A 226,231-nucleotide genomic window follows, 5' to 3' on the forward strand; every position below is an offset into this window, starting at 1 on the left:
ATTAAATCCGCGGCAAGAGATTGCGTGTAATGATCAGGGCCTCCGCAATATCCGGACCGATCGGAGCGGTCTTCTTACATCGGGTCAGACAGGTCATGGACGTTATCCTTCACATTGGTGCGCATCGCACGGGAACAACGACATTTCAGGACTACATGCGCCGCCACTCCGAACCTTTGGCGGAGGCGGGTATTGGCTATTGGGGCCCGGGCCGGACGCGGCGGGGCCTGTTCTCTGGTCTGGTGCCGAAGCCCGAGGTGGCCAAGGGCCGTGACCTGCGCCGCCGGGCCGAGGGCCGCATTCAGTTGCAACTGACCGCAGCGCGGGCGCGAGGCCTCAAGACCCTGTTGATCAGCGATGAAAACATGATCGGCACGGTGCGCGACAACATCCGCACCGGCAGTCTCTACCCTGCCATTGGCGAGCGCATGTCACGGTTTGCCCGCGCGTTTGAGGGGCAGTTGAGCACGGTGATTTTCAGCCCGCGCAGTCTTGAACTCTACTGGAGTTCGGCCTTGTCTTATGGGATTGCCCGCGGACATGCCGTGCCGGAACGGGACAAGCTGCGCGGCATCGCGCAATCACGCCGCGGCTGGCGGGACGTGATTACCGATTTGGCCTGCGCGCTGCCCGAGGCCGACATCCGGGTGATGCCGTTCGAAACCTACGCCGGGCGACCAGAAGTGCTGCTTGAGCAAGGGGCTGGTCTGGAGGCGCCCCGGAATTCGGAACGCATGTGGTTGAACCGCGCGCCGACCCTGGCGGACCTGCGCCGCGTGCTGGCCGACCGAGGGTCGGAGGGCAGTGTGCTGCCCTTTGGCATGGGGCGCTGGAACCCCTTTACCCCGGAAGAAAATGCAGCTCTGCGAGAGACTTACGCGGATGACATGATGTGGCTTCATGCCGGTGCAGACGGCATGGCCACCCTGACAGAGGATCAAACCCGGACAAGAGCAGGAAAAATTCTGCCGGCCGGGCCACAGACAGAAGGACAAGGGAATGAGCTCGACGAAAGACAAGTGGCGCGACCTGGCTGAGGCGGAACTGCGCGGCAGGCCGCTCGACGATCTGACGTGGCAGACCCTCGAAGGCATTGAGGTTCAGCCGCTCTATACGGCGGATGATGTCGCGGACCTTGCGCATCTGGGCACCATCCCGGGGGAGGCGCCCTATACCCGTGGCGTGAAGGCGACGATGTACGCAGGGCGCCCCTGGACTATCCGTCAATACGCGGGCTTCTCGACAGCAGAGGAAAGCAACGCCTTTTACCGCCGCGCGCTGGCCGCCGGGCAACAGGGGGTATCGGTTGCCTTCGATCTCGCCACCCACCGGGGCTATGACAGCGATCACCCCCGCGTCGAGGGGGATGTTGGCAAGGCGGGCGTGGCCATCGACAGCGTTGAGGACATGAAAATCCTCTTTGACGGCATCCCTCTGGACAAGGTCTCCGTCTCGATGACGATGAATGGCGCGGTGATCCCGATCCTTGCGAATTTCATCGTGGCGGGGGAGGAGCAGGGGCATGACAAGTCCCTGTTGTCGGGTACGATCCAGAACGACATCCTCAAGGAATTCATGGTGCGCAACACCTATGTCTACCCGCCGGAACCGTCGATGCGGATCATCGCGGATATCATCGAATACACCTCCGACCATATGCCGAAGTTCAACTCGATCTCGATCTCCGGCTACCACATGCAGGAAGCGGGGGCGAACCTCGTGCAGGAATTGGCCTTCACACTGGCGGACGGGCGCGAATATGTGCGTACCGCCATCGCGCGCGGCATGGATGTGGACAAATTCGCCGGGCGGTTGTCGTTCTTCTTTGCCATTGGCATGAATTTCTTCATGGAGGCCGCGAAACTGCGAGCGGCGCGGTTGCTCTGGTCGCGGATCATGGCGGAGTTCGAGCCGAAGAACCCCAAATCCTCGATGCTGCGCACCCATTGCCAGACCTCTGGTGTGAGCCTGCAGGAGCAAGACCCCTATAACAATGTCATCCGCACCGCCTATGAGGCGATGAGCGCGGTTCTGGGCGGCACCCAGTCGCTGCACACCAACGCGTTGGATGAGGCCATTGCCCTGCCCACGGAAAACTCCAGCCGGATCGCGCGGAATACTCAATTGATTTTGCAGGAAGAAACCGGTGTGACCAATGTGGTCGATCCCCTTGCCGGGTCTTACTATGTGGAAAAACTGACCTCCGATCTTGCGGATGCCGCCTGGAAGCTGATCGAAGAGGTCGAGGAGATGGGCGGCATGACCAAGGCGGTGGCCAGCGGCATGCCGAAACTGCGCATCGAAGAGGCCGCGGCCACCCGGCAGGCCGGAATCGACCGGGGGACGGAAGTGATTGTCGGGGTCAACAAGTACCGCCGCGACAAGGAAGATCCCATTGATATCCTCGACATCGATAACGCTGCCGTGCGGGACAGCCAGATCGCGCGGCTCGACAAGATCCGCGCGGCGCGGGATGAGGAAGCCTGCACGCAGGCGCTTGATGCCCTGAGCACCTGTGCAGCAGAGGGCGGCAACCTGTTGGCCGCCGCAGTAGAGGCCGCGCGCGCGCGGGCAACCGTGGGAGAAATCAGCATGGCAATGGAAAAAACATTTGGTCGCCATCGCGCCGAAGTCAAAACGCTGGCCGGTGTCTATGGGGCAGCCTATGAAGGGGATGAGGGCTTTGCCGCCATTCAGAAATCGGTGGAGGAATTTGCCGAGGCTGAAGGGCGCCGCCCGCGTATGTTGGTGGTCAAGATGGGGCAGGACGGGCACGACCGCGGGGCCAAGGTAATTGCCACCGCCTTTGCCGACATCGGGTTCGACGTGGATGTGGGGCCATTGTTCCAGACCCCGGCAGAGGCGGCGCAGGATGCAGTCGACAATGACGTGCATGTCATCGGCATCAGCAGTCAGGCGGCGGGGCACAAGACGCTCGCGCCGCAACTGGTCAAGGCGTTGAACGAGGCCGGTGCCGAGGATATTCTGGTGATCTGTGGCGGGGTGATCCCGCAGCAGGACTATCAATTCCTCTATGATGCCGGCGTCAAGGCGATCTTTGGACCCGGGACCAATATTCCCAAGGCGGCACAGGACATCCTGTCGCTCATTCGCGCCGCGCGACAATAGAGGTTGTGGACGCTCGACACCCTGCGGAGTCGGAAATCTACGAAAAAACAAGGGCTTGAAGGAGCGCACGGATGCTATTGGACCATGTGGCCATTGCCGGTGAATCGCTGCAGGAAGCGCGGGATTTCGTCGAGAACGCGCTTGGTGTGCATCTGCAGCCCGGTGGGGAACATGCCGTTTTTGGCACGCACAACGCCCTGCTGGGATTGGAAGAGGGCCTCTATCTGGAAGCCATTGCGGTTAACCCGGCAGCGCCGAAACCCGCGCACGCCCGATGGTTCGACCTTGATCGGTTTGCAGGAACGGCTCGTCTGACCAACTGGATTTGCCGGACGGAGGACATCACCGGAACCCTGGCCGCTCTGCCCGGCGACATGGGCCGCCCCGTCGCGCTGGAGCGGGGGGATTTGCGGTGGCGGATGGCGGTGCCAGAGGACGGTATTCTGCCATTCGACAATTGTGCGCCTGCGCTGATCCGATGGGATACCCCTTTGCACCCGGCGCTGATGCTGGCCCCTTCCGGGGTCCGTCTCAGGAGGCTGACCATTCAGCACCCCGAAAGTGCGGATTTACAGGCGCGTCTGGCACCGCATATGGCAGATGACCGGGTCCAGTACGCGCAGGGGCCTGCGGGATTGCATGCGGCATTCGACACGCCCCATGGTCCCCGCGACATCGCGTGAGGCTCCGCCCGGCGATAGCGGCGGACGCGGGCGCAATCGCGGCGCTCTGGAACCCGATGATCCGGGATACGCTCTCCACCTTCACGACGGTTGAAAAAACGCCTGAAGATATCCAGGCGATGATCGCCGCACGAAAAGACGCCTTTCTTGTGGTACGAGAACGGGATTCCTGTGCGGGCTTCGTTACTTTCGGTCCGTTTCGGGCGGGGCCGGGGTATGCGGCGACGGTCGAACACACTGTGATCGTTGCGGATAGTGCACAGGCGCGCGGGGCGGGGCGCGCGTTGCTGAGCGCTGCCGAAGATGCCGCCCGCCGGCAGGGCCACCACGTAATGGTCGCGGGGATCAGCCACACCAACAAAGGTGCCCAGATGTTTCACCGGCGGTTGGGCTACACGGAGGTTGCCCGCATGCCGCAGGTCGGGCGTAAGGCTGGCCAATGGCTGGACCTTGTGCTGATGCAGAAAATCCTCTGACGCGACGCTTCGCCCCCTGACACGCCCGGGGGGAGCAGGTACAGTGATGGTCATGTCGATCTGGTTCCGCATTTCCGAGGCGCTGTCGGCCCTTACCGCGGGTGAGGGCCTGTCTGCGGTATTTGACCGGTTGCGCAGCCCGCCCGAGCGATCCGTGGCCTTTACCATTGCCGTGATTGCCCTGGGTGCGAAGATGGCCAAGGCCGATGGGCAGGTGACGCGGGACGAGGTGACGGCCTTTCGCGAAGTGTTTCACATCGCGTCGCAGGATGAGCAGGGCGCGGCGAAAGTCTTTAACCTCGCCCGGCAGGATGTGGCCGGTTTCGAGGATTATGCATCCCGAATCCGGGAGATGTTTGCCAGCCAGCCAGAGACGTTGCGTGACCTGCTGGAAGGTCTTTTTCATATCGCCATGGCGGATGGGTTTTATCACCCGAATGAAGATGCGTTTCTAGAACGGGTGACCGAGATTTTCGGGCTGCCACAGGCGGAGTTCAATCGCCTGCGCATGCGATTTGCGCCAGAGGCGCGGCAGGACCCTTACGCGGTTCTGGGCGTCACCCCCGACACGCCACCCCAAGACGTACGGCGCGCGTGGCGGAGGCTGGTGCGGGAAAACCACCCCGACGCAATGATCGCCCGCGGGGTCCCCGAAGAGGCCATGCAACTGGCCCAGAAACGCATGGCGGACATCAATCGCGCCTGGGATGAGATTGCGGGTGCCGACGTCTGATGCGTCTGGCGACCTACAACATCGAATGGTTCACCAATCTCTTTGACGACAACAACCGGCTGCTGCGCGATGGCGAGTGGTCCGCGCGCCACAACGTGACGCGGGCAGAGCAGGCGGACGCTCTGGGCGTCGTGTTTCACGCGCTGGATGCGGATGCGGTCTTGATCATCGAGGCGCCGGATTCAAATGGCAAACGCCAGACCGTGCCTGCCTTGGAGGATTTCGCCGAGGTCTTCGGCCTGCGTGCGCGCCGGGCCGTGATGGGGTTCATGAATGAGACCCAGCAGGAAATCGCGCTGCTTTATGACCCCGATCACCTGCAAGCACGGCATGCGCCGATGGCGGGGACGGGCACGGTGCCGCGGTTCGACGGCACCTTCGAGATCGATCTGGATATCGATGCGACCCGGGATCAGGTCCGCTTTTCCAAACCCCCCCTGGAACTGGACATTGAAACGGCAGCGGGTGTGTCGTTCAGCCTGATCGGAGCCCATCTCAAGTCCAAGGCGCCGCATGGCGCGCGCAACAAGGCGCATGCGATGAAACTGGCCATCGCCAACCGCCGTAAACAGCTGGCGCAGGCGATCTGGCTGCGTGCGCGCGTGGACCAGCATCTTGCGCAGGCGCGTCCGCTGATGCTGATGGGGGATCTCAACGACGGGCCGGGGCTCGATGAATTCGAAGGTCTTTTTGGCCGGTCCTCGGTTGAGATCATACTGGACGGGGAGGCCGGTGCGCTCTTTGATCCGCACGCGCGCCGGGCGCTTACGTCTCGGCTGGGCGCGGCGCCCACCTCCGCCCGTTTCTGGATCAAGCCGGAAAAGCGCTATCTGCAGGCGTTGCTCGACTACATTATGGTAACGCCGGATTTGCAGCAGAGAGGGGCCAGTTGGCGCATCTGGCATCCGCTGGATGATCCGGCGTGCTGGGCGAATACCACCTTGCGCGATGCGCTGGTGACCGCATCGGATCATTTCCCGGTCAGTATCGATCTGGACATCTGACCTCGAAGAATCGCGCCGAAACGCCTATATTGCTGTCATGACACGCATTCTGACCGTTCTGGCCTTCTGCCATCTCTGTGCGGCACCCGTTACCGCGCAAGAGGAAGACGCGCCCTCGATGATGGAGCGCGGCGCGCAACAATTCCTCGAAGGCCTGCTGCTGGAGATGGAGCCTGCATTCGACAGCATGCGTGGTTTCATGGCGCAGATGGGGCCCGCCCTGACGGACCTGATGGGGCAGATCGAAGACTGGTCCGTCTATGAGGCACCTGAAATCCTGCCCAACGGTGACATCATCATCCGTCGCAAGCCCGAAGGGGCAGAGCCATCCGAAGAGACGCCGCCTCAGATCGATCTTTGAGCCTTTCCACGGATTTTTTTGATCTCCACTTCGGCTCCCAGTGACGAGGCCAGTGACATCAACCGGGCTTCCGCGACTTCGCCAAAAAGCGGGACCATGTCGGGTGTCAGGCGCAGGTGCAGAACCTTTTTCTTGGGGAACCACCGCAGCGTCCCGCGTTCCGCGTCTTGCGTCATCCAGAGCATGGAGCCAAAACGCATGGCCTTGCCAAGGATTTCGGCATCAAGCTGCGTTTTCTCATCAATGAGATCGTAGAGTTCCTCGAACCGGGTGCCCTGGCGCTTGTTGGAATAGCGGTGCAGCAGCGCAAGACCCAGAAATACGCGTTCCGAATGCTTCAGACCGCCGAGGTTGGCGCGCGTGGCATTGTCGAAACAGGTTTCCGCTCGATAGTCCGGGTGGGCGCGCCAACTGACGTCATGCAACAGGCAGGCGGCTTTGATCAGCCGTCGCCGCGCATCGGGCACCGAGCGGAAAATAGGGTGGATGAAAGCATAGAGCAGCTTGCCGAACCCGGGCATACGCGCGTCCTTGGCTTCGGCAAAACGGCAAGATTCGATCAGCGGGTCGCGATCGCGCAACCGTTGCGGCATCTGCTCATAAAGCATGCCCTCGCGGATGCCGTAGCTGGAAATCGCAATGTCCTTGGGGCCGAAGGTCTTGACCAACCGGCTCAGCACTTCGGTTGCGAGAGGCACAAGGCTCATACGGGCCGAAGAAATGCCACAGGCGGCGCGCAGCTCCTCCAGATCGGCCTTTTGGATGAATTTAACCGTGGCGCTGACGCTGCGCGCCGTCATCCGGTATTCGTGCAGCACATGCAGCGGGTAGTTGCGCCGGTGCATGTCGATCCGGGCAATCGCGCGCCACGATCCCCCCACGAGAAACAGGCGGTCGCGTTGCGGTCCCATCGTCTCCTGCAACTGCTGCATCGTTTCCTTGATATGCACGCGGCGCGCAGCCTTGCCGCCCTTGATCTCCTGCAGCTTCAGGGGTCCGAGGGACGAGGAGACGCGGCGGCCCACACGACCGCCTGAAATCTCCGCCAACTCCATCGACGACCCGCCGATATCGCAGACCAGCCCGTAAGAGCCCGGCCAGCCGAGCAGAACACCCTGCGCGGAGAGGCGTGCCTCTTCCTCTCCGTCGATGACCCAAATGCGCAAGCCGGTTTCCCGCAGGACCTCCTCGCGAAATTCAGGGCCATCACTGGCATCGCGAACGGCGGCGGTTGCGACGACCGTCAGTTCGGGCAGCCCCATGCCCTGCGCGAGGTGCTGGAACCGGCGCAGTGCGCTGAGCGCACGCACCCGGCCTTGGGGGTTCAGTTTTCCGCTTTCCGACAGGCCTGCGCCAAGCGCGCACATGATTTTTTCATTGTAGAAGTAGGCGGGTGAGCGGGCTGCCCCGTCAAAGACCACAAGCCGCACCGAGTTTGATCCGACATCGACCACCCCCACACGCGACAGCGCCCGCGCGCTTGGGTCCTGAAACAAAGGTCGCCCAAAAAGCCCCATGTCTGGGTGGTCGAGCTGCGCCACAGCGGCATCGGGCACTTCGGTTGCTTCGTTCATGCAGACATCCGGCTTTTGCTGACACCACCCTGTTCAATAACCAGCTATGGGTCAACAGGGGCGTTGTGACAAGCTTTCCTGGTCAAGAGCACGCGTGCGGGTGCTATTTCAGTCTTCGGTATGGGTCAGTTTCGGCACATCCGAGGCCCCGGCGGAGCCACGTCCGGAGAGAGATGGGTTTTCCATGAAGAAGCGGTGGCAGTTAAAGGCAAATGCTCCTTCGGGCAGCGGTGGACGCTCAAACGACCCATCCGGCCCCATGACCCAGCTTTGTGCGACGTCCGCAAGGTTGGCGGCCATGATCTGGCTGACGATCTGTGCTTTTACGGTGGCGTTTTCGATCTCGACCAGCGTTTCCACACGGCGGTTGAGGTTGCGCCCCATCCAGTCGGCGGAGGAAATGAACACCCGTGATTTCTTGTGCGGCAGGCCGGCGCCATTGCCGAAGCAGACGATGCGCGAATGCTCAAGGAATCGCCCGACGATGGATTTCACCCGGATATTGTCGCTGAGGCCCTTGATGCCGGGCCGCAAGCCGCAGATTCCGCGGATCACGAGGCTGATCTTCACGCCTGCCTGCGAGGCGGCATAGAGGGCGTCGATCACCTCGCTGTCGATCAGCGAGTTCATTTTGGCCCAGATCACCGCTGGTTTTCCGGCGCCCGCGTGCTCGGCTTCTGCGGCAATCAGCTCCAGCAGGCGCGGCTTGAGCGTTGTGGGCGAAATCGCCAGATTGTCGAGGCTTTCGGGCAGCGCATAACCTGACAGGTAATTGAAGACCTTCGTGGCATCGCGTCCGAGCCGCTGATCGCAGGTAAAGAGCGACAGGTCGGTGTAAATCCGGGCGGTGATCGGGTGATAGTTACCGGTGCCATAATGCGTATAGGTCACCAGCTGATTGCCCTCGCGGCGCACAACGGTTGAGATCTTTGCATGCGTCTTGAGGTCCAGAAACCCATAGACCACATGGGCGCCCGCCCGTTCCAGCCGTCGGGACTGCCGGATGTTGGCGGCCTCGTCAAAGCGCGCTTTGAGCTCCACCAGTGCGGTGACCGATTTGCCGTCTTCGGCGGCTTCACAGAGCGCCTCGACAATCGGACTGTCGCGCGAGGTGCGGTAGAGCGTCTGTTTGATTGCAACGACTTTCGGGTCCCGCGCTGCCTGCTGCAGGAAGCGCACCACCATATCGAAGGTCTCGTAAGGGTGGTGCAGCAGCATGTCCTTGGAGCGGATTGCGGCGAGCATGTCGCCATCGTGGTCGGTGACCCGTTCGGGCACGCGCGGCGTGAACATCGGCCAGAGGAGATCGGGACGCGCGTCCAGCACCAGTTCCTTCAGGTCAGCAGATCCGATCATCCCGTTGATTTCGATGACCTCTTCCTGATCGACCCCTAATTCCTCCATGATCACGGATTTCAATTGTTCCGGCGCGCCGGAGGAGTGGGTCAGGCGCACGACCTCGCCACGTCGACGGCGTTTCAGCGCTACCTCGAATTCGCGCACGAGGTCTTCGGCCTCCTCCTCAACCTCCAGATCGCTGTCGCGCAGCACGCGGAACTCGAAATGGGCCTTGAGCTTGTAGCCGGGGAAAAGCCCGGACACGTTCAGCACCAGCAGCTCTTCCAGCGGCAGGAAGCGGTGGTGCCCATCCTCCGCGGGCAGGGCCACAAAGCGGTCAATCTGACCGGGGATCGGGAGCAGGGCCTGAAGCGGCCTCTTGTCCGAGACGCGTTCCAACTGCAGCGCCAGCGCGTAGCCGGTGTTGGGGATAAAGGGGAACGGATGCGCCGGATCAATGGCCAGCGGGGACAGAACGGCAAAGACCTGCGTCAGGAAGACATCCTCGAGATATTTGAGATCCGCTTTGGTCAACTCGGCATTGCGCAGGACGGAGATGTTCTCTTTCTCCATCTCACTCAGCAGGTCGACCAGCACATGTTGCTGGGTTTCCATCAACCGCCGGGCGTTCTCGTCGATCAGGGCCAGTTGTTCGCTGGGGCTGAGTCCGTCTGCCGCCGGGGTCGTATTGCCCGCATGCGCCAGTTCCCGCAGACCGGCCACGCGCACGGTATAGAATTCATCGAGGTTTGCGGCCGAGATCGACAGGAATCGCAGGCGTTCCAGCAGGGGCACACGCGGGTTTTCGGCCTCCTGCACGACACGCCAGTTGAAGCCGAGCCAGCTCAGTTCGCGGTTGAAAAACCTGGCCGGTCCGCTGGCATCGAGATCGGGCATCTCGGTGGCCGCAGGGAAGTCGGCGGAGAGGAAATCGGCTTGGGTCATGGAGGCCTTGTGCGCGAGCTGTGTAAACTATCTATGACAGTTATCGCGCAGGGCCCTGATCATTGTCCAGCAACGTTGCCGCAAGTGCCCGTGATATCGGGCGTTTTTGTGCCAATGAGGCGGTGTCGAGGCGTTCGACCAGTGCACGGGCTGCGGCAAAGGACCGATCCATGCGGCGGATCAGATAGGGGATCAGGTCTGCCTTCGGGGTCACCTGACGATCCGAGAAGAGTTTGGCGAGAACGGCGCTCAGCAGCGTATCATCGGGCGCGTTCAGGGCAGCAGACTGCGCGGCGGCGACGCGGCTGGCCAGATCGGGCAGGGTAAGGCCCCAGTCCCGCACAACTCCGCGGCCCGTCAGCAACAGCGCATGGCCCTCGGCCAGCACAAGGTTGTGCAGGTGAAAAAGCGCGGTTTGTGCATCGGCATCCGTTGCAATGTCAGGAACGTCCTCTACGGCGGCGGCACCTTGCGCAAGCTCTGGAATGTCGTGCTGCGCCAAATCCTTGGCGGAGAGAATGCGCGCGCCGGTCTGGGCGGCCCAGACATGGGCGAGATGGGTTTTGCCCGCCCCTGCAGGACCGGTCAGTACCAGCTTGTCGGCCTGCGCGCTTTCGATCATCGCCACGGCCACGGCGTTAGAAGGGGCGACGAGAAAGTCCGCTCTCCCCAGCGCCGGAACGCTTGGAAGATTAAATCCCAGTTGCTCCGGCATGTCAGTCCTTTTTGCGCTCCGAAAGGCCACGGTAGAGGAGCGAGTCCTTGTATTGCGCGACGCCAAACCGTGTGATGACCCCAATGGCGGCTGCAACCGGCACGGCCACCAACATGCCGACAAAACCGAAAGCCGCGCCAAAGACCGAGAGCGCGAGGATCAGCCAGACCGGGTGCAGGCCGACGGAACTGCCCACCAGTTTCGGGGTGAGAATATTGCCCTCAACCACCTGGCCTACCACGAAAATACCGGCGACCAGCCCGATGGAAATCCAATCCCCCCAGAATTGAAACAGCGCCAGACCAATGGCCAGGGCACCGCCGATCAGGGCGCCCAGATAGGGGATGAAGGTGACCAGCCCGGCGACGAACCCGACGACAAGCCCGAATTGCAGCCCGACAATCATCAGGGCGATGGCATAATAGGTGCCGAGGATCAGGCAGACCGTGCCCATGCCGCGAATAAAGGAGGCCAGTGTCGCATCGATTTCGCGCGCGAGGTTGCGTATGGTGTCGGCGTGATCGCGGGGCAGCAGATCGTCGATGCGCGCCACCATCCTGTCCCAGTCCAGCAGCAGGTAGACCGAGACCACCGGCACGATGACCAGCAGGACAACCACGTTCAGCAGGGAGGCGACAGAGCTCAGCGCGGTTTCGAGCAATTGCGCGCCACGGCTCTGGATCGTTTCCCCCAGAGAGCTGATCGATTGTCGCAGGGTCGAGCTGTCATCGAGCAGCGAGGGGAATTTCTCGGTCAGAAAGGCGGTGATGCTCTTGGCGTAGTCCGGGGCGACGTTAACGAGTTGCAGTGCCTGGCTGACAAGGGTCGGGATCACCAGCAGGGCCATCAGCACGAAAATCAGAATGCCGACAATCGTGATCAGCCCCGTGGCCGCAATACGGCTCAGTCCCATCCGTTCCAGCCGGTCCGCAACCGGATCGAGGAAATAGGCAATCGCCCCGCCGAGCACGAAAGGCAGCAGCACATGGCCGAGCGACCACAGGATCATCAGGAAAACCGCCGCCGCGATTCCCCAATAGAGCAGTTGTTTTTGTACAGGCAGGGCCATTACATGCTCCGATGCATCTCTCTTGCGGTGACATCGCCCATGCGGGCCGGTCATTCAAGGCACTATCCGTCAATTGGCGGGGGAAGTGCAACGGGGTGGAACGCGCGCGCCGGAAAGTGGCCGTGACCCTCTGACGAAAAAGGCCCCGCAGATCGCGAGGCCTTTTGAGAAGTGCCGCCTGAAATCAGTGGCAGGCGGGGCGCGTGCCGGGCAGCAGGACCTTGTCAACCACGTGGATGACGCCGTTGTCAGCTTCGATATTGGCAATGATCACATTGGCGGTCTCGCCCGTGCCATCCGCAATCGAGACACCATCCGCGCCTTTGCTGATGCACAGACGCTCCGATGCGAGGACCGGTTTGAAATAGTTGGAGCCGTTGGGGATCATCTCGGCAGTCAGTTTGCGGTCATCCACATGGTAGAGCAGCACATCCGTCAACTGGCCCTTGTTTTCGGGCTCGAGCAGCGTCTCTACGGTACCTTCCGGCAGCGCGGCAAAGGCGTCATTGACCGGCGCGTAAACGGTGAAAGGGCCGGGGCCCTGCAGTGTTTCGACCAGACCGGCAGCGGAAACGGCAGCCACAAGCGTGGAGAAGCGGTCATCGCTGGAGGCGATTTCAACGATATCGGCGGCCTGGGTCGCGGTGCCGAGCGAGAGTGCTGTGACAGCAGCAGCGGCGATTTTGTGGATGGGTGTCATGGGTCGTACCTCCTTGAAGTGCATTGATGTCTGAATGACATGCAAAGCTTACGGGGGGGTGGCCTGTGCAGATCAGCCTCCTCGCGGTCTTGTGAGAAACGTGTAACATTTGCACACGCACGATGATCGTTGCGCGCACCATACGGATTTCCCGCTCTCATAGCGGCAACCGGACATTCCGGTTTCACGATTGCGGGTCCCTGGTCTTTGGCCTAATCAGGGCTGACCCAAGACCTGAAAGGACGTGCGATGCGCCTGACCCGATATTTCCTGCCTGTTCTGCGCGAAAACCCAGCAGAGGCGCAGATCGTGAGCCACCGCTTGATGCTGCGCGCGGGCATGATCAAGCAGCAGGCTGCAGGGATCTATTCGTGGCTGCCGCTGGGCTTCAAGGTGCTGCGCAAGATCGAGAACATCGTGCACGAGGAACAGCAGCGCGCAGGTCATATGCCGGTGCTGATGCCGACGGTTCAGCCCGCTGATCTGTGGCAAGAGTCGGGCCGCTACAACGCTTATGGTCCCGAGATGCTGCGTATTCGCGACCGGCATGATCGCGACATGCTCTATGGTCCGACCAATGAAGAGATGATCACCGATATCTTCCGGTCGCACATCAGCAGCTACAAAGATCTGCCGATGACGCTCTATCACATCCAGTGGAAATTCCGCGACGAGATGCGCCCCAGGTTCGGGGTGATGCGCGGCCGCGAATTCCTGATGAAGGACGGGTACAACTTTGATCTGACCAAGGAAGACGCGCTGCACGCCTACAACCGCCATCTCGTCACCTATCTGCGGACTTATGAGCGGATGGGCCTGCAGGCGATCCCGATGCGTGCCGACAGCGGACCTATCGGGGGCGACAACACGCATGAATTCCTCGTGCTGGCGGAAACCGGTGAGTCGGAGGTTTTCTACGACAGCGCCGTGACCGATCTGACGTTCGGAGACCGCGAGATTGACTACGACAGTGTCGAGCAATGCGCAGGCGTTCTGGAGGAATTCACCTCCAGATACGCCCGCACGGATGAGACCCATGACGCGGCGCTGTTCGATCAGGTGCCCGAAGAACGCCGCCGCACTGCGCGCGGCATTGAGGTGGGGCAGATTTTCTATTTCGGCACCAAGTACTCCGATGCCATGGGGGCCACGGTGCAAGGGCCCGACGGCAAGCCGACCCCCGTGCATATGGGCAGCCACGGTATCGGTGTCAGTCGTCTGGTGGGCGCGATCATCGAGGCCAGCCACGACGACAAGGGCATCATCTGGCCCGAAGGCGTGACGCCCTATCACTGCGGTATTGTCAATCTCAAGCAGGGGGATGCGGAAGCCGATGCCGCCTGCGAGAACCTCTACGCCAGCCTGACAGCGCTCGGGCTGGAACCGCTCTATGATGATCGAGATGAACGTGCAGGCGGCAAATTCGCCACGATGGACCTGATCGGTCTGCCCTGGCGGATCACCGTCGGGCCGCGTGGCTTGAAAAACGGGGTGGTGGAGCTGACCAGCCGCCGGACCGGGGAGAGCGAAGAATTGCCACAGGAACAGGCCGTCAAGAAGATTGCCGAGATTTACAGCGGGCATCGGTCGAGCGAGCACGTGCAGATGATGGGCAAACGGTCATTCCACACCTACATCTGAGGCTTTGCGGCAGGTCGCGCTTCTGTTAAACTGACACCCGTGCCGCCGGGGGGCGAGCAGGAGCGCAGACATGATCCTTCGCGCAGTGACCTTGGCCGTCGGGCTGACCGGTGCCTTTGGGGCCGCACAATTCCCCGCCTATTCACAGCAATACATGCAACGCCTTGGCGGAGCAGTGGATGCGCTGGCGCAGGTCGTGGCCGATTTCGATGCCTCGGCCGCCAAGGAAGGTCTCAGCCGTGCCGAAGCCCTCGCGCAGATGCGCGGCACCGCCTTTGTCGAACGCCGCCGGGCCGACATGATCCGCACCTTTGACCGTCATGCGCGCCTGCGCGGCGATCTCGTGGTGCTGCAGGGACAGGGGCCGTTCATGCGGGCCTATCATGCCACGCATCTGACGGACGCGGAAATTGCAAAGCGCGCCTGGCAGGCATTTCAGCCGGCCTTTCCCTTGACGCTGGCCACTGGGCTTTTTGCCTTTGCGGGATTTGTTACGTCGACTTTCCTGCTTGGTTTGATGCTTGCCTTGCTCCGCTGGCCGCTGCGTCGCAGGTCATTGCCTGCTTGACCCTCTGCCGCCAAAGCATCAGGTTGCGCGCAACCACGGATCAAGGAAAAGCATGGCTTCTTCAACCGCGCCTTTTGCGCCTTTCGAATGGATGATCGCCTGGCGCTACCTGCGGGCGCGTCGCGCCGAGGGCGGGGTCAGCGTGATGACCTGGATCAGCCTGATCGGCATCACCCTCGCCGTCTTCGCCCTGATTGCCACATTGGCCGTCCGCTCCGGCTTTCGGGCGGAGTTCGTCGATACGATCCTCGGCGCCAATGCCCATGTCACGATCTATTCGCTGGGACAGGTAACCGAGAACGGGCAGATCGACCGCTCCATTTCCGAGTACAACGCTCTTGCCGACCGTCTGGCCGCCGTGCCCGGTGTCACGCGCGCAGCACCGCTGATCAAGGGGCAGGTCATGGCGGCCAATCAGGGCCGCAATGCTGGCGTCGAGATCTTCGGGATCGACGCTGCCGATCTACAAACCCTGCCGCGCATTGCCAATCCCGACACCGCGCGGGGTGACATCGCCGATTTTGACGAAGGGATTGCGCTTGGGTCCGGCGTGGCGCGGGAACTCGGTGTGGGTATCGGAGACAAGGTGCGGTTGATCTCTCCGAATGGGGTCAAAACCGCCTTTGGCACATCCCCACGCGTGAACGCCTATGACGTCACCTATATCTTCAGCGCGGGGCGCTATGACATCGACCGCACCCGAGCTTATCTGCCATTCTCTGAGGCGCAATTATTTTTTAATAGAGAGGGTTTGGCAGATGAAATTGAAGTGATGGTTGAGGTGCCGGAGCAAGTGGATGCACTCTCTCCGACCCTGCTGGCGGCTGCGGGAGAACGGGCACAGGTCTGGACCTGGCGCGATGCCTCCGGCGGGTTTCTCCGCGCGCTGGAAGTGGAGGACAATGTGATGTTCGTCATCCTGTCCATTCTGGTTTTGATCGCCGCGATGAACATCGTCTCCGGGCTGATCATGCTGGTCAAGAACAAGGGGCGGGACATCGGTATCCTGCGGACCATGGGGCTCAGCCAGGCATCGGTCATGCGTGTGTTTTTCATCTGCGGGGCCTTTACCGGGCTTTTGGGTACGCTCTTCGGTGTGATCCTCGGCTCTCTTTTTGCGCTCTACATTGACCCGATTTTCTCATTCGTGAACGTTATGATGGGCGGCGGTGTCTGGGATCCGTCCATTCGCGGCATCTACGCGCTACCTGCGGAGCTGCACTTGACCGATGTGCTGTCTGCGGTTGCCCTGTCGCTGGGGCTCTCCTTTGTGGTCACAATCTTCCCGGCCCGCCGTGCCGCCCGGATGAACCCTGTCGAGGCTCTGCGGTATGAGTGACGCCGTCCTGACGCTGAGCGGGATCGAGAAATCCTACAACCGGGGTCTGCCCGGCGAGGTCACGGTGTTGCGCGGTATCGATCTGACGGTTGCCAAGGGGGAGGTTGTGGCCCTTGTGGCACCTTCCGGTGCGGGCAAGTCAACCCTTCTGCATATCGCGGGGCTGCTCGACACCGCGGATCAGGGCCGCGTGGAAATTGACGGGCAGGATATGACGCGCCTGTCCGACAACCGGCGAACTGCGGTGCGGCGTGCCGATGTCGGTTTTGTCTACCAGTTCCATCACCTGCTCCCGGAATTCTCCGCAGCTGAAAACATTCTCTTGCCGCAACTGGCCAATGGCACGCCGCGTAGCAAGGCCGAAACCCGGGCGCGCGAGCTGTTGGACCGCGTGGGTATCGCGCCGCGTGCCTCCCACCGGCCAGCGGCCTTGTCCGGGGGCGAACAACAGCGCGTGGCCTTTTGCCGTGCGCTGGCGAACCAGCCAAAGCTGCTTTTGGCGGATGAACCAACCGGGAACCTTGACCCTGAAACCTCTGATCAGGTCTTTGACGCCCTGATGGAGCTTGTGCGCGGCACCGGGCTTTCAGCTGTGATTGCGACCCACAACATGGAGCTGGCCGCGCGGATGGATCGCCAGATCCGACTTGACGCTGGCCGGTTGACGCCAGCCTAGCCATATCAAGCAACGCTTGACGGCCCGTTCCTCTTTCGACCAACCTGCATTCGGACAGGGTCAAGGAAAGAATACATGGGTCACCACACGCTGGATGAGATTGAAAGCCTTACAAAAAAGGCGTTGCTGGCCCATGGGGCAACGCCCTTCGCGGCAACCGAAGTTGCACGGGCCGTGCGGGCAGCGGAAGGTCACGGTAATAAGATTTGCGGCCTTTACTACGTCGAAAGCTATTGCCTTCAGCTTGAAAGCGGACGGGTCATCGGGGACGCGGCCCCTGTGGTCAGCACGCCGCGACCGGCGGCCTTGCATGTAGACGCGCAGTTCGGTTTTGCGCAACCCGCCTTTGCGTTGGGATTGATCCCCGGGTTGGACGCAGCCCGACAGTTCGGGACCGCCACGCTCGCCATTGGGCACGCACATACCTGTACGTCGCTGGGGTACTTTACCGAACAGATTGCCCGCGCCGGGTTCATTGGTATCGGCTTTACAAATGCCTCTCCCATTGTCGCGGCGCCGGATGGCAAAACCCGGGTGATCGGAACCAATCCGATCGCGTTTTCGGTGCCGGACGGGGCCGGCGGCCTGGCCATGCAGTTCGATCAATCGACGACAACCGTTGCTCTGGGCAAGATCACCATGGCCAAGGCGCTGGGGCAGCAGATCCCCCTGGGGTGGGCGCTGGACAAGGATGGTGCGCCGACCACGGACCCGGAGGCGGCCCTGCAGGGATCGCTTGTCTCCATGGGGGGATACAAGGGATGGGGCTTTGGCCTGATGGCAGAGATACTCGCTGCGGGGATGACGGGCTCTGTCCTGTCCGCCAGTGTCAAACCGCTCAAGGCGCCGGTCGGGCCGCCACATGATCTGGGACAGTTCTACATCCTGATCGATCCGGGTACATCAGCGGAGTTCGAAGCGCGCCTCGCAGCGCTGGGGCAATTGGTGTCGCAGGACGACGGCGCGCGGATGCCGGGGCAAAACAGACGGATGGCGGATGAGGTCGCAGTTGACGCGAGCACATGGTCCCGCCTGAAGGAACTGACCGAGGGCCCTACACCTTCTGCGTAACGAAAACCCCTGCTGCCATGAGCGCGATGCCCAGGGCGCGGCTGGCATCCATCGGGGTCACGCGCGCGCCGAAAAGCCCGAAGTGATCGATCATCGCGGTGCTGATCAACTGCCCGAGCAGCACGAAGAACACCGCATTTCCGACCCCGAAATTCGGCGCAACAAAGGTGATGGACAGCACGTAGAAAGCGATCAACACCCCGGCCAGCAACAGATGCCGAGGGGCCGATGCGACCTTGGCCAAAGCCTGCGGCCCGGTCACGACCATCACCACCGCACAGGTCAAAAAGGCGATGGTGAATAGCACGGTGGCCGCCGCCGCTGGCGATCCGATGCGCACGCCAAGGGCCGCGTTCAACGCCGCAAGCACGGGGATGCCGATCCCGGCCAGCAACATGATTACAGCGTAATGAGCCATTCATTCTTCTCCTATAGGCTGACGCGGAACAATTGCGACCATGGCGGCGCGGCATCGGATCGGCAAGACCGATTGCACGGCGCTGCGTCAGGATGATCAAGCGTGAGGGTCACATGTCGATACGCATATGGTGGATAGGGTTGCTGGCGAGCGTCGCAGTGACAGGCTGCGGCGAGGGGCGGGACCGGACGGCATCCGGTGCCGCGCTCTTTGCGCAGAATTGTGCGGTCTGTCACGGTCAGGACGCGCGCGGCGGCGGCGGTGGCGGTGTCGAAGGATTGAGCAAGACGCCGCCGGACCTCACCGGCCTCTCTGCGCGTAATGGGGGAAGTTTCCCGGCGAAGGACGTGCTCGCCGTGCTCCAAGGCTATGCGGCCGATGGCCAGCGCGGGCGCCACATGGCCGGGTTCGCCGCCCTGCAAAGCGAGGACCGCAAGCGCGCCCGCCTTGACGGCGCACGTATCCGCACCACGCCGCCGCTGGCGGATCTGCTGGTCTATCTGGAGGCTGTGCAGCGTCCCTGATCAGTGGCAAATGCCACCAATCTCCACACCATCCCAAGGCAGCAGCACGTCATGCGGGCGCGCCTTCGGCAGGGGGGCGACGGGCATCGCCCCTGAGATCAGCCGGTGCAGGCGTTCGGTGCGCGGCGCCGTGGGATCAAGCGCGCGGCAGCAGACGAACTCCTCCATGATCGCGCCCTGCTGCTCAAAGCCGAAGTCGCTGAATTTCGGGTTGGTATCGAGATCGAAGAGATACGGGTCCCGCGCACCGTCATGCTCAAACGCCGCGCGCAGGGGGGTATAGCCGGTCTCGCGACGGTTCTGCCATTGCCAGACATGCACCATCTCATGGGCAAAAAGCATGGTGGCGACGAGGCCGATCCGATCCGGATAGTCAGGCAGGTAGTCGTCGAGATACCAGTCCTTGTCAAAAAGGATGCGGTTCCAGAGCGCGACGGCCGCGGGCTTGGAGGTCACGATCTCATCGGTGCGCGGCGGCAGGATGCGCTCGCGACAGGTGGTACGCGGGCGCGGCTCACGGCGGAAGGTGACGGCGCGGGTGGGCGCACCATCGACCAGCCGGACCTTGGCCGTGTCGAGCGTATCGCCATGGATCGTGCGGGCAAAAGCCTCTTCTGTGGGCGTCAACGGTCGCCCGCAGGCCGTGAGGATCATCAGGAAAAGGAGAGCAAATCGCATGTTCTATGAGGGCCTGAAAAGCGCTGTCGGATCAAGCCCCCGCGGGCGCAGAACAAGCAAAAATGAACATCGGTGGAGTGGGCGAGTTTTGTGCAGGCAACGCATGACCTTCCGGCTGTGTGGCTATCATGCGAAACGGGTGAGCGAGGCTGTGCCCGACCTCGGGCCGGAGGGCGTCTTGTAGACGCTCCGGTGGAGCGTTTGAGCCCGGAGGGGGCGTGAGCCCCGGGGGGGCACGTATGTGCGCTCTCCCGTTGGGGGGTCGGGCGCGGCCCTAGGTGAGGTCTCGGGCACACATTTTACTTTAGTTCGTTTTCATGTCATCGCGTGGTTTTGGAAGCTTCTTTGGCTCTGCTTCTTCTTCAATTTGTTGTTGTCCTTCAACTTTTCGATAGGTTATCGTTAAGGCTTTCTGAATAGCACTAGCGATTGGTTGTGCGTCTTCGCCAATTCTCTTGACCAATTCACCTGCTTCGTATCCGGCAGCCAAGAAGGCTTCGAACCTAGATTTAGTCTTGAGTAGTTCATTCTCAATTTTCGAAATGTGGTGAAGAATATTTCTCTTTTGCCATTCTAGTAGGCTCTTGGCTCCATTCACACAGAATCGCGCGCTACTCATTAAGGTTCTTATTTCGTCTTTCTCATCGTCATTCAGTTCAGCGTAGTCGAAAGCATCAACGTCTGCTTCATCTAGAAAGTGATCATCCAAGTTGTAAGCGACCAATGCATTGACAGCTGTCTCCAACGAAAGACGAATTGAACTAAGATCGGAGTTCTCATCAGTTGTCGCGCTTTGTAGAACTATTCCTTTTAGATCTTCATCGCTTATCCTAGAGGCACAGCTATTGATTACCGCGAATGTGATCATCAGATCATTAGCGATGGAATGATTCTTCTTCTTTAATGCGAGAAAATTCGCGTTTCCCCCTTTTGTTGCACTTATGCCATGAAGCAAAGCAACTCTGAGTGCTTCCATGGGAGTCTTTGGAAGTGTTTTTAGGTTGAGCATCTATGAAACCCTTAGTCGGCTTAAAACAATGCTTCGTGATCTAGAACAGTTCAAACATCCAACTCCTCCACGAACTTCGCGTTCTCCTGAATATACTGGAACCGCAGTTCGGGCTTTTTCCCCATTAACCGCTCGACCAGATCGCCCGTCTCGCCGGGCATGTCTTCGTCAATCGAAACCCGGATGAGCTTGCGGGTCGCCGGGTCCATGGTGGTTTCCTTGAGGTCCTTGGCGTCCATCTCGCCGAGGCCCTTGAAGCGGCTGACGTCGATTTTGCCTTTGCCGCCCAGACCTTTTTCGAGCCACATGTCCTTTTCACCCTCGTCGAGGCAGTAGACGCGCCTCGCACCCTGGGTCAGGCGGAAGAGAGGCGGGCAGGCGAGGTACAAATGCCCAGCGTCAATGAGCGGGCGCATCTGGGTGAAGAAAAAGGTCATCAGCAGGGCGGCGATATGGGCGCCGTCCACATCGGCGTCGGTCATGATGATGATCTTGTCATAGCGCAGATCGTCGAGGTTGAACTTGGTGCCCATGCCGCAGCCCAACGCCTCGCAGAGGTCGTTGATCTCGGCGTTTGAGCCTAGTTTGCTGGACGCCGCGCCCAGCACATTCAGGATCTTGCCCTTCAGCGGCAGCAGCGCCTGCGTGTTGCGGTTACGCGCACCCTTGCCGGAGCCGCCCGCCGAGTCGCCCTCGACGATGAAGAGTTCTGTACCCGCGCGGTCTTTCGACGTGCAATCGGTCAGCTTGCCGGGCAGGCGGAGTTTTTTCGTGGCGGATTTGCGCGCCGTTTCCTTTTCCTGCCGGCGGCGCAGGCGTTCTTCGGCGCGCAGCACCAGGAAGTCGAGGATGGCGCCGGCGGATTTCGTGTCGGCGGCGAGCCAGTTGTCGAAGTGGTCGCGCACGGCGCCTTCGGTCATTTTCTGCGCGGCCTCGGTGGAGAGGCGGTCTTTGGTCTGGCCGACGAAGGCGGGGTCCGCGATGAAGCAGGACACCAGCGCGCAGCCGCCGGAGATCAGGTCCTCGCGGGTGATCTGGGCAGCCTTGCGGTTGTTCGACAGCTCGCCGTAGGCCTTGATGCCCTTGAGGATCGCGGCCCAGAAGCCGGCCACATGGGTGCCGCCTTCGGGGGTGGGCACGGTGTTGCAGTAGGACTGGATGAAGCCGTCGCGCGAGGGGGTCCAATTGATCGCCCATTCGACCTTGCCCGCCTGCCCGAATTTTTCCTTGAAGTCGACTGTGCCTGCAAAGGGTTTGTCGGCATAGGTGGTGGAAGCGCCCAGGGTTTCGCCAAGATAGTCGGAAAGGCCGCCGGGGAAGTGGAAGGTGGCTTCGGTGGGGGTCTCATTGTCGTCTATGGCGGATTTCCAGCGGATTTCGACGCCGGAGAAGAGGTAGGCCTTGGAGCGGATCGACTTGAAGAGCCGCGCGGGCTTGAAGCGGTGGGAGCCGAAGATCTCGGCATCCGCGTGGAAGGTGACGGTGGTGCCGCGGCGGTTGGGGGCGCTGCCCACTTTCTCGACTGGGCCAAGGGGCAGGCCGCGGGAGAAGCGTTGCTCGTAAAGCTCCTTGTTGCGAGCGACCTGCACAACCATCGAATCCGACAGCGCGTTGACCACCGAGGCACCGACGCCGTGCAGCCCGCCGGAGGTTTCATAGGCCTTGCCGGAGAATTTGCCGCCCGCGTGCAGGGTGCAGAGGATCACTTCGAGGGCGGATTTGTCGGGGAATTTCGGGTGCGGATCAATCGGGATGCCGCGCCCGTTGTCGCGGATGGTCACGGCGTAGTCGTCATGCAGCTCGACCTCGATCCGGTTGGCATGCCCTGCCACGGCCTCGTCCATGGAGTTGTCGAGCACTTCGGCCACCAGATGGTGCAACGCACGCTCATCGGTGCCGCCGATATACATGCCGGGGCGCTTGCGCACGGGCTCCAGCCCCTCCAGCACCTCGATCGAGGAGGCGTCATAATCAGGCGCCGCGGTATTGGACAGCAGATCGTTGGGCATCGGGCTCGAACCTCGTTCTTATGTTTGCCGTGATTATGGCAGAGCGGCGGGCAGGGGGGAAGGATTCGCCGACGCTTTGAGATGTGCGAATCAGCGTCACACCCTCCCTTGTGCAATCGGCGCCATCTCTCCCGTTTCGCGCGAGCTTTGCCGGGATGCGGTGCCATAAGTCGTGCTGATGTTCTGTAAATGGCTCTTAGTTCCCGTGCTGCGGGAATTAAGATGTGTTTTCAAAAGTTTATGTTGGGCGACGGCAATGTGTGTGGCATTAAATATTCACTAAAAATTCGACAACAATACCCAGGGAAGGGTGAAGCGCGTGCATGCTGATCCATCATTCAGATCATGGCGCGCTCGTTTAGGGAACGAGGAAACGTATGATGAGTTTTAGTTTGATAAAAAGTGGTGTGACTGCTGTGGCTATTTCCGCAGCGGTACTGGTCAGCGGAGAAGCTGACGCGGCAACGATGTACGAGGGTACATACGAAGCGACCAGCGTAACAACAAACGGGAATGACCATACCGTTTGGCTGCCGGGCCTTTTCGACGGCATCAATGCCTATTGGCAATTCAAGCCAAATGCAGGGAAGTTCGTTGTTGGTGAGGACAACGGAACGGCCAAGCTGACTGGCCAGATCCGCAACAATGTAACCACAGATTATGAGATGCTGGTTGATGTAAGCTACGTGCTGCGCAATCCGAATGTACCAGGTACGGAAGTCAAGACTGGTGGTGGCAGCTACGATGGGACTTGGTCCTTCTTCGACATCACGTCGGCGACTCTGACCGGTATCGGCGACCTCGCCGGTTTGGTTCTGAGCCTGACCGCCTACCCAAATACGGACACAAAGGATATTCCCTTCCAATTGGGTGAAGGTGCCAATGACAAAAACAGTGGTCTGGGCGGCGCCGGATGGTTCAGCTGGGTTGCCGAAATCGACGATACCTACTCCGGGCCTGATCCGATCAACTCCGCACGTACTGCTGCCGGTCATGGCGATATCAACATCAATTTGGCACCTGTGCCTTTGCCTGCGGCAGGTATGATGCTGCTGGCTGGCCTTGGTGGGTTCGGCGCGCTGCGGATGCGCAAGCGGAACGCCTGATCCGGTTTCAACTGGACGCAATTTCTTACGGAGGAAAGCCCCGCCATTCTGGTGGGGCTTTTTTTATGCGCTTGGCATTTCCAATGATATCGGGCTTGTTCTGCCGAAACCCACCTTGCAGACACGGATGAGCAATGACCTGGATCACTACTGTTCCTTTTGAAAAAGCCACCGGCAAACTGCGCATGCTTTATGAGCGCATTGCCGGCCCCGGTAACAATGTCGACAACATCATGATGGCGCACTCCCTTCGTCCGCACACGATGGAAGGTCATATGGCGATCTACAAGCATGTGCTGCATCATTCCGGGAACACGCTGCCAAAGTGGTTTCTGGAGGTTTTAGGCGTGTGGGTCTCTCACTTGAACAGCTGTGCGTACTGCGAGAACCACCACTTTGCCGGTATGAAGCGATTATTGGGAGATGATGACAGAGCCGACGCTATCCGTGAGTGTATTGCAACGGATGACATGCGGACGATACCGCTCGACCCCGCGCAACAGGTGGCGATGCATTATGCCCGAAAGCTGACCCGGACACCGGCGATGCTGATCGAAGCGGATGTGCAAGAGCTGCGTGCGGCCGGGTTCGATGATGGCCAGATCCTCGAAATCAATCAGGTGGTCAGCTATTTTTCCTATGCCAACCGTACGGTGCTTGGATTGGGGTGTTCAACGAAAGGCGACATCATCGGTTTGTCGCCCGGAAACGCGGATGATCCGGACGATTGGGGGCACCGATAAGCTGTTGCTGTGCGGGCAAGATGGCTTGTGGTCGAGATCGGATTGTTCAAACGTGCAAATCAATCTCTTCAGGGGATAACCTGTCCTGACACGATTGCCGTAATGCCTCTGCATGACCAGATGCGGAGCTATTCGCCCTTTTTCAGGGTTTCGAAGCGTAACCCCTTCGCCGTACGGGCGAGAAATCCAGCCCAATAGCTATGATCTTCAGTCGGTCGGGCCTCTTCGTCCAATGCTTGAATGCCGTCATCAGAGTTGGGGATCAGGTCCAGATAGGGGCGTTTGCTGACATCGCCCTTGAGGTGCAGATCAAAGAAGGCGGTCGCAAAATGCTGGGCAATGTTATTCATGCGCGTCGTATCCCACACCGGGTCGGAATAGTGCTCGAAGGGCACAAAATCGAGGCCCTCGACTGGTTTCCAGGCTTCCTTTGGCGCGGGGATCGGCGCGGCAGCGTTGTGATTGGCATGAATGAATGTCAGGAGGTGACGATCAGTGCCGCTGGTCTCGGCAAAAATGGTGCGGATCGCGTCATAGACCGAAACATCATCGGACCCGCCTGCCATGAGCAGCGTTGGTACGCGCAGACCGGCCAGGCCGTTGGTGTCCCAGAAGCCGGCGTTACGTCCCCACGGCCCGATGGCGATGATCGCACGCACGCGCGGATCGACCAGGGCCTCGTGGCTCTCGGATCCGGCCTGGTGGCTTGCCAGCAGCCCATTCGGTGTCCCCCAGCTATACTCGGTGGAGGCCTGGGTTACACCGGCACCCCCAAAGATCAATGCACCGTACCCTCCCATGGAATAGCCGATTACGCCCACCGCGCTGGCGTCGATGATCGCGCCGAGGTCACCATCAAGCGCCGCCATCTGATCAAGCACAAAACGCTGGTCCAGGGGGCGGTGATAAAGGGTGGCCCCGAAGGCCGCCTGGTCCGAATAAGTGCTGTCGGTGTGATCGATGGAAACGGTCACGAATCCCTTGGAGGCCAGGTTTTCGCCCAGATGAGCCATCAGAAACCGATTGCCCGGATAGCCGTGGCTGATCAGGATCAGCGGGTAACGTTCGCCGGTAGCAGGCGCTGCATCGCGCGCCGCCCGCCCTGTGAGGGTTACTTCGGTTTTGCCATCGCGCAGCATGGCACGGTAGGTGCCACCAGGCTGCGTGCCCTCCGCTGCCGGATACCAGATTTCCGCTCTCAGGGGGCGGTCATAGAGCGGTTGCTTCTGGCCGTCGATATTGACGATATCGATCTGCTCGGCGTTCACCAGTTCCAACGTCTGGACCCCAATCGGCAGCAGGCCATACGGCGCCAACTCTGGCGCATCGGGACGCACCATATCCACCGGGTTTGCCAGTGCGGGAGCCGCAATCAGGGCTGCCACGGCGGCGAGAGGGCGTGTTGCGGTCATCGTATGCTCCAAGCGGGTATCGTCCTACCTGCACGCATAGATTGACAGGTTTTCCCCGTCATTCAAGCACTTATGCGGTGTTTTTTGTGTCCAGATCACGGTTTTTCTGATGCCAAGCCCGAACGAGATGTGACCGGATTTGTACTCACGGCCCTGTTGTCGCCTTTCAGAGCATCACAGTTTTTTCAAAGCTGATGGCAAACGCCCTCTTCCACCGGGCATTTTCGCGGCGTAAGGCATGGGTATGGCAAAAGTGATGACATATCCTGAGCACGGGCGCGCGATCCTGGTCCTGGGCTTGCCACTGATTGGCGGTCACCTGGCGCAGATGGCAATCGGCGTGACGGATACTGTCATGCTGGGCTGGTATGGGGTGGACGCGCTGGCGGCGGTTACTCTGGGATCGACCTTTTTCTTTGTGCTCTTTATTTTCGGGTCCGGATTTGCCTGGGCGGTTATGCCGATGGTCGCGTCCTTTGCTGCCGAAGGCGATGAAATCGGGCTTCGCCGTGCCACGCGTATGGGGCTTTGGTTGAGCCTCGCTTTCGGCCTTCTCGCACTGCCCTTCATGGTCTGGTCGGAGCCATTGTTGCGTCTGCTTGGACAGGGAGAGATGCTGGCTGCTGATGCCAGCGCGTATCTCTCCGTCGCCGGTTTCGGAATTATACCGGCTCTCCTGGTGATGGTGCTCAAATCCTATCTCGCGGCTTTGGAGCGCACGCAGGTCGTGCTGTGGATCACCGTAATCAGTGCGGTGATCAACGGTTTGGTCAACTACGCGCTGATCTTTGGCAATTGGGGTGCGCCGGAACTTGGCATCACCGGGGCGGCCATCGCCTCCGTTGCAACGCAACTTGTGGGGCTCGTCGGGGTCACCGCCTACGCCGCCCTATCTTTACCGGAGCACGCGCTGTTTCAGCGGTTGTGGCGTCCGGACTGGCAGATGCTGGCGCAGGTATTCCGGCTGGGCTGGCCAATCGGGTTGACCAGCCTCAGCGAAGTGGGGTTGTTCGCGGCCTCCGCCATGATGATGGGTTGGCTTGGCACGGTGCCATTGGCGGCGCATGGAATCGCGGTGCAACTCGCGTCGATCACATTCATGGTCCACATGGGGCTAAGCAACGTGGCGACGATCCGTGCAGGCAACGCGTACGGAAGGCACGACCCGGCCCATATGGAAAAGGGCGCCTTGATGGTCACGGTGATGTCACTGGGCGCGGCTGCTTTGACCATCGTGTTGTTCCTGGTGCTGCCGGAGCCGTTGATTTCGCTTTTCATGCAGGAAGACGAGCCGCAGCGCCTGCAGATCCTGGCCATCGGAACCGGGCTTCTGGCCATGGCAGCGTTGTTCCAACTGGTCGATGGGGCGCAGGTCATTGCGCTGGGATTGCTGCGTGGCATACAGGACACGCGTGTGCCGATGATCTGTGCGGCACTGAGCTACTGGGTGGTGGGCGTTCCCTGTTCGTATCTCTTTGGCTTTGTTTGGGACCTTGAGGGGATCGGTGTCTGGCTCGGTCTGGTCGTGGGGCTCGGGCTGGCCAGTGTGCTGCTGTCAACGCGCTTCTGGGCAGTTGCCTTGCGTAAACTCAAAGGCGCAGAAAGCCAGCCTGCCTGATCGATTATTGCGTCATCTCGATTGCCTTGGATTTGAGACTTGAGCGCCGCGCCACCAGGCTGCGACATCCTAAAAATATCTCATGTATTGAGTTAAGTATGACTCATAGTGACATGTTTTCATGACTTAATACCGGATCAGTCAGGTATCCAGGATTTCAAGTGGTTCAGGATTTTTGCCAACACGATGCGTGCTGCCTGTGCCTTCACGGGATCGTAAAGCCACGGATCCCGTTCGGCTTGAAGGTAGGTCGACAATGATAGCTCCATCTGCAGCGCGTGCACCCCGCGTTTTGGACACCCGTAGCGGCGCACGATCCATCCACCCTTTAAATGCTTGTTGATATCACTGGTGTAATTTTTCTCGTTTAGGCAAATCCCTGCGATACAGGCTGCAAGCTTGTGATCGCATGTGGCACCCATGTACGTGCCGATGCTGAAGTTCGGCGCAACACCATCAAACAGATTTGGAATTTCCGACCGCGTCGCCCGGCAATCATACAAGACCGCAAAACCATGCTTGGATCTTACTCGGGCAATCTGTGTCGCAAGCGCCGCGTGATATGGTGCGTAAAAGGCAGAGCGCCAGCTGGCCATTTCGAGTTTGTCGGGAGCACACCTCCATATCGCCTGTCCATCCTGATTGAGAATGGGTGCCGAGGGTGTCAGGCTTGGACCTCTGCCTTTGTCATCCCACGCGGACGGATTGCAATCCAGGTCGCAGAGGTACCGATGGAAATTCGGTTTTACGACCGTCACGTCCTCCACCAAATCGTGGTGAAGCCGGTCGATATGCCAGTGCGTGTCGGTCAGTGCCCGCCCGATGTCATTCAGTCGCTGCATGATGCTGTGCGCAATCTGCGTGCTTGCATGCGGGATGGTGATGATCAGAGGGCTGGACCCCATCGTGACGTCGACTGGCATGGTGCGTGATCCTCGAATTGCCGCCTGACGGGAAGTGTTCCGACGCCGAGCGGCAATTCGATAGCACAAAAGAAGTTGCTACCAGTATTGACCTGCGTGCGGTCAGTTCACCCTGGTTAAGAGCGCGCCAAATCTGGGTGCGTCCGACCGGTGACATGTACGTGAGCAGCTGGAGGCCAACTCCACTCACACATGGGAGCAAACGTTAGCTTGGACGTATGTCAATGCAGCAGGATCATGTTTCCTTTTTGTCGTTCACAATGTTCATTTGCGCCAACCCGCTTTGCCCAAGATCGACCGAAGAGAAGGGACCACCGTGGCACATCTGACCAGGATCATTCAGATCGACAGGGGGGGCTTCGGCCAGTATCTCCGCTGCGAACTGCTCTGCATTGTCTTTCGGGCGGTACCCCAGAAAGGATGCCTTGGCGTTGTCCACCGGTGCGCGGTCGTTGTTCGACACGCCGTAGACGATCCCAAAGCCGACGGAGGGCGTATCAATCGCGCGGGTCACCAATTGGATGAGGTCATCATAGCTGAGCCAGGAGCCCAGAGCGCGCGTGTTGGTGACCTGCGCGCAGGACAGGATGCGCAGGTGCACCGATTCCAGCCCGCGTTTGTCCCAATACATACGGCCCAGATCTTCGGTGAAGCATTTGGCCAGCCCATAGAAGGTGTCCGGGCGGTGCTCCGCATCGATGCCGATGAAATCCGATTTCAGGTGCATGCCGACGGCGTGAATGGACGAGGCGTAGACGATGCGTTTCACGCCTGCCTTATAGCCTGCTTCCCAGATGTTGTAGGAGCCGACGAAATTGGGCCCGAGCAGTTCCTCGAAGGGTTTTTCATCCACGATGGCCCCGAAGTGGATGACCATATCCGCGCCCTCAAGCACGGGCGCGATCTGGTCCATCTGTGCCAGGTCGGCCTGGACATAGCTCTCGCCGTCATAGAGCTTGCCGATGTCCTCGGCGATGTCGGTGCTGATCAGCGTGTCGCACATCGCCGCCAGCGGTTCGCGCAGATAAGAGCCCAAGCGGCCTGCGGCCCCTGTCAAAACCAGTTTCATCTTTGTCCTTCCTGACCGTCAGATCACGGCCTTTTCCAAGAATTTCTCGCCGCGCAAGACCCGGTCCACGTAGAAGGGCCTGAGATCAAGACTACGGTATTCCCCATAGGCAATATGCTCGGCCAATCCGCGTCCGAGAGCAGGTGACTGTTGCAACCCATGCCCCGAAAACCCGTTGCAGAACAGGAAGTTCGGCACCTCAGGATGCGGTCCGACAATCGCATTCTGGTCGAGCGTGTTGTAGTCGTAATGCCCGACCCACATGTTGATCAGCTTGATTTCTTCAAACTGCGGGATGCGGGTGGCGATGATCGGCCAGAATTTGTCTTCCCAGAGCCCGTGATCGGCGTTGAAATCGTCAAAATCCACCGCCGGATCGTCGTCGGGCGGCCCGCCTGCGAGGTAGTAGCGCCCGTCGGTACGCATGTGCACGCCTGTCGGGTCGATGGTCAGCGGCAGGTCGCGGTCCAGCGGGTGGGCCGCATCGAAGATATAGGTGTAGCGGCGGCGCGGCTCGATGGGGATGTCGAGGCCCGCCATCCGCGCCACCAGCGCGCCCCGGGTTCCGGCGGCATTCACCAGCGTCCCGCAGGCAACCGTTCCGCCGGATTTCAGGGTCACGCCGATGACACGGGCGCCATCGCGCGCGATCGCCATGACCTCGTCATGGGCATATTCAACGCCGTTCTTGCGCGCCATGCGCTTGAACCAGTCGAACATAGTGCCGCCGTCGAAATAGCCCTCATCCACCAGATTGTGATTGGCCCCAAGGATGTCGTCGAGCCTGTAAAAGGGATATTCGGCGGCGATCTCATCCCGCGTCATGAATTTGGTGCCTGCACCGAGGCTGGCCTGCACTTTCTGGCTTTCGCGCAGGGTCTCGGCAAATTCGGGCGTGTCGGCGAGGTACATGTAGCCGTAACTTTGCAGCACCAGATCAGGCACCTCGGGGTCATCCCCCATGAAGCGGCGGAAATTCTTGATGAATTCTGCGCCGAACTGCGACACACCAATGTTCACCCGATTGGAAAACTGCTGTCGGATGCAGCTGTTGGTGTGGCTGGTCGCGGCATTCTCATAGGTGGGGTCTTTCTCCACCACCAGAACGCGCCCCTGAAATCCGGGCATCTGGGTCAGCCACCATGCCACGCTCGAGCCGTAGATCGCGCCGCCGACAATGATCACGTCATAGTTCTGGTGCTGAGTCGTCATCCCGTCCCCCTCTTGTCTTTTCGGAACACGGGCACGCGGGGTCGTCAAGCTTTGTGATCCCTAAAGTGGGCAAAAGGCTTGACCAGTGCACGTGCAACCATCTCCAGCCGGTCCTGCCCGTAGAACATATCACCCTCGACGAAATAGGTTGGTGATCCAATGACATGGCGGGCGATGGCCTCTTTGGTATTGGCGGCATGCTGCTCTCGTGTCGCGTCGCTCATGGCTTCTGTCACAAGGGTCTCTGCATCCATGCCGAGGCCCTCCACGATGTGGGCAACGGTACCGCTGTCCGCCGGGTCCGCGTCATCACGCCAATGGGCCTGCAGCAGCGCGCGGCTCAGGGCGTGCACGTCCCATCCCATCTCTTGCGCCGCGATGATCGCGCCATTGCCGAGGGCCAGTGGATTGTCGTGATGGGTCGGCCGCCGCATGATCCAGGGCAGGTTCCGAAATTCCGCCCACCGCATCAACTCGCGCCCGAAGAAGTAATCCATGTGCGGCTTGGGGCGCGCGTTGAACGGGGCACCCCCTGCGGCGGCCATGACCGGATTAAAGTCAAACGGGCGATGGATGACCTGCGCGCCATGTTCATCGGCAATCTCTGCCAGACGCCAGGCGCCGAAATAGGCATAGACCGAATGGCAGGCGTAGAAGTATTCAATGGTTTTCATGACCTTATCCTTCTTCGGCCAGAGCGCGTGCGTCCTGTGCCATCAAGGCGATGATCTCTCGCAGGCGTCCTGTGTCCTTGGGGTTCGATGCATTGCCGTCCAACCCGCGTTTCAACACACCCTGCAGGATCGCAAGCAGGCGGAAATACGAAAACACCACGTAAAACACCCAGTGATCTGGCCGGGCAATCCCGCGCCGCGCGCAATAGTCCGTGACATAGGCGTCTTCATCCGGCAGGCCGGTAGCAGCACGATCCACGCCGCCAAGGCCACGGAAGTGACCCGCGTGCGGCAACCGCCAATGCATGCATTGATAGGCCAGATCGGCGAGTGGGTGGCCCAATGTGCTCAACTCCCAATCGAGAAGTGCGACCACCTCTTCGCGGTCGGGGGCGAAGATCATGTTGTCGATGCGGAAATCACCATGCACGATGCTGTTGGCACCGTCATCTGTCACCATATGCTCGTCGAGCCAGCGCATCAGCCAGTCCACATCCGGCAGCGGGGCGGTGGCGGTCTGTTGATACTGGCCCGACCATCGCGTGAGTTGCCGCGCAAAATAACTCCCGGGCTTGCCATAATCCGCCAGACCGACCGCGTCAGGCCCCACGTTATGCAACGCGGCCAGCGCGCCGTTCATTGCATCGTAAACCCGCCCCCGCGCCTCCTGGTCGATCTCGCGCAGGGCCGGGTCCCAGAAAATGCGACCCTCGACCATTTCCATGACCATGAACTGGGTGCCCAGCGGGGTGTCGTCTCCGGACAGGTGATAGACCTGCGGCACCGGCACATCACTGGCCGCCAGCGCCTCCATCACGCGGAACTCGCGGTCCACAGCATGCGCGGATTTCAGCAGTTTTCCGGGTGGCTTGGCCCGCAGCACATAGTCGGTGCCGCCGCTGGTCACGCGGTAGGTCGGGTTCGACTGTCCGTCCGAGAATTTCTCGAAACCGTCCAGTGTGCCGAAACCGTCGACATGCGCGGCCAGATAGCGTTCCAGCTCTTTCGGGTCGTAGCGGTGCATCGGCAAATCTCCCTCGTGACCCATGGACAAGTCCCGGTGATCTAAGCAACTCTGCGGGCGCGGGGAAAGCCCCGATTACCGGTCAGGGAGGCGCGGGCGATGGATATGAATTTTGGCATGGCGGAGGAAAATCGGGCCCTTCTGGACCGGGTGGCGGCGATGATCCGTGACGAGGTGGTACCGATGGAGGCGGAATACCACGCGGAGATCGGCAAGGAGGACCGCTGGACCTACACGGATCGTCAGGCCGAGATCCTCGAAGGGCTCAAGGCCAAGGCCAAGGCGGCGGGCCTGTGGAATTTCTGGCTGACGGATAGTGAAAAGGGTTTTGGTCTCAGCACGGTGGAATACGCTTATTTTGCGGAGGAAATGGGGAAAACGCCGCTTGGCGCGGAAGTTTTCAACTGCTCCGCACCGGACACCGGCAATATGGAGGTGTTCGAGCGCTACGGCACACCGGCCATGAAGGAACTTTGGCTCGCGCGGCTGCTCGAAGGCGAAATTCGGTCGGCCTATCTGATGACGGAACCCGATGTCGCCTCTTCGGATGCCACCAACATCGCCATGTCCTGTGTGCGGGAGGGCGACGACTATGTCCTGAACGGGGAGAAATACTGGGCGTCGGGGGCGGGGGATCCGCGCTGCAAGGTCTATATCGTCATGGTCCGGACCGGGGATGAGGCGACACCCAGACATCAGCAGCATTCTATGATCGTTGTCGATGCCGCCACGCCCGGCATCGAGATTTTGCGGCCCATGCATGTCTTTGGCCACGACGACGCGCCCCACGGGCATATGCACATCCGATTCACAGAGGTCCGGGTGCCTGCCGAGAACATGTTGCTGGGCGAAGGACGCGGGTTTGAAATCGCGCAAGGTCGGCTGGGCCCCGGGCGCATTCATCACTGCATGCGGTCTGTCGGGCAGGCGGAAGCGGCGCTGGAGCTGATGTGTCGCCGATCATTGCAAAAAGAGGCATTCGGCAAACCGCTGGCGAATCTCGGCGCGAATTTCGACATTATTGCGGAATGTCGGATGGAGATCGAACAGGCGCGGCTCTTGTGCCTTAAGGCGGCCTGGATGATGGATCAGGGGGACGCGCGTGCTGCAGCCCCGTGGATTTCGCAAATCAAGGTTGTCGCCCCGCGCATGGCATTGAAGGTGATCGACGAGGCTATGCAGATGCACGGCGGGCAGGGAATCAGTCAGGACACGCCCCTTGCCATGGCCTGGACCTGGCAGCGCGCCTTGCGGTTTGCGGATGGACCGGACGCAGTGCACCGTCGTCAGGTCGCACGCACAGAACTGCGCAAACACACGCAGGAAAAAATCTGACGGCTCTCCATGAAATCGTTGGGTGAATTGCAGGCTGCCGCGTTTCGCTCAGGGTGAACCTGATGCACTGAGCCGCAGCGGTAACAGCAGAATTTTGCTTACATTTCTTGCCAACTAATGGAACCCACCAGCTACTTCCCGAGTTCTCCGACCGTTAACAAAGGCATTCTGGCGCAGTCCGGAGCCGGTTTAACGAGTACCTGGGGAGTTTGGGTAACGAGTGCCCGGTGGGTTGGGCCCTTGGCCTGACCCACCACAGCACGCGTGTGATGAAATCACGGTTCTGGCGCGGAACCGAAAGACAGCGGACTCGTGTAAACGAAAGCGAACAAAAATCCGCGAAGAGATGATTTTGTAAAGCAATGGTGCAAATTTGGGGACAACTAACCAGATTTGAATTGGAAAACTCAAGTAGCGCGATTTTGACCAACCTTGGTTAGGCGCTTGATGTCATCTGCGCCAGCGGCGCCTCACCAGGCATAGGAGTGGCCGTTGGGGAAGCGACAATAATTGAAGGCAGGTAAGGTGGGCTTTCAGGCCACCGTTAGCTACGCAAACGGATTCTCTTCATAACACACATGTGCAAGGTAGAGTCCCCGTGGCGGGCAGACCGGTCCACAGGCGGCGCGATCCAGCGCGGCCAATGCGCTGGCAACCTGATCCGGAGGCCAGGAGCCAGCGCCGACACGTTCCAGCGTGCCGACGAAACTGCGCACCTGATTGTGCAGAAAGGACCGGGCGCGCACATCGAAATGCACTTCCGGTCCGTGGGACGTCTCCACCCGTACCACATCCAGGCGGTCCAGGGTTTTCACCGGGCTGTCCGCCTGACAGATGGTGGACCGAAAGGTCGTGAAATCATGCCGCCCGATCAGATGCGCGGCGGCCCTCGCCATGGCAGGGACGTCCAGCTCGTGTTTGACCTGCCAGACCAGCCCGTCCTGATGGGTGGCCGGTGCCCGGCGCATCAGGATGCGAAAGAGGTATTGCCTTTGCAGCGCGGAGAACCGGGCGTGCCAGTCATCGGAAACCTCGGCACAGGCGACAATTGCCACCGGATCGGGCTTCAGGTGATAGTTCAACGCTTCCGACAGGCGAAAGGGATCCCAAGTTTCCATCATGTCGCAATGGGCAACCTGCCCCAGCGCATGCACCCCGGCATCCGTCCGTCCTGCCGCGGCAATCGTATGCGCGCGCGGCTCCAAGCGGGCCAGGGCGGCCTCGATTTTACCCTGGACCGTGGCCTGCGCCTTCTGGCGCTGCCACCCGGCAAATGGCTTCCCGTGGTACTCGACTTTTAATGCATAGCGCGGCATGGCGCAGGCCCTAGCGCGCGGCGCGTGTCGCGTCAAATGGCTTTGAAGCCTCTGGTACCCCCGCGCGCCAGCGCTTATGTGTTGCGAAACGAAAACTGCAGGGACAGGCAGGCTTTGGTCATCACTTCAATCGCCGACACGGTGCTGCGCCAGATCGAAAACGTGCAGGATACCGTAAACGAGACCCTGTTCGAGCCGGTGGTGCGTGTCGGTGTGACCGGGCTTGCACGGTCCGGAAAGACCGTCTTCATCACCTCGCTGATTGCCAACCTGCTGGATCGGGGCCGCATGCCGCATCTGGTGGCGGCGGCCGAGGGCCGGATCGAGGCGGCTTTCCTGCAACCGCAGCCGGATGACACCGTGCCGCGCTTCGATTTCGAGACCCATCTGGCGCAGTTGACGGCGCGCGAACCCGCCTGGCCGGACAGCACGCGGGCCATCTCGGAGCTGCGGCTCTCCCTGCGGGTGCAGCGTGCAGGGTTGCTGGCCGGGCTGCAGGGGCCGCGCACGATCCACGTGGATATCGTGGACTATCCCGGTGAATGGCTGCTCGACCTCGCCCTGCTCGACAAGGATTACGCAACCTGGTCCGCAGAGGTGCTGGCCCGGATCGACGACCGCGCGGAGGCATCGGATTTCAAGGCGCTTGTGGCGTCAACGGACCCGGCTGCGGCGCTTGAAGAACCCGCAGCAAAGGCCCTCGCCGCGGCCTTCACCGATTATCTGAATGCGGCACGACAGGCGGGATACTATGATTGCACGCCGGGGCGGTTCCTGCTGCCGGGGGATCTGGCGGGGTCGCCGGTGCTCACCTTTGCGCCTTTGCCCACCGACGGGACGGCCCCGCGCAAATCCCTCCTGCGCGAAATGACCCGGCGCTATGAAGCCTATAAACACCAGGTCGTGCGTCCGTTTTTCCGCGATCATTTCGCCCGGATCGACCGGCAGGTGGTGCTGGTCGATGCTTTGGGCGCAATCCACAAGGGGCCGCGTGCCGTGGAGGACATGCGCGGGGCCATGGCTGACATCCTCGGGGCCTTCCGCCCGGGCCAGAATGCGTTTCTGACCCAGCTTTTCCAGGGCAAGCGGGTGGAGAAAATCCTCTTTGCGGCCACCAAGGCGGATCACCTGCATCACCGGCAACACGGAAGATTGACCGCCATCATGGAGGCCTTGGTGCGGGGCGCCGTCGACCGGGCCCGGTTTGCCGGAGCAGAGACATCAGCTATGGCCATTGCCTCCCTGCGCGCCACGATCGAGGATACGGTGCCCCACGACGGACAAACGCTGGATGTGGTGCGTGGTACCCTGCTCGACAGCGGAAAACAGGCAGCATTCTACCCCGGGGAGCTGCCCGAGGATCCCAGCCACCTGCTGACGCCTGCGCGCAACGGTGCGCGAAACTGGCTGGAAGACGACTACCGTGTGATGAATTTCGCACCTTCCCCGCTAACTTTGCGCCCCGGCGATGGTCCGCCGCATATCCGGCTTGATAAGGCAGCCCAATTCCTTTTAGGGGATAGGCTATGAGCACGATCACCATTTCACCGGCGCGCACGCTTGATGCAGGTGCGGTAGGTCACATCCTGTCGGCCTCCAACGATATGATGCCTTGGTTGCCGCGGCTCCACTCGGCAGCTGAAGAGATCATGTACGCAGGTGACATGATCGAGGCAGGCTGGGTCCGCGTAGCCAAGAAAAATGGCAAGGTCGTTGGGTTCATTGCGCGTTGGGAAGAGGAAATCCACGCACTTTATGTCTTGCCGGACGCGCAGGATAGCGGCGTGGGCACGTCGCTGCTGGAAGATGCCAAGGCTGAGACGGACAAACTGGCGCTGTGGAGCTACCAGGCGAATTCATCGGCGACGAGGTTTTACGGGTTGCGCGGCTTCGTCGAGACCGCGCGGACCGACGGCAGCGAAAACGATGCAGGCCTGCCGGATATCCGGTTCGAGTGGGTCAAAGGGGCTTTCTGATGGCCCGGGGCCCAGTCCTGATCGAGCTGGAAGATGAAAAAGCCGACACGCTGACCGTCGCGGACGCGCCGCCAGTGCCGGACGACACACCGGGAATGCCAAGCGGTCAGGCGATGCAGGTCGCTGCGGGGATTGCCGCGCGGAAACCTTCGCGACTGGTGCGCTGGTTCTGGTCACTGGGGTTGGCGCTTGTCGGCGCGATTGTCTCGATCAAGGCGTGGGGGTTTCTGACCGATCTGGTCGCGCGCAACGCGATCCTGGGCTGGGGTGTCACCGGCCTGCTGGGCGCGTTCCTTTTTGTTTTGGCTGTGCTGGCCCTGCGCGAGATTGCTGCTCTGGGTCGGCTCGGGCGGTTGGACGGTCTGCGCCGCGCCGCCGATACAGCACTTGTGGATGAAGACCTTGAAGCGGCTCGGGCGGTCACGGATCGACTGGTGGCGCTCTACAAGGGGCGTGAGGATACCCGCTGGGGCCGGGACCGGCTGGCCGAATTGCGCCGCGATCAGATGGATGCGTCGAGCGTACTAGCGCTGGCGGACCGTGAGTTGCTGGGGCCGCTGGATCAGGCCGCGCAGCGTGAGGTCGAAGCCGCCGCACGGCAGGTGGCGACGGTAACGGCGCTGGTGCCGCTGGCGCTGGCGGATGTGGCTGCGGCGCTGACGGCCAATCTGCGCATGATCCGCCGAGTTGCCGAGGTCTATGGCGGGCGGTCCGGGTTTTTGGGCGGCTGGCGCTTGACCCGTGCGGTCATGGCGCATCTGGTGGCAACAGGGGCTGTTGCCGTGGGGGATGATCTGCTGGAGCCGGTGCTGGGCGGATCCATCATTGGCAAGCTCTCGCGCCGCTTCGGCGAGGGGCTGGTCAATGGCGCGCTGACGGCACGTGTCGGGGTTGCGGCGATGGAAGTCTGTCGCCCTTTGCCCTTTGCGGCTGGAAAAAAGCCGAAAGTACCCAATATCATTAAGAGCAGCCTCAGCGGATTATTCGGATCGTCTAAATCCTGAACCGTGACGGCGATAACGGGCTTCATGGGAGACGATTGAATGGAAAGCTTTGCCGCTGATCTGGCCACGATGGTGCGCAGACCGCTGGAGCCCGAACATGTCGCAGCGATGCGCAAGAAGGGCATCATCAGCGACAAGAAAGCCGGAGAGATGGTGCAGGAGCCGGGGGCGGAGTCGGCGGAGTTTCACTATGTCATCGACGGTGAAGTCGAAGCCGTTGACCCGATGACCATGCAACGCATGGGCAATGCCACGCTGGGGCCGGGCCAGTTCTTTGGCGATCTGCAATTCCTGTCGGGTGGCGTGTCTTTGGCGGGTGCCCGCGCGGTGGTGGACAGCACGTTGCTCTGCGTGCCGCGTGACGAGATGCTGCAGCTGATGTCGGACATGCCGGAGATGAGCGACATTGTCGTGACGGTATTGGCGGCGCGGCGGCGCCGGGCGGTGGAGCAATCGGATTCGGCGCTCACGCTGATCGGATCGGAGATCAGCCGTGACATCCGTCACGTGGCGAGTTTTGCCGCGCGCAATCGTATTCCCTTTCGGGAAATCGAAGTGACCTCGGACGAAGCAGTCGATCTGGCCGCCCAATGCGGGATCGGCGAAGCGCAGCCGGGTGTGATTTTCGGGCGCGAGCGGAAGATCGATCCGCCGACCCCGCGTGGCGTGGCGCAGATGCTCGGGCTGCATCTGGAAACGCAGGAAGATGCCAGTTTCGATGTGCTGATTGTTGGCGGTGGCCCGGCGGGGGTGGCTGCCGGTGTCTATGCTGGGGCCGAGGGGCTCAGCGCGCTGGTGCTGGAGGATATGGCCGTGGGCGGGCAGGCGGGCACGTCGAGCCGGATCGAGAATTACATGGGGTTTCCGACGGGCATTTCGGGCGGTGATCTGGTAGGACGCGGCGAGGTGCAGGCGATGAAGTTCGGCACCAAGTTTTCCGTGCCCCGGCGCGCGTCCGCCTTGCGTCAATGTGATGAGAAATGGTTTCACGCAACGCTGGACGACGGGCAGGAGGTAAGCGCCAAGGCTCTCATTGTGGCGACCGGTGTTCAGTACCGGCGCATGCCGCTGGACGGTTTGGAGGGGTTCGAGGGCGCGGGTGTCTACTACGCGGCCACGGAAGTGGAATCGCGCTATTGCAGGGACACGGAGGTGGCCGTGATTGGGGGCGGCAACTCGGCAGGGCAGGCCGCGATGTTCCTGGCGCGCACCACGCGCCATGTGCATCTGCTCGTACGCGGGCCGTCGCTTGCATCCTCGATGTCCGATTATCTGGTGCAACGTCTCACCACGCATCCGCGCATCACCATCCACACCCGCACCGAGGTAACCGCGCTGCACGGGGAAGAGACGCTGGACAAGATCACCATCTGCGACAATGCCTCCGGTCAGGACTGGGACCTGCGGACAGGGGCGCTTTTTGTCATGGTCGGGGCGGCGCCCAATACCGAATGGCTTTCCGGGTTGATCAAGCTGGACGACAAGGGGTTTGTGCTGACCGGAACGGATGCGGGCGGGCGGACGCAATATGAAACCTCCTGTCCCGGTGTTTTTGCCGTGGGGGATGTGCGCGCAGGCTCTGTCAAACGCGTGGCCTCGGCGGTGGGCGAAGGATCGGTGGTGATGTCTGCGGCCTGGGCGCATGTGAACGACTGAGGGGCAAGGTGGCCTGAAGCCCACCCTACCTGCCTGTTGAGAGCCAGCGCGGCTTGGGACTTGTCGCGCCGTGCCGGTCTGCTTATAAGGCGCGCATGGATGACCTCCGCGTGATTATCATTCGAATTATATCCCCGGCGCTCTGAGACCATGAGACGCCGGGCCAAGGTGTTTGAGCCGCTCGCACCGACCGCTTTTACCATTCCGCCAAGATATCTGAAGGACGTCCGCAATGTGCGCCGACACCACCGACACAGCTGAAAAACCTGACTATAAGTCAACGCTGAACCTGCCGAAAACCGACTTTCCGATGCGGGCGGGTCTTCCCAAACGCGAGCCGGAATGGCTGGCGCGCTGGGAAGAGATCGGCATCTACGACCGGCTGCGGGAAAAGCCGGGGCGCACCTCCTTTACGCTGCACGATGGCCCCCCCTATGCCAACGGGCATCTGCACATCGGGCATGCGCTGAACAAGACGCTCAAGGATATGGTCGTGCGCAGCCAGCAGATGATGGGCTTTGACGCGCGCTACATCCCCGGGTGGGATTGTCACGGGCTGCCCATCGAGTGGAAGATCGAGGAGCAATATCGCGCCAAGGGCAAGGACAAGGACGATGTGGACGTCGTCGATTTCCGTCAGGAGTGCCGCAAATTTGCCGAGGGCTGGGTGGACGTGCAGCGCGATGAATTCAAGCGTTTGGGGATCACCGGCAAATGGGAAAAGCCCTATCTGACGATGGATTTTCATGCCGAACGGGTGATCGCCGAGGAGTTCATGAAATTCCTGATGAACGGCACGCTTTACCAGGGGTCCAAGCCGGTGATGTGGTCGCCGGTCGAGAAGACCGCGCTGGCCGAGGCGGAGGTGGAGTATCACGACAAGGACAGCTTCACCATCTGGGTGAAGTTCAAGGCCTTGATCAATGAGACGACGTCGCCGGTGTCGGGTGAGGCTGGCCAGGTGCAGGCGATGTCTGATCTGGACGGGGCCTATGTGGTGATCTGGACCACCACGCCGTGGACCATGCCCTCCAACAAGGCGGTGGTGTATGGCGCGGATATCTCTTACGGGCTGTACGAAATCATCGGGCGGCCGGACGAATGCTGGGCAAACATCGGGGAGCGGTATCTGCTGGCGGACAAGCTGGCGGTGGATGTGCTGGGCCGGGCGCGGTTGGATGACACCATGTACCGCCGTGTGCGGGACGTCACGGCGCAGGAATTGAGCCAGCTGCGCGTGGCGCATCCGTTGAAAGATGCCGAGGGCAGTGGTGGCGAGTGGGATGACATCCGCGACTTCCGTGCGGCGGATTTCGTGACCGACGAAGAGGGCACGGGGTTTGTGCATTGCGCGCCCTCTCACGGGATGGAGGAATATGAGCTCTACCGTGATTTGGGCATGCTGCAGGATGTCATCACCTACAACGTCACGGACGAGGGGCATTTCCGCGACGGACTGCCGTTTTTTGGCGGCAAGGCGATCCTGAAGCCGAACGGCAAGGAAGGCGACGCCAACAGCGCCGTGATCAGCAAGCTGGCCGAGGTCGGCGGGCTGCTCGCGCGGGGCAAGATCAGGCACAGCTACCCGCATTCCTGGCGCTCCAAGGCACCGGTGATCTATCGCAACACACCGCAGTGGTTTGCCGCGATCGACAAGACGGTGGGCGACGGGCAGGACGACCATGGCACCACAATCCGTGAACGGGCACTGACCGAAATCGACAACGTGCAATGGACGCCGAAATCCGGGCGCAACCGCCTGCATTCGATGATGGAGGCGCGGCCCGACTGGGTGCTGTCGCGCCAGCGGGCCTGGGGCGTGCCGTTGACCTGTTTCACCAAGAAGGGCGCGCTGCCGACGGATGCGGATTTCCTGCTGCGCAACGCCGAGGTGAACGCGCGCATCGTCGAGGCGTTTGAGACCGAAGGTGCGGATGCGTGGTACATGGAAGGCGCCAAAGAGCGTTTTCTGGGCAATGTCGTGAACCCTAACGACTATGACCAGGTGACCGACATCCTTGATGTGTGGTTCGATAGTGGCTCCACCCACGCCTTTACCCTGCGTGACCGTGAAGACGGGTCCGACGACGGGATCGCCGATCTCTATCTCGAAGGCACCGATCAGCACCGCGGCTGGTTCCATTCCTCGCTGCTGCAGTCGGTGGGCACGCAAGGCCATGCGCCCTACCGGGCCGTGCTGACCCACGGGTTCACGCTGGATGAGAAGGGCATGAAGATGTCCAAATCCCTCGGCAATACCATCGTGCCGGAAAAGGTCGTGCAACAATATGGCGCGGATATTCTGCGGCTCTGGGTGGCGCAGACGGATTACACGCTGGATCAGCGGATCGGGCCTGAAATCCTCAAGGGCGTGGCTGACGGCTATCGCCGCTTGCGCAACACCATGCGCTACATGCTGGGGTCGCTGACTGATTTCAGCGCGGCGGACCGAATGGATGTATCGGACATGCCAGAGCTGGAGCGTTGGGTGCTGCACCGTCTGGCGGAACTGGATCAGACGGTGCGTGATGGCTATGCGAAATACGACTTTCAGCGCGTGTTTCAGGCGGTCTTCACCTTTGCAACGGTGGATCTGTCGGCCTTCTACTTCGATATCCGCAAGGACGCGCTCTATTGTGATGGCGACACGGTGGCGCGCCGGTCGGCACGCACCGTGCTGGACCTGCTCTTCCACCGCCTGACCACATGGCTGGCGCCGGTGTTGGTCTTCACGATGGAAGAAGTGTGGCTGGAACGGTTCCCGGAGGCGGGCAGTTCGGTTCATCTGCAGGACTTCCCGGAGACGCCCAAGGACTGGATCGGGCCGGATCTTGCGGCGAAGTGGTCCGGGGTACGTGCCGCGCGCCGGGTCGTCACCGCAGCACTGGAAGTAGAACGGACCAACAAGGTCATCGGCGCATCGCTCGAGGCGGCCCCGGTCGTGCATGTTGTGGATGACGCCCTTCGCGCGGTGCTCGAGGCGTTGCCGTTTGAGGACATCTGCATCACCTCACAGGTAAACGTCACGGGCACAGCAGCACCGGAGGGTGCATTTACCTTGCCGGAAGTGCCGGGCGTTGCGGTTGTATTTGCGAAGGCTGAGGGCGACAAATGCGCCCGCTGCTGGAAAGTGCTGCCGGACGTGGGCACCCATGGCCATACGGGGGTCTGTGGACGCTGCGACGCGGCAATGACCTGACAGTGGGTCGTAGCGGTGGCCTTCGGGTCGCCGCTGTTCCTTCGGAAGCGCAGAAATCGGGTTGCCGTGGTGCGGGTCTCGCGCCACGATGACGTCTATGTTGGAAAAGACTGTCTCAACCCAATTTGGTGATCTGGTGCTCGTGGAAGACGCAGGGGCCATCACAGCCGTGCGCTGGGGCAAGGCGCGTCGTGAGGATACATCTCCAGTACTGGAGAGGGCGGCAAGTCAATTGCGAGAATATGATGCAGGAGAACGTGAGGTCTTTGATCTCCCCCTGCAAGTGCAGGGCAGTGAATTTCAGCGTGCCGTGTGCGATGCGATCTATGCGATCCCCTTCGGCGATACCTGCACTTACGGCGATATCGCCAAGGCTCTGGGGGCGCCGGCGCAGGCCGTGGGTCAGGCCTGTGGTGGCAACCCGATTCCGATCATCATTCCCTGCCACCGGGTCATGGGTGCCAAAGGCCTGACGGGTTTTTCCGGGGCAGGCGGCGTTGAGACAAAGGTTGCGCTGCTGCGCCATGAAAAAGCTGCCGGTCTACTGATCTGAGCCGACTAACGGTGGCCTGAAAGCCCACCTTACCTGCTGGATGAGACCGATGTGGCAGACAGGTAGGGTGGGCTTTCAGGCCACCCTTTCGAGATCAAGTCGCATCCCGCTGGGGGAACAACTGCTGCGCGATACCGGCAAAGACCAGATAGACCGACGTCGCGACCAGGCCCCAATGCGCCCAGCTTTGGGGATGGAAATCCACCCAGGCCGCCCAGCCCGCAAAGAATGTCCAGGCCAGCGCCGTAGGCAGGGTGATAAAGCGCCAGCGTTCTGTGCGCACAGGGTGTACGAACTTCAGCGGCAGGAACATGGCGATGGCGAGCGCTGTTACCAGCGCGAGCGAGACCCAGAAATTCGGCTGCAAGGCAAAGATCACCAGGACCAGCATATTCCAGCACCCCGGAAAGCCTGAGAAGGAGTTATCTTTCGTTTTCATGCGTGTATCGGCAAAATATAGGGCTGAGGCGAAGGTGATCACGATGATCGCGAACCACCCCGTCCAGCCATCCATAAGGCCGGACTTGAAGAGCGCGAAGGCCGGAATGAAAACATAGGTGAGGTAGTCGATGATCAGGTCGAGCAGAACGCCATCGAACTCCGGCGCGTTGACTTTCACATGGTAGTGCCGTGCGAGCGGGCCATCAATGCCATCAACAAAAAAGGCCACGACAAGCCAGAGGAACATCAGGTCCCACTTCTCATCGACCGCTGCCAGCATGGACAGCATGGCGAAAACCGCGCCCGTGGCTGTAAACAAATGCACGCCAAGCGCGCGTAACCTCAAAGTCATGCTGCGTTCATGCCGCAAGGGGCTGCGGGATGCAAAAGGAAAAGGCCCGCCGGGCGACCGAACGGGCCTGAATGAACCAGTTTTGCAGTGGTCTAGTTGCCGACGCGCACCTCTTCGACCGGATAGGCGAGGAAATCCTGATCTTCCCAGGCGGCATGGCAGTCATGGCAGAAAGCCTGCTTGAACTTCATTGGCTTGCCGTTGGGTTGCAAACCTCCATAGACCCAGTCATCGGTTTCAGGCGCTTCGCCCGCCGCCACCTTGGTCATGATGAAGAGCGGACCGGGTCGGGCCTGTTTCTTCTTCTTGCTGAACGACACACTTTCCTTGGCCAGAACTGAGCCCACAGGCATGACAACACCTTCTTCTTCGAACTTCAGATATTGTTCGGCTGCGATGTCATTGGCAAAGGTTAGAAGCGCGCGTTTACTGTGCGCGCCTTGCACGGCGGCGGATGTCGCCGTCACGGTCCAGCTACGGTATTCGGAGCCGGTTGCGTCCCCCTGCTTGGCGTAACCTTCTGCCATCGCATCCTTCACGCAATCATAGAGCACGTCGATCTCGGACTGTTCGAGATCGAACGGGCTTTCTGCGTTATACGCGCAGTCCGCAGCATGGGAAGCGGTCGCGGTCAGTGAAAAGGCCATGGCAGACAGGGCTAGGCTGAAACGTGTCATTGAGGTCCCTCAGGTTATTGTATGCGGCGGTATGCCGCAGATCGACACTGCCACAGGTGCCGCACACGGACGGGTAAACTCGCCGCACAAAGCCGTGAGCGGTCTCAGGCCTTGGGGTGTGCGCGGTCGTAGACTTCCATCAGGCGGGCGGTATCCACGGCCGTATAGGCCTGGGTTGTGGAGAGGGAGGCGTGGCCCAAAAGCTCCTGAATGGCGCGCAGATCACCGCCTGCGTCCAGCAGATGCGTCGCAAAGCTGTGGCGCATGGCATGGGGCGTGGCGCTTGCTGGCAAGCCAAGCTGCATGCGGGCCCGCGCCATGACTTTCTGGATCGCCCCCGCGCCCAATGGCCCGCCACGGATCGCCCGAAAGAGCGGCTGATCAGGCTCCAAGGGATAGGGACAAAGCTTTAGATATGCATCAAGTGCAGTGCGTGCTGCGGGTACGACAGGCACGACGCGCTCCTTGCCGCCCTTGCCCAGAATACGCAACACGTCTGGCAGGGGTGCCTCTGCTCCGGTTAATCCCAGCGCCTCGGATATGCGCAGCCCACAACCCCAGAGCAATGTCACAACCGCGACATCCCGTGCGGCCACCCACGGCTTCTCGGACTGCAACTCTATGGCATCTATCAGGTTCCGCGCAGCGTCTTCGGCCAGCGGGCGCGGCAACTTCTTTTGAAACTTGGGTGCGCGCACTGACAAAACGGCGGTTGGCTCAAAACCCTCTCGCTCGGCCAGCCACCGGTAAAATGCCTTCACCGCGGAGAGCTTGCGCGCAAGCGACCGGGCCGCGATCCCGTTGCCGCGGGCCTGCGCCATCCATGCGCGCATATCGGTGACCGTAATGCGCGCAAGGGCCGCCAGACCCTGCCGCTCGCCCTTGTGCTCGGTGATAAAGGCGAGGAATTCAACCACATCCCCTTGATAGGCAGTGACGGTGTTTGGCGCTGCGCCCTTCAAGGCCCGCTGATGGCTCAGCCAGGTCTCCAGCGCATCCCGCGCGGCTGGACTGATCAGGCTCACGACAACCAGCGGCGCATTGCCCGTTCGAACACGCCAGTGAAAAAGACCAAAAGATCGGCGCCCTGTTGTGGGCCGAACATATGTGGATCTTCCGCGCCAAGCACCAGAAGGCCGGGCAGACGACCAGGGCCGAAATCCAGCTTGAGACATGCTTCCGATTTGATCCAGGCCGCCTTGTCACCATAGAGGCGTTCGGACCCGCCTTGCACTTGCCGCAATGTCACCTGTCGCGCAGCACCGCCGCGCGCTTGCGTCAGGTAGTCCTCTACATAACCGGGATCCGCGATCGTCAGTACATCGCTAAGGCTGCTCAGCACCAGGTCCATGTCACCTTGCGCCGTCTCAAGCACAAGCCTGACCGCATCGACACGCAGGATTTCCGCAACATCGCCGCCGAGATCTTTCAGAAATGGTTCAAAGTCCACAGGGTCCAGCATGCGCAGGATGGCGCGGTGGATCTGGTTGGTGCCCGCGAGGTTTTCATAAGCCGCCGCAATCACCGAACGATGTGTGTCTTCGAGCCGGTCCAGCCGGGTCTCCATCCGGTCCATCGCGATGCCGCGCAGATCGACGATATTTGCACCCATCGCGCGTTCATTCGCGGCAATCAATGCATTCATGACATCCTTGTCGTCCAGAATGACATCGGGTTGAGAGATGATCGCCTCTCTCAGGGCGTCTTCAATCTTGGGACTGCTGCTCATTTTCTTACTCATTATTTTTTCACAACCCTAGCACGACATTCCCATAAAATCTGCCCTGAACTTCGCGTCTTGAGGTCAAGGTGAGCAAGGTGTTGCCAATGGGTGCCAGCGCCCTGAGCCGAGGCGCTGGTGGCATGCGTAGTCTCGACAGCGTGCCGGTCAGAGGATGTTCTGACCGGTCTTGGCCCAGTCGGCCATGAATTGCTCCAACCCCTTATCGGTCAGCGGGTGGGTCGCCAGCTTCTTGATCACTTCCGGCGGCGCGGTCATGACGTCGGCCCCGATCAGTGCGGCCTCCTGCACGTGATTGACCGAGCGGATGGAGGCGGCGAGGATTTCCGTTTCAAACCCGTAGTTGTCATAGACGGTGCGGATGTCCTGAATGAGGTCCATGCCGTCGAGGTTGATGTCATCAAGACGTCCGATGAACGGGCTGATGAAGGTCGCACCGGCCTTGGCGGCCAGCAGCGCCTGATTGGCCGAGAAGCAGAGCGTCACGTTGATCATCTTGCCTTCGCTTGACAGCACCTTGCAGGCCTTCAGCCCGTCCCAGGTGAGCGGCAGTTTGACGGTGATGTTCGGCGCGATCTCGGCCAGCTTGCGCCCCTCGGCGATCATCGCTTCGGCCTCAAGTGCTACGACTTCGGCGCTGACCGGGCCGTCCACGATGCCACAGATTTCCTTGGTCACCTCGAGAATGTCGCGGCCGGATTTCAGGATCAGGGACGGGTTGGTTGTCACGCCGTCGACCATGCCAAGATCATTGAGTTCGGAGATCGCCTGTGTGTCGGCGGTGTCGACAAAGAATTTCATGGGTCGGGTCCTTTCGGAGGTGGATGTGAACGCTAACAGTTTTCCGTCTTGCGCTTGGCTTTACCGCATGATCTGCGATGCTTAAACCCTCAAATGCCTATTCCCGCCGGAGCCTGCCCCGTTGAGCATGCCACAATTCTACGACCAGGGTGACCTGATCGGTGTTCTGACGACGCAGCCTTTGGGCCGTGCGCTGGATTACCGTGCGCCGGAGGGCGGGTGCCATCTGGGCGCCTTTGTCGAGGTGCCGCTGGGACCGCGCAAGGTGTTGGGCGTGGTCTGGGGGCCGGGCAGGGGTGACTATGATCTGGCTAAAATTCGCGCTGTTCTGCGTGTGCTTGACGTGGCGCCGATGCGCGAGGAGATGCGCAGCTTTCTGGAGCGCGCTGCCGATTATACGCTGACACCGCTGCCCGCGATGCTGCGGCTGGCCACGCGCGCGCCGGGATTGGGTGATCCGCCCTCGATGCGCAAAATCTACCGGCGCGGGGCGTCGGAGCCCGACAAGATGACGGCGGCGCGGCGCAAGGTCCTCGATGTTCTGGCCGACTATGGCGATCTGGCTTTCACGCTGAAGGAACTGGCCGAGATGGCGGGGGTGGGCCCGTCTGTGGTTAAAGGGCTCGTGGCACAGGGCGCCGTCGCCGAAGAGGAAAGCCCACGGGATCTGCCCTTTCCACGGCTCGATCCAGCGCTGCCGGGTAAAGAGCTGACCGAGGATCAGGCAGCAGGCGCGGCGCAATTGGCCGAGGCGGTGCGGTTGGAACGCTATGGCACCACGCTTTTGCGCGGGGTGACCGGGTCCGGCAAGACGGAAGTGTATCTGGAGGCGGTGGCGGCAGCGCTGAGTGCCGGGCGGCAGGCTTTGGTATTGTTGCCGGAGATCGCGCTGACGGCGGAGTTCCTCACCCGTGTCCAAGAGCGCTTCGGTGCCAAACCGGCCGAGTGGCATTCGGGGGCGACGATGACCGAACGGCGGCGCATCTGGCGCATGGTTGGGCAAGGCGATGCGCAACTGGTGATCGGCGCGCGGTCGGCGCTGTTCCTGCCGTTTCAGAATCTGGGTCTGATCGTGGTCGATGAGGAACATGACACCTCCTACAAGCAGGAGGAAGGGGTGCTCTACAACGCGCGCGATATGGCTGTGCTGCGCGCGTCGATCTGCGGCGCCCAGGTGGTGCTGGCCTCGGCCACGCCGTCATTGGAGAGCTGGGCGAATGCGGAGGCCGGTAAATACAAACGGTTGGAGCTGACCTCGCGCTTTGGTCTGGCAGTCATGCCCGAGATGCGCGCGATTGACATGCGGGTGGAGCAGCTGCCGTCCAACCGCTGGATTTCTGCGGTCTTGCAGCGCGAGGTCGAAGCGCGGTTGGAAGCCGATGAGCAATCGCTGCTCTTTATCAACCGGCGCGGCTATGCGCCGATCACGCTCTGCCGGGCCTGCGGGCATCAGATCGGCTGTGATCACTGTGATGCGCGCATGGTCGAGCACCGGTTCCTCAAGCGGTTGGTTTGTCACCAATGCGGCGAGACCAAGCCGATGCCGCAGGTCTGTCCTTCCTGCGATGTCGAGGGGAAGCTGGCCGCTGTCGGGCCCGGTGTCGAGCGGTTGGGCGAAGAGGCGGCGGCGCTGTTTCCCGAGGCGCGCATCGCGACCCTGAGTTCGGACATGTATGGGTCCGCGCGGGCATTGAAGGCTGAGATCGAGGGCATTGCCGAGGGGGCCGCGGATGTGATCATCGGCACACAACTGGTGGCAAAGGGGCACAACTTTCCCAAACTTACGCTGGTGGGGGTGATCGATGCCGATCTGGGGCTGCAGGGCTCGGATCTGCGCGCGGCGGAGCGGACCTTTCAGCTGATGCGGCAGGTGGCCGGGCGCGCAGGGCGGGCTGAGAAACCGGGCGCAGCCCTGATGCAGACCTATCAACCGGAGCATCCGGTGATCCGCGCTATTCTGGCAGGGGACGAAGAGAGGTTCTGGGCGGCGGAGGCGCGTGAGCGGGAGGCGGCAGGCGTGCCGCCCTACGGGCGTATGGCCGGGATCATTCTGAGCGCACCGGATGTGGCGATGGTGTTTGATGCGGGCAATTTCCTGGCCCGTCAGGATGCCCCGCTGCGGGCCATCGGCGCACAGGTTTTTGGCCCGGCTCCGGCACCCATTGCGCGAGTGCGGGGGCGGCACCGAGTGAGGCTGCTGGTCAAGGCGGAGAAATCGGCACCGCTGCAGGAGGCCCTGGCCAAATGGGTCGGGCAATTGCGCATCAAGGGTGATCTGCGGCTGGCGGTGGATATCGATCCGCAGAGTTTTTATTGAGCAGTCTGCCTCTCGCGCTGGCGCCGCGAGAAGGGCCTCCGGCGGGCATATTTGATGAACAATGAAAGGGCGGGTGCACCTGCGGACAGGTTTTGTGCGTTTTTGCGCCTCGCCAATGGCAGGCAAAACGCCTATGGCTCGGGCATGGCCCAGTTTGTGAACCTTGCAGATGCAAAGCGGTTGCCGTTTTGGCGGCGACCGATTGCGTTGTTGTTCCTGATGGCGCTGGCGATGCCCATTGCCTTCAACACCTGGTCTGCCCTGCTGAACAACTTCGTGATCGAGGCGGCCAGCTTTGACGGGGGCGACATCGGTTTGCTGCATACGGTGCGGGAGATCCCCGGTTTCCTCGCCGTGGGGGTGATTGCGATCATCATCTTTGTGCGGGAACAGGTGCTCGGGCTGGTGTCCCTGATCCTGCTGGGGGCGGCCACGGCGGTCACCGCCTGGTTCCCGTCGATGGGCGGCATTTTGACCATCACCATGCTCAGTTCGATTGGCTTTCACTATTACGAGACGGTCAACCAGTCGCTGCAGTTGCAGTGGCTGAGCAAGAAAGAAGCGCCGCAGATGCTTGGGTGGCTGCTGGCGGCCGGGTCAGCCGCGACGCTGGTGGCCTATCTGGCGATCATGGCGCTCTGGGACACGCTGCAGCTCAGCTATAACATCGTCTACCTGATCGGGGGCGGCATCACCGTTGCCATCGCAGTTTTCGCGATGATCGCTTATCCGCAGTTCGAAGCGCCCAATCCGCAGATCAAGAAGATGATCCTGCGCAGGCGGTATTGGCTCTACTACGCATTGCAGTTCATGTCCGGCGCGCGGCGACAGATTTTCGTGGTCTTTGCGGGCTTCATGATGGTCGAGAAGTTTGGCTATGACGTGCATGAGATCACGCTGCTTTATCTTATCAATCTGGTGATCAACATGCTGGTGGCGCCCCTGCTGGGGCGCGCGGTGAGCTATTTTGGGGAACGCCGCACGCTGGGTTTTGAATACATCGGGCTGATCATCGTGTTTCTGTCCTACGGTGGGGTCTATTATCTTGGCTGGGGCGTGGCGGTGGCGGCAACGCTTTACGTGATTGACCATATCTTCTTTGGTCTCGCGCTGGCGCTGAAGACCTATTTCCAGAAGATCGCGGACCCGGGCGACATTGCCCCCACGGCTGCCGTCGCATTCACGATCAATCACATCGCGGCGGTCTTTTTGCCGGTTCTTTTGGGACTGTTGTGGCTGGCGTCACCCGCTGCGGTGTTTTTCCTGGCCGCAGGGATGGCGGGGGTCTCATTGATCCTCGCGATGATGATCCCGCGCCACCCTGAGAAGGGCAATGAAACCATCTTTTCCCACCCGGTGACGGCAGCGGCGGAATGAGCGACGCCCGGTTCCTGACCGGCTCGACCATGGGGCATGTGGTGCGCATGACGGCTACGGGGGCCATGGGCATCACCTTCGTGTTTCTGGTGGATGCGGCCAATCTTCTCTGGGTGTCGCAGCTGGGCGATCCGTCGCTGGTGGCGGCCATCGGTTTTGCTTATGCAATTCAGTTCTTTTCGGTCTCCTCCGGGGTGGGGTTGATGATCGCGGCGACGGCGTTGATCTCACGCAGCATCGGCGCGGGTAACCGGGAGGCGGCCCGGCGGCAGGCCGGCGGTGCCATTGCCATTGCTGCGATCATCCAAACGGTCGTCGCTATTCTGATCGTCCTGTTCCGGCATGATCTTGTGGCCTTGGCGGGGGCCAGCGGTGACACGGCTGCTTTGGCGGCCCGCTATCTGGGGTTCACGATCCCGTCTCTGCCCTTCATGGCCGTGGGCATGGTCGCTTCGGGTGCCTTGCGCGCGGAGGGTCTGGGGGCGAAAGCGATGTATGTGACCCTGCTGTCCGGGTCGCTCCTGATGCTGGTGGACCCGATCCTTATCTTCTGGCTGGGTCTTGGGCTGGATGGCGCGGCCATTGGCCTGTTCGCATTCCGGCTGGCCTTGATGGGGCTGGGGCTGTTCTATGCGGCTTACCAACACCGGTTGATCGCCATGCCCAACCTGTCCCTGACCGGCGAGGTTTTGCGGCCCTTTATGATCGTCGCAGTGCCCGCCATTGCAACGCAGATGGCGACACCCGCGGGCAACTACTTCCTGACGATCGTGATGGCACCTTTTGGCGATGATGCCGTTGCGGCCTGGGCCGTGGTCGGGCGGCTGACGGTGGTGGCCTTCGGTGGGATCTTTGCCCTTTCGGGTGCCATTGGCGGGATTTTTGGTCAGAACTATGGGGCGGGGCAGTGTGATCGTTTGCGCACGACCTACCGTGATGCGTTGATTTTCTGTCTGATCTACACCGGCGTGACCTGGGCGCTTCTGCTTGTGGCAACGCCGCATGTGATCGCGGTCTTCGGGTTGAGCGGGCAGGGCGCGGAAGTGATTTGGGCCTTTACCACCATTGGCGTGGGCGGGTTCATCTTTGTCGGTGCGCTCTTTGTCTCCAACGCGGCCTTCAACAATCTCGGCAAACCCGGGCGTTCGACGGTGGTCAACTGGCTGAAGGACGGGGCGATGAGCTGGCCTGCCGCAGCCCTGCTGGCCACATATTACGGCGCGCCGGGGGTAATTTACGGCCAGGCAGCGGCCGGGGCCGTTGCTGGTGCCTTTTCCGCCCTCTGGGGGTGGCGCTTTGTGCAAAGTCTCCGACCTGTCCCGCCGGAGACGCTTGACCTTCCGCCCGCCCGGCCCTACCCGAACCCGGACCGATACCGGAGACGTTGATGCCCACTTTCACCGCCCTGACCACATTGCCCGGCAAAGCCGCTGCCGAAAAACTCGGGGCTGCCATGGAAGCGCTCGATCCGGAGCCAACGGGTGTTGGTGTCTTTGAAGTCGAAGACGACTCCGGCCTGTGGGAAGTGGGTGGGTACTTCACCGACCCGCCGGATGACACCGCGCTGACACTTCTGGCTCTTGCCATGGGCGCCAAACCCTTTGTCGTCTCCGAAGTGCCGGAAACCGATTGGGTGGCCCATGTGCGACGCGAATTGGCCCCCGTGGCCGCCGGGCGTTTCTTTGTCTACGGCAGTCATGATGCGGATCAGGTGCCGGCGGGGGCGGAGCCCTTGTTGATCGAGGCAGCAATGGCCTTTGGGACCGGGCATCACGGCACCACCCTGGGATGTCTGCGCGCCCTTGACAGATTGGCGAATGCGGGTGTGGTGGGCCAGAAAGTGGTAGATATCGGCTGCGGCACGGCGGTTCTGGCCATGGCCGCCGCCCGGATCTGGCCAAACCCGGTACTGGCAAGCGATATCGACGCGGTGGCTGTCGACGTGGCGCGCAGTAATGCGGCGGCAAACGGACTTGAGGGGCGGGTTTTGTGCCTTGAAGCGGCGGGTTTTGATCATCCAGATTTGCTTGCCACAAGCCCGTTCGATTTGGTTTTTGCCAATATTTTGAAGGGGCCGCTGATCGCTTTGGCCCCGGATATGGCACGGCATCTGGCCCCCGGCGGACACGCGATTCTGTCTGGTATTCTGAATGAGCAGGCCGATGATGTGATCGAGGTTTATGCCGATGCCGGCATCAATCTAATTCACCGCGAGCAGATTGTTGACTGGACCACGCTTACTCTGGGTAGAGAACTGCCTTAATTGCCCCATTTCCGCCGCATTTTGGTGGTTTGTCTTGAATTTGAGACGTTTTAGCGGCAATTTTGAATAGATCCGGTGGGGGCCTGATCTTCAGGAGAGTGTGGTGACAGATTACGCTCAATTCGAAAAACGCCTTGCCGTGCTCAGCACGAAACACAAGAAAATGGCGCGCGGCTACACTGCAAAGATCGGCCCCGATGGCCTGATCACGGTCGAGCCCAAGCGTGCGCGGTTCCCGATCAGACCCCGCACGATTGTCTTCACCGTTGTCGGCATTTTGCTCTTTAAGTCTTTGATGATCGTATCGACCGGGCTTGCCACGTATGAAGGGCGCATTGAGCGCTTGGAGGCTGGCACGATGTTTGAACAGGTTGTGGCGTGGGTGATGCAACCAGACGTCGTGTCGTCTTATATGGCCGAGACGATTGTCACGAAACTACCCTGATGTGTGCGAACGGAACCAGGTTCTGTTCGGGTGTGTGAATGAACGTCCCTCCAAAGGTGTTCACTGTTAAAAAAGCCGCCTCTCCCGTTTCGGAAGAGGCGGCTTTTTCGTATCTGCGCCAACATGGCACGACAGCAGCGCTTAGCGGATGATGTTGCTTTCAGCGACTGCGTCGATGTCCGAACGGCTCAGGCCGATGTCTTCGAGTTCACGATCAGTCAGGCCTGCCAGGGCATTGCGCGTCACGCGCGCGTCGTTCCATGCGATCATGGAGGCAATTGCTGCGCTGATGGTGCTGAAGAAACGGCTTGCAACAGTTGCGGAGCCATAGGTGGTGCGGGAAGTATCAAAAGTAGCCATTGTAGCCGTCCTTTATCTGAAGGTGAACCGGTCATGCCGGTGTGTGATGAGCTGCAGATAGGGATTGCCTGAATTTTGAGCAAGATGTGAAAATGCATGTTTGATATGCATTCCGTGCATGGGTTCACGTTGTGGTTAACAGTATGTAAATAAACAGAAAATAAAATCTACTGCGTGTCGAAAACAGACCGGAATCTGACGTATTTGACCTTCGATCGGGTCAGTGTTTGCCATTTGATTGAATTGCCGTCTGGAAAATGAAGCACTTTGCGGATGTTCGCCTTTCGTGCTAATGCATAAAAAACGACTTAAATCGTCAGGGCAGGGCTTATGATAAGGATAATTGGCATTGATCCGGGGTTGCGGAACCTCGGATGGGGCGTTATTGACGTGTCGGGCAGTCGGATCAGCCATGTTGCCAATGGAATCTGTCATTCAAGTGGTGCGGATCTGGCGCAGCGTCTGTTGTCCCTGCATAGCCAGTTGAGTGCCGTGGTCGCGGAACATGCCCCGCAGCAGGCAGCCATCGAACAGACTTTCGTGAACAAGGATGGCGCGGGCACGCTCAAACTGGGTCAGGCCCGCGGGATCGCGATGTTGGTACCGGCACAGGCGGGGCTGAGCATTGGCGAATATGCCCCGAATTCGGTCAAGAAGGCGGTTGTTGGTGTGGGCCATGCGGATAAGCGGCAGGTGCTGCATATGGTGAAGTTGCAACTGCCCGGTGCAGAGATTGCCGGGCCCGACGCGGCGGATGCACTGGCGATTGCCATTTGTCATGTGCATCATAGCGGCGCGGGTGGCCTTAGTGCTGCCATTGAGAGGGCGCGGGCATGATCGGCAAGATCACCGGCCGGATCGAGTATCGCGCCCCGGATCACGTGTTGATCGATGTGCGCGGCGTCGGCTATCTGGTCTATTGTTCTGAGCGGACCCTGGCCGCATTGCCTGGCGTGGGCGAGGCTGTGGCGCTTTTTACCGATCTTGTGGTGCGCGAAGACCTGATGCAACTCTTTGGGTTCATGACATTGGCGGAGAAGGAATGGCACCGGCTGCTGACCTCGGTACAGGGGGTGGGGGCCAAAGCCTCGCTGGCCATCTTGGGCACTTTGGGGCCCGACGGTGTGAGCTGCGCCATTGCCCTGGGGGATTGGAACGCGGTCAAGGCGGCCAAGGGGGTTGGCCCCAAAATCGCGCAGCGCGTGGTGCTGGACCTCAAGGATAAGGCGCCCGGTGTGATGGCCATGGGGGGCACCCTTGCCGCCGCGACCGGCGATGCCGTGGCGGCGGTCATCGAGACCCCCGCCACGGCGGCCCCCGCGCCACAGACGTCGCCCTCGGCTCAGGCGGATGCGCTGTCGGCTCTGGGCAATCTGGGATACGGTCCCGGGGACGCTGCGGGGGCTGTGGCGCAAGCGGCGGGTGAGGCACCTGAGGCGGATACCCCAGCGCTTATTCGTGCGGCGTTGAAACTTCTTGCGCCGAAGGGCTAAGATGCCCGGGACCCTGCAGGACACCCCATGAGCGATATTGACCCCACCGTGCGGCCGGAGCCGCTGCCCGAGGATCACGACCGGGCGCTGCGCCCGCAGATGCTCGATGAATTCGTGGGGCAGGCCGAGGCGCGGGCCAATCTGCGTGTCTTCATCCAATCCGCACGCCAGCGCGGCGAGGCGATGGATCACACGTTGTTTCACGGCCCACCCGGTCTGGGCAAAACCACGCTGGCGCAGATCATGGCGCGGGAGTTGGGCGTGGGGTTTCGCATGACGTCCGGCCCGGTGCTGGCCAAGGCGGGCGATCTGGCGGCGATCCTGACCAATCTGGAACCGCGCGATGTGCTCTTCATAGATGAAATCCACCGGCTAAACCCGGCAGTGGAGGAGGTGCTCTACCCCGCGTTGGAGGATTTTGAACTTGATCTGGTGATCGGTGAGGGACCGGCGGCGCGCACGGTACGGATCGAGCTGCAGCCCTTTACGCTGGTGGGGGCCACCACACGCATGGGGCTGCTGACCACGCCGCTGCGCGACCGCTTCGGCATTCCCACGCGGCTGCAGTTCTATACAGAGGACGAGTTGTTCATCATCGTGGACCGGAATGCGCGCAAGCTTGGGGCACCGGCGGATGAAGGCGGGGCGCGCGAGATTGCGCGGCGCGCGCGTGGCACACCGCGGATTGCCGGGCGGCTTTTGCGACGGGTCGTGGATTTCGCCGTGGTCGAGGGCGATGGCAAGGTGACGCGCGATCTGGCCGACATGGCGCTGACACGCCTGGGTGTCGATCATCTGGGGCTGGATGGGGCGGACCGGCGCTATCTGAGCTTGATCGCCGAAAACTATGCCGGGGGGCCTGTCGGGATCGAAACGCTGAGCGCGGCGCTGTCCGAGAGCCGCGATGCCCTGGAAGAGGTGATCGAACCTTTTCTGCTGCAGCAGGGTCTTATTCAGCGCACGCCACGGGGCCGCATGCTGGCACAGAAAGGGTGGACGCACCTGGGGCTACAGGCGCCGAAACCGCAATCTGATCTCTTTGGAGGCTGATCCGGTGCGCCACCGTTCCCCCCTGATCCGAGCAACGAAAGCAAGAAGACCCACATGATCGACGCCACCAAGATCGAGGCCCTATTCACACGTGAGAGTGGAGACTATGTCTTTGCCCGTTGGGGCCGCCCGATTGCGCCTGTGGTCTTCGGCGTGACCGACGAGACGCTGGCCGTCATCAAAGGTGCGCTGGAGGCGGTGATGACCTTATCCGGCCATCAGATGGCCGAGACGGACCCGGAATTGGGCAGCAACCTCATGGTGTTCTTCTTTCAGGACTGGGACGAATTGCCCGAGGTGCCGGGGCTGGACCGCCTGATCCTTGAGTTGGGACCGCTGGTGGAAAAGCTGAAAGCGGCGGGTGCCAATCAGTACCGTGTCTTTCATTTCGATCCGGAGGGGGCGATCAAGGCCTGTTTCGTCTTCCTGCGCATGGACGAGGCCTTGAGTGATGTGCCCGCACAGACCCTGGCGCTGAGCCAGATCGTGCAGTCGGTGTTGTTGTGGTCGGACGCTGCATTCCGGCAGCAGTCACCGCTGGCCGTGGCCGGGGACAAGACCATCCTGCGGCCGGAGATCTCCGCGCTGATCCGCGCGGCCTATGATCCGGTCATGCCGCCGGCGGCACAGGACAGCAGCCATGCACTGCGTCTTGCGGCCCGCATTGGACAGGTGCAATGAGCGCGATTGACTATCAGGCCTTTGCCAGGGCGTGGCAGGCAGGCTGGAACAGCCACGATCTCGACCGTATCCTGGCGCACTACAGCGACGACATCGTCTTTCACTCGCGCAAGGCGCAAACCCTGATGGGCGACGGTATGATCCGCGGCAAGGAGGCACTGCGGGCCTATTGGGCGAAGGCGCTGGAGGGGCAGCCCGACCTGATCTTTACCGTGGAAGATGTGTTCGAGGGCCACGAGATGATGGTGATCACCTACAAGAACCATCGCGGCGTACTGGCGGCAGAGACGCTCTACTTCGGGGCCGACGGCTTGGTGACGCAGGCCGCCGCGTGTCACCGGGAGGGCTAGGCCGATGCACCGTTTCAGGGTCCGCGTCTACTACGAAGACACCGACATGGCGGGCATTGTCTACCACGCGAACTATCTGCGCTATATCGAACGCGCCCGCAGCGACTGGGTGCGCGATATGGGCATCGACCAACTGGCGATGAAGACCAAGGGCGTGGTCTTTGCGGTGCGCCGGATTGAGGCGGACTACCTCCAGTCAGCGCGATTTGACGACACACTGGAGGTCGAAACCACGCTTATCCACCTGACGCCCGCGCGCATGGTCATGCGCCAGAAGGTGCGGCGCGATGACGATCTGCTCTTTGCCGCCGACGTCACGATTGCCTGTATCGGTGCGGGCGGAAAGCCCACCAGATTGCCAGCAGAACTCCGCTCAATGCCAATAACCCCGGCGTCATGACAGCATAGTGATAGCAATCCGCATTGTTCTTCGATAGAATCGCGTGAAATTGAGGTCGGCAAAACGACCCAAGAGCGGTGAACAGTAAAGAGCAGGCATCATGGAAGCAGAAACGCTGGCATTGGCGCATGAGATTGATTTCTCATTCTGGGGGCTTTTTGCCCGCGCGACCTTAATCGTAAAAATCGTGATGATCATGCTGATCGTGGCCTCCTTCTGGTCGTGGTCGATCATCGTGATGAAGCTGCTTGTCTACCGGCGCGCCCGTGCCGAGGCAGCAGAGTTTGATCAGGCGTTCTGGTCCGGCGAGCCGCTGGACGGGCTCTTTGAGACGGTCGGCCCCGCGCCGTCGGGCAGTTCGGAGAAGATATTCGCTTCTGGCATGACAGAATGGCGCCGCTCGCACCGCGATGACGGTGGGCTGATCGCCGGGGCCACCTCGCGGATTGATCGGTCAATGGACGTGGCGATCAATAAGGAAGCCGATTACCTGCGCGGCGGACTGACAGTGTTGGCGACTGTGGGGTCGTCGACCCCCTTTATCGGGCTTTTCGGGACGGTGATCGGGATCATGAACGCCTTCATCGAGATTGCAGAACAGCAGAACACCAACCTCGCCGTGGTTGCCCCCGGTATCGCGGAGGCTTTGCTGGCCACGGGTCTGGGGCTTCTCGCAGCGATCCCGGCGGTGATCTTCTACAACAAGCTCAGCGCCGATTGTGACAAGATCCTGTCGGGCTACGAGGCTTTCGCGGATGAGTTTGCCACCATCCTCAGCCGCCAGCTGGACGGATAGGTCATGGGCGCAGGCGTCATTCAGAACCAGGGCGAAGGCACGCGGCGCAGACGGCGCGGGCGCGGCAAGGCGCAGCCCATGTCCGAGATTAACGTCACACCCTTTGTGGATGTGATGCTGGTGCTGCTGATCATCTTCATGGTGGCGGCCCCCTTGCTGACCGTCGGTGTGCCGGTGGAACTGCCGAAAACCGCTGCCGGTGCGCTGCCGACGGAACAGGAAGAGCCGCTGACCATCACCATCACCGCGACGGGTGACCTGCAGATCCAGACCACCGAGACGGCGCGGGGGGAGTTGATCCCCAAGTTGCGCGCAATTGCTGCGGAGCGCTCCAGTGACCAGGTTTTCCTGCGCGCGGATGGGGCGGTACCCTATGCGCAGGTCATGGAGGTCATGGGCGCGCTGAACGCGGGCGGTTTTGCCAATATCGGGCTGGTCACGGACATCGGCGGGCCGACGCTGGACGGACAGGACCGGTAGGGCGCGGTGCACACCGGGCATTATATCTCAGGGGCGGGGCATCTGGCATTGATCGGCTGGCTGGTCTTTGGCGATGTCTTCGCCGCCGAACCCTTGCCCTTTGAGGCCCGCGCCGTGTCGGTGATTTCGGGTGAGGAATACGCGGCCATGGTGGCCGCCGGGCAGGCGCCGCAATCGACGACGGAGGTGGCGCAACCTTCCAGCCCTGAGGTGACACCGGACGCCCCGGAGATCGCGGCGACCGAAGATACGGTGAGCGATCAATCAACGCCCGCGCCCGCGGAGACGCCGAGCGTTGAAGAGGCCCCGGACGTGTCGCAGATCGAACCGCTGCCGCAGGCGGAGGTCAGTGACGAGGCACCGATCCTGCCAGAGCCGCCCGCAGATGTGGCCGTTCTGGTGCCGGAGGTCAGCGACACGCCGGTGCCTGAAGCTGCCGAGCGCGTGGCCCCGGAGGCCGTTGCCCAACCCGATCCCGAAGCGACCCCGGACCCGGTGGAGCAGGAGGCCGTGGCACCGGATGAAGCGGGCGAGACCCCTCAGGAGCCTGCCGAGGCAACCGCACCCGAGGCCGCGGCGACGGAGATTGTCACCGAGGCGGAGCGTCCGAGCGCTGTGCCGAACACATCGGCGCGCCCCCCTGCGCGCCGCCCCGACGCCCCGGTGCAGACCGCGCAACCGGCTGAGACCGAGGAATCCGACCCACCCGCAAGTGAGGCGCCGGAGCCAGAGGCGGAAGACCCGGTCGCCGCCGCGCTGGCCGAGGCGCTGAGTGGTGAGAACACGCCCTCAAGCGCGCCAAGCGCGCCGCAAGGGCCGCCCCTGACCGCCGGGGAGAAGGACACACTGCGGGTCGCGGTGCAGGCCTGCTGGAACGTCGGCTCTCTCTCTACGGATGCGCTGAACGTCACGGTGGTGGTCAGCGTGGCGATGAGCCAGGACGGCAAACCGGTCACCTCGTCGATCCGCATGACCTCCAGTTCCGGCGGCTCTGAGCAGGCCGCCCGGCAGGCATTTGAGGCGGCGCGCCGCGCAATTATCAGATGTGGCGCAAAAGGCTTCGAATTACCCGTGGAAAAATATAGCCAGTGGCAGGATATTGAGATGACGTTCAATCCCGAAAGGATGCGTATCAAATGAGATTTCTGGGAATGGTACTGAGTGCGGCCTTGGCGCTTGGCGGGTTCTGGTCAGGCACAGCGCTGGCGCAAAGCGACGGACCCTTGCGGATCGAGATCACCGAAGGCGTCATTGAACCCCTGCCGTTTGCCCTGCCTGTCTTTGAGGCAGAGACCGGGGATGCGGGCGGATTGGCGGCACAGATCAGCCAGGTTGTCTCTGCTGATCTGTCGGGCACGGGGCTTTTCCGGGAAATCCCGGCAAACGCCTTCATCAGCCAGGTCAGCAGCTTTGCTGCACCCGTGCAATACGCCGACTGGAAAGCCATCAACGCGCAGGCCCTGATCACCGGCGCGGTGTCGGTGCAGGGCAACCAGCTGGCGGTGAAGTTCCGGCTCTACGATGTGTTTTCGGGTGCAGAGATGGGATCGGGCTTGCAATTCACCGGCACAACGGATGGCTGGCGGCGCATGGCGCACAAAGTGGCCGATGCAGTCTATAGCCGGATCACGGGCGAGGGCGGCTATTTCGACAGCCGCGTCGTTTTTGTGTCCGAGACCGGCAGCAAGGACGCGCGGCAAAAGCGGCTGGCGATCATGGACTACGATGGTGCAGGTGTGCAGTACCTGACCGACAGCAGCGCCATCGTGCTGGCACCGCGGTTTTCGCCGAACGGGGACCGGGTGCTTTATACCAGTTACGAGACCGGTTTTCCGCGCATCTATGTGCTGGATGTAGGCTCGGTGCAGCAGCGGGTGCTGGAAAGCCAGGATGGCACCATGAGTTTTGCGCCACGCTTTGCGCCGGACGGGCAGAACATCGTCTTTTCGCTCAGCCAGGGTGGCAACACCGATATCTGGGCCATGAATGTCGGCGGAGGCGGCGCCACGCGGCTGACCTCCGCCCCGTCGATTGAAACCGCGCCAAGCTTCTCACCTGACGGTAGCCAGATCGTCTTTGAAAGCGACCGCTCGGGGTCGCAGCAGCTCTATATTATGCCTGCTGGCGGTGGTGAAGCGCAGCGCATTTCCTTTGGGCCGGGGCGCTATGGCACGCCGGTCTGGTCGCCGCGCGGTGATCTGATCGCCTTTACCAAGCAGAACAGCGGGCGCTTCCACATCGGCGTCATGCGCACAGATGGATCGGAAGAGCGACTGTTGACCGCCTCCTTCCTCGATGAGGGGCCGACATGGGCGCCCAATGGCCGCGTCATCATGTTTACCCGTGAAACTCAAGGCGAAGGCGGGCGCTCATCGCTCTATTCGGTCGACATCTCGGGCCGCAATCTGCGCCCCGTGCGCACACCTGAGGGTGGCTCGGACCCCTCGTGGTCGCCGCTTTTGCAGTGAGGACCCTGAAATCGTTCCCATGGGCCGCCGCCTGTGGTAAAACCCCGACAAAATAATAAACGGCTTATCCATATGAGGCAGAGAGCATGACACTTACGGCAAAAATCCTACTACTCGTTGCAGGGCTGGCCCTGGCCGCCTGTACGAACCCTGGACGTTTCGGTGCCGATGGCACGGCGGGCGGCGCAGGCGGTGTGGGCGGCGGCGCAATCGTGCCGGGCAGCGCAAATGACCCGACATCCCCCGCGTATTTCAACCAGGCGATTGGCGACCGGGTACTTTTCGCCGTTGACCAATCTGCCGTGACGGACGAGGGACGGGTCATTCTGGACGGTCAGGCCACATGGCTTCTGACAAACACCGATTTCACCGCGATCATCGAAGGCCACGCTGACGAGCAGGGCACCCGCGAATACAACGTGGCGCTTGGCGCGCGCCGGGCCAATGCGGTGCGGGAATACCTGGTCTCCAAAGGTGTGGCGGGCAACCGGTTGCGCACTGTGAGCTATGGCAAGGAACGCCCCATCGAGATTTGCTCCAACGAGGCCTGCTATGCCAAGAACCGCCGCGCGGTGACCGTGCTGGCCGGTGGTCTGACAGGATAACCCATGCGCAATCTGGTCGCTATCGTCACCGCCCTTGCGCTGCTGCCGCTCAGTGTCGCCGCGCAGGACGATCAAACCCTGGCCGATATCCGGCAAGAGATGACCGTGCTCTACGTGGAGATCCAGAAGCTGCGGCGCGAGCTTTCCACAACGGGCGGTGCCTCGGTCAATACGGGCGGCGCGTCGGTTTTGGACCGGATGACCGCAATCGAAGCAGAGATGCAGCGGCTGACCTCCAAGACCGAGGAGTTGGAATTCCGTATCAACCGCATCGTCGAGGATGGCACCAACCGTCTTGGAGATCTGGAATTCCGCCTGGTCGAGCTTGAAGGCGGCGATATCGCGGCGCTTGGAGAGACCAGCACGCTTGGCGGGGATATCCCGGCCACCGTTGCCCCCGCGGCCCCGACCCCGGGCACCGGTACGGCAACCGCTTTACCGGAAGGTGGCACACAACTGGCCGTGGGCGAAGAAGAAGACTTCAAGAAGGCACAAGCGGCGCTGGCGGCGGGTGATTTCCAACAGGCGGTCGCGCTGTTTGAGAGTTTTTCACAGACTTACCCGGGTGGCCCATTGGCGTCAGGGGCAGACCTTGGGCGCGGTGAGGCCCTCGAAGGGCTGGGAGACACGCGTGAAGCCGCGCGTGCCTATCTGAACAGCTTCAGCGTGGCACCGACCGGCCCTCTCGCGCCGCAATCCCTGTTCCGCCTCGGGCGGTCGCTGGGTGGGCTTGGTCAAACGCAGGAAGCCTGCGTGACATTGGGTGAGGTCGGATTGCGCTTTCCCACAGATCCCGCGGCCGAGCAGGCCCGCGCAGAGATGCAACGCCTGGGCTGTGCGTGATGTAATGCCGCAGGATCTGGGCAGTGAGGTTGCGAAACATCTGCTGCCCAATCCCCCACCGGCGCTTGGCATTGCCGTGTCCGGCGGCGGCGATTCTGTCGCGTTGGTGCATCTTTTGCACGCGTTCGCAGAGAGCCATCCGCTGCAACTTTATGCGGTCACCGTGGATCACGGGCTGCGCGCAGAGGCTGCCGAAGAGGCGAAGACAGTAGGACAGTTGTGCCAGTCGCTCGATATCCCCCACACTGTGCTGCCGTGGACCGGATGGGACGGGCAAGGCAATCTGCAAAAAGAGGCTCGGGACGCGCGCTATCAACTGATTGCGGACTGGGCGCGGGAAAACCGGCTGCAGACCGTCGCCCTTGGTCACACGCTCGACGATCAGGCCGAGACCGTGCTGATGCGCTTGGCACGTGGGGCAGGGGTGGATGGTCTGTCGGCCATGACGCCGCGACGTCTGGCTTGGGGCATCACCTGGATCCGCCCGCTTCTAGGCATCACCCGCGCTGATCTGCGCCATGATCTGCAGTCGCGGGGGGCAACCTGGCTGGAAGACCCCAGCAACGACGACCGGCGGTTCAACCGGGTTAGGATGCGCGAGGCGCTCAAGTTACTTGCCCCTCTGGGCATCGATGCGCAGGCGCTGGGTCAGGTTGCTTTCAACATGGCGCGGGCGCGCGACGCGCTGAGCTGGCAGGCCTTTCTGGAAGCGCGTCGCATTACCCGTATCGAGGCGGGTGCCGTGCGCATTGACTGGCGCGCGTACCGGACGCTGCCGGATGAAATTGCCCGCCGTATCCTGCTTAGCGCGCTGGGGTGGATCAGCGGCTCCGACTACGCCCCGCGCCGTCGCCCGGTTCTGGCCCTGATCGAGTCGTTGAAACGCGGGACCGGGGGCACTGTAGACGGCTGTCAGGCGTGGCGGGACCGTGACGCCTTGTGGGTTTTCCGTGAATATCAGCCGGTGCGTGAGGTGACCTGCCCAATGGGGGTGATCTGGGACGGGCGCTGGCATGTTCAGGGCGGGTTACCGGATGACCAGCTGCATATCGCGGCTCTGGGGGCTGACGGTTTGGATCAGCTGCCGGATTGGCGCGCGACAGAGCGCCCCCGCGATGTCTTGCGCGTCACACCCGCGGTCTGGCGCGGCACGGAACTGGTAGCTGCTCCCATGGCGGGCTACAGAAACGGCTGGCACGCGCGGATCGAGGGCGGCGAAGAAGCATTCTTTGCCGCACTTTTATCGCATTGAACATGGCAGCACAGTGTCTATCTTAAGCGGGTGGTGGTATCATGCCGATCCGCACCACGCGCATATTTGGGAGAATTTCGTTGGGTAACGCACGCAACATCGCCTTTTGGGTCGTTTTGTTCCTTCTGATCCTGGCACTGTTCAATCTGTTCAGCGGCCCCGGCAGCACGCTTCAGAGCCGTGAAATCAGCTATTCGGAATTCGTCAATGCGGTCGAATCCGGCAACGTCAGCAACGTCACCCTGGATGGGGAACAGGTCCGTTTCCGTCAGGAAGATGGTGCGGATTATGTTGCAATTAAACCTGAAGATGCTGAAATCACACAGCTTTTGATCGAGAACGACATCGCCGTGCGGGCCGAGCAACAGCAGCAGTCGGGTTTCCAGACCTTCCTGATGTCGCTCCTGCCCTTCCTTTTGCTGATCGGCGTCTGGGTCTATTTCATGAACCGGATGCAGGGCGGCGGCAAAGGCGGCGCGATGGGCTTTGGCAAATCCAAGGCCAAGATGCTCACTGAAAAGCATGGCCGCGTGACCTTTGACGACGTGGCGGGAATCGATGAGGCCAAGGAAGAGCTCGAAGAGATCGTCGAGTTCCTGCGTAATCCGCAAAAGTTTAGTCGTTTGGGCGGTAAAATTCCGAAAGGTGCCCTGCTTGAGGGCCCTCCCGGGACCGGTAAAACACTGCTGGCGCGCGCGATTGCGGGCGAAGCGGGCGTGCCCTTCTTCACAATCTCGGGGTCGGACTTTGTGGAAATGTTTGTCGGCGTCGGCGCGAGCCGTGTGCGCGACATGTTCGAACAGGCCAAGAAAAACGCGCCTTGCATCGTCTTCATTGACGAGATCGACGCGGTGGGTCGGCACCGGGGCGCGGGCTATGGCGGCGGCAATGACGAGCGCGAACAGACCCTCAACCAACTGCTGGTCGAGATGGACGGCTTCGAGGCCAATGAAGGCGTAATCATCATCGCGGCCACCAACCGCAAGGATGTGCTGGACCCTGCGCTGCTGCGTCCGGGCCGGTTCGACCGTCAGGTGACCGTGGGCAACCCGGACATCAAGGGCCGCGAGAAAATCCTCGGCGTGCATGCGCGCAAGACCCCGCTGGGTCCAGACGTCGACCTGCGCATCATCGCGCGCGGTACGCCCGGGTTTTCAGGTGCCGATCTGGCGAACCTGGTGAACGAGGCAGCTCTCGGGGCGGCGCGCGTTGGGCGTCGTTTCGTGACGATGATCGATTTCGAACAGGCCAAGGACAAGATCATGATGGGGGCGGAGCGCCGCTCCATGGTCATGACGCAGGAACAGAAAGAGATGACGGCCTACCACGAGAGCGGGCATGCGCTGGTCGGTATGATGCTGCCCAAGTGCGATCCGGTCTACAAGGCGACGATTATTCCGCGGGGCGGCGCCTTGGGCATGGTGATGAGCCTGCCGGAAATGGACCGTCTGAACATGTTCAAGGACGAATGCCACCAGCGTCTGGCCATGACGATGGCGGGCAAGGCGGCTGAAATACACAAGTACGGACCGGAGGCGGTCTCCAACGGACCGGCGGGCGATATCATGCAGGCCTCGGGCCTCGCGCGTGCCATGGTCCTGCGTTGGGGCATGTCGGATAAGGTCGGCAACATCGATTATTCCGAGGCCGCCGAAGGCTACCAGGGCAACACAGCTGGCTTCTCGGTCTCCGCCAATACCAAGGAGCTGATCGAGGAAGAGGTCCAGAAATTCATCCAGGACGGCTACGACTGGGCGCTCAAGATCATCAAGGAGAATGAGACGGAATTCGAACGTCTGGCTCAGGGCCTGCTGGAATATGAAACGCTGACCGGCGATGAGATCAAGCGCGTGATGAACGGCGAGCCGCCGGTGCCGCCTGCGGATGAGGAAGATAAGCCGGATGGCGGTTCCGCACCCAGCGTCACGGCCATTCCGAAAGCCAAGGCCAAGGCGAAGAAAACACCGCCCTCCGATGGCGGGATGGAACCGGAGCCTTCGACCTGATCACGGGTCGCAATGATCCGATCACAAAGTTTCATGGGCTCCGCTGCGGCGGGGCCTTTTCTTTTGCCCGAGGCTCTGATCCCTTGGCCGCATCACTTGTCGGAAGGACATCGAATGCCCGCACTTTTGCCCACCGGGTTCACGGGAAAGATCACTTGGCTTGGCCGGGTCATCGACAGCGAGACGCTGCTGCAGGCGGAGCCGTTGAACAGCGCTGAATTGACGTTTCACGGCATCGAGGGGGAGTGTCACGGCGGGCTGACCCGCCCCTCCTGCGTCCGCACCAAGGCGCAGTATCCCAAGGGCACCGAAATCCGCAATGTGCGCCAGCTCTCCGTGCTCTCCGCCGAAGAACTGGCCGCAACCGCGCAGGCGATGGGGCTGGACGGGATCGATCCCGCCTGGGTCGGCGCCTCCATGGTGATCGAAGGCATCCCCGATTTCACCCATGTGCCGCCGTCCTCGCGGCTGCAAATGCCCAGCGGTGCGAGCATCACCGTTGACATGGAAAACCGGCCTTGCGTGCTGCCCGGACGGGAGATCGAAAAAGAACACGCAGGGTTTGGTGCGGCGTTCAAACCGGCGGCGAAAAACCGGCGCGGCGTAACCGCCTGGGTCGAACGCGAGGGGGCCGTTGCTGTTGGCGACACGGTCACCCTGCATATTCCGGACCAGCCGGTCTGGGCCCATCTCGCGGACGCCCGAACGTAACATTCGTTTCCGAAAAGAAACGATTGGCGCGCTTGCCGCCGCGGATAGCGGCGGAAATGTCGGAATTGCCCTTCTTCCAGCTTCGGCGCGCTCGTAAGCATGACGCAGCAACACTGCCGTGCGCGGCGCATTCAGGGGGATTCTTCCATGGCCTATAAATCCGACATCGAAATCGCACGCGCCGCGTCGAAAAAACCAATTCAGGAGATCGGGGCGAAGCTGGGGATCTCCAGCGACGATCTGCTGCCCTACGGCCACGACAAGGCGAAAGTCTCACAGTCTTTCATCAACTCTGTACAGGGCAATGAAAACGGCAAGCTGATCCTGGTGACTGCGATCAACCCGACGCCTGCGGGCGAGGGCAAGACTACGACAACCGTGGGACTGGGTGACGGTCTGAATCACATTGGCAAGAAGGCGGCCGTCTGCATCCGCGAAGCTTCGCTTGGGCCGAACTTCGGCATGAAGGGCGGGGCCGCTGGCGGTGGTTACGCGCAGGTTGTGCCGATGGAAGAGATGAACCTGCACTTCACGGGGGACTTTCACGCGATCACCTCGGCGCACTCGCTGCTCTCGGCGATGATCGACAACCACATCTACTGGGGCAATGAACTGGAGATCGACACCCGCCGCGTTGTCTGGCGCCGCGTTGTCGACATGAATGACCGCGCGCTGCGGCAGATCACGACGTCCTTGGGCGGTGTGGCAAATGGTTTCCCGCGCGAGGCGGGCTTTGACATCACCGTGGCCTCCGAGGTTATGGCGATCCTCTGCCTGTCGAAAGACCTGAGCGATCTGCAGAAACGTCTGGGTGACATGATCGTCGCCTATCGCCGCGACCGCTCGCCGGTTTACGCACGTGACATCAAAGCCGATGGCGCGATGACCGTGCTTCTGAAAGACGCGATGCAGCCGAACCTCGTGCAGACGCTGGAGAACAACCCGGCTTTCGTGCACGGTGGACCCTTCGCCAACATCGCACATGGCTGTAACTCCGTGATCGCCACAACAACCGCGCTGAAACTGGCGGACTACGTGGTAACCGAAGCGGGTTTTGGTGCCGACCTCGGCGCTGAGAAATTCCTCAACATCAAATGCCGCAAGGCGGGGCTCGCACCCTCCTGTGTGGTTGTCGTGGCCACCGTGCGCGCGATGAAGATGAACGGCGGCGTGGCCAAGGCAGACCTGGGCGCGGAGAATGTGGACGCGGTGAAAAACGGCTGTGCGAACCTCGGCCGTCACATCGAGAACGTCAAATCCTTTGGCGTGCCGGTAGTCGTGGCGATCAATCACTTCGTGACCGATACCGATGCCGAGGTTCAGGCAGTCAAGGATTACGTGGCCGGTCAGGGCGCCGAAGCGGTGCTGTCGCGCCACTGGGAGCTGGGCTCCGAAGGCTCCGCCGATCTGGCCACCAAGGTTGTGGAAACCATCGAGAAGGGCGAGGCGGATTTCGCGCCGATCTACCCGGACGAGATGCCTCTGGCCGACAAGATCAACACCATCGCCACCAAGATCTACCGGGCCGATGCCGCGGTGATGGATCAGAAAATCCTCAACCAGCTCAAGGATTGGGAAGATCAGGGCTATGGCAACCTGCCGGTCTGTATGGCGAAAACGCAGTACAGCTTCACCACTGACCCCAATGAGCGTGGCGCGCCCACCGGCTTTAACATCCCTGTGCGGGAAGTTCGCCTGAGCGCGGGGGCCGGATTCGTCGTGGCGATCTGCGGTGAGATCATGACCATGCCCGGCCTGCCACGCGTGCCCTCGGCCGAGAACATCAAGCTCAATGCCGACGGCGATGTCGAAGGTCTGTTCTGATCACGACCGGCTGATGAATGACGCGGGGGCGGCGAAATCTGTTGCCCCCGGCACATGATGCCCGCAAGCTCTGTGTCATGACATTCAGGGAGATGATGATGACCAGATGGATTGCCTTGCTATGTGCGGTGTTCGTTGCCGGAGCCGTGGCCGCACAGGACCGCTATGTCGGGTACTACTACCCCGATGTAACCTCCGAAGAAACGTTTGACCGCGTGGTCCGGGACGGGGGCGGTGCGGGCAAGGCCGTGCGCATCGATTTCGTGAACGTACTGACCTCGGCGCAGTTGGAGGCGCCCGAAAGCCCGCGGTTTGTCTTTTTCGCCAAGGGGGAAGACGCCGACACGCTCATCCTGATCGCACTGGATGACGACGTGTTCTCCACGCTCTACCGGGCGCGTGCAATCATGGCGCAGCTCACGGTTGCCGTTCGGCAAGGCGGCTTCTTCCAGCAGGAAGAATTGCAATATGTGGCGACTTTTTACGATTTGCTGCAGCTGATGCACTTTGAGGAACTGGTGATCAGCGACGGCGAGGACTGGACCCACAAGGTCACTTTTGAAAGATAACAGGAAGATAGAAATGCCAGCCAAGATCATCGACGGAAAAGCATTCGCCGCCACAGTACGCGGCCAGGTCGCGGACCATGTGAGCAGGCTCAAGGACGATCACGGGATCACGCCCGGGCTGGCGGTTGTCCTGGTGGGTGAGGACCCGGCGAGCCAGGTCTACGTGCGCTCCAAGGGCAAGCAGACTGTCGAAGTGGGGATGAAGTCGGTCGAGCACAAGCTTGATGCCTCGACATCCGAAGCGGACCTGCTGAAGGTGATCGACGATCTGAACAACGATCCCGAAATCCATGGCATTCTGGTGCAACTGCCACTGCCCAAACATCTGGACGAAGATCTGGTGATCAATTCCATTGCGCCTGAAAAGGATGTGGACGGGTTCCATATCTCCAACGTCGGGCTGCTGGGCACTGGTCAGAAGTCCATGGTGCCCTGCACGCCGCTGGGCTGCCTGATGATGCTGCGGGATCACCATGGGTCCCTGTCCGGCATGGATGCTGTGGTCATTGGCCGCTCGAACATTGTGGGCAAACCCATGGCGCAACTGCTGCTGGGCGACAGCTGCACGGTGACCATTGCGCACAGCCGTACCAAGGATTTGCCCGATGTGGTGCGCCGCGCCGATATCGTCGTGGCAGCCGTTGGCCGCCCCGAAATGGTGCCGGGCGACTGGATCAAGCCCGGAGCCACCGTGATCGACGTAGGCATCAACCGTCTGGACGCGCCGGAGAAGGGCGAGGGCAAGACCCGTCTTGTCGGTGATGTGGACTATGACAGCTGTGCCGCGGTGGCCGGGGCGATCACGCCGGTGCCCGGCGGTGTGGGGCCGATGACCATCGCCTGCCTGCTGGCCAACACGGTGACGGCCTGCTGCCGCGCCAATGGTCTGCCGGAGCCCGACGGCCTGACCGCCTGACGGTCAGAGCGGCACCGGCACCATGGTGCCTTGCAGGATCGCAACCAGTGTTTCCTGACCGTCCTGCAGGGCATGCACCTTGCTGCTGACAACGACCAGCCGCCGGCCCGGCTTGATCACCGTGCCGGTGGCGCGCAGGTGGTCTCCAATGGCGGGGGCCAGCAGGTTGATCTTGATCTCCGCCGTCACCACTTCGCTGTCCAGGGGCATCATGCTGAGCGCCGCGTAACCTGCCGCGCTGTCGCCAATGGCAAAGGTCAGCCCGGCGTGGCCAAACCCCTGTTGCTGCCGCGCGCCGGGCAGGATCGGCGCGGTGATGTCGACCTCGCCTGCGGCGATCCGCGTGATCTTTGCCCCCAGCGTCGCCATCATCGACTGGGCGTCAAAACTCCGCTGAATGCGGTCTTTGTTGGCAGGGTCCATCTGCACCTCTCAGCGTGGCATCGGGATGCAGGTGGGCACAGGTCCGGTCAGAATGGCAAGCGCTTTTGGCTGCATCAACCGGCCCAGAACGTCACTGTGACTGCGGAGCCCCCCGGTATAGGTGCCATAGGCTGGCAAGATCAACCGGTTGGAATCACACAGGAATGCGGGGCGGGAGATACGTCTTCCCCGCGCCTGCAGGTCGGCCTTGGGGTGATAATGGCCGGAAACCTCTCCCCGGGCGTCGGGTGCTGCGATATGGCGGAAGGTCAGGGGACCGACGGTCAGCTCCTGCAGGTGTTCGCCGCCAAATTCGAGAGGGCCCGGATCGTGATTGCCCTCAATCCAGATCCAGCGGCGGCCCGCCTGCAACCGTGTGATCCACAGCCGGATGTCTTCGGGCAGGGCCGCGGCGGCGGCCAGATCATCGAAGCTGTCACCGAGACAAACCACGATGCGCGCATTGGTGTGTGCCAGATCAGCAGCCAGCCGGGTCAGCGTATCATGGGTCTCATAGGGGGGCAGGGATTGCCCGCTGCGACGCGCCACCCGCTCAGACTTGCCAAGATGCAGATCCGAGACGCACAAAAGCGCTTCGTCCGGCCACCAAAGGGCGCCCGACCCAAGGGCCTTGAGCGACGCGGAGGCAAAACTGAAATCATGGCAGTTCATGATTTGTTCATTGCGCAATCCCACGAAGGTTGCAAGGGGTTCAATATCCCACACGCCAACGCGGCCTGTTTGACGGTTGCGGCGTGATATCCGCAATCCCGGCAGTGTCCATCAGGCGCGCGGCCTCTTCGGCCAACAGCTTTTCTTCGGCGGCACCCTTCACCGGCACCCGCCCCATCTCGAGGAACATCGGGGCCGCCAGCGGGGTCACCCGCGTCAGTTTCAAGTGATCAATCCGGCCTGCGACACGGCGCGACATCTCTTCGATCCGCCCGAAATCCACGAGACCGCGCAGCGCCTCTTCGCGCGTGATGTCCAGCAGCAGATGTCCGGGGTCATATTTCTGCAGGGTGTCATAAAGGATGTCGGAACTGAATGTCGCCTGTCGTCCGGATTTACGCGCCGACGGCGTATTGCGCTGGATCAGCCCTGCAATGGTCGCGCTGGCCCGAAAGGTGCGTTTCATCACCGCGTTGCCTGCGAGCCAAGTCTCCAACCCGTCCTGCAGGGCATCGAGATCGAAAAGCGGGGCCGGGGTGTCGATCGCGTTCAGCCCCCAGATCAAAGTAGCATAGTCGGTGGCCACGAAACCCATTGGGTTCAGCCCCATCTCCTCCATCCGCTTGGTGAGCAACAGGCCCAGCGTCTGCTGCCCGTTGCGCCCGGCAAAACCATAGATCACTGTCTGTTCCCGCCCGTCATGGGGGAAGCTTTCGATCAGCAGCCGCCCAGGTCTGGGCAACTGGCTGACCTCGCGTTGAAGCGCCAGCCAGTCGGCGGTATGGGCGGGTAGTTCCGGCCAACTCTCCTGCTGGAACATGTCGATGACACGGGCGCTGAGCTGGGTCGAGGTGGCGAATTTGGTGCCCATGAAGGTGGCAACCTTGGGCTTTTTGGCGGCGTTCCGGCTCACCTCCACGGTCATCTCGCGCAGACCTTCATAGCGCACGATCTGGCCTCCGATCAGGAAGGTATCGCCGGGGGTCAGAGAGGCGGCAAACCCCTCTTCGATCTCGCCCAGAGGCTTGCCGCCGCGACTGCGTTTCAGCCTGACTTTCAGAGTATCCGTATCCTGAATGGTGCCGATGTTCATGCGGATTTTCTGGGTTGCACGGGGGTCGCGCAGCTGCCACTGACCGTCCGGACGCTGCAGCAATCTCTGCCATTGGTCATAGGCACGCAGCGCGTAGCCGCCGGTGGCACAGAAATCCAGACAGGCGTCGAAGGCGGCCCGCGTGAGCGCCGCATAGGCCCCGACCGTGATGACCTCTTCATAGAGATCGGTAGCGTCAAAGGGTCCGGCCGAAGCGGTGATCAGGATGTGCTGGCAAAGAACATCGCGGGGGCCGGGACCGCGCGGGTCGCCGTCGAGCGCACCTTCGCGCACGGCCTCCAGTGCGGCCACACATTCCACCACTTCGAAGCGATTTGCAGGCACCAGAAGCGCCTTGGAGGGCGCGTTGTAGCGGTGGTTTGCGCGTCCGATCCGCTGCACCAGACGTTTGACGTTCTTGGGCGCACCGATCTGGATCACAAGGTCCACATCGCCCCAGTCAATGCCAAGGTCGAGACTGCCGGTGCAGACAATCGCGCGCAGCTCACCGCGCACCATGGCACCCTCGACGCGCTCGCGTTGCTGTCGGTCGAGGGATCCGTGGTGGATGCCGACGGCCAAGCTGTCTTCATTGGCAAGCCACAGATTATGAAAGAAAATCTCTGCCTGCGCGCGGGTGTTGTGAAAGATCAGCGTGGTCTTGTGCTGGCGGATCTGGTCGAGCACGGCGGGGATGGCATAGGCGGCCCCGCCCCCTGACCACGGAGGGGCCTCGTCTGTGGTCAGCATGGAGATATCGGGGGCTGGCCCGGGGTCCGCCAGCAGGATGTCGCAGGGGTCTGGATGGCGGGCCAGTTGGTGCGCGATAGCCGCAGGATCCTCTATGGTTGCCGACAGACCGACACGGCGCAGGTCCGGGCAAAGCCGTTGCAGACGTCCCAGCGCCAGCATCAGTTGGTCGCCGCGTTTGCTTTCCGCCAGCGCATGGATTTCATCGACCACCACGCGTTTGAGGCCTTTGAACATGCGCGGGGCGTCTTCGTAAGAGGTCAGCAGGGCCAGGCTTTCGGGTGTGGTCAGCAGAATGTGCGGCGGGTCGGCGCGCTGTCTTTTCTTGCGGCTGGCAGGGGTGTCGCCGGTGCGGTCTTCGATACGGATGGGCAGGTCCATTTCTGTAACCGGCGTCGTCAGATTGCGTTTGATGTCAGCGGCCAAGGCCTTGAGCGGCGAGATGTAGAGGGTGTGCAACCCGTCGTGCGGTGCCGCGGCCAGATCGACCAGCGTGGGCAGGAACCCGGCCAGTGTCTTGCCGCCGCCGGTGGGTGCGATGAGCAGCAGCGCGGGTGCGTCGGCGCGGTCGAGCATCTGTTGCTGGTGCGGGTGGATGGACCAGCCTTTGGCGGAGAACCAGTCGTTGAATATCCGGGGGAGGGCGGTCATGCGGGGCAAGATAGCGGATCGCGTGTCGGGGACCAGCCCCGTCGTACAGCGGATAAAACTCCTAAGCACCTTTGAAATGGCAGAAAGTCTTGAACGCAATGTGCGTTGGGCAGGTCAAAACGCGCGTTCGCGAACCGGAAGCAATGTTTGTTTTCCTCGAAATCAAGTGCGAAAATTGTGTCGGGATCGTCTTGAGAGTTTGGGCAAGCAGCCGCACATTGAGCACTAAAAACAGAAGGCAACGGCTGCTCGCTGGCTAAAACGGGCATTCAAGCATGATGAATGGCGGCGCCGTCGCATTGCCTTGGAAGCTGAGAGCAATCGACACCTAGTCAGGATTGTTCAGGAGATGCTGCCCTGCCTCGGCGGAGGCCTGCAAACCTTTCATATGCTTCGGCAAAGCATCTTGTACTTCGACCCATGGCAACCGTTCGGACCAGAAGATATGGGCCGTCGGTCGGTACAAGGTCGGATCAATCAAAGTCGCAGCGTATAGATGGGTTTCGTCCGGAAAAACGTCCGTTTCGAAAGATAGGGGTGAACCACAGTCGCCGCAGAAACTCCGCGCCACCTTTGGCGACGAATGGTAGATTTTGCGAGGCCCCGACCACGCCACAGTCTGCCGCTGGACGCCGAACCAACTGACATAATCGGAAGATGATGCTCTGCGGCAGTCTTCACAATGGCAGAGCGCTGCCCAGAGAATTGGATCAGCGGCAACCCAAGAGACTGAACCGCATAGACAGTGCCCCGACAGATTTTTCACGGTTTCGATTTCCCACGCCTGCAAAGAAGTCTTCTTCGTTTTCAGTATATCTTTCTCAACTGCACGTCGTTTGCTACATGCGACGCGAACAGGCGCTGCCCCGACCTGATTTCATTGCTTGCTGTTTCCCGTTGCCTTCCGCAGCATCCGTCAAAATGAGCTTAATGCAGATATTTTCTTTGCACAGGCAGTGTCGGATTATTTCACGATATGCTCGTCTTTGACAAACATGTTCGCCCACGCGCGGTCGATGAGATCCGGGGACATCTGATACGGGATGCCTTCGAAATCGCAGATCGAAATCATCTGGTCGATCAGGAAAATCGGCTGGTAGTTGGCGTAGATGTTGTCGATCTCGGGATATTTGACCTTCAGCAGGTGCACAAGCGTGGCCTCGTCGAGCGGCATCTTGCGCTTTTTCGCGACCATGGCGAAGATTTTCAGGAAGTTTTCCTGGTTTGGGCCATCAATCTTGATCTTGAAGAAAATCCGGCGCAGGGCGGCCTGATCGAAGATCTCATTCGGGTGGAAGTTGGTGGAGAAGATCACCAGGGTGTCGAAGGGCACCTCGAACTTTTCGCCCGATTGCAGGGCGAGGATGTCCTTGCTTTCTTCCAGGGGAACGATCCAGCGGTTCACAAGGCTCTGCGGTGGCTCAGCCTGGCGGCCAAGGTCGTCGACGATGAAGATGCCGCCGGTGGATTTCAGCTGTAAGGGCGCCTGATAGGTGCGTGCGGTGGGGTTGTAGACCAGATCGAGCATGTCGAGGCTGAGCTCACCGCCGGTGATCACTGTGGGGCGCTCGCATTTCACATAGCGCATGTCGAACTTGGTCGCGCGGCGCAAAGAGGTTGGATCGTCTTCCTCCATCGGCACGGCGGCGTGCACGATGGGGTCATAGACGGTGATCACCTGGCCCGCGTATTCGATGGCGCGCGGGACAAAGACGTTGTCGCCAAGCGCGTCGCGGATGCCGTTGGAGATGGAGGATTTACCGTTGCCGGGCGGGCCGTACATTAGGATCGAACGCCCGGCGGAGACTGCCGGGCCCAACTGGTCGAGCAGCATGTCAGGCAGCACGAGGTGGCCCATCGCGCCGGTCAGCTGATCGCGGGTGATCTGCATGTTGCGCACGGACTGGCGCTTGACCTGTTCGCGGTAGACATCAAGCGGCACTGGCATGGCGCCGAAGTATTCCGATTGCGACAGGGCGTCGAGCGCGCGGGCCTTGCCCTGTTCGGTCAACTGGTAGCCCATTTCATTGCCGTTGTTGGCATTGAGCGTGCCTGTCGCCTCCAGCAAACGTTGCTCGCGGGCCATATCCACGAGTTCCTGTGTCACCGGGATCGGCAGGCAAATCGCCTTGGAAAGATCGCTGACCATATCCACGTTCTTGCGGAACATTGTCTTCAAAACGATGTCGCGCATCATCACGGTGGAAAGCTTCATGTCTTCCAGCGTGCGGGGCGGTGGTGGCGCCATGACGTTGGCGGTTTGCATATTCATGGGTCGGTCCTCAATGACAGCAGTTTTATCGCGGTGACGTGCACCCCGTTTGCCGGAACCGTAACGAGAAAAAATGGCGTAATTCAGGCGCCTTTAAGAGCACCGAGGATCAAGTAGAGGGCAAGAGCCATGCCAAGTGCGAGCCCCATGGGGAATTTCTTGCCCTGATCCCAGCTGGCCCAATGGGGCGCCAGGTTGCGCAGGCCGGTGGCGCGCGCAATGCGGTGGGTGACGAAGGCGGCAAGCAGTGATGCTGCGAGCAGCGCCATGATCAGCCGCAGGTCAGGCAATGCCACGTAAGGTGCTGCGGCTGCTATGAATTTCGCATCGCCAGCCCCCATGGCCCCGATCCCGTTGAGCAGGATGCCAAGGATCAGCATGATTGCCAGTTGCGCCAATCGCCACAGGTACACATCAAGGCTGGGCATTGCAAAAGGCCCAATCACCACGAAAACCAATGCCAGTACGATCACTGTCTGGTTGGTGATCTTCATCCGCGACAGGTCGGTGAAGGCCACGTAAAAGCACAAGGGCAGCACGAATGGCAAAAACCACCAAGCGGAAGAGGCCGTGATTGCCATGGGGCGCCTGCCGTCAGGTATCGAGTGCGTTTAACGCGCGCACGGCTGGCTCAAAGTGCTGCGGATGCGTTTCGATGGCATCCCGCAACAGTGATTTGCCGACGCTCACATCACCTTGCTTGATCGCCGACAGAGCCATGGTGTGCAGCAGTTGCGCCCGTTCTGTTTGATCCATCGGGATCACCGGCAGGGTATAATCCCGCCGCGCGCCACGGGCCAGAACGAGGTTGTTCTTCGCGGTAAAGAGTGTGGGATCCTGACGAATGGCTTCGCCAAAGAGGCGTTCAGCTTCCTTGTAGTCACCGCGGGTCAGCTTGGAATACCCCCAGTTGTTCAGCACGCCTGATGGTTTTGTCGTCAGCCCGGTCGCGATCTCGTAGAAACTATCGGACTTGGTCCATTCTTCGTTGCTGTCCGCCAGCATCGCCTCCAGCCGGTAGCGGTTGAAGGTTTCATGCGTTGGCGGCAGCGCGTCCAACGTGGCTTCGGCCTTGGCCCAGTCACCTGTGCGGATGAGGGTGTCGGCAAAGGCCACGCTGTCTTCGGCCGTGGTACCCTCCATCGTGGTCACTTTTTCCCAGGCGGTTGCCGCTTCGGTAAAGCGTTTCGCGCGCACCAGCGAATAGGCAAGCCCACGCTGCACATCGATGCGGTCCGGCTTTTCCTTGGCGGTTCGGGTGAAGTAATTTACCGCCTCGTTGGGATCCGCTACGGTGAGCATCACATCATTCAAATTGGATTCATCGACAACGTTGACGTCCTGAAAAGCGCGTTCAACGGTTTCGTCTTCATTCTCGGCGCAGCCTGCAACGAGTACTGCACCCGCCAGACAGGCGGACAGAAGGATAGGATGGCGCATGTTGTGCGTCCTTTTACTGCTCTTACCTCAATTACGGCGTTGGACGGATCAGGAAATCACTGCTGCCACGCCGGACCAACTTATAGTCGTCGGTTTGTAAGGCCGTTGTAGCAGAATTTTCGGATTTTGCGAGTGCTAAGCGCAAGTTGTCGCGAATTGCGACACTTTCGCCATTGTCGAGGGCAAAGGCACGTTTGAAAATCTGCTCTGCCTCGACCGTTTTGCCCGCTTCCATGAGCACAACGCCGAGATTGTTCCAGTCTTCCGGCTGCGCGCCCTCGGAGGCAATGGCACGGCGCAGAAGGGTTTCAGCCTGACCCAAGCGGCCCAGCCCAAGGTTGGCACTGCCCAAGCCCGCAAGGATTTCAGCGTCAATCTTGCCTCGATCAAGAGCGGCACGGTTGAAGGATCTAATCGCCAGTTCGTATTCCCCGGCTGCAATCAGGCGATGACCGACTTCGACCCCATCCACCGCATCAGCGTTCAGGTCAACGCCGGGGGCATCAATCTGACCCTCGGGAAGGGAACTGCCGCCCGTGTTGCAGGCGGCAAGTCCGAGACCGGCGATTAGTAAGGCAGCGGGCCAAGACGCCCGCGTCAGCCTTGATGTCATCAGTTAGCGCCCATGTTTCCCAGTTGCGTGATGCCGTGTACCGAAGGGCCGACCAGGATGATCAGCAGTGGCGGCACGGTCAACATCATAGTGGCAAGGGTCATCTTGGTTGGCAACTTGTTTGCGGCCTCTTCCGCGCGCATCACGCGCTTGTCCCGCATTTCGCCAGCGTAAACTCGAAGGGCTTCGGCGATGGATGTCCCGAAGGTTGCGGACTGGATCAGAACGGTCACGAACGAGGATACGTCCTGTACGCCACAGCGTTCACCCATATCGTTGAGCACCGTAACCTTGTCTTTACCAGCCTTCATCTCATAGGCAACCATGTCGAACTCCTGCGCGAGCGCGGGGTAGGAGGCGTGCAGCTCGCGCGCCACGCGGACGATGGATTGATCGAGCGATTGGCCCGCCTCGACGCAGACCAGCATCATGTCCAGACTGTCAGGGAAACCGCGGGTGATTTCCTCCTTACGCATCTCGACCCGGCGGGTCACCCAGTAGCTGGGCAGATAATATCCGACACCGCCGGGCACGATGAAGTAGATCATCATCTTGTTGCTGCTGAACCCTTCGCCACCGCCCAGAATGATCAGGTAGACAAAGGCGCCGAGCAGCCCCAGGATTCCCAAGGCAAACTGCGCGAAATGGAAGATGCGCACCGCATCCTTGCTCTGATAACCCGCCTGCGTCAGCTGCAGTTGCTTCTTGCTGAGCGTGGCCACGTCCTTGGGCTCCAGGAAGCTGGCGAACTTTTGCAGCTGCTCGTTGCGTTCGCCCTGGCGCAGGCGCTGCTGCGGTTCCTTCGCCGCATTGGGCGATTGAACCGATTTCTTCAGCTTTGCCATTGGGTCTTCGGGCTGTTGCAGGATCAAGGTGACCGTCACCGCAACCATGATCAAACCGATGGTGCCAAGTATAATGATCGGGCCAAGGGGGCCAAGAAGTTCGATGATCATGGTGTTGAAAGAGCTTAAAAATTCCATTGGATCAGTTCCCTACACCTTGATGTCGGTCAGAATGCGCATCACCAGAAGGTTCAGTGCGAGTAGAATGCCCACGGTGAAACACGCAGGAATGAACAGCGCGTGGTCGCGCACCTCATCGTAGTAATTGGGGTCAGAGACGTTGATGACGATCAATGCCACGATGGGGAAGGCGGACAGGAACTTGCCGGACCATTTCGCCTCTGCGGTGATCGCTTTGACGCGGCGGAAGAGACGGAAGCGCGCGCGGATCACCTTGGCCAAACCGGCCAGAATTTCGGCGAGGTTACCGCCCGAAGTCTGCTGGATTGTCACGGCCACGGCAAGGAAGCGCAGATCCTGCATGTCCAGGCGTTCCGCCATTTCCTTGAGGGCATCACCCACATCGCGACCATAGGCGGATTCATCTGCAATCATGCCGAATTCCGAGGCCAACGGATCCTGAACTTCCTTGGCCACGATCTGGATGGCCGAGGAAAACGGGTGACCGACGCGCAAGCTCCGCACCATCAGTTCCACTGCATCGGGCAGTTGTTCTTCGATCATCGACAGACGTTTGTTCGCCTTGGAGGACACCCAGAAGTAGACTGCCCCGACACCAATACCGACGGAGAGCAGGGCGCGTACGCCAACCTCCGTCGCGGTACCCACGGTCAATCCCATGAAGGCGACGCCACCCAGCAGCGCCATAACCATGATCAACTGGCGAGGCGTAAAGGCAATTGCGGCCTTTTGTGCTTTTTCACCGAGCAGGGAATAGAGCGGGATGCTCCGGCTTTTCATGTGCTGCTGCATTTCCTTGCGCAGCTTTTCCAGCACCTCTTCGCGACCATTGCCTTTGTCGAGCATTTCCAGCCGGCGATTCACGCGGCTGTTGAGGCTGATAGATTTGCCGAAGGTGACCAGATACAGGCCTTCGACCAGCACCAGTACGCCGATGAAAATCAAGCCGTAGATGATTGGTTCTGCACTCATTGTCCTGATCCTTATTCGGCCGCGATGGGCTCGTAGATGGAAGGTGGCAAGTCGTAACCCCACATGCGGAACCGTTCAGCATAGGCCGAGCGGACGCCAGTGGCGGTAAAGTGACCGATGATCTTGTTCTCGGGTGTCAGACCAACGCGCTGGTAACGGAAAATCTCCTGCATCGAGATGACCTCACCTTCCATGCCGGTGATCTCTGTGATCGATGTCATGCGGCGCGAGCCATCCTGAAGGCGCGAGGCCTGCACGATGAGGTTCACGGCCGAAGAGATTTGCGAGCGCACGGCCTTCAAAGGCATTTCGATCCCGGCCATGGCGATCATGTTCTCCAGACGGCTCACCCCATCTCGGGCAGAGTTGGCGTGGATCGTGGTCATGGAGCCGTCGTGGCCAGTGTTCATGGCCTGCAGCATGTCGATGACTTCCTCGCCGCGTGTCTCGCCGACGATGATCCGGTCGGGGCGCATCCGCAGGGCGTTCTTCAGACAGTCGCGGGGGGAGACCTCGCCCTTGCCTTCGACGTTCGGCGGGCGGCTTTCCATCCGGCCCACATGGGTCTGTTGCAGTTGCAGTTCCGCCGTATCCTCGATGGTCAGGATGCGTTCAGCATTGTCGATGAAGGAACTCAGTGCGTTGAGGGTTGTCGTTTTACCCGAACCTGTACCTCCAGAGACGATCACATTGAGGCGCGTGGCGACGGCTGCTTGCAGATATGCAGCCATTTCTTCGGTGAAAGCGCCGAATTCTACCAGATCATCGATACCCAACTTGTCTTTTTTGAACTTCCGGATGGAAACGAGGCTGCCGTCCACGGCCACCGGCGGTACCATCGCGTTGAAGCGCGAACCGTCCTTGAGACGGGCGTCCACGTAAGGATTGCTTTCGTCGACACGGCGGCCCACGGCGGAGACGATCTTGTCGATGATCCTAAGAAGGTGGCGTTCGTCCTTGAAGGTGACATCGGTCAGTTCCAGCTTGCCGGAGCGTTCCACGAAAATCTGTTGTGGCCCGTTCACGAGGATATCGTTCACGGTTTCATCTTTCAGAAGGGTTTCGAGTGGCCCAAGGCCTGTCACTTCGTCATAGAGCTCGGACGTCAGGTTCTGGCGATCTTCACGGTTCAGAACGATGCTGCGTTCTTCCAGAAACTCGCTCGAAATCGCACTGATCTCCTGGCGCAAATCCTGTTCGGTCGCATGCTCCAGGGCTGAAAGGTTCAGGTTATCGAGCAGCACACGGTGGAGATCGAGCTTGATCTCGCCCATGCGTTCTTTGCGCTTTCGTTCCTTGTCCATCGGCGTGACCTGTGCCGACGCCGCCGGTGCCGCTTTGCGGGTTACCGCTGCCGCGGCTGCTGGCTTGGCCGACGCGATATCGGCGACGGGTGCTGCTTCCTTGCTCGCGGCAGGCGGGGTCGCCGATGGCTTTTTGTACTTCGAGAACATGCGCTATTCCTTTGGCGGATCAGGCCGCTTTTACGTCATTGGTGTTCAACTCGTGGATCGATGCCGCCAGTTTCGCGATCTCGCGCCGCAGTGGGTTCTTGGGAGCGGATTGTGCAAGCGGCAGACCGTGATCGGCGCCCTGCGTGATGGGCTTGCCACCGTCGGGCATGTGCACATCAATCGAGATGCCGAGGCTTTCCGCCATCCGTTTCACACGAGCCTTGCCGCTGAGGTCGGTAAATTTTGGTGCACGGTTCATGACGTAGCGCAGTTTCTCGACCGGGAGTTCTTCGGCCTGCAACGCCCGCTTGAAACGCAGGGTGTTTTGAGCACAGCGCATGTCGAGCTCAACGGTTGCAAAGTAAACGTGGGCGGCGCTCAGGACCGCTTCGGACCAGCTGACCAGCGTTGAGGGCATATCGATCACCACGTAGTCAAAGTGCCGACGTGCCATATCGAGCACACGGTTCACGTCTTCGGCTGTGATGATGTCCAGTGGCAGCATTTCCATCGGCGCGGTCAGCACCTGCATCTTGTCCTGAAAGGTCAGCAGTGACTGGCCAAAAATCTCGTCGTCCATGCCTTCGGTGTCAGACAGCATATCGTAGACAACTTCGCGACGCGGCAGGTCGAGGAAGGTTGCGACAGCACCGTATTGAAGATCGAGATCCAGTACGCAAACACTTGGGCCGTTTTCCTTCTCGGCTGTCGCCAGTTCCCAAGCCAGGTTGACGCCGAGGGTGGTAGCACCAGTGCCGCCAGCCAATCCGTGCACAACGATCACCGCACCCTCTTTTTGGTTTGAGGATTGCAGGGTGGGGGCGGCGGCGGAGGCGGGCAACGCCTCTTCCTGCATGCGTACCCGTTCGATGGCTTCGCCCAATTCGTTTTCAGGAAGCGGGTAGGGGACAAACTCATCCGCACCCTGACGCAGCAAGGAATGCAGGGATGCGGGCGTCACGTCTTCAGCGATCAGAATGACCTTGATGCCACGCGCCTTGGCCTGCGTGATAATCTCACCCATGAGCGGCAGGTTGTCCTCGTCGGTTTCATCAATGGCGAGGGCAATGAATTCAAGCGCTTGCGCTTCCGGCTGTCCAAAAAATGCGAGCGCTTCAGCAAAACCGAGATCGCCCCAACTTTCGCCGAGGGCCAACTCCATATCTTCAATCAGCAAATCGAAGTTTTGCACATCGCGACTGACCGTGCAGGCGACGATAAGTGATGTATCCGGTTGCGGCATTGTGCTCATTGCCTCGTCTTCCTTTGTGTTCAAGGGCGAGGCAGAAAGCCGATGGAGGATTGTTTTTTATGTCACCCCAACGTCCCCTGCGACCGCCCATGCCCAGCTCTGTGGCCGGACATAAGTGTCCCATTGGAGGGAAAGTCGCAGTGAACTTGGGCGAGATTAGGGCTTAATCCGCCCAATTGTTGGGTATCTCGACACAATAACCGTGTTTGAGGGCGGATTTGTTGGAGTAGAGCCGGGGGCTCTACTCGCCTGTCGCTGTCGATACAGTGATGGCCTGGCCAGCGCTGCCAACATAGTCGCGATAAATCACGCGAGCATATTTTCCGTCCAGCCGACCCGTGCAATGTACGCGGTACACTGGATTTGCCGGAGAGCTCACAGGATCAAGGACAACCACCGGATCTTTTGGCGATGTGCCGATCTTGCCGGTCTTGTACGTGCTGCCGTTCGGGTTGCAGACATGGGCAACCATGTTTTGCATCGTTGCGTTGCCGAATTCGCCGCTGTCAAGCTGTGCTCCGGCTTCGCGGAACCATTTCCCGCCGCTTCCCTGTTCGCCGCACGCCGCGAGGGTCGCAAGACCGACAAGCAGGACAACTGCGTGTGTTTTCCGATATGTCAGGCGTTCCATCCTATCACTCCATCACGTAGCCGTAGGACCCGCTGAAGTCTTGCTTGGCGACTTCGCCGGCGGCACCCCGGCGGGGTGCATTGGCGTTTCTGGTGGTCCGACCAAAGAGAAACAGATCCTGTTCGGTCGGCGGCTTGATCCGGTCAGTTGGCAAGGACAGGGCCTCGCCACGGGTAGGGGAAACCAGGTGGGCGGTGATGATGATCACCAGTTCCGTCTGGCTGCGTTGATAGTCCGCACTCCGGAACAGGGCACCCAGAATGGGCACATCACCGATCCAGGGCAGTTGCGAAGACTGATCGGTGAAGTCATCTTGCAAAAGGCCTGCAATCGCAAAGCTTTCACCGTCGCGCATCTCGACCGTCGTGGAGGTCTCGCGGCGCGAGAAGGCGTCAAGTTCAAACCCACCGCCCAGCGAAATACCATTGGAGGGATCAATTGCCGAGACCGCTGCGGAAAGCTGCAGATTGATGATGTCTTCGTCTACCACGCGGGGGACGAAGTTCAGCTCGACACCAAAGGGTTTGAATTCCACGCTGATCGTGTCGCTGTCTTGCGCGACTGGAACGGGATATTCGCCGCCCGCAAGGAAATTCGCCTCCTGCCCGGACAGCGCAACCAGATTTGGTTCAGCCAATGTGCGCACGGCCCCTTTACGTTCAAGAGCTTCGAGCAAAATACCGACCTGTGTCGATCCGACGTTGAAGCCGAAGAGGACAGCACCAAAGTTGTCATTGCTAGACGGGATCAGGCCGTTGAGAGAGTTGGCAACGCCACCTGATGTGTTGGAAGTGCCGGTCCCGATCTGCCCGGTATCCCCGCCTGACAGCGGGTTATCCAGCGCCAGCGACGTGCTGAATGCCTTGGATACTGTGCGGTTCATCTCGGCAAAGCGTACTTTCAGCATCACCTGCTGAATGCCACCAACGCTCATCAGGTTGGACACTCTGTCCGGCGCGTAGCGCTGCGCCAGATCAAGTGCTTTTTGCAGTTTTTGAGAGCTGGATACCGTGCCGGACAAAACGATGCCATCATTCGCGGTGCGCACTTCAATGCGCTCGCCGGGAAGGATTTGGCCCAAACGCTCCTTGAATTCTGTTACATCAGGTGCAACACGCACCTCGACATTGGTGATCAGCTGACCGGTTGCATCCAGCAGCGTCAATGTCGTCATGCCCGGTGTTTTGCCAAGCACGTAGATGCTACGGTCCGACAGGGACGAGATATCCGCGATGCCGGGATTGGCGATGCTGAGTTCGGCGAAAGGAATTTCGCTTTCAACGACAACCGCGCGGTTCATGGGAACCGCAAGTGTCTTGTTGGTTCCCTTGGTGACCACACGCAATGTGTCTGCTTGTGCCGTGACTGGTGCGGTAAGCGCCAGCGGTGACACGCTTAGTGTCAGCCCCAAAAGGGCCGCTTTAAACATTCCATCAATTTTCATGTGACCTGCCCTTTTTGATCACGCCTCGGTTTCGGGTCTTGGTGCCCGCATAGGCTGTACTCTGCGTCGGTTTTGTTTTTTTTGCAAGAATCAACGGGTTCTGCACCTGCCTTTATGTGGATAAATGGCAACAGACAAAAAAATGAAAGGCGCCGCAGGGACGTGCGGCGCCTTCGTAATGTGTTGGTTTTGCTCTAGTTTGTGCAGGGGATCGGGATCGAGACAACTTCCGCCCCACGGCGGGTTCTGATGCTGCATTCCCGCTTTTGCTCTACCTTGGGTGCAGGTGCTGCCTCCTTCAGACCGAGCAGAGAAACCTGATCGACCTCGATTTCGGAAAGCTCTGTGTCGTCGCCAACGCCCACAAGCGACAGCGACAGGCTGCCAGTAGACTGCGCCTGTGCAAGGGCAGCCACCTGTTCCGGGCGGACAGCGACCGTTACCGTCCGGGCAATCCGTGTGCCGTTGGTGGTCTTGTCGTCCTGGTCCACAGCGATTAGGCGGATGGAGGTATCAATCAGCTTGGTTACATCTTCACTGCCGCCGCCGAATTCCACGCGGCCAGTCCAGTATACGTCAACCCGGTCCCCCGGACGCAGGAAACCCGAAACGCCGCTGGCCACGTCTACCCGGATGGCAAAAGCACGCATGCCCTTTTCCAGTCGGGTGGTCAGACCGATATCCTCACCGGGCTCGGTGACTTTTACCGCCAGCACGGCTTCGTCTTTCTCCATTGCCCGAACGATCAGGCGAGGTTCTTCTTCGTTTGCTGGGAACAGCACTTCGATATCACCAAAAGTACCTTCGGGGATCGCGGTCTGCGGCCAGGCAACGGGGCGCACATCTTCTTTTGTCAACCGTTCGCCATATCCCAATTCGCGTGTTGCGACGTAGACGATCTGGGTCGGTACAAGCTGCGCTTCATTCTGCTTGGCGCGCGCCAGTTCGGCCTGGTAAGTGCCGATGAAATTTTTTGCCATGTATACCGCGCCGCCAGCCAGCGCGAGCCCGGCCAGAAGCACCAATCCGAATATCATTCGCATAATCTTACCTCGTGTTTCACATGGCCCGTAAACAAACAGGTCATTTTGCCAAGGTTATCCCAAGGGATTGTGGCAATTTCGGGATTAACGCGTGTCAGACGCAGGGCTTTCTGTCGGATATCGCAACAATCATATCTAAAGGGGGCATTTGCGCAGTGCGTGAATCACGACAACATCAGGCCTGTCGTCACGCATCATTGGATCCGTCTGAGGTCTTCGCTTCACAAAAAAAGAACCGCCCTGTACGAGGACAGGGAGGTTCAATTGAGTCTGTCTGGCGCAATGTAACTTTATTCGCCAATCTCGCCGACAACCTGGGTGCCGAGAAAACTCTCGGTACTTTCGGTCAAACCGGCGGAACCGGCCTTGAGCTCAACAACGAGCCCAACTGCAAGTCCAACCACTGCGGCAGTCAAGACCACCCAGTCTACAGTAACAGCCCCGGCCTCATCGTCTTTGAAATTTTTAAAAGCGTGCAACATGTGTGATGCTTTCAATTGAGGAACCTTGTGTGGGTCCGGGTAAAAACAGGGCCGCGTTCACGCGAATGAAGGCGGCCCCATCAAATAAAGTCAGGCGGTAAGGGCGCCTGTATTAGCTGCTGCCGCTGGACGAAGATTCGCCGATGCTGCCAACTGTCTGGGTGCCCAGGAACGAAGATGTGGAGTCGGTCAGAGCTGTCGCGCCATCTTCGATGGACTGGTAAGCTGCGATCGCCAGGCCAACAACAGCGGCTGTCAGCACAACCCAGTCAACTGTCACGGCACCGTCTTCGTCTTTACGGAAGTTCTTGATAAATTTCATCATGGTATGTCCCTCCAAAGGATCATTTAGATTTCACTTGCTAACCTTGCCGTCCTCAGTGACCGTTTCTCTCGTTTGGCCCGTCCGACTTGGTATGCAGCAATATAGCCAAGGGATTGGGGCATGATTTTGGCGGCAAATGTGACTTTTGAGGATTCGCCGTCGAAAATCGCCAGAAAAATCGTAACGCGATGAATCAGAAAGAAAAAAAAACTCTCCGATGTTTACATTTCATTAAAGTGACGCCCGAATGTGGCAAAATCGCCGCGTTCAAGGCCCGGATTTACTGGTGTGATGTGGGATTCTCTGCGATGTTGGCTGCAAAACAACGCAGAAAACAGATCGCGAGCAGTCGATATGCGTATCCTACCATGTATCGCGGCCTTTGCCGTGGCGTTTTCAGGCGATTCCATAGAGGCCGAAACACCCAAACCCTTTCCTGTCTTCGAAGCGAAGCGGGTCGGGGTGCCAAAAACCGGGCAAAAACGGATTAAGGTGCAGATTGACCCCGAGGCGCAGAAGGCAGCACTTGCGGTGCCGAAACCTGAACCGGAGCTGCCTGAAGCGGACGCACCGCCACCTGCCACGCAGCCTCTTGGCCAATACAGCTGGTTCTGGGACAGGGTGTCGCCCTCCATTTTCGACGTTCAGCCGGGACGACTCGAGGCCATCATGGATGTCATCACCGGGTCAGGGAAAATTGCAGCCCCAAGATTGCAGCATATGCAGAGCATCGCGCAGGCCAATGGTGTCGAGATACTAAAGTCCACCATTGGAACGAAGGTATCACCCGCTTTGGTGCTCGCCGTGATCTCCGTTGAGTCATCTGGCAGGCCGGATGCCATCAGCAAGGCGGGGGCGCAGGGCCTGATGCAATTAATGCCCGATACGGCAGCACGCTTTGGAGTTCAGGACAGCCTGATTGCCGCCGAGAATATCGCAGGCGGTGTCAAATACCTTGATTGGTTGATGGGGGAGTTCGCAGGCGACCCGGTTCTGGTGCTGGCCGGGTACAACGCGGGCGAAGGATCCGTACGCAGCCACGAGGGCGTGCCACCCTTTGCCGAGACCCGGGACTATGTGCCCAAGGTTCTGGCCGCGTTTCAGGTTGCGCGCGGATTGTGCAAAACACCACCTGAATTGATTACGGATGGCTGCGTCTTTGCCGCCATGAACTAAACGCTGAAGACGTCGGCCCATTCAGGATGGCGCCGGCGTTGCGCGTTCACAAATGGGCAGAGCGGTACGATCTTGAAGCCTTGCTGGCGTGCATCTGCAATCAATCGGGCCACGAGAGCCTGTCCGGCACCCGACCCCCTAAGCGCATCCGGAACCGCCGTGTGATCGGCAATGACCGTTTGCGGTGAGAGAATGGAATATGTCAGGTCGGCTTCGTGCCCGTCCTGGACCAGCACATAGCGTCCCTTGGTACCATCAACACTGCGGGTGATGTCAAACTCGGACACTGAGTGTTCCCGTCGCACCGCACAATTTCAATGTTGTAGGCTTGCCTGCACTTGTCATAGGTTTCCTTGCCGTCGCGTGGGAGGGCCATTATGCGGAGCACTGTCCTCCGCCCGAGCACGCGATCTATCGTGTCAGAGTGGCGCCCGCCGGGACATCTATTGTGACAAAACTTCCCGCGGCCCCGCGTCCGAGCTGCAAAGTTCCCTCAAGACCTTCGATCAGGCCGTTGACCATGCGCCCGCCGACAGTGGTGGTGTCCGGCCAGGTCATGTAGTTCGGAATGCCCACGCCGTCGTCGGAAACGGTCACGCGCAGACCGCCAGCGCTGAGCTGCGTCATCCGCACCTCCACGAGCCCGGTATCAATGCGATCGAAAGCGTGCTGGAAGGCGTTTGTCAGTAGCTCCGCCACCACAAGCCCGACGCGGGAGGCGGTCTCGATTGGGATGTCGAGCGGGTCGATCTGCAGGTTAAGCCGAATACCGGAACGTCCATAGACATGTCCAATCGCGCAGCAGAGGCGCGACAGATAGCTACCCATGTGGATACTGTCGCGGTTTGACTGCATATCAGACAGCTTCATTTCTTCGTAAAGCAGCTGCAGCGTTTCGATGCGCCGGGTCAGGGCAGCGTATTCAGCCGGTACAGAGGTCGAATTCGACTGTTGCCGGATCATGCTGATGATCATCGACATATCCGCCTCGACCCGGTCCTGTACTTCTATCAACTGAGCGTTGATCTGTTCGGCCGTGTCGCTGCGCTCGCCGTGGCGTAACTCTTGCTGGACACCCATGAAGTACTGAACCTGCTCATTTTCATCAAAGATCGGCGCAATCACCAACCTGTTCATGAAAGGCTCGCCGTTCGCACGGTAGTTCAGGAGGTCCACCGTTGCAGATTCTTTGGCCTCAATCGAGGTTCGGAGCAGGTCTACAGCCGCTTTTTCGGTGTTTTCGCCCTGCAGAAAACGGCAGTTACGACCAATAACCGCACTGCGCGCATACCCCGTTTGTCGTGTGAAAGCCTGATTGACATAGACAATAGGGTTATCTTCGAGATGCGGGTTGGTCATGATCAACGGCAGCTGCGTGCGGCTGAACCCGTCGAAAGAGGTGTCTTCAATGAGCAAAGAATTTAGAGAATCTGCCATATCCGGCGCGCCTCACGCTGCTCGAGTTACGCGCCACGCGGCGCGCTGTTCATATGTGCCGCGTGCGACGTATCGCCCACACGTGCTCCGCAGGCTGTTCACATCACCTTGACGCAAGTGCTGCGGCGCATCCGTTTTGCCGCTGGTATGTGCAGTCCCTGTGCCAGCCTTCCTACGAGAATAGAGGATGCCACGCCCTTCGGAGATGCAGGCAACCAGTGCCTGGCGATCTCGCAATACTCCATAGAGCGTCAGCGACGCTGTATTCTGCCGATTGTTCATCTCGCTCCCTGAGCCCGACCGAAAGACCGGACGTCTTCTGATGTACGATAACCGCTCGTTGATTGGCGATCATGTCATTCAACTGGGATTATAGAACGGCTTTGGCCTTGGTCAAACCACTTTGGCCACTTTCAGATGGAAGCTGCACTATCCTGCAGAAGTCCGGAGCTCATGCTTTTTTAGCGACTGTTTTCTTCTTGGCTGGCGCCTTCTTTTTTGCAGCCGTCTTGCGGCGGCCCGTACCCTTTTTGGCAGCCTTTTCATCGATCAGCAGGATAGCTGCTTCAATGGTCAAATCGTCCGGTTCGGTGCCCTTGGGCAGCGTTGCATTGATCTTTTCCCACTTCACGTAAGGCCCGTATTTGCCTTCCATGATGCTGATCTGGCCGCCCTGATCCGGATGCTCGCCCAACTCCCGCAGCGTTTTGGCCGCGGCACCACGCCCGCCACGGCTGGCGACCTTTTCGGCGAGCAACTGCACCGCGCGGTTCATGCCGACGGTAAACACCTCATCAATGCTCTCGAGATTGGCGTTTGTGCCGCCGCGCTCCGAGGTTGAGGCCGCATGTTTCAAGTAAGGCCCATACCGCCCGATGTTTGACCAGACCGTCACGCCATCTTCGGGATGCGGGCCGATTTCGCGGGGCAGGGACAGCAGTTTGAGTGCCTGCGGCAGGTCCACATCCTCGGGCGGCCAATCCTTGGGGATCGACTGGCGCGGTGGCTTCTTGTTGTCCTCGGTGACCTCGCCACGTTGCACGTAAGGGCCGAAGCGACCCTTGAAGGCGTAGATCTTGTCGCCTGCGTCCTCGCCCAGCAGCTTGCCTTCGGGCGGGATGCCGCTGTCGTCTTCTTCACCGGGCGGACCGAAGGCGCGGGTGTAGCGGCATTCGGGGTAGTTCGAGCAACCGATGAACGCGCCGCCCGAGCGCGCGGTGCGCATGCTGAGCCGCCCGGCGCCGCAGTTGGGGCAGAGGCGCGGGTCGGTCCCATCCTCGTTGGGGGGAAACAGATGCGGCTCCAGCACCTCGTTGATCTTCTCCAGCACCTCGGTGATGCGCAGATCGGCGGTCTCAGAAATGGCGGCGGAGAAATCGCGCCAGAAGCGCCGCAGCACTTCCTTCCACTCAGCATCGCCGGCGCTTACGTCATCGAGCTCGTTTTCCAGATCGGCGGTGAAGCCATAGCCGACGTATTTACGAAAGTAATTCTCCAGAAACGCCGTGACGAGCCTGCCCTTGTCCTCCGGGATCAGGCGGTTCTTGTCCTTACGAACGTACTCACGGTCCTGAATTGTGGTGACAATCGACGCGTAAGTCGAGGGGCGCCCGATGCCCAGCTCTTCCATCTTCTTGACCAGCGTGGCCTCGGTATAGCGCGGGGGGGGCTGGGTGAAGTGCTGCTCCGGCGTGACGGCGCGCTTGTCTATCTTGTCGCCCTGGTCGATCTGGGGCAGGCGCTTGTCGTCCTCATCCACCACATCGTCGCGGCCTTCCTCGTAGACCCGCAGGAAGCCGTCAAAGAGCACCACCTGACCGGTGGCGCGCAGCATGATCTGGCCATCGGCGCTGCCCACATCGACCGTCGTCCGTTCCATCCGGGCGGCTTCCATCTGGCAGGCCAGCGTGCGTTTCCAGATCAGATCGTAGAGCTTGCGCTGATCCGCGTCAGAGGTCTTCAGGTCCTCCGCCTTGGTCATCATATCGGTCGGGCGCACGCATTCGTGCGCCTCTTGCGCGTTCTTGGCCTTGTTCTTGTACATGCGCGGGCTGCCGGGCACGTAGTCTTTGCCATAAAGCGTCTCGATCGCGGCGCGCGCGGCCTGCACGGCCTCGGGCGCCATGTCGATGCCGTCGGTCCGCATATAGGTAATGTAGCCTGCCTCGTAGAGCCGCTGTGCTGTAGACATGGTCTGGCGCGCGCCCATGCCGAACTTGCGGCTGGCCTCCTGCTGCAGGGTTGAGGTCATGAAGGGGGCGGCGGGGTTGCGGTTGGCGGGCTTGGCCTCGACCGACTGTACCGTCAGATCGCGGGAGCTGATCGCCTGCACCGCCATTTCGGCCTGGGTCTGGTTCTCGATGTCAAACTTGCCGAGCTTCTTGCCCGCCAGCACCGTCAGCCGTGCCTCGAACTCCTGCCCGCGCGGGGTGGCGAGTTGGGCCTTGACCGACCAGTATTCGCGGTTGCGGAAGGCCTCGATCTCCATCTCGCGCTCGACGATGAGGCGCAGGGTGACCGATTGCACGCGGCCTGCTGATTTTGCGCCCGGCAGTTTGCGCCATAGTACCGGCGAGAGATTGAAGCCCACCAGATAGTCGAGCGCGCGGCGGGCCAGGTAGGCCTCGACCAGCGGCATGTCGACCTGGCGCGGGTTCTGCATCGCCTCGGTCACGGCCTTTTTCGTGATCTGGTTGAACACGACCCGGGAGACGGGGGTATCCTTCTTGATCGACTTGCGCTTGGTCAGCGCCTCCTGCAGGTGCCAGCTGATCGCCTCGCCCTCGCGATCAGGGTCGGTTGCGAGGATCAGCGCGTTGTCATCTTTCAGCGCATCCGCGATGGCCTTGACATGCTTCTTGCTGTCGGAGGCCACCTCCCAGAGCATGTCGAATTCGTTCTCAGGGTCGACAGAACCATCTTTCGGGGGTAAGTCGCGGACATGCCCGTAAGAGGCCAGGACGGTGTAGTCACTCCCCAAATATGCGTTGATTGTCTTGGCTTTAGCCGGGGATTCAACAACTACAACTGGCATGTACTGGGGCACCTCTGGGTGAAATTTTCTGCGTCTATGCTCAAGCCAGATGTGCTGTGCAAGCGGATTTTGTCAATCTGCTCATTCTTGTCGCACGCAGTTTTCCGCGTGGATAGCAGCGGCGCATCGGGTCAAATTCAATGGAAAATCTGGCTCCATCCCGGACGGAATCGGCTCTGGCATGGCGTGGCAAGATAACGTGCAGATAACACTCAGGCGCGAGACAGCAGGCCGCCGGCGCGGCGTGTGATTTTACCATCCATTTCGAGATCGAGCAGAACCGGTGCCGCATCCGCCGGTGCAACGGCCAGATCGCGGATCAACTGGTCCTCGGCCACGGGGGCGGGGCTCAGGCGCGACAGGATCTTGTTGTGCAACGCGGCCACTTCTCTCAACGCGGGGCGCTTTTTCTCTACGGTCTTGACCGGCGGCTGCAACGGCAGTTCCGGCGCGTTGCCATGCAAGGGGGTGAGCGCTTCCAACACGTCATCTGCACCGCGCACCAGTGTAGATCCCTCCCGGATCAGCTGATTACACCCGGCGGCGCGGGCGTCGAAGGGGCTGCCCGGGACGGCCAGAACCTCGCGTCCTTGGTCCAGCGCGTCCCGCGCCGTGATCAGGCTACCTGATTTTGCTGCAGCTTCGACGACAACCGTCGCGCGGCTGAGCCCGGAGATGATGCGGTTTCGGCTCGGGAAGTGCCGCGCAATCGGCTGGAGCCCCATAGGCTGTTCCGACACCCGCACCCCGGCTGCCATTATGTCTTGCGCCAGCTTCATGTTTTCGGTGGGATAAATCACATCGACCCCACCTGCCTGCACCGCAACCGTGCCGGTGGCCAGGGCGGCAAGATGCGCCGCCGCATCGACACCGCGCGCAAGGCCGGAGACGATCACGTAACCGGCGGCACCGAGATCGCGGGCGAGCGCCTTGGCCATGCGTGTGCCAAGGGAGGAGGCGTTGCGCGCACCCACAAGTGAAATCATCGGGCGTTTGAGAAGGCTTGGATCCCCCATAATCCATAGAAACGGAGGGGCGTCGTCCAGATCTTCGAGCAATTCGGGGTAGGCCGGGGTGCCCTGCATGATCAGGCGCGCGCCGACTTTGCGGGCGGCATTCAATTCGGCCTGCACCACGGCTTCGGGACAAATCTGGTATTTTTCAACGCCGGCGGCACGCGCTACCTCAGGTAGCGCGGCCAGCGCGTTCTGCGCAGTGCCGTGTTCAGTCAGCAGTCGTTTATACGTCGTTACGCCAACCCGGCGGGATCGCAACAGACGGAGACGGGAGAACTGTTCGTCTTCCGAGGTGGGTGGGAGTGGGGGGTGAGTGGAAGAAGGATTGTGGTCCTTGTCATCAGTCATCCGCGTCTCCGTCCGTTGCAGAATCAGGTTTAAGGCGAGTTGGTTAACAACGCATGAATCAATGTACCGGGCTGGCCTCGCTATTTTTGGGGAGAGCGGCCCGGATCAGGAGGCCGACCCCCCCACCGTCAGCCCCCCGATCATCAACGTGGGTTGGCCTACACCCACCGGCACCCATTGTCCTGCCTTGCCGCAATTGCCCATGCCGGGATCAAGCGCCATGTCATTCCCGATGCCGCGAATCTGCTTGAGCGCGGTGGCCCCATCCCCGATCAGCGTTGCCCCTTTGACCGGCGCACCGACCTTGCCATTTTCCACCCGGTAGGCCTCGGTGCAGCTGAAGACGAACTTGCCGTTGGTGATGTCCACCTGACCGCCGCCAAACCCCACAGCGTAGATGCCATCCTTGAGATCGGCGAGAATGTCGCCCGGGTCGCTGTCGCCGCCCAGCATATAGGTGTTGGTCATGCGCGGCATCGGCGCATGGGCATAGCTTTCACGGCGCCCGTTGCCGGTGGGGGCCACGCCCATCAGCCGGGCGTTTTGCCGGTCCTGCATGAAGCCCACCAGAATGCCGTCGTCGATCAGAGTGTTCTTGCCCGAGGGCGTGCCTTCATCGTCGATGCTGATGGAGCCGCGCCGATCCGGGATTGTGCCATCGTCGAGCACGGTCACGCCCTTGCTGGCGATGCGTTGACCCATGAGACCGGCAAAGGCGGAGGAGCCCTTGCGGTTGAAATCCCCCTCCAGCCCATGGCCGATGGCCTCGTGCAGCAGGATACCGGGCCAGCCCGGGCCCAGCACGACATCCATGACACCAGCGGGGGCAGGCACCGCGCCAAGGTTCACGACAGCCACCCGCAGCGCCTCGCGCGTCTTGGCCTGCCAGTCCGCCGGATCGATCAGGCCATCCAAGTCCACACGGCCACCGCCCCCGGCGGAGCCGCTTTCCCGGCGTCCGTTTTCTTCCACGATCACTGAAACATTCACCCGCGTCATAGGGCGCACATCCCGCAACGACTGCCCGTCGGGGCGCAGAATTTCGACTTCCTGCAGGCTGGCTGCAATGGTGGCGGAGACCTGCACGACCCGCGCGTCGAGGTCCCGGGCAAAAGCATCGATCTGGCGCAATGTATCGATCTTGACGGGAAAGGCGGCCCCGGCAATGGGGTCTTCATCGGTATAAAGCTTGATATTGGTCGGGTTTGGCGCGTCCGCCATTGTGCCGCCGCCGTCGCCCACTGCCAGACGCGCGGTCTCGGAGGCGCGTTTCAGAGCGGTTTCCGAAATTTCGGTGGAATGGGCGTAGCCAGCCACTTCGCCGCACACGGCGCGCAGGCCAAACCCCTCCGAGGCATCGTAGCTGGCCGTCTTCAGGCGCCCGTCGTCGAAGACGAGCGCCTCGGAGCGGCGCCGTTCCAGAAACAGCTCCCCATCATCCGCGCCCTGGGTCGCCGCGCGCAGCACATCAAGGGCCGCATCCCGGTCGAGCGTATTCTGAAAGGGCATGAAAGGGGTGTCTGTCACAGGTGATTTCCTCCAAAGGTGGGTAAATCTGCATTCAGCGTCTCTATGACGCAAGCTGAACTCTTTATCTCGCGATCAGAATATGATTGTAAGAGCACAGATTACAACGGACGGGATGGTGCGCAGTCCTTTCCCCGCCCGCCAACCAAAGATGATCCCAAGATCAGGACGACACATGAAACGTTTTTTCACATTCTCAGGCCTGATGGCTGGTTTTGCAGCAACAGCGGCCCAGGCACAGGACAATCTCGAAATCATTGGGCGTCCCGTGGATGGCAAAATGGGCTTTCAACCTGCCGTGACCGAGCTGGCGGAAGACCTGCAGTGGCTGGACGGCATGATTCTGGTGATCATCACCGCGATCACGCTGTTCGTGACGGCGCTGATCCTCTGGGTAGCCATCCGTTACAATGCCAAGCGCAATGCGGAGCCTGCGTCCTTCACTCATAATACGCCGGTCGAGATCGCCTGGACCGTGATTCCGATCGTGATCCTGGTGTTCATCGGCGCGTTCTCTTTGCCGATCCTGTTTAAGCAGCAGGAGATTCCCGAAGCGGATATCACGATCAAGGTGACCGGATATCAGTGGTATTGGGACTATGAGTATGTGGATGAGGGGTTCGAATTCTCCAGCTACATGATTGGTGCGCCTGCAACGGGGGGTACAAATCAGAAGTCACCCGAGGTGATTGCGCAACTGGAAGCGGCTGGTTTCTCCGAAGAGGAGTTCCTGCTGGCCACCGATACCTCCGTCGTGGTGCCGGTCAACAAGACCATCGTGATGCAGGTCACAGGCGGCGACGTGATCCATGCCTGGACCATTCCCGCCTTTGGCGTGAAGCAGGATGCGGTGCCCGGACGTCTGGCGGAGCTGTGGTTCAAGGCGGAGCAGGAAGGTATCTACTTTGGTCAGTGTTCAGAGCTGTGCGGTCTGAACCACGCCTATATGCCGATCACCGTGAAAGTCGTCTCGGAAGAGGCCTATGCCGAGTGGCTGGCCGGAGCGAGAGAGGAATACGCAGGCATTCCGCAAACCCGCGTGATCGCGTCGAACTGATCTGGCACAGGTGGCCTGAAAGCCCACCCTACCTGCTGATGGCATAGAAGGCACATGAATGGCTGATGCGAGCTACACAACTCCAGCCGAGGAGTATGACACGCAACTGGGCGATTATTTTGCCCTGTTGAAGCCGCGTGTCATGTCGCTGGTGGTGTTCACGGCCCTTGTGGGGCTGCTGGCGGCGCCAGTTCCCGTGCATCCGGTAATTGCCTTTTCCTCCATCCTGTTCGTGGCGATCGGGGCAGGGGCCTCTGGTGCGCTGAACATGTGGTGGGACGCGGATATCGATGCCGTCATGCGCCGCACCGCCAAGCGCCCGATCCCTTCGGGTCGGGTGCCAGCGGGTGAGGCTCTGTCGCTAGGGCTGGCGTTGTCGGGCCTGTCGGTGATGATGCTGGGGCTCTCGGCGAACCTGCTGGCTGCCGGGCTGCTGGCCTTCACCATTTTCTTCTACGCCGTCATCTATTCCATGTGGCTGAAACGCTCCACGCCGCAGAACATCGTGATTGGTGGCGCCGCCGGGGCCTTCCCGCCGGTGATCGGCTGGGTGGTTGCCACGGGCAGTTTCTCGGTCGAGGCCTGGTTGATGTTTGCGCTGATCTTCATGTGGACGCCGCCGCATTTCTGGGCGCTCGCGCTGTTCATGAAATCAGACTACGACGACGCGGATGTGCCGATGCTGACGGTCACCCACGGGCGTCGTGCCACAAGGGCGCATGTGCTGGGGTATACGCTGCCGTTGGTGCTGCTGGCGGTTGGCACAGGGTTCACAGCCATTGGCGGGCCGCTCTATCTGGCGGCCGCGGTTATCCTGAACGCGATGTTCCTGAAGGGGGCATTTGACATCTGGCGCCGGGATGAAACGCAGGCCGAGGCCGACGCATACCGGGTGGAAAAGAAGTTCTTCCGCCTGTCGCTGTGGTATCTTTTTGCGCATTTCGGCATGATCCTGATCGAAGCGATGCTGCGCCCCTTCGGCATGGGAGGCTGGTGATCCATGACTTTCAAGCCTGAACATGAACTGCACACGCGGCGCAAGGGCCGGAACATCGGTGTTGGCTTGATGCTGGCCGGCTTCGTCGTGCTGGTGCTGGCTCTGACCTTCACCAAGGTCACCAATGGCGATTTTGAGCTGCCCAAGGCAGAGGAGCTGACCCAGTAATGGCGCTTTCCGGACCCGCGAAAACCGTTGCCCAGACTGTCAGCGTTGTGCTTGTCATGGGCGGGCTCGCCTGGGCCTCCGTGCCGTTCTACGACTGGTTCTGCCGGGTGACCGGATTTGGCGGTGTGACCGGCGTGTCCGATGTGGCACCAGACGACGTGTTGGACCAGACGATCAAGGTGCGCTTTGACGGATCGCTGCACAGCGAAATGGCGTGGACCTTCAAACCGGTCGAGCGCGAGATGGAAGTGCGCATCGGCGAGACCGGCCTGGCCTTTTACGAGGCCTACAACCCGACCAACCGTCCGATTGCCGGATCTGCCAGCTACAATGTCACCCCCTACCAGGCGGGCGGCTTTTTCAACAAGATCCAGTGTTTCTGTTTCGAAGAACAGATCCTGCAGCCCGGCGAACGGGTGCAGATGCCGGTGACCTTCTACGTGGACCCGGAAATCGTCGATGATCGTGACGGAAAATATGTACATACCATCACACTCTCCTATACATTCTACGAAATTGACCTGCCCGAAGGCTACGCCGCCGTGCAGGACATGGAACCAACCTCAGACACAAGTCTGAACTGACCAAGATAAGGCAAGCGACGTCATGGCCCATGAAAAGAACCACGATTACCATATTCTGAACCCCTCGATCTGGCCGCTGTTGGGTGCGCTCGCCGGGTTCTTCATGCTCTTTGGCGCCGTTTTGTGGATGCAGGGCATCACGCCGTTCATGTTCTGGGGCGGTTTCGTCGCCGTGCTCTATGTGATGTTCGGCTGGTGGTCCGAGGTCGTGGCTGAAAGCAAGATCGGCGATCATACCCCGGTGGTGCGGATCGGTCTGCGCTACGGCTTCATCCTCTTCATCATGTCGGAGGTGATGTTCTTTGCCGCCTGGTTCTGGAGCTTCTTCAAACACGCCATCTACCCGATGAGTGGATACGCGGGCACGGAATACGTGCAGCCGGAAATCTACCACGTGGACGCGTTCCACCTGCCGCTGATCAACACGCTGATCCTGCTATTGTCGGGCTGCGCGGTCACATGGGCGCACCACGCGCTGGTGCATGAAAACAACCGCAAGGATCTGATCTGGGGTCTGGCGATCTCGATCATCCTCGGTGTGCTCTTCACTGCGCTGCAGGCCTACGAATACTCCTACCTGCTCTACAAGGGCTGGGAGTTCGGCGGGGACAAGTTCTACTCCAACTTCTTCATGGCTACCGGCTTTCACGGGGCGCATGTGATCATCGGGACGATCTTCCTGACGGTCTGCCTGGTGCGGGCGATGAAGGGGCATTTCACGCCAGAGAAACACGTGGGCTTCGAGGCCGCCGCCTGGTACTGGCACTTTGTGGACGTGGTCTGGCTGTTTCTCTTCTTTGCCGTTTACATCTGGGGTGTCGGGCAGATGCCCGGAGCGCATTAAACGGCCTTACATGTCTTGAGAAAAAAGCGCGCGGCTCTCGCGCGCTTTTCCTTTTAGGTCCGGAACACTCATGCGGCGACTGGCATTCTTTCTGATCTTCGGGCTGGGAGGGGCGGCGATCCTGATCAGCCTCGGCATCTGGCAGGTGCAGCGGCTGGCCTGGAAAGAAGGTCTGCTGACCCGTATCGAGACCGAGATAGCCGCCGACCCGGTGGCGTTGCGCGACGCGCTGGAGCCTGAACCGCGCCGTTATGCGCCGGTGCGGCTTACAGGCGCATTCGATCCCGAAGGGGGCCATGTCCGGGTTTTGGCGTCACGGAAGTCCATTGGTGCTGTCTACCGCATCATCCGCCCGTTTCAGTCAGAGGGGTATGGTCGGGTGCTGGTTGATACCGGCTGGGTGGCAGATGGCATTACCGCTCTGCCGCCGGTACCGGAGGGACCGGTGACGCTGGTTGGCAATCTCGATGATCCCATTGAGGCGGATGGATTCACGCCCGCACCTGACCTTGACACCAACATCTGGTTTGCCCGCGACGTGCCCGCCATGGCCCGCACGCTGAGCACCGAGCCGGTGCTGGTCGTGTTGCGCGAGGTGCCGGATTCGGACCTTGGCGTGACGCCCTGGCCGGTAGACACCGCTGGTATTCCGAACGATCACTTGCAATATGCGATCACATGGTTCTCGCTGTCCGCCATCTGGCTGGCGATGACCGCCATTTTCCTGCGTCGCCCAAAGGCGGCCAACAAAAGCTGAGACCATGCGTTACATTTCGACCCGCGGCACCGCACCCATCCTGAATTTCGAGGAGGCGATGTTGACCGGCTTGGCCCGCGACGGCGGTCTCTACGTGCCCGAAACGATCCCGCAGATGACCGGGGCCGAGATCGCGCGACTGGAGGGTCTGAGCTATGAGGCGATTGCCTACCGCGTGATGCGGCCGTTTGTCGGCGATGTTTTCACGGATGACGAGTTCGAGGGGATAATCGACCGGGCCTATGCCGGGTTCGGCCATGCGGCGCGCGCGCCTCTGGTGCAGCTCGATCAGGGGCATTTCCTGCTGGAACTGTTTCACGGGCCAACGCTGGCCTTCAAGGACTTTGCCATGCAGCTCATCGGGCAGATGTTCCAGACTGCACTGGGCCGCAAGGGTGAGCGGGTGACCATCGTGGGCGCCACCTCCGGCGATACCGGCTCGGCCGCGATTGAGGCGTTCCGGGGTCTCGACAACGTGGATGTCTTCATCCTCTACCCGCATGGGCGCATCTCCGAGGTGCAGCGGCGGCAGATGACGACGCCAACGGAGAGCAACGTGCATGCGCTGGCGATGGACGGAGATTTCGACGACTGCCAGGCGCGGCTGAAGGATATGTTCAACGACTTCGCCTTCCGCGATGAGGTGAAGCTGGCGGGTGTGAACTCGATCAACTGGGGCCGGGTGCTGGCGCAGGTTGTGTACTATTTCTCTGCCGCCGTGTCGGTGGGCGCGCCACATCGCCCCGTCAGCTTCACCGTGCCCACAGGCAATTTCGGCGATATCTTCGCAGGCTACATCGCCAAACGCATGGGTCTGCCCATCGACAAGCTTGTGGTCGCGACCAACCAGAACGACATTCTCGACCGCTGCCTCAAGGGGCAGGGCTATCACAAGGGCGAGACCGTGCCTTCGATCAGCCCCTCGATGGACATTCAGGTCTCCTCCAACTTCGAGCGCGCGCTGTTCGATGCCTATGACCGTGAGGGGCCAGCCATTGTCCAGCTTATGGAAGAGTTGAAAGCGGGCGGTTTCGAGGTCAGCCAGGGCGCCATGCAGGTGCTGCAATCGCATTACCTGTCTGGTCGCGCCTCCGAGGAGGAAACCTCGGCCACAATTGCCTCCGCGCTGCAGGCAACCGGCGAGCTGCTCTGTCCGCATTCTGCCGTGGGCGTGAAGGTGGCGGAGGAGCAGCGCGTCACCGGCACGCCGATGATCACGCTGGCCACGGCGCATCCGGCGAAGTTTCCCGATGCGGTGGAAGAGGCGTCGACGCAACGGCCCCCCTTGCCCCCGCGTATGGCAGACCTGTATGAACGCGCGGAACGGGTGAGCCGGGTGCCGAACGATCTGGCCGCGCTCACCGCGCACATCAAAGGGCACAGAGCTGCGTGACACTGAACCAACACCGCCTGCCAAACGGCTTCCGCATCGTAACCGAAGAAATGCCCGGCCTCGCCTCGGCTTCCATTGGCGTCTGGGTGACCGCAGGCGCGCGGCATGAAACGCCCGCCCAGAACGGCATTGCGCATTTTCTGGAGCATATGGCCTTCAAAGGCACCAAGCGGCGCACGGCGCTGCAGATCGCCGAGAGCATCGAAGACGTGGGCGGGTATATCAACGCCTACACCAGCCGCGAGGTCACGGCTTATTATGCGCGGGTGCTGCAGAATGACGTGCCGCTGGCGCTCGACGTGATCGCCGATATCCTGCTGAACCCGACGCTGGAAGAGGCGGAGATCGAGGTGGAGCGCGGCGTGATCCTGCAGGAGATCGGGCAGGCGCTGGATACGCCCGACGATGTGATTTTTGACTGGCTGCAAGAGCAGGCCTATCCGGATCATCCGATGGGCCGCACCATTCTGGGCCCGGCTGAGCGGGTGGCCAATTTCGCCCGCGCGGACCTTCAGGGGTTCATCAAGCAGCACTATGGGCCTGAGCAGATGATCCTCTCCGCGGCGGGTGCGGTGGATCATGAAGCCATTGTGAAGCTGGCCGAAGAGCTTTTTGGCGACATGGAAGCACGGCCGGTCTTTAACGCGGACGCAGCACGGTTTCTGGGCGGTGAGCGGCGCCAGCCCAAGGCGCTGGAGCAGGCGCATTTTGCGCTGGCCTTCGAGAGCCCCGGCTACCGGGATGACAGCATCTATACGGCGCAGATTTACGCCTCAGCCCTGGGTGGCGGCATGTCGAGCCGCCTGTTTCAGGAAATCCGCGAAAATCGCGGGCTATGTTATTCGATCTTTGCGCAGGCGGGGGCCTATGCCGATACCGGCATGACCACGATTTATGCGGGTACCAGCGCGGCGCAACTGCCACAGCTGGCCGAGATCACCATTGACGAGATGAAACGCGCGGCCTCTGACATGTCTCCGGCAGAGGTGGCGCGGGCACGGGCGCAGATGAAAGCCGGGCTGTTGATGGGGCTGGAGAGCCCGTCGAACCGGGCGGAGCGGCTGGCGCGGCTGGTGCAGATCTGGGACCGGGTGCCGCCGCTGGAAGAGACCGTGGCGATGATCGACGCGGTGACCACGGGAGACGTGCGCGAGTTTGCGCAAGACATGGCTTCGGCTGCCCCGGCGGCGCTGGCCCTCTACGGGCCGATTGACGATGCCCCAAGCCTTGCGGCGTTGCAGGAGCGTCGGGCGGCGTGATGCTGCGCGGGTTTCGGAAACTCCGCATTGAAACGGAACGGATGACCCTGCGCCCGCCGATCCATTCGGATTTCCGGGCCTGGACCGCGCTGCGGGCGCACAGCAAGGATTACCTGACCTCCTGGGAGCCCAGCTGGGCCAAGGATCATCTGACGCGCAAGGCCTTTACCAACCGGGTCTATTGGGCGCAGCGGTCGGTGTCGGGAGGCACAGCGCTACCGCTTTTCCTGATCCGGCGGCAGGATGATGCGCTGCTGGGGGCGATCACGCTCGATAATATTCGGCGCGGTCCCGCGCAGGCGGGTACCTTGGGCTATTGGACAGGCGAGCCCTTTGCGCGGCAGGGGTATATGCGCGAGGCGATAACAGCATTGGTACATCACGCCTTCACGCAACTGGACCTCAGCCGGATCGAGGCGGCCTGCCTGCCGGAGAACGCCGCCTCGCGCGGATTGTTGGAGACCTCGGGGTTCAAATACGAAGGTGTGGCGCAGAGCTATCTGCAGATCGACGGGCGCTGGCGCACCCATGTGCTTTATGCCGCCCTGCGCAGCGACCGGCGCGGCAAGACGCAGGCGGGGTAGGATTCCCTTTTGCGGCTTTTTGCAAAAGCCGCGTGCCTCCGGCGGGGATATTTTTGACCAGAAGAAAGTGTTGGGGCGCATTTTTGGGCGAACGGCCTGTCGTATCGGCGGCGCGCCTGAAAACCCTTCGGTGAATCGGGAGATCGCGATAGGCTATCTGTGTGGGAGGTGGTCATGCTCATTCGGCTTTTTGCAGTTTTTGTTTTTATGGCGCAGATGGCGGTGGCGCAGGAACGTACGCCGAGCCATTGCGTCGCGTTGGCCGAGGCGCCGGGTCTGGAGTATGTGGTGCCTGCCAGCCTGGGTGCGGTGGCCGAAGAGACGGTGCGCATTCACTATATTGCCCACGCAAGTTTTCTGATCCGCAGCCATGGGGGCCTGAACATGGTGACGGATTTCACCGGGTTTACCGGATCGGCCCCGATGATCCCGGATGTGGTGACCATGAACCATGCCCATGACACCCATTGGACGGCGCACCCGGATCCGGCGATCCCGCATGTGTTGCCGGGGTGGGGGCCGTTCGGAGAGGGGATCGAGCATCATCTTGATCTGGGTGAGGTGTTGATCCGCAATGTCTCCACCGATATCCGGTCGCAATTTTCCGGGGTCGAGGAGAAGGGTAATTCGATCTTCGTCTTTGAACTGGCGGGCCTATGTGTCGGGCATCTGGGGCATCTGCATCACGAACCGGATGCGTCGCAATATGCGGCCCTCGGGCGGCTGGATGTGGTGATGGCGCCGGTGGACGGTGGGTATACGCTGGATTTGCCCACGATGATCCGGGTGCTGAAGCGGCTGAAGTCCTCTGTCGTGATCCCGATGCACTGGTTTTCGCTGTATGCGCTGGACGAGTTCCTGACCGGCATGTCGGATGAATTTGCGGTGGTGGAGGTCGGTGGTCCGGCGCTGGACATCTCGCTGGACCGGTTGCCGGGGCGGCCCACGGTGATGGTTTTGCGTCCGGCCCTTCTCAGCACGCCCTGAGCCCCCTTGCATCGCGTTCTTGCGCGGGGGATCAAGGGGCATGGATTTGAACTCTGCCGATTCCGCCTTTGAGACACGCCTGCGCCAGCAGTTGCCGGAGGGGGTGATCAAAACAACCGAACCGCGCCATCTGGAAGAGCCAAGGGGGCGCTACCATGGGCGCGAAACGCTTGTTGCCCTGCCGCGTACAACCCAAGAGGTGGCGGCGATTGTGCGGTTGGCCGCCGATGCGCGCGTGGGCATTGTGGCCTATGCGGGGGGCACTGGGCTTGTCGGCGGGCAGATATCGCCGGAGGGGGTCTTGCCGCTTATTCTGTCCTTGGAGCGGATGACCGAAATTCGAGCGGTTTATCCGGAGGAAAACGTGCTGATCTGCGATGCCGGTGCGGTGCTGGCCGATGTGCAGGCTGCGGCGGAAGAGGCGGGTCGGCTGTTTCCGCTGTCGCTTGCCTCTGAAGGATCGGCGCGGATCGGCGGAAATCTTGCGACCAACGCCGGTGGCACGGCCGTGCTGCGCTATGGGAATGCCCGCGATCTCTGCCTTGGGTTGGAAGCGGTGCTGCCCGACGGGCAAATCTGGCACGGGTTGAAGCGGTTGCGCAAGGACAACACCGGCTATGATCTGCGCAACCTGCTGATCGGGTCGGAAGGCACGCTGGGCGTGATCACCGCGGCAGCGTTGAAGCTGAGCCCACGCCCGGCGGCTATGGGAACGGCCATCTTTGTCGTGCCGTCACCGGAGGCGGCTTTGTCCCTTCTGGCACTGGCCCGATCACAATTGGGCGAATTGGTGAGTGGCTTTGAATTGATCAACGGTCAGGGGCTGGCGTTTCTGGCGGAAACCCTGCCCGAGGTGCGTCAGCCTTTTGCTGAGCGGCCCGAGTGGTCGGTACTGATTGAGGTGGGGGTGGTCGCCGGTCTGGACCCTCAGGCGGCGTTGGCAGATCTGTTCGAGAAGGCCGCGACAGAGGGGGTGGCCCTGGACGGAGTGATTGCGCAGAGCGCGCAGCAGTCGGACGCGTTCTGGTCGGTACGCGAACACATCCCGGAGGCCAACAAGCGCGTGGGGGCGATCATATCCAGCGATGTGTCGGTCCCCCTCGGCGCCATTCCGGAATTCATCGCCGAAGGCAGGGAGGTGATCGGAGGGGTCGGCACCTTCCGCATTAACTGCTTTGGTCACGTGGGAGATGGTAACCTGCATTACAACATCTTTCCCCTGCCGGGGCAGAAGGCGTCCGATCATGCCAATCAGCGCGCCGAATTGCAGCGGGTCGTGCACGATCTTGCGCACCGGCTTGGCGGGTCGGTCAGTGCCGAGCATGGCATTGGGCGGCTGAAAGTGGAGGATTTGGAGCGCTATGGCGACCCCGCCAAACTCTCTGCGATGCGGGCGATCAAGGCCGCGCTCGATCCTCTGGGCATCATGAACCCCGGCGCGGTCCTCAAGAAGTGAGGCGCTGCCGCGCCGCATGATGTTTTTCAAATCCTTCCAGGATTTGGTTCTGGCGCGGGTTCAAAGGCCGTCGAACGCACAGAGCGCATGGACATCCATGCCCATGGCTTCAAGTTTTTTGCGCCCCCCAAGCTCCGGCAGGTCGATGATGAACGCACAGGAGACGATTTCGCCCCCCAACCGCTCCAGCAGCTTGATCCCGGCCTCTGCGGTGCCGCCGGTCGCCAGCAGGTCATCGACTACGAGCACTTTCTCCCCTGCCGTGATCGCATCGTCGTGGATTTCGACAATCGCCTCGCCGTACTCCAGTTTGTAATCCTGACTGATCGTGGTGCCGGGCAGTTTGCCCTTTTTACGGATCGGCACGAAGCCGACCGACAGCTGGTGCGCGATGGCCCCGCCGAGGATGAAACCACGCGCTTCCAAGCCGACGACCTTGTCAATTTCGAGACCCGCGTAGGGGTGCAGCATCTGGTCGATGGCCATGCGAAAGCCGCGCGGGTCGGCAAAAAGCGTGGTGACATCGCGAAACATGATCCCCTCATGCGGGAAGTCCACGATGGTGCGAATGTAGTCCTGAACCGTTTTCATGACGCTTTTTCCTTAGTTCGCGCGGCGCAGCGTGGCAGTGAGCACGCCCATGCCGATCAGTGTTGTGCCGCCTGCGCGGGTGATCCACGTCAGGACCGAGGGGCGACCGATGACGCGGCGAAGCCGGTCTGCCAGCAGCGCATAGGCCAGTGCGTTTACCGCGGCGAGCGTTACGAAAGTGGTAATCAGGAGCGCAAACTGTGGGAGTAGTGGGGCCTCCGGGCGCAGGAACTGCGGCACGAAGGCGATGAAAAAGGCGATGGATTTTGGGTTGAGCGCGGTCACGGCTGCGGTGTGGCTGAAAACACCCTTTGCGTTGATTTCCAGAGTGCCTGGCGCCAGGCCGGCGCTCGGGGCAGAGCGGATCAGCTTGATCCCCAGCCAGACCAGATACACCGCCCCGATCCATTTCAGCAGGGTAAAGAGCGTGGCCGAGGCCAGGACCAGCGCCCCCAGTCCCGCGAGCGAAGCGCTCATGGCGATCAGATCGCCCATGGCAACACCTGCCGCGGAGGCGACGGCGACAGAGCGGCCTTTGGACAGGGCATAGCTCAGGACCAGCAGGACGGTCGGGCCGGGGATCAGCAGCAAGGCGGTGGAGGCGGCGACAAATGTCAGCCAGAGATCAAGAGGCATTGTGTTTCCTTGGTTTTCGCGATGACACACCGCCAGTTAAAGTGGTTTGAGCCACGCCACGTCAAGCGTCATGGTCAGGTGGGCGTCATTGAGGTGGGTAGTGTCGGCGCAAGGCCATGATGTCTTGCGGTTGCAGCCGAGTGACGGTGTTGTCAGACAACTCAGCAAAGATGGACCGGAACCTGTACCAGGGGCTGTCGATGTCCGTCATCAAGCCGGTTGCCTGCACGACCTCTTCGAGCATGATGGACTCGATTTCTTCCCATTTCACATCGCGGGCAAAGAGGATGACGGCCCGCTGGATTTCATCCCTGCCGTTCCACCATATCCAGAAAAGTGCGGCGGGCATTTCATTGCCGTTCAACTCGGGCTCCGGAAAATCCCTGATGATGCTGCCCATCTTTTGATCCACCAGATGGATCGCGATGTCTGGTTTTTCGTCAGGGGCCGCCCGGCGCAGACGCAGTCCGGCGTCGGCGGCGTTGACTTCGGTGATTGCCCGGTAAAGCGCGCGGCGGATCGGTGTGCGCAGAAGCCGCGGGTAATCTTGATGGATGGCGACGATGCCCAGGCTGAGGTTGCCAGCCATTTCTTCGGGCCAGCGCACACGGCTTTTGGCGCAAGGGCCGTCGGGGGCTGCGGCGCAGCTGACCAGATTGTAAAAATCAGTATCGTTCAGCGGCGCATTCGGGACGGAAACATAATCCTGCGCGCCCGCAGAGGGGCCAAGCCAGAGGAGTATGAGGAAGAGCCAGCGGATCACAAAAGGCGACCGGCAACCGCACCGAGTTTCGCCATCAAGGCCGGATCGCGGGCTTCGGGCGCAGTCAGGATCGCGTATTCGAGTGCGCGGTCGCATCCATGCGGGCAGGGCGTGCGCTCTGGTCCCAGCAATTCGGGAAGGCGGCGGACCATGTCGCGGCCCTTGTCCGCGTTCCCCATGAGCGTGGCGATGATCTGGGTCACGTCCACCTCGCCATGATCGGGGTGCCAGCTGTCATAATCGGTGATCATGGCGACGGAGGCGTAGCAAAGCTCGGCCTCGCGGGCGAGTTTCGCTTCCGGCATGTTGGTCATGCCGATCACATCCGCGCCCCAGCTTTCGCGGTACATTTTGGATTCGGCCAGCGTCGAGAATTGAGGCCCTTCCATCGCGAGGTAGGTGCCGCCCTTGTGTACGGTGATGCCTGCGTCCTTCGCGGCGATCTCACAGGCGTCGGTCAGGCGCGGGCAGGTCGGGTGAGCAACCGACACATGCGCTACGCAGCCGGTACCGAAGAAGGATTTCTCCCGCGCGAACGTGCGGTCAATGAATTGATCGACAAGGACGAAATCTCCCGGCGCCATCTCCTCGCGAAAGGAACCGCAGGCCGAAATGGATACCACATCGGTGCAGCCCAACCGTTTCAGCGCGTCGATATTGGCCCGGTAGGGAACGGAGGTCGGGCTATGAATGTGACCGCGCCCATGCCGGGGCAGGAACGCCATCTCGGTACCGTGCAACCGTCCGGTCAGGATCGCGTCTGACGGGGCACCCCAGGGGGTTTCCACACTGGTCCAGCTGGTGTCCTCCAGCCCGTCGATCTCGTAAATGCCAGAGCCGCCAATCACGGCGATCTTGGGTGCGGTCATGGTATGCTCCGTTCTGTGTCCAGCTTGGATCGTGGCGGGAATAGGCGGTGAGATCAATGGGGTGGGCAGGTTGATTTTTCGTGAGCGGCGCGTGCGTCAGTCCCGCCGGATGATCCCGGTCACGGCGGCGGCCGCAAGACCTGTGACAATCCATCCCGTGGTTGTCGCGACCCAACGCCACCACCACAGAAACGTTCCCCAAGCCCCGCGCGTGGCCGATGGCGCCCAGGCATCGGTCTGGCCGAACGCGATGATCGGAATGGCAATGTCCGCACCATAGGCCAGCGCATTGAACGTCTCCCAATCGCGGCCGGGGGCCGTATCGCGCCACATCTGCTCCGGTGTCTCAGGGTCGGGGGACCATCCCGCCGGGATGACTTCGCCGATCCAGACATGGGCGGGCGCCCCCTCAACAGCGTGATGCGCAAGCCACCCCGGTGACACCAGAACATGCGCGGAATTCGGGGTGATGCCGCCTGTCTGCCATGCGCGGTCGGCAAAAACGGCGCTGAGGGCGATCAAGGCAAACAGGATCATCACGCTGCGAAATGGGTGATAACCGTATCCCACCACCGTGCGCGCCAGAAAGGACCACAGGATGACGTGGAAATTGATTTGTCGGAGGGCCACGCCGTCCTCGGGTGTCCCGTTGTGAAGCGTGACCTTGCTGAAAAAGCGGTGCCGTAGCAAACGCCGTTCCCGCTCTGCGAGGATATCGCGTGCATCGCCGTCCTGCCCCATCTCGCGGTAGGTCTTGGCAAGCTGGGTATAGGGCTGGGGGTAGAACTCATGGCCCCAGGTGCTGCCCTTGGCAAGCCAGTCGAGCCGATCAGAAAGTCTTAGAAACTTTGCATTCTCCACGCGCGAATAGATGAATCCGTCCAGAATGAGCCTGTCTTTGGGTGGCCAGCTGTGCGGATCGTCCACCAGGGTGCCCACCTGTGCCGCGTTCAAATCGATCACGCCCTGGCCTGTTCTGACACGGCGAAAGAGGAAACCCTCCGCCACCTGCGCGCCTTGGGCTTTGAGCGCCGCGTTGAATGTAGCACCGTCGCAGCCAAGCTGCCCGCCGATGGTGGCGCCGCGGACATCGATGGTTGCCTCTGCGGTGATGTTTCGTAAAAAAATGTCGCCTGTTACCTGCGCGCCCTGGGCGTTGAGGGCGTCACCGGAGGTTGCGTTGAATGTGGCACCGGTGCAGGAAAGCTGCCCGCCGATGGTGGCGCTGTTGACATAGACGGTTGCCTCTGCGGTGATGTCTCTCAGGAAGACGCTTCCCTTTACTTGCGCGCCTTGAGCTTTGAGGGCATGGCCAGAGGTCGCGTTGAACGTGGCACCGGTGCAGTCAAGCTGCCCGCCGATGGTGGCGCTGTTGACATCGACGGTTGCCTCGGCGGTGATGTCTCTCAGGTAGACGCTCCCCGTCACTTGCACGCCTTGGGCGTTGAGCGCTGGAAACGCGCTGCTGTGCAGACTGAGAAGTTGCAGTTTCGCCTGGAGCGCCTCAATTGGCTCATCAAAACGGCACCGGATGAGCCCGGTGACACCCTTTTCTGTTGCGAACCTCAGGTCCAAGGCATCGATGACATGGGCGCCGTAAAGCTCGACGCCCCAATCGGCGACCAGATGCGTTTCACAGCCACCAGTGATGAGATAGCGCAGGACATCGGCGCGGATGCGGACCTGTGGGTCCGATGTGCCTTTTGGCGGAACCCCATCGCCCAGATAACAGGGCTTCCCGGCCAGACAGGCAGCGAGGAGCTGTTTCTCGGCGGGAGTAGGGCCGTCGAGCAGGTCGTCTATGTCGGCGCGGGTGCGGATGAGGGGCATGAAAGGCTCAGGTGCTAAAATCGCATTAATTGCGGGCAGAGTAACGTTGCATTGCTGTTTGTGAGGGGCCGACGCGCGGGCGTTCATGAAATATTTACCATAACCGCGCAGGCCGGTGGGGTTTCCATTTGGGGCGAAAGCGTCTAGGGAGCGCGCAAATCTACCGGCTCGGCCCGGGTTTTTTCACAAGATACGATTTAGGATATTGAGCATGGCGCGAACGACGTTCAGCAGCTTTACAAAGAATTTGGACGTGACCGATCTGCGCTGGATGCCGGAGGACGGGTTTTCGCCCGCCCGGCTTCGGATCGAGTTGTTGTCGGGTCTGACCGTGGCGCTGGCGCTGGTACCCGAAGCGGTTGCTTTTGCCTTTGTCGCAGGGGTGCATCCGCTGGTGGGGCTCTATGCGGCGTTTCTGGTGGGCCTGATCACGGCGTTGATTGGCGGTCGTCCGGGCATGATTTCGGGGGCGACCGGGGCGCTGGCCGTTGTGATGGTGGCGCTGGTGGCTGAACACGGGGTCGAATATCTCTTTGCGACCGTTGTCCTGATGGGGCTTTTGCAGGTCTTTGCGGGCGTGATGCAGTGGGGCAAGTTTATTCGACTGGTGCCGCATCCGGTGATGCTGGGCTTTGTGAATGGCCTGGCCATTGTTATTTTCCTGGCGCAGATGAGCCAGTTCAAGGTGCCGGGCACCATGGAGAACACCGGCCACGGCATGGGCGGCGGCGAATGGCTGAGCGGCCAGCCGCTGTTCCTGATGCTGACGCTGGTGGCCGCGACGATGGCGATCATCTGGGTCATGCCGCGGATCACGCGAACCATCCCGGCACCGCTGGCGGGCATTGGTATTGTTGCCGCCGTGGTGATCGGTTTCGGGCTGGAAGTGCCGCGCGTGGGCGATCTGGCCTCCATTCAGGGCGGCTTGCCGAGCCTGCATATTCCGATGGTGCCGCTCAACTGGGAAACCTTCGAGATCATTCTGCCCTATGCGGTGATCCTGGCAGCCATTGGCCTGATCGAGAGCCTGTTGACGCTGAACCTTGTCGGCGACATGACTAACCAGCGCGGCGGGGCGAGCCAGGAGTGTATCGCGCAGGGCGTGGCCAATACGGTCACCGGGTTCTTTGGCGGCATGGGCGGCTGCGCGATGATCGGTCAGTCGATGATCAATGTGAAATCCGGCGGCCGCACGCGGGTGGCCGGCATTGCGGCGGCGATCTTTCTGTTGCTGTTCATCCTTGTGGGCGCACCGATTATCGAGCTTATTCCACTGGCCGCACTGGTCGGTGTGATGTTCATGGTGGTGATCGGAACCTTTGCCTGGAACAGCCTGACGATCCTGCGCAAGGTGCCCTTTACGGATGCGTTTGTGATCCTGCTTGTGACTGTGGTCACGGTGATGGAAGACCTCGCGGTTGCCGTCGTCGTGGGCGTGATCGTGAGCGCGCTGGCCTACGCCTGGAACAACGCGCGGCGTATTTATGCCACGACACGCGAGTCGCACACGGAAAAAGGCGCCAAGGTTTATGAGATCAATGGGCCGCTGTTCTTTGGGTCATCGGACGGGTTCATGGAGCTTTTTGACGTGGCGAATGATCCGGATACGGTGATCGTGGACTTTGCCGAGAGCCGCGTGGTCGATCAGTCGGCGTTGCAGGCCATTGAAGCCTTGGCCGCGAAGTATGAAGCAGCGGGCAAGACGCTCATGCTGCGTCATTTGAGCCGGGATTGTCACAAGCTTTTGCAGAAGGCTGGACAGTTGATGGTCGACAGCGATGACGACCCCGATTACGCGCTGGCGGTGGACTATTCCGTGCGGACCGGGATGTTGGGCGGACACTGACGCTGGACGGCGCTGTTGGCCTGCGGCCAAGGCGCCCCGCCCACCGTCCCGTTTGGGCATTGTTTGGCAGACCGCAGGTTTGCTTTGCATGCCCACTTGTCTGCGTCGTCGCTCCTGCGGAGTGACGGGGTCAGTAGATTTTGAAGCTTGCCACGAAGGGCAGATGGTCGGAGACGCTTTTGCGGAAGGCTTCGCGCCCCAAGTTCATGGTCCAGTGCATCGGGAAAAGCCGCAAACTTCCTTTGATGTAATCCGTGGAGAAATTTCGGCTGACGGCAAATCCGTCCAGCAGGTTGGCGCGGCCTTTTTCGAGAATATGTGAGAACCGATCCTGCAGATCCCAGGAGGACACGAAGTCCATCACATCATCCCCGCCGAGGAAGTGGAAGTTCGACACGTCCTGCCCGGGGATCATGTTGAAATCCCCCATCAGGAAGATGGCGCGGCGCTTCAACCCCGGCGTCTGGTGGATCTGCGAGATGTAGTCACCGATCACCTTGCATTGGCTGTCGCGCATCTTCTGCTGCGGCTTGTTGCGTCCGGATTTCAGATGCACGCCGATGACGATGGCCTTGAGTTTGGCGATCTTGACGTCGACGGCAAAGGCCTGACGCCCGCCTGTATAATCGCCTTCCGAGCCTTCAATGAAACGTGGCTTGGTTACCTCTATGCCCGGCTTGTGCAGAAACCCGATGTGAATATTGCCGCTCTTCTGTGGCAGGAGGGTGTGGTTGTACTCGACGCCGTAGGTTTTCAGTTTTTGCACCAGCGTTTCGATGTAGTTAGCCGGTGATACCTCCACCAGCGTGACAAACTCCGCATCCAGCAAGGCCAGACCTTCTGCCTGTTTCTCAGCCTTCTTGGAACGCGCGGAGATCCCCACGGGACGCCCCGGCAAAGAGTAACCGGCTAGGTTCCAGACGGCTGCGCGAATAATCGAATGATTGAAATTGGTCATGATACCTCTCACTTCTTGCACCGGCGGTCGAAGGACAGGCCGCCATGCATCCATGGGTTGCACCATAGCACAAGAGTGAGAGGGCGTGATTATTGCCGTGCGTGGCGCCTACATGCCGGGGCGCACCAGCTCAAAAAGCTCCGTCACGCGGGCGTAGTCGTGATAGCCCAGACGGCTGAGCGGCTGGAAACTGGTGACGTCGAAACGCCCGTCCACGATGGTGTCGTTACGGATATGAACGCCCACCACCTCACCAAAAACCACAAAGTTGGTCTCACCCTCGACCTTGATGATCTGGGTCATCCTGCATTCGAGCGCGGCAGGCGCACCGGTCACGCGGGCGCAGTCGATCTCGGTGCATTCCGTCGGGGTGATGCCCGCCGCGTCGAACTCATCCTGATCCTTTGCCAGCGGGGCGGAGGAGGCGTTCATCACATCGCGCATCCCGTATTCGACGATGTTCACGCAGAAGGTGCCGGTTTCGCGGATATTCGCCACGGAATCCTTGGTGTCGCCCCGGTCGGGTTTGCTGCTGGTGGAGGCGAACATCACCTGGGGCGGCACATAGGCCACGGCGTTGAAAAAGGAGTAGGGGGCCAGGTTGTTGCGCCCCTGCACATCGCGCGTTGATATCCAGCCAATGGGGCGCGGGCTGACGATGGCGTTGAAGGGGTTATGCGGCAGACCATGGCCATCGGCGGGGCGGTAGAACATCGGAAACTCCTGATCGTTTGCAGCCGGTGTAACGCATGTGCTACGGGCGGGCTACCTGAAACCCAAGCCGGGGCAACGCGCCTGCAGTGTACGAACTGAAAGTAGAAACCGCGCAGGATGTGCATGAGGTCGAAGCGCTTTTCGATCTGTGTTTTGCGCCCGGACGCGAGGCGCTGTCGTCCTACCGGTTGCGCGATGACGTGGCCCCTGTGGCAAGCCTCAACCAGGTTGCGCGGGATGTGGATGGCATCCTGGCAGGCGCAATCCGCTACTGGCCCGTTCTGGCCGGAGGGGCGGTGTCTCTTTTGCTGGGTCCGATCGCTGTCCACCCCACGCGGCAGGGGGAAGGGTTGGCCGGTGAACTGATCCGCAGCTCTCTGGCGCTTGCGACGCGTGACGGGTGGGCGCGGGTGATGTTGGTCGGCGACGCGCCTTATTACGCGCGGTTCGGCTTTGAAAAGCTGAGCGGTGTTGTCATGCCGCCTCCCACCAACCCGGACCGTGTGTTGGGGCAGGCGTTGGCGCCCGGTGCGTGGACGGGCATCGCCGGAACGGTCCAGCGGTACCCGTCCGACGGTTTGGGGCCCGATTGAAAACGGCACATCTCTCCCCATTTGTGAAAGAGGAGAGATTTTATGGATGATATTTCACAGATCGTACCGGTGGATGTGGACGTGCAGTTGGATGCGCTGGCGCGGCGCTACAAACGCGCCAGTGGCGGGGCGGTCGATCTCCTGAACATCATCGGCGGACGGGCTGAAGGATTGTTGGACCGATTGCCCACCGCCGCCCAATCCGGACTTCAGGAGGCGACGCGCCGGGCGCTGGAGCAGGCCATGAAGGTGGCGCACAGCAGCCGCGATGTGGTGCCGGATCAGAAAGGCTGGCTCAACACCGTGGTGGGCACGGCCATGGGTGCCGCCGGCGGGGTCGGGGGGCTGCCCACGGCGCTCGCAGAACTGCCTGTGACCACAACCCTTCTGTTGCGGATCATTCAGGGCGTCGCCGTCGAACACGGGTTCGATCCGTCGTCGGAAAGCGTGCAATTCGACTGCATCGAGGTGTTTGCCGCTGCCGGACCCTTGGCGGACGATGACGGCGCCGATCTTGGGTTTCTTTCTGCGCGGGTGACGCTGACCGGTCCTGCATTGCAGAGCATCATAACGCGTGTGGCGCCAAGGCTGGCCACGGTTCTGGGCCAGAAGCTGGCCGCGCAGACCGTGCCCGTATTGGGGGCGGTGGCCGGGGCCGCGACAAATTACGCCTATACGACCTACTATCAGGAAATGGCCCATGTTCATTTCGGTCTGCGAAAACTGTCGATAGACGCGGATGTGCCCATTGAGGAATTGGTGGCCAGATTGCGCGTGCGCATGGCCGCGCGGGATTTGCGCTGATTCAAGATTGTCACAGGGCCCGATCTGTTTTGCCACGCAGGCCTTGATTTGTTGGCAAACCGCTCATCCTCGGGCATATTTGAAGATGTTCAGCGACGCATTGAGCGCCGGTTTTTCCAAAGTTCTTGTGATCTCACTATGATAAAACAACTGCCAATATCGCTGTCGGGCGCAGGCAAGCGGGACGTGCGGACGCAGTTTGCAGCATTGTGCTACCGGGTTCAGAAAGGCAAGATTCGCGTGCTTATGATCACCTCGCGCGGCTCGAAACGCTGGATTGTGCCTAAGGGGTGGCCCATGGATGGTCTCACCCCCGCAGGTTCCGCCGTGCAGGAGGCCTGGGAAGAGGCCGGGGTCCGCGGGACATCCGACGGGCGCTGCCTGGGCATCTTTTCCTACAGCAAGGATGCGGAGGATCTGGGCGCGCTGCCCTGCCTGGCCATGGTCTATGCCGTGGAGGTCGAAACGCTGGCCGATGACTACCCCGAGGCTGGCCAGCGGGAGCGCGCGTGGATGTCGCGTAAGAAAGCGGCGCGCCTTGTGGACGAACCCGAACTAGCGCGCATTCTGCGCGACTTCGATCCACGTGCCTCGGCCGGATCTCCTTGACGACAGGTGGTCTCTGCCCCATGTCATAAAGACTTGGTAACGGCTTTGGAGTATTCTGCGGGCCATGATTCAATATGCGCTGAAATGTGATCAGGGGCATGATTTCGACAGCTGGTTTCAGTCGGCGTCGGCCTTTGACAAGCTGCAGGCGGCAGGACATGTGGCCTGCGCCGTGTGCGGATCGGAGACCGTAGACAAGGCGGTGATGGCCCCGCGTGTTGCCCTCTCGGCAGAGGATGCACCAGAAAAGCCTTTGCGCACGTCAAAGACGGAGCAGGAAAAGGCGCTGACCGAACTGCGACGCCATGTCGAAGATAACGCGGACTACGTCGGGCCGCGTTTTGCGGAAGAGGCGCGGTCGATGTACCTGGGCGCCACGCCGGAACGGGCGATCTACGGCGAGGCGAACGGCGCCGAGGCCAAGAAGCTGATAGAGGACGGTATCCCGGTGGCACCGCTGCCGTTTTTGCCCAACCGAAAGGCCAATTGAAATCATGACCATTGTCATCACCGGTGCGAACCGCGGGATCGGCGCGGGGCTGGCTGCCGCCTATCGCAAGCGCGGTGAGCAGGTGATCGGCACCGCGCGGGACGGAGACCACCCGCTGGAGGTCACTGACCCGGCAAGCCATGCTGCCCTTGCCGCCCGTCTGGACGGGCAGGCGGTCGACCTATTGGTCTGTAACGCCGGTGTCTATCTGGACAAGGGGCAGATGCTGGAGGATGGCTACCCGCTCGAGCAATGGGCCCAGACCTTTGCCGTCAACGTAACCGGTGTCTTTCTGACGGTACAGTCGCTGCTGCCAAATCTGCGTCTGTCAAAGGCGGGGCGGATCGCGATTATCTCGTCGCAAATGGCATCGTCAGAGCGTGCTCCGGGCGGCAGCTACATCTACAGGTCCTCCAAGGCTGCGGCCCTGAACATCGGGCGCAATCTGGCCAGTGACCTGATGCCCGAAGGGATTGCGGTGGGTATCTATCACCCGGGCTGGGTGCAGACCGACATGGGCACATCTGCAGCGGAAATCACCGTAGACGAAGCCGTGAACGGCTTGGTTGCCCGTTTCGATGCGCTTGACGTGACCCGCACCGGTGTCTTTGAAACCTGGGATGGCCGTCCCCACGCCTTCTGAAATCCCGCGACACGATTGCTGGCAATAAGCCCCTGAACGGCTTGTGGTTCCCTGCGCCACAGCGTAAACCCGCCGCGATTAATGCAAGGGGCGCATCATGCCTGTTCTGGTGATGAAATTCGGTGGCACCTCCGTGGCCACGCTGGACCGTATCCGGCGCGCGGCCAAGCGCGTTGGCGTCGAAGTGGCCAAGGGCTACGATGTGATCGTCATCGTGTCGGCCATGTCGGGCAAGACCAATGAGCTTGTGGGCTGGGTGAACGAGACATCGCCGCTCTATGATGCGCGCGAATATGATGCTGTGGTCTCCTCCGGCGAAAACGTGACCGCTGGACTGATGGCGCTGACCCTGCAGGAAATGGACGTGCCCGCCCGCAGCTGGCAGGGCTGGCAGGTGCCGGTGAAAACCACCTCCGCCCATTCCGCCGCGCGCATTGAGGAAATTCCTCCGGACAATATCATGGCGAAGTTCGGCGAGGGCATGAAGGTTGCCATTGTCTCCGGGTTTCAGGGGGTGAGCCCCGAGGGCCGGATCACCACGCTGGGACGGGGCGGGTCCGATACGACGGCTGTGGCCTTTGCTGCGGCTTTCGAGGCGGAGCGCTGCGATATCTATACGGATGTGGATGGTGTCTACACTACCGATCCGCGGGTCAGCCCAAAGGCACGCAAACTGGAAAAGATCGCCTTTGAAGAGATGCTGGAACTGGCCTCGCTGGGCGCCAAGGTGCTGCAGACCCGGTCTGTCGAGCTGGCGATGCGCTACAAGGTGCGGCTGCGCGTGCTCAGCAGTTTTGAAGAACAATCGGATAACGCAGGGACGCTGGTCTGCGACGAGGAGGATATCATGGAAAGCAATGTGGTGGCGGGCGTGGCCTTTTCACGCGATGAAGCAAAGATGACCCTTGTGAGCGTGGCCGACCGCCCCGGCATCGCGGCCAGTATCTTTACGGCCCTGAGCGATGGCGGCGTGAACGTTGACATGATCGTGCAGAACATCTCCGAGGAAGGTCGCACGGACATGACTTGGTCCTGCCCGACCGATCAGGTCGCGCGCGCCGAAAAAGCCGTGGCGGACGCCAAAGCCGATGGCGTGATCAACTTTCACGAAGTCATCGCCGACACGGATGTGGCCAAGGTTTCCGTCGTGGGGATCGGCATGCGGTCCCACACTGGTGTCGCCGCGAAAATGTTCCAGGTGCTGAGTGCCGAAGGCATCAACATCAAGGTCATTACGACGTCGGAGATCAAGATTTCGGTGCTGATCGACAGGAAATACATGGAACTCGCCGTTCAGGCGCTGCATGATGCCTTCGAGCTGGAAAAAGCCGCCTGATCCGCGTTGACTGCGGACGGGTGCTCGAAGACGTGGGAGGATCGCACGCGTGGCAGAACGTCTGGAAACCGGATCGCGCAAGCTGCTGGGGCGGCTGCGCGATGCGATGGCGGGCGATGTCGAAGGACAGGCCCGGCTCGACAAGATCACCCATCTGATTGCCGACAGCATGGGGTGCGAAGTGTGCTCCATCTACCTGTTCCGCGATGAGGATACGCTGGAGCTCTGCGCCACGGAGGGGCTCAATCAGGACGCGGTGCATAAAACCCGTATGAAACTGGGCGAGGGCCTTGTGGGCCAGGTGGCACGGCGGCGCCAAGTGGTGAACACGGCTGATGCGCCTCAGGCCAGAGGGTTCCGCTTTATGCCGGAAACCGGAGAGGAGGTGTTCTCCAGTTTCCTCGGCGTGCCGGTACAGCGGCTGGGGGAGGCGCTGGGCGTTCTGGTTGTGCAATCCAGAACGGCGCGCGAGTTTCTGGCGGATGAGGTCTATGCGCTGGAGGTCGTGGCCATGGTGCTGGCCGAGATGACCGAACTTGGCGCTTTCATCGGCGACAACGCGGCGATGTCGGCACGCCACTCGCAACCGGCGATGTTCCGCGGGACCGTTGGTCAGGAAGGCGCGGCCGAGGGACATGTCTGGCTGCATGAACCGCGCGTGGTGGTGACCAACCCCATCGCTGATGATCCCGTGCGTGAGCTGGAGCGCCTCAAAGAAGCGGTCGAACAACTGCGCGTTGGTGTCGATAAGATGCTGGAGATCGCGGGCAGTCAGGACAAGGATCAGCAGCAGGTGCTGGAAGCCTACCGGATGTTCGCCAACTCCAAAGGCTGGATGCGGCGGATGGAGGAAGATATCTCCAACGGCCTCTCCGCCGAAGCGGCAGTCGAGAAAGAGCAATCACTGGCCCGTGCCCGTATGGGGCAGGTGACCGATAATTACCTGCGCGAACGTCTCAGCGATCTGGATGATCTCAGTAATCGTCTGCTGCGGATTCTGACCGGGCAGGGGGCGGATACGGGTGCGGAAATGCCTGCCGATCCGATTCTGATTGCGCGCAACATCGGGCCTGCGGAACTGCTGGAATATGGGCGCAGTCTTAAGGGCATCGTGCTCGAACAAGGGTCAGTGGGCAGTCACGCAGCCATTGTCGCGCGCGCCCTGGCCATCCCGCTGGTGGTGCATGCCAACCGGGTCACGACCGAAGCGCTGAATGGCGATCACATCATGGTGGATGGGGAGCAGGGCGTCGTGCACTTGCGGCCTGATGACACCGTGGTCAGCGCCTTCCGCGACAAGATCGCGATGCTGGCGGCGGCGCAGGAGCGCTATGCCTCTATCCGCGACAAGCCTGCGGAAACAAAGGACGGTGCGGTGTTGTCGCTGCACATGAACGCAGGTCTGATGGCGGATCTGCCGTCCCTGCCAAACTCAGGTGCCGAGGGTGTTGGGCTTTTCCGCACGGAATTGCAGTTTCTCGTGCGCAACCAGATGCCGCGCCGTTCCGAGCTCGTCGCTCTTTACGCGCGGGTGCTGGACGCGGCGCAGGGCAAGCGGGTGATTTTCCGCACGCTCGACATCGGGTCGGACAAGGTTCTGCCCTACATGAAACCGAATGACGAGCCCAATCCGGCCCTGGGCTGGCGGGCCATTCGCGTGGGTCTCGACAAACCGGGCATCATGCGGATGCAGCTGCAGGCGCTGATCCGGGCGGCCAATGGGCGTCCACTGACCGTGATGTTTCCTTTCGTGGCGCAATTCGAAGAATACCGCGCCGCCCGCAGGCTCATGGAAAAGACGCTGGCCGCCGAGGAACGTCTCGGCCATGTAATGCCTGCGTCTATCGAAATCGGGGCTATGCTGGAAACTCCTAGCCTGGCTTTTGCGCCGGTGAAGTTTTTCGAGGAGGTGGATTTTCTCTCCATCGGAGGCAATGACCTGAAACAGTTCTTCTTTGCCGCGGATCGGGAGAATGAACGCGTGCGTCGGCGCTATGATACGTTGAACGTTTCTTTCCTGAGCTTTCTTGAGGGCATCGTCGAACGCTGTGCCAAGACGGGCACGCCGTTGTCGTTTTGCGGCGAGGATGCCGGACGCCCGGTTGAGGCCATGTGTCTTGCTGCGATCGGGTTGCGCAGTCTTTCGATGCGTCCTGCCTCAATCGGCCCGGTAAAAAATCTGCTCCGCCGCAGCAATTTGGAAGAGGTTCGCAAAGTCATCGCCGACGCCCGTCACCGCGGGGAAATGTCGGTGCGTCCAGCCGTCATGGAGTGGCTGCGCACCCAGGGTTGATGCCGGGTCGTGCCCTCTTGTTTGCAAGAATTTTTGGCCAATCGGCTTGAGATAGATGAGGGCGAGCAGCGCGGCAGAGCTCTCTGTCATTCGGTATCGTTCGAACGCGCAAGTAAGGGGTGGATGGGATCGACAAATGCCTCGCCAAACGGTCAAGAAACCAACCGGTTTTTACATGGACACCTCAGTTTTCCCCGATACTGCAGGACGCCACGCGCGAGCGGCCCTTGAAAGCACCCTAAGCCTTGTCAAAGCCAGAATGAGGGCGGTTGGGAACGGGCGTCAGCTGTCATAGTGCCAGTAGCTGTCGTAAGGCGGATCAGCCGTTCCGGTCCCTTGATCGCCAGCGCGCGCGGAGTGCCGGACAGTCGGCATATGCGTCTGGAAAACCAGTCATTTCGGTACCTTGCAAAAGGATCATGGAACCGACATTATGGCGTCGCAGTTACAGGGACTAAATCATCAGATGCGCAGAAAAATACGCCGGCTTCTGGGGTTGGACAAAGTAGAAGCCGAACAGAAAGCTGCCTCAAAACCCGGTTTGGTGACCGCAAATCCAGAATTTGTTGATGGGTTTCTGACTGGCCTGATTGCACGCGAAGGTAAAATCGGTGTGCTGCAGTGCGGTGCGAATGATGGCGTTACGGTGGACCCGATCAACAGATTTCTGATCAGGAACAAATCCAATGTAAAGGCCGTTCTGGTAGAACCCTTGCCGGATGTTTTTGAGCAGCTGAAAGAGAACTACGCCGGGAACGAAAACGTAGCCTGCCTGAATGTAGCTCTGGGCCCGGAAGGGAAGCTTACTCTTTACCGCCTGAAAGCCGAGTATTCAGATCGGTATCGCGGCATCATCGCCTCAGGTATTACGTCCTTTGATCGAAATCACGTTCTTAAAAAATCGATGAATCTTGTAGGTATTGATGAAATTCCACCAGAGGACCGTGTTGAAGAGGTAGAGGTGGAATGTATGACAGTTTCACGTTTGATCGATGATCACGCGGATCGGCTAAGTGACCAACCATTCGTGCAGATCGATGCCGAGGGGTTCGATGATCAGGTGGTTTATTCCGTCGATCTTGAACGGCACAGGCCACTGGGCTTCGGTTACGAGTTCAACAAACTCTCAATCGAAAAGCTTGGTAAGCTCAGAGAACACCTGGCTCGCCATGGCTATTCGACCGTTACGTGGAGTAAGTCGGATGAACTGGCGTATCTCGTCAGGAACTGATGATTTTCTAGAGCTTAAACTGCATCAAGGAACGCAGGGCAGTTTGGCTCGAATGCACCTTAGGAGAGCGTAATGAAAGTGGATATGTTCCATATCGGGCCTCAGAAGACCGCAACGACGTGGTTTTTCGATGCGATCCGCCATCACCCGGATGTTGCCGTTCCTCCCAAAGATTCAGTACATTATTTCGACATGCACTATCTGCGCGGAGAAGACTGGTATCATGGGCTGTTTCCCACTGGAAATTTCACACGATATCTTGACCCTACGCCCAGTCACATCAGGGACCATGATGCCGCAAAGCGTATTCATGCCTATAACCCTGATGCGCGCATAATCATCAGTGCGCGCCATCCTGTCGAACGCGCTTTTTCGCACTACTGGCACGAGAAAAAGAAATTGAAGATCGGCTTTTCGTTCGAAGAAGTCTTTGAGAATTACGATCTGTTTGACACCTGGGTTTTACCCGGAATGTATGCAGGTCACTACAGAAGATATGCAGAGCTGTTTGGCGAGGAGAATGTGTTTATCGGCTTCTTCGATGATGTTTCCGCGAACCCGCAAAAACTGATGGATGAAATCTGTGACTTTGTCGGGATTTCCAGATTTGAGCGCCCCGATCTTTTCGCGCGTCGCGTGAACGTCGCAGGGGAACGCAAGTCAAAGCGACGCAAAGCTGCGGATAAGATCATGATGCGTTACCGCCTGCTGAGATCCGTAATGAAACGCTATGACAGGGCTATGGGTCGCAAGACAATGGAGACCCTTGCCGACGTTGATGATCGTTGTATTGCAAAGCTGTACGAGGTTTTTGAACCTGATATCCTGGACCTGGAACGTATCTCGGGGCGGGACTTGTCGGCGTGGCGAAGCAAGAAATGGTAGACGTGCCCGAGCGGGATGCGGTGGTCTATCTACATGACATCCGCGAAACCACTGACGGGCTGTCTGGTGCCAATCTGAGCAATGCAGATCTGCTTTCGGATGTGGAAACTTACCTTGAAGAAAGCGGCAAAAAAGTTCTTACGGCGGATGATGGTTACCGATCCGTCCGGCTCCTTTTGCCGTTGCTTGAGCGGACCGGTGCACGACTGGTTTTGTTCCTCACAACGGGCTTTTTGGACCGCACGGTTTTTCCCTACGAGATTGTCGCGTCCAACATGGTGTCGACGTTGCCCCGCGTTCAAGTTTTTGGAGAAGAGTTTGACACCGGTAGCGATCCAGAGGCGCGGGAAGTAGCGTTCAAAAGAGTGCATAGGGCGCTGAAACCGCAGTCTTACAAACGGCGTGTTCGTTTGATCGACCGTTTGGCGGCTGAAAACAACACCACCAAAGAACAGTTCGTCAGTGATGTTTTCCTATCGTGGGACGAAGCCGCTGAGTTGGCCCGGCATTCGCAGATTGACATTGGGGCGCATTCTCACAGGCACCTGCATCTGCCGGATGTCGGGAAACGGACACAGCTTTACGAATTGCTGTTTCCGCGCCTACGGTTGGCCCGCAGATTGAGAACGCCGGTCACGTCGATAGCTTATCCTTATGGTGGTGAAAACGCACGGGTGCAGAGATACGCGCGGGCCTGCGGCTACCGCAGCGCATTCGGGACATCGCCTGAAAGCGCAGGCCCCTATGCGCGACCACGGCAGACGTTAACGGACGCGCTGAACGAACTTTCCGGTCACCGATGAAACCCAGCTTTTTAGTCATAACACTGCACTCCGGCGAAAATGAGTTTGGCGCGTGCAAGGCATCTGTGGCGGCTCAGCAGGGTGTAGATGTCAGCCACGAGGTTATTGCCGGGCTGGACAATGAGGCGGCACATAAAGCGCTTTATCAGATGATCATGAGCAACGCGGATTCCTATGATCGTTTTCTGAAGCTGGACGCGGATATGGTTTTGAACCGGCCAACGGCGCTTCAGGAAGTGAACCGGGTTTTTGAGAACAATCCCGGTGTAGATCATGTGGTATCGATGGTTCAGGATCACTACACAAACCGTGCAATTTACGGGGTCCACAGTTTCAGCCCGCGCGTCCGATGGGAATTGGAAAAACACGACCAGCTGTTTGTTGATCCTGATCCGCAATACGAAGGAACGATGTTGCGGGATCCCGATGGCCTGGCAATTTATGTTGATCACGCCCCCGATCCTGACAGGTATCAGGCTTTCCATTTCGGGTTTCACCGGACCCTCAAGCTGATGCAGATGATCAAAAACAAGCAGTCCGCGAGGCATATCCAGTACCAGTTGGGTATTTTGAAAGATGCCGAGACTTACTACGAAAAAGATGGGCCAGAGACCCTGGGGATGACCGTTCTTGCCGCCGATTTGGTTCGCCGGGGGGAGTTGACTGCAAAAACCGGGGACAAGAACAACGCTCAGGTCGAAGCAGCTTTCCGGAAGATAGAAAACCTATCCGATGATCAAGTGCGCAAAAGGGTGCGTATGGGGAAGCCAGCGAGGATGTTGGCCTATTGGTGGTTGCTGCTCAGGATACGTCGGAAAGTGGAACGGGAAGAACGTCAAATTGCGCGGAATAGATAGGATCGCGGGGCCTCAAAGGGGGCAGACATGTCTGGATGACCGGATGACCTGCCCCCGCGCCGCAAGTCTGCCAAAAGCGCTCTTTATGTCGGATGTCTTTCATCTATAAGGGGATACCAACGCCACAGCGCGTGAGGTCACCAGGTTTACGAGCCTGGATTTGTGCCAGGAGCCCGGCATCGCCAGCCCATTCAACTGAAATAAAGAAAACTGACTTATGAAAAAGCAGACAACGATCCGGTTTGTTGTACACCGCAAGAGGATCAACTTCGGCAGTGCTGAGTTGCGGGTCGTGCAGCTTGTCAGGATACTTGAGCAACAACTGGGCTCACGGGTCAGGATCGAAATTGAAAAACTGCCTCGCCGTCGCGGCCTGGGCCAGGAACTCTGGGCCCTGAAACAAAAACCGGGCGATGTAATCGTTTTTGCGAAGATCTCGCTGCCTGAGCTGCGGAGTCGCGTGCTGGATATCCTGAGATACCGTGGTGCTCTCACCTGTCTCGACTATGTTGACTCTGATCTGAGACTGGTCACGAAGCGACGGGCTGATGTGCATATCGCGGCATCAGAGAGCGCTCTGCGCAAGATGCGGGATCTGATCAGCCAAGCGGAAGCTTCAGGCGCGCCAGTGTCCGGCCAGCCCTTCCTCCTGCATCACAACACGGATGCACGGCTTGCGGGTCTTAAAGTCCGTCCGTCTGACAGTCTGAACACCATTTACTTCGGGGATATCCGAAACACGATCATTTCAGATTCTATCGCTAAGCGCATATCTGTTCTGAACATTGATCGTGCCGATCAGATCGAAGACGCAAGTAAAACTCTGGCTGACTACAACTTGCACTATTGCGTGCGCAGGATGGTTGAAGAAGAACCCGGCGACATCGTGGCCAAGCCTTTTACCAAAGGGTTTATTGCAGCCCAGATGGGGGCGCCTGTATTAATCAACAAGGACGTTGATGATGCAGTCGAACTACTGGGGAATGACTATCCCTTCCTGATTGCGGATACCTCTGAAACGGCCATTCTGGACGGTCTTGATCTGGCCGAGGATGCATATGGAGGCCCTGCCTGGCAAGAAGCACTGAGCCGAATGGCGCAGATGCGACAGGTGTTCAGTCATGAGGCGATTGCGCGTCAGTTCGGGGACATTCTGGATTACCTGGCCTGACCCTTGGTCGGTGGTTCAGGAGCGTGCAATCAATGGGTCGAGCGGCGAATAGGGCACACGTGCTTTCGGGTGGCGCTGAAGAAAGTCCCTGACGGTTATCAGATTCAGCAACGCATGACGGTCCCGCTCCAGGTTTTCGTATCCCGACACGGATCCCGAATAACATATCTGTCTGCCCGGGCGCACAAAACCCACGCCCCAGTCGACATCCACGACATACATTTCAAGGTTCGAACTTTCGACACGGTGCCGCGCATATCCCTCCCAGCTTGTGCCGTTCCAAGATGGAAAAGTGCCGTTCACCTCGTATTCCTCACGGGCATGGAAAGCCGTCGGAGGGTTCAGGTCGTGCAACAGAATAACACCGCCGGGGTTGAGTGCTGCAAGTGCGCCATTGATATCGCGGTATACCTGCTCGCCGGTGTGCAGCCCGTCAATGAAGATAATGTCGAACGTATCCGCAGTCGTCTTGAAATACTCATCTGACGTGCAGCAATGGTCTGCTTCGGCGGTCGGGTCGGGATCAACGGATGTTCGAAACTCTGCAAGAATATTCTCGTGCATGTCCGACTTGTTCCGTGTGCCAATCTCAAGATAGTGCCTGTAGCCGTAGACTGTGACCAGATGGTTCACCAGCGCGATCCGGTTGGCTTCGCATTTTCCATGCGCAAAGCCATATATGCCGTGTGTGCCCATCAGGGTCCGATAGCCAACGAAGCGGCTTGCTTTGCTGCGAAGCTTTCTTAGTTTTTTGCTTTTCATGGGACGTCCTTTAATGGCTGAATTCCCTGCCTGCAATTCAAAGATGTCTGCACATGCCACTATACAACAAGGGCAGGTGTCGGTTGCCTGTTGCTGCAGATTACGGCAGCCCGTGGCTTTCCTTCATTTTGACGATGTTCCGCAAAATTCTGTTTTTGCGACGTTTGTAGAGTATTCTCGCAAAGGACAGGGCCCGCGGCTTGTCGACTGTATTGGATCGAATTTCGCGCGCGCGCTGGTCGTCGCGAATAACCGGCCAATCGGCGACCTCTGTCATTGGAAAATCCAACCGCGTCCATTTTTGCCGGCCGATGTGTTCAGCGAGATTCAGTGTCAATTGATCACGCCTGCAATAGCGCAGGAACAACTCAAACCAAAGGGCATTCAGTTCATCTGTTTTTACGTCACCGGCCATCTGAATCATGATGGTGTTCTGTGTAAGATCAGGCGTGTGGGGCAGGTCCACAGACTGAAATGTTCGGTGTAGCAGTCGCCAGGTTTCCTCGTTGAACAGTCCGACCTGGTAGCAGGTGTCCAGCTCATCTCGAACGAATTGTCTGGTCTGATGTCGAAACAGGTAGCGTCCGGGTGTCGGCGGAGCCGTGAGTTGTTGGGAAATTCTGTCTATGATTTCAGCGGGTGACGAAACAAGCGAAGCTCGATTGTCCACATAAATTGACCAAGTGTGCTCCGGAAAAAAAAGGTGCGGCATCAGTTTTGCCCGCCGCGATTCATGCAGCGGTCCTAGGGCATCAGAGCGCTGATGCAATAGCCTGATGCCATCGGGAACACTGAGATCCTTGCGATCCGTGACCAATACGCGATCATACCCTTCGCCGGTTCCCAGAGACGTCGGGTTGAAGGGTTCGGGCGCACCAAAAAAACAACCATAAACAACGATTTGGTTTTTCTTGGTTGTCATATGCGCAACCCTTTTGAAGATTGTTGTGTCCTGCCGGGATCGTCTTATGCAAGGGCCTGTCAGTGGCCTTGAGTGCGACAGTACGTTGCGATGTTCGAGGGCTGCAATTCGAATAGTAGCCCCCTCGGCTTCTGTGTGCGGGCGTCAGTCAGTTGGGCGTGGATTCCTGATTGTACTGAAGGTCGTAGAGATTTCGGAATACACCATCCAGTTCAAGCAATTCATTCAGATTTCCCTGTTCGATTATCTGGCCTTCTTCGAGAACAAGGATCTTGTGTGCGTTCAGTACCGTCGCAAGGCGGTGTGCGATGACAATTGTTGTCCGCCCCTTGCTAAGCCTGAGCAATGCTTCCTTGACCAGGTTCTCCGATCCACTGTCCAAAGCACTCGTTGCTTCGTCCATCAGCAAAATCGGACTGTCGCGCAGGACCGCACGCGCGATTGCAATACGCTGACGTTGTCCGCCTGACAGGTTGGAACCGTTTTCGCCAGCAGGAGAGTCATATCCTTGCGGCATTTTCATAATGAATTCGTGCGCGTTAGCCGCACGGGCTGCCTCGGCAATCTGATCTTCCGTGGCGTCCTTGCGACCAAGTGCAATATTGTCCCGGATGCTGCTATCAAAGAGGAAAGTTTCCTGACCGACAAATGCAATCTTTTCCCGCAAGGATGCAATTGTCGCTTCCCGAAGATCGCAACCATCGATTTCGATATGGCCCGCAGTCGGATCATAAAGTCGCATGATCAGGTTGATAACTGTAGATTTGCCGCCACCGGATGGTCCGACCAGCGCTGTTGTCTTGCCAGCCTCAAACTCCACATCGAGATTTTTGATCACGGGTTGGTTCTGAGCAGTGCCATACTGAAAACTGACGGACCTGAAGGAAACGGTCCCCTGTCCCTCAGGCAGATCCGCGGCGTTTTCGCTTTCGACAATTGCAATTGGCGTATCCAGGACTTCATACATCAGTGCCACACTGACCATATTACTCTCAATGCTGATACGCATGCGTGCAAGGCGTTTTGCCGGTTCATAGGCCATTAAAAGTGCCGTCACAAAAGACATCAGGCCGCCTGCGGTTGTGGAGGCCTCGCCAAAAAGGTTCAGCGCGCTCAAAGCGACGACTGCGGCGATTGCAAAACCGGAAAGGGTTTCCATCAGGGGGCTTGTTGCTGCACTTAGCCGTGCCATGGCATTTGTCCGGCTTTCTACCGTCGAAACGGCCTCTCGCATCCGGTCTTCCATCTGTTTTTCAAGCGCGAAGGCTTTCACCACACGGATGCCCGAGGATGTTTCATTGATTATTTTGATGATCTCCTTCGAAGAGGCGATCTGGCCCTGTACTATGTTTCCGACGCGGTTCAGGAGCAGCCGTATCCCCAAAAGCGCCAGCGGCCCAACAATCAGAGATATCATTGAAAGCGTAGGCTGCTGATAAAACATAACGATTATCAGGCCGACCAGTGTCAGCGTGTCACGGACCGCGCCCATCACAATGAGCTCGATAACCGTCCGTGCACCCTGCGCGGACCTTGTGACCCGGTTTAGAATGTCCGAAACTCCGCTATCGCTGAAGAAGGCAACGCCGTGCCGTAGAATGCAATTGTACAGGCGGCGCTGTTGCGAAGCGATAATGCTGTTGCCTGCATAGCTGAGTGATACAACCTGGACGTATGTTGCAGCACCCTTGATCGTAAAGATCAAAGCCACAGCGGCAGCAACGGACAGAACTCTGCCGGGTTCAGATGACTCCACGAGTGAATCGATGATGTCTTCCATGATCCAGGCCGTGAGTGCGGTTGTTATCGCGATAACGACCATCGCACCGATCGCGATGGAATAATTTCGAGTTTGGAGTTTGAAGTTTTCCCGCAGCAGCCGACGCAACATCTTGCCGTAAGATGCCTGGACTGCGTCCTTCGCTCTTTGCTTGATGTCGCTGCTCATACTTTCTCCTAGGTATGTGGGATTACCGGTACTGTAAAGCATCCAGAAACGCTGCCCTGAAAGACCGCCCCCGGGTGTGCTGTCAAGGCTTGGCAGGTCAAAATACGCGACAAAGAGGGGATGTTTGTTGAGGGCTGACGATCGCCAACTGACCAAAGAAACCGGCCGAATACGCGGTGGGCGCGTTTGTCGGCATAAACTTGCTGTTTGCCCTTTAAGCCGTTGTGTGAATGACTTGGTGCGCACGCGTTCCTCACCCGTGCATCGGACAGAATGGTTGCAAATCAGCGCTTCTTTTGATGTGAACGTGATACTTGGAATACGGATGTGACTGGGCGTGTTTGCCGATGTCCGTGAGACTGAAGTTTTATTCTGGCCGGGAGCGAGCAGAAGCCGCGGCACCACAAAAAAGGGCTTGTGCAAATCCGTCGCGCGGTTGAGAAGGCGCCGGGAGGGCAGGTAAGAAGCACAACCGGAACTTGTTTGCACTTGTCCGGCGGTAAACGGTAAAAGGTTCAAGATGATACCTCGATGGAAACTCAAACGCGAACTGACGCGCCTTTTGAGCAATTCAGCGAAGTTTCCGGCGTCGTTCACGACGTGGTTGTTCGGCGCGGGCTACTACGACTTTTTCTTGTCCGGCCGGGTTCAGCAGGAGCCGGGAGAAGTAGATGCCAGCCCGAGGCGGGCAGTCTATCTTATGTTTCCGTCAAAAGGGCTTTTGGCATCACACGAAAGATCCCTTCGGTATCTGCTGCGAAAAAATATCGCCACGACGGTGGTCTCTAATTTCCCACTTTCGCCGGAAGACAAAAACCGTGTGTTGGCGTTGTGTCATCGCTACATTGAACGTCCCAATTTCGGATATGACTTTGGCGGCTACCGGGATGGACTGCTGTCGATGGGAGACGAACTTGCCAGCCTAGAACAACTCGTCTTGCTGAATGATTCATCATGGTTTCCTATCACAGACAAGACCGATTGGCTCGATCAGGTCGAGGCACTGAATGTTGACTTTGCTGGGGCGGCTTCAAATTACGGAATGTCCCGCCCCGATCCAGAGAGCTATCGCAGTATCAAAGTGGACTATCGTACTGACCACCCGAATTTTCACTACTGTTCGTATGCGCTTAGCTTTTCAAGCAGGACACTGTCTCATCCGGGCTTCCTGCGCTATTGGAAGAAATTCCCCCTCAGCAATAGCAAGAAACGCACTGTGAGGCGGGGTGAGATCGGATTGACCCGATGGGCAATCAGCAATGGATTGACGCATGGTGCAACTTTTGATTCAGCAATGATACCGGAAAAGCTTGCCAGTCTCGAAGAGGCCCGGCTGCGTCATATCGCGGAAATGTTGATCATCATGGATGATCGCAAGCTTCGGCAACTCCAGGCGAGGGTTGAATCACAACTTGCCGCCATGCCCAAACTGGATCTGATCGGTTTCATTCTCACCGCTGCTGCCCGCAAAGGCGTCAGCTATGCCACGGCGGAGTTCAATATTTTTGAATGTGGTTTTCCGTTCCTAAAAAAGTCGCCGCTCTGGATGGAACAGGACACATCGCAAAAGACACTGGACTTGCTGGAAAGACTCAACACCCCTGCGTCGCTTGAAGCCCTGTTCGAAGCGAGGACGTTTCTGACCCGTTTATGATCGGTAGCGGGCTGGTGATGCCCAAGGTTTGATGCGGCTAGACCGCCTTGTCGCAACTATACTGAAGTGACGGATGCGATGAGACATTCGTTCGGCAACGCCCTCAAGGGCCGCAATACTTGCTGGTTTCGGAAACCAGATATGCCAAAGAAAGCGAGGGCTACACCCGCAGTAAGGTCTGTTTCTCGGACAATTGGTTCAAGATGCGGCGTTGGGAGAAGGGGCTTTCCCAGGTACAGGCGGATCACGAGAAAGCGCAAGAAGCCGAAGCCAAAGGCCGTGCCTGCCTCGCCGAGTGGATCCACGAACGCCATCCCCTGTGCCGTCGCATCACCAACCAGCAGATCGAGGACTTGATCGCGTCAAAGCTGGTGACGCCTGAGCAAGTTCGAGCTGCGGGTCTGCGGGCATGAGTGCAGCTCGATTGTTACGCCATGGCGTAAAATTCAAATAATTACGTTGCAGCGTAATTTACTTTAACTTACGCTGCGCCGTAAAAGGAGTCATATCATGGACCTCACAGCACGGACGGCCGAGCAGATCGGGGAGGCACTTCGCCGGACGCGCAAAGCGCGCGGCTGGACCCAAAGCGATATCAGCGCGCGAACGAATTTGCGCGTCGCGACAATTTCGTCGCTCGAGAATGGCGACGCGGGAGCGAAGCTGGCCACCGTGCTCGCTGTCATGGCGGCACTTGGGCTTGAGTTCCGATTGGCGGAGCGCGGTGGCGAGCTTGAGATTGAGGATATCTTCTGATGGCCAAACGCGGGCGTAGCGGCACAATGCAAGTGCTTCTGAACGGGCGGTTGGTGGGGGCTTTGCGTCTCGCTGGTTCAGGAGCGATCAGCTTTACCTATGATCCGGAATGGTTGGCATGGGTACATGCCATGCCCATCTCGCTTTCGCTGCCTTTGCGTGAAGAGGCACACCAGGGCGGCCCTGTTATCGGCTACTTGGAAAACCTGCTGCCGGACAATCAGGCGATACGAGAGCGCGTTGCTGCACGGGTGCGTGCGGGCGGCACGGACGCGTGGCACATGCTGGAGAAAATTGGGCGCGATTGCGTGGGGGCCTTGCAATTCGTCTCTGCTGAAGTCCCAGAGGTTGGCGTGCTCGAGGGAGAACCCGTATCTGAGGCGCAGATTGCCGATATGCTACGCAACCTCGCGAGCGCTCCGCTTGGCTTGGAGGAGGAAGATGATTTCCGCATCTCTATCGCAGGGGCGCAGGAGAAAACAGCGCTGCTGCGCCACGAGGGAACGTGGATCCGTCCATCGGGACTTACCCCTACAACTCATATCCTCAAGACTCAGCTTGGTGTTCTGCCCGCAGGGATAGATTTGTCCGACAGCGTCGAGAATGAGTTCTTCTGCATGAGCTTCTGCCGCGCCATGGGCATGGATGTGGCTGAGGTCGAGATTACTGACTTCGAAGACGAACGAAGCCTTGTCGTGACGCGGTTTGATCGGCGCTGGACCAAAGATGGCCGCTTGATCCGCCTCCCGCAGGAGGATTTTTGTCAGGCGCTCTCAGTCCCACCCAGCCAAAAATATCAAATGGATGGCGGGCCGGGGATCACCGAAGGGATCGGGTTGCTGACGGGCAGCGATGACCCCGAGGCGGATCAGCGTGTGTTCTTCCGCGCGCAGGTGCTGTTTTGGCTGTTGGGAGCGACAGACGGGCATGCGAAGAATTTCAGCATCGCATTGCGCCCTGGCGGGTTCCGCATGACCCCACTCTACGATGTGCTGAGCGCTCAGAAAGCCGTGGATGACGGTCAAATCCGCCAGAACCGGATGCGCCTCGCGATGGCCGTCGACGGACACTACCGGATCAACGAGGTGGTGCCGCGTCATTTCCTGCAGGCTGCGAAGGCGGCAGGTTTTGGTGTGGCGCTAGCGGAAGAGATCTTGTCGGGCGTCGCGTCTGAGCTTGTACCCGCCTTGGACAAGACACTAGCAGACCTGCCGGATGGGTTTCCACAGCCATTGGCGGAAGCAATTGCTGCTAGCATACGGCGTCGGGCGATTGCCTTTCATGCCGTATGATCCGCAGATCATATTTCCGCTTTATGGTCGTTAGATCATATCTACTGCGAGCAATCTGCAGGCCCAGTACAGTAGTTGCAGCGTTCCAGGCCAGCTTTGGCGGGAAAGCCCAGAGATTGATGGCCAAACTCAGATCCTCAACGCCGTGTTTCTGATTACTGAACATAAGCGGGCAGCCGTGTCAGACGCGGGACAAACCCCACTTCAACAAGAAAACTCCCCTGCGCCAGCGCATTCCTCGCGAAGCAAGTTTCTCGCTGACAGCCCCTTGGTGCCAGCTTTGGTCATGTTCATCGAAACACTCAAAGTGAGGATCGAAAAGTGGCTATTCAAACTCTGAAACTGAACGTCAAATCCGGCGAAAAAGATGGCAAGAACTTCTGGGACCGCTGCGGCGTGCTCTTCGTCAACACCGACGACCGCGGCAACATCACGTCGATCAACGTCAAACACAGCATGTTCCCCAACGTCGAAATGGTCGCCTTCCCGCGCCGCGATGACGATCCAGTCACCGAATGACTGCGGTGCCGGGGCGGGTAGCCCGCTCCGGGGAGGGGAGAGAAAACAGCCAATGCGGGACGCCTGAACAGAACATGCACAGAACGTGAATGAGTAGAGAGGCTTGCCCTACCCACTGCAAAATCTGCTAAGTACTTGGAATTAAATGGAGGCGAGTACCGGAATCGAACCGGTGTACACGGATTTGCAATCCGCTGCGTCACCACTCCGCCAACTCGCCCTACATGGTGTGCGCGAAGTGCTATCCGATTAGTTATGATGCTGCAAGTGCCACAAAGCGGCAAAATACAGCGTATGAGCGTTGCCGCAGCCGAATGAATGTGGCACATCTGAAAAACACACAACTGAACGGACGAGTTTAGCCACATGACCGATTTCGCCGCCCGCCGCACGATGATGGTAGATACGCAGGTCAGACCGTCTGATGTGACCAAATTTCCCATCATTGATGCGATGCTGACAGTGCCACGTGAGAACTTTGTACCGGCAGCGCAACGCGAAGCGGCCTACATGGGCGAAAACCTCGAGTTGGGTGAAGGACGGGTCATCCTTGAACCAAGAACGCTCGCAAAGATGCTGGATGCATTGGATGTTTCCAATGACGAGCTCGTACTCGATGTGGGTGCGGGCATGGGGTATTCCTCTGCCGTAATCGCACATGTTGCCGAAGCCGTGGTTGCCGTTGAAGACGATGAAACCATGGCGTCCGAGGCACAGGAGTCTCTGGCTGAGGCTGGCGTGGACAATGTGATCTTGCACGTGGGTCCGCTTGCCGAAGGCGCGTCACAGCATGGGCCTTACGATGTGATGTTGGTACAGGGTGGGATCACCGAGTTGCCTTTGACACTGCAGGATCAGATCAAGGACGGTGGTCGCGTCGCCTGCCTTTTCATGCAGGGTGCACTGGGTGAGGTGCGCATCGGGCACAAGAAAGGTGGCGTAATTTCCTGGCGGATGTCGTTCAACGCCGGCGCGCCGGTGCTGGCAGGTTTTGGAAAAGAACACGTATTCGAACTATAATTCAATCAGGGGCCCGGGCAGGGCAATGGCAGGAAGAGGCGTACAAAAATGGCCCAAGCGAAGAAATCGAAACGGTTGATATCCTTCTACCGCGGTCTGGCCTGGTCTGCAGGCCTTGTGGGTGTTCTGGCCGGACATCCGATGAAAGCCGAGACATTGGCGGACGCCTTGGTGGGAGCCTACAAGACCAGTGGGTTGCTGGAACAAAACCGCGCTCTTCTGCGCGCAGCGGATGAAGATGTGGCTGCGGCAGTTGCTGCTTTGCGACCCATTCTGAACTACAGCGCCGATCTGACCCGCGACTTTGGAGATCGTCGATCTTTGACGACAACCGGCGGTTCCACCGTGAGCGATTTGGAAGCCACCACAGGCACTGTCGGCCTGGCCGCGTCGCTGCTGCTTTATGATGGTGGCGCAACGTCATTGGGGGTGGATGCGGCGAAGGAAACCGTGCTGGGCACGCGCCAACAGCTCATAAGCTTGGAGCAGAACGTTCTACTGCGGGCGGTGTCCGCCTATCTGAACGTGGTCGCCGCGCGTGAATTCGTATCCCTGCGTCAAAACAACCTCAGACTGCTGACACAGGAACTGCGCGCTGCGCAGGACCGGTTTGAGGTGGGCGAGGTGACCCGCACCGACGTGGCGCAGGCGGAATCGAGCCTCGCTGAAGCGCGTAGTGGTTTGGCAACTGCTCAAGGTGATCTTCTGCAAGCGGTAGAAGAATACCGCAGCGTAGTGGGCAATACGCCTGGACAGCTGACGCCACCACCATCACTGCCCAGACTGGAAAGCAATGTGGAAAACGCGCGTGCTCGTGCGGTGCAAAGCCATCCTGATTTGCGGGCAGCCCAGCATTTCGTTGCGGTGTCGGAACTCAACATCCTGCGTGCAAAAGCATCGCTCAACCCGACCGTGTCGGCTGTGGGGTCCGTTGGCGTGTCCGAGAGCTTTGGAAACAGCAACTACACACGTTCTGGCAGCATCGGCATCGAATTGACTGGTCCGATCTATCGCGGGGGCGCTTTGTCTGCCGGTATCCGGTCTGCAATCGCGTCGCGTGACGCACAGCGTGGCAACCTGATCGAAGTGCGCAAGCAGGTCGCACAGGATGTCGGTTCCGCCTATGCCTCACTGGCAGCGCAGCGCGCCAGTTTGCAAGCCAGTGAAGAGCGTATTCGCGCAGCACGTATCGCGTTTGAAGGTGTACGGGAAGAGGCCACGCTGGGTGCCCGGACCACGTTGGATGTGCTGGATGCGGAGCAAGAGCTTCTGGATGCGGAGACTTCCCGGATTTCGGCTCAGGCCAACCTTTACGTCGCGGCCTATGCCGTTTTGCAGGCGACCGGGCGTCTGACTGCACGGGATCTTTCGCTGGGTGTGCAGCAATATGACCCCAGCGCTTATTACGATCTGGTGAAAGACGCGCCTGTGCCTTCGTCAGCACAGGGTCAACGGCTTGATCGCGTTTTGCGTGCATTGCAAAAAGACTGACAACTATAACGACCCATTGTGCGGTAATCGCCTGAGGGGTAGAGTTGAAGTGAGTAAGCGTGGTGCAGTATGTCAAAACCGGTTTCGAATTCAGATGTGGAAGACGTGTTGTCTTCAATCCGTCGTTTGGTGAGTGATAACAAGGTCCAAGGAGTATCTTCCATGGCACCTGAGACGCCTGATCGATTGATCTTGTCGCAGCAGCAGCGGGTTTCTGAAAGCGATGTCTTGCGCTTGCAGCCAGCCGATGCGGTGCATCTCCCTGAAAACGCGCATAGCGACTCCGAACATACGATAACGCGCACTGATGACACTTCTGAAACGGAAGATCAGGAGACGTTTTTCTCTTCTGATGCGGACGCAGTGTCTGTCGAAACCACTGAAGAGACCGAAACAACAAATGACGAGGCAACCGCGCGGTTTGGCGTAAACGAATTGACGGCAAAAATCGCAGAGCTTGAAACGGCCATTGCAAAGACGTCGGATCAGTGGGAGCCGGATGGTGTCAGCAAAGATGACTACGCCGGAACCGAATCCGAAGGCATGGCATGGCCAGATGCAGCGGAACTGGATGCGACCGGCACACCAATAGGCCAAGAGCACAAGGCGGATGACGCCGAGGTTGTGCCCGCCGAAATTCTTGCTGCGAAAAGCCCCGTTGATGACCAGCTTCTGGACGAAGACGCGCTGCGTGATCTCGTTGCCGATATTGTACGTTCCGAGTTGCAAGGGGCCTTGGGCGAGCGGATCACTCGGAATGTGCGCAAGCTGGTCCGCCGCGAAATCCATCGGGCCCTGGCGGCGCGCGACCTCGACTGATGCGTTTTTCTGAGAGCGGCGGGCTAGGTGCGGATCACCGGTGGCCGGGCCAACGCAAGCAGCGCGTTCAGATCAAGGTGGGTTTCCAGATGATCTGCCAGATCATCCAGCGTCGCCTCGACTTGGACGTCATAGGCCGTTTGTGAGGTCTGCCCGAACTGCGCGAGCCACGCGGCCCGAAACGCGTCTGAGCTGAAAATCCCATGTAGATAACAGCCCTGGATTTGGCCATTCCGGGCGCTGGCTCCTGTCGGTGTCCCGCCAATGTCGAGCCAGGGATGTGCGCAGTCAGGCCCCTGCGTATCCCCCATGTGTATTTCGTAACCGCTGAGCGCTGTGCCGCTCTGCAAATGCGTTCCATGGCTCAGCGCCAGTGTCTTGCGCGGGTGCAGCACGGTCTCCACGTCCAGATGCCCAAGACCGGCAGCGGCCTCCGGCGGCCCTTCGATCCCTTCGGGGTCCGCAATCGAATTGCCCAGTATCTGGTAGCCGCCACAGAGGCCCAGCACGTGCCCGCCGCGACGGACGTGGGCGGCAATGTCGATATCCCAGCCTTCGGCGCGCAGGGCGGCGAGATCGGACAGCGTCGATTTGCTGCCGCCGAGAAGGATGACGTCAGCCTCGACCGGCAGGGGAGCCCCACGTGGGGCGATGATGACGTTGACATTCGGCTCGGCGGCCAGCGGGTCCAGATCGTCAAAGTTGGAGATGCGCGGCAGCTGGGGCACCACGACGGTGAGGCCGGTACCGCCTGATCTGGCGCGCGCAGGCAGATCGGCGACATCTTCGGCTGGCAGGCGGCCCGCGCTGTCGAACCAAGGGACAACACCCAGACAAGGCCACCCGGTGCGTGCGCAAGTATCGTTGCGACCTTCATCAAAAAGGCGAGCATCGCCCCGGAATTTGTTGATTGCAAAGGCTTTAACGAGAGCACGGTCCGCACCATCAAGGACGGCCTGTGTGCCCACGATCTGCGCGATGACGCCGCCGCGATCAATATCCCCCATCAGCACCACGGGCACCTCAGCCGCGCGGGCAAACCCCATATTGGCAATGTCGCGCGCGCGCAGATTGATTTCCGCCGGGCTGCCAGCACCTTCGACAAGGACCAGATCGCAGCCCTCTGCCAGCCGGTGAAAACTCTCCAAGACGAAGGGCATCAGGCGGTCTTTTGCCGCTCCGAAATCCCGCGCGTCCTGCTGGCCATAGACCTGTCCCTGCACAATGATCTGCGCGCCGGTGCTCGATTGCGGTTTCAGCAGCACCGGGTTCATATCCGTGTGCGGTGCGATCCCGGCGGCCTTTGCCTGCAGCGCCTGCGCCCGCCCGATTTCACCGCCGTCGACGGTGACGGCGGCATTGTTCGACATGTTCTGCGGCTTGAACGGGCGCACGGCAAGCCCCCGGCGTGTATAGGCGCGCGCAAGCCCGGCGACGATCATCGATTTGCCGACATTGCTGCCGGTGCCCTGGATCATGATGGCGCGCGCCATGGCGTTCCTCTTTGATGTTTGGCGCAACCTGACGCATGATCGCGCAAAGGAAAAGGACCATTCATGAACACGCCCGCACATTTGCTGATCGGGGCCGCTGTGATGGGCCGCAAGAGCGCGCGCCCCGTTGTCTGGGCCGCGATTGCGGGCGCTCTGCTGCCGGATCTGTCGCTGTATCTATTGGCAGGCAGTGCGCTCTACATCTTTGGTATTGCCCCGCAGGTCGTGTTTGACGAGCTCTACTTCTCCGACACCTGGCAGACGATTTTTGCGATCGACAACTCGTTTCTGATCTGGGGCGGGCTGTTTGTCTTGGCACTCTGGCGCGGTGCGCCTTGGGCGATTGCCCTGACGGGGGCGGCACTGCTCCATCTGTGCTTTGATTTTCCGCTGCATCATGATGACGGGCGGGCGCATTTCTGGCCCCTGACGGGCTGGGTATTCGAAAGCCCGCTCAGCTATTGGGATCGCGATCACGGGGCGATGTGGCTGGCACCGGTTGAGGCGGTCGTGGCAAGTCTGGCCGCGATCACGCTCTGGCAGCGCCGGTTCGGATGGGGGTTGCTGGTGCTGATCACGCTGTTACTGCTCGCCGAAATCTGGGTCGTGCGGCAGTGGCTGTTCTTCTTTACAAACAGCTGAAAACACAAAAGCGCGCCCGACCGGGGCGCGCTTTTGTTCATAAGATCGAATTTTGATCAGGCAGCTTCGGCCTGTTGTGCGGCATTGCGACGTTCGGATTCTTCACGCGACAGCGCAACAGACGTCCGGACACCTTTGCCCACGAATTCCATCAGTCCGGACACAACCCGCTCGTTAGGGTCGATGCCGGCGCAGCTCAGCACTTCGCGGCCGTCGCGCGACCGCGCCCAGCGTGCGATTTGCTCAGGACCATTGCCATACTTCTTGTCGTCCGCGATGGCGTCGTCCAATGCAGCCAGTACAACGGCTGCAAAAAGTTTACGTGCACGGTTGCCTTGCTCGTTATTGAAGGCTGTGCCGTCAACGAAATCCTTCATTCGTCGTCCTTTCCATTATTCTTGCTCTTGTCTTTCGGCATGACGCTCCTTATGGCGGAGTTCAGACGATTCGGATACCCCGTAATTGCATGACTTCCATGCATCATGCGCATAGCTCTGTGCAGATGCAGCACGAGATATCGTTGTCTTGTCACCACCCAACCTGCCAGATATAGGGTGCGTCAACAATTCATCAACCTTTTGCCACGGTTCGGTCATATGCCTAAAATCAACGGAAACGAGATCCGCCCCGGGAATGTTCTGGAGCATAATGGTGGCCTTTGGGCTGCGGTCAAAGTGGACCATGTGAAGCCCGGGAAGGGCGGTGCGTTTGCACAGGTAGAACTGCGCAATCTCCGAAATGGTTCCAAATTGAATGAACGCTTTCGCAGTGCCGACAAGGTTGAGCGGGTCCGGTTGGAGCAGAAAGATCAGCAGTTCCTCTACGAAGACGCGGGCATGCTGGTTGTCATGGATACAGAAACCTACGAACAGGTGCAGCTGCCCGCCGAGCTGCTGGGCGAGCGGCGTCCGTTTCTGCAGGACGGCATGACCATCGTCGTCGAATTCTATGAGGAAGAGGCGCTGAACGCGACTTTACCGCAGAAGGTGACGTGCAAGATTGTAGAGACGGAGCCGGTGGTCAAAGGTCAGACGGCGGCAAATTCCTTCAAGCCCGCGGTTCTGGACAACGGGGTCAAGGTCATGGTGCCGCCCTTTGTCGGGCAGGACGAAGACATCGTGGTCAACACCGAAACGATGGAATATGCGGAACGCGCCTGAGGCGCGATATAGTACGCCAAACGCGCCTGAAATGCACGGATATGTGCTGTACCCGCGAAGCCTCAGGCGTCGTTGCGCGTGATGGTCGCTTCGCCCGCTGACATCTCACCTTTGGCACGATCAAACCTCAGATAGGCGATACCCGCATCCTCGGTTCGGCTGAGCAGGGTGCCCGCCGGTTTCCCGTTTGCCGTAATTTCCGTGCCCGTCTCCGCCGCGCCGGAGATACGCACCCGTGCCAGACCCTTGCGCAGCTCGGTCTTGTGTTTCATGCGCGCGGTGACTTCCTGCCCGACATAACACCCCTTGCGGAAATCCACGCCGGAGAGACGCTCAAACCCCACTTCGAGAATGAAGGTGTCCGGGGTCAGTTCGACCCCGGTTTCCGGGATCAGATGCGCCACCCGCAGCGCCGTCCAATCCACATCATCGTCTGTTTGGGGCGCATCCCGATAGGCGCGCCAGCCCAAAGCGGTGTGACGCGGATCGGCAAACCCATCCTCCGGCGGCTCTCCAAGGCCACGGTGCAGATGCAGCGGGGCTTGCATGATCGTCACATCGGCACGCAGTTTATACATCGTCAGGCGCTGTGTCAGCGCGTTGCCAAGGCTGTCGGCTACATCCAGCAGAATGCCGCCAGGTCCCTCGGCCAGGAAGAAATCGGCAATGTACTTCCCCTGTGGAGTGAGCAGGGCGGCATAGACCAGACCGTCACGCAAACGCTCGATATCGTTGGTGATCAACCCCTGCAGGAACTCCCGTGCGTCAGCGCCGGAAATCTGAAGAATGCGACGTTTGGTCATGGGGGGTCCTCTTTTCGCCTTCAATGACATATAGACGTGTCGCCGAAAAGAAGAAGAGGCATAACCTATGCGTGCACCGATTTCGGTGATCATCCCCACACTGAACGCGGAGGCCCATCTCGGCGACTGTCTGGCAGCACTCATGCCGGGGCTGGAGGCGGGCATCATCCGCGAGTTGATCGTCAGCGACGGCGGCTCTGACGATGCAACCGTTGCGGTGGCCAAGGCCTGGGGTGCGGAGGTTGTAACCGGCGCGGCGTCGCGCGGTGGACAGTTGGCGCGGGGATGTGCGCGGGCGCAGGGTGCATGGCTTCTTGTGCTGCACGCAGATACGCAACTGCGCCCCGGATGGGTCGGACCGGCGATCCTGCATCTGGACACGCGCAAGGCGGGCTGGTTCCGGCTGGCCTTTGCCAATGGGGGTGTGGCTGGGCGCGTGGTCGCGGGCTGGGCCAACCTGCGCAGCCATCTCGGGCTGCCGTATGGCGATCAGGGGTTATTGCTGCCGCGGGCAATGTACGCCGATGCGGGCGGCTATCCTGACCAGCCGCTGATGGAGGACGTGGCGCTGGCCCGCGCGCTCAAAGGCAAGCTGGTGCCCATCGATGCGGTGGCGGAGACCAGTGCCGCCCGATATCGCGCGCAAGGGTGGCTGCGGCGCGGCGCGCGCAACCTTTGGACCCTGCTGCGCTATTTCAGCGGTGTGTCCCCGCAACGGCTGGCCGAAAGCTACCGCCGCTGAGACCGATCCAATCACCTTGAATTTATCAATTTCGACGCCGGGCGCTTCGCTGATTGACCGGGCGAAATAGACGGCTAAGGTTGCGCCACGTAAAAAGGACAGCCTTTATGCCCCAATCACCCGGAAACCCCGCCGGACGCGGTTATCTTGCCATTCCCGGCCCCTCCGTGATGCCGGAGGCGGTGCTGAATGCGATGCACCGGCCCGCCCCGAATATCTATGCCGGGGAACTGCCTGATATGATGCCTGATCTGGTAGCGGATCTGAAACGGGTGGCGCGGACCAAAGGAGAGGTCGCGCTCTACATCGCGAACGGACATGGGGTCTGGGAGGCGGCATTGGCCAATGTCCTCGCGCCCGGCGACAAGGTGCTGGTGCCCGCAACCGGCCATTTTGGCACCGGTTGGGGCGGCATGGCTGATGCTCTGGGCGCAGAAGTCGAGGTTCTGGATTTCGGCAAATCCGCCCCGATGGACGCGGCCCGGGTTGCCGAGGCCTTGTCGGCGGACAAGGAGCACCAGATCAAAGCTGTGCTGGCCGTGCATGTGGACACCTCCACGTCCGTCCGCAACGACATTGCCGCCTTGCGCAGCGCAATGGATGCGATTGGCCATCCCGCGCTACTGATGGCGGATTGCATTGCCTCGCTGGGCTGTGACCGGTTCGAGATGGACGCATGGGGCGTCGACGTCATGGTCACCGGAAGCCAGAAGGGGCTGATGGTGCCGCCGGGCATGGGGTTTGTCTTCTTCAACGAAAAGGCCGCGCAGGTGCGGGCCGCCCTGCCACGGGTAAGCAGCTATTGGGACTGGACCACACGCGCCCATCCGGAAGATTTCTACCAATATTGGAACGGCACGGCGCCGACGCAGCATATCTATGGTTTGCGCGTCGCGCTCGACATGATCCACGCCGAAGGGATGGAGGCGGTCTGGGCGCGGCACGACCTCCTGGCCCGCGCCATCTGGGCCGCCTGCGAGACCTGGGCGTCAGAGGGACCCTTGCGTCTGAACATCGCCAATCCAGACCATCGCAGCCGGGCCGTCACCGCGTTGCATCTGGACGCGCCGCTGGCGACGCGCCTGCGGGATTGGACGGAACAGCGGCTTGGCCTGACGCTGGGGATCGGGCTGGGCATGGTGGACCGCGATGATCCGGCCTGGCACGGGCATTTCCGGCTGGGGCATATGGGCCATGTGAATGGTCATATGATCATGGGGCTTCTGGGCGGGATGGAAGCCGGCATGAAGGCCCTGGAGATCCCACATGGCGCCGGGGCGCTTTCAGCCGCCGCAGCCGTGATTGCAGAACACTAGCGCCGGGGCGGGAGCGACCATCGCGCGTCTTCCATGCGACGTCTGTGGTCGAGCCAGTCGAGCCAGCGGTTCACGGCGAGCCCAAGGAAGACCGCTGCGACCAATCCCCAGATTGCGAAGAGAAACAGCAAGACCCACGTCAGGTTCACCCCGAACATCACGATGCAGGCGCTGGTGTAATTGGGCGCGCGACCCAGTCTGTGTTTATCCATGGCGCGTCTCGTCTGGTGAGTGATGCGCAAATTATAAAGATTGGACGCTTTTCGTCATCTCATTTCTGCGGCCCGCAGGGCAACGGGCAGAACCTCCGCAAAGATGTCGAGGTTCGCAGGGGTGCCGCAGCTGACCCGGATACAGCGGTTTTGCGGCGCAACCGATGGCATGCGGATAAACACCCCCCGCGCAACCATCTCATGCAGCACATTCGCCGCATATGTCGACCCGCCGCCACAGTCGATGGACACGAAATTGGCAGCGGAGTTCAGCGGTTTGAGTCCGTTCTTGCGGGCGATTTCCTTGATGCGATGGCGCGACGCGACGATGCGGGCCTGCACCGAACGCAACCAGGTCTGATCTTCCAGTGCCGCAACCGCGCCAGCCTGTGCTGCGCGGTTCATGCCAAAGTGATTGCGCACCTTCTCAAAGGCGGCAATCAGGTCGGGCGCGCCCATGGCATAGCCGACACGTGCGCCTGCAAGCCCGTACGCCTTGGAAAAGGTGCGCATCCGGATGACCCGTGGATCATCCATGGGCAGGGGCAGGGCGGTCCCGCCCGGTGCGCATTCCAGATAGGCCTCATCCAGCACCAGCAGGGTGCCAGCGGGCAGCTTGTCCATGGCAGCGACCAGATCGGCCCCGTCATGCGCCGTGCCCATGGGGTTGTCGGGATTTGCAAGATAGACCAGCTTGGCATCCACCTCGGCCGCCTTGGCAAACAAGGCGTCAGGGTCTTCGTGATCGTTTTTGTAGGGCACCTTGTGCAGAACGCCGCCGTAGCCCGCAACGTGGTAGTTGAATGTCGGGTAGGCGCCGTCTGAGGTCACAACAGCATCGCCGGGTGCCACCATCATCCGCACCAGATACCCCAGCAGCCCATCGATCCCTTCACCCACGACAATCATGTCGGGCCGGATGCCATGATGGTCGGCCAGCGCCTCGCGCAGCTCATAGCTTTCGGGGTCGCCGTACATCCACTGCGGCGTTTCGGCCATGGCGCGGGTGGCCATGGGCGAGGGGCCAAAGACGTTCTCATTGGCGCCGAGGCGGGCATCAAAAAGGCAGGCACGCGCGCGTTCCTGGGCTTCGGGGCCAACGAAGGGCACGGTGTCGGGCAGGGATTGCGCAAGCGGGGTCAGGCGGTAGTTGGTCATGGCGTCTCTTAAAACGGCTTGGCCGCCATGGGCAAGAGCGAGATTTCCCCAACGTTTGTCTGGTCAATATGCCGCCGCTGCGCTCTGGTGGGGGCAGCGAAAAAGGAGAATCCGATGTCTCGCGTCATTGTCACCCTCACCGACCACATTGCCCATGTTCAGCTGAACCGCCCGGACAAACGCAATGCCGTCGACCCCGAGATGTTCGAATCGCTGATCGACGCGGGCCAGCAGGTGGCGGCATCGCACGCGCGGGCCGTCGTCTTGTCGGGTGCGGGTGAAGGGTTTTGTGCAGGCATCGACATCGGGTCGCTGGGCGGCATGATCGGCAAGGATATCGAGGCGATGATCCTGCCGCGCACCCATGGGGACGGCACCACCAACCAGTGGCAGGAGGTGGCGATGATCTGGCACCGGTTGGAGATCCCGGTGATCGCAGCCCTGCACGGGACGGTCTTTGGGGCAGGCATGCAGATCGCCCTGGGCGCGGATATCCGCATTGCCGCGCCGGATACCCAACTGGCGGTGATGGAAATGAAATGGGGTATCATTCCGGATATGGGCGGGATGGTGTTGTTGCCCCGACTCGTGCGCTCGGATGTCATGCGCCGGTTGATTTACACCGCCACGCCTATTTCGGCGGATCGGGCAGAGCGCTGGGGCCTCGTCACCGAGATTGCCGAGGACCCGCTGGCCGCGGCCTTCGATCTGGCGCGCGAACTCGCGGGCAAAAGCCCCAAGGCCATAAGAGCGGCCAAGGCGCTGATCGCTTGCGCGGAACGCGACACGGCGGAGGAGGTTCTGCTGGCCGAAGCCCGCGCGCAGGCCAGCCTCTTGGGGCAGCCCGAACAGATGGAGGTCATCGCGGCGCACTTCGCCAAACGCGCACCGGTGTTCAAATGACCCCGTCTCTCAGGACATGAACTTGCGCCGCGCCTCGCGGGCAATCTCGTAGCGCATCTCCAGATCGGCCAGTTTGGCCATCGCCGCTTTGCGCGTGTTCGTGTCCGGGGCGGCGGCATAGGCTTTGCGCGCCGCGTCCAGCTGGGTTTTCAACGTGAATTCCTCGGGCACCACGCCGGCCTCGGCCATGATCCGCATGGCCGTCGACACCGCCGCCTGCTCCCCGGTTTCAACGGGACGGTCGGGCAGGGGCGCGCCTTCACCTTTCAATCCGGTCAGACCGCCCGAGGCCCGCGCCCTGGCGATCTGCCTTTCGATGAGGGAACGAAAGCTTCGCATGGGGCGATTTTACCCCAATTCGGCCAGCCGTGCGAGCGCCTCTTGCAATTTAGCCTCTTCCTCTTCGCGCAGGGCGAGGTTGGCGCGGGTTTCCGCAACCACCTTTTCCGGTGCGGAGGCTGCGAATTTCGGGTTGTTCAGCCGTCCGCGCAACCCGCCCAACTCCTTCATCAGCTTGTCGAGCGTTTTCTGCAGCCGCGCCTTTTCCTCCGCGATATCAATGATATCGGCCAGCGGCAGGCCAAAGTTGCCGCCAGTGACGGCGAGAGTCACCGTGCCCTTGGGGAAGCTGTCGGCCCGTGACAAGGCTTCGACCCGCGCCAACCGCTTGATCATCACCTCGTTACGATCCCAGGCCGATTGCCCCGCCGCATCCAAATCGGTGACCAGCAATGGCACGTAGAGGCCCGCGGGCACGTGCATCTGGGTGCGGGCAGAGCGGATAGCCTCGATCAGCGAGACAACCCAGTTGAGTTCCTGATCCGCTGCCGGGTCCACCAGATCAGCCGCCGTGTAGTCAGGCCAGTCGGCGTGCACCAGCATCTTGTCGCGCTGGCCCGTGGCTGCCCAAAGCTCTTCGGTGATGAAGGGCATAATGGGGTGCAACAGGATCATGCATTGATCCAGCACCCAGGCCATGGTGGCACGGGTTTCCGGGGCCAGCGCCGCATTGGCGTCGTCCTGCAACAGCGGCTTGCTGAGCTCCACGTACCAGTCGCAGACCTTGCCCCAGACAAAGCCATAGGCGGCATTGGCCGCGTCGTTGAATCGGTAGTTCTGCAGGCTGGCGTCGATTTCCTCGCGGACCTTTGCGGTCTCGCCGATGATCCATTTGTTCACCGCGGCCCAGGGCTCCGGGCGGGCACTGGTGTTTGCCTGCGCGTAGACGCCGTTCATTTCCGCAAAGCGGCAGGCGTTCCAGAGTTTCGTGCCGAAATTCCGATAGCCTGCCACCCGCTGCGTGCTGAGTTTCAGGTCGCGCCCCATGGCGGCCATGGCGGTCAGCGTGAAACGTACGGCATCCGCGCCGTATTCGTCGATCAGCTCCAGCGGGTCGATCACATTGCCCAGCGATTTGGACATCTTCTTGCCCTTCTCGTCCCGCACCAGCGCGTGCACGTAGACGGTGTCGAAGGGTTTCTGGCCGACCACGGCGTATTGCATCATCATCATCCGCGCGACCCAGAAGAAGATGATGTCGAAGCCGGTAATCAGGATTGAGGTCGGGAAGTATTTCTGCAGCGCTTCGTTTGCTAAGTCTTGTTCCGCGTCGCTGGTCCAGCCCAGGGTGCCGATGGGCCAAAGCCCGGAGGAGAACCAGGTGTCGAGGACGTCGGGGTCGCGATCGAGATTGGCGGTGATCAACTTGTTGCCGCCATCGACTATACCTGAAACCCGTGAACCTGCACCGGACCCATTGGCTTCACCAACGGCTGCTTGCAAATCATCCTTTTCGTTTGCGAAATGAATCCTGACGTTACTCAATCCGCGTTCTTCATAGTAGCGTTTCGCTATCGTTTGGGCCGCCTGTGGATCGCTTGCACAGAAAGGCTCAGTCTCTCCGGGAATCGGATGCCCATGGTCATCTACTCTTGGCCCATACCACACCGGTATCTGATGCCCCCACCAGAGCTGGCGCGAGATGCACCAGGGCTCGATGTTTTCCAGCCAGTTGAAGTAGACCTTCTTGTCCTGCTCGGGGTGGATCGCCACATCACCGTTGCGCACCGCGTCAATGGCGGGTTGTACGATCTTGGAGGTCTCGACAAACCACTGGTCGGTCAGCATCGGCTCGATGACCACTTTGGAGCGGTCGCCGAAGGGCTGCATGATCTTCTTGGCCTCGACGAAGGGTACAAGGCGCTCAACCTCGTTGCCGTCTCCGTCCAGTTTGGTGACGCTCTGCATGACCGCGAGGCCTTCTTCGGTGATCTGGGCGACCACCTTTTTACGCGCTTCAAACCGGTCGAGTCCGCGCAGATCGTCCGGCACAAGGTTGACCGCATCGGCTTCGGCCTCGCTAAGATCCCGCTCGCCCTGCGCCACGGCCATGGCAATCGCCGCCGCTTCCGCATAAGCCGCGCCATCATCACGGAGCGCTCCCTTGGTGTCCATCAGCCGGTAGAGGGGAATGCCGCCGCGTTTGGCGACCTGATAGTCGTTGAAGTCATGCGCCCCGGTGATTTTGACCGCACCCGAGCCGAAATTCCTGTCCGGATACTCATCGGTGATGATCGGGATCAGGCGGCGGTGTTCCTTTGGGCCGACCGGGATTTCACATAGTTTCCCGATGATTGGCGCGTATCTTTCATCTGACGGATGAACGGCAACCGCGCCATCCCCCAGCATGGTTTCGGGCCGCGTCGTGGCGATGGAGATGTAGTCCCGGGTCTCTCGCAGGGTCTCGTTGCCGTCCTCGTCTTTCTCGACATATTCATAGGTGGCCCCGCCCGCGAGCGGGTATTTGAAGTGCCACATGTGGCCGTCGACCTCGATATTCTCGACTTCCAGATCGGAGATGGCGGTCTCAAAGTGCGGGTCCCAATTCACCAGCCGCTTGCCGCGGTAGATAAGGCCCTTGTTGTACATGTCGACAAAGACCTTGATGACCGCATCGTGGAAGTTCGGTCCCTGACCCGCCTCCGGGTCGCCCGGCGCGCCGCCCATAGTGAAAGCCTCGCGCGACCAGTCGCAGGAGGCCCCGAGGCGTTTGAGCTGCCCGATGATGGTGCCGCGCGACTTGACCTTCTGCTGCCAGACCCGCTCGATAAATTTCTCGCGACCCATGTCGCGGCGCGAGGGTTCCTGATTGGCGGCCATTTCGCGTTCGGTCACCATTTGCGTGGCGATGCCTGCATGGTCGGTGCCGGGCTGCCAGAGGGTGTCGAACCCGCGCATGCGGTGCCAGCGGATCAGGATGTCCTGCAGCGTGTTGTTGAAGGCGTGCCCCATGTGCAGCGACCCCGTCACATTGGGGGGCGGGATCATGATGGAAAACGTCTCGTCCCGCGTGGCATTTGCCCCGGCCTTGAAAGCGCCTGATTTTTCCCATGCCGCGTACAGGCGGGCTTCGGCTTGCTGAGCGTCAAAAGTCTTGTCGAGCGCCATGATCGCATCCTCTGTCTGATCTTGGCGGGGGTCTACCGGAGGATGCGGGCAAGGGGAAGGCGGCGGGTGGGAAAACTTGACCGGCAAAGGTGGCCTGAAGCCCACCTTACCTGCAGGGGGCGACGGGTGTGGTGAACAGGTAGGGTGGGCTTCAGGCCACCCTTGGCAGCGGGGCCGTCGCACCTGCTCCGGGCGGGGCTTCTGGAATATCTTCGAAAAATGCGGACTAAAGCGCTGTTTCTACCGTTATCACCGGGACGACTGGACAAGCGTGCGGGTGCCGCTAGTGTCCGCCTGAACGCAGCGCGCGAAAAGGAGTTCCCCGATGGAAAAGTTCGGCAAGTCACAATCGATCAAACGGGTGGAAGACGTCCGCTTTCTGACCGGGCACGGGCGCTATGTGGACGACATCGCGCCTGAGGGTGCACTGCGGGCTTTTGTGTTCCGCGCCCCGGTTGCCCATGCCACAATCACCGGGCTGGATGTCTCGGATGCGCGGGCGGCGGAGGGTGTTCAGGCGGTGCTGACAGTTGATGATCTGGAGGCGGCGGGCATGAATATCAATATGTTCGGGGCCACCATCAAGAACCGCGATGGGTCGCAGGGGGCGGCACCCAAGCGTCCCTTGTTGGCCAAGGGCAAGCTGCGGTTCGTGGGCGAGCCGGTGGCTTTCATCGTCGCGGACACGCTGGATCAGGCGCGGGACGCAGCGGAGCTCATTATGCTCGACTATGACGATCTGCCTGCCAAGATGGACATCGCCGCAGGTGGTCCGGCGGTGCATGACGATGTGCCGGACAACCGTGGCTTCGACTGGGGGATCGGTGATGAAGCGGCAACCGAGGCGGCATTTGCCAAGGCGGCCCGCACGGTGAGCCTGGAGGTGGGTGACAACCGGATCATCGTGAATTCGCTGGAGCCGCGCGGCTGTTTCGCCGAATGGGATGGCGACCGGCTGCATGTCTCGCTGGGCGGGCAGGGTGTCTGGGGGCAAAAAGACGCGCTGGCCAAGGCGTTTGGGTTGGAGCCCGATCTGGTGCGTGTGACCACGCCGGATGTGGGCGGTGGTTTTGGTATGAAAGGGTTTCCCTATCCGGAATATGCGCTGGCGGCCGAGGCGGCGCGGGTCACCGGACGTCCTGTGCGCTGGATGTCGGAGCGGACAGAAGCCATGCTGAGCGACAATGCGGGGCGTGATCTGACCTCCACGGCGGAGTTTGCCTTTGACGAGACAAACCGGATTGCCGCCTACCGTGTGCACTCGCGCTGCAATCTCGGCGCGTATAACAGCCATTTTGGACAATTCATCCAAAGCCAGCTTTTCAGCCGCGTGCTGATGGGCGTCTATGATGTGCAGAACACGTGGCTGCGGGTCGAAGGCATCTATACGAACACGACTTACGTGGACGCCTACCGGGGGGCCGGGCGGCCCGAGGCCATCTATGTGCTGGAGCGCCTGATGGACCGGGCAGCGCGCGAATTGGGGGTAGACCCGATCGAATTGCGGCGGCGGAATTTCATCAACGCAGACCAGTTTCCCTATGAAACCACCGTGGGCGAAACTTATGACGTGGGCGACTTTGACCGGCTGCTGACCCGCGCCATTTCCGAGGCGGATCTGGAGGGTTTCGCCGCGCGGAAAAAAGCCGATAAGGATCAGGGCCTTATGCGCGGCGTCGGTTTGTGTTACTATATCGAAAGTATTTTGGGTGATCCTTCGGAAGGCGCGAAGGTTGCTTTTAACGAGGATGGTACGGTGACGATCTACGTGGGCACGCAATCCACAGGGCAGGGGCACGAGACGGTCTACGCAAATTTCCTGGCGGACCAGACGGGTATGCCTGCGGAATTGATCACAGTGGTTCAGGGCGACAGCGATCTGATCGCGGAGGGCGGCGGCACCGGTGGGTCGCGGTCTGTTACTGTGCAGAACAACGTGACTCTGGCAGCGGTTGCGGAGATGACTGAGAAGTTCATCGCGTTTCTGGCCGACGAAATGGGCGTGCCTGCCTCCGAGATCGGTTTTGATGATGAACGCTTTCGCGCAGATGGCTCTAACCTGAGCCCTACGATGCTGGAAGTGGCAGAAATGGCGCGTGCGCAGGGCCGCGACGATCTCCTGGTGCATGAAGCACGCGCCACTCTGGATGCCCGAAGCTTTCCCAACGGTTGCCATGTTTCAGAGGTAATTGTGGACCCTGAGACAGGAGTCGTGACTGTGGACCGCTATACCGTCGTCGATGATTTCGGCAATCTTATCAATCCGATGCTGGCCGAAGGCCAGGTGCATGGTGGGGTAGCGCAGGGTATCGGTCAGGCGCTGACGGAGCATGTTGTCTTTGACGAAGACGGCCAGTTGCTCACGGCATCGTTCATGGATTACGCCTTGCCGCGTGCAGACGACATACCCACTATTAGTTTTACATCGGAACCGGTGCCCTCCACCGCCAACATCATGGGGATGAAGGGCTGTGGCGAAGCGGGCACGGTGGGTGCATTGGCCGCTGTTGCGAACGCGGTTCAGGATGCGCTTTGGGAGCGGGGGGTGCGTCAGGCTGATATGCCTTTCACCCCGCATAAAGTTTGGGAGTTGTTGAACGGTGAGGTCCTCGCGGCGGAATAACAGGTGGCTCGGCTGGCTGCGCAGCAGGTTCTGGCGCCGGCCTGACAGCGATTTTGGCCCGCGCCGCGGCCCTGTCACCCATGTCGTCATTCTTGATGGCACGATGTCCTCGCTGGAGCCGGGCTGCGAGACCAACGCGGGGCGGGCCTATCATCTGTGTCGTGAAGTGGGCAGCCCCCTCTCGATCTATTATGAGCCCGGGCTGCAGTGGGACAGCTGGCGCTCGGCCATGGATGTGATGATGGGGCGTGGTATCAACCGGCAGATCCGCCGCGCCTATGGCTATCTGGCGTCACGCTATCATCCGGGGGACAAGATTTTCCTCTTTGGCTATTCACGCGGGGCCTATGCGGTGCGCAGCCTCGCCGGGGTCATCGACTTGATGGGCCTGCTGAAGGCCGAAAACGCGACCGAGCGAAACATCCGCGACGTCTACCGCCATTATGAAGCCGATCCCTCCAGCGATTGCGCCCGCCAGTTTGCCGCGGCTCACTGTCTTGAAGGGGTCGAGATCGAGATGATCGGTGTCTGGGACACGGTCAAATCGCTGGGCTTCAACGCGCCGGTCCTGTGGCGTCTCAGCGAGAAGAGACATGCGTTTCACAGCCACCGCCTCAGCCACAACGTGAAAGCGGGGTTCCACGCGCTGGCGCTGGACGAAACGCGCGCGGCCTATGCGCCGGTGCTCTGGTCCTCGCCCGAGGGGTTTCAGGGGCGGGTGGAACAGGTCTGGTTTGCCGGCACCCATGGTGATGTCGGCGGACAACTTGGCGGGTTTGAGGAAGCGCGACCTCTGTCTAACATTCCGCTGGTCTGGATGATGGAGCGGGCGCAGATGACCGGCCTGCCGCTGCCCGACGGCTGGACCACCCGTTTTGCGCAGGATGCCACGGCCCCCATGCTGGGAACCTTTCGTGGCAATGGTAAATGGTTCATCACCCGGCGGGCGCGCAGACCCCTGCAGGACCCGTCCGAGCAAATCCACGACAGTGTCGCCCTGCGTCAATCCGTGGCCCCCGCGCCGCGCGGCTGGATGGGGTTCGGAAAGACGGTCTGAGATCCGCGGTTTGCTGCGACGGATCGCTGTGAAATTCCCATTGGCCATTGCACAATGTTATGATCAGTGTGAGGACGTACCGCGTGGTTATTGTGTACGAGGGACCAGTTGAAACGATACGCAGCCTGGGGTGTTTTGGCGCTTCTTGTGGCACTGGTCTTTGCCGGGTTGGACACCATACGTGCATTTGAAGTGCCCGACAACGCTGCCGTTTCTGAACATGTGTTTACAGTGCAGGGTCACCACCTCGCCGGGACACTGGTCTTGCCTCCGAAGGTGGATGCGCCTCCCATTGTCCTGATCGTGCATGGGGATGGGCCGCAGGACAGGTGGTCTGACAGCACTTATCTGCCGTTGGTCAACGCCTTGGTGGCCCGGGGCACCGGCGTTTTTTCGTGGGACAAACCGGGCATCGGGCAAAGCGAAGGTGACTGGTTGGCGCAGTCGATGGCGGACCGCATAAAAGAGGCCGTGACCGCTTTTGAGTATCTGAGAGACCAGCAAGGATTTGCGCATACAACCTTGGGATTTTTAGGGTTTTCGCAGGCAGGTTGGGTCGTGCCTAAGGTTACAACGGACACCGGTGCCGGATACGCCGTGCTGATCGGGCCTGCCGTGAACTGGCGTCGCCAGGGGGCCTATTACACGTCAAAACGCCTTGAGAGCGCGGGGCACACTTTTGGGGAAATCGAGCAGGCTGTCGCTGACAACCTCGCTGAGAACGATCGAATTTTCCGGGATGGGTCCGTGTGCGCAGGCCGCGATGACATGAGCGCGGCGCGCTGCGCCTTCGTCAGGCGCAACTATGGGGTCGATGCGACCGAAGACGTGCTGGCAATGACGACACCGACCCTCGTTTTGATGGGCGCGGATGATCTGAACGTGTACCCATCCGAAACGGCAGAGTTATATGCGAAAAATCCGCACCATGATGTGCGGATCGTGCCGCAGGCAACGCACAGTTTACTGCGGGCGCAGCACTTCAATTTCCAGACCCCTGCAGATTGGACCGCTCTGGCGGGGCTGCGCTTTCTGCTCAGTGGAAGCCGCGCCTATGCGCCGGTCGTATTGGATGAGATTTCCCGGTGGGTTGCCACACGCGCGCAGTAACGCGCGGCCCGGAGACAGCTGGCCGGTCCGTGGCCACGTCTCTGCCAACAGATTTGCAAACCGGAGCAGATGACCCGAGCCACGAGTGGCTCGGGTCGGGACCGGTCAGAACGGGAACCGGTGTGAGAGAGGCGGAGGGTGTTCAACCTCCGGTTCGAGACCCACGTCCTCCCGCAGGTAGGCGGGCAGATGCGCGCGCGCATAAGGGTCGCGCCGCAGCCGTCTTGGCGCCCGGATTAAAACCGCCACCAACCGCAACAGAACACCGCGCGACCGGCTGAGGGGGATGTAGAGTGATAAGTTTGGCATTTGTGCTCTCCATGAATGATGGAAAGCCGCCGCATGAGGAGGATATAAAAAGAAAAGGCCGCTTCATGAGGCGGCCTTCGGAATAGAAACCTGTCAGACCGCTTTAGCTGGCAATCACGCCCGCTGCGCAAAGCATATGTGGTTGACGATTCTTCATGTCTGACCTTTCTGCTGTCAGGGTTTCCGTTCGGCACGGGTAGCAGGGCCGAGAGATTCGTTCAACTCCCGGATGCAGGGTCGGTGCAATTCTGCCGGTGACGGATCAGGTCATCTTCATGATGATGCAGGTCGTCGATCCGGTGGCATAAAGCTTGCCGTCCTCGACCCCGCGGATTTCGCCATGCGCAACGCCCGTAGATCGACCGGAATGATCAATCTCGCCGATACAATCGATGGTCGTGCCAAGGGGGATGTTGCGGGTTATGTTGATCTTGAATTCCAGCGTTGTGTAGATCGAGCCGCGCGGCACTTTTGTCATCACGGCGCAGGCCATGGCGGAATCGAGCAGGGTGCCGTACCAGCCGCCATGCACCGTCCCCATCGGGTTGGTCACGTTGAATTCCGGCGTGCCGCGAAACACGGCCCGCCCGTCGAACACGGCGTGCAGGGTGTAGCCCATGGTCTCGCCAATGGGCGGACCGGGGTGACGCCCGTCCAGAATGCCCTGCATGAATTCAAGCCCTGACATGGACAGAACATCAGCTTGGCTAAGCAGGTCAGCGGGGGATTTTGCGATGGGCATGTCAGGCTCCGACAAGAGGGAATTTATGTCTGGAGCTAAGCGTTTATCGGATTTGGGAACAAGGATTACGCGACGTCGCGCACGCCCGAGGTGGCCAGCGTAACGCCAAGTGCGTGGCAGATCTCGCGCGTCATGTCGGGGCGGTTCAGCGTGTAGAAATGCAGGTCCTCGACGCCCTCGTCGACCAGGTCCGAGCAGAGTTCTGTGCAGATTGCCGTGGCCAGCAGATCGTGCCGGTCATCACGGATTGCCGCCTCGAACGCCTGATCCAACCAGGCCGGAATGGTTGCGCCGCAGCGCAGGGCGAACTTGCGCGCGCTGGTCCAGTTGATGATGGGCAGGATGCCCGGCGTAATCGGCGCCGTGATACCCGCTTTGGCACAATCATCACGGAACCGCAGGAAGGTGTCGGCCTCGAAAAAGAACTGGGTGATCGCTTCATCCGCGCCCGCATCGATCTTTGCTTTCAGCCAGTCGATGTTGGCCTGCTGGCTGGCGGCCTCGGGGTGTTTTTCCGGGTAGGCACCCACGCGCAGGGTGAACTGGCCGGACTGCGCCAATGCCTCGATTAATTCGACCGCATTGGCAAAACCGTCGGGATGGGCTGTGAAACTGTCCTGGCCTTCTGGCGCATCGCCGCGCAGGGCAACGATGTCGGTGATCCCTGCCTTGGCAAACCGTTGGGCCACGGCGAGGGTCTCCGCCTTGGACGCGCCGACGCAGGTCAGATGCGCGGCAACCGGCAGGCCGGATGATTTGTGCAGCGTATAGGCCGCGTCATGAGTCAAATCGCGCGTGCTGCCGCCCGCACCATAGGTGACCGAGAAAAATCGCGGCTCCAGCGGCGCCAGTGCCTGCGCGGTTTCCCACAGTTTAAAGGACGCATCGATGGAGCGGGGCGGGAAGACTTCAAATGAGACGGATGGGGTGGACATCGGGCGACTTCCTTATGAGTTGTCACCTTGTGCCATACCGCACTTCGTGAGACAAACTCATAACTCTCATCTTTAACATGAGGCACGCATGCATATCGAGTTTCGCCACCTGCGCACGATCCAGGCCATCCACGAGGCGGGTGGGCTGGCGCGTGCGGCGGATCAGCTGCACATCACCCAATCTGCTTTGAGCCATCAAATCAAGGGGTTGGAGGATCAGGCCGGGGTCGAGCTTTTTGTGCGCCGGTCCAAGCCGCTCAAGCTGTCGCCGGCAGGCATTCGTCTGCTGAAACTGGCACAACAGGTCCTGCCGCAAGTGCAAGCCTTGCAGGAAGAATTCACCGGCCTGCGGGCGGGCAGCACCGGCCGGATGCATATCGCCATTGAATGCCACGCCTGTTTCGAATGGCTCTTCCCGGTGCTGGAGAAGTTCCGCAAAAGCTGGGGGGATGTCGATGTGGATATCCGTCCGGGGCTGGCCTTTGACGCGCTGCCTGCGCTGTTAAAGGAAGAGGTTGATCTGGTGGTCTCTTCCGACCCGGAGGAGTTGCCGGGGGTGAAGTTTGTCGAACTCTTTGATTACGCGCCGGTTTTTGTAGCTGCAAGCACGCATCCTCTGGCGCAGAAACCCTATGTCGAGGCGGCGGATTTCCGGGAGGAGACGTTGATCACCTATCCGGTGGAGCGCACCCGGCTTGATGTCTTCAGCCAACTTCTGATCCCTGCCAAGGTGGAGCCTGCCGCGATCCGGCAGGTGGAGCTGACGGCGGTGATCCTGCTGCTGGTCGCCTCCAATCGCGGGGTATCGGTGCTGCCGGATTGGGTGGTGCGGGAGGTGAAGTATTCCTCCGACTACATCACGCGCCCTCTGACTGAAAAAGGGATCACCCGAAGGCTTTACGCGGCAGTGCGCGAGGACGATCTGGGCAAGCCCTTCATGCAGCAACTGCTGGAATTGGCCGGGGAGGAAGCGCGGAAGCTGCAGGCTGTTTGAGCGCTACCTGATGATCCAGGGCTGTGTCGTGTCCGCCTGCCATCCCGCCTCGTGCAGCAGCGGCGTGTCGGAAATACGCTCGGCGTGGCCAAGGCAGAGATAGCCGGTCAGGGACCAGCTGGGTGGTGCGTCAAGGATCGCGGCAACGGCGACCGGGTCAAGGATGGAGACCCACCCCAGGCCGATGTTTTCCGCCCGCGCGGCCAGCCAGAGCGTGTGGATCGCCATGACCGTCGAATAAGAGAGCACCTCGGGCATGGTCTGCCGCCCCAGCCCGCGCCCTTCCTCGACAGTCAGATCGGTGAAGACGGCGAGGTGCACCGGGGCCTCGCGCAATCCGGCAAGCTTCAGGGCGAGATAGTCGCGCCGTGCTTCGGGCGCATAGGCCTCGGCGGCCGCGTTATTGCAGGCTTCGAAACTCTCGATGATCCGCGCACGCCTGTCTGGGCTGTCCACCTGCATCACGCGCCAGGGACGGGAATTACCGACTGATGGGGCGTGGTCCATACTGCGCTGCAGCCGGGCCAGCACATCTGCCGCTACCGGGTCTTGCAGAAAGTGCCGGACATCGCGCCGCCAAGTCAGGATGTCATCGAGGGCGGATCGGTGTGCGTCTGACAATTCCATGGCTGATTGGCCTGCTAACGCGCCAGTCGCGCGGCGCGCCCGCCTTTGCGTTTTTTCAACTGGCCGCCGCGTAGGGGCAATTCTGCCATCACGGCACGGCGTGCCTCCGGCGTCATGCCTGACCATGCGCTGATCTCGTCGATGGAGCGCAGGCAGCCGGTACAGAGCCGTGCCTCAGGATGGATCACACAGACCTTGATGCAGGGGCTCTCCGCCTCATCGCGGCGCCAGATGTCGTCTGTCATGTGCTACCCTTCATTGGCGACGCGAATGGCCCGCAACCGGTCCAGCGCTCCCTGCAAGATAAACCCCGCGGCCACGTGATCAATAACCTCGGCGCGACGTTTTCGCGATGTATCCGCCTCCAGCAGAGCACGTTCTGCGGCAACGGTGGAGAGGCGCTCGTCCCAGAAGGTGATGGGCAGGTCAAATCCATAGGTGCGATCAAGGTTCCGCGCAAAGGCTCGCGTGGACTGGCAACGCGGCCCTTCGGAGCCATCCATGTTGCGCGGCAGCCCCAGCACCAGCCCGCCGATCCGGCGCGCGGCGAGGATTTCCGTCAGTCGCGCAACGTCCTGCGTGAACTTGCGTCGCTTGATGGTTTCCAGCGGTGTGGCGATGGACAAGAAGGTGTCGGAGACCGCCACACCAATGGTGACCGTGCCCAGATCAAGGCCGGCAATGCTGTGCATCGGGGGCAGGGCGGCGGCGAAATCGCCGATCTCTTCGTGTATCATTCGACAACACGCGCCCGCTGGCCCGCGCGCAGCAGCAGGTCCAGCGCACGGGTGTCTTCGGCAAAGACCTCGACAGCATTATCATAAACCGCGCGCGCCTGTCCGGTCTGACCCAGCACGCCAAGCGCGCTGATCAACTGCGCCCAGTCCTGCACCGGGCCACCTTCGGTCGCGAGCCGTTCGGAGAGGCCAGAGACCATGCCCTGGATCATCTCCAGCCGCTCTGCCGGGGAAAGATCGCCTGCGGCCTCGATATCGGCGGCGGAGGGGCCGCGCCCTGTGCCGATTTCAGGCAACTGGTAGTTGACGCCTGCCCGGAATGACATATCTTCGATCTGTGCAAGGATGGGCGGTATCCACGGCGCGTCCTCCGGCCCTTCGCGCAGCAGTGCATCCCACATGCGAAAGGCGGTGTCCGGTCGTCCGGTCTGGGCCATCATCAGGCCAAGGTAGTAGCGCGCCGTTCCGTTGGCCTGATCCACGCTGAGCGCCGTGCGCAGCGCCGCTTCCGCCTCGGGGGACACGTAACCACCCGCAGCGAGCACCAGCATGTCGGCATAATCGACGTAATCGGCGACCTCTGCGTTGACCCCTTTCAGGCGCAGCACCTCGCCCTGCGCCCGTGCGGCAGCGCGGAAGTTGCCCAGGTTTGCCTCGTTTTGCGCCAGCAGGATATGGCCTTGCAGGTCGTCGGGCCGTTGGGCCACGGTATCGCGCAGTTGTTCGACCAGTGCGACGTAATCCGGGCTCGCCTCCGCCGGGGTGCCGCGGTTGGGCAGGCTGGCTTCGGCTTCGGCCTGACTGGGGCGTTCCGCCAGCGCTTCCTCGGCAAAGGCGATGCGGTCTGCCAGCTTCAAATCGCCGTATCCTGGTGCTCCAAGTTGCAGATAAAGCCCGGCACTGCCGGCGACCAGAACAAGAGCGATGACGCCGGCAACGATCCCGGGTGCGCCTTTGCTGGCGTCTGTAGCGACGTGGTCCCTTTGCAGTGCTGCATCGGCTGCAAGGATGCGGCGTGACACCTCGGCGCGCACGCGGTCGGCGTCTTCTTTGCTGACCACACCGCGCGCAAGGTCCTTTTCAACCTCCCGCAACTGGTCGCGATAGACCTGCAAATCATAGGCTGCGGCCGGTACCGCCGCCCCTGTGCGCGGTGCACGCAGACCCAGTGCCAGCAAAATCGTGATGCCCACGGCGAGCCCACTCGCCAATATCCAGAATAATGCCATTCAGTCATGCTCCTTGCGTCCCTGACTTAGCGATCAATGCGCACGGGCAAAAGGGACAAATCATCACGCCTGCGCGTGCACCCGTCCCAATTGAGACATGTGTCGCAAACCTGTTAGAAAGCGACGCGCGCAGTCTTTGCCTTTTTTGATAAGTACCGCAGAACTGTGCCAGTCTGGACGGCGGAGCGAATCCGGTGTCTTTCGTCTTGGGGTGATCTTGCCATGAAACGTTATTCCGTCTTTGCCGTGGCGCGTGAAGCTGCGCGGTATCACACCGGATGGGAGCGCGCGTGGCGTGCGGCGGAACCCAAGAAGAAATACGATGTGATCATCATTGGCGCGGGGGGGCACGGGCTGGCCACGGCGTACTATCTGGGCAAGCGGTTCGGCATCAAAAACGTGGCGATTCTGGAAAAGGGCTGGCTGGGCGGCGGTAACACCGGGCGTAACACGACGATCATTCGCAGCAATTATCTGCAGGACCCGTCAGCGGCGCTTTATGAAAAATCGCGCAGTCTTTACGAGACGATGAGCCAGGATCTGAACTATAACGTGATGTTTTCCCCGCGTGGCGTGATCATGCTGGCGCAGACCCATCACGAGGTCCGCGGCTATCAACGCACGGCCCATGCCAACGCGCTGCAGGGGGTGAAGACCGAGTTCATCGGGCCGCGCCGCGTCAAGGAACTGGTGCCGATCATCAACATCGACGGGCCGCGCTATCCGGTGCTTGGCGGCTTGTGGCAGGCGCGCGGCGGCACCGCGCGGCACGATGCGGTTGCCTGGGGCTATGCGCGCGCCTGTTCCGACATGGGCATGGACGTGATCCAGCAATGCGAAGTCACAGCCGTGCGCCGCGAGGGTGGCCGCGTCGTGGGCGTGGATACGACGAAGGGCGCGATTGACTGTGACAAGCTCGGCATCGTGGTGGCGGGCAATTCGGGCCATGTGGCGGGACTTGCAGGTTTCCGTCTGCCGATTGAATCGGTGGCCCTGCAGGCACTGGTTTCGGAGCCGATCAAGCCCTGCATGGATGTAGTGGTCATGGCCAACACCGTGCACGGCTACATGAGCCAGTCCGACAAGGGCGAGATGGTCATCGGCGGTGGCACCGATGGCTACAACAACTACACTCAGCGCGGATCGTTCCACCACATCGAGGAAACCGTGCGCGCGCTGGTCGAGACATTCCCGATGGTCAGCCGCCTCAAGATGCTGCGCCAATGGGGCGGCATCGTGGACATCACAGGGGACCGCTCGCCCATCCTGTCAAAAACACCGGTGGAGAATGTCTTCATCAACTGCGGCTGGGGCACGGGCGGATTCAAGGCGACGCCGGGCTCGGGCTGGGCAATGGCGGAACTGATGGCCAAGGGGCACGGCCCCCTGACGGATGCCTTCGGGCTGGAGCGTTTTCGCGAAGGCCGGTTCATTGACGAAAGTGTCGCTGCCGGGGTCGCGCACTGATGTCAGACGCCGCCATCCCCCGGTCCGCCGATCCCATCCGGCTTGCGTGCGATACCGCGCCAGACTACGGGAAGGACCTGCAAAAGCAGGCCGTCAAAGGCGATAAGATGGACCAAGGCGGGCATTGGGTGTCAGTCAGTGTGCGTTTTCTCGCCCTCACCCGCGGCAGACCCAAAGGCAATCAGGTTGCTGACATTCACCTCACGTCCGCCGCGCGCTGCCTTTCGCGCCGCAATGCCGCGCCTTTCGCGCACCAGCATGACCAACGCCAGTACACCTATGACGCCAAATACCAGAACCGCCGTCATCTCGTGGCTCATGATCGGATCCTCCTCACCCGGACTGCACACAGTGTAGCGCAGCGCACCAGATTTGGCGACAGTCGTAAGGTGCATGTTTCACGGAACTTTTCCCGTGGGCAGGGTGTTCTCTTTTCAATCGCAACGCGAAAAGGAGAAACAACATGTCCGATCAATCAAGCTCCAGTGGCAGCAACACCGGTATCGCCTTTATCGTTGGCGCACTCGTGGTTGTCGTCGCCATTCTTGCGTACTTCATGCTGGCCGGTGGCGAGGCTGTCTCGGTCGAAGGCCCGGACACAGCCCTGGAAAGCGCAGCAGAAGCCGTCTCGGGCAATTAAACCCGAAAAACCAACGTGCAAAAAAGCCGTTCGGGCGTCCCGTCGCCCGGGCGGTTTTTATCGTTTTACCGCTAAATCGGCATTTTTCGGCTTCCCGATGCGCGCTTATCTGGCTTGTGCTCGCCGAAATCAGACCACAGTGCCTGCCGTGGTTGCGACACTGCCGTCAGCCTTCACACTGGCCTCCCGTAACAAGGAGACAAAACAATGGCTGACTATACGACCCACAATGATGGCGTCAGTGGCAAAGGCATTTTCATCGCGCTCGTGGTTATCGGCGCTTTCGTCTTCCTGCTGGCCGTTCTTGGCACAAGCACCGTGCCCACAGATCCCGATGGCGCCGCAGATCCTGCCGCCATCGAAACCGCACCGGCGGCACCCGCCGACACAGCACCCGCTGTCGTCGAATAACACCTTCTCATTTTTGCGGACCGCCAAAGGCGGGTGTCTCCGGACGCCCGCCTTTTTCGCGTGCCGCCCCCCGATGGCCGGAGCCTACGCATGCTGATCCTGTCCTGTCCCGTTTGCGGCGTTACCGCCGAGGAAACCGAATTCCAGGGAGGCGGTGAAGCGCATCTGAAACGCTTTGGCCCCGGCGCATCCGAGGATGACTTCGAAGGCTATCTGTTCATGCGGGAAAACCCGCGCGGCGTGCATTTCGAACGCTGGCGGCACGCCTATGGCTGCGGCAAATGGTTTCACGCCGCACGCTGCACCACCACGCTGGAAGTTTTCGGGACCTATTCCGCCCAGACCACGGAGCCGCCCAAGGATCTGCGGGACAAGATCTCTGAAAAACGCCCCAATTGGGCGTGGAGAGAGTTCGAATGACCTTTCATTGTTCTAAAAATATGCAAATCCCCCCTTCGCCATCTATGCCGGAATCCCAGTCATGAGCACGCGCCTTGCAACAGGCGGCCGTCTGCTGAACAAGCAAAAGGCCCTGAAATTCACCTTCAACGGCAAGCAGTTGCGCGGCTTTGAAGGCGACACGCTGGCTTCCGCACTGCTGGCGAATGATCAGATGCTGGTCGGGCGGTCGTTCAAATATCACCGTCCGCGCGGCCTTGTAGCCTCCGGCGCTGAAGAGCCCAACGGGCTGGTGAATATGGGCGCTGAGGGCACCTTCGAGCCCAACCAGCGGGTCACCACGACCGAACTTTTCGAGGGGTTGACCGCGCAGAGCCAGAACCACTGGCCCAGCCTGGAATTTGACGTCGGCGCGATCAACACGCATCTGAGCCGGTTTCTGCCCGCAGGGTTCTATTACAAGATGTTCATGCATCCCCGCCCCTTGTGGAAACATGTCTACGAGCCGTTCATCCGGCAATCCGCCGGCTTGGGTCGTGCCCCCAAGGCGCGGGATGCGGATACCTACGAACATTTTCACTTTTTCTGCGATGTAATGGTCATTGGCGGCGGTGTGGCGGGGTTGCAGGCCGCTAAGACGGCCGCCGCGACAGGCGCCAAGGTGCTGCTGATCGAGCAGTCGGCCCATTGGGGCGGGCGCGGCCCCGTCGATGGCGGCACGGTGGATGGCGTCCCTGTGGAAAACTACGTGGATCAAATCGTCTCCGAGCTGGATTCGATGCCCAATGTCATCCTGCGCAAGCGATTGATGGGGGCCGGTGTTTACGATCACGGCTACGTCCTGGGCTACGAACAACTGCGTGATCACGCGCCGGAAAATCCCGGCCCCCGTCACCGCCTGTGGCGCATCCGGGCGGGGCATATCGTGACCGCCACCGGCGCAATCGAGCGCCCTTTGCCCTTCGCAGGAAACGACATTCCCGGCGTCATGCTGGCCTCTGCCATGCGCGATTATCTGGTCAATTACGGTGTCTCAACCGGGGATCGCACGGTGATCGTGACCAACAATGATGACGCTTACCTTACGGCATTTGACCTTAAAAACGCAGGGCTGAGCGTGCCGGTCATCCTCGATGCGCGGGTGCTAGCGCAGGACAGCCCCGCCATGGAACAGGCAAAGGCTCTGGGCATCCGGGTGATGATGGGGCACGCCATCGCAAAGGTGAAAGGCACCAAGCGTGTCACTGGTGTTTGCGTTTGTAGTCAGGCGGGTGAAGGGGCCGTGCTCGAAGAGATCGCCTGCGACGCGGTGGCCATGTCGGGCGGCTGGTCTCCCGTGGTGCATCTGTGGTCGCACTGTGGTGGCAAACTGATCTGGGATGAGACGCAGGCGCATTTCCGGCCTGATGTGGACAAAGCGCCGATGGGCGCGCAGGGCGAGGCATTTGTGACCGCCGCCGGGGCCGCGAACGGCGCTCTGCGATTGGCCGATGCACTGGGCGATGGCGATCAGGCGGGCAAGCTGGCCGCTGCTGCCACCGGGTTCAAGGTCCGGCAGACCAATTGCCCCGTCGGCGAAAGCCCGGAAGAGGCACCGATGATGCCCGTCTGGCTGATGCCGCAGGGCGCAGGTGTGAAACTGCGCAGCAAGGCCTGGCTGGATTATCAGAACGATGTGAAGGTCTCGGACGTGCAGCTGGCCGCGCAAGAGGGCTTTGAAAGCGTCGAGCACGCCAAGCGCTATACCACGCTCGGCATGGCGACGGATCAGGGGAAACTCAGCAACATCAACGGTCTGGCCACGCTGGCCGGTGCACTCAACAGCACCATCCCGCAGGTGGGCACCACCACCTTCCGCCCGCCCTATACGCCGATTTCCATGGGCTCGATTGCAGGCGAAGCGCGCGGCGAGGTCTTCCAGCCCATTCGCCGCACGCCGATGCACAATTGGCACGACACGCATGGCGCGGAGTGGGAGCCGGTTGGCCATTGGCGCCGTCCCTATGCCTATGTCCGCGACGGCGAGAACACCCATGATGCTGTGATGCGCGAGACGCGCAACGCACGGGAGAATCTCGGACTGCTGGACGCCTCGACGCTGGGCAAGCTAATCGTGAAGGGGCCGGATGCGGGCAGGTTCCTCGACATGCTTTACACAAACATGATGAGCACGCTGAAACCCGGCAAATGCCGCTACGGGCTGATGTGTTCGGAAAACGGGTTCCTGATCGACGACGGCGTGGTGGCGCGGATCGATGACGACACCTTCCTCTGCCACACGACGACCGGCGGGGCTGAGCGCATTCACCAGCATATGGAAGAATGGCTGCAGACCGAGTGGTGGGACTGGCAGGTCTATGTGGCCAATGTGACCGAGCAATATGCGCAGGTTGCCGTGGTTGGGCCGAATGCGCGCAAGGCGTTGGAAAAGCTGGGCGGCATGGATATCTCGAAAGAGGCCTTGGGCTTTATGGAGTGGGCCGATGGTGAACTCGGCGGCTTCAGGGTCCGGGTCTATCGCATCTCATTCTCTGGTGAAATGAGCTACGAGATTGCCGTGGATGCGGGGCAGGGGCAGGCGTTCTGGGATGCGCTGATGGTGGTCGGCCATGATCTGGGCGTGATGCCATATGGGACCGAAGCGCTGCACATCCTGCGGGCCGAGAAGGGCTTCATCATGATTGGCGACGAGACCGACGGCACGGTGATCCCGCAGGACCTGGGGCTGCACTGGGCAATCTCGAAGAAGAAAGAGGATTTCTTGGGCAAACGCGCACAGGAACGGAGCCACATGACCGACCCCAATCGCTGGAAACTGGTGGGGCTGGAAACGCTGTCAGGCGCGGTGCTGCCAGATGGGGCCTATGCGGTGGGTGAGGGCGAAAACGCCAATGGACAAAAGACCATGATCGGACGCGTGACCTCAAGCTATCATTCGCCGAACCTGGGCAAGGGTATCGCCATGGGGTTGGTGCTGCACGGCCCCGACCGGATGGGCGAGGTTCTCGAATTCCCGGGCACGGAGGGGGCGACCTACAAGGCGCGCATCGTAGACCCGGTTTTCTATGACAAGGACGGGGAGAAAGCCAATGTCTGAGCCGGTTACTGCTCTGGGCGGCGCGTCTTCGACCGACGGGATTGCGATGGTCTCGGAATGTGCTCTTCAGGGCATGATTACCCTGCGGGGTGATCTCTCTGCCAGCGCGTTCAAGAAAGCGGCTACATCGGCGTCTGGCGTTGCGATGCCGGAACAGGGCATGGCCACGGTCGAGGAAGATCGCGGACTGTGCTGGATGAGCCCTGACGAACTCCTGCTGCTCTGCCCCTATGACGCGGTGGGCGGGACCCTGGCCAACGTGCATAAGACGCTGGCGAAATCGCATGCGCTCGCCGTCAACGTTTCCGATGCCCGCGCGATGTTTCGCGTCAGCGGGGCGGGCGCCCGCGAGGTGATGACCAAGCTCTGCCCTGTGGATCTGGCGCCCGATCAGTTCACGCCCGGCATGTTTCGCCGCACGCGGATGGCACAGGTTCCGGCCGCCTTCTGGATGCCGGAAGAGGACGTGTTTCAGATCGTCTGTTTCCGGTCCCAGGCACAATATGTCTTTGATCTGCTGACTGTTGCGGCGCAGCCCGGGTCATCGGTGGGCGTTTACCAGGAGTAACGGTTGACGCCGCTTGGCGTCAGTGCCAGCATCGTGCGAAACCAATCTGGTGCGCGGATGGTGACGGTCGAGATGGATGCGACATCCCAAGGGGTTGCACGTCTTTCCGAGCGCGTAATGTGCGCCCACAACTTCTGGATACTCTATGCTGTCGCGCTTATCATTTTTGCTCTTTTTATTGCTTCCTCTACCGGCCCTCGCGGCGCAGGGCGTGCTCTATGACTGCGATATGACCAATCTCAAACGCGGTAAGGGGTGGATTTCCGAAAAAATCGCGATTGTGGTGCGCGACAATGGTACTGCGACGGTCAGTGATGCCTTTGTTCTTGAAGTGTACTCGGCGCCCGTTGCGGCAAACAGTGTGCGTCAAACGGCCAACAGGCTGACGGTCAAATGGACCATCAAGGACTATACGAACGGCGAAAATCAGAGAACTCCCTATTTCGACTTTGAAGCCACGATTCGCAAGAATGGAAAGATTTCGGTCTATGCGCGACCGGATCTTTATCACAATCAGTTTTCGGGCACGGGGACCTGTACCAAGCGCACCAGCTGATCGCGTGACCCCGGCCCGGTCGGCGGGGTTTTCCCATGGAAATCCGTATTCGGAGCACTTTTTGCACCCGTTAACACTTGAACTCCGGAGCGGCTGCGCTTCATGTGCAGTACACCCAACTGAAATGACAAAGGGGGCCCGCAATGGCTTTTTCACTTCCTGATCTTCCTTATGCCCACGACGCTCTGGCTGGCAAAGGCATGTCCGCGGAGACACTGGAGTACCACCACGATCTGCACCACAACGCCTATGTGACCAATGGCAACAAGGCGATCGAGGGCACCGAGTGGGAAGGCAAATCGCTCGAAGAGATCATCAAGGGTACCTATGACGCCTCTGCCGTGGCGCAGAACGGTATTTTCAACAACATCAGCCAGCTGTGGAACCACAACCAGTTCTGGGAGATGATGGGGCCGGGCGACAGCGCGATGCCGGGTGAGCTGGAAAAGGCGATCACCGACAGCTTTGGCTCGGTCGACAAGTTTAAGGATGACTTCAAGGCCGCGGGCGCGGGTCAGTTCGGCTCCGGCTGGGCGTGGCTGGTGAAAGACACCGACGGCAGCCTGAAGGTCACCAAGACCGAGAACGGCGTGAACCCGGTCTGCTTCGGTCAGACGGCCCTGCTGGGGTGTGACGTGTGGGAGCATTCCTACTACATCGATTTCCGCAACAAACGCCCGGACTACCTGTCGAACTTCCTCGACAACCTCGTGAACTGGGAAAATGTAGCCAGCCGGCTCTGATCCCAGGCCACCGTTTTCCTGCACATTCGAAAGGTCCTGCCCAGGGGTGGGGCCTTTTTACTTGTTGGCCGTGCCAATTCGGATCACAACCACGCTCAGAGGAGCAGGGTTGCGATGAACGAGCGAACCAAAGGCGTGCTGGCGATGATCGGGGCCTGCAGTATCTGGGGGCTCTCCCCCATGTATTACAAGCTGTTGTCGCACATTCCGGCGGTCGAGGTTCTGTCGCACCGGATGATCTGGTCACTGGTCCTCTTTGCGGTGCTGCTCGCTGTGCAGGGGCGGTTGCGCGAAATCACCCGCTCCATGAACACCCTGCGCACATTCACACTGGTGGCCATTGCCTCGCTGATGATTGCGGCGAATTGGTCGCTCTTCATCTGGTCGGTGCAGACCGGCAATACCACGCAGACCTCGCTAGGGTACTACATCTACCCGCTGGTGGCGGTCGTGATCGGGCGTCTTGTGTTTGGCGAGATGTTGAGCCGCACGCAATGGGTGGCGGTGGCCTTCGCGACACTTGCGGTGTCAATCCTGACCGTGGGTCTGGGCACCGTGCCTTGGATTGCCCTGACGCTGGCGATCACCTTTGGGTTCTACGGGCTGATCAAAAAGCAGCAGAATGCGGGCCCCGTGGTGTCTGTGACCGGGGAAATCCTGCTGTTGATGCCGGTCGCGCTGCTCGTGTTGTTGCAAACGCATCACGATGGTGGTGCGGTTTTTGGTGGTGATCGGCAGACGATGGCGCTGCTGATTTTTGCCGGACCGATCACTGCGCTGCCGCTGATCCTGTTTTCCTACGCGGCCCGCCGATTGGCGATGACATCCGTCGGCCTGCTGCAGTACATCAACCCGACACTGCAATTCGCCTGCGCGGTTTTCGTGTTCTCAGAGCCGTTCGGCCCATGGCACGTCGCGGCATTTGCGTTGATCTGGAGCGCGCTGGCGCTCTATTCCGCCACCGCCTATCGTCAGGACAAGGCGCGGCGCAAAGCGTCCCGCGCGGCGGCAGCATCTGGCACGATTTCATAGTAGCCGTGCAGCGTGTCATCGGCGAATCCCTGATCAGTGACATGCTTTAAAAGTGCCAGCAGAGGGTCCCAGTAACCATTTGTATTTACGAGAAATACCGGCTTTTCATGCAGGCCGAGTTGGCGCCAGGTCAGGACCTCGAAAAGCTCGTCCAGCGACCCCGCACCGCCGGGCAGAACCACGACCGTATCGCAGTTCATGAACATCACTTTCTTGCGCTCGTGCATGGTTTCGGTCACGACGTAAGAGGTCAGATCGGTCTTGCCGACCTCCCAGGCAACAAGGTGCTGCGGGATCACGCCAAAGGTCTCGCCGCCCGCCTGCTGCGCCGCCCGCGCAACCGCCCCCATTAACCCCACATCGCCAGCGCCATAGACCAGACGCCAGCCTTCGGCTGCAAGCGTGCTGCCCAGTGCCGTGGCGTCCGCCAGATAGGCGGGATCAGCGCCGGGGCGCGAGCCGCAGTAGACGCAAACAGATTTCAGGCGCATGAGAGTATCCCTTACCGTTGAAATTAATGGCAAATGTGATCGCCGGGGTTTTGACCGGTGATAGAGCAGTTGATATGTAGGCTCAACGTCTGTCCCACTGCTCGGGACGGCGAGCATTCGGGAAGAAGAGAATATTATGCGCGAAGAGGGGGCTGGCACCAAATCAGGTGGCACAGGATTGTTGGCGGCTGGCATCGTGATCGTCGCGGTGATTGCAGCGGGTGCCTACCTCAGCTTTGGCCCGGAACCCGCGCCAAGTGACGAAGAACTGGCCGCCATCGTAGCTCAGGATGCGTCGGTGCCTTCGCAGGATGCACCTGATGCGGCGACTGAAGGCGGTACGTCCGATGATGAAGCGGCGGACGGGGACAGTGCAGCCGAGCCACGCGTTGCCCCAAGCATAGATGAGGTCCGGTTGGAGGACGACGGTCTGACCGTTATCGCCGGACGCGCGGAACCCGGCGCGCAGGTGTCTGTGCTGGTGGATGGCGAGGAGGTGGCAACTGCAACGGCGGATGCGAATGGTGCCTTTGCGGCCGTGGGTGTTGTAGCCCCGAGCGATGACGCGCGCGTTCTAACGCTGCAGGCAAACGGGGCGGGCGCGCCTGTGATGTCGGCTGAAGACGTGATTTTGGCACCGCTTCCGGTGCAAACGGTGGAGACGGACACCGCACCTGCGCGTCCACCGGAGGCCGGCCTGTCCTCCTCTGGGGATGCGGCTCCGGCAGATACCGCGCTTGCAGAGAGACGCCCGGATACAGGTGGAACGGAGGAGGTCGCGGCGTCGGACGCAATGCCTGCACCGGAGGCCATCCAGCAGGATGAAACGGTTGCGGCTAAAGCGGCCCAAGACCCCCCTGAAGTCACAAACCCGTCGGAGGGCGCTGATCCTGTAGATGTTCCGGTGACCGAAGAGCTTGCGACGCTCGCGCCGGACACCACGCAAACGTCTACGGTCCCCGATGCTGACGTCGTTGTGACAACTGATGAGACTGACGCGCCATCCCGGCCGGATGTTGAGGCGCCGTCGGCGACCGCACCTACGCAGCCCGAGCCAACCCGGGAAAGTGAGGCAGAGGTCGCTGAGGTGGAGCCTGCTAGCCCATCGCAATCTGTCGCCGTGCTCAAATCGACCGAGGATGGGGTCGAGTTGCTGCAATCCCAACCGCAAGTGCTGTCGTCGATTGCAATTGACACCATTGGGTATTCTGAGACCGGCGACGTGCAGTTGTCTGGCCGGGCCGTTGCCGGAACATCTGAAGTGCGTGTCTATCTCGATAACCGTTTTGTCGGCGGCTTGCCCGTCGACGTGAGTGGCGGCTGGCGTGGTGAGATACCCGAGGTTGATGCGGGCATCTACCAATTACGGGTTGATGAGGTGAACGAAGCCGGTGACGTAACGAGCCGCCTGGAGACGCCATTCAAACGCGAGGCGCCTGCAATCCTGGCAGAAGCGTCCGCGGGGCAGGAGGGTCCTGTTCGTGCGGTGACGGTGCAGACCGGCGACACCCTTTGGGCAATCGCACGCGACAGATACGGTGAAGGGTTGCTTTACGTGCGTGTCTTCGAGGCCAATCGCGCCGACATTCGTGACCCCGATCTGATCTATCCGGGACAGGTGTTTGATCTGCCGGTCGAATAGCCCGCCGCATCAACGCGCCCAGATAGCGCGCGAATAATCCCCTCTTTGACTGGCAAAGGCCGGATGAGTGCCTTACGTAAGCCTTTGAACGCAAGCAGGACACTTCATGCCAGCCGATACGACTACAAGCCCGGACGCGGATGACGCGACGGGTGCACAAAAGACGGAAAATGAGGAACGGCAATCGGGTTTGCGAACGATCCGCAAGGTCGCGCCCTACCTGTGGCCGGAAGATCCTGCCTGGGTAAGGCACCGGGTTCTGGGTGCGATGGCGCTTTTGATCTTTTCCAAGCTGATTTCGGTGAGCACACCGTTTTTCTACAAAGGCGCCGTAGATGCGCTGGCTGAGGAAGGCGTGCCCATGCTGGCACTTGGCGCTGTCGGCTTGACGGTTGCCTACGGTGTGGCGCGGTTGATGACCGTCGGCTTCCAGCAGTTGCGGGATGCGGTCTTTGCGCGGGTTGGCCAGCGTGCCTTGCGGATGCTCGCGCTGGAGACCTTCAACCACATCCACAAGCTCTCTATGCGATATCACATCACCCGCAAGACCGGCGGGCTCAGCCGGATTATTGAACGTGGGGTGAAGGGCGTCGACTTCCTGCTACGGTTCCTGCTCTTTTCGATCGGTCCGCTGATGCTGGAACTGGTGCTGGTTGGGATCATTCTCGCGGTGGTGTTCGATTTCTGGTACCTGCTCGTGGTTGCCGCCACCATCGCACTCTATGTCTGGTTTACCTTTGCAGTGACCGAGTGGCGGGTGAAGCTGCGCCGGGAGATGAACGACCAGGACACCGATGCCAACCAGAAGGCCATCGACAGTCTGTTGAACTTTGAAACAGTCAAGTATTTCGGTGCCGAGGCGCGCGAGGCCCGACGCTACGACAGCGCCATGGAGAAGTACGAAGCGGCGGCAATCAAAACCAACTACAGTCTGGCGTTTTTGAACTTCGGCCAGTCTCTCCTGATCACGGGCGGGTTGATCGGGGTGATGATTATGGCCGCTATCGGGGTGCAGAACGGCTCTCTTACAGTGGGTGATTTTGTGATGGTGAATGCCTACATGGTCCAGATCACCATCCCCCTGAATTTCCTCGGCACGGTCTATCGCGAGATCCGTCAGGCGCTGGTGGATATGGGCGAGATGTTCGATTTGCTTGAGCAACCGGCAGAGGTGAAAGACGCCCCTGACGCAAAGCCGCTGCAGGTGACGGGCGGGCGTGTGGAGCTTGACGCCGTGCGGTTTGGATACGATGCCGAGCGGGCGATCCTGAAGGGGGTCAGCGTCATTGCGGAGCCTGGAGAAATGGTCGCCATTGTCGGGTCCACGGGTTCGGGGAAATCAACCATCGGCCGATTGCTGTTCCGGTTTTACGATGTGGGTGGTGGCGCCCTGCGCATAGACGGTCAGGATGTGCGCCAGGTGACGCAGGAAAGCCTGCATGCGGCCATTGGCGTGGTGCCACAGGATACAGTGCTGTTCAACGATACGATCCGCTACAATATCGGGTACGGGCGGGATGGTGCGACACAGCAAGAGATAGAAACGGCGGCCAAGGCGGCGCAGATTCACGATTTCATCGAAGGGCTGCCTGAAGGGTACCAGACGACCGTCGGAGAACGTGGATTGAAGCTCTCTGGTGGCGAGAAGCAGCGCGTGGGGATCGCGCGGACCCTGTTGAAAGACCCGCCGATCCTGTTGCTGGACGAGGCGACATCGGCGCTTGATTCCGAGACGGAACAGGACATCAAGGAAGCGCTGATGCAGGCAGGGCGGGGGCGTACAGTGCTGACCATCGCGCACCGGCTGTCGACCATTGCCGAAGCGGACAAAATCATCGTTCTGGAACAGGGCGAGGTCGTTGAACAGGGTCGACATGAGGACCTGCTGGAAAAGGGCGGTCGATACGCACAACTCTGGGCGCGTCAGCAATCTGACGAGGCCGCCTGACCCTTCCGCCGAAGGTGGCCTAAAGCCCACCCTACCTGTTTGCCACACCCGATGCTGCCTGCAGGTAGGGTGGGCTTTCAGGCCACCCATTCAGTCATTCGTCGGCGACCGCTTTTGAGGTGAGCTTGTCCAGGGCCCCGGTCATCATCTGCACGTATTTGGCGTCCGCAGGCAGCCCATGGGCCCCGGCAAAATCCGCAGGGTCGTGATAGACCACGCGCACCACACCTTCATTGTCGGCATAGGCCAGAACACGCAGCGGCAGATCCAGACCCGCGGTCTGCCCATCCAGCATTGCCGGTGTGCCCAGCTTGGGATTTCCGAACATCAGCATCTGCGTCGGGCGCAGATCCATCTCCACTTTCGCGGCCCCTGCCGCGTGATCGACCCGCGCAAAGACAGTGGCCCCTGCGGCTTCCACCGCAGCCTCGAGCCGGTCAATTGTTTCTGCAACCGAATGGGGGCTGGTCTTTTCGATCATATCGGCGGCTCCTGCTGTGGCGGTGATGTTCAGGCCCAGAAGGCTGGCGAAAAAGAGGGATCGGATCATCGGACTTCCTTGTTTAAATGCGATGATCCAACCCTAGCATGGATCGCCCGGATGTCCCGTCACGCCCGCGTGAAGGCCGCTATTCAGCGGCTTTCAGCGTGGCGGCATGGTCGGATGTCGGCGACAGCGCATCCTCTTCCCAGAGGATCTCTCCCGACACCACACGTCGGGCGTCTTTTTGCAACGCCCAGTCCCGCGCGACGCGGCTGGCGCGGCCCATGGACATCTTGGCCAGCAGGGTCGCGAGCCATTGCACGTAGGTCGTCGCCCAGACGCGGATGGCCAGCATCGACGGGGTCACGATCAGGGTCAGAACGGTTGCAATACCCAGCCCGAAAACCACGGCGGTGGCCAGTTGCTTCCACCACAGGGCCGTGGGGCTGTTGAACGTATAGCCACCCTCTGCAAAGTTCAGGCTGAGGCCGATCATCATCGGTGCGAGACCCGCCATAGTGGTGATCGTGGTCAGCAGGACGGGTCTGATCCGCGCCTGTGCTGTGCGGATGATTGCCTCGATGCGCGGCATGTACTGGCTGTATTCCTGATAGGTGTCGATCAGGATGATGTTGTTGTTCACCACGATGCCGGCCAGCGCGACGATCCCGGTTCCGGTCATGATGATCGAGAAGGTCTGATCCATCACCAGCATGCCGATGAGCACCCCTGTGGTCGACAGGACCACCGCCAGCAGCACGAGGATCGCGTTGTAAAAGCTGTTGAACTGGGCCAGCAGAATGATGAACATCAGCCCAAGCGCTGCGGCAAAGGCGGATTGCAGGAAGGCCTGGCTTTCCTCTTGTTCCTCCTGATCGCCGGTCCACTCGAAGGTGATCCCCTCGGGCAGAGGATCGCTTTCCAGCCACGCGCTCAGCACGCCAATACGCTCATTGGCATTCACCGGTATGAAACGGAGGTTCCCGGCATCAATCCCGGCCTGCAGATCGCGATCTGCCGGGGCCATACGATCGGTGATCTTATAGGCCGTCTGGTCCGCTGCGGTGATGTCGGCATCCGCACCGGCAGGGCGTAAAACGGCCAGCGTCTCATCCACATCGACGCCGTTCTCCCGCCGGGTTTCTACAAGCTTCACGAGACCCATGCCCACATCCGCCTTCACATCGAAATAGCGTTTCTGGTCGATCCGGTTGATCTCTGCCAGCTTTGGCACCGGCGTGCGCGTGATGAAATTCGACAGCGGGATCAGCCCGTCCGGCGTGCGGACTTTCAGTGTATCGAGGGTCGACAGCACGCGGTCGCTCTCCGGCAGGCGTACCCGGATGTCGATCTCTTCGTCTGAACTGTCCACGCGCATGGTGTCGAGCATCAGCCCGCGCGTCACCAGTTGCACCATCGCGCCGACCGTGGCCACATCCGCGCCGTAGCGTCCGGCCTTTTCCACGTCGACGTCAATTTGCCAGTCGATGCCGGGTAGGGGGCGGGTGTCTTCGATCAGGGTCAAGCCGGGGGTGCGTTCGAATTGCGCGCGTGCGATGGCGGCGGCGTCGGTCAGCGACACGAAATCATCTGCCTTGAGTCGCAGGTGCACGGGCTTGCCCGACGCCGGGCCATCGGCCACTTCCAGCACTTCGATATTGATGCCCGGCAGCGTTGAAAGCTGCTCCGTCAGCTCGGCGATCACGATGTTGCCGTCCAGATCGGGGCGGCCTGCGCGATCCTCCCAGGGAATCGTTTCAAACTGCACCTGTCCGATCAGATCCTTGGGGCGCGCGCCGCCGGAGGTGTCGGTGTTCAATCCACCATCTCCGGCGAAGGAGAAGGCATTGCTGATGCCGGGATGCGCCAGCACGATCTGTTCGGCCTGGCGGACAAGTTCGTCCTTTTCTTCCAGCGACAGGTTACCGCGTGCGAGAACGTAGACAATGCCCTGCTCGGGTTCGGATTCCACGAAGAACTCAACACCGCGGTTGTTGTTGGTAAAGAACATCAGGACAGAGCCGACAAAGATGAAAACGATACCGGCCATGATCAGTGGCATGACCGGATTGCCGGCAATGCTCTGGATGAAATACCCAAAGAGCGACCGTTGATAGCCCGCGTTGATCTGGTCAGGCTCCCGGCGGAAAAACTTGCTGACCAGCCAGCGACCGAAGCGTCCAAGGCGTGTGAGCAGTGCAAAGGCTGACACCAGCGTCAGCAAGAAGCCACCCAGGGCCACAAAGAGGCAGGCCGTGGCGGCAAGGATGAAGAGGAAAACAACCAGCAGTGTGGGGATCACCGATGAGACGATCTGCAGGCTGTTCATGGCGGCAAATTGCATGCCGATCAATCCGAAGATGGGACCCATGAGGCCAACGACGGCCATCATGACAAAGGCGACGGGGAAAAGTGCCAGATGCAGGTACCAGCGCAACCCGGCAATCGCCTTCATGTAGTCTGACATCCATCGTTCCAGACGTCCCGTGACGCCGCCCATCACGGGCAGGTAGATCAGCGCCACGACCAGCGAGGCCGAGAGCACGAAAATCAGGGTGACCGGCAGCATGCCCATGAATTCGCCCGGCACACCGGGCCAGAACAGCATGGGCAGAAACGCGCAAAGTGTCGTCGCCGTAGAAGAGATGATCGGCCAGAACATGCGCTTGGCGGCATCCACATAGGCCTGCATCGGGCCCACGCCCTCTTGCTGGCGCTTGTCGGCGTATTCGACCACCACGATGGCGCCGTCGACCAGCATGCCCACGGCAAGGATCAGCCCGAACATCACGATGTTAGAGATGGAAATGCCCATGAGCGCGAGAAAGGCAAAGCACAGCAGGAAGGAGGTGGGGATTGCGAAACCCACCAGCAAGGCCGCGCGAATGCCCAGAGCCGCCAAAACGACGATCATCACCAGCGCAATGGCCGTGAAGACGGAGCCCAGAAGCTGCTGCACCATCGCATTCACGATCCGCGACTGGTCATTCGATGTGCCCACTTCGACGGCTGCGCGCAGACCTTCGGGCCAGCCCGCGCTCTTCTCCTCGACCATGTCTTTTACGATTTCGGCGGTATCGATCAGGTTGAAGCCCTTTCGTTTGACCACCTGCAGCGCCACGGAGTTTTCCCCGTTGAAGCGCGCCGTGCCGGTGCGATCCTCGAACGTCGGATTGATTTCCGCCAGATCGCCAAGGGTCACCACCCGGTCGCCGTTGGTCTTGACGGGCAGGTTGTAGACATCGCGCGGCTCATCAAAGGACGACGGAATTTTCACCGAAAAGGTGCCCTGCGCACTGTCGACTTCACCGGCGGCAATCAGCTGGTTGTTGTTGCGCACGGTGTTGATCAACTCGCCCGCGGTGACGTTGTAGGCCTCCAGCCGCAGCGGATCGATCAGCACTTCGAGCATCTCGTCCCGGCTGCCGGCGATCCCGGCTTCGAGAACCGCATCGACCGCTTCGAGGTCATCCTGCAGGTCCTTGGCCACACGGATCATGGTGCGTTCCGGCACGGGACCGGTCAGATTGACGATGATGATCGGGAACTCCGAGAAATTGATCTCGTTGATCGAATATTGCTCCGCCCCATCAGGGAAATCGGCTTCAGCCTTGCCCATAGCGTCCCGCACATCCGCGAGAATCTTTGTCTTGTCCCAGCCGAACTCGAATTCCAGCGCGACGCCCGCGTAGCTTTCCGCCGCCGTGGCCGACATCGATTTCAGCCCGTCGAGGTCCGCCAGCTCGGTTTCCATCGGTTTGACGAGCAGCGTTTCACTGTCGGCTGCGGAAATGCCCGGGAAGGGGACGGAGACAAAAAGGGCGGGAATTTCAATGTCTGGCTCGCCCTCTTTGGGCAGGGTCGTGTAAGAATAGCCGCCCACCACAAGGCTGAGCAGGATGAAGGCAAGCACCATCCGCGCCCGGCCTGCGGCCCAATCGACGATACCTGTCATTGGCTAAGCTCCCGATAGGTTGGCGCCACCTGCACGCCCGCGATGACGAATTCCTGGCCCAGTACGATCACGTCCGCCGTCTCCTCCAACCCGGTCAGCCAAACACCTTCCGGCGTGTCGCGCATCAGCGCGATAGGGTGAAATTCCACGATGGCATCGGCATCAATCGTGCGCACGCCCAACGTGCCCTCATCGTTCAGGGTGAGGGCCGATTGCGGCAGCAGATGCGCCACCGCGCCCTCGGCGGAGACGAGGATTTCCGCCGTCTGACCGTCACGGATTTTGCCATCGGCATTGGGCACTTCGATCTCCACGCGGAAAGTCCGGGTGGTTTCATCGGCGGAACTGGAGAGGAAGGTGACCTGACCGCGCACTTCGTTGCTCCGCGCCTCGGGCCCTCCGGTAATCGCACCGCTCCCGGCCACCAGACGCGCGGAGGCCATGGCGCCCGGGATCACGCGCGCCACTTCGGTTTCCGGCACGAAGGCGACAAGCTTGATCGGGTCAAGCTGGATGATCGTGGCGCAGAGTGATCCGGGCTGCAGCAGGGAGCCAAGCTCCGCCGTGTCGCTTTCCAGAAGTCCTGCAAATGGCGCGCGGATGATCAGCCGTTCGATCTCCTTTTCCGCCGTGGCAACGCTGGCCTGCGCGCTCTGAATGCCGGATTGCGCGCCACGCAGCCCTGCACGTGCGCTCTCGACGCCTGCTTCTGCCGTTGCAAGTGCCGCTTCGGTATTGGCCACGCGGGTTGTCGAGGCAAAACCGCCCTGGCTCAGCTTGGCGGAGGCGTTGAGGTTGATTTTTGCTTCTTCGAGCTGGGCCATCGACTGCGTCAGACGCGCCTGCGCCTCCGGCACGCGCGAGCGGGCTTCGTCAAGTTCGGCCTCTGCCTGCGCCAGCGCGGTGCCGCGGGTGCCTTCATCAAGGCGGCACATCGGTTGGCCTGCCTCTACGCGTGCGCCCTTGCGCAGCGGTTCCGACACCACGGTTGCTGAGGTTTCCGCGCGGACATCCACGGTGCGGGCCGCCTCGGTCTGACCGCGCAAGGAAACGGCCGTGTCGATCTGACGCGCTGTCGACCGCAAGACAACAACTTTTACCAGGCTGGTATCTGTATCAAGCGCCGCGTCTGTCTCAGACGTTTCTGCCGTTTCCGCCGCATCGCTGCCCATGCCCAGCATGTTGAAGAGGCGCGGCCGGTCAATAATGAACAACGCCAGGATCGCAGAAACCACAAGGGCTGCAAGAATTGAAAAAATACGCATGTCGATCGCCTCGCACTGGACTGTCAGAACCGCGCCCGGCCAGAAATTGCCGTCACGTGGCGCGTGCTCAATACGACAGTTACGCTAAACTGACCAGTTCAGATTAGTAATTTCTGCAAGGTAAGGCAATGGGTGGCTCAGTCCGGGCTGATGCCGGGTCTTGGCTTGGGCTGAGGACCGCGTTATGAGGGGCGGAATTTCTTGCCAGCAGGTGATCATGAGCGACACGGATAGTTTTATCGACGAGGTCAATGACGAGGTCCGCCGCGACCGTCTGTTCGCGCTGCTCAAGCGCTATGGCTGGATCGGCGCGCTCGCAGTGGTGTTGATCGTTGGCGGGGCGGCCTGGTCAGAGTATCGCAAGGCAACGGCACGTGCCGAGGCCGAAGCGCTGGGAGATGGCATGCTGGCGGCGTTGAGCACGAATACGCCTGACGCACGCCTTGATGCGCTGACGGGCCTGTCCTCAGAGAACCCGACGGCGCAGGCGCTGGTTGCAATGCTCACAGCCTCCGAAGCCCAGCGGGCAGGCGATGTCGAAAAGGCCGTGACAGAGTTGAACGCGGTCGCCATCAATCCGGATGTGGATGAAATCTACCGCCAGATCGCCGGATTCAAGGCGCTGACTTTGCAGGCGGAAACACTGGATGCCGCAACCCGACGTCAACAGTTCGAAGCACTTGCGGCCCCCGGCTCCCAGCTGCGTCTGCTGGCCGTTGAACAGCTGGCTCTGATCGACGTGGCCGAGGGAAACACCGATGCTGCGATTGGTCGATATCAGGACATCCTGCAGGATGCTGCCGTGACCTCGGACTTGCAACAGCGCGCCTTACAGGTGATTGTGGCTCTGGGAGGCACCCCGGATCTGGATAACCTGCCCATCTCGGGGAATTGACCCGCAGATAGGGCACGGATTTTGGGCAGCGTAATGGGTGAAGCGAGCAGGGTATGATGTACTTTCTTAGAACCTCTGGACAAGGGCGCGTGACCTTTGCGCTTTTGACGGCGGCGACATTTCTGATGGCGTGCTCGGAACCGGATGTCATTTTGCCCGGAAAACGTGAGAGCATCCGTTCGGCGCTTCAGGAGGGCGAAACCGTTGCTCTTGCGGCTGAGACCGAAGATGCGCCGCGTGCGATTTCCCTGCCAACTGTTCAATCGAACACGGAATGGACTCAAGGCATCGGATCACCATCCTTCCGGGTGGCGCATCCAGCGCTCGGCGCCTCTCCACAACGCATCTGGACGGCCAATATCGGCGCAGGTGACAGCCGTCGTCATCGGATCACCGCAGACCCGGTTGTCGCAGGCGGTCTGATCTTCACCCTGGATTCCCAATCCTTGGTAACAGCGACCTCTGCCAGCGGTGAAACTGTCTGGCAGCAGGATGTCACCCCATATCGCGATGATGCCGGGGCTGCGACCGGGGGTGGAATGGCTTACAAGGACGGTCGCCTCTATGTGTCACTGGGCTATGGTGCGCTGGTGGCGCTGGAAGCCACGACGGGCAATGAAATCTGGCGGCAAAACCTCGAAGGCACAGGCTCTGGCCAACCCGCAGCCTTTGGTGATCTGGTCTATGTGACATCGGGCGACGATACCGGTTGGGCGCTTCGGGCAGAGGACGGACGTATCGAATGGCAACTGAACGCATCACCGGACGTGAACAACGTGCTTGGTGCTCCCGCGCCTGCGGTGTCCGATGATCTGGCAATCTTCGCCTTCGGCTCAGGTGAAATTCAGGCTGTCTTTCGCCGGGGTGGACTGCGCCGCTGGGACGCGTCTGCTTTGGGGCAACGGTTTGCCCGCGCCCTTGGCGCTGCGGGTGATGTGACCGGTGCGCCGGTGATCGCGGGTAACAATGTCTTTGTTGGCAACCAAGCAGGCCGGATCGTTGCACTCAACGTCGATTCGGGTGCACGCAACTGGACAGCACGCGAGGGTGCCGTTGGCCCCGTTGTGCCCGCCGGTGACAGCATCTTCGTGATCTCGGAGCTGGGAGAGCTTTTGCGCATCGACGCGTCCGATGGCACGCGCATCTGGGGCACGCAGATGCCGCATTTCGTCAAGGACCGTCCCAAGCGGCGGTCCGAGATCTTTGCGCACCATGGCCCCCTGCTAGCGGGCGGACGCGTCCATGTTGCTTCCAACGACGGGTTGCTGCGCAGTTTCGACCCCGAAAGCGGTGCGCTTGTAAGCACGGTTGACATCCCCGGTGGGGCAACCTCTGCGCCGGTGGTGGCAGGGGGGGTGCTCTACGTTGTCTCCACAAACGGCCAATTGCACGCTTTCCGTTGACGCTCATCTAGGGTAAAGCGCCTTTTTACCCGGTTCTCGGAGCCTTTGTCATGTCCTTTACCCTCGCCATCGTGGGGCGGCCCAACGTGGGCAAATCAACGCTGTTCAACCGGTTGGTGGGCAAGCGGCTGGCGCTGGTCGATGACCAGCCGGGCGTGACCCGCGACTTGCGGGAAGGGGCCGCGCGCCTGGCTGATCTGCGTTTTACCGTGATCGATACTGCCGGGCTGGAAGAGGTGACGGATGACAGCCTGCAGGGCCGCATGCGTCGCCTGACCGAACGCGCCGTGGACATGGCCGACATCTGTCTCTTCATGGTGGACGCGCGCGTGGGGATCACCCCGTCCGATCTGGTCTTTGCCGACATCCTGCGCAAAAGATCCGCGCATGTCATTCTGGCGGCCAACAAGGCGGAAGGGTCTGCGGCGGATGCCGGTGTGATCGAGGCCTATTCGCTGGGTCTGGGGGAGCCCATTCGCCTTTCTGCCGAACATGGCGAGGGGCTCAACGATCTCTACACCCACTTGATGCCCCTGGCCGATCAGTTTGCTGAACGCGCCGCAGAAGATGCACCTGATATCGACGTGACGCTGGATGAGGACGACGGCGATATGGTAGCCGAAATCCCGATGCCGACGGAGAAAAAGCCGTTGCAGGTGGCGGTGGTCGGGCGACCCAATGCGGGCAAATCCACGTTGATCAACCAGATCCTGGGCGAGGACCGCCTGTTGACGGGCCCCGAGGCGGGGATCACCCGCGATGCAATCTCGCTGCGCATTGACTGGACCGGGCCGGAGGGTCAGGCAGTGCCGATGCGCATCTTTGACACGGCGGGCATGCGCAAGAAAGCCAAGGTGCAGGAAAAGCTTGAAAAGCTGTCGGTTGGCGACGGGTTGCGTGCGGTCAAATTCGCCGAGGTGGTCGTGGTGCTGCTGGACGCGGAAATTCCCTTTGAACAACAGGATCTGCGCATCGCCGATCTGGCCGAGCGCGAGGGACGAGCCGTGGTCATCGCCGTGAACAAGTGGGACATCGAGGAAAACCGACAGGCCAAGCTCAAGGAGCTGAAGGAAAGCTTCGAACGGCTCCTGCCGCAGCTGCGCGGCGCTCCGCTGATCACGGTATCTGCCAAGACGGGACGGGGGCTCGACCGGCTGCAGGAGGCGATCATGCGCGCCTATGAGGTCTGGAATCGCCGGGTCAGCACGGCACATCTGAACCGCTGGCTCGCCGGTATGGTCGAGGCGCACCCGCCCCCCGCGCCACAGGGCAAACGCATCAAGCTGCGCTACATGACACAGGCCAAGACACGGCCGCCGGGCTTCGTGGTGATGTGCAGCCACCCCGATAAGGTGCCCGAAAGCTACAGCCGCTATCTGGTCAATGGGCTGCGTCTGGATTTCGACATGCCGGGCACGCCGATCCGGCTGTGGATGCGCGGGCAGAACGACGCCAACCCCTACAAGGGGCGCAAGAAGGCCGCACCGTCCAAGCTGCGCAAACACACCGAGGGGCGGCGCAAGGATTGATCCCGGCAGGTAGGGTGGGCTTTCAGGCCACCTTGCCTCCGGCGCGTTCCGCACGCCAGGCCTTGAAGACGGGCACCAACAGCGCGCCCGCACCCCCACCCGCCAGCGCTGCCACCATCGGATCCCCCGATAGGTTCTGCACGACGATGGCGACAAGCGCCCAGATTGCGGCAAGCCCATAGGTCGGCGTCCGGCGCAGCGTGGTTTGAATGGCAGAGGTCAGGACCAGTGCAATAAAGACAAAGAGCAGGGCTGCCGTCGGCCCGTCCATCCAACCATACCCCGCCGCCAAAAGCCCCAGAGACACGCAACTGGCCCCGCTCAACCAGCCCGCATAAAGACCCAGCGGATAGGCCGCCCAGAGATGATCGCGCGCGGGCGCACGATACAGCGCCACCAGCGCGCTGATCAGCATCGCCCAGATCAGGATCGAGGCCCAGATCGGGCTGCGCACCGCAACCGCCAGCCAGATCGCCCCAAAACCCAGCGACACACACAAAGGGGCCCGCATGGCCTGCCAATCCGCCGCATCGGCGCGGCGCAGGGCCCCGAACCCCATCCCCACAATCAGCCACAGGTAGATCACCCCCCAGATCGAGAACGCATAACCCGCGGGCTGTACGGGCGGATCCTCCTGCGGCACCGGGAACTGCTCGGGATCGAACCCGGAGAAATCCGACACCAGAAACGGCGATGCCGCAAAGGCGACCGCCAAGAGAAAAGCCAGATATGCCGTGGATTTGGGTGCCATGTTTGTTCCTTTGACAGCGCCTTGGTGAACGCAGCGTACGCCCGGTTAAGCGCCTGCGATGACCCTTCTGTCATGTCTAGGGCGCAAAAGGGGAATGGCAAATGGCACATATCGCGATCTTCTGTGATGGCACGTGGAATTCGGCACAAAACAGCGCGGCAACCCATGTCCTGCGTCTTTCGACCGCCTGCCGTCGGAGCGCCGGGCAAAGGGTGATGTATTTCGAAGGCGTGGGCACGGGCACCGGCAGGATCAGCGATCTGGGTCGCTGGTTGAGCAAACTGGGCGGTGGGCTCTTTGGCTGGGGCCTCAACCGCAACATCAAATCGGCCTATCTGGAGCTTTGCAGATGCTACCGTCCGGGCGACAAAATCCTGATCTTCGGGTTTTCGCGCGGGGCCTACACGGCGCGGTCGCTAGCGGGCATGATCCGAAAATGCGGCATACTGGCCGATCCCACGCCCGCCAACCTGCGCCGGGCGTTCCGTCTCTATCGCAAGAGAGGCGCACGGAACTCGCCAGACACGCCGCATATCCGCGCCGCGCGGCGCCGCTTGTCGCCGAAGTTCGCCACCAGCCAGGCGGATGTGATGGACCGCGGGGATGACAGCTGCCTTGTGCGGATCGCCTATCTGGGGGTCTGGGACACGGTTGGCGCTCTGGGCATTCCGGAAAGCATCTTTGGGCGCATCGCCGGATGGTGGAATGCGCGCTACAAGTTTCATGACACCACCCTGTCGCATCTTGTGGAATCCGCCCGCCATGCCGTGGCGCTGGACGAACAGCGCGTGCTTTTCGACCCAAGCCTTTGGGACAATCTTGAACCGCGTGGCGCGGTGCCGGGGCTAAATGGTCAGGATCAGAGCGCCGAGCGGCCTTATCAGCAGGTCTGGTTCGTCGGCACACACAGCATTGTCGGCGGGTCTGCACAGACGCGGGCGTTGACCGATATCACGCTTGCCTGGATCTGGGAGGGGGCCGCCCAGCAGGGCCTGCAGCTCAAACCGGGGCTGGCATTTCCGCAGGGCAGGCTGGACCCTGCCGCGCCAAGCAATGATCTGGATGACACGCGCTGGATCTACCGGGTGTTCCCGCGCCTTTTGGGCTGGCGCGCCGGACCTGCGCGTGTTGGTGATCTGGACAACAGCGTGCGCCTGCGGCTGGCCAGCAGACCCACCTATCGCCCTGGCAGCCTCCGCCGTCTGATGCCTACGCTGTCACGTCTGGACTGAACCCGCCCGGCGGGGTAGGAGGCGTGAGCCCAGCCGAAAAGGTGCCGACAATGCAAGACGATTCCGACACCGAGGTGCTCGCCACCGTGAAAGCCTCGGCCGGACGCCGTTTCCTCGGCATCGGCCTGTTGAGCGTTCTGGGGGTGCTGGTCATCTATGTGGCTTTTGTCACACCGCCGAGCTTTGGCTGGCAGGTGTTCCTGGTTGCACTTGGCATCACGGCTCTCATGGTGGCGGACGCCATGCGTCGCTCCACTGCGCATGTGCTGGAGCTCACCCGGACCGAGCTGCGCGATAGCGGGGGCGTGGTCATCGCCACTGTGGCCGAGATCACCGGGATCGACCGCGGTGCCTTTGCTTTCAAGCCCTCTAACGGATTTCTGCTGAGACTGGAAAACCCCGGAACACGCAACTGGCGCCCGGGGCTTTGGTGGCGGTTTGGTCGCCGTGTAGGTGTTGGCGGTATGACGCCCGGTCGTCAGACAAAATACATGGCGGAAATCATAGCCGTCATGCTGGCAGAGCGTGAAGCCGACTAATCAAACGCAAGCGGCGCCGTTATCCTGCCAGTTGTTGCTACCACTGCTCCGGTGCCGGGTGAAAATGAAGTTATGGATGTCGTGGTCGCCAATTCCGACATTGAAAGGTGCCACATACCGCGTCCAGGTTTCAACAACGGTAATTCTTTCTAGGTTGGGCATGATGGGCAGGAGCGTGTCCCAGTTCTCGACTTGTTTTATCGTCGCATCGCTAACAGTACCGATGGATTCCGACCATTCGCAGACGTAGCGGTTGTTTGCAGCATCGAACCATACCGAAGTGACCCGGACAGTCGACGGCTCTGCCGAACGGGCCAGGCTGTCGAACAGGCTCCGCGTGCCGGTCATATATGCATCGGTAAGGGCGCGGTCTTCTCGGGAGACCATATCGCCAATGGTATAGGCGGCCTTTTGGTTGATGCTATGTTGGCGGTACGCGTCAAAGATCACGAAAAGCGCCATATAGGCCCAGAACAGAATCGGCGTGATGATCACAGCCTCAAGGGCGAGGTTGCCGTCTTCACGTCTGGCAAAATCTCTGATCGCAAAACGGGCGCGGGTGAGGACAGGGATGCGCATTAGATCGGCTCCTGAACGAAGGCGGACATGGACACCATCATGGCTTTGCCGGCACCGTCTTTGTCAAAGGCGAAGCCGAGGCCCGTGGATGGAAAGACGGGATCGAATTTCACACAGGCGCGCATGACCATCAGCTGATGTTCTACACCGTTGGTGAAGCCACGTGGCGGGTTGATCGGTTCAGAGACGTCCACACAGTCGATGTCATCCGAGAGACCCGCGTAGTTGAACGGATCGACCGGCTCCATCTCGAGACGCAGGGTGCGGTCGCAATTGTTCTCGGAACCGGTGTTCAGGAAACCCGAGTTATCGCAGATCATTTGCTTGACCACGTCGTGATCAAAGTCAACGACCCCGTCATTGTCGAGGTCGATCCCGGTGTTGAGCCGAATGGCACGCACCGTCACGTCAAGACCGCGGTCGAGAAACATCTGGCGCATTGAATAGATTCCGAACTCCACGGACGCGAGGAACATGCTGAAGATGGCAGGCACAATGATCGCGAATTCGATGATCATATGCCCTTCTTCGTCCTTGCGAAAACGCTTTAGGCAGGAAGAGATGCGGCGGATCATTGGGTCAGCCTCAGTTCATTGATTTGGCGCGCAATGGTTGCAAAGGCTTCGGCGATTTGTTCTTTGCCGGTGGCTTTGAAGAAGTGACCCGTGCTGGAGGCGCAATATCTCATCTGGTCTTCCGGCGTGCCGGGAGCCTCGAAGGCAATCGTGTAGATCACCACATTGCGCGACTCCTCCTTGGCCAAGTCGCATTGCTTCTTGAAGTTTGTGACGTTGGTCGATTTAGACGTGATGGTCTCGCGGTCTGACGAACGCGCACCGAGGTGTTTGGTCGGGTTCAACGTATGCATGGTATCCTTCGGACGCACCTGTTCGGTGATCTGCCCGTCAGTCATCAGGACGATATACTTTACCGTTTCGCTGTCATCATAGGCCAGCGGGCGATTGTTGAATTGTGCCGGTACCAGATTGTTCGCAGGCAATGCCATCTGTGCGAAGTCGGGCTGCGTATCGGGGTTGAGCAGCGCGAGCGCCCATTTCATGGCATAGTGAGTGCCGGTGCCGTCATGCATCCGCATGGTATCGATACGGTTTTTGAGCACGGTGGCGTTGTTGGACGCGTAGATGATTGACGTTTGGTCCTGCGGGCACCAGCCCCAGTCCATCACGGAGCGGGTTGTTCCGCCGTTTTCGACCACATCTCCGTTTTCATCAAAGAGGACGGGATTGTCATCTTCGTCGCGCACGATTTCAGAGGCGATTTTCCAATTCATGAAATGCGCGGTCTGTGTGTAGTACCCATCAGACGGCAAACGGTCGTCGGAAAAATCGCTGTTATCGATCTCAAGGCAGGAAGACACGTTAGGATAAACGTACCGCACGCTGGCGTCGCTGCCAGTGCCTGCGTCATCGCTCGAGGGCAGTTGGGTGTTGTTGAAGAGCTCGTCGATGCCGCCATCATCCTCATCCAAAGCGGCTGCTGAATAGCGATCGCCCCCCAGTCGTCCAAACATGAATGGGCCTGGGTTGGTCTGACCGGCGTAAGGGATCAGGTTGATCGATGTTGTATTTGCCGACGGTCCAACCAGAACGATGTCGATGAAGTTCTTTGCGGCGGGGCGCAGGTTCTTCATCCGGTTCGAAAAGCGCATGGAGCCCGAGATGTCCAACACGAGGGAAATTTCTACATTAGGAACATCTTCAACCGCTTGGCTGAAGGCGGGCACCGGTAGCGAGTCGACCCCAAGCAGCCCCATGAATTGCGTGTTGGTCCGCATGAATGCTTCGGCCGTGACAGTGCGATAGTTCAGACCTTGGTTTGGGCGCACATCGGTCAGGAATTCGCGGAGGCCGGTCTTGTCGAAATAGTCTTCCACCACATCCGTGGCCGGGCGCGTCTGGTCAAGGTCTGCTGCGGCCAGTACAGCGCGGTCAACCGTATTCTGCAGGGCGGTCCTGCGCATTTCGTTTTGCATCAGGTCGACCCCGACCCCGGCAACCATGAGCATCATGAGCATGATGAAAATGGTAAAGATCGTAATGACCCCATCCTCGTTGCGTGCAAAGTCCGTTATCCTGTGCGGACGTGCAGCGTTCTCTTCGGGGTTCTCCGGCGAAATGCGTGTCATACGGGTACCAACTTGTTGCGTTAACGGCATTGCGCCGCTGAAAATTAGCTTCTGGATATGCTCTCCTTTTGTGGCAAAAAGCGGGCGGAACGCGGTTTCACCCCCTAAAAAGGTTAAAATTTTATCCTTAAATCAGTCCGTTAGCGGCGCTTTTGGAAACGGTGTTGGTTCTGACGAGGCGACTGTTTCGAATTCCGGGACGGCGGCAAGATCGGCGACATGCACGCGTTCTTCGTAAACCGCCCAAAAAACTGGCAATGAACGACTCACCATCATAGGGTGCGATTGTCACCAGACGCAGAACAGTGGCGACCAGCAGGAGAAAGACATTGAACAAGCACAGCATGGAACCGGGATTCAGAGATAGCGTTGACCAGATGTTCAACCGGGCCGTTGGCCTGATGGATCTCTCGCCTGGGCTGGAGGAAAAGATCAGGGTCTGTAACGCCACCTACACGGTGCGTTTCGGTGTCAGACTGCGGGGCAAGATACATACATTTACTGGCTACCGATCAGTGCATTCGGAGCATATGGAGCCCGTCAAAGGCGGTATCCGCTACTCCATGGGCGTCGACCAGGACGAGGTCGAGGCGCTGGCGGCGCTGATGACCTATAAATGCGCGCTGGTCGAGGCGCCGTTTGGAGGCTCCAAGGGCGGGCTCTGCGTGGATCCGCGCGAGTGGGACGAGCATGAGCTGGAACAGATCACCCGCCGCTTTGCCTATGAGTTGATCAAGCGCGATCTGATCAATCCGTCGCAGAACGTCCCCGCTCCCGACATGGGCACCGGCGAGCGCGAGATGGCCTGGATCGCGGATCAGTACAAACGCATGCATACGACCGACATCAACGGCAACGCCTGTGTCACCGGCAAGCCGCCCAATGCGGGCGGGATCGCGGGGCGGGTCGAAGCCACGGGGCGTGGCGTGCAATACGCGCTGCGCGCCTTCTTCCGCGACGAGGAAGGTGTGAAAAAAGCCGGGATGAGCGGCGATCTTGATGGCAAGCGGGTGATCGTTCAGGGCCTTGGTAATGTAGGCTACCACGCCGCCAAGTTCCTGCGTGACGAAGATGGCAGTACCATCATCGGCATCATCGAACGGGATGGCGCCTTGTTTAATCCCGAAGGGCTGGACGTTGACAAGGTGCGCGAATGGATCGCAAAACATGGCGGCATCGCCGGGTATTCGGACATGCACCACGTCAAGGATGGCGCGGCCGTTCTGGAGGAAGACTGCGATATTCTGATCCCCGCGGCGCTGGAGGGGGTGATCAACCTGCAGAACGCGGACCGGATCAAGGCGCCGCTGATCATCGAGGCCGCGAATGGGCCGGTCACTGCCGGGGCCGATCAGGTTCTGCGTGAACGCGGCGTTGTGATGATCCCGGACATGTACGCCAACGCCGGGGGTGTGACCGTCAGCTATTTCGAGTGGGTCAAGAACCTCAGCCACATCCGCTTTGGCCGCATGGGCCGCAGGCAGGAGGAATCGCGCCACCAGCTGATCATCAACGAGCTGGAGCGCCTGTCGCGGGACAAGGAATTGAACTGGGAGTTGAGCCCGGATTTCAAAGAGAAGTACCTGCGCGGCGCGGGTGAGCTGGAACTTGTGCGCTCTGGCCTCGATGACACGATGCGGATCGCCTATCAGTCTATGGCCGACGTCTGGCATGGCCGGGATGACGTGCAGGATCTGCGCACGGCGGCCTATCTGGTGGCCATCGACAAGGTTGCTGCAAGCTATCGCGCGAAAGGCTTGTGAGCCGGACCGACTCTGCGTAATCTCCGCTCCGACAAGGCTCCGGTGACCGCCACGCAAGGCCGCCGGGACCGTCGATTTTCAGGATGGGTGTAGGTATGGCAGACGTCGCGTTTTCTTGTTCCTGTGGTAAGGTGAAAGGGGTTGTTCAAGAGGCCTCGCCCTCGAACGGGTGCCACCTGATCTGCTACTGCAAGGACTGCAGGGCATTTGCGCGGCATATGGATCAGATGGAGGCGCTGGAGCCGGGCGGTGGCAGCCCGCTGGTGCAGGTGCTGCCCGCGCGCATCGAGATCACGCAAGGCGCAGACCAGATCGCCTGTTTGCGGCTCTCGCCCAAGGGGCTGCACCGCTGGTATGCGGCCTGCTGCAACACGCCGCTGGCCAATACGGTGGGCTCCTCCCGCATGCCGCTGGCGGGTATGTGGCGTCCGCTATTCGAGAGTACGGAAGCCTTCGGGCCCGTGGTCACCCATGGGTTCACCAAGGCAGCGCTCCCCGGTGGGCCACGCAAGGACAAGGGGCTGGGGCGCATGATGGGCGGGCTCGCGAAACGCGCACTGGCGGCCTATCTCAACGGCACCGCACGGCAGAGCCCGTTTTTCGATGCCACCGGCGCACCGGTCGCCACCCCCCGGATCATCAGCAAGGACGAACAGGCGGCCGCCTACGCGGAGTAGGCACCGCCGGTCTCTCTGCGACATGATTGGTCGGATTTGGTCGCGGACAGCGCGCAGGACTGCTGTTAGGGTTTGCTGAAAAGCATGGAGAGCGGACGTGAAATTTTCAGGCCTGCGCGTTCTGAAGGAAGGCCTTACCGGGAACAAGGGCTGGACACCGCATTGGCGCGACCCCGCGCCCAAGGCAGAGTATGACGCGGTGATCATCGGGGGCGGCGGGCATGGACTGTCCACGGCCTACTACCTCGCCAAGAACCACGGGATGACCAATATTGCGGTGCTCGAAAAGGGTTACATCGGCAGCGGCAACATCGGGCGCAACACCACCATCGTGCGGGCCAATTACTTTCTGCCGGGCAATTCGGAGTTTTACAGCCATTCGCTGAAGCTCTGGGAGGGGCTGGAGGAGGATCTCAACTACAACGTCATGCATTCGCAACGGGGCATGATCAACCTCTTCCACTCCGACGGGCAGCGCGACGCCTTTGTGCGCCGGGGCAACGCCATGATCAATCAAGGCGATGACGCGATCCTGCTGGACCGGGAGGGCGTGCGCAAACATCTGCCCTATCTCGATTTCGAAAACACCCGGTTTCCGATCTATGGGGGGCTGCTGCACCCGCGGGGCGGCACCGCGCGGCATGACGCGGTAGCCTGGGGCTATGCGCGCGGGGCGGATCAGCGCGGGGTGGACCTGCTGCAGAACTGCGAAGTCACCGGCATCGACATCGAAAACGGGGTCGTGCGTGGCGTGCAGACCACGCGCGGCGCGATCCGGGCCAAAAAGGTCGGCATCGTTGTGGCGGGCCGGTCCGGGCAGGTGGCGGCGATGGCAGGGATGCGCTTGCCGATCGAAAGCCACATCCTACAGGCCTTTGTGACGGAAGGGCTGAAGCCCTGTATCAACCATGTGGTGACCTTTGGCATGGGGCATTTCTACATCAGTCAGTCGGACAAGGGCGGGCTGGTCTTTGGCGGCGATCTGGATTTCTACGCCTCCTACGCCAGTCGCGGCAATCTGCCGACCGCCGAACATGTGATGGAGGCGGGCATGACGCTGATGCCGATGATCGGCAAGGCCAAGCTCTTGCGCAGCTGGGGCGGGATCATGGATATGACGCCCGATGGCTCGCCGATCATCGACAAGACCGACACGGAAGGTTTGTTCATTGATTGTGGCTGGTGCTACGGCGGGTTCAAGGCAGTGCCCGCTTCGGGCTACGCCTTTGCGCACCTGATGGCCAGCGGGCAGCATCACGAAACGGCCAGCGCCTTCCGGCTGGACCGTTTCCGCACCGGGCGGGGCATTCTCGATGAAGAGGGCACCGGCTCTCAGCACAACCTGCATTGAGGTGGATATGATGGATGCCTCCGGCGGGGATATTTGTAGCCAAGAGAAACGGAGGGCGTGTTCATGCGGCTGACCTGTCCCGTCTGCGGTGAGCGTGACCGCCGTGAGTTTTATTATCAGGGGGATGCGGTTGCGCTGGACCGGCCCGCGCGCGACGCTGATGTCGCCGCATGGGACGACTATGTGCACCTGCGCGACAACCCTTCGGGCCTGCGCCGCGAGCTTTGGCATCACGAGGCCGGATGCGGCAGCTGGCTGGTGGTGGACCGGAACACATCGACCCATGAAGTGCATGCCGTGGCGCTGGTGGAGGCACAGGGATGAGGATTGACGGCAAGGGGCTGGTCGACCGGTCAAAAAAGCTGCGCTTTCAGTTCGACGAGATCGGGTATTCGGCCTTTGAAGGCGACACGGTGGCCTCTGCGCTGCTGGCCGCAGGTCAACGCCTGATGGGGCGATCATTCAAGTACCACCGCCCGCGTGGCGTTCTGACGGCAGGTAGCGAAGAGCCCAATGCGCTGGTGACCATAGGGCAGGGCGCGTCACAAGAGCCCAACGTGCGGGCGACGACGCAGGAGGTCTATGACGGGCTGCGCGCCCGCTCGCAGAATGCCTGGCCCTCGCTCAAAACGGATGTGATGGCGGTCAATGATCTGGCCTGGCCGTTTCTGGGGGCGGGGTTCTATTACAAGACCTTCATGTGGCCGCGCGCGTTTTGGGAAAGGCTTTACGAGCCGGTCATTCGCCGCGCCGCCGGTCTGGGCGGGCTGAGCGGGGAACACAATCCGGATACTTACGAGAAAGCCTATGCTTTCTGCGATCTGCTGGTGATCGGCGCCGGACCTACCGGGTTGATGGCCGCACTGACGGCGGGCCGGGCCGGTGCTGACGTGCTGCTGGTCGATGAGGACAGCCGCATGGGCGGCAGGCTCAACGCCGAGACGTATATTGTGGACGGCATGCCGGGCAGCGACTGGGCCACAGAGGCCGTGGCCGAGTTGCGCAGCATGGAGAACGTCCGGCTGATGACCCGGACCACGCTTGTCGGGGCCTATGATCACGGCACCTATGCGGCTCTGGAGCGGGTGAGCAGCCACCTTCGCGGCCCGGCGGAGGGGGCCGCGCTGGAAACGTTTTGGCGTATCGTCGCCAAACGCGCGATCCTCGCGGCGGGCGCCTTAGAACGGCCCATTGCCTTTGAAAACAATGACCGCCCCGGCATCATGACGGCGGGGGCGGTGCGGGCCTACCTGAACCGGTGGGGGGTGAGCCCAGGGCAGCGGGTTGCGGTTTTTGTCAACAATGACGATGCGCACCGGACGGCCGCGGATCTAATTGAGGCCGGCGTAGAGGTCGCCGCCCTGATCGACAGCCGCCCGGATGCCGAACTGAAGGGGCACGCGTTTCCGACCTACGCAGGTGGCCTGGTTACCGGCAGCACCGGGCGTCTCGGCCTCAAGCGCATTGCCGTGAAATCCGACAGTATCACCGAAGAGCTTGAGGTGGATTGTCTGGCGATGTCGGGCGGCTGGAACCCCACGGTGCACGTGACCTGCCATATGAACGGGCGGCCCACATGGCGCGAAGATATCGCCAGTTTTGTTCCCACGCCGGGTAGCGTTCCGGGGCTGGAGGCCGCAGGTGCCTGCAATGGCGATTTCAGCACCGCCGCCTGTCTGGCTGCGGGTGCACAGGCTGCAAAAAACGCGCTTAAGGATCTTGGCCTGAAAGCACCGCGCGGCTCTGTTCCTGATGCGGAGGATGCCGCTTATCGTCTCTCGCCGCTCTGGGCGGTGCCGGGAAAGGGGCGAGCCTGGCTTGATTTCCAGAACGACGTGACGGTGAAGGACGTCAAGCAGGCGGCGACCGAAAACTTCCGTTCCGTCGAGCACATGAAGCGCTATACCACGCAAGGGATGGCCACCGACCAGGGCAAGAACTCCAACGTGGCGGCCCTGGCTTTGCTCGCCGATGCCACCGGGCGGGGGATCCCTGAAACGGGAACGACGACCTTCCGCCCGCCTTTTGTCCCGGTATCGCTTGCGGCCTTTGGGGCGGGCGCGCAGGGCGAAGGCTTTGCGCCCCGGCGTCTGACAACCTCTCACCACGTAAGCGTTGCCATGGGTGCGCCGATGATCGAGGCGGGGCTTTGGTATCGCCCCAGCTATTTCCCGAAGCCAGACGAAAGCCATTGGCGGCAGTCCTGTGACCGCGAAGTCGGATATGTACGTAGTGCGGTTGGCATTTGTGACGTCTCGACGCTTGGCAAGATCGACATTCAGGGGCCGGGTGCTGCCGCGCTTCTGGATTTCGTCTACACCAACACCTTCTCGACGCTGAAGGTCGGGCGCGTGCGCTATGGCCTGATGCTGCGCGAAGACGGCTATGTGATGGACGACGGCACCACGGCGCGGCTGGGCGAGCAGCATTACGTGATGACCACGACCACGGCGGCAGCGGGCAGCGTGATGCGACATCTGGAGTTCGTGCATCAGGCGTTGCGGCCCGATCTCGATGCGCGGTTCACTTCCGTGACCGAACAATGGGCACAGTTTGCCGTTGCCGGACCGAAATCGCGGGACCTGCTGAACGATCTGCTGGACGACCGGATCGACAACGACAGCTGGCCCTTCATGGCCTGCGGCACGGCGAAAGTTGCAGGTGTTGACGGGCGGCTTTTCCGCATCTCCTTCTCGGGCGAACACGCCTATGAGGTGGCCGTGCCTGCGCGCTACGGCGAGAGCTTGTTCAAGCTCCTGCTGGAACGTGCCGAGGCGCTTGGTGGCGGCGCTTACGGCATGGAGGCGTTGAACGTATTGCGGATTGAAAAGGGTCACATCACGCATTCCGAAATCCACGGGCGCGCAACCGCCTTCGACATCGGGTTTGCCCGGATGATCAGCGCCAAGAAGGATTGCATCGGTCAGGCGATGGCGGCTCGCGAAGGGCTTCTGGACCCTGACCGGGAGCAGTTGGTGGGTTTGAAACCCGTGGGCGCTGTCAAGGAACTCACCGCCGGGGCGCATCTTTTTGACCGGGGTGCAGAGGCAAAACGCGAGAATGATCAGGGCTATGTGACCTCTGTCAGTTTCTCACCCACGCTGGGCCACTTCCTGGCGCTTGGTTTTGTCAAACGCGGGCCGGAGCGGGTGGGCGAGACCCTGCGTCTCGTCGATCATCTGCGCGGGATCGAGACGGAGGTAGAGATTTGCGCCCCGGTCTTTGTCGATCCGGAAGGAGGGCGGACCCGTGGTTGACCTGCTTGCGAAAAGCCCCTGTGCGGGGTTGCTGCCGATCACGATTGGCGCGGTTTCAGTGACCGAGATTGATCTTGGGCACCTGACCTCTATCGCCCCTTACCGGGGGATGACCGTAACGGCGTCCGATGCGTTTACAGCCGCGCATGACATGAGCTATCCGGCGGCCAACCGGGCAACCGGCAAGGAGGGCGCCCGCGCTCTCTGGTTCGGGCGCGATATGGTCCTGTTGGCGGGGCCGCCCCCTGATCCGACGCTGGCAGGGACGGCGGCGCTGACGGATCAAAGCGACGCCTGGGCCAGTGTCACGGTTACCGGGGAAGGGGCCGAGGAGGTGCTGGCGCGGCTGGTGCCGATTGACCTGCGGGCGGCGCATTTCAAGCGGGGTCATACGGCCCGGACGCTGATCATGCATATGAACGGATCGGTCACGCGGACCGGGGCAGACAGCTTCCTGATCCTCGTGTTCCGCGCCATGGCCGGCACATTGGTGCACGATCTGAAACAGGCTATGGAAGCTGTCGCAGCGCGCGGGTAAGATGCGCCCATCGAAATGGATGCGGAGAGTTTAAATGTTGCGTTTTGTACTGGCGGGAACCCTTACCCTGACCGCCCTACCTGCGGTTGCACAGGATGAAAAGGAAGTCAGCTGCGGCTATCAGGCGGATGTTGTGGCGGCCGTGCGTCAGGCGCGTTTAGACCGCGTCCGGGAAGCCAAAGTGAAGGAAACGGTGCTGGCCAGTGACCCGGCTTGGCCTGTGAAGTTCAACAACGCCATCCCTTTGGTCACCCCCTGGATCTACGAAATGCCGCGCAAGGACGTGCGCGACAACGATCTGGCCCAGGTCTGGAAAGACGCCTGCCTCGCGCAGTGATGCCGCGCGCCCCGCGGTAATTTAGCGGGCGGCCACTGGACTCTGCCAGGGCCTGGCCTGATACTTGCGCCATGAGCCTGCCGCCCGGATTTCTTGATGAATTGCGCACCCGTTTGAGCCTGACATCAGTTGTCGGGCGCAAGGTCATGTGGGATCAGCGCAAATCCAATCAGGCCAAGGGTGATATGTGGGCGCCATGCCCATTCCATCAGGAAAAATCCGCCAGTTTCCACGTCGATGACCGCAAGGGATTCTACTATTGCTTTGGCTGTCACGCCAAGGGGGACGCGATCTCCTTTGTGCGCGAGACGGAGAATGTCGGTTTCATGGAAGCCGTAGAAATTCTGGCGCGCGAGGCGGGCATGCCGATGCCGGCGCGCGACCCGCAAGCCCAGCAAAAAGCAGATAAACGCACCCAACTGGCAGAGGTGATGGAGCAGGCGGTCAAGTTCTTCCGCCTGCAACTGAATACCGGGGCCGCGGCAGAGGCGCGCGCCTATCTGGAGCGGCGCGGGCTGGGGGCAGAGACGCTGGAGCGGTGGGAGATCGGCTTTGCGCCGGATCAGTGGCAGGGCCTCTGGGATCATCTCAAGGCAAAGAATGTCGAAGATCAGCTGATCCTGGATGCAGGGCTGGCCAAACCCTCGTCCAAGGGGGGCAAGCCCTATGACACCTTCCGGTGCCGCATCATCTACCCCATTCGCGATGCGCGGGGACGTGCGATTGCCTTTGGCGGCCGCGCGATGGACCCCAATGACAACGCTAAATACCTGAACTCCCCGGAAACCGAGCTCTTTGACAAGGGGCGCAGCCTGTACAATCAGGGCCCCGCGCGGACAGCCGCCGGGAAGGGTCAGCCGCTGATCGTGGCCGAGGGGTATATGGATGTCATCGCCCTGGCCTCAGCCGGTTTTGAAGCCGCCGTGGCCCCGCTCGGCACCGCGATCACGGACAACCAGTTGCAGATGCTCTGGCGGATCGCGCCCGAACCGATCATTGCGCTGGATGGCGATACGGCGGGTCTGCGCGCGGCGATGCGGCTGATCGATCTGGCGCTGCCGCTGCTGGAGGCGGGGCGGTCCTTGCGGTTCGCGATCATGCCGCCGGGTAAGGACCCCGACGATCTGCTGCGCGAGCAGGGTGCGCCTGCCTTGCAAAAACTGCTGGATGAGGCGCTGCCGATGGTACGGTTGCTCTGGCAGCGCGAGACCGACGGCAAGGTCTTTGACAGTCCGGAGCGCAAGGCCGCGCTCGACAAGGCCCTGCGCGACCGGATCATGACCATCAAGGACCCGTCGATCCGCAGCCACTATGGTCAGGAAATCAAGGACTTGCGGTGGCAGCTGTTTCGGCCCGCGCGCCCGTCAGGTGGGGGTAAGTCGGGCAAGGGGCAGGGGCGCTGGAAAGGCGCACCGGCAAGTGCTTTGGCTTCGACCAAGGCCTCTGTGCTTGCCGCTTCGGACGACAGCCGCACCGCTGAACATCTGCGCGAAGCGGTTATTCTCGCGGCATTGGTGACCTGCCCGGAGGTGATCGAGCCTTTCGAGTCCGGCATCGAGCAGATGCGCTGCACCGATCCGCTCCACGCCGACCTGCGGCAACTGTTGCTGCGAGATATGGACCTGGATGCCGATACCCTACGCACCCGTATATCCGATGCTCTTGGCGCCGAGACCCTTGAAAACCTGCTGGCCCAACGCCATGTCGCCATTGTGCCGTGTATCCGGTCCCCTGGGGATGTGGAAAAGGCGCGCATGACGGTGGCCGAAGAGCTGGCCAAATTGCACAGCGCACGGGGCCTCGACGCAGAAATTGCCGAAGCAGTTGAAGACCTCAACGGCGTGGCGGACGAGGGTCTGACCTGGCGGTTGTCCGAAGCCGCGCAGGCCGCGGACCGGGCCCGCAGAAGCGGGCAGGAGGACACGGCAGAATACGATCTGGGCGACAATGGTGCGCGAATCAGTCGGGAGGAACGGGGTGCGCTGGACGCATTACTTGATGCCATTAAGCACCAGAAACCGGGTGGTTAACCATATTTGAACGGGAAACCGGCAGAAAAAGAAGGTAAACGGGTGGCCGAATCACCCAAAACCACTAGATGATTCCCTAGTGATTCGGGCGAGCGAATCGATGAGACCCTTGAGGAGCAGTGCATGGCCGCCAAAGACAGCAACACCGATGCGAAACCAGACGATCAGGACGCAGGCCATTCGCTTGATATGAGCCAGGCCGCCGTCAAGAAGATGATCGGCGAGGCGCGCGAAAAGGGCTACATCACCTACGATCAGCTGAACACGGTGTTGCCGCCGGATCAGGTGAGTTCCGAACAAATCGAAGATGTGATGTCGATGCTGTCCGAGATGGGCATCAACATCATCGAGGACGAAGACGCCGAGGAAGAAGAAGCCAAGGGGTCGACAGAGCTGACGACCACCGAAGGCACGCGTGAGGTCACGCTGGGCTCCGGCACCTCCGAAAAGCTGGACCGCACCGATGACCCGGTGCGCATGTACCTGCGCGAAATGGGCTCGGTCGAACTGCTGAGCCGTGAGGGCGAGATTGCGATCGCCAAACGCATCGAGGCGGGGCGCAACACCATGATTGCCGGGCTGTGCGAAAGCCCGCTGACGTTCCAGGCGATCACGATCTGGCGCGACGAATTGCTGTCCGAAGAAATTCTGCTGCGCGATGTGATCGACCTTGAGGCGACCTTCGGTAACCAGATGGACGAAGATGGCGCCGTTGACGAGCCTGTGGTTGCCGCCGATGGCACGGCAGAGAAAAAGGAAGAGGCCAGCCCGGAACTGGACGCCGATGGTAACCCGATTGCCCAGGACGATGATGACGATGATGACGATCAGGCCAACATGTCGCTGGCGGCGATGGAGGCCGCGCTGAAGCCACAGGTGCTCGAAGCGCTCGATATCATTGCCGACGATTACGTCAAGCTCAGCGAGATGCAGGACAGCCGGATTTCCGCGACGCTGAACGAGGATGGCACCTTTTCGCAATCGGACGAAGACCTCTACCAGAAACTGCGCTCGGAAATCGTGCTGCTGGTGAATGAGCTGCATCTGCACAACAACCGTATCGAAGCCCTGATCGACCAGCTTTACGGTATCAACCGCCGGATCATGCAGATCGACAGCTCTATGGTGAAGCTGGCAGATCAGGCACGGATCAACCGCCGGGAATTCATTGATGAATACCGCGGCTACGAGCTCGACCCGAACTGGATGGAGCGCATGGCCGAGAAATCGGGCCGGGGCTGGCAGATGTTCATCGAACGCTCCACCGACAAAGTCGAAGAGCTGCGCACGGATATGGCGCAGGTCGGCCAATACGTCGGTCTCGATATCTCTGAATTCCGCCGCATTGTGCAGCAGGTTCAGAAGGGTGAGAAAGAAGCGCGCCAAGCCAAGAAAGAAATGGTCGAGGCGAACCTGCGACTGGTGATTTCCATCGCCAAGAAATACACGAACCGCGGGTTGCAATTCCTTGATCTTATTCAGGAAGGTAACATCGGCCTGATGAAGGCGGTAGACAAGTTCGAATACCGTCGGGGCTACAAATTCTCCACCTATGCGACCTGGTGGATCCGTCAGGCGATCACGCGGTCGATTGCGGATCAGGCGCGCACGATCCGTATCCCCGTGCACATGATCGAGACGATCAACAAGCTGGTCCGGACCGGTCGCCAGATGCTGCACGAGATCGGTCGCGAGCCGACGCCGGAGGAGCTGGCCGAGAAGCTGCAGATGCCGCTGGAGAAGGTCCGCAAGGTGATGAAGATCGCCAAGGAGCCGATCTCGCTGGAGACGCCGATTGGCGACGAGGAAGACAGCCAGCTGGGCGATTTCATCGAGGACAAGAATGCCGTTCTGCCGCTGGACAGTGCCATTCAGGAGAACCTCAAGGAAACCACAACCCGGGTGCTGGCCTCGCTCACACCGCGCGAGGAACGTGTACTGCGTATGCGTTTCGGCATCGGCATGAACACCGACCATACGCTTGAAGAGGTAGGTCAGCAGTTCAGCGTGACGCGCGAACGTATTCGTCAGATCGAGGCTAAAGCGCTGCGTAAGCTCAAGCATCCCAGCCGGTCGCGCAAGTTGCGGAGCTTCCTGGATCAGTAACGAGGCAACATCCCGCCTTCAGGTCCCGGGCGTATGGTTCAAACTGTCAGCGCTGTCTTTGCCGATAGCAGTGCTTGTTGGACTAGCTTCCGTCGTATTTGTTCATCACTTTCCGGTGGTTCGCTATATTTCGAGCCCTGAATGGTTTAAGTCGACCCGTATCCTTTTCGGCCCTGTGTTGTTGGCAGTAACTTACGCTCAGGTCTGGGTTGTTTGGTGGGACACCAAACGCCTGGATGAGATGGCACAAGCGCAATGGGCGCGCCGGGGCAAGAAAGGTGCTTTGCTGACTTTTTCAGATAAGCCATTAAAGGGGCTCGCAATGCTTCTGTTCGCGCCGCTGATGTTGTGGTGGTGCTATGCTTCCATAGCTTTTACCTGGCTGCCAATGGTATCGCTGGTGACAACGAGCGAACCTATACAGTATAAATTCGTCGTCAAAGAACTGAGGACGCCGTCACGCGGTCCGAACAAATTGATGTTTCAGGATCATCACTGGACATATGGCGGTATTCCACATCCCAATGAATTTCTTGTCCCGAGCCCGCAGCGAGGCGACATGGTCCGCCTGGTCGGAAAAGGCAACCGCTGGGGAATGTTCTACACCGACATGGAGTTGGTCAAGTAGGAGTGACGACCTGCTCCGCTCCCCGGCTTTCCCCGCGCGCCCCGCCGCGCTAGGCTTTGCAAAAGGAAACGAGGGAGAATCCATGTTATTACTCAAAAAGCTCTTCGGCGGTGGAGGTGGCTCGGAGGTCGAAGCCTCCAGTGAGAACTACGAAGGCTTCCGCATCACACCGACGCCCATCGCCGAGGGCAACACCTACCGCGTTGCTGCGACCATTGAAAAAGAAGTGGACGGCGAGATGCGCAGCCACAAGCTCTTACGCGCCGACACGTTGCAAGGGCGGGACGAAGCATTGGCGGCTTGCATCCGCAAGGCAAAACAGGTGATCGATGAGCAGGGCGAGCGGATTTTTAGGTGACTGGCAACCAAACGGTGGAGATCACCATCGCCACCGGCGGTCAGGGGCTCTACGAGTTCACGGATCGGATCCCACATCTGACAGGGTCCGGGCTACTCACGCTCTTCATTCGGCACACCTCGGCCAGCCTGCTCATTCAGGAAAACGCGGACCCGGAGGTGCAGACGGACCTTGCCAATTTCTTTGCCAGATTGGTGCCGCCGGCCACTGATCCGTCCATGTCCTATCTGACCCACACCTACGAGGGTCCGGACGACATGCCTGCGCATATCAAGGCCGCGCTGCTGCCCACGCATTTGTCGATCCCGGTCACGGACGGGCAGATGATGCTGGGCACCTGGCAGGGGATTTACCTCTTTGAACATCGCGCGCGGCCCCACACCCGCCGCATTGCGGTGTCATTTCTGAGCAACGGCTGAGAGTGCATTTCGCCTACCACATGTTGGTGCACAAATCCCCCCTACCCAAAACTTAGGCGCTCGCCTATAAGTGTGGATAAGTGGGGCGGCGATCCCACAAAGAGGCAGATAGACAACATGAAGGGGGACGGCCCATGCGCTGCCCGTTTTGCGGAAACATTGACACTCAGGTGAAAGACAGCCGGCCCGCGGAGGATCACGTATCGATCCGGCGCCGTAGGTTCTGTCCGGCCTGCGGCGGGCGGTTCACGACCTACGAACGGGTACAGCTGCGCGATCTGGTGGTGATAAAATCCAACGGCAAGCGCGAGGATTTCGACCGCGACAAGCTGGAACGGTCCATCCGCATCTCGATGCAGAAACGCCCGATTGATCCCGATCGGATCGACCAGATGATCTCCGGCATCGTGCGGCGGCTGGAAAGCATGGGCGAGACGGACATCAATTCCAAGCAGATCGGCGAGATCGTGATGGAGGCGCTGGCACGGATCGACACCGTCGCCTATGTGCGTTTTGCCAGCGTATACAAGAATTTCCAGGCTGCGGATGATTTCGATAAATTCGTCAGCGAACTGCGGCCGGACGTGCCACCGGAAGAGTGAGCGCGCGCGCCCGCTTCATGGCGCATGCGCTGTCGCTGGGGCGGCGCGGGCTGGGGCGGACCTCGCCAAATCCGGCTGTCGGCTGTGTCATCGTCAAGGCCGGGCGCGTGATCGGTCGGGGTTGGACCAAACCCGGCGGCAGGCCGCATGCGGAAACCGAAGCTTTGGCGCAGGCGGGGGCGGCCGCGTTGGGGTCTGATGTCTATGTCACCCTGGAACCCTGCGCGCATCACGGCAAGACGCCGCCCTGTGCGCAGGCGCTCATTGATGCTGGTGTGGCGCGGGTTTTCGTCGCCGCGGAAGACGTTGATCCGCGGGTTGCAGGGCAGGGATGCGCGATGCTGCGCGCGGCGGACATAGAAGTGCACGTCGGTCTGCTGGAACGTGAAGCACGCGCGGCCAATGTTGGGTTCTTCACTCGCCTCGAAATGGATCGGCCCTTCGTGACGCTGAAACTAGCGAGCAGTTTTGACGGGCGCATTGCCACGGGCACCGGCGAAAGCCAATGGATCACGGGGCCAGACGCCCGTCGTGTCGTGCATGCCATGCGGGCGCGCCATGATGCGGTCATGGTAGGCGGCGGTACAGCCCGCAAAGACGATCCCAGCCTGACAGTGCGGGGTCTGGGCGTCGACTGGCAGCCGGCGCGGGTTGTGGTCAGTCGCCGTCTCGACCTGCCGTTGATGAGTGGTCTGGCCCGCACGGCAAAGGAGGTTCCCGTGATCCTCTGCCACGGTCATGATGCGGATACGACGCTGATGCAGACGTGGAACGATCTGGGTGCCACGCTTTTGTCCTGTGCTGCAAAGGGCGGGCAATTGGACCCGCAGGACGTGTTGCGTCAGCTGGCATCGCACGGGCTCACGCGGGTGTTTTGCGAGGGTGGCAGCGCGCTGGCCGCGAGCCTGATCGAGGCGGATCTGGTGGACGAGTTGGCTGGTTTTACGGCGGGCCTCGCCATCGGCGCAGAAGGGCTGCCGTCAATAGGTGCCTTGGGTCTTGGCCATCTGGCGCAGGCGCAGCGCTATGTGCTTAAGCAAAACCAGACTGTCGGAGGAGACGTGATGCACATCTGGCAGCGCGCATCCAAGTAACTCACCCCCGCCAGAGATGCGCACGGCTGGCCAGAAGTCCTTGAAGCTTTGACAGAAGTCGGTTCGTGGGGCCGGGCAGGGGGAGATCGCCCGCCGCCAGCCTTTCAACGGCCACTTCGACCGGGCAGGGCAGGCCGGTCTTTGGATCAACGTAGCGCGGATAGTCGATCAGCGTCGCGTGAACCAGCCCGGCAAGCGAGGGTGTGGCGCGCCGTCGTGGCGGTATGTCCCCAAGGTCCGTGGTCAACCCCCAGCCTGCGTAAAACGGCACGCCCAGCGTGGTGACAGGCAGGCCACGCAACAGGGCCTCGAACCCCAGCAGCGAGGTCATGGTCCAGACCTCCTGCACTTGATCCAACAGTGCAAGGACATCCGCCTTGGTCGCGATGTGATCCGCCAGATCGGAGGCGTCACAGGTGCCAGCCCGCAGACCTGCTTCGACATCCGGGTGGGGCTTGTAGATGATCTGCGCTTCCGGGTGCGCCGCCCGGACCGCCTTAAGCAGATCGAGGTTGCGGGAAACGGATGTTGTGCCGAGCCTGATGGACGCGTCATCTTCGACCTGCCCCACGACGAGAATGCGGGGGCCGTCCGGCAAGGGGTCCGTCGCGCCGCCAAGGTTGTATTTGGTGACGCGCCTGCGCACCAGCTGCCGGATCAGAGCGTGCGCCCGCGCCTCCTGATCTGGTCGCAGCTGCGTACGGCTGGAGATCATCGTTTCCAGACGGCTTGGTGCGTTGGGGTCGTAGTAGATGCCCAGATCGTCAACAACAAGCGAGAGCGGTGGCACCAGCTCCGCCCCCAACCCGCGCGAGCGCAAGAACCCGTCCTCCACGCGCAGGGCGTCGCGGTGACCGACGGCAGCCTTGCTGGCCCAGACCATCCACGGCCGATCCGTGGCGCGCGCCTCTGAAGGCCGTTCTTCGAAGATCACCGTTTTGTGCTGGCCAAAGAAACGTTGCAGCGGCGCGCGTTTCCAAAGGCGCATACCGGAGGCGACCCAGCCTTTGTGGTCCTCGCGCCAGGCGCGCGCCTGCGCGGCCATCGCCTCCATTGCAGCGCCCAGATCGCAGAGGCGATCCGCGTAAGGATCATACCATTTCGGGTAGAGCATCATGGTTGCTGCAAAGAGTTGCGCGCGGGTCAGGGTGCGCTGACGCCGTTGCACCGGAAATTCGTCCTGCGACAGCCCCCAGCCAGCGTAGAAGGGCTGCCCGAAGAGCCGGGGGCGATGGCCTGCAAAGATTGCCTCGAACCCCAGTTGTGACGAGACGGTGTAGACACCGATGGCCCCTTCAAACAGTATCCAGGGGCTGACTGGGTCGGTGAGAAAACGTACCCGTTCAGAGAGGTCTTGATCTTCGAAATAGCCCTGGCGAAACCCGGCTAGGGTTTCCGGGTGGGTCTTGATGACGATAGGCGCACCGGGGTGTTCTTCCTGCGCGACAAAGAGCATTTCCAGAAACCGGTTCCGATCCGCGCCGCTGGCGGTCACCGAGGCATCGCCGCGGGTTTGATCCAGCACCAGAACATAGCCCGGGGGCAGGGGCGGCAGCGCGGGATCGACCGCGCTGAACTTTGTCAGATGCGCCTCCTGCAGGCGTGCGATTGCGCCGCGCGCAGTGTCCAGCAATGCCGTGTCGTCCAGCGGATGATTGCCCAGCAGATCTTCGAGGTCCGAGACCGTTGAAGGATCGTAATGCACGCCCGCATGATCAATCAGCAACCCCATCGGCGGCTCACCCACGCGGCCGGGATACAGCGAGCGCAGCCAGGCGTCCTCGACCCGAACCAGTCCGCTGCCCTTGCGGTCTGCGATGGCCTCGCCCCGATGTGCCGTCGGGCTCATGCCCCAGACCCCCACCAGATCGCCGTCTCCGGGGGTGCCGATCTTTACGTCGTATCCACTGAGCCGCAGGATGCGACGTATGCGCTTTTGCGTCAGGAAACCGCCGTTGTAAACGTAAAGCCGCCGGGCAGTTTCCTGTCCGGCGGTGCCTGGGTCACCCGTCGTGCCCATAAGAGGCGTCAGTTGGCCAATTGGTCGATGGAGGCGGCAGGTCCGACAAGCGAGCCGAAGACAGCGGAGACAGCCTTGTTCCATTGTGCCAGCGGTGCTTCGGTAACATAGAGCGTGTCGCCGTCGCGGATTACGAAATCGCGGGCCACGAACATGCCATTGGGTTCCGTGAGGTCCAGCAGGTAGATCATGCGCTGCGCACCGATGAGGTCGTCACGCCCCAATACCTGCGCTGCCACTTCAGGCGGCTCATTGCGGAAAACAAAAACGCCGGTGGCATCCGACGTTGAAGATACCAGCCCGCCCACCTGCGCTATGGCCTCCAGAGCCGAGAGATTCTGGGACTGAAACGGGACGCGGGCTTGTGCCCCCGTGGCACCAAGCGCGGTAAACGACCGGGTATCTTCCTCGACCAGAATGCGATCGCCGCCGCGCAGAGCGATATCCAACTCGGGATGATTGTAGAGATCCTGGAACCAGATGCGGCTGCGTTCGTGACCGCGGATGACCGTGATCTGCGCAATTTCCGGTTCAATTGTCACGCCGCCTGCCCGGGCCAGCATGGTGGAGAGGGTTCGTGTCGGACGTTCGATGGCGTAAACGCCCTGACCGCCAACGGCCCCGGTCAATGACACGGTTGAGCCATCACCCGCCTGACGGCGTACTTCGACCTGCGGATCGGGCGTCTGTTCTTCAAGCTTTTCGGTGATGATGCGGCGAATGGCCTCCGGCGAGTTTCCGGCAGCGCGGATGCGACCCGCATAGGGTACAAAGATAAACCCGTCGCCATCGACCTGCACACTTTCCAGCAGGGTGGCGTTGCTTGTCTCTGCCGCCAGCAGGCCGTCGTCAACGTTTTCCCAGATCGTCAGCCCCAGAATGTCTCCGGGCTGGATCGTATCCGAGCCGATGCGCGCAGAGTTTTTGAAGCTTTCGGAAAACCCGAGAGCGGGCACAATGGCGATCGCGCGGGTCACGCGATCATTCACCGCGACGACAAATGCGTCCCCCTCTTTCTGAACCGAGCCCTGGTAAATCTGGCGTTTGTTGGGGCCGACGTTCGGCAACCCGCACGATGCCAAGACGGCCAAAGCCGTCACAAGAGCGATGGGGCGCGCCCACCGAATACCGGAAGTTTTCACTGCTCGGTCTCCTCGACCTATTCGAATTCTGCCTCAAATCGCCGGTTTTTTCCGACGTATTTGAGGACAGCCTATCGCATATTTTTTAAAAATCCAGCATTTGAACGGGTTCGGGTCATGTCACCACCCGCAACTGTTGCTCATGCGCCTCGGTCGGGAGGTCGTTTATCTGGTAGGGATCCCGCCCGGACAGCATCAGATCAACCACGCCACGCAGCAATTGGACACGTCCTCGACTTGCGTAAAAGCTCCCCGGTAACTGGCTGGTCTGCAACAGAAAGCTTCTGAATTCTCTGTAGGCTTCCAGATCTGGACGTGCCGGATCAGCAAAGAATTCTGCAAGAGGTTGGTTCGAGACCAATTCTGGTTTATCATACACAGCGTCGCCAAATGCTTTCAGCGGGATGCCTCGCCAGAGCGCTTGCTGACCTGAGGTTGAATTTACGGTCACCGCGCTGCGGGCCTCGTCCAGAATGCCCGCCAGTTTGCCACCGCGCAGGTAATGCACCCGGTCGGAAATACCATGTTCGCGCGCCAGGCGCTTTATGTCGCGGCGCAGGGGCACCCGCCCGTCTTCCAGCGGATGCGCCTTGAACACGAGGTGATGATGTACCGGGGCTCCGACTGCAAACTGCGAGATCACAAGGCGCAGGAAATCTGACTGGGTGTCAAATGGGGCGTGCATCTGAAAGGCGGAATCGTGTTCCAACTGCAAAAGTGTCAGATGGTATGGGAACCTGCCGTTTTGGAGACGAATGGTTGCAAAGCGTCGCTCAAGCGCCTGGAAAGGCATCAGCAAAAGACGTCTGATGTAGAGCCTGAATTCCTGTCCTACATGCAAAGAGCGGTGCGGGCGAAAGCGCGCATATCGCTGGTTCCAGAACATCACAAACCAGTGGTAGAGCGCCCCGTAGAACACATGCTGTCGCATGTCTCCCCAGTGACTTGGCGGGACAGGTGGGTCAAAACTGCCCCGCGCCTGCGCATCCCGCATCGCACCGAGCGGCATGTCCATCAAGGGGGAATGTCCGTTGGCGCCGCCAATCTCGTAACTGACCCAATAGGGGCGCAGATAACCTTCTTCAAAGACATGCACGCGGATGTTGCGGGCCTTGGCGACCATCGCGGCCTGTGCATGCATCCACCGCGTATCACCATAGAGGACAATGTCGGTCACACCCTTGTCTTGCAACAGCTCGGTGATAAAGCCAGTCCACTCCTCCTGTGCCGCGCGAAAGGGAACATAGCTGCGTTTTTGTGGCCAAAAAACGCTGTCACCAGTGTTAAAGCCCACACGCCAGACCATTGCGCCGGCCTTTTGCAACTGACGTCCAAGCTGAAAAAAGAATGGGCCGTGCGGGCCTTGCAGGAATAAAAACACGCGCTCGGTATTTTGCGCGTTGGGGGCTGCAGCCAGGGATTTGGTCACAATTGCAGTTCACTCTTTGCTGTCACCCCGCTGTTCTTATGGCATTTTATGGTCGATGCGGCAAGCGCGGGGTCTTGTCAGTGCGGGCCTGCGCGGCTAACTCACTGAGTACACCCGCCCAGAGAGGTCTCATGTTCACAGGCATCATCACCGACATCGGCAAGATCAGCGCAGTCACCCAGGAAGGCGACCTTCGCGTACGTATCCAGACCGGCTATGACACCTCTGGCATTGACATGGGGGCCTCCATCGCCTCTGACGGTGTCTGCCTGACGGTCGTGGATCTGGGCCCGGACTGGTACGAGGTGCAGGTGAGCGCTGAAACGGTGGGCAAAACCAATCTGAGCACTTGGGTTGCGGGTAAACGCGTCAATCTGGAACGGGCTTTGCGGGTCGGAGACGAGCTTGGCGGTCATATCGTCTCAGGGCATGTCGATGGGGTGGCTGAGGTCATTTCAGTGGCTGAAGAAGGGGATAGTACCCGTGTCGTTCTGCGTGCACCGCCTGATCTTGCGCGGTTCATCGCCCCCAAGGGATCGGTTGCGTTGAATGGCACGTCGCTGACGGTGAACGAGGTGTCAGGCTGCGATTTCGGCATCAACTTCATCCCCCATACGAAAGTCGCGACAACATGGGGCGATGTGGCTGTCGGACATGCGGTCAATCTCGAGATCGATACGTTAGCCCGTTACGTCGCGCGCCTTGGAGAAATGCACAGCACCTGAGCGCAGCGCGCGTCTGGTCAAGGTGCGGGCGCTGCGATATGAGCCAGCCAAGTGAAACGAAAGGCACGCGCGCCATGAGCTTTGAAACACCCGGCCCGGTCGAGAAAGATCTGCGGGCCAGCATCGCACCCATCGAAGAGATTATCGAAGACGCGCGGCAGGGCCGCATGTTCATCCTGGTCGATCACGAGGATCGCGAAAACGAGGGTGATCTGGTGATCCCGGCGCAATTTGCCGATGCCAACGCAATCAACTTTATGGCGACACACGGGCGCGGGCTGATCTGCATGCCGCTCACGGCAGATCGTGTCGAGACGCTGGGTCTGCCGATGATGGCGGTGAACAACTCCTCCCGTCACGAAACGGCCTTCACCGTCTCCATCGAGGCGCGCGAGGGCGTCAGCACCGGCATTTCGGCGGCAGATCGGGCGTTGACCGTGGCCGTAGCCATCAATGAGGATATGGGGCAGGCGGATATCGCCACGCCCGGTCACGTCTTTCCGCTGCGGGCGCGGCAGGGCGGTGTGCTGGTGCGCGCCGGACATACCGAAGCCGCCGTGGACATCAGCCGGCTCGCGGGGCTGCACCCTTCGGGGGTGATTTGCGAGATCATGAAGCCCGATGGTGACATGGCCCGCCTGCCGGATCTCGTGGAGTTTGCCGCCGAGCACGGGCTGAAAATCGGCACCATCAGCGATCTGATCGCCTACCGCCACAAGCACGACAATCTACTGCGCCAGCGCGACGCGCGCACCGTCACCTCCGCCTATGGCGGGGAATGGGATATGCGTATTTTCTCCGACGAGATTACTGGTACAGATCATGTTATCTTGTCGAAAGGCGATATCAGCGCCGATGCCCCGGTGCTGGTCCGGACCCATGCGCTCAACGCGCTCGAAGATGTGCTGGGGCTGGGGCCAAGCCCGGCCGACGAACTGCCCCGCGCGATGGAGATCATCGCCGAAGAGGGGCGGGGTGCCGTGCTGCTTTTCCGGGAGCCGCACCCCAAGTTGCGCCTGGACGAGGATGATGATGACGGCCCGCGTACAATCAAACGCACCGGTGTCGGGGCGCAGATCATGTCCACGCTGGGCCTGAGCGAGCTGATCCTGCTGACCGACAGCCCACAGACAAAATACCTCGGGCTTGAGGCCTATAACCTGACCATCGTGGGCACGCGCCCGATTACCAAGGAGTGATCCATGGCTGTGAATGAAGAGCACTATGTCCTGCCGCGCCCGGAGTTCGACAAGCCGGTGAAAATCCTGATTGTCGTGGCGCCCTACTACAAGGATATCGCCGATAATCTGGTGGCCGGGGCCAAAGCCGAGATCGAAGCGGCAGGTGCCACTTGGGAACTGGTGGAAATGCCCGGCGCGCTCGAAGTGCCGACGGCCATCGGCATCTCCGACCGGCGCAGCAATTTCGATGGTTACGTGGCGCTTGGCTGCGTGATCCGTGGCGAGACCACGCATTATGAAACCGTCTGCAATGACAGCAGCCGGGCCTTGCAATTGCTGGGCCTGCAGGGGCTTTGCATCGGCAACGGCATCCTGACGGTGGAGACCCGGGCGCAGGCCGAGGTGCGCGCCGACGTGCAGGGCCAGAACAAAGGCGGCGGGGCGGCGGCGGCGGCCTTGCATCTGGTGGCCATGGCCCGTAAATGGGCCACCCAATCCAAAGGCATCGGGTTCAAGCCAGCAGGGCAGGACACGCTGATCGCCGGTTCAAGTGACGGATCCAAAACCGCATGACATCGCTGCATGGCAACCTCTCCGGCAACCAGCGCCGGAAAATGAAATCCGCCGCCCGGCTTTATGCCGTGCAGGCGCTGTTCCAGATGGAGCATTCCGCGCAGACCGTCGAAGCGGTGCGGGCGGAATTCCTCGATCACCGGTTCGGCGCGACCTATGACGGCGACGAGATGCAGGACGGCGATGTCGAGCTGTTCGAGGCCGTTCTTGAAGACGCGGTGAACCACCAGGCTCCGATTGACCAGATGACCGACCGGGCGCTGGTGGCGAAATGGCCCATCGCGCGGATTGACCCGACGCTGCGGGCGCTGTTCCGGGCTGCAGGGGCAGAGTTCCAGCGCAAGAACGCGCCTCCCAAAGTTGTGATCACCGAATATGTCGACGTGGCGCGCGCCTTTTTCCCCGATGGCAAGGAGCCAAAGTTCGTGAATGCGGTGCTGGATCACATGGCCCGCGAAGCGCAACCGGAAGCCTTTTGAATTCGCGCGTGACGGCGCTATGATCAGGGCAAAGGAGAAATCCATGCCGCGAGTCGTCAGATTATACGTGAAAAGCGCGTTGACCGGGTTTGCGGCGGCGGGCGCCTTTGTTTTCCTTGTTTTATGGCTGAACGTCGCCAATCTGTGGCATCTTGTGTCCGGCTCGGACGTGGCCGTGATGGCCGTTGCCGTCTTTTGGGTGCTCAACGGCATCGTGTTTTCCGGCGTGCAATTTGCCTGGGCGATCACCGCGATGGCGGACAAACCCGATCCGGGCGATGGCGGTGGTTTCGGCCCCCGGCAGGGGGTGCCCGTGATGGTTGCAGAGACGGTGCGTAAAGAGTCCTGTTAGCGCTATTTCGCGTCATTTGCCTCTGGACATTTCGGCATCAAGTGCCATCTTCTAAGACAAAGGAGACTGGCAATGTTCGATTTCATCCTTCGTTTGATCCGCAGTGCGTTCGCGCAGCCGCAGCGCGAGGAATTGCTGATCCCTGTCCGTGTCGAAGAGAAGCGGGCGCTGCACAAGCGTCGCTGATCCGGTACCGGACTGCCCTCTGAGTGCTAGAATATCTTGCGGGTCTGTGTGACGGGCCCGCTGCAACCGTTTGGTTTTTTATTCCCGAGGACCTGTATATACAGGTGGGCGCCAGGTAACTTGGCCAGGGCCAGGACAGAGCCAGCTCCCTCGGATTTGCTTAAGGCCACTGGAACGTAACCAGTCACGCGAAGAGCAGAACCCGTCACCTGTCTCACTTAGGCCGCCACCCACCGGGTAACAAGGGGCAATACCAACAGAGCGCAGGAATGTCCTTGCGCGATGTTCCCGATATGTTCATATTTGGTGCATGGCGCATGATGATCTGCAGAGTTTCCAACCCGGCCAGCTTCTGGCCCGTGGGGCGGCGCGGCTTCTGGCGAGCTACGGGTTCGCGAGCGTTGAAGAGCTTGTGCCCACCCGCGGATTGCGGGTCGATCTGATGGGGTTGGGTCCGAAAGGCGAGATCTGGGTGATCGAGTGTAAATCGAGTCGGGCCGACTATCAGTCAGACAACAAATGGCAGGGCTATCTGGAGTGGTGTGATCGGTTTTTCTGGGCGGTGGATGACAGCTTCCCGACGGAGCTTTTGCCGCTGGAAACCGGGTTGATCATCGCGGATGCCTACGGCGCGGAAGTGATCCGCATGGGCCCGGAAGACAAACTGGCGGCGGCCCGCAGGAAAACCATGGTTCAGAAACTCGCGACCACGGCCGCGCGCCGTTTGCAAGGCCTGCGTGACCCCGACATGGGGCTGGACTGGGGTTAGCGTTTGTCGCCGCGCATGTTCCGCGCCCGATTGGCGGCGGCAGTGATCTCATCGGCGATTTCATCGGCATCATCGGGTGAGAAATCCATTGGAATTTCAAGGCCCTGCGATTCGACATAGATGCGGACCATACCCTTGTCGGTGGGTCCGATCTGCAAATTGGCCTCAATCTCGCGTTCGGTGTCGATGCCCATGTGATGTCTCCTGAGTGAAGTGGATGCATCGCTAGCCTGCGCGGGGTTGAAAGGCAAGACGACTTGGGATTTGGTGCCGACATGGATAGCGTGACCATCAGACGGTTTACCGCCGACGACCGAGACTGGCTCGTGGATCAGCATGGCCGGCTTTATGCGCAGACCGAAGGATTTGACGACAGCTTTGGTATTCTGGTGGGTGACATCCTGGATGCCTTCCTGGCGGAACATGATCCTGAATTGGAACGTGGTTGGATTGCAGAGGAAGAAGGCGCGCGCCTTGGCTCGATTTTCTGTGTCCGACTGTCCGAAAAGACAGCCAAACTGCGGCTGTTCCTGCTGGTGCCGCGAGCGCGAGGCAAGGGATTGGGCAAACGGCTGTTGGAAACTTGCATGGGCTTTGCAAAGGACCGTGGTTATCAGGGCATGCAACTCTGGACTCATGAAAGCCACAAGGCGGCCTGTGCACTCTACAAGGCCCATGGCTGGCAGATGGAGAGCACCAAACCGGTGCATTCCTTTGGCCAGGATCTGGTCGAACAGAGCTGGAGCTATCGCTTCTAACCCTCTTGCAATCTGCAAATGGGGCCGTTAAATCCAACCCAGTGCCGCCTTAGCTCAGTTGGTTAGAGCGCCTGATTGTGGATCAGGAGGTCCCCCGTTCAAGCCGGGGAGGTGGTACCACTCTCCCTCCTGCCACTTGAAACTGCAGTCAAACTATTGAACGGAAATCGTTTTTTCGAGCTGACCCGTGACGCGGTCGAATATCAGGATCTCGTCGTTATCCGTGACCACGGCGTACCAATCGGGGCCTTGGGTAAAGGAAATGGCCCGCGCATCACCGGGCAGCGTGATCTCGGTCGGCAGGTCGGGTGCGGGGTCGTTGAAACGCATGACAATCAGGAAGATGATCAGTAGAACACCGCCAATCATCGTCGCGGTCAGCACTGTCACCAACCGCCGCAGAAACCTCAGGTTGGCGGGTTCTTGACCCTCCTCATCCGGTCCCAGTTCAGGATTTTCCATGCCGCTCCGCCAAATCCGCTTCTCCATCGACGAAACACCGCCGTCGCGCCTTGATAAGGCGCTTGCGCGCGATGTGCCAGTGGAGGCGGCCCTGTCCCGCACCCGCATCGGGCGTCTGATCGCAGAGGGGGCGGTCCGGGTAGACGGCACCGTGGCGCAGGACCCCAAGGCCCGGATCGACGCGGGCGCAGAGGTGATCATTGACGTGGAAGAGGCGCAGGACAGCCACATTCTGCCCGAAGACATCCCGCTGGACGTGATTTTCGAGGATGATGATCTGATCGTCGTGAATAAACCGGCGGGCATGGTCGTACACCCTGCACCCGGCACGCCGTCGGGCACTTTGGTCAATGCTCTGCTGGCACATTGCGGGGCCGACCTGTCCGGGGTGGGTGGGCTGAAACGTCCGGGCATTGTGCACCGGATCGACAAGGATACGTCGGGCCTTCTGGTCGTGGCAAAGTCGGATGTAGCCCATCATGGGCTCGCGGCGCAGTTCGAGGCGCATTCGGTTGAGCGCTATTATCAGGCGCTTGTCTACGGTGTGCCGGATGCAAACGATCCGCGGTTGCGTGGCGTCAAAGGCGCCAGTTTCGAGCCGGGAAACATTCTGAAGCTCACGACGCAACTGGCCCGCCACCGCACGGACCGGCAGCGTCAGGCGGTGCTGTTTCACGGCGGTCGTCACGCCGTGACGCGCGCGCGCACGATTGAACGGTTTGGCCGCCCGCCGGTTCTGGCGCTGATGGAGTGCTGGCTGGAAACCGGGCGCACGCATCAGATCCGGGTGCATCTGGCCCATGCCGGGCACGGTTTGGTGGGCGATCCCACCTATGGTGGAAAGCGTAAACTTGCTGCGAAGGCGGTGAGCGAACCCGCTGCGCAGGCCATCAAGAATTTCTCGCGACAGGCGCTGCACGCGGCTGTTTTAGGTTTTGTTCACCCTGTTTCCGGTGAAAATGTGCGGTTCGAAGCGCCTTTACCGCAGGATATGAGCGGTCTGCTTGAAACGGCGCGCGCGTCTGACACAAACAGCAAGCCTGCGTGAGCGCACTGACACGTGAAGTGTTAACGCTGGCGCTTTATGTCAGTCTTTCGTTAATCCGACAGTTGTATCGTTTCCGTTAACATTTTTCGGGTCAGACAACTTGAACTGATCAGTTCAGACCCTATTTACTATGTTAAGCCCGTAAACATTGGGAGGCTCCTATGGCAAATTATGCAAATCTACCGGCGCCAACGCCAGAAGGCGGATTGAACCGCTACATGCAGGAAATCCGTAAATTTCCGCTGTTGGAGCCCGAAGAGGAATACATGCTTGCAAAAGCATGGGTTGAAAAGGAAGACACGGCTGCGGCGCATAAGATGGTGACATCGCACCTGCGTCTGGCGGCCAAGATCGCCATGGGCTATCGCGGCTATGGTCTGCCACAGGCCGAGGTGATTTCGGAAGCCAACGTGGGCCTGATGCAGGCGGTCAAGCGGTTCGACCCCGAAAAAGGGTTCCGCCTGGCGACCTATGCCATGTGGTGGATTCGTGCCTCTATCCAGGAATATATCCTGCGCAGCTGGAGCCTGGTGAAGCTTGGGACGACGTCTGGCCAGAAAAAGCTCTTCTTTAACCTGCGCAAGGCAAAAAACCGCATTGGCGCGCTGGAAGAGGGCGATCTGCGTCCTGAAAACGTGACCCGCATCGCAACCGATCTTGGTGTGACAGAGGCCGAAGTGGTCTCCATGAACCGGCGCATGTCGGGCGGTGACGCATCCTTGAATGCCACCGTCGGGTCCGAAACCGAAGGTGCGATGCAGTGGCAGGATTGGCTCGAAGATGAAGATGCCGACCAGGCCGGCGATTACGAGGCGCGTAACGAGCTCGAAGCGCGGCGCGAACTGTTGGGCGAGGCGATGAGCGTGCTCAATGATCGCGAGAAGGATATTCTCACGCAACGTCGCCTGTCCGACAAGACGGTCACGCTTGAAGATCTCAGCGCTGAGTATGACGTCAGCCGCGAACGGATTCGGCAGATCGAAGTGCGCGCATTCGAAAAGCTTCAGAAGAAAATGCGCGACCTTGCTAAGGAAAAGGGAATGATGGCCAGCGCCTGATCCGACATCATAGCATTCTTTCGAGACCCCCGTAGTCTGACGGTTGCGGGGGTTTACTATTGTTAAATCATGCCTATCGCACCTGCTTCTGGTTGCGCTAACCTGCGTTGAAACAGGGAGATATGGGCATGACAACATTGCGTTGGGGCATTCTAGGCGCGTCTAATTTTGCGGCAAACTTCATGGGTCCCGCCATCCATGCGGCGCGGGGGGCAGAACTGACTGCCCTGGCCACGTCGACGGCAAACAAGGCGGCGCCCTTCGAGGCTTTTGCACCCGGTTTAAGGGTGCACGATAGCTATGATGCGCTATTGGCCGATGATCAGGTCGATGCCGTTTACATCCCGTTGCCCAACCACTTGCACGTCGACTGGAGCCTGAAAGCGCTGGCGGCCGGGAAACATGTGCTCTGTGAAAAGCCGATGACTCTGCAGGCGGACCAATTCGATCAGCTGATCGCGGCGCGTGATGCCTCCGGACTGCTGGCCGCCGAAGCCTTCATGATCGTGCATCATCCGCAATTCGTGCGGGCCAAAGCGTTGATCGCGGAAGGGTCAATCGGGCAATTGCGCCACGTGGACGCGGTATTCTCCTATTTCAATGCGGATCAGGGCAATATCCGCAATCAGGCTGCGGCGGGGGGCGGCGGGTTGCCGGACATTGGCGTCTATACCTTCGGGTCAGTGCGCTATGCGACGGGGCAGGAACCGCTTTCGGTGCCCTTTGCGCATATCGATTACGAAAACGGGGTCGATACCTTCGTGCAGATGGCCGCGAAATTTCCGGATTTCACCTACGCCGCCGTGATTTCCATGCGCCTATTCAACCGGCAGGAGATCGTGTTCCACGGCGATCAGGGTGTTTTGCGCGTGACTTGCCCGTTTAACGCAGGCGTTTTCGATCAGGCGGAATTATGTCTGGAATCCAAAATCCACAGCCGCGTGATCGAGAGGTTCCCCGGTGTAAACCACTACGTCCTGCAGGTGGAAGCCTTCGGCGCATCGGTCCACGAGGGCGTGCCCTATGCGTGCCCGCTGGAATTCAGCAAGGGCACGCAGGCCATGATGGATATGGTTTTTGAGGCGGGTGGCAGGCCGGAGGGCTGAGATCAGTCCTCCATCGCCTCCAATTCGTCGATGAAGCCCGAGATCATGCTGAGCCCCTTGTCCCAGAAGGCCGGGTCCGACGCATCGAGCCCAAAGGGGGCCAGAAGCTCCTTGTGATGCTTTGATCCGCCTGCCTTCAGCATGTCGAAATATTTGTCTTCGAATCCTTCGTCGCCTTCTGCGTAAACGGCATAAAGCGCATTCACCAGCCCGTCACCAAAGGCATAGGCGTAGACGTAGAAGGGCGAATGCACAAAGTGAGGGATGTAGGCCCAGAAGGTCTCATACCCCTCCATGAACTCGAAGGCAGGCCCAAGGCTTTCCGCCTGCACCGACATCCAGAGCGCGTTGATGTCATCGGGGGTCAGCTCACCGCCACGCCGCGCGGCATGCAGTTTGCATTCGAAATCGTAGAACGCGATCTGCCGCACCACCGTGTTGATCATGTCCTCAACCTTGCCCGCCAGCAGCACCTTGCGTTGGGCTTGCGTTTCGGCCCCGTCGAGCATTTTGCGGAAGGTGAGCATTTCGCCAAAGACACTGGCGGTTTCGGCCAGTGTCAGCGGGGTGGAGGATAGCATTTCGCCCTGTTCTGCCGCCAGCACCTGATGCACGCCGTGGCCCAGCTCATGCGCCAAAGTCATGACATCACGCGGTTTTCCCAGATAGTTCAGCATCACATACGGGTGCACGTTGGTCACCGTCGGATGCGCAAAGGCCCCCGGTGCCTTGCCCGGTTTCACGCCCGCGTCGATCCAGCCTTTGCGGAAAAACGGCTCCGCGATCTCGCCCATGCGGGGATCAAAGGCGGTGTAGGCGGTCATCACCGTTTGCTCGGCCTCGTCCCAGTTCACGATGCGCGTGTCTTCCATCGGCAGCGGTGCATTGCGGTCCCAGACCTGCATCTTGTCGAGGCCCAGCCACTTGCGCTTGAGTTCGTAATACCGGTGGCTGAGCTTGGGGTAGGCGTCGACCACGGCGTTGCGCAGCGCTTCGACCACTTCGGGCTCCACCTGATTGCTGAGATGACGGCCCAGCTGTGCTGTTTCCATCCCGCGCCAGCGATCTATGATTTCCTTTTCCTTGGCTTGGGTGTTGTGCACCCGCGCGAAGGTCTTGATGTTGTCGGAAAATACCTCGGCAAGCACCTGCGCCGCCGCCTCCCGCTTGCCCCGTTCCGGATCGGTCAGCAGGTTCAGCGTGCCTTCGATGTTGAGCGTCTCGCCCTCTACCTCGAATTCCAGACCCGCGATGGTCTCATCAAAAAGCCGCTCCCAGGCATCGCCGACCACGCCAAGATCGTGCAGGAACTTTTCCAACTCGTCGCTAAGTTGATAAGGCTTCATCGCCCGGATGCGGTCAAAGACCGGTTTGTAGCGCGCCAGATCGGCGTTCTGGGCATAAAGACCCTCCAAGTGATCATCCGGCAGGCGGTTGATCTCCAGCGTGAAAAACACCAGCGGCGTGGTGAAGTTGGTGATCTTCTCCTGCAGGTCGGACATGAACTTGGCCCGGCCCGCATCGGTGGTCAGCTGGTAATAGCGCAGACCGGCAAAGGACATGATGCGCCCGGCGATCTGGTTGATCTTTTCGTTCCGCAGCACGCAGTCCAGAAATCCCGGGGCATCCAGTTCACCAAGCTTGCCTTCGTAGTCGGATGCAAAGCTCGCGCAGGCCTGTTCCAGCCAGTCCAGATCACGCTTAAGTTCGGTTGCGTCTTCCCCGGTGTAGAGGTCATCGAGATTCCACTCGGGCAAATCGCCCAAAGGGGCACCGGAACCGGCAGCATTCGCGTCACGCAGGGGAAAGGGGAGTTGAAACATCAAGGACCTCATCAGTGTTTCGCTATACCTATTTCGGGCAGGGCGGCGGGACAAGCAGGGCCGCTGCCTTCATGCAGTGTCGAACCCAAAAAGACGCGCCGGGTTGTCCACGAGGACGCGCTGCCGGGTCTGTTCATCGGGCACAACGCGGTCGAATGCGTTCAGAAGGTCCGCGGCCTGCGGCATCTGCGCATCCGCCAGCATCAGATGCGGCCAGTCCGACCCCCAGAGGCAACGTTCCGGGTTGGCGGCGATTAATGCTGCAACCAACGGGTCCGCCTGCACATAAGGGGCCGGGCACATGCGATAAAGCGCCGAAAGCTTCACCCAGGCCTTCCCGTCGGCCAGCAGGCGGCAGAGCGCCTGAAAACCAACGGAGTCTGGCGTAGGCGCATCCTTGGGCCAGCCGATATGATCAAAGACGACATCGGTCTTCAGGGCGCGCACATCGTCGGCAATCTCCGCCATATGCTGATCCGCGTGGCAGAGCATCTGGATGTGCAGGCCGCGTTCCGCCAAGGCCGGGGCCATTGTTTTGGCACCACCCCAGCTCAGGACACCGCCGTGCACATAGTTGAGCCGCACGGCGGCCATGTTCCACGCCACAAAAGCATCCATCTGCTGGTCTGAGGCACCATCGGCAAGCAGCCCGACGCCCTTGAAACCCGGACCCATGCGTTTCACGGCTTCGACGGTGACGCTGTTGTCCGTGCCGTAGAGGATGGAATGCACAATCACCCCGCGCGAAAAGCCTAATGTTTCCAGTTGGGTGCGGAACATCTCAAGCCAGCCGTCCAGATCAGGGCCCGGCGCGGGGTTTTCGACGCGCCCATCCCACAGGGGGTACTCTTCTCGCCCGGCGACCAGATGCACATGCGCGTCGCAGGCCCCGTCGGGCGCGCGTTTTCGGGGGGCGTGTGGGGGCGGTGGCAGAAGGGCGTCCGGCTTATCCATAAATCCTCAGCATGTCGTTCAAATCGTCCAGCGTGTTGGCTTCCTGCAGCGGTTTGTCCTGCCGCCAGCGCGACATACGCGGAAACCGCAGGGCAACGCCAGATTTGTGGCGCGGGCTGGCCTGAATGCCTTCAAAGGCGATCTCGAACACATGGTGTGGCGTCACCTGCCGCACCGGGCCAAAGCGCTGCAGCGTGTTCTTGCGCACCCATTTGGTGATCTCGCGAAACTCCGCGTCTGTGAGCCCGGAATAGGCCTTGGTGAAGGGCACCAGATCATTGCCGTTCCAGACGGCGAAAGTGAAATCGGTGAAGAGATTGGCGCGCCGCCCGTGGCCCGCCTGGGCATAGATCATCACCGCGTCGATGGTCAGCGGGTCGAGCTTCCACTTCCACCAGTCGCCCTTCTTGCGCCCGACCAGATAGGGGCTGTCGGCACGTTTGAGCATAAGCCCTTCGGCGTTTTCGTCACGTGCGACGGATCGGACCTCCGCGAGGTCCTCCCAACTGTCGAAATCAAGCTGGGGAGAGAGCCGCACCGGCGCTTCGGCGGGCAGATCGGCGCAGGCACGTTCCAGCACGGCGCGGCGCTCGGCAAAGGGGGTCTCGCGCATGTCGGCCCCTTCCCATTCGAGCAGGTCATAGGCGTGCAGAACGACGGGCGCTTCGGCCAGCAGCTTTTTCGGCACCGTCTTGCGCCCAATCCTGCGCTGAAGCGCGTTAAAGCTCGCAGGGCTTTCGGTCTGTGGATGCCAGACCAGCAGTTCCCCGTCGAGCACCGTGCCTGAGGGCAGGAAATCCACCGCACGCGCCAGTTCCGGAAACCGGTCGGTCATCAACTCCTCGCCCCGCGACCAGACAAAATGCTGCCCGTCCCGCAGGATCAGCTGGCCGCGAATGCCGTCCCATTTCCACTCTGCGCGCCAGTCTTCGGGAGCGCCAAGGGCGTCGGGGCCGTCTTCCAGCGCATAGGCAAGATAGAAAGGGTAGGGGCGCGACGCATCGGCAGAGGCATCTTCGGCCTCAATCAGCGCCTCCCATGTGGTGTCGTCGGGGTGCCAGTTGCCCATCAGGCGGTGCGCCAGTTCCGCCTCCGATTTGTCGGTGGCGCGGGACAGCGCACGGGTCATCAGTTTCTGGCTGACCCCCATGCGAAACCCGCCGGTGATCAGCTTGTTGAAGACAAAGCGTTCCGTCCCGCCAAGCTGCGCCCAGGCCTGAAGAACCGCGGCCTTCCGGTCCTCTTCCTCGACACTGGCCAGCGCGCGCAAGGCGTTGATCCAATGCGACAGGCTTTCATCCGAAGACGTTTCATTCGGGGGCAGCACCAGGGCGATGGTTTCGGCCAGATCGCCGACAATCGGGTAGCTTTCCTCAAAGAGCCAGAGCGGAATGCGCGCCTCTTCCGCCGCCCATTCGCGCAGCTTGGTGGTGGTCACCGCGCGTTTCGGTCTGCGCCCGGAGAACAGCGCCATGGTCCACATCCGGTCCATATCGGGCGCCTCGGCAAAGTAATCCGCCAGAGCAGAAACTTTCACGGTGGTTTTGGTGCTATGATCGATGGCGTTGAAGAGGGCGGCGAAGTGCTTCATTCCTTACCCTCCGTGTCCAGCGTCTCCCCTTCGAACTCGGTGGGCACCACCTGAGCGTTCCAGCCGTTTTCCACCAGATATCGCGTGAAGATATCCGTATAGCCATGCGTCACATATATGTTTTCCGCGCCGGTTTCCCTGATCGTGTCGAGCAGGCCCTGCCAGTCGGCATGGTCGGAAATTACAAAACCCCGGTCGCCTGCACGCCTGCGCCGGACCCCGCGCAACTGCATCCAGCCGCTGGCAAAAGCGTTTTCCTGCGCGCCGAATTTCCGGGCCCAGGCGCTGCCCAGTGCCGAGGGCGGCGCCAGTACCAGGGCCCCCGGATAGGCCTTGGGGTCGATCTCAGCCGTCGCGTGTACAGTTTCCGGCAGGTCAATCCCCTGCGCCCGCAGTACCTTGTTTGTGGCTTCCACGGCGCCATGGGTCAGGATCGGGCCGATATCCGCATTCAGCATCGTCAACAATCGCTGTGCCTTGCCCAGGGCGTAGGCTCCCAGAAACGCGGTCTTGCCCGCCGCTGCGCAGGCCGCCCACCAGTCGTTGATCTCGCGCGCGATCTGCGCCTGAGGTTGCCAGCGAAAGACCGGTAACCCGAACGTCGATTCCGTGATGAAGTGGTGGCAGCGCTGCGGCTCGAACGGCTCTGACAGCCCATCGTCTTCGGTCTTGTAATCCCCCGAGGCCACCCAGATTTCCCCGGCCACCTCTACCCGGATTTGCGCAGAGCCGGGCACATGTCCCGCGGGGTGGAAAGAAACCTGCGCATCGCCAATGGTAACCACGTCGCCATAGGGCACGCCCTGCGCGGTGATCTCCCCCAGACGGTGCCGCATCACAGGCAAGGCTGCGTTGGTCGCAAGGTAGCTTTGGTGGCCACTGCGGGCGTGATCCGCGTGACCATGGGTGATCAGGGCACGCTCCACCGGACGCCAGGGATCGATATAGAAATCACCGGCCGCGCAGTAGATGCCATGGTCTGTAAATGTGAGGGCGGGGTAAGAACTCATGTCAGCCAATCTAGACGGCTGGCAGCTTTTGCCCAGACCCTAGCCGTGGCCGCCGCTGAGAAAAAGCTCAGCCATGCGATCAAAGAGCGGATCAGCCACTGCCGCGCTTTCCATCAGCACCTCATGCTCGCCGTCCGGCACCAGTTCGAGTGTGCCGCGTTTCCACGCATCCATACGGCGGTGTACGGCGCTGATATCGACAATGCGTTCGTTGGTGCCCAGAAAGGTGACACAGGGCAAGTTGGGCGACGGGCGGCTGGACAGATGCCGCGTTTCTAGCAAGGCCTCGCGCAGCCAGACGAAGCTGGGCCCGCCCAGAGCCAGTTCGGGGTGCGCTTCGAGTTGCTTTCGCATCATTTCGAACTGCTCCGGGTCACGCGTGAGCAGGTTGTCCTGGAACCCGTCGGTCAGAACATGGTGTTCGATCGTAGTACCTGGGGGCAGGCGGTGGCCCTGTCCGACGCGCGGCATCACATGGCTGAGCGTCCAAGCCACCGGTCGCAAATGCGGCGCAATGCGAATGCCCCACATCGGGCCAGTGAAGGCCGTGGCCTGCACCGACAATCCCTCCATCGCGGCGCGCAGGCCGATGGCCCCGCCCATGGAGTGGGCCAGCAGGAAAAATGGACGCGGCATCTCCAGCGTCCGCGCCGCCCGGACCAAGGCATTTACGTCTTTCTGGTAGTCGCTGAAATGCTCGACATGGCCCATCAACGGATTGTCGAGCAGTCGGTCTGCCAGACCCTGGCCCCTCCAGTCGATGGCCATGCTGGCAAAACCACGCCGAGCCAGTGCGGCCGCACAACCATCGTACTTTTCAATGAATTCGGTGCGTCCGGGAAAGATCAGTACTGTGCCTTTTGCCTCCGATTTCGACCATTGGCCGATCCGGACACGCAGATCGTCAGACGTCTGCGCCCAATGCGCAGCCCCGCCTTTCTCTCCAAAAGCGATGTCGCTGAGAAAAGGGGCGGGGCTAAGGCTCATCAGGCCAGCGCAGAGGCGAGTTGCATGGCCATACCCATATCGCCGTCCACGCTGAGCTTGCCGGTCATGAAGGCGCTTGTGGGGTTCGTGTCCCCGTCCAGAATGGATTTGAACGTGTCGGCATCCGCGCTCAGTGTCACGTCGGCGGCCTCGTCGCCCGCGCGCGCGCCGGAGCTGTCCATCATAACGCAGCCTTCGCCCGCAATGTCGAATTTGGCCGTGCCGCCAAAGTCCGATCCTGCCAGTTTTTCGTTCAGCGCCACCACGGCCTCATTCACAATATCGCTCATCTTCACGCCCTTTTGGGTTCACGGCATCTTTGGGCACTGGAATTGCCCTGCATGCCTGTTACATTCAAATGTGTTATGGCCATGAAACTCTATTTCCTCAAACGTGTCGTTACGGCATTTGTCATCGCGCTCGTTTTTGTCGCGCCAGCGCAAGCTCAGCAAAGCGAAGAGGCTTTATTGCAACAGTTGCGTGAGGCGCCCGAATCAGAGGCGCCGCGGTTGGACCGTGAATTGTCCCTGATCTGGGACAGGTCGGGGTCCGCGTCGATGGACCTTTTGCTAAAACGTGGTCGGGACGCGCTGGAGCAGGAGGAGACGGACAAAGCCATCGATCACCTGACGGCGCTGACCGATCATGCGCCGGATTTTGCCGAAGGCTGGCATGCGCGCGCGACCGCCTTCTATCAGGCCGGGCTCTATGGTCCGGCGCTGGATGATCTGGAACGGGCGCTGGCGTTAAATCCCAACAATTACAATGCGATCTTCGGGCTTGGCGTGATGTTGCAGGAGTTCGGCGACCATGACCGGGCCGCCGCGGCCTTCGAACGTGTTCTGGCCTTGCATCCCAACCATGAGAACGCGAAAACGGCGATGGAGCAGCTCAAGCGGCGCGGCATCGGTCGGACCCTCTGAGCAGCAACAAACGAAGGACAGCGCCGTGACAGGTGACACGCGGGTCGTGGCCGTTTTGGGCCCGACCAACACAGGCAAGACCACCTATGCCATCGAACGGATGCTGGGCCACCGCACAGGGGTGATCGGTCTGCCGTTGCGGCTTTTGGCGCGCGAAGTTTACGACCGGGTGGTTGCCGCGCGGGGCCCTTCCGTAGTTGCCCTGGTGACAGGCGAGGAGCGGATCGTGCCGCCGCGCACGCAGTATTGGATCTGCACGGTTGAGGCGATGCCCGATGGCATCGGCTGTGACTTTCTGGCCGTCGATGAAATCCAGCTCTGCGCCGACCCTGAGCGTGGCCATGTGTTCACCGACCGGTTGCTGCGCGCGCGAGGGTTGCACGAGACGCTGTTTCTGGGCGCCGACACCATGCGCGGCCCGATCCGCGCGTTGGTGCCGCAGGCGCAATTCGTTCAGCGCGAGCGCATGTCCGAATTGACCTATGTTGGTCCGAAAAAGATAAGCCGGATGAAGCCGCGCAGCGCCATCGTCGGGTTTTCGGTTGAGAATGTATATGCCATCGCCGAACTCATTCGCCGCCAGAAGGGCGGTGCGGCGGTGGTCATGGGTGCGCTCAGCCCGCGTACGCGCAACGCGCAGGTCGACATGTACCAGAACGGCGAGGTGGATTATCTGGTGGCGACCGACGCCATCGGCATGGGGCTGAACCTTGACGTGGATCACGTGGCGTTTTCGGCTCTGTCGAAATTCGACGGGCGGCGGATGCGGCCCCTGGCCCCGAACGAGCTGGCCCAGATCGCCGGGCGTGCCGGGCGGGGTATGAAAAACGGTACCTTCGGGGTCACGGGCGATGCTTCCCCGCTGGACGAAGGCGTGGCTGAGGCAATCACATCGCATCGGTTCACGCCGCTGAAAAAGCTCAACTGGCGCAATCACGCGTTGCGATTCGGCACCATCGACAGTCTGATCGCCAGCCTTGAAGCCCCACCGAATGACGAGGTGCTGGTCAAAGCCCGTGAAGCGGACGATTTGGGCGCCCTCAAGGTGCTGGCACAGGACGCCGAAGTGGCGGCGCGGTGCACCGATGGGCCCTCCGTCAGGCTGTTGTGGGACGTGTGCCGCATTCCCGATTTTCGCGGCATCAGCCACGCCGAGCACACAAGCCTTCTGGAGGCGATTTTCAACCATTTGCATGAGCGTGGCACCTTGCCCGACGACTGGCTGGCGCAGCGCATCAACAGAATTGATCGAACCGATGGCGACATTGATGCGTTATCCAAGAGATTGGCGTTTATCCGCACGTGGACATATGTCGCGCAGCGCAAAGGCTGGACGATTGATGAAAGTCATTGGCGGGAGCAAACGCGTTCTGTAGAAGACCGATTGTCGGACGCGCTGCACGAGCGTCTGACGCAAAGATTTGTAGACCGGCGCACATCCGTGCTCTTGCGCCGGCTCGGCCAGAAGGAAGCCATGGTGGCAGAAGTATCGAATACCGGCGAAGTAACCGTCGAAGGTGAGTTTGTAGGGCGGTTGGAAGGTTTCCGCTTTTCACAGGACAAGGGTGCCGGTGGCGCCGAGGCGAAGACGATCAAATCGGCGGCGCTGCAGGCGCTTGGGCCGCAGTTCCATCTGCGCGCGGATCGGTTCTACAATGCGCCCGACACGGAGATCGATTTCACCGAGCAAGGCGGTCTTGTCTGGGGCAAGGACGCGGTCGGCAAACTGGTGGCCGGTGCCGATGCGCTGAAGCCGCAGGTCGAGGTGTTTGTGGATGATGTTGCGGGCCCGGAGGTTGCGCAAAAAGTGCAGCGCCGGTTGCAGCATTTCATTGACCGCAAGATTGCAGCCCTGTTCGAGCCGCTGTTGAACCTCAGCCGGGATGAGGAACTTACCGGTCTGGCGCGCGGGTTCGCCTTCCAGATGGTGGAGGCCCTGGGTGTGCTGCCACGCGCCTCTGTAGCCGAAGATGTAAAGGCGCTGGATCAGGATGCGCGCGGTGCATTGCGCAAGCACGGCATCCGTTTTGGTCAGTTCACGATCTTTATGCCGCTTCTCCTGAAACCCGCGCCGACGCGCTTGCGGTTGGTGCTGTGGTCCTTGATGCAGGGCGTGCAGGATTTCCCTGAAGCCCCGCCGCCTGGTCTGGTGACCATTCCGGCGGACAAGACGGCCCCGGCCGGTGCCGACACGATGTCCGGCTACCGCATCGCAGGGGAACGCGCGATCCGCATCGACATGCTGGAGCGGCTGGCCGATATGCTGCGCGGTGAAAACTCGCGCGCGGGTTTTGAGGCCAACGCCGATATGCTGTCGATTACCGGGATGACATTGGAGCAGTTTGCCGATCTCATGCAGGGTCTTGGATACAAGGCCGACAAAGGCGAGCGGACCAAGGTGAAACCGGTCGATGCCGTGGTGACACCAAGCGAGCCCGTACCAGCGGAGGGCGACACACCGGTCATGGATCAGGCGGAGGCTGCCGAGGCTCCTGCGGTTCCAACGCCGGAGACACCTGACAGCGAAACGCCCGTACCGGTGACCCCAGCGGAAGAAACGCCCATCGGGGAAGCGCCCGATGCAGAGGAGGCGGGTCCGGAGCTTGAGACCTTCTACACCTTCACGTGGGGCCGCCCGCCGCGCAACGCCGGTGCGCCCAACCGACGACAGGGTGGGGAGCGTCCACAGGGCAAAGGCAAAGGGAAACCGGGCGGCAAGGGCAAACGCGGGGGACCGCGTGGCGAAAAGGATAAGGGCGCGCAGAAGTTCTCGGCCAGACCGCCCAAGCCGGAAAAGAAGATCGACCCGGACAACCCCTTTGCCGCTGCCCTCATGGGGCTGAAGGACACCAAGTGATTGGCTGAAAAACTCCGCCTCGACAAATGGCTCTGGCATGCGCGGTTCTTCAAAACCCGCTCGCTGGCGGCCACGCGGGTGGCGGCAGGGGATGTGCGCGTCAACGGCGTGCGCACCGAAAAACGCAGCCAGATGGTCGGGCCCGAGGATGTGCTGACCTTTGCCCAGGGCGATCACGTTCGGGTGATCCGCATCCTGGCTATCGGCGTGCGACGCGGTCCGGCCCCCGAAGCACAGACGCTTTATATCGATTTGTCCCCGCCGGAGCCCAGATCAAAGGAAACCGCCCCGGAAAACCCCGGGTTTGAGGGAAAAGGTCGCCCGACAAAGCGGGATCGTCGCATCCTTGATCTTTCTAAGGCGCGCTCCCTTGAATGATCGGGTTGGCTCATTTAGCTACCCTTCAGAGACTGGGGAAAAGAGGGTCCGATGACCTATATCGTGAACGACAGCTGCATTGCCTGCAAATACACCGACTGCGTCGAAGTGTGTCCGGTGGATTGCTTTTACGAAGGTGAGAATATGCTGGTCATTCACCCCGATGAATGCATTGATTGTGGAGTCTGCGAGCCTGAGTGCCCCGCGGATGCGATCCGCCCGGATACCGAGCCGGACACGGAGAAATGGGTCGAATTCAACCGCAAGTATTCTGAGATGTGGCCGGTCATCATCACCAAGAAAGACCCGCTGCCGGATG

Annotated in this window: 221 protein-coding genes and 2 tRNA genes (1 of these 223 running past the window's edge); 134 read left to right on the plus strand and 89 right to left on the minus strand. The window is 60.5% G+C overall.

The features are described from left to right. Positions 1-95: 95 nt before the first annotated feature. From Q1A07_RS13650 to Q1A07_RS13680, 7 genes are all read left to right on the plus strand, one after another. On the plus strand, positions 96-1,037 hold the full coding sequence (locus Q1A07_RS13650; protein ID WP_299782230.1) for a hypothetical protein: 942 nt from the start codon (positions 96-98) through the stop codon (positions 1,035-1,037). Beyond that, positions 1,000-3,129: a methylmalonyl-CoA mutase gene (scpA, locus tag Q1A07_RS13655; protein ID WP_299782232.1), complete on the plus strand. Its 2,130-nt coding sequence runs from the start codon at positions 1,000-1,002 to the stop codon at positions 3,127-3,129. The genes Q1A07_RS13650 and scpA overlap by 38 nt, the downstream gene beginning before the upstream one ends. Before the next feature lie 71 nt (positions 3,130-3,200). Beyond that, positions 3,201-3,812, plus strand: a complete 612-nt coding sequence (locus tag Q1A07_RS13660; protein ID WP_299782234.1) for a VOC family protein — start codon at positions 3,201-3,203, stop codon at positions 3,810-3,812. After that, positions 3,809-4,288 (plus strand): GNAT family N-acetyltransferase, encoded by a 480-nt coding sequence (locus Q1A07_RS13665; RefSeq protein ID WP_299782236.1) that lies wholly within the window; start codon positions 3,809-3,811, stop codon positions 4,286-4,288. Before Q1A07_RS13660 ends, Q1A07_RS13665 begins: the two co-directional genes overlap by 4 nt. 52 nt (positions 4,289-4,340) lie before the next feature. Further along, the gene (locus Q1A07_RS13670; RefSeq protein ID WP_299782238.1) at positions 4,341-5,021 is read left to right on the plus strand and encodes a molecular chaperone DjiA; all 681 of its coding nucleotides are present in this window, start codon (positions 4,341-4,343) and stop codon (positions 5,019-5,021) included. Then, complete coding sequence (locus tag Q1A07_RS13675; RefSeq protein ID WP_299782240.1) at positions 5,021-6,025, plus strand: endonuclease/exonuclease/phosphatase family protein; 1,005 nt, start codon at positions 5,021-5,023, stop codon at positions 6,023-6,025. Before Q1A07_RS13670 ends, Q1A07_RS13675 begins: the two co-directional genes overlap by 1 nt. A 37-nt stretch (positions 6,026-6,062) precedes the next feature. After that, entirely contained in the window at positions 6,063-6,386 is a 324-nt protein-coding gene (locus tag Q1A07_RS13680; protein WP_299782242.1) for a hypothetical protein, read from the plus strand. Here the strand turns inward: Q1A07_RS13680 and ppx are convergent. The 5 genes from ppx to Q1A07_RS13705 form a co-directional block, all read right to left on the minus strand. Continuing rightward, positions 6,371-7,960: an exopolyphosphatase gene (ppx, locus tag Q1A07_RS13685; RefSeq protein ID WP_299782244.1), complete on the minus strand. Its 1,590-nt coding sequence runs from the start codon at positions 7,958-7,960 to the stop codon at positions 6,371-6,373. The genes Q1A07_RS13680 and ppx overlap by 16 nt on opposite strands. A gap of 108 nt (positions 7,961-8,068) precedes the next feature. Next, entirely contained in the window at positions 8,069-10,243 is a 2,175-nt protein-coding gene (locus Q1A07_RS13690; protein ID WP_299782246.1) for an RNA degradosome polyphosphate kinase, read from the minus strand. A gap of 40 nt (positions 10,244-10,283) precedes the next feature. Then, a complete protein-coding gene (locus Q1A07_RS13695) occupies positions 10,284-10,958 on the minus strand; it encodes a chromosomal replication initiator DnaA (protein WP_299782248.1) in 675 nt (224 codons plus the stop codon). Between the two features lies 1 nt (position 10,959). Further along, a complete protein-coding gene (locus Q1A07_RS13700) occupies positions 10,960-12,027 on the minus strand; it encodes an AI-2E family transporter (RefSeq protein WP_299782250.1) in 1,068 nt (355 codons plus the stop codon). Positions 12,028-12,211: 184 nt separating this feature from the next. Continuing rightward, on the minus strand, positions 12,212-12,727 hold the full coding sequence (locus tag Q1A07_RS13705; RefSeq protein WP_299782252.1) for a fasciclin domain-containing protein: 516 nt from the start codon (positions 12,725-12,727) through the stop codon (positions 12,212-12,214). Positions 12,728-12,976: 249 nt separating this feature from the next. On the opposite strand from Q1A07_RS13705, the gene proS reads away from it, so the two are divergent. The 5 genes from proS (at position 12,977) to Q1A07_RS13730 (ending at position 18,022) form a co-directional block, all read left to right on the plus strand. Beyond that, positions 12,977-14,368, plus strand: a complete 1,392-nt coding sequence (gene proS, locus Q1A07_RS13710; RefSeq protein ID WP_299782254.1) for a proline--tRNA ligase — start codon at positions 12,977-12,979, stop codon at positions 14,366-14,368. Between the two features lie 70 nt (positions 14,369-14,438). Continuing rightward, on the plus strand, positions 14,439-14,936 hold the full coding sequence (locus tag Q1A07_RS13715; protein ID WP_299782256.1) for a DUF2937 family protein: 498 nt from the start codon (positions 14,439-14,441) through the stop codon (positions 14,934-14,936). Positions 14,937-14,988: 52 nt separating this feature from the next. Then, a complete protein-coding gene (locus tag Q1A07_RS13720) occupies positions 14,989-16,275 on the plus strand; it encodes a lipoprotein-releasing ABC transporter permease subunit (protein ID WP_299782258.1) in 1,287 nt (428 codons plus the stop codon). Further along, a complete protein-coding gene (locus Q1A07_RS13725) occupies positions 16,268-16,951 on the plus strand; it encodes an ABC transporter ATP-binding protein (protein ID WP_299782260.1) in 684 nt (227 codons plus the stop codon). The genes Q1A07_RS13720 and Q1A07_RS13725 overlap by 8 nt, the downstream gene beginning before the upstream one ends. 75 nt (positions 16,952-17,026) lie before the next feature. After that, on the plus strand, positions 17,027-18,022 hold the full coding sequence (locus Q1A07_RS13730) for an Ldh family oxidoreductase (RefSeq protein WP_299782262.1): 996 nt from the start codon (positions 17,027-17,029) through the stop codon (positions 18,020-18,022). Here Q1A07_RS13730 and Q1A07_RS13735 read toward each other — a convergent pair. After that, positions 18,006-18,440, minus strand: a complete 435-nt coding sequence (locus tag Q1A07_RS13735; RefSeq protein WP_299782264.1) for a DMT family transporter — start codon at positions 18,438-18,440, stop codon at positions 18,006-18,008. The two genes, Q1A07_RS13730 and Q1A07_RS13735, sit on opposite strands and share 17 nt — an antisense overlap. A 92-nt stretch (positions 18,441-18,532) precedes the next feature. On the opposite strand from Q1A07_RS13735, the gene Q1A07_RS13740 reads away from it, so the two are divergent. After that, the gene (locus tag Q1A07_RS13740; RefSeq protein WP_299782266.1) at positions 18,533-18,964 is read left to right on the plus strand and encodes a cytochrome c; all 432 of its coding nucleotides are present in this window, start codon (positions 18,533-18,535) and stop codon (positions 18,962-18,964) included. Here Q1A07_RS13740 and Q1A07_RS13745 read toward each other — a convergent pair whose 3' ends face one another. From Q1A07_RS13745 to parE, 3 genes are all read right to left on the minus strand, one after another. Then, entirely contained in the window at positions 18,965-19,642 is a 678-nt protein-coding gene (locus Q1A07_RS13745) for a hypothetical protein (protein ID WP_299782268.1), read from the minus strand. Between the two features lie 304 nt (positions 19,643-19,946). Beyond that, positions 19,947-20,618, minus strand: a complete 672-nt coding sequence (locus Q1A07_RS13750; protein ID WP_299782270.1) for a hypothetical protein — start codon at positions 20,616-20,618, stop codon at positions 19,947-19,949. A gap of 83 nt (positions 20,619-20,701) precedes the next feature. Continuing rightward, entirely contained in the window at positions 20,702-22,660 is a 1,959-nt protein-coding gene (parE, locus tag Q1A07_RS13755; protein ID WP_299782272.1) for a DNA topoisomerase IV subunit B, read from the minus strand. Positions 22,661-23,040: 380 nt separating this feature from the next. Here parE and Q1A07_RS13760 point away from each other — a divergent pair, with 380 nt between their 5' ends. Together Q1A07_RS13760 and Q1A07_RS13765 are read left to right on the plus strand one after the other, a co-directional pair. Continuing rightward, positions 23,041-23,766 carry a VPLPA-CTERM sorting domain-containing protein gene (locus tag Q1A07_RS13760; RefSeq protein ID WP_299782274.1) on the plus strand — a complete coding sequence of 242 codons (726 nt, stop codon included), beginning with the start codon at positions 23,041-23,043 and terminating at the stop codon, positions 23,764-23,766. Positions 23,767-23,900: 134 nt separating this feature from the next. Then, the gene (locus Q1A07_RS13765; RefSeq protein WP_299782276.1) at positions 23,901-24,509 is read left to right on the plus strand and encodes a carboxymuconolactone decarboxylase family protein; all 609 of its coding nucleotides are present in this window, start codon (positions 23,901-23,903) and stop codon (positions 24,507-24,509) included. Between the two features lie 128 nt (positions 24,510-24,637). On the opposite strand, the gene Q1A07_RS13770 is transcribed toward Q1A07_RS13765, so the two are convergent. Further along, the gene (locus tag Q1A07_RS13770) at positions 24,638-25,921 is read right to left on the minus strand and encodes a dienelactone hydrolase (RefSeq protein ID WP_299782277.1); all 1,284 of its coding nucleotides are present in this window, start codon (positions 25,919-25,921) and stop codon (positions 24,638-24,640) included. A gap of 244 nt (positions 25,922-26,165) precedes the next feature. Here Q1A07_RS13770 and Q1A07_RS13775 point away from each other — a divergent pair, with 244 nt between their 5' ends. Beyond that, the gene (locus Q1A07_RS13775) at positions 26,166-27,539 is read left to right on the plus strand and encodes an MATE family efflux transporter (RefSeq protein WP_299782278.1); all 1,374 of its coding nucleotides are present in this window, start codon (positions 26,166-26,168) and stop codon (positions 27,537-27,539) included. Positions 27,540-27,676: 137 nt separating this feature from the next. Here the strand turns inward: Q1A07_RS13775 and Q1A07_RS13780 are convergent, their stop codons facing one another. The 5 genes from Q1A07_RS13780 to Q1A07_RS13800 form a co-directional block, all read right to left on the minus strand. Further along, the gene (locus Q1A07_RS13780) at positions 27,677-28,462 is read right to left on the minus strand and encodes an N-formylglutamate amidohydrolase (RefSeq protein WP_299782279.1); all 786 of its coding nucleotides are present in this window, start codon (positions 28,460-28,462) and stop codon (positions 27,677-27,679) included. A gap of 235 nt (positions 28,463-28,697) precedes the next feature. After that, positions 28,698-29,531 (minus strand): NAD(P)-dependent oxidoreductase, encoded by an 834-nt coding sequence (locus Q1A07_RS13785; protein WP_299782280.1) that lies wholly within the window; start codon positions 29,529-29,531, stop codon positions 28,698-28,700. 18 nt (positions 29,532-29,549) lie between these two features. After that, complete coding sequence (locus tag Q1A07_RS13790; RefSeq protein WP_299782281.1) at positions 29,550-30,743, minus strand: FAD-binding oxidoreductase; 1,194 nt, start codon at positions 30,741-30,743, stop codon at positions 29,550-29,552. Positions 30,744-30,787: 44 nt separating this feature from the next. Continuing rightward, complete coding sequence (locus Q1A07_RS13795) at positions 30,788-31,417, minus strand: 2-hydroxychromene-2-carboxylate isomerase (RefSeq protein ID WP_299782283.1); 630 nt, start codon at positions 31,415-31,417, stop codon at positions 30,788-30,790. 4 nt (positions 31,418-31,421) lie between these two features. Then, the gene (locus Q1A07_RS13800) at positions 31,422-32,465 is read right to left on the minus strand and encodes a phosphotransferase family protein (RefSeq protein WP_366944099.1); all 1,044 of its coding nucleotides are present in this window, start codon (positions 32,463-32,465) and stop codon (positions 31,422-31,424) included. Positions 32,466-32,540: 75 nt separating this feature from the next. Here Q1A07_RS13800 and Q1A07_RS13805 point away from each other — a divergent pair, with 75 nt between their 5' ends. Further along, positions 32,541-33,776, plus strand: coding sequence for an acyl-CoA dehydrogenase family protein (locus tag Q1A07_RS13805; RefSeq protein WP_299782285.1), 1,236 nt, complete (start codon positions 32,541-32,543; stop codon positions 33,774-33,776). A 548-nt stretch (positions 33,777-34,324) separates the two neighbouring features. Here Q1A07_RS13805 and truA read toward each other — a convergent pair. Then, positions 34,325-35,092, minus strand: a complete 768-nt coding sequence (gene truA / locus Q1A07_RS13810) for a tRNA pseudouridine(38-40) synthase TruA (protein WP_299782287.1) — start codon at positions 35,090-35,092, stop codon at positions 34,325-34,327. 114 nt (positions 35,093-35,206) lie between these two features. On the opposite strand from truA, the gene Q1A07_RS13815 reads away from it, so the two are divergent. The 6 genes from Q1A07_RS13815 (at position 35,207) to Q1A07_RS13840 (ending at position 43,480) form a co-directional block, all read left to right on the plus strand. Further along, a complete protein-coding gene (locus tag Q1A07_RS13815; RefSeq protein WP_299782289.1) occupies positions 35,207-36,622 on the plus strand; it encodes a YcjX family protein in 1,416 nt (471 codons plus the stop codon). Continuing rightward, positions 36,619-37,068, plus strand: a complete 450-nt coding sequence (locus Q1A07_RS13820) for a GNAT family N-acetyltransferase (RefSeq protein WP_299782291.1) — start codon at positions 36,619-36,621, stop codon at positions 37,066-37,068. Before Q1A07_RS13815 ends, Q1A07_RS13820 begins: the two co-directional genes overlap by 4 nt. Further along, positions 37,068-38,072: a YcjF family protein gene (locus tag Q1A07_RS13825; protein WP_299782293.1), complete on the plus strand. Its 1,005-nt coding sequence runs from the start codon at positions 37,068-37,070 to the stop codon at positions 38,070-38,072. The genes Q1A07_RS13820 and Q1A07_RS13825 overlap by 1 nt, the downstream gene beginning before the upstream one ends. 39 nt (positions 38,073-38,111) lie before the next feature. Beyond that, positions 38,112-39,728: a cyclic nucleotide-binding domain-containing thioredoxin-disulfide reductase gene (locus Q1A07_RS13830; RefSeq protein WP_299782295.1), complete on the plus strand. Its 1,617-nt coding sequence runs from the start codon at positions 38,112-38,114 to the stop codon at positions 39,726-39,728. Positions 39,729-39,960: 232 nt separating this feature from the next. Further along, positions 39,961-42,927, plus strand: a complete 2,967-nt coding sequence (ileS, locus tag Q1A07_RS13835; protein ID WP_299782297.1) for an isoleucine--tRNA ligase — start codon at positions 39,961-39,963, stop codon at positions 42,925-42,927. 97 nt (positions 42,928-43,024) lie between these two features. After that, positions 43,025-43,480 carry a methylated-DNA--[protein]-cysteine S-methyltransferase gene (locus tag Q1A07_RS13840; RefSeq protein WP_299782299.1) on the plus strand — a complete coding sequence of 152 codons (456 nt, stop codon included), beginning with the start codon at positions 43,025-43,027 and terminating at the stop codon, positions 43,478-43,480. Positions 43,481-43,574: 94 nt separating this feature from the next. On the opposite strand, the gene Q1A07_RS13845 is transcribed toward Q1A07_RS13840, so the two are convergent. The 5 genes from Q1A07_RS13845 to fsa form a co-directional block, all read right to left on the minus strand. Further along, positions 43,575-44,273, minus strand: coding sequence for a CDP-alcohol phosphatidyltransferase family protein (locus Q1A07_RS13845; RefSeq protein WP_299782301.1), 699 nt, complete (start codon positions 44,271-44,273; stop codon positions 43,575-43,577). A gap of 92 nt (positions 44,274-44,365) precedes the next feature. Next, positions 44,366-44,950: a cytochrome P460 family protein gene (locus tag Q1A07_RS13850; protein ID WP_299782303.1), complete on the minus strand. Its 585-nt coding sequence runs from the start codon at positions 44,948-44,950 to the stop codon at positions 44,366-44,368. Positions 44,951-45,054: 104 nt separating this feature from the next. Further along, the gene (locus tag Q1A07_RS13855) at positions 45,055-45,975 is read right to left on the minus strand and encodes a tyrosine recombinase XerC (RefSeq protein ID WP_299782305.1); all 921 of its coding nucleotides are present in this window, start codon (positions 45,973-45,975) and stop codon (positions 45,055-45,057) included. Then, positions 45,972-46,679, minus strand: coding sequence for a DUF484 family protein (locus tag Q1A07_RS13860; protein WP_299782307.1), 708 nt, complete (start codon positions 46,677-46,679; stop codon positions 45,972-45,974). Before Q1A07_RS13860 ends, Q1A07_RS13855 begins: the two co-directional genes overlap by 4 nt. Before the next feature lie 159 nt (positions 46,680-46,838). Further along, entirely contained in the window at positions 46,839-47,492 is a 654-nt protein-coding gene (fsa, locus tag Q1A07_RS13865) for a fructose-6-phosphate aldolase (protein WP_299782309.1), read from the minus strand. Between the two features lie 127 nt (positions 47,493-47,619). On the opposite strand from fsa, the gene Q1A07_RS13870 reads away from it, so the two are divergent. The 5 genes from Q1A07_RS13870 to Q1A07_RS13890 all read left to right on the plus strand — a co-directional run bounded on the left by Q1A07_RS13870 (position 47,620) and on the right by Q1A07_RS13890 (position 53,894). Then, positions 47,620-49,809: a primosomal protein N' gene (locus Q1A07_RS13870; protein ID WP_299782311.1), complete on the plus strand. Its 2,190-nt coding sequence runs from the start codon at positions 47,620-47,622 to the stop codon at positions 49,807-49,809. Between the two features lie 144 nt (positions 49,810-49,953). Continuing rightward, positions 49,954-51,186 (plus strand): MFS transporter, encoded by a 1,233-nt coding sequence (locus tag Q1A07_RS13875; protein ID WP_299783541.1) that lies wholly within the window; start codon positions 49,954-49,956, stop codon positions 51,184-51,186. Beyond that, positions 51,183-52,574, plus strand: coding sequence for an MATE family efflux transporter (locus Q1A07_RS13880; protein ID WP_299782313.1), 1,392 nt, complete (start codon positions 51,183-51,185; stop codon positions 52,572-52,574). Before Q1A07_RS13875 ends, Q1A07_RS13880 begins: the two co-directional genes overlap by 4 nt. Beyond that, the gene (locus Q1A07_RS13885) at positions 52,574-53,449 is read left to right on the plus strand and encodes a 50S ribosomal protein L11 methyltransferase (RefSeq protein WP_299782315.1); all 876 of its coding nucleotides are present in this window, start codon (positions 52,574-52,576) and stop codon (positions 53,447-53,449) included. The genes Q1A07_RS13880 and Q1A07_RS13885 overlap by 1 nt, the downstream gene beginning before the upstream one ends. A 103-nt stretch (positions 53,450-53,552) precedes the next feature. Then, positions 53,553-53,894 (plus strand): hypothetical protein, encoded by a 342-nt coding sequence (locus tag Q1A07_RS13890; RefSeq protein WP_299782317.1) that lies wholly within the window; start codon positions 53,553-53,555, stop codon positions 53,892-53,894. 141 nt (positions 53,895-54,035) lie between these two features. Here Q1A07_RS13890 and Q1A07_RS13895 read toward each other — a convergent pair whose 3' ends face one another. Then, positions 54,036-54,254 (minus strand): DUF1127 domain-containing protein, encoded by a 219-nt coding sequence (locus tag Q1A07_RS13895; protein WP_299782319.1) that lies wholly within the window; start codon positions 54,252-54,254, stop codon positions 54,036-54,038. Between the two features lie 330 nt (positions 54,255-54,584). Here Q1A07_RS13895 and ruvC point away from each other — a divergent pair, with 330 nt between their 5' ends. The 18 genes from ruvC (at position 54,585) to folD (ending at position 70,698) form a co-directional block, all read left to right on the plus strand. Next, positions 54,585-55,091: a crossover junction endodeoxyribonuclease RuvC gene (gene ruvC, locus Q1A07_RS13900; RefSeq protein WP_299782321.1), complete on the plus strand. Its 507-nt coding sequence runs from the start codon at positions 54,585-54,587 to the stop codon at positions 55,089-55,091. After that, a complete protein-coding gene (ruvA, locus tag Q1A07_RS13905; protein WP_299782323.1) occupies positions 55,088-55,747 on the plus strand; it encodes a Holliday junction branch migration protein RuvA in 660 nt (219 codons plus the stop codon). The genes ruvC and ruvA overlap by 4 nt, the downstream gene beginning before the upstream one ends. A 27-nt stretch (positions 55,748-55,774) precedes the next feature. Further along, positions 55,775-56,797, plus strand: coding sequence for a Holliday junction branch migration DNA helicase RuvB (gene ruvB, locus Q1A07_RS13910; RefSeq protein ID WP_299782325.1), 1,023 nt, complete (start codon positions 55,775-55,777; stop codon positions 56,795-56,797). Positions 56,798-56,851: 54 nt separating this feature from the next. Then, entirely contained in the window at positions 56,852-57,478 is a 627-nt protein-coding gene (locus Q1A07_RS13915) for a hypothetical protein (protein ID WP_299782327.1), read from the plus strand. Continuing rightward, the gene (locus tag Q1A07_RS13920) at positions 57,475-57,828 is read left to right on the plus strand and encodes a nuclear transport factor 2 family protein (protein ID WP_299782329.1); all 354 of its coding nucleotides are present in this window, start codon (positions 57,475-57,477) and stop codon (positions 57,826-57,828) included. Before Q1A07_RS13915 ends, Q1A07_RS13920 begins: the two co-directional genes overlap by 4 nt. 4 nt (positions 57,829-57,832) lie before the next feature. Next, positions 57,833-58,228: a tol-pal system-associated acyl-CoA thioesterase gene (ybgC, locus tag Q1A07_RS13925; protein ID WP_299782331.1), complete on the plus strand. Its 396-nt coding sequence runs from the start codon at positions 57,833-57,835 to the stop codon at positions 58,226-58,228. Positions 58,229-58,328: 100 nt separating this feature from the next. Then, a complete protein-coding gene (gene tolQ, locus Q1A07_RS13930) occupies positions 58,329-59,024 on the plus strand; it encodes a protein TolQ (RefSeq protein ID WP_299782333.1) in 696 nt (231 codons plus the stop codon). Between the two features lie 3 nt (positions 59,025-59,027). After that, entirely contained in the window at positions 59,028-59,504 is a 477-nt protein-coding gene (gene tolR, locus Q1A07_RS13935; RefSeq protein WP_299782335.1) for a protein TolR, read from the plus strand. A gap of 6 nt (positions 59,505-59,510) precedes the next feature. Beyond that, on the plus strand, positions 59,511-60,644 hold the full coding sequence (locus Q1A07_RS13940; RefSeq protein WP_299782338.1) for an energy transducer TonB: 1,134 nt from the start codon (positions 59,511-59,513) through the stop codon (positions 60,642-60,644). An 11-nt stretch (positions 60,645-60,655) separates the two neighbouring features. Further along, entirely contained in the window at positions 60,656-61,972 is a 1,317-nt protein-coding gene (gene tolB / locus Q1A07_RS13945; protein ID WP_299783542.1) for a Tol-Pal system beta propeller repeat protein TolB, read from the plus strand. Positions 61,973-62,058: 86 nt separating this feature from the next. Then, positions 62,059-62,577, plus strand: a complete 519-nt coding sequence (pal, locus tag Q1A07_RS13950) for a peptidoglycan-associated lipoprotein Pal (protein WP_299782340.1) — start codon at positions 62,059-62,061, stop codon at positions 62,575-62,577. Positions 62,578-62,580: 3 nt separating this feature from the next. Beyond that, entirely contained in the window at positions 62,581-63,420 is an 840-nt protein-coding gene (gene ybgF, locus Q1A07_RS13955; protein ID WP_299782342.1) for a tol-pal system protein YbgF, read from the plus strand. 4 nt (positions 63,421-63,424) lie between these two features. Then, complete coding sequence (gene tilS, locus Q1A07_RS13960; protein WP_299782344.1) at positions 63,425-64,672, plus strand: tRNA lysidine(34) synthetase TilS; 1,248 nt, start codon at positions 63,425-63,427, stop codon at positions 64,670-64,672. Positions 64,673-64,752: 80 nt separating this feature from the next. Continuing rightward, on the plus strand, positions 64,753-66,678 hold the full coding sequence (ftsH, locus tag Q1A07_RS13965; protein WP_299782346.1) for an ATP-dependent zinc metalloprotease FtsH: 1,926 nt from the start codon (positions 64,753-64,755) through the stop codon (positions 66,676-66,678). Positions 66,679-66,792: 114 nt separating this feature from the next. Beyond that, the gene (locus Q1A07_RS13970) at positions 66,793-67,389 is read left to right on the plus strand and encodes an MOSC domain-containing protein (protein WP_299783543.1); all 597 of its coding nucleotides are present in this window, start codon (positions 66,793-66,795) and stop codon (positions 67,387-67,389) included. Between the two features lie 147 nt (positions 67,390-67,536). Continuing rightward, positions 67,537-69,213, plus strand: coding sequence for a formate--tetrahydrofolate ligase (locus Q1A07_RS13975; RefSeq protein WP_299783544.1), 1,677 nt, complete (start codon positions 67,537-67,539; stop codon positions 69,211-69,213). A 98-nt stretch (positions 69,214-69,311) separates the two neighbouring features. Beyond that, positions 69,312-69,782 carry a hypothetical protein gene (locus Q1A07_RS13980; protein ID WP_299782348.1) on the plus strand — a complete coding sequence of 157 codons (471 nt, stop codon included), beginning with the start codon at positions 69,312-69,314 and terminating at the stop codon, positions 69,780-69,782. A gap of 13 nt (positions 69,783-69,795) precedes the next feature. After that, a complete protein-coding gene (gene folD / locus Q1A07_RS13985; RefSeq protein WP_299782350.1) occupies positions 69,796-70,698 on the plus strand; it encodes a bifunctional methylenetetrahydrofolate dehydrogenase/methenyltetrahydrofolate cyclohydrolase FolD in 903 nt (300 codons plus the stop codon). Positions 70,699-70,701: 3 nt separating this feature from the next. Here the strand turns inward: folD and Q1A07_RS13990 are convergent, their stop codons facing one another. The 15 genes from Q1A07_RS13990 to cpaB all read right to left on the minus strand — a co-directional run bounded on the left by Q1A07_RS13990 (position 70,702) and on the right by cpaB (position 86,394). Next, positions 70,702-71,121 (minus strand): PaaI family thioesterase, encoded by a 420-nt coding sequence (locus Q1A07_RS13990; protein WP_299782352.1) that lies wholly within the window; start codon positions 71,119-71,121, stop codon positions 70,702-70,704. Between the two features lie 9 nt (positions 71,122-71,130). Beyond that, entirely contained in the window at positions 71,131-71,793 is a 663-nt protein-coding gene (gene pdeM, locus Q1A07_RS13995) for a ligase-associated DNA damage response endonuclease PdeM (RefSeq protein WP_299782354.1), read from the minus strand. A 40-nt stretch (positions 71,794-71,833) separates the two neighbouring features. Beyond that, on the minus strand, positions 71,834-74,287 hold the full coding sequence (locus Q1A07_RS14000; protein ID WP_299782356.1) for a ligase-associated DNA damage response DEXH box helicase: 2,454 nt from the start codon (positions 74,285-74,287) through the stop codon (positions 71,834-71,836). A 328-nt stretch (positions 74,288-74,615) separates the two neighbouring features. Beyond that, entirely contained in the window at positions 74,616-75,053 is a 438-nt protein-coding gene (locus Q1A07_RS21940) for a GFA family protein (protein WP_366944112.1), read from the minus strand. Positions 75,054-75,251: 198 nt separating this feature from the next. After that, entirely contained in the window at positions 75,252-76,559 is a 1,308-nt protein-coding gene (locus Q1A07_RS14005; RefSeq protein ID WP_299782358.1) for an ATPase, read from the minus strand. Positions 76,560-76,642: 83 nt separating this feature from the next. Continuing rightward, the gene (locus Q1A07_RS14010) at positions 76,643-77,140 is read right to left on the minus strand and encodes a prepilin peptidase (protein WP_299782360.1); all 498 of its coding nucleotides are present in this window, start codon (positions 77,138-77,140) and stop codon (positions 76,643-76,645) included. 13 nt (positions 77,141-77,153) lie between these two features. After that, the gene (locus Q1A07_RS14015; RefSeq protein ID WP_299782362.1) at positions 77,154-77,999 is read right to left on the minus strand and encodes a tetratricopeptide repeat protein; all 846 of its coding nucleotides are present in this window, start codon (positions 77,997-77,999) and stop codon (positions 77,154-77,156) included. 31 nt (positions 78,000-78,030) lie between these two features. After that, complete coding sequence (locus Q1A07_RS14020; RefSeq protein ID WP_299782364.1) at positions 78,031-78,612, minus strand: tetratricopeptide repeat protein; 582 nt, start codon at positions 78,610-78,612, stop codon at positions 78,031-78,033. Continuing rightward, positions 78,612-79,595: a type II secretion system F family protein gene (locus tag Q1A07_RS14025; RefSeq protein ID WP_299782366.1), complete on the minus strand. Its 984-nt coding sequence runs from the start codon at positions 79,593-79,595 to the stop codon at positions 78,612-78,614. The genes Q1A07_RS14020 and Q1A07_RS14025 overlap by 1 nt, the downstream gene beginning before the upstream one ends. 12 nt (positions 79,596-79,607) lie before the next feature. Next, the gene (locus tag Q1A07_RS14030; protein WP_299782368.1) at positions 79,608-80,570 is read right to left on the minus strand and encodes a type II secretion system F family protein; all 963 of its coding nucleotides are present in this window, start codon (positions 80,568-80,570) and stop codon (positions 79,608-79,610) included. Between the two features lie 11 nt (positions 80,571-80,581). Further along, complete coding sequence (locus Q1A07_RS14035) at positions 80,582-82,024, minus strand: CpaF family protein (protein ID WP_299782369.1); 1,443 nt, start codon at positions 82,022-82,024, stop codon at positions 80,582-80,584. Between the two features lie 19 nt (positions 82,025-82,043). Continuing rightward, positions 82,044-83,276 (minus strand): AAA family ATPase, encoded by a 1,233-nt coding sequence (locus Q1A07_RS14040; protein ID WP_299782371.1) that lies wholly within the window; start codon positions 83,274-83,276, stop codon positions 82,044-82,046. Positions 83,277-83,517: 241 nt separating this feature from the next. Continuing rightward, complete coding sequence (locus Q1A07_RS14045; RefSeq protein WP_299782373.1) at positions 83,518-83,907, minus strand: hypothetical protein; 390 nt, start codon at positions 83,905-83,907, stop codon at positions 83,518-83,520. A gap of 4 nt (positions 83,908-83,911) precedes the next feature. Further along, on the minus strand, positions 83,912-85,351 hold the full coding sequence (locus Q1A07_RS14050) for a type II and III secretion system protein family protein (protein WP_299782375.1): 1,440 nt from the start codon (positions 85,349-85,351) through the stop codon (positions 83,912-83,914). Between the two features lie 194 nt (positions 85,352-85,545). After that, positions 85,546-86,394, minus strand: a complete 849-nt coding sequence (gene cpaB / locus Q1A07_RS14055; protein WP_299782377.1) for a Flp pilus assembly protein CpaB — start codon at positions 86,392-86,394, stop codon at positions 85,546-85,548. A gap of 20 nt (positions 86,395-86,414) precedes the next feature. Between cpaB and Q1A07_RS21945 the strand changes: the two genes are divergently transcribed. Next, positions 86,415-86,882 (plus strand): hypothetical protein, encoded by a 468-nt coding sequence (locus tag Q1A07_RS21945; protein WP_366944100.1) that lies wholly within the window; start codon positions 86,415-86,417, stop codon positions 86,880-86,882. A gap of 106 nt (positions 86,883-86,988) precedes the next feature. Here the strand turns inward: Q1A07_RS21945 and Q1A07_RS14065 are convergent, their stop codons facing one another. Beyond that, a complete protein-coding gene (locus Q1A07_RS14065) occupies positions 86,989-87,201 on the minus strand; it encodes a hypothetical protein (RefSeq protein ID WP_299782381.1) in 213 nt (70 codons plus the stop codon). Between the two features lie 354 nt (positions 87,202-87,555). On the opposite strand from Q1A07_RS14065, the gene Q1A07_RS14070 reads away from it, so the two are divergent. Next, positions 87,556-88,377: a lytic transglycosylase domain-containing protein gene (locus tag Q1A07_RS14070; RefSeq protein WP_299782383.1), complete on the plus strand. Its 822-nt coding sequence runs from the start codon at positions 87,556-87,558 to the stop codon at positions 88,375-88,377. Here Q1A07_RS14070 and Q1A07_RS14075 read toward each other — a convergent pair. The 5 genes from Q1A07_RS14075 to tldD form a co-directional block, all read right to left on the minus strand. Further along, positions 88,374-88,664, minus strand: coding sequence for a GNAT family N-acetyltransferase (locus Q1A07_RS14075; protein ID WP_299782385.1), 291 nt, complete (start codon positions 88,662-88,664; stop codon positions 88,374-88,376). The genes Q1A07_RS14070 and Q1A07_RS14075 overlap by 4 nt on opposite strands. A 124-nt stretch (positions 88,665-88,788) precedes the next feature. Continuing rightward, positions 88,789-89,814 carry a PAS domain-containing protein gene (locus tag Q1A07_RS14080; RefSeq protein WP_299782387.1) on the minus strand — a complete coding sequence of 342 codons (1,026 nt, stop codon included), beginning with the start codon at positions 89,812-89,814 and terminating at the stop codon, positions 88,789-88,791. 451 nt (positions 89,815-90,265) lie between these two features. Beyond that, a complete protein-coding gene (gene topA, locus Q1A07_RS14085; protein WP_299782388.1) occupies positions 90,266-92,848 on the minus strand; it encodes a type I DNA topoisomerase in 2,583 nt (860 codons plus the stop codon). Positions 92,849-93,060: 212 nt separating this feature from the next. Beyond that, the gene (gene dprA, locus Q1A07_RS14090) at positions 93,061-94,212 is read right to left on the minus strand and encodes a DNA-processing protein DprA (RefSeq protein WP_299782390.1); all 1,152 of its coding nucleotides are present in this window, start codon (positions 94,210-94,212) and stop codon (positions 93,061-93,063) included. A gap of 105 nt (positions 94,213-94,317) precedes the next feature. After that, positions 94,318-95,739: a metalloprotease TldD gene (gene tldD / locus Q1A07_RS14095; protein WP_299782392.1), complete on the minus strand. Its 1,422-nt coding sequence runs from the start codon at positions 95,737-95,739 to the stop codon at positions 94,318-94,320. 175 nt (positions 95,740-95,914) lie between these two features. Between tldD and coxB the strand changes: the two genes are divergently transcribed. The 11 genes from coxB to Q1A07_RS14150 all read left to right on the plus strand — a co-directional run bounded on the left by coxB (position 95,915) and on the right by Q1A07_RS14150 (position 105,825). Next, complete coding sequence (gene coxB / locus Q1A07_RS14100) at positions 95,915-96,796, plus strand: cytochrome c oxidase subunit II (RefSeq protein ID WP_299782394.1); 882 nt, start codon at positions 95,915-95,917, stop codon at positions 96,794-96,796. Between the two features lie 58 nt (positions 96,797-96,854). Next, entirely contained in the window at positions 96,855-97,793 is a 939-nt protein-coding gene (gene cyoE / locus Q1A07_RS14105) for a heme o synthase (protein ID WP_299782396.1), read from the plus strand. Between the two features lie 3 nt (positions 97,794-97,796). Continuing rightward, positions 97,797-97,961 (plus strand): cytochrome C oxidase assembly protein, encoded by a 165-nt coding sequence (locus Q1A07_RS14110; RefSeq protein WP_299782398.1) that lies wholly within the window; start codon positions 97,797-97,799, stop codon positions 97,959-97,961. Then, positions 97,961-98,545 (plus strand): cytochrome c oxidase assembly protein, encoded by a 585-nt coding sequence (locus tag Q1A07_RS14115; protein ID WP_299782401.1) that lies wholly within the window; start codon positions 97,961-97,963, stop codon positions 98,543-98,545. Before Q1A07_RS14110 ends, Q1A07_RS14115 begins: the two co-directional genes overlap by 1 nt. A gap of 22 nt (positions 98,546-98,567) precedes the next feature. Further along, positions 98,568-99,389 (plus strand): cytochrome c oxidase subunit 3, encoded by an 822-nt coding sequence (locus Q1A07_RS14120; RefSeq protein WP_299782403.1) that lies wholly within the window; start codon positions 98,568-98,570, stop codon positions 99,387-99,389. Positions 99,390-99,459: 70 nt separating this feature from the next. Beyond that, the gene (locus Q1A07_RS14125) at positions 99,460-100,146 is read left to right on the plus strand and encodes an SURF1 family protein (RefSeq protein ID WP_299782406.1); all 687 of its coding nucleotides are present in this window, start codon (positions 99,460-99,462) and stop codon (positions 100,144-100,146) included. A 4-nt stretch (positions 100,147-100,150) separates the two neighbouring features. Further along, entirely contained in the window at positions 100,151-101,539 is a 1,389-nt protein-coding gene (gene thrC / locus Q1A07_RS14130) for a threonine synthase (protein WP_299782408.1), read from the plus strand. Further along, positions 101,536-102,798, plus strand: a complete 1,263-nt coding sequence (locus tag Q1A07_RS14135; RefSeq protein ID WP_299782411.1) for a pitrilysin family protein — start codon at positions 101,536-101,538, stop codon at positions 102,796-102,798. The genes thrC and Q1A07_RS14135 overlap by 4 nt, the downstream gene beginning before the upstream one ends. Then, positions 102,798-103,382 carry a GNAT family protein gene (locus Q1A07_RS14140; protein WP_299782413.1) on the plus strand — a complete coding sequence of 195 codons (585 nt, stop codon included), beginning with the start codon at positions 102,798-102,800 and terminating at the stop codon, positions 103,380-103,382. The genes Q1A07_RS14135 and Q1A07_RS14140 overlap by 1 nt, the downstream gene beginning before the upstream one ends. A 174-nt stretch (positions 103,383-103,556) precedes the next feature. After that, entirely contained in the window at positions 103,557-104,369 is an 813-nt protein-coding gene (locus Q1A07_RS14145; RefSeq protein ID WP_299782415.1) for an MBL fold metallo-hydrolase, read from the plus strand. A 40-nt stretch (positions 104,370-104,409) separates the two neighbouring features. Then, positions 104,410-105,825, plus strand: coding sequence for an FAD-binding oxidoreductase (locus Q1A07_RS14150; RefSeq protein ID WP_299782417.1), 1,416 nt, complete (start codon positions 104,410-104,412; stop codon positions 105,823-105,825). Positions 105,826-105,885: 60 nt separating this feature from the next. On the opposite strand, the gene Q1A07_RS14155 is transcribed toward Q1A07_RS14150, so the two are convergent. From Q1A07_RS14155 to Q1A07_RS14175, 5 genes are all read right to left on the minus strand, one after another. Further along, complete coding sequence (locus Q1A07_RS14155; protein WP_195818618.1) at positions 105,886-106,416, minus strand: adenine phosphoribosyltransferase; 531 nt, start codon at positions 106,414-106,416, stop codon at positions 105,886-105,888. Between the two features lie 12 nt (positions 106,417-106,428). Beyond that, complete coding sequence (locus tag Q1A07_RS14160; RefSeq protein WP_299782420.1) at positions 106,429-107,052, minus strand: LysE family translocator; 624 nt, start codon at positions 107,050-107,052, stop codon at positions 106,429-106,431. Positions 107,053-107,137: 85 nt separating this feature from the next. Continuing rightward, a complete protein-coding gene (locus tag Q1A07_RS14165; RefSeq protein ID WP_299782422.1) occupies positions 107,138-107,815 on the minus strand; it encodes a hypothetical protein in 678 nt (225 codons plus the stop codon). After that, positions 107,812-108,684, minus strand: a complete 873-nt coding sequence (locus tag Q1A07_RS14170; protein WP_299782424.1) for an S-methyl-5'-thioadenosine phosphorylase — start codon at positions 108,682-108,684, stop codon at positions 107,812-107,814. The genes Q1A07_RS14165 and Q1A07_RS14170 overlap by 4 nt, the downstream gene beginning before the upstream one ends. Positions 108,685-108,780: 96 nt before the next feature. Beyond that, on the minus strand, positions 108,781-110,514 hold the full coding sequence (locus tag Q1A07_RS14175) for a hypothetical protein (protein ID WP_299782426.1): 1,734 nt from the start codon (positions 110,512-110,514) through the stop codon (positions 108,781-108,783). Between the two features lie 211 nt (positions 110,515-110,725). Between Q1A07_RS14175 and Q1A07_RS14180 the strand changes: the two genes are divergently transcribed. Continuing rightward, positions 110,726-112,360, plus strand: a complete 1,635-nt coding sequence (locus Q1A07_RS14180; RefSeq protein ID WP_299782428.1) for a SulP family inorganic anion transporter — start codon at positions 110,726-110,728, stop codon at positions 112,358-112,360. A gap of 130 nt (positions 112,361-112,490) precedes the next feature. Here Q1A07_RS14180 and Q1A07_RS14185 read toward each other — a convergent pair whose 3' ends face one another. Together Q1A07_RS14185 and Q1A07_RS14190 are read right to left on the minus strand one after the other, a co-directional pair. Next, the gene (locus Q1A07_RS14185) at positions 112,491-113,318 is read right to left on the minus strand and encodes a GMP synthase (protein ID WP_299782429.1); all 828 of its coding nucleotides are present in this window, start codon (positions 113,316-113,318) and stop codon (positions 112,491-112,493) included. 108 nt (positions 113,319-113,426) lie between these two features. Continuing rightward, positions 113,427-114,032 (minus strand): flavin reductase family protein, encoded by a 606-nt coding sequence (locus tag Q1A07_RS14190; RefSeq protein WP_195818625.1) that lies wholly within the window; start codon positions 114,030-114,032, stop codon positions 113,427-113,429. An 86-nt stretch (positions 114,033-114,118) separates the two neighbouring features. Here Q1A07_RS14190 and Q1A07_RS14195 point away from each other — a divergent pair, with 86 nt between their 5' ends. The 12 genes from Q1A07_RS14195 (at position 114,119) to Q1A07_RS14250 (ending at position 125,747) form a co-directional block, all read left to right on the plus strand. Next, positions 114,119-114,625 (plus strand): GNAT family N-acetyltransferase, encoded by a 507-nt coding sequence (locus Q1A07_RS14195; RefSeq protein ID WP_299782432.1) that lies wholly within the window; start codon positions 114,119-114,121, stop codon positions 114,623-114,625. A 42-nt stretch (positions 114,626-114,667) separates the two neighbouring features. Further along, complete coding sequence (locus Q1A07_RS14200; protein ID WP_299782434.1) at positions 114,668-115,429, plus strand: EcsC family protein; 762 nt, start codon at positions 114,668-114,670, stop codon at positions 115,427-115,429. A 138-nt stretch (positions 115,430-115,567) separates the two neighbouring features. After that, positions 115,568-116,038 (plus strand): NUDIX hydrolase, encoded by a 471-nt coding sequence (locus tag Q1A07_RS14205; protein WP_299782436.1) that lies wholly within the window; start codon positions 115,568-115,570, stop codon positions 116,036-116,038. Between the two features lie 64 nt (positions 116,039-116,102). After that, a complete protein-coding gene (locus Q1A07_RS14210) occupies positions 116,103-116,528 on the plus strand; it encodes a DUF1178 family protein (RefSeq protein WP_195818629.1) in 426 nt (141 codons plus the stop codon). A 4-nt stretch (positions 116,529-116,532) separates the two neighbouring features. Next, positions 116,533-117,171 (plus strand): SDR family NAD(P)-dependent oxidoreductase, encoded by a 639-nt coding sequence (locus tag Q1A07_RS14215; RefSeq protein WP_299782438.1) that lies wholly within the window; start codon positions 116,533-116,535, stop codon positions 117,169-117,171. A gap of 97 nt (positions 117,172-117,268) precedes the next feature. Then, entirely contained in the window at positions 117,269-118,507 is a 1,239-nt protein-coding gene (locus tag Q1A07_RS14220) for an aspartate kinase (RefSeq protein WP_299782440.1), read from the plus strand. A gap of 49 nt (positions 118,508-118,556) precedes the next feature. Beyond that, entirely contained in the window at positions 118,557-120,800 is a 2,244-nt protein-coding gene (ptsP, locus tag Q1A07_RS14225; RefSeq protein ID WP_299782442.1) for a phosphoenolpyruvate--protein phosphotransferase, read from the plus strand. Positions 120,801-121,233: 433 nt separating this feature from the next. Further along, positions 121,234-122,031 carry an FkbM family methyltransferase gene (locus tag Q1A07_RS14230; protein WP_299782444.1) on the plus strand — a complete coding sequence of 266 codons (798 nt, stop codon included), beginning with the start codon at positions 121,234-121,236 and terminating at the stop codon, positions 122,029-122,031. A 72-nt stretch (positions 122,032-122,103) separates the two neighbouring features. After that, on the plus strand, positions 122,104-122,916 hold the full coding sequence (locus Q1A07_RS14235; protein ID WP_299782445.1) for a sulfotransferase domain-containing protein: 813 nt from the start codon (positions 122,104-122,106) through the stop codon (positions 122,914-122,916). After that, complete coding sequence (locus Q1A07_RS14240; protein WP_299782447.1) at positions 122,895-123,719, plus strand: polysaccharide deacetylase family protein; 825 nt, start codon at positions 122,895-122,897, stop codon at positions 123,717-123,719. Before Q1A07_RS14235 ends, Q1A07_RS14240 begins: the two co-directional genes overlap by 22 nt. Then, positions 123,716-124,576 carry a hypothetical protein gene (locus Q1A07_RS14245; protein WP_299782449.1) on the plus strand — a complete coding sequence of 287 codons (861 nt, stop codon included), beginning with the start codon at positions 123,716-123,718 and terminating at the stop codon, positions 124,574-124,576. Before Q1A07_RS14240 ends, Q1A07_RS14245 begins: the two co-directional genes overlap by 4 nt. Positions 124,577-124,793: 217 nt before the next feature. Beyond that, positions 124,794-125,747 (plus strand): hypothetical protein, encoded by a 954-nt coding sequence (locus Q1A07_RS14250; RefSeq protein ID WP_299782451.1) that lies wholly within the window; start codon positions 124,794-124,796, stop codon positions 125,745-125,747. 15 nt (positions 125,748-125,762) lie between these two features. Here the strand turns inward: Q1A07_RS14250 and Q1A07_RS14255 are convergent, their stop codons facing one another. From Q1A07_RS14255 to Q1A07_RS14265, 3 genes are all read right to left on the minus strand, one after another. Next, positions 125,763-126,569 carry a class I SAM-dependent methyltransferase gene (locus tag Q1A07_RS14255; protein ID WP_299782453.1) on the minus strand — a complete coding sequence of 269 codons (807 nt, stop codon included), beginning with the start codon at positions 126,567-126,569 and terminating at the stop codon, positions 125,763-125,765. Positions 126,570-126,609: 40 nt separating this feature from the next. Then, the gene (locus Q1A07_RS14260) at positions 126,610-127,431 is read right to left on the minus strand and encodes a glycosyltransferase domain-containing protein (protein ID WP_299782455.1); all 822 of its coding nucleotides are present in this window, start codon (positions 127,429-127,431) and stop codon (positions 126,610-126,612) included. Positions 127,432-127,579: 148 nt separating this feature from the next. Beyond that, on the minus strand, positions 127,580-129,379 hold the full coding sequence (locus tag Q1A07_RS14265) for an ABC transporter ATP-binding protein (protein WP_299782457.1): 1,800 nt from the start codon (positions 129,377-129,379) through the stop codon (positions 127,580-127,582). A gap of 520 nt (positions 129,380-129,899) precedes the next feature. On the opposite strand from Q1A07_RS14265, the gene Q1A07_RS14270 reads away from it, so the two are divergent. From Q1A07_RS14270 to Q1A07_RS14290, 5 genes are all read left to right on the plus strand, one after another. Continuing rightward, positions 129,900-131,033, plus strand: coding sequence for a rhamnan synthesis F family protein (locus tag Q1A07_RS14270; protein WP_299782458.1), 1,134 nt, complete (start codon positions 129,900-129,902; stop codon positions 131,031-131,033). A 119-nt stretch (positions 131,034-131,152) separates the two neighbouring features. Next, complete coding sequence (locus Q1A07_RS14275; RefSeq protein ID WP_299782460.1) at positions 131,153-131,446, plus strand: hypothetical protein; 294 nt, start codon at positions 131,153-131,155, stop codon at positions 131,444-131,446. Positions 131,447-131,543: 97 nt separating this feature from the next. After that, positions 131,544-131,789, plus strand: a complete 246-nt coding sequence (locus tag Q1A07_RS14280) for a helix-turn-helix domain-containing protein (protein WP_299782462.1) — start codon at positions 131,544-131,546, stop codon at positions 131,787-131,789. After that, positions 131,789-133,081, plus strand: a complete 1,293-nt coding sequence (locus Q1A07_RS14285) for a type II toxin-antitoxin system HipA family toxin (RefSeq protein WP_299782464.1) — start codon at positions 131,789-131,791, stop codon at positions 133,079-133,081. Before Q1A07_RS14280 ends, Q1A07_RS14285 begins: the two co-directional genes overlap by 1 nt. Positions 133,082-133,402: 321 nt before the next feature. After that, the gene (locus Q1A07_RS14290; protein WP_299782466.1) at positions 133,403-133,600 is read left to right on the plus strand and encodes a hypothetical protein; all 198 of its coding nucleotides are present in this window, start codon (positions 133,403-133,405) and stop codon (positions 133,598-133,600) included. Between the two features lie 146 nt (positions 133,601-133,746). On the opposite strand, the gene Q1A07_RS14295 is transcribed toward Q1A07_RS14290, so the two are convergent. Continuing rightward, positions 133,747-133,820: transfer RNA gene (locus tag Q1A07_RS14295), tRNA-Cys, on the minus strand. 146 nt (positions 133,821-133,966) lie between these two features. On the opposite strand from Q1A07_RS14295, the gene Q1A07_RS14300 reads away from it, so the two are divergent. The 3 genes from Q1A07_RS14300 to Q1A07_RS14310 all read left to right on the plus strand — a co-directional run bounded on the left by Q1A07_RS14300 (position 133,967) and on the right by Q1A07_RS14310 (position 136,930). Continuing rightward, positions 133,967-134,620 carry a protein-L-isoaspartate O-methyltransferase gene (locus tag Q1A07_RS14300; RefSeq protein ID WP_299782467.1) on the plus strand — a complete coding sequence of 218 codons (654 nt, stop codon included), beginning with the start codon at positions 133,967-133,969 and terminating at the stop codon, positions 134,618-134,620. A 48-nt stretch (positions 134,621-134,668) separates the two neighbouring features. Beyond that, a complete protein-coding gene (locus Q1A07_RS14305) occupies positions 134,669-136,111 on the plus strand; it encodes a TolC family outer membrane protein (protein WP_299782469.1) in 1,443 nt (480 codons plus the stop codon). A 162-nt stretch (positions 136,112-136,273) separates the two neighbouring features. After that, positions 136,274-136,930, plus strand: a complete 657-nt coding sequence (locus Q1A07_RS14310; protein ID WP_299782471.1) for a hypothetical protein — start codon at positions 136,274-136,276, stop codon at positions 136,928-136,930. A gap of 23 nt (positions 136,931-136,953) precedes the next feature. On the opposite strand, the gene Q1A07_RS14315 is transcribed toward Q1A07_RS14310, so the two are convergent. Further along, positions 136,954-138,423, minus strand: a complete 1,470-nt coding sequence (locus Q1A07_RS14315) for a cobyric acid synthase (RefSeq protein ID WP_299782473.1) — start codon at positions 138,421-138,423, stop codon at positions 136,954-136,956. 63 nt (positions 138,424-138,486) lie between these two features. On the opposite strand from Q1A07_RS14315, the gene Q1A07_RS14320 reads away from it, so the two are divergent. After that, on the plus strand, positions 138,487-139,065 hold the full coding sequence (locus Q1A07_RS14320) for a cobalamin biosynthesis protein CobQ (RefSeq protein WP_299782475.1): 579 nt from the start codon (positions 138,487-138,489) through the stop codon (positions 139,063-139,065). A 56-nt stretch (positions 139,066-139,121) separates the two neighbouring features. Here Q1A07_RS14320 and Q1A07_RS14325 read toward each other — a convergent pair whose 3' ends face one another. Continuing rightward, positions 139,122-139,442, minus strand: coding sequence for a DUF6280 family protein (locus Q1A07_RS14325; RefSeq protein WP_089420757.1), 321 nt, complete (start codon positions 139,440-139,442; stop codon positions 139,122-139,124). A gap of 219 nt (positions 139,443-139,661) precedes the next feature. Here Q1A07_RS14325 and efp point away from each other — a divergent pair, with 219 nt between their 5' ends. After that, a complete protein-coding gene (efp, locus tag Q1A07_RS14330; protein ID WP_195818737.1) occupies positions 139,662-140,225 on the plus strand; it encodes an elongation factor P in 564 nt (187 codons plus the stop codon). Between the two features lie 62 nt (positions 140,226-140,287). Here efp and Q1A07_RS14335 read toward each other — a convergent pair whose 3' ends face one another. Beyond that, entirely contained in the window at positions 140,288-141,028 is a 741-nt protein-coding gene (locus tag Q1A07_RS14335; protein ID WP_299782480.1) for a folate-binding protein, read from the minus strand. Between the two features lie 67 nt (positions 141,029-141,095). Here Q1A07_RS14335 and Q1A07_RS14340 point away from each other — a divergent pair, with 67 nt between their 5' ends. Next, positions 141,096-141,770 (plus strand): TIGR04283 family arsenosugar biosynthesis glycosyltransferase, encoded by a 675-nt coding sequence (locus Q1A07_RS14340; protein WP_195818739.1) that lies wholly within the window; start codon positions 141,096-141,098, stop codon positions 141,768-141,770. 107 nt (positions 141,771-141,877) lie between these two features. After that, positions 141,878-143,086, plus strand: a complete 1,209-nt coding sequence (locus Q1A07_RS14345) for an aminotransferase class V-fold PLP-dependent enzyme (protein WP_299782483.1) — start codon at positions 141,878-141,880, stop codon at positions 143,084-143,086. Here the strand turns inward: Q1A07_RS14345 and Q1A07_RS14350 are convergent. Beyond that, a complete protein-coding gene (locus Q1A07_RS14350) occupies positions 143,083-143,298 on the minus strand; it encodes a hypothetical protein (protein ID WP_299782485.1) in 216 nt (71 codons plus the stop codon). The genes Q1A07_RS14345 and Q1A07_RS14350 overlap by 4 nt on opposite strands. Before the next feature lie 54 nt (positions 143,299-143,352). Then, the gene (locus tag Q1A07_RS14355; RefSeq protein ID WP_299782487.1) at positions 143,353-144,456 is read right to left on the minus strand and encodes a pyridoxal phosphate-dependent aminotransferase; all 1,104 of its coding nucleotides are present in this window, start codon (positions 144,454-144,456) and stop codon (positions 143,353-143,355) included. 114 nt (positions 144,457-144,570) lie between these two features. On the opposite strand from Q1A07_RS14355, the gene Q1A07_RS14360 reads away from it, so the two are divergent. Then, on the plus strand, positions 144,571-145,359 hold the full coding sequence (locus Q1A07_RS14360) for a crotonase/enoyl-CoA hydratase family protein (protein WP_299782489.1): 789 nt from the start codon (positions 144,571-144,573) through the stop codon (positions 145,357-145,359). Positions 145,360-145,368: 9 nt separating this feature from the next. On the opposite strand, the gene Q1A07_RS14365 is transcribed toward Q1A07_RS14360, so the two are convergent. Together Q1A07_RS14365 and Q1A07_RS14370 are read right to left on the minus strand one after the other, a co-directional pair. Further along, the gene (locus Q1A07_RS14365; protein WP_299782491.1) at positions 145,369-145,698 is read right to left on the minus strand and encodes a DnaJ family domain-containing protein; all 330 of its coding nucleotides are present in this window, start codon (positions 145,696-145,698) and stop codon (positions 145,369-145,371) included. Positions 145,699-145,707: 9 nt separating this feature from the next. Continuing rightward, positions 145,708-148,806: a valine--tRNA ligase gene (locus Q1A07_RS14370; protein ID WP_299782493.1), complete on the minus strand. Its 3,099-nt coding sequence runs from the start codon at positions 148,804-148,806 to the stop codon at positions 145,708-145,710. A 325-nt stretch (positions 148,807-149,131) separates the two neighbouring features. Here Q1A07_RS14370 and Q1A07_RS14375 point away from each other — a divergent pair, with 325 nt between their 5' ends. From Q1A07_RS14375 to Q1A07_RS14385, 3 genes are all read left to right on the plus strand, one after another. Next, complete coding sequence (locus Q1A07_RS14375) at positions 149,132-151,429, plus strand: xanthine dehydrogenase family protein molybdopterin-binding subunit (protein WP_299782494.1); 2,298 nt, start codon at positions 149,132-149,134, stop codon at positions 151,427-151,429. Between the two features lie 16 nt (positions 151,430-151,445). Further along, a complete protein-coding gene (locus Q1A07_RS14380; protein ID WP_299783545.1) occupies positions 151,446-152,486 on the plus strand; it encodes a DUF2235 domain-containing protein in 1,041 nt (346 codons plus the stop codon). Positions 152,487-152,594: 108 nt separating this feature from the next. After that, entirely contained in the window at positions 152,595-153,596 is a 1,002-nt protein-coding gene (locus tag Q1A07_RS14385) for an alpha/beta fold hydrolase (RefSeq protein ID WP_299782496.1), read from the plus strand. A gap of 105 nt (positions 153,597-153,701) precedes the next feature. Here the strand turns inward: Q1A07_RS14385 and Q1A07_RS14390 are convergent, their stop codons facing one another. The 3 genes from Q1A07_RS14390 to metF all read right to left on the minus strand — a co-directional run bounded on the left by Q1A07_RS14390 (position 153,702) and on the right by metF (position 155,582). Further along, the gene (locus Q1A07_RS14390; RefSeq protein WP_299782498.1) at positions 153,702-153,905 is read right to left on the minus strand and encodes a hypothetical protein; all 204 of its coding nucleotides are present in this window, start codon (positions 153,903-153,905) and stop codon (positions 153,702-153,704) included. A gap of 262 nt (positions 153,906-154,167) precedes the next feature. Continuing rightward, positions 154,168-154,647, minus strand: a complete 480-nt coding sequence (locus tag Q1A07_RS14395; RefSeq protein WP_299782500.1) for a PaaI family thioesterase — start codon at positions 154,645-154,647, stop codon at positions 154,168-154,170. Between the two features lie 65 nt (positions 154,648-154,712). Continuing rightward, entirely contained in the window at positions 154,713-155,582 is an 870-nt protein-coding gene (metF, locus tag Q1A07_RS14400; RefSeq protein WP_299782501.1) for a methylenetetrahydrofolate reductase [NAD(P)H], read from the minus strand. An 88-nt stretch (positions 155,583-155,670) separates the two neighbouring features. Here metF and Q1A07_RS14405 point away from each other — a divergent pair, with 88 nt between their 5' ends. Next, entirely contained in the window at positions 155,671-156,576 is a 906-nt protein-coding gene (locus tag Q1A07_RS14405) for a LysR family transcriptional regulator (protein WP_299782503.1), read from the plus strand. 3 nt (positions 156,577-156,579) lie between these two features. On the opposite strand, the gene bluB is transcribed toward Q1A07_RS14405, so the two are convergent. Genes bluB through ccmI form a run of 4 tightly spaced genes read right to left on the minus strand, consistent with a single transcriptional unit; the run spans position 156,580 to position 159,169 of the window. After that, positions 156,580-157,203 (minus strand): 5,6-dimethylbenzimidazole synthase, encoded by a 624-nt coding sequence (bluB, locus tag Q1A07_RS14410; RefSeq protein ID WP_299782505.1) that lies wholly within the window; start codon positions 157,201-157,203, stop codon positions 156,580-156,582. A gap of 14 nt (positions 157,204-157,217) precedes the next feature. After that, positions 157,218-157,448: a DUF1289 domain-containing protein gene (locus Q1A07_RS14415; protein WP_299782507.1), complete on the minus strand. Its 231-nt coding sequence runs from the start codon at positions 157,446-157,448 to the stop codon at positions 157,218-157,220. 3 nt (positions 157,449-157,451) lie between these two features. Next, entirely contained in the window at positions 157,452-157,940 is a 489-nt protein-coding gene (gene ruvX / locus Q1A07_RS14420; RefSeq protein ID WP_299782509.1) for a Holliday junction resolvase RuvX, read from the minus strand. Continuing rightward, positions 157,937-159,169, minus strand: a complete 1,233-nt coding sequence (ccmI, locus tag Q1A07_RS14425) for a c-type cytochrome biogenesis protein CcmI (protein WP_299782511.1) — start codon at positions 159,167-159,169, stop codon at positions 157,937-157,939. Before ccmI ends, ruvX begins: the two co-directional genes overlap by 4 nt. A gap of 222 nt (positions 159,170-159,391) precedes the next feature. Here ccmI and Q1A07_RS14430 point away from each other — a divergent pair, with 222 nt between their 5' ends. Beyond that, positions 159,392-160,636, plus strand: a complete 1,245-nt coding sequence (locus Q1A07_RS14430) for a sarcosine oxidase subunit beta family protein (RefSeq protein ID WP_299782513.1) — start codon at positions 159,392-159,394, stop codon at positions 160,634-160,636. Between the two features lie 2 nt (positions 160,637-160,638). Here the strand turns inward: Q1A07_RS14430 and Q1A07_RS14435 are convergent, their stop codons facing one another. Then, complete coding sequence (locus Q1A07_RS14435) at positions 160,639-160,761, minus strand: hypothetical protein (RefSeq protein ID WP_299782515.1); 123 nt, start codon at positions 160,759-160,761, stop codon at positions 160,639-160,641. A 6-nt stretch (positions 160,762-160,767) separates the two neighbouring features. Then, on the minus strand, positions 160,768-160,956 hold the full coding sequence (locus tag Q1A07_RS14440) for a hypothetical protein (protein ID WP_299782517.1): 189 nt from the start codon (positions 160,954-160,956) through the stop codon (positions 160,768-160,770). Between the two features lie 143 nt (positions 160,957-161,099). On the opposite strand from Q1A07_RS14440, the gene Q1A07_RS14445 reads away from it, so the two are divergent. The 8 genes from Q1A07_RS14445 (at position 161,100) to rarD (ending at position 168,082) form a co-directional block, all read left to right on the plus strand. Continuing rightward, positions 161,100-161,276 (plus strand): hypothetical protein, encoded by a 177-nt coding sequence (locus tag Q1A07_RS14445; protein ID WP_299782519.1) that lies wholly within the window; start codon positions 161,100-161,102, stop codon positions 161,274-161,276. Between the two features lie 207 nt (positions 161,277-161,483). Next, positions 161,484-161,687, plus strand: coding sequence for a hypothetical protein (locus Q1A07_RS14450; RefSeq protein ID WP_195818759.1), 204 nt, complete (start codon positions 161,484-161,486; stop codon positions 161,685-161,687). Between the two features lie 90 nt (positions 161,688-161,777). After that, positions 161,778-162,107: a sarcosine oxidase subunit delta gene (locus Q1A07_RS14455; RefSeq protein ID WP_299782522.1), complete on the plus strand. Its 330-nt coding sequence runs from the start codon at positions 161,778-161,780 to the stop codon at positions 162,105-162,107. Positions 162,108-162,168: 61 nt separating this feature from the next. Further along, the gene (locus tag Q1A07_RS14460; RefSeq protein WP_299782524.1) at positions 162,169-165,183 is read left to right on the plus strand and encodes a sarcosine oxidase subunit alpha family protein; all 3,015 of its coding nucleotides are present in this window, start codon (positions 162,169-162,171) and stop codon (positions 165,181-165,183) included. Next, positions 165,176-165,751, plus strand: a complete 576-nt coding sequence (locus tag Q1A07_RS14465) for a sarcosine oxidase subunit gamma (RefSeq protein WP_299782526.1) — start codon at positions 165,176-165,178, stop codon at positions 165,749-165,751. The genes Q1A07_RS14460 and Q1A07_RS14465 overlap by 8 nt, the downstream gene beginning before the upstream one ends. A gap of 145 nt (positions 165,752-165,896) precedes the next feature. Beyond that, positions 165,897-166,307: a hypothetical protein gene (locus Q1A07_RS14470; RefSeq protein WP_299782528.1), complete on the plus strand. Its 411-nt coding sequence runs from the start codon at positions 165,897-165,899 to the stop codon at positions 166,305-166,307. A gap of 143 nt (positions 166,308-166,450) precedes the next feature. Then, positions 166,451-167,050 (plus strand): superoxide dismutase, encoded by a 600-nt coding sequence (locus Q1A07_RS14475; protein WP_299782530.1) that lies wholly within the window; start codon positions 166,451-166,453, stop codon positions 167,048-167,050. A 114-nt stretch (positions 167,051-167,164) separates the two neighbouring features. Beyond that, positions 167,165-168,082 carry an EamA family transporter RarD gene (gene rarD, locus Q1A07_RS14480; RefSeq protein WP_299782532.1) on the plus strand — a complete coding sequence of 306 codons (918 nt, stop codon included), beginning with the start codon at positions 167,165-167,167 and terminating at the stop codon, positions 168,080-168,082. Here rarD and Q1A07_RS14485 read toward each other — a convergent pair. Beyond that, positions 168,022-168,573: a TIGR00730 family Rossman fold protein gene (locus tag Q1A07_RS14485; RefSeq protein WP_299782534.1), complete on the minus strand. Its 552-nt coding sequence runs from the start codon at positions 168,571-168,573 to the stop codon at positions 168,022-168,024. The genes rarD and Q1A07_RS14485 overlap by 61 nt on opposite strands. 136 nt (positions 168,574-168,709) lie before the next feature. Here Q1A07_RS14485 and Q1A07_RS14490 point away from each other — a divergent pair, with 136 nt between their 5' ends. Both Q1A07_RS14490 and Q1A07_RS14495 read left to right on the plus strand, forming a co-directional pair. Then, positions 168,710-170,215 (plus strand): Ig-like domain-containing protein, encoded by a 1,506-nt coding sequence (locus Q1A07_RS14490; protein ID WP_299782536.1) that lies wholly within the window; start codon positions 168,710-168,712, stop codon positions 170,213-170,215. A 106-nt stretch (positions 170,216-170,321) separates the two neighbouring features. Next, positions 170,322-172,163 carry an ABC transporter ATP-binding protein/permease gene (locus Q1A07_RS14495; protein ID WP_299782538.1) on the plus strand — a complete coding sequence of 614 codons (1,842 nt, stop codon included), beginning with the start codon at positions 170,322-170,324 and terminating at the stop codon, positions 172,161-172,163. 94 nt (positions 172,164-172,257) lie between these two features. On the opposite strand, the gene Q1A07_RS14500 is transcribed toward Q1A07_RS14495, so the two are convergent. The 3 genes from Q1A07_RS14500 to Q1A07_RS14510 all read right to left on the minus strand — a co-directional run bounded on the left by Q1A07_RS14500 (position 172,258) and on the right by Q1A07_RS14510 (position 177,867). Further along, positions 172,258-172,713, minus strand: coding sequence for a DUF302 domain-containing protein (locus tag Q1A07_RS14500; protein ID WP_299782540.1), 456 nt, complete (start codon positions 172,711-172,713; stop codon positions 172,258-172,260). A gap of 79 nt (positions 172,714-172,792) precedes the next feature. Beyond that, positions 172,793-176,602 carry an efflux RND transporter permease subunit gene (locus tag Q1A07_RS14505; RefSeq protein ID WP_299782542.1) on the minus strand — a complete coding sequence of 1,270 codons (3,810 nt, stop codon included), beginning with the start codon at positions 176,600-176,602 and terminating at the stop codon, positions 172,793-172,795. Then, the gene (locus Q1A07_RS14510; RefSeq protein WP_299782544.1) at positions 176,599-177,867 is read right to left on the minus strand and encodes an efflux RND transporter periplasmic adaptor subunit; all 1,269 of its coding nucleotides are present in this window, start codon (positions 177,865-177,867) and stop codon (positions 176,599-176,601) included. The genes Q1A07_RS14505 and Q1A07_RS14510 overlap by 4 nt, the downstream gene beginning before the upstream one ends. Before the next feature lie 217 nt (positions 177,868-178,084). Between Q1A07_RS14510 and Q1A07_RS14515 the strand changes: the two genes are divergently transcribed. The 3 genes from Q1A07_RS14515 to der are packed head-to-tail and all read left to right on the plus strand — an operon-like array spanning position 178,085 to position 181,694. Beyond that, positions 178,085-178,762: a hypothetical protein gene (locus Q1A07_RS14515; RefSeq protein ID WP_299782546.1), complete on the plus strand. Its 678-nt coding sequence runs from the start codon at positions 178,085-178,087 to the stop codon at positions 178,760-178,762. A gap of 56 nt (positions 178,763-178,818) precedes the next feature. Further along, a complete protein-coding gene (locus tag Q1A07_RS14520) occupies positions 178,819-180,165 on the plus strand; it encodes a PQQ-like beta-propeller repeat protein (protein WP_299782548.1) in 1,347 nt (448 codons plus the stop codon). A gap of 50 nt (positions 180,166-180,215) precedes the next feature. After that, positions 180,216-181,694, plus strand: coding sequence for a ribosome biogenesis GTPase Der (der, locus tag Q1A07_RS14525; protein WP_299782550.1), 1,479 nt, complete (start codon positions 180,216-180,218; stop codon positions 181,692-181,694). A 22-nt stretch (positions 181,695-181,716) separates the two neighbouring features. On the opposite strand, the gene Q1A07_RS14530 is transcribed toward der, so the two are convergent. Then, positions 181,717-182,445: a TspO/MBR family protein gene (locus Q1A07_RS14530; RefSeq protein ID WP_299782552.1), complete on the minus strand. Its 729-nt coding sequence runs from the start codon at positions 182,443-182,445 to the stop codon at positions 181,717-181,719. Positions 182,446-182,546: 101 nt separating this feature from the next. On the opposite strand from Q1A07_RS14530, the gene Q1A07_RS14535 reads away from it, so the two are divergent. Both Q1A07_RS14535 and Q1A07_RS14540 read left to right on the plus strand, forming a co-directional pair. Beyond that, entirely contained in the window at positions 182,547-183,677 is a 1,131-nt protein-coding gene (locus Q1A07_RS14535) for a DUF2235 domain-containing protein (protein ID WP_299782554.1), read from the plus strand. 50 nt (positions 183,678-183,727) lie between these two features. Continuing rightward, entirely contained in the window at positions 183,728-184,216 is a 489-nt protein-coding gene (locus Q1A07_RS14540) for a hypothetical protein (RefSeq protein ID WP_299782556.1), read from the plus strand. On the opposite strand, the gene Q1A07_RS14545 is transcribed toward Q1A07_RS14540, so the two are convergent. From Q1A07_RS14545 to Q1A07_RS14555, 3 genes are read right to left on the minus strand one after another with little or no spacing between them, the layout of a single operon-like run. After that, positions 184,217-184,795: a hypothetical protein gene (locus tag Q1A07_RS14545; protein ID WP_299782558.1), complete on the minus strand. Its 579-nt coding sequence runs from the start codon at positions 184,793-184,795 to the stop codon at positions 184,217-184,219. Continuing rightward, on the minus strand, positions 184,795-185,370 hold the full coding sequence (locus tag Q1A07_RS14550) for a TadE/TadG family type IV pilus assembly protein (RefSeq protein ID WP_299782560.1): 576 nt from the start codon (positions 185,368-185,370) through the stop codon (positions 184,795-184,797). Before Q1A07_RS14550 ends, Q1A07_RS14545 begins: the two co-directional genes overlap by 1 nt. After that, positions 185,367-186,941, minus strand: a complete 1,575-nt coding sequence (locus tag Q1A07_RS14555; RefSeq protein WP_299782562.1) for a TadE/TadG family type IV pilus assembly protein — start codon at positions 186,939-186,941, stop codon at positions 185,367-185,369. The genes Q1A07_RS14550 and Q1A07_RS14555 overlap by 4 nt, the downstream gene beginning before the upstream one ends. A 344-nt stretch (positions 186,942-187,285) precedes the next feature. On the opposite strand from Q1A07_RS14555, the gene Q1A07_RS14560 reads away from it, so the two are divergent. The 14 genes from Q1A07_RS14560 (at position 187,286) to ribD (ending at position 202,101) form a co-directional block, all read left to right on the plus strand. Then, positions 187,286-188,704 (plus strand): Glu/Leu/Phe/Val dehydrogenase, encoded by a 1,419-nt coding sequence (locus tag Q1A07_RS14560; RefSeq protein ID WP_299783546.1) that lies wholly within the window; start codon positions 187,286-187,288, stop codon positions 188,702-188,704. Positions 188,705-188,799: 95 nt separating this feature from the next. Next, positions 188,800-189,381, plus strand: coding sequence for a DUF6151 family protein (locus tag Q1A07_RS14565; RefSeq protein WP_299782564.1), 582 nt, complete (start codon positions 188,800-188,802; stop codon positions 189,379-189,381). A 97-nt stretch (positions 189,382-189,478) separates the two neighbouring features. Next, positions 189,479-190,732 (plus strand): sarcosine oxidase subunit beta family protein, encoded by a 1,254-nt coding sequence (locus Q1A07_RS14570; protein ID WP_299782566.1) that lies wholly within the window; start codon positions 189,479-189,481, stop codon positions 190,730-190,732. Between the two features lie 63 nt (positions 190,733-190,795). Continuing rightward, positions 190,796-191,056 carry a sarcosine oxidase subunit delta gene (locus Q1A07_RS14575; protein WP_299782568.1) on the plus strand — a complete coding sequence of 87 codons (261 nt, stop codon included), beginning with the start codon at positions 190,796-190,798 and terminating at the stop codon, positions 191,054-191,056. Continuing rightward, on the plus strand, positions 191,053-193,989 hold the full coding sequence (locus Q1A07_RS14580) for a sarcosine oxidase subunit alpha family protein (RefSeq protein WP_299782569.1): 2,937 nt from the start codon (positions 191,053-191,055) through the stop codon (positions 193,987-193,989). The genes Q1A07_RS14575 and Q1A07_RS14580 overlap by 4 nt, the downstream gene beginning before the upstream one ends. After that, positions 193,982-194,527 (plus strand): sarcosine oxidase subunit gamma, encoded by a 546-nt coding sequence (locus Q1A07_RS14585; RefSeq protein WP_299782572.1) that lies wholly within the window; start codon positions 193,982-193,984, stop codon positions 194,525-194,527. Before Q1A07_RS14580 ends, Q1A07_RS14585 begins: the two co-directional genes overlap by 8 nt. Before the next feature lie 34 nt (positions 194,528-194,561). After that, positions 194,562-194,864 carry a hypothetical protein gene (locus tag Q1A07_RS14590; protein ID WP_299782574.1) on the plus strand — a complete coding sequence of 101 codons (303 nt, stop codon included), beginning with the start codon at positions 194,562-194,564 and terminating at the stop codon, positions 194,862-194,864. Positions 194,865-194,935: 71 nt separating this feature from the next. Then, positions 194,936-196,894: a DNA primase gene (gene dnaG / locus Q1A07_RS14595; RefSeq protein ID WP_299782577.1), complete on the plus strand. Its 1,959-nt coding sequence runs from the start codon at positions 194,936-194,938 to the stop codon at positions 196,892-196,894. 123 nt (positions 196,895-197,017) lie between these two features. Then, complete coding sequence (gene rpoD / locus Q1A07_RS14600) at positions 197,018-199,000, plus strand: RNA polymerase sigma factor RpoD (protein WP_299782579.1); 1,983 nt, start codon at positions 197,018-197,020, stop codon at positions 198,998-199,000. Between the two features lie 70 nt (positions 199,001-199,070). Further along, on the plus strand, positions 199,071-199,628 hold the full coding sequence (locus Q1A07_RS14605) for a hypothetical protein (protein WP_299782581.1): 558 nt from the start codon (positions 199,071-199,073) through the stop codon (positions 199,626-199,628). Positions 199,629-199,710: 82 nt separating this feature from the next. Beyond that, positions 199,711-199,986, plus strand: a complete 276-nt coding sequence (locus Q1A07_RS14610) for an HlyU family transcriptional regulator (protein WP_299782582.1) — start codon at positions 199,711-199,713, stop codon at positions 199,984-199,986. Then, the gene (locus Q1A07_RS14615; protein ID WP_299782584.1) at positions 199,983-200,405 is read left to right on the plus strand and encodes a secondary thiamine-phosphate synthase enzyme YjbQ; all 423 of its coding nucleotides are present in this window, start codon (positions 199,983-199,985) and stop codon (positions 200,403-200,405) included. Before Q1A07_RS14610 ends, Q1A07_RS14615 begins: the two co-directional genes overlap by 4 nt. Positions 200,406-200,539: 134 nt before the next feature. Next, positions 200,540-201,007: a transcriptional regulator NrdR gene (nrdR, locus tag Q1A07_RS14620; RefSeq protein WP_195818790.1), complete on the plus strand. Its 468-nt coding sequence runs from the start codon at positions 200,540-200,542 to the stop codon at positions 201,005-201,007. A 17-nt stretch (positions 201,008-201,024) separates the two neighbouring features. Then, entirely contained in the window at positions 201,025-202,101 is a 1,077-nt protein-coding gene (ribD, locus tag Q1A07_RS14625) for a bifunctional diaminohydroxyphosphoribosylaminopyrimidine deaminase/5-amino-6-(5-phosphoribosylamino)uracil reductase RibD (RefSeq protein WP_299783547.1), read from the plus strand. Position 202,102: 1 nt separating this feature from the next. Here ribD and Q1A07_RS14630 read toward each other — a convergent pair whose 3' ends face one another. The 3 genes from Q1A07_RS14630 to Q1A07_RS14640 all read right to left on the minus strand — a co-directional run bounded on the left by Q1A07_RS14630 (position 202,103) and on the right by Q1A07_RS14640 (position 206,569). Then, complete coding sequence (locus tag Q1A07_RS14630; protein ID WP_299782587.1) at positions 202,103-204,121, minus strand: capsular polysaccharide biosynthesis protein; 2,019 nt, start codon at positions 204,119-204,121, stop codon at positions 202,103-202,105. A gap of 8 nt (positions 204,122-204,129) precedes the next feature. Continuing rightward, positions 204,130-205,263, minus strand: coding sequence for a polysaccharide biosynthesis/export family protein (locus Q1A07_RS14635; RefSeq protein WP_299782589.1), 1,134 nt, complete (start codon positions 205,261-205,263; stop codon positions 204,130-204,132). 115 nt (positions 205,264-205,378) lie between these two features. Then, a complete protein-coding gene (locus Q1A07_RS14640) occupies positions 205,379-206,569 on the minus strand; it encodes a capsular biosynthesis protein (RefSeq protein WP_366944101.1) in 1,191 nt (396 codons plus the stop codon). A gap of 254 nt (positions 206,570-206,823) precedes the next feature. Here Q1A07_RS14640 and Q1A07_RS14645 point away from each other — a divergent pair, with 254 nt between their 5' ends. The 6 genes from Q1A07_RS14645 (at position 206,824) to Q1A07_RS14670 (ending at position 210,957) form a co-directional block, all read left to right on the plus strand. Next, positions 206,824-207,417 (plus strand): riboflavin synthase, encoded by a 594-nt coding sequence (locus Q1A07_RS14645; protein ID WP_299782591.1) that lies wholly within the window; start codon positions 206,824-206,826, stop codon positions 207,415-207,417. 74 nt (positions 207,418-207,491) lie between these two features. After that, entirely contained in the window at positions 207,492-208,616 is a 1,125-nt protein-coding gene (ribB, locus tag Q1A07_RS14650; protein ID WP_299783549.1) for a 3,4-dihydroxy-2-butanone-4-phosphate synthase, read from the plus strand. Positions 208,617-208,619: 3 nt separating this feature from the next. Then, on the plus strand, positions 208,620-209,171 hold the full coding sequence (locus Q1A07_RS14655; RefSeq protein ID WP_299782593.1) for a 6,7-dimethyl-8-ribityllumazine synthase: 552 nt from the start codon (positions 208,620-208,622) through the stop codon (positions 209,169-209,171). Next, complete coding sequence (gene nusB, locus Q1A07_RS14660; RefSeq protein WP_299782595.1) at positions 209,168-209,650, plus strand: transcription antitermination factor NusB; 483 nt, start codon at positions 209,168-209,170, stop codon at positions 209,648-209,650. Before Q1A07_RS14655 ends, nusB begins: the two co-directional genes overlap by 4 nt. A 43-nt stretch (positions 209,651-209,693) precedes the next feature. After that, the gene (locus Q1A07_RS14665; protein ID WP_299782597.1) at positions 209,694-210,002 is read left to right on the plus strand and encodes a hypothetical protein; all 309 of its coding nucleotides are present in this window, start codon (positions 209,694-209,696) and stop codon (positions 210,000-210,002) included. 496 nt (positions 210,003-210,498) lie between these two features. Next, on the plus strand, positions 210,499-210,957 hold the full coding sequence (locus Q1A07_RS14670) for an MmcB family DNA repair protein (protein WP_299782599.1): 459 nt from the start codon (positions 210,499-210,501) through the stop codon (positions 210,955-210,957). Here Q1A07_RS14670 and Q1A07_RS14675 read toward each other — a convergent pair. Further along, positions 210,954-211,151, minus strand: coding sequence for a DUF6324 family protein (locus Q1A07_RS14675; RefSeq protein ID WP_299782601.1), 198 nt, complete (start codon positions 211,149-211,151; stop codon positions 210,954-210,956). The genes Q1A07_RS14670 and Q1A07_RS14675 overlap by 4 nt on opposite strands. Positions 211,152-211,232: 81 nt before the next feature. Between Q1A07_RS14675 and Q1A07_RS14680 the strand changes: the two genes are divergently transcribed. Together Q1A07_RS14680 and Q1A07_RS14685 are read left to right on the plus strand one after the other, a co-directional pair. Next, entirely contained in the window at positions 211,233-211,715 is a 483-nt protein-coding gene (locus Q1A07_RS14680; protein WP_299782604.1) for a GNAT family N-acetyltransferase, read from the plus strand. 43 nt (positions 211,716-211,758) lie between these two features. Beyond that, positions 211,759-211,835 (plus strand) — tRNA-His (locus Q1A07_RS14685). A 33-nt stretch (positions 211,836-211,868) separates the two neighbouring features. Here the strand turns inward: Q1A07_RS14685 and Q1A07_RS14690 are convergent. Continuing rightward, positions 211,869-212,177: a DUF6476 family protein gene (locus Q1A07_RS14690; protein WP_299782606.1), complete on the minus strand. Its 309-nt coding sequence runs from the start codon at positions 212,175-212,177 to the stop codon at positions 211,869-211,871. Here Q1A07_RS14690 and Q1A07_RS14695 point away from each other — a divergent pair. From Q1A07_RS14695 to Q1A07_RS14705, 3 genes are all read left to right on the plus strand, one after another. After that, positions 212,176-213,225: an RluA family pseudouridine synthase gene (locus Q1A07_RS14695; protein ID WP_299782608.1), complete on the plus strand. Its 1,050-nt coding sequence runs from the start codon at positions 212,176-212,178 to the stop codon at positions 213,223-213,225. The genes Q1A07_RS14690 and Q1A07_RS14695 overlap by 2 nt on opposite strands. A 161-nt stretch (positions 213,226-213,386) precedes the next feature. Then, positions 213,387-214,283: an RNA polymerase sigma factor RpoH gene (gene rpoH, locus Q1A07_RS14700; protein ID WP_299782610.1), complete on the plus strand. Its 897-nt coding sequence runs from the start codon at positions 213,387-213,389 to the stop codon at positions 214,281-214,283. Positions 214,284-214,411: 128 nt separating this feature from the next. Beyond that, entirely contained in the window at positions 214,412-215,389 is a 978-nt protein-coding gene (locus Q1A07_RS14705) for a Gfo/Idh/MocA family oxidoreductase (protein WP_299782611.1), read from the plus strand. Positions 215,390-215,391: 2 nt separating this feature from the next. Here Q1A07_RS14705 and Q1A07_RS14710 read toward each other — a convergent pair whose 3' ends face one another. From Q1A07_RS14710 to Q1A07_RS14735, 6 genes are all read right to left on the minus strand, one after another. Then, positions 215,392-217,212, minus strand: a complete 1,821-nt coding sequence (locus Q1A07_RS14710) for a M3 family oligoendopeptidase (protein ID WP_299782613.1) — start codon at positions 217,210-217,212, stop codon at positions 215,392-215,394. Between the two features lie 69 nt (positions 217,213-217,281). After that, positions 217,282-218,166 carry an amidohydrolase family protein gene (locus Q1A07_RS14715; RefSeq protein ID WP_299782615.1) on the minus strand — a complete coding sequence of 295 codons (885 nt, stop codon included), beginning with the start codon at positions 218,164-218,166 and terminating at the stop codon, positions 217,282-217,284. Beyond that, a complete protein-coding gene (locus Q1A07_RS14720; protein ID WP_299782617.1) occupies positions 218,159-219,757 on the minus strand; it encodes an ATP-dependent DNA ligase in 1,599 nt (532 codons plus the stop codon). Before Q1A07_RS14720 ends, Q1A07_RS14715 begins: the two co-directional genes overlap by 8 nt. Further along, positions 219,754-220,767 carry a ligase-associated DNA damage response exonuclease gene (locus tag Q1A07_RS14725; RefSeq protein WP_299782619.1) on the minus strand — a complete coding sequence of 338 codons (1,014 nt, stop codon included), beginning with the start codon at positions 220,765-220,767 and terminating at the stop codon, positions 219,754-219,756. Before Q1A07_RS14725 ends, Q1A07_RS14720 begins: the two co-directional genes overlap by 4 nt. Positions 220,768-220,806: 39 nt before the next feature. After that, positions 220,807-221,754 carry an alpha/beta hydrolase gene (locus Q1A07_RS14730; protein WP_299782620.1) on the minus strand — a complete coding sequence of 316 codons (948 nt, stop codon included), beginning with the start codon at positions 221,752-221,754 and terminating at the stop codon, positions 220,807-220,809. Beyond that, the gene (locus Q1A07_RS14735; protein WP_299782622.1) at positions 221,754-222,044 is read right to left on the minus strand and encodes an SCP2 sterol-binding domain-containing protein; all 291 of its coding nucleotides are present in this window, start codon (positions 222,042-222,044) and stop codon (positions 221,754-221,756) included. The genes Q1A07_RS14730 and Q1A07_RS14735 overlap by 1 nt, the downstream gene beginning before the upstream one ends. A 75-nt stretch (positions 222,045-222,119) precedes the next feature. On the opposite strand from Q1A07_RS14735, the gene Q1A07_RS14740 reads away from it, so the two are divergent. The 4 genes in view from Q1A07_RS14740 to fdxA are tightly spaced (at most 51 nt apart) and all read left to right on the plus strand, a layout consistent with a single transcriptional unit that may run on beyond the window. After that, a complete protein-coding gene (locus Q1A07_RS14740) occupies positions 222,120-222,677 on the plus strand; it encodes a tetratricopeptide repeat protein (protein ID WP_299782624.1) in 558 nt (185 codons plus the stop codon). 25 nt (positions 222,678-222,702) lie between these two features. Continuing rightward, positions 222,703-225,534 (plus strand): helicase-related protein, encoded by a 2,832-nt coding sequence (locus Q1A07_RS14745; protein WP_299782626.1) that lies wholly within the window; start codon positions 222,703-222,705, stop codon positions 225,532-225,534. Continuing rightward, positions 225,535-225,912, plus strand: a complete 378-nt coding sequence (locus Q1A07_RS14750; protein WP_299782628.1) for an RNA-binding S4 domain-containing protein — start codon at positions 225,535-225,537, stop codon at positions 225,910-225,912. It abuts the gene before it with no gap. A 51-nt stretch (positions 225,913-225,963) separates the two neighbouring features. Then, positions 225,964-226,231, plus strand: partial view of a ferredoxin FdxA gene (fdxA, locus tag Q1A07_RS14755; RefSeq protein WP_195820683.1) — the 5' portion only. It continues 71 nt past the right edge of the window; the window shows 268 of its 339 coding nt (coding positions 1-268); its start codon is at positions 225,964-225,966; its stop codon lies off the right edge, out of view.

Origin of the sequence: uncultured Roseobacter sp., from assembly GCF_947492555.1 — a bacterium.
Classification (GTDB): Bacteria; Pseudomonadota; Alphaproteobacteria; order Rhodobacterales; family Rhodobacteraceae; genus Roseobacter.

Excerpts from the sequence above, each read along its gene's own strand:
- Q1A07_RS13650 (WP_299782230.1), top strand. The coding sequence starts at position 96 with ATGGACGTTATCCTTCACATTGGTGCGCATCGCACGGGAACAACGACA.
- scpA (WP_299782232.1), top strand. The coding sequence starts at position 1,000 with ATGAGCTCGACGAAAGACAAGTGGCGCGACCTGGCTGAGGCGGAACTG.
- Q1A07_RS13660 (WP_299782234.1), top strand. The coding sequence starts at position 3,201 with ATGCTATTGGACCATGTGGCCATTGCCGGTGAATCGCTGCAGGAAGCG.
- Q1A07_RS13670 (WP_299782238.1), top strand. The coding sequence starts at position 4,341 with ATGTCGATCTGGTTCCGCATTTCCGAGGCGCTGTCGGCCCTTACCGCG.
- Q1A07_RS13675 (WP_299782240.1), top strand. The coding sequence starts at position 5,021 with ATGCGTCTGGCGACCTACAACATCGAATGGTTCACCAATCTCTTTGAC.
- Q1A07_RS13680 (WP_299782242.1), top strand. The coding sequence starts at position 6,063 with ATGACACGCATTCTGACCGTTCTGGCCTTCTGCCATCTCTGTGCGGCA.
- ppx (WP_299782244.1), bottom strand. The coding sequence starts at position 7,960 with ATGAACGAAGCAACCGAAGTGCCCGATGCCGCTGTGGCGCAGCTCGAC.
- Q1A07_RS13690 (WP_299782246.1), bottom strand. The coding sequence starts at position 10,243 with ATGACCCAAGCCGATTTCCTCTCCGCCGACTTCCCTGCGGCCACCGAG.
- Q1A07_RS13695 (WP_299782248.1), bottom strand. The coding sequence starts at position 10,958 with ATGCCGGAGCAACTGGGATTTAATCTTCCAAGCGTTCCGGCGCTGGGG.
- Q1A07_RS13700 (WP_299782250.1), bottom strand. The coding sequence starts at position 12,027 with ATGGCCCTGCCTGTACAAAAACAACTGCTCTATTGGGGAATCGCGGCG.
- Q1A07_RS13705 (WP_299782252.1), bottom strand. The coding sequence starts at position 12,727 with ATGACACCCATCCACAAAATCGCCGCTGCTGCTGTCACAGCACTCTCG.
- proS (WP_299782254.1), top strand. The coding sequence starts at position 12,977 with ATGCGCCTGACCCGATATTTCCTGCCTGTTCTGCGCGAAAACCCAGCA.
- Q1A07_RS13715 (WP_299782256.1), top strand. The coding sequence starts at position 14,439 with ATGATCCTTCGCGCAGTGACCTTGGCCGTCGGGCTGACCGGTGCCTTT.
- Q1A07_RS13720 (WP_299782258.1), top strand. The coding sequence starts at position 14,989 with ATGGCTTCTTCAACCGCGCCTTTTGCGCCTTTCGAATGGATGATCGCC.
- Q1A07_RS13725 (WP_299782260.1), top strand. The coding sequence starts at position 16,268 with ATGAGTGACGCCGTCCTGACGCTGAGCGGGATCGAGAAATCCTACAAC.
- Q1A07_RS13730 (WP_299782262.1), top strand. The coding sequence starts at position 17,027 with ATGGGTCACCACACGCTGGATGAGATTGAAAGCCTTACAAAAAAGGCG.
- Q1A07_RS13735 (WP_299782264.1), bottom strand. The coding sequence starts at position 18,440 with ATGGCTCATTACGCTGTAATCATGTTGCTGGCCGGGATCGGCATCCCC.
- Q1A07_RS13740 (WP_299782266.1), top strand. The coding sequence starts at position 18,533 with ATGATCAAGCGTGAGGGTCACATGTCGATACGCATATGGTGGATAGGG.
- Q1A07_RS13745 (WP_299782268.1), bottom strand. The coding sequence starts at position 19,642 with ATGCGATTTGCTCTCCTTTTCCTGATGATCCTCACGGCCTGCGGGCGA.
- Q1A07_RS13750 (WP_299782270.1), bottom strand. The coding sequence starts at position 20,618 with ATGGAAGCACTCAGAGTTGCTTTGCTTCATGGCATAAGTGCAACAAAA.
- parE (WP_299782272.1), bottom strand. The coding sequence starts at position 22,660 with ATGCCCAACGATCTGCTGTCCAATACCGCGGCGCCTGATTATGACGCC.
- Q1A07_RS13760 (WP_299782274.1), top strand. The coding sequence starts at position 23,041 with ATGAGTTTTAGTTTGATAAAAAGTGGTGTGACTGCTGTGGCTATTTCC.
- Q1A07_RS13765 (WP_299782276.1), top strand. The coding sequence starts at position 23,901 with ATGACCTGGATCACTACTGTTCCTTTTGAAAAAGCCACCGGCAAACTG.
- Q1A07_RS13770 (WP_299782277.1), bottom strand. The coding sequence starts at position 25,921 with ATGACCGCAACACGCCCTCTCGCCGCCGTGGCAGCCCTGATTGCGGCT.
- Q1A07_RS13775 (WP_299782278.1), top strand. The coding sequence starts at position 26,166 with ATGGCAAAAGTGATGACATATCCTGAGCACGGGCGCGCGATCCTGGTC.
- Q1A07_RS13780 (WP_299782279.1), bottom strand. The coding sequence starts at position 28,462 with ATGCCAGTCGACGTCACGATGGGGTCCAGCCCTCTGATCATCACCATC.
- Q1A07_RS13785 (WP_299782280.1), bottom strand. The coding sequence starts at position 29,531 with ATGAAACTGGTTTTGACAGGGGCCGCAGGCCGCTTGGGCTCTTATCTG.
- Q1A07_RS13790 (WP_299782281.1), bottom strand. The coding sequence starts at position 30,743 with ATGACGACTCAGCACCAGAACTATGACGTGATCATTGTCGGCGGCGCG.
- Q1A07_RS13795 (WP_299782283.1), bottom strand. The coding sequence starts at position 31,417 with ATGAAAACCATTGAATACTTCTACGCCTGCCATTCGGTCTATGCCTAT.
- Q1A07_RS13800 (WP_366944099.1), bottom strand. The coding sequence starts at position 32,465 with ATGGGTCACGAGGGAGATTTGCCGATGCACCGCTACGACCCGAAAGAG.
- Q1A07_RS13805 (WP_299782285.1), top strand. The coding sequence starts at position 32,541 with ATGGATATGAATTTTGGCATGGCGGAGGAAAATCGGGCCCTTCTGGAC.
- truA (WP_299782287.1), bottom strand. The coding sequence starts at position 35,092 with ATGCCGCGCTATGCATTAAAAGTCGAGTACCACGGGAAGCCATTTGCC.
- Q1A07_RS13820 (WP_299782291.1), top strand. The coding sequence starts at position 36,619 with ATGAGCACGATCACCATTTCACCGGCGCGCACGCTTGATGCAGGTGCG.
- Q1A07_RS13825 (WP_299782293.1), top strand. The coding sequence starts at position 37,068 with ATGGCCCGGGGCCCAGTCCTGATCGAGCTGGAAGATGAAAAAGCCGAC.
- Q1A07_RS13830 (WP_299782295.1), top strand. The coding sequence starts at position 38,112 with ATGGAAAGCTTTGCCGCTGATCTGGCCACGATGGTGCGCAGACCGCTG.
- ileS (WP_299782297.1), top strand. The coding sequence starts at position 39,961 with ATGTGCGCCGACACCACCGACACAGCTGAAAAACCTGACTATAAGTCA.
- Q1A07_RS13840 (WP_299782299.1), top strand. The coding sequence starts at position 43,025 with ATGTTGGAAAAGACTGTCTCAACCCAATTTGGTGATCTGGTGCTCGTG.
- Q1A07_RS13845 (WP_299782301.1), bottom strand. The coding sequence starts at position 44,273 with ATGACTTTGAGGTTACGCGCGCTTGGCGTGCATTTGTTTACAGCCACG.
- Q1A07_RS13850 (WP_299782303.1), bottom strand. The coding sequence starts at position 44,950 with ATGACACGTTTCAGCCTAGCCCTGTCTGCCATGGCCTTTTCACTGACC.
- Q1A07_RS13860 (WP_299782307.1), bottom strand. The coding sequence starts at position 46,679 with ATGAGCAGCAGTCCCAAGATTGAAGACGCCCTGAGAGAGGCGATCATC.
- fsa (WP_299782309.1), bottom strand. The coding sequence starts at position 47,492 with ATGAAATTCTTTGTCGACACCGCCGACACACAGGCGATCTCCGAACTC.
- Q1A07_RS13870 (WP_299782311.1), top strand. The coding sequence starts at position 47,620 with ATGCCACAATTCTACGACCAGGGTGACCTGATCGGTGTTCTGACGACG.
- Q1A07_RS13875 (WP_299783541.1), top strand. The coding sequence starts at position 49,954 with ATGGCCCAGTTTGTGAACCTTGCAGATGCAAAGCGGTTGCCGTTTTGG.
- Q1A07_RS13880 (WP_299782313.1), top strand. The coding sequence starts at position 51,183 with ATGAGCGACGCCCGGTTCCTGACCGGCTCGACCATGGGGCATGTGGTG.
- Q1A07_RS13885 (WP_299782315.1), top strand. The coding sequence starts at position 52,574 with ATGCCCACTTTCACCGCCCTGACCACATTGCCCGGCAAAGCCGCTGCC.
- Q1A07_RS13895 (WP_299782319.1), bottom strand. The coding sequence starts at position 54,254 with ATGGCTACTTTTGATACTTCCCGCACCACCTATGGCTCCGCAACTGTT.
- ruvC (WP_299782321.1), top strand. The coding sequence starts at position 54,585 with ATGATAAGGATAATTGGCATTGATCCGGGGTTGCGGAACCTCGGATGG.
- ruvA (WP_299782323.1), top strand. The coding sequence starts at position 55,088 with ATGATCGGCAAGATCACCGGCCGGATCGAGTATCGCGCCCCGGATCAC.
- ruvB (WP_299782325.1), top strand. The coding sequence starts at position 55,775 with ATGAGCGATATTGACCCCACCGTGCGGCCGGAGCCGCTGCCCGAGGAT.
- Q1A07_RS13915 (WP_299782327.1), top strand. The coding sequence starts at position 56,852 with ATGATCGACGCCACCAAGATCGAGGCCCTATTCACACGTGAGAGTGGA.
- Q1A07_RS13920 (WP_299782329.1), top strand. The coding sequence starts at position 57,475 with ATGAGCGCGATTGACTATCAGGCCTTTGCCAGGGCGTGGCAGGCAGGC.
- ybgC (WP_299782331.1), top strand. The coding sequence starts at position 57,833 with ATGCACCGTTTCAGGGTCCGCGTCTACTACGAAGACACCGACATGGCG.
- tolQ (WP_299782333.1), top strand. The coding sequence starts at position 58,329 with ATGGAAGCAGAAACGCTGGCATTGGCGCATGAGATTGATTTCTCATTC.
- tolR (WP_299782335.1), top strand. The coding sequence starts at position 59,028 with ATGGGCGCAGGCGTCATTCAGAACCAGGGCGAAGGCACGCGGCGCAGA.
- tolB (WP_299783542.1), top strand. The coding sequence starts at position 60,656 with ATGGTACTGAGTGCGGCCTTGGCGCTTGGCGGGTTCTGGTCAGGCACA.
- pal (WP_299782340.1), top strand. The coding sequence starts at position 62,059 with ATGACACTTACGGCAAAAATCCTACTACTCGTTGCAGGGCTGGCCCTG.
- ybgF (WP_299782342.1), top strand. The coding sequence starts at position 62,581 with ATGCGCAATCTGGTCGCTATCGTCACCGCCCTTGCGCTGCTGCCGCTC.
- tilS (WP_299782344.1), top strand. The coding sequence starts at position 63,425 with ATGCCGCAGGATCTGGGCAGTGAGGTTGCGAAACATCTGCTGCCCAAT.
- Q1A07_RS13970 (WP_299783543.1), top strand. The coding sequence starts at position 66,793 with ATGCCCGCACTTTTGCCCACCGGGTTCACGGGAAAGATCACTTGGCTT.
- Q1A07_RS13975 (WP_299783544.1), top strand. The coding sequence starts at position 67,537 with ATGGCCTATAAATCCGACATCGAAATCGCACGCGCCGCGTCGAAAAAA.
- Q1A07_RS13980 (WP_299782348.1), top strand. The coding sequence starts at position 69,312 with ATGACCAGATGGATTGCCTTGCTATGTGCGGTGTTCGTTGCCGGAGCC.
- folD (WP_299782350.1), top strand. The coding sequence starts at position 69,796 with ATGCCAGCCAAGATCATCGACGGAAAAGCATTCGCCGCCACAGTACGC.
- Q1A07_RS13990 (WP_299782352.1), bottom strand. The coding sequence starts at position 71,121 with ATGGACCCTGCCAACAAAGACCGCATTCAGCGGAGTTTTGACGCCCAG.
- pdeM (WP_299782354.1), bottom strand. The coding sequence starts at position 71,793 with ATGAACTGCCATGATTTCAGTTTTGCCTCCGCGTCGCTCAAGGCCCTT.
- Q1A07_RS14000 (WP_299782356.1), bottom strand. The coding sequence starts at position 74,287 with ATGACCGCCCTCCCCCGGATATTCAACGACTGGTTCTCCGCCAAAGGC.
- Q1A07_RS14005 (WP_299782358.1), bottom strand. The coding sequence starts at position 76,559 with ATGAATATGCAAACCGCCAACGTCATGGCGCCACCACCGCCCCGCACG.
- Q1A07_RS14010 (WP_299782360.1), bottom strand. The coding sequence starts at position 77,140 with ATGGCAATCACGGCCTCTTCCGCTTGGTGGTTTTTGCCATTCGTGCTG.
- Q1A07_RS14015 (WP_299782362.1), bottom strand. The coding sequence starts at position 77,999 with ATGCGCCATCCTATCCTTCTGTCCGCCTGTCTGGCGGGTGCAGTACTC.
- Q1A07_RS14020 (WP_299782364.1), bottom strand. The coding sequence starts at position 78,612 with ATGACATCAAGGCTGACGCGGGCGTCTTGGCCCGCTGCCTTACTAATC.
- Q1A07_RS14025 (WP_299782366.1), bottom strand. The coding sequence starts at position 79,595 with ATGGAATTTTTAAGCTCTTTCAACACCATGATCATCGAACTTCTTGGC.
- Q1A07_RS14030 (WP_299782368.1), bottom strand. The coding sequence starts at position 80,570 with ATGAGTGCAGAACCAATCATCTACGGCTTGATTTTCATCGGCGTACTG.
- Q1A07_RS14035 (WP_299782369.1), bottom strand. The coding sequence starts at position 82,024 with ATGTTCTCGAAGTACAAAAAGCCATCGGCGACCCCGCCTGCCGCGAGC.
- Q1A07_RS14040 (WP_299782371.1), bottom strand. The coding sequence starts at position 83,276 with ATGAGCACAATGCCGCAACCGGATACATCACTTATCGTCGCCTGCACG.
- Q1A07_RS14045 (WP_299782373.1), bottom strand. The coding sequence starts at position 83,907 with ATGGAACGCCTGACATATCGGAAAACACACGCAGTTGTCCTGCTTGTC.
- Q1A07_RS14050 (WP_299782375.1), bottom strand. The coding sequence starts at position 85,351 with ATGAAAATTGATGGAATGTTTAAAGCGGCCCTTTTGGGGCTGACACTA.
- cpaB (WP_299782377.1), bottom strand. The coding sequence starts at position 86,394 with ATGCGAATGATATTCGGATTGGTGCTTCTGGCCGGGCTCGCGCTGGCT.
- Q1A07_RS21945 (WP_366944100.1), top strand. The coding sequence starts at position 86,415 with ATGGCCCGTAAACAAACAGGTCATTTTGCCAAGGTTATCCCAAGGGAT.
- Q1A07_RS14065 (WP_299782381.1), bottom strand. The coding sequence starts at position 87,201 with ATGATGAAATTTATCAAGAACTTCCGTAAAGACGAAGACGGTGCCGTG.
- Q1A07_RS14070 (WP_299782383.1), top strand. The coding sequence starts at position 87,556 with ATGCGTATCCTACCATGTATCGCGGCCTTTGCCGTGGCGTTTTCAGGC.
- Q1A07_RS14080 (WP_299782387.1), bottom strand. The coding sequence starts at position 89,814 with ATGGCAGATTCTCTAAATTCTTTGCTCATTGAAGACACCTCTTTCGAC.
- topA (WP_299782388.1), bottom strand. The coding sequence starts at position 92,848 with ATGCCAGTTGTAGTTGTTGAATCCCCGGCTAAAGCCAAGACAATCAAC.
- dprA (WP_299782390.1), bottom strand. The coding sequence starts at position 94,212 with ATGACTGATGACAAGGACCACAATCCTTCTTCCACTCACCCCCCACTC.
- coxB (WP_299782394.1), top strand. The coding sequence starts at position 95,915 with ATGAAACGTTTTTTCACATTCTCAGGCCTGATGGCTGGTTTTGCAGCA.
- cyoE (WP_299782396.1), top strand. The coding sequence starts at position 96,855 with ATGGCTGATGCGAGCTACACAACTCCAGCCGAGGAGTATGACACGCAA.
- Q1A07_RS14110 (WP_299782398.1), top strand. The coding sequence starts at position 97,797 with ATGACTTTCAAGCCTGAACATGAACTGCACACGCGGCGCAAGGGCCGG.
- Q1A07_RS14115 (WP_299782401.1), top strand. The coding sequence starts at position 97,961 with ATGGCGCTTTCCGGACCCGCGAAAACCGTTGCCCAGACTGTCAGCGTT.
- Q1A07_RS14120 (WP_299782403.1), top strand. The coding sequence starts at position 98,568 with ATGGCCCATGAAAAGAACCACGATTACCATATTCTGAACCCCTCGATC.
- Q1A07_RS14125 (WP_299782406.1), top strand. The coding sequence starts at position 99,460 with ATGCGGCGACTGGCATTCTTTCTGATCTTCGGGCTGGGAGGGGCGGCG.
- thrC (WP_299782408.1), top strand. The coding sequence starts at position 100,151 with ATGCGTTACATTTCGACCCGCGGCACCGCACCCATCCTGAATTTCGAG.
- Q1A07_RS14140 (WP_299782413.1), top strand. The coding sequence starts at position 102,798 with ATGCTGCGCGGGTTTCGGAAACTCCGCATTGAAACGGAACGGATGACC.
- Q1A07_RS14145 (WP_299782415.1), top strand. The coding sequence starts at position 103,557 with ATGCTCATTCGGCTTTTTGCAGTTTTTGTTTTTATGGCGCAGATGGCG.
- Q1A07_RS14150 (WP_299782417.1), top strand. The coding sequence starts at position 104,410 with ATGGATTTGAACTCTGCCGATTCCGCCTTTGAGACACGCCTGCGCCAG.
- Q1A07_RS14155 (WP_195818618.1), bottom strand. The coding sequence starts at position 106,416 with ATGAAAACGGTTCAGGACTACATTCGCACCATCGTGGACTTCCCGCAT.
- Q1A07_RS14160 (WP_299782420.1), bottom strand. The coding sequence starts at position 107,052 with ATGCCTCTTGATCTCTGGCTGACATTTGTCGCCGCCTCCACCGCCTTG.
- Q1A07_RS14170 (WP_299782424.1), bottom strand. The coding sequence starts at position 108,684 with ATGACCGCACCCAAGATCGCCGTGATTGGCGGCTCTGGCATTTACGAG.
- Q1A07_RS14175 (WP_299782426.1), bottom strand. The coding sequence starts at position 110,514 with ATGCCCCTCATCCGCACCCGCGCCGACATAGACGACCTGCTCGACGGC.
- Q1A07_RS14180 (WP_299782428.1), top strand. The coding sequence starts at position 110,726 with ATGGCGCGAACGACGTTCAGCAGCTTTACAAAGAATTTGGACGTGACC.
- Q1A07_RS14185 (WP_299782429.1), bottom strand. The coding sequence starts at position 113,318 with ATGACCAATTTCAATCATTCGATTATTCGCGCAGCCGTCTGGAACCTA.
- Q1A07_RS14190 (WP_195818625.1), bottom strand. The coding sequence starts at position 114,032 with ATGTTCTACCGCCCCGCCGATGGCCATGGTCTGCCGCATAACCCCTTC.
- Q1A07_RS14200 (WP_299782434.1), top strand. The coding sequence starts at position 114,668 with ATGGATGATATTTCACAGATCGTACCGGTGGATGTGGACGTGCAGTTG.
- Q1A07_RS14205 (WP_299782436.1), top strand. The coding sequence starts at position 115,568 with ATGATAAAACAACTGCCAATATCGCTGTCGGGCGCAGGCAAGCGGGAC.
- Q1A07_RS14210 (WP_195818629.1), top strand. The coding sequence starts at position 116,103 with ATGATTCAATATGCGCTGAAATGTGATCAGGGGCATGATTTCGACAGC.
- Q1A07_RS14215 (WP_299782438.1), top strand. The coding sequence starts at position 116,533 with ATGACCATTGTCATCACCGGTGCGAACCGCGGGATCGGCGCGGGGCTG.
- Q1A07_RS14220 (WP_299782440.1), top strand. The coding sequence starts at position 117,269 with ATGCCTGTTCTGGTGATGAAATTCGGTGGCACCTCCGTGGCCACGCTG.
- Q1A07_RS14230 (WP_299782444.1), top strand. The coding sequence starts at position 121,234 with ATGGCGTCGCAGTTACAGGGACTAAATCATCAGATGCGCAGAAAAATA.
- Q1A07_RS14235 (WP_299782445.1), top strand. The coding sequence starts at position 122,104 with ATGAAAGTGGATATGTTCCATATCGGGCCTCAGAAGACCGCAACGACG.
- Q1A07_RS14245 (WP_299782449.1), top strand. The coding sequence starts at position 123,716 with ATGAAACCCAGCTTTTTAGTCATAACACTGCACTCCGGCGAAAATGAG.
- Q1A07_RS14250 (WP_299782451.1), top strand. The coding sequence starts at position 124,794 with ATGAAAAAGCAGACAACGATCCGGTTTGTTGTACACCGCAAGAGGATC.
- Q1A07_RS14260 (WP_299782455.1), bottom strand. The coding sequence starts at position 127,431 with ATGACAACCAAGAAAAACCAAATCGTTGTTTATGGTTGTTTTTTTGGT.
- Q1A07_RS14265 (WP_299782457.1), bottom strand. The coding sequence starts at position 129,379 with ATGAGCAGCGACATCAAGCAAAGAGCGAAGGACGCAGTCCAGGCATCT.
- Q1A07_RS14270 (WP_299782458.1), top strand. The coding sequence starts at position 129,900 with ATGATACCTCGATGGAAACTCAAACGCGAACTGACGCGCCTTTTGAGC.
- Q1A07_RS14280 (WP_299782462.1), top strand. The coding sequence starts at position 131,544 with ATGGACCTCACAGCACGGACGGCCGAGCAGATCGGGGAGGCACTTCGC.
- Q1A07_RS14285 (WP_299782464.1), top strand. The coding sequence starts at position 131,789 with ATGGCCAAACGCGGGCGTAGCGGCACAATGCAAGTGCTTCTGAACGGG.
- Q1A07_RS14300 (WP_299782467.1), top strand. The coding sequence starts at position 133,967 with ATGACCGATTTCGCCGCCCGCCGCACGATGATGGTAGATACGCAGGTC.
- Q1A07_RS14305 (WP_299782469.1), top strand. The coding sequence starts at position 134,669 with ATGGCCCAAGCGAAGAAATCGAAACGGTTGATATCCTTCTACCGCGGT.
- Q1A07_RS14310 (WP_299782471.1), top strand. The coding sequence starts at position 136,274 with ATGGCACCTGAGACGCCTGATCGATTGATCTTGTCGCAGCAGCAGCGG.
- Q1A07_RS14315 (WP_299782473.1), bottom strand. The coding sequence starts at position 138,423 with ATGGCGCGCGCCATCATGATCCAGGGCACCGGCAGCAATGTCGGCAAA.
- Q1A07_RS14320 (WP_299782475.1), top strand. The coding sequence starts at position 138,487 with ATGAACACGCCCGCACATTTGCTGATCGGGGCCGCTGTGATGGGCCGC.
- Q1A07_RS14325 (WP_089420757.1), bottom strand. The coding sequence starts at position 139,442 with ATGAAGGATTTCGTTGACGGCACAGCCTTCAATAACGAGCAAGGCAAC.
- efp (WP_195818737.1), top strand. The coding sequence starts at position 139,662 with ATGCCTAAAATCAACGGAAACGAGATCCGCCCCGGGAATGTTCTGGAG.
- Q1A07_RS14335 (WP_299782480.1), bottom strand. The coding sequence starts at position 141,028 with ATGACCAAACGTCGCATTCTTCAGATTTCCGGCGCTGACGCACGGGAG.
- Q1A07_RS14340 (WP_195818739.1), top strand. The coding sequence starts at position 141,096 with ATGCGTGCACCGATTTCGGTGATCATCCCCACACTGAACGCGGAGGCC.
- Q1A07_RS14345 (WP_299782483.1), top strand. The coding sequence starts at position 141,878 with ATGCCCCAATCACCCGGAAACCCCGCCGGACGCGGTTATCTTGCCATT.
- Q1A07_RS14350 (WP_299782485.1), bottom strand. The coding sequence starts at position 143,298 with ATGGATAAACACAGACTGGGTCGCGCGCCCAATTACACCAGCGCCTGC.
- Q1A07_RS14355 (WP_299782487.1), bottom strand. The coding sequence starts at position 144,456 with ATGACCAACTACCGCCTGACCCCGCTTGCGCAATCCCTGCCCGACACC.
- Q1A07_RS14360 (WP_299782489.1), top strand. The coding sequence starts at position 144,571 with ATGTCTCGCGTCATTGTCACCCTCACCGACCACATTGCCCATGTTCAG.
- Q1A07_RS14365 (WP_299782491.1), bottom strand. The coding sequence starts at position 145,698 with ATGCGAAGCTTTCGTTCCCTCATCGAAAGGCAGATCGCCAGGGCGCGG.
- Q1A07_RS14370 (WP_299782493.1), bottom strand. The coding sequence starts at position 148,806 with ATGGCGCTCGACAAGACTTTTGACGCTCAGCAAGCCGAAGCCCGCCTG.
- Q1A07_RS14375 (WP_299782494.1), top strand. The coding sequence starts at position 149,132 with ATGGAAAAGTTCGGCAAGTCACAATCGATCAAACGGGTGGAAGACGTC.
- Q1A07_RS14390 (WP_299782498.1), bottom strand. The coding sequence starts at position 153,905 with ATGCCAAACTTATCACTCTACATCCCCCTCAGCCGGTCGCGCGGTGTT.
- Q1A07_RS14395 (WP_299782500.1), bottom strand. The coding sequence starts at position 154,647 with ATGCCCATCGCAAAATCCCCCGCTGACCTGCTTAGCCAAGCTGATGTT.
- metF (WP_299782501.1), bottom strand. The coding sequence starts at position 155,582 with ATGTCCACCCCATCCGTCTCATTTGAAGTCTTCCCGCCCCGCTCCATC.
- Q1A07_RS14405 (WP_299782503.1), top strand. The coding sequence starts at position 155,671 with ATGCATATCGAGTTTCGCCACCTGCGCACGATCCAGGCCATCCACGAG.
- bluB (WP_299782505.1), bottom strand. The coding sequence starts at position 157,203 with ATGGAATTGTCAGACGCACACCGATCCGCCCTCGATGACATCCTGACT.
- Q1A07_RS14415 (WP_299782507.1), bottom strand. The coding sequence starts at position 157,448 with ATGACAGACGACATCTGGCGCCGCGATGAGGCGGAGAGCCCCTGCATC.
- ruvX (WP_299782509.1), bottom strand. The coding sequence starts at position 157,940 with ATGATACACGAAGAGATCGGCGATTTCGCCGCCGCCCTGCCCCCGATG.
- ccmI (WP_299782511.1), bottom strand. The coding sequence starts at position 159,169 with ATGGCATTATTCTGGATATTGGCGAGTGGGCTCGCCGTGGGCATCACG.
- Q1A07_RS14430 (WP_299782513.1), top strand. The coding sequence starts at position 159,392 with ATGAAACGTTATTCCGTCTTTGCCGTGGCGCGTGAAGCTGCGCGGTAT.
- Q1A07_RS14435 (WP_299782515.1), bottom strand. The coding sequence starts at position 160,761 with ATGCCCGCCTTGGTCCATCTTATCGCCTTTGACGGCCTGCTTTTGCAG.
- Q1A07_RS14440 (WP_299782517.1), bottom strand. The coding sequence starts at position 160,956 with ATGAGCCACGAGATGACGGCGGTTCTGGTATTTGGCGTCATAGGTGTA.
- Q1A07_RS14445 (WP_299782519.1), top strand. The coding sequence starts at position 161,100 with ATGTCCGATCAATCAAGCTCCAGTGGCAGCAACACCGGTATCGCCTTT.
- Q1A07_RS14450 (WP_195818759.1), top strand. The coding sequence starts at position 161,484 with ATGGCTGACTATACGACCCACAATGATGGCGTCAGTGGCAAAGGCATT.
- Q1A07_RS14455 (WP_299782522.1), top strand. The coding sequence starts at position 161,778 with ATGCTGATCCTGTCCTGTCCCGTTTGCGGCGTTACCGCCGAGGAAACC.
- Q1A07_RS14460 (WP_299782524.1), top strand. The coding sequence starts at position 162,169 with ATGAGCACGCGCCTTGCAACAGGCGGCCGTCTGCTGAACAAGCAAAAG.
- Q1A07_RS14465 (WP_299782526.1), top strand. The coding sequence starts at position 165,176 with ATGTCTGAGCCGGTTACTGCTCTGGGCGGCGCGTCTTCGACCGACGGG.
- Q1A07_RS14470 (WP_299782528.1), top strand. The coding sequence starts at position 165,897 with ATGCTGTCGCGCTTATCATTTTTGCTCTTTTTATTGCTTCCTCTACCG.
- Q1A07_RS14475 (WP_299782530.1), top strand. The coding sequence starts at position 166,451 with ATGGCTTTTTCACTTCCTGATCTTCCTTATGCCCACGACGCTCTGGCT.
- rarD (WP_299782532.1), top strand. The coding sequence starts at position 167,165 with ATGAACGAGCGAACCAAAGGCGTGCTGGCGATGATCGGGGCCTGCAGT.
- Q1A07_RS14485 (WP_299782534.1), bottom strand. The coding sequence starts at position 168,573 with ATGCGCCTGAAATCTGTTTGCGTCTACTGCGGCTCGCGCCCCGGCGCT.
- Q1A07_RS14490 (WP_299782536.1), top strand. The coding sequence starts at position 168,710 with ATGCGCGAAGAGGGGGCTGGCACCAAATCAGGTGGCACAGGATTGTTG.
- Q1A07_RS14495 (WP_299782538.1), top strand. The coding sequence starts at position 170,322 with ATGCCAGCCGATACGACTACAAGCCCGGACGCGGATGACGCGACGGGT.
- Q1A07_RS14500 (WP_299782540.1), bottom strand. The coding sequence starts at position 172,713 with ATGATCCGATCCCTCTTTTTCGCCAGCCTTCTGGGCCTGAACATCACC.
- Q1A07_RS14505 (WP_299782542.1), bottom strand. The coding sequence starts at position 176,602 with ATGACAGGTATCGTCGATTGGGCCGCAGGCCGGGCGCGGATGGTGCTT.
- Q1A07_RS14510 (WP_299782544.1), bottom strand. The coding sequence starts at position 177,867 with ATGCGTATTTTTTCAATTCTTGCAGCCCTTGTGGTTTCTGCGATCCTG.
- Q1A07_RS14515 (WP_299782546.1), top strand. The coding sequence starts at position 178,085 with ATGAGCGACACGGATAGTTTTATCGACGAGGTCAATGACGAGGTCCGC.
- Q1A07_RS14520 (WP_299782548.1), top strand. The coding sequence starts at position 178,819 with ATGTACTTTCTTAGAACCTCTGGACAAGGGCGCGTGACCTTTGCGCTT.
- der (WP_299782550.1), top strand. The coding sequence starts at position 180,216 with ATGTCCTTTACCCTCGCCATCGTGGGGCGGCCCAACGTGGGCAAATCA.
- Q1A07_RS14530 (WP_299782552.1), bottom strand. The coding sequence starts at position 182,445 with ATGGCACCCAAATCCACGGCATATCTGGCTTTTCTCTTGGCGGTCGCC.
- Q1A07_RS14535 (WP_299782554.1), top strand. The coding sequence starts at position 182,547 with ATGGCACATATCGCGATCTTCTGTGATGGCACGTGGAATTCGGCACAA.
- Q1A07_RS14540 (WP_299782556.1), top strand. The coding sequence starts at position 183,728 with ATGCAAGACGATTCCGACACCGAGGTGCTCGCCACCGTGAAAGCCTCG.
- Q1A07_RS14545 (WP_299782558.1), bottom strand. The coding sequence starts at position 184,795 with ATGCGCATCCCTGTCCTCACCCGCGCCCGTTTTGCGATCAGAGATTTT.
- Q1A07_RS14550 (WP_299782560.1), bottom strand. The coding sequence starts at position 185,370 with ATGATCCGCCGCATCTCTTCCTGCCTAAAGCGTTTTCGCAAGGACGAA.
- Q1A07_RS14555 (WP_299782562.1), bottom strand. The coding sequence starts at position 186,941 with ATGACACGCATTTCGCCGGAGAACCCCGAAGAGAACGCTGCACGTCCG.
- Q1A07_RS14560 (WP_299783546.1), top strand. The coding sequence starts at position 187,286 with ATGGAACCGGGATTCAGAGATAGCGTTGACCAGATGTTCAACCGGGCC.
- Q1A07_RS14565 (WP_299782564.1), top strand. The coding sequence starts at position 188,800 with ATGGCAGACGTCGCGTTTTCTTGTTCCTGTGGTAAGGTGAAAGGGGTT.
- Q1A07_RS14575 (WP_299782568.1), top strand. The coding sequence starts at position 190,796 with ATGCGGCTGACCTGTCCCGTCTGCGGTGAGCGTGACCGCCGTGAGTTT.
- Q1A07_RS14580 (WP_299782569.1), top strand. The coding sequence starts at position 191,053 with ATGAGGATTGACGGCAAGGGGCTGGTCGACCGGTCAAAAAAGCTGCGC.
- Q1A07_RS14590 (WP_299782574.1), top strand. The coding sequence starts at position 194,562 with ATGTTGCGTTTTGTACTGGCGGGAACCCTTACCCTGACCGCCCTACCT.
- dnaG (WP_299782577.1), top strand. The coding sequence starts at position 194,936 with ATGAGCCTGCCGCCCGGATTTCTTGATGAATTGCGCACCCGTTTGAGC.
- rpoD (WP_299782579.1), top strand. The coding sequence starts at position 197,018 with ATGGCCGCCAAAGACAGCAACACCGATGCGAAACCAGACGATCAGGAC.
- Q1A07_RS14610 (WP_299782582.1), top strand. The coding sequence starts at position 199,711 with ATGTTATTACTCAAAAAGCTCTTCGGCGGTGGAGGTGGCTCGGAGGTC.
- nrdR (WP_195818790.1), top strand. The coding sequence starts at position 200,540 with ATGCGCTGCCCGTTTTGCGGAAACATTGACACTCAGGTGAAAGACAGC.
- ribD (WP_299783547.1), top strand. The coding sequence starts at position 201,025 with ATGGCGCATGCGCTGTCGCTGGGGCGGCGCGGGCTGGGGCGGACCTCG.
- Q1A07_RS14630 (WP_299782587.1), bottom strand. The coding sequence starts at position 204,121 with ATGGGCACGACGGGTGACCCAGGCACCGCCGGACAGGAAACTGCCCGG.
- Q1A07_RS14640 (WP_366944101.1), bottom strand. The coding sequence starts at position 206,569 with ATGGTCTGGCGTGTGGGCTTTAACACTGGTGACAGCGTTTTTTGGCCA.
- Q1A07_RS14645 (WP_299782591.1), top strand. The coding sequence starts at position 206,824 with ATGTTCACAGGCATCATCACCGACATCGGCAAGATCAGCGCAGTCACC.
- ribB (WP_299783549.1), top strand. The coding sequence starts at position 207,492 with ATGAGCTTTGAAACACCCGGCCCGGTCGAGAAAGATCTGCGGGCCAGC.
- Q1A07_RS14655 (WP_299782593.1), top strand. The coding sequence starts at position 208,620 with ATGGCTGTGAATGAAGAGCACTATGTCCTGCCGCGCCCGGAGTTCGAC.
- nusB (WP_299782595.1), top strand. The coding sequence starts at position 209,168 with ATGACATCGCTGCATGGCAACCTCTCCGGCAACCAGCGCCGGAAAATG.
- Q1A07_RS14665 (WP_299782597.1), top strand. The coding sequence starts at position 209,694 with ATGCCGCGAGTCGTCAGATTATACGTGAAAAGCGCGTTGACCGGGTTT.
- Q1A07_RS14670 (WP_299782599.1), top strand. The coding sequence starts at position 210,499 with ATGGCGCATGATGATCTGCAGAGTTTCCAACCCGGCCAGCTTCTGGCC.
- Q1A07_RS14675 (WP_299782601.1), bottom strand. The coding sequence starts at position 211,151 with ATGGGCATCGACACCGAACGCGAGATTGAGGCCAATTTGCAGATCGGA.
- Q1A07_RS14680 (WP_299782604.1), top strand. The coding sequence starts at position 211,233 with ATGGATAGCGTGACCATCAGACGGTTTACCGCCGACGACCGAGACTGG.
- Q1A07_RS14695 (WP_299782608.1), top strand. The coding sequence starts at position 212,176 with ATGCCGCTCCGCCAAATCCGCTTCTCCATCGACGAAACACCGCCGTCG.
- Q1A07_RS14690 (WP_299782606.1), bottom strand. The coding sequence starts at position 212,177 with ATGGAAAATCCTGAACTGGGACCGGATGAGGAGGGTCAAGAACCCGCC.
- rpoH (WP_299782610.1), top strand. The coding sequence starts at position 213,387 with ATGGCAAATTATGCAAATCTACCGGCGCCAACGCCAGAAGGCGGATTG.
- Q1A07_RS14705 (WP_299782611.1), top strand. The coding sequence starts at position 214,412 with ATGACAACATTGCGTTGGGGCATTCTAGGCGCGTCTAATTTTGCGGCA.
- Q1A07_RS14710 (WP_299782613.1), bottom strand. The coding sequence starts at position 217,212 with ATGTTTCAACTCCCCTTTCCCCTGCGTGACGCGAATGCTGCCGGTTCC.
- Q1A07_RS14715 (WP_299782615.1), bottom strand. The coding sequence starts at position 218,166 with ATGGATAAGCCGGACGCCCTTCTGCCACCGCCCCCACACGCCCCCCGA.
- Q1A07_RS14720 (WP_299782617.1), bottom strand. The coding sequence starts at position 219,757 with ATGAAGCACTTCGCCGCCCTCTTCAACGCCATCGATCATAGCACCAAA.
- Q1A07_RS14725 (WP_299782619.1), bottom strand. The coding sequence starts at position 220,767 with ATGAGTTCTTACCCCGCCCTCACATTTACAGACCATGGCATCTACTGC.
- Q1A07_RS14730 (WP_299782620.1), bottom strand. The coding sequence starts at position 221,754 with ATGAGCCTTAGCCCCGCCCCTTTTCTCAGCGACATCGCTTTTGGAGAG.
- Q1A07_RS14735 (WP_299782622.1), bottom strand. The coding sequence starts at position 222,044 with ATGAGCGATATTGTGAATGAGGCCGTGGTGGCGCTGAACGAAAAACTG.
- Q1A07_RS14740 (WP_299782624.1), top strand. The coding sequence starts at position 222,120 with ATGGCCATGAAACTCTATTTCCTCAAACGTGTCGTTACGGCATTTGTC.